Source organism: Alcaligenes sp. SORT26, from assembly GCF_017377875.1.
GTDB lineage: Bacteria > Pseudomonadota > Gammaproteobacteria > Burkholderiales > Burkholderiaceae_B > Alcaligenes > Alcaligenes parafaecalis.
The window spans coordinates 2180410-2410439 of the sequence record NZ_CP070975.1; the positions used below are offsets into that span (position 1 = coordinate 2180410).

Genomic DNA, 230030 nt, shown 5'->3' on the forward strand with positions numbered 1-230030 from the left:
TCCGACATGCGTCAAATGCTGGGTGGCAGCGGCAAACTGCACTACGGCACCTTGAAGCTGGGTGCAGTCAGCCCCTATCACGTCACCGAGCTGATCGAATCCTTTCATGCGGTGTATCCGCGCATCAAGCTATCTGTCAAACTGGGCAACTCGGAATTAGTGCTGGACGATCTGGACCAATACATCTGCGATGTAGGCGTGGTCGCCAGTTGCCAGCCACAGCGCCGTTACTACATGCAGCCCTACGCCCGTTACCCGGTCATTGCTTTTGTGCGCCATGATCATCCCTTTGCCCGACGCGAGACCATTGCGCTGGATGAGCTGGCGGGTGAACCCTTGCTGATGCGCGAAGAAGGCTCCACAACCCGCAAAGCATTGGAAGACGCCTTGCACGAGCGCAAGATCAAGGTGGATGTGGCCATGGAGATAGGCAGCCGCGAAGCCCTGCGCGAATCCGTGATTCGTGGCCTGGGTGTGGGCACGGTCTCCGAATCTGAATACGTGCCGGATCCACGCTTGCGTGTGGTGCGTATTCAAAACGAGCCGGTCTGGACGCAGATTCACGTCTGCTGTTTGCACGAGCGCCGGGAGTCACGTTTGGTAGCCGCTTTTTTTGATGCGATTGCTCACCATCAAAGTGCCCTGTCCGTCGCCAGTACTGCCGCCTGAAACAAGCAGGCAGCAAAAAGGGCGGGGTTTGTCACCCCGCCCTTCTTACCAGGCCTGATTCAATGCCCCCACAGAATCAGGGTGTCTCGCCTTGCGCCAGACGTGCCTGGATCGCCAGCACCACAGCCGGGAAATCGGCCACGGTTTCAATCACGTAATGAGCACCAGACTGACGCAAACGCTCGCTGGCACGCTCGACACGTGCTTGTACTTCTGCCGGATCAGTTTGAGCCAGCTCGTCCAGAGACAGACCCACTTCATTGCCCGACAGGCTCAAACCTACCGTCCACATACCGGCACGGCGGCCTTCTTCAATACCCGGCACGGTATCGTCCACTTTGATGCAACGACGAACATCACCCACACCCAGAGCCAGCACATTGGCCAGTGCCATGAACGGGCCGGGGCGACCACCGGCAGGCAATTCGTCACCCGCAATAATGCAGTCTGGTGCAATGCCCTGGCTGGCAGCGACAGGCAACAGCACATCCAGCACCTGACGCGGGTAGCCCGAGCAAGAACCAATTTTGATGCCCTTGGCACGCAACTCTTCAAGCACTGCCGCAGCGCCTTCAATGGGGGCCGAGTATTCCGCTACCTTCTCGATCTGCATAGGCATGAAACGCTCGTAAATAGCGTCAATGTCGGCATCGGTAGAAGCACGCTCGAACTGGGCCAACCACTGATCCTGAATCGACTCGGTAGCCAGCAAGGTACGGATGTGATCACGCTTGGACAAGCCCATCGGGCCGCGGGCCTGCTCCAGGCTGATTTGAATGCCAAAAGTGGCAAAGGCATCTACAAAAATCTGCGTCGGTGCCAAGGAGCTGAAATCGACCAGCGTGCCTGCCCAGTCAAAAATAACGGCTTCGACCTTGTCCGACATCAGCGTATTGAGCGCATTGAAATTCTGAGTCATTGTTTGCAACCTTCAGTCCTAAAAACAAGCCGGGTCAAAAACCGGCTTATACCTGCACTGCATCCAGAGCATGTGCACCAATAAAATTACGTCCGCGTGGTCCTTGCAGTGCCTGGGCGATGCGTTGCTGCCACTGTTCGGGTGATACCCCGTAGCTGGCCGGGTCCGTGCTGACCCCCAGGTTTTGCAGAAAGCCGCTCAAGGCAGAGACAGCTTGAGGGCCGTTGCGGGCATCAAAAATCGACAATAAAAACTGATCCAACTGCTCATCCTGACCCAAGGCCATCTGCATCACATGCGGCAGGCTGAACGAGCATGCAATACCGTGTGGCAAACCCTGCTCCAGAGTCAGGTCGTAGGACAGGGAGTGCGCCAGAGCCGTCTTGGTATTGGAAAACGCCAGGCCCGCCATGGCGGCAGCCACAGCCAGTTCAGTGCGCAACTCCAGGCTGGACAGATCCTGCATCAGCAAGGGCAAGCTGCTGATAATCTGCCGTGCCGCAGACACTGCCAGGCTGGCCGATACGGGGTTGCGATTCACATTCCATAAGGATTCCAGCGCATGCGACAAGGCATCCAGGCCACTGGCCAAGGTCGCGCCAGCGGGCAGGCTGCACATCAGGGCCGGATCAATAATCGCGGCCTGAGGCCAGGTCCAGGGCAGATGCAGGGAGTACTTGCGCCCCTGCCCCTTATCCCAAATTGTTGCCCAGGGGGTAACTTCGCTCCCGGTTCCTGCCGTGGTGGGCACGGCAATCAGGCTGCGCACCCGCCCTGGAGGCTGGCTCAGGCTGGTATTGCCCGACAAGCAGTCGAGCAGTTCGGCAAACGTCCCCGAAGGGGTGCTGGTCAACATGGCTTTAGCGCAATCAATGACGCTGCCGCCACCCAAGGCAATAATGCACTCGACCTCGGGGTGGTCACGCCACAGACGCTCGTACAAAGGCGCCAACCAGGACACATCCGGATTCGGTTGAATATCCGTTTCGATCGCAACCAACTGCTCACCCAGCAAGGCTTGCAGGCGCTCGCACTGTCCCAGCTCGCGTGCCTCCGGGAAAGCAATCAGAATGGCCCGTCGACCGCCCAAGCGCTCGGGCAAGCGCTTGAAAGCACCTTCACCAGCATCGATCTGAACGGGATTGAAAAAATGCCACATAAAAAATCTCGAATAAAAACAGCGATCAATCGCGCCCGTTGTTGCGAATGGCCTCACGCAGGCGATTGGAAATCAGGTCGGCTACCACCACCATCACCGTAATGACCACGATGCAGGTTGCGGTTTCCTGGTACTTGAACAGTTTCAGGCTGCTGACCAGTTCAAAGCCCAAACCACCCGCTCCCACCATGCCCAGCACGGTAGCCGAACGCAGATTGACCTCGAAGCGATACAAAATCACCGCAATCCAGGCCGTAATCACCTGGGGCAAGACACCAAACACAATCACTTGCAAAGGACGGGCACCAGTAGCGCGCAAGGCATCCAGCGGGCCTTGATCAATCTCTTCAATGCTTTCAGCAAAGAACTTGCCCAGCATCCCCACACCGTGCACAGCCAGAGCCAGCACACCGGGGAAAGGCCCAAGCCCCACCGCAGCTACAAAAACCAAGGCCAGAATCAGCTCGTTGATACTGCGTATCACGTTCAGGCTTTGACGGGTAAAGCCGTACAGATAACGGTTGACCTTCAGGTTACGGGCCGCCAGAAACGACACCGGTACGGCTCCCAGCACACCCAGCACCGTGCCCCAGATCGCGATCTGAATAGTCTCGATTGCGGGTGCGACCAGACTGCCCAAAATGCTCCAGTCTGGCGGGAAGGTACGGCTCAGGAAGTCGGCAATCTGCGGCAAGCCAGCCGCAAATTCGGCGGCGCTCAACTGAGCACCTTCAGCGCTCCATTGCAGCCCCACGACAATCGCAGCAAGCAGCAAGGCCGTAGTGACCCAGCCTTTCATACCCGTAGGCGTGGACATGACCCAGGAATATTTATGTTCCATGATCAGGCTCCCTTGGTCGCAATGGTCAGTGGTTCGCTCAGGAAGGAAGCAGCGGCCTCACTTGCCTCTTGAGAGTGAGCACCGCCCTGCCCTGGCTCCGGGCCAGGATAGATACGGGCCAGATCATCTTCCGTCATCAGATCAGGGGCACCGTTATAAACCACGCGACCATGGGCCAGGCCCACAATACGGTCGGCAAACTCACGGGCGTAATCAACCTGATGCAGGTTGCACACTACGGTAATACCCAGTTCCCGACTGGCGTCGTGCAAATAACGCATCACCAGACGCGCTGTTTTAGGGTCCAGGCTCGCAACCGGTTCGTCGGCCAGAATAATGCGGGGACGCTGCGCCAGGGCACGGGCAATGCCCACACGCTGACGCTGGCCACCCGACAAGGAATCCGTGCGAGCCTGGGCTTTATGCGCCAGCCCCACACGCTCCAGACACTCTTTGGCCAGGGCAATATCAGCAGGGCCGAACAGTTGCAGGATCGAGCTCCACACGGGAACCGCTCCCAAACGCCCGGTCAATACATTGCGCAGCACTGACAAACGAGGCACCACATCGTGATGCTGGAAAATCATGGCAACCTGGCGGCGCAATGCCCGGGTATCCTGAGCCGACATGGCATCAATACCGGCCACCGACATCTCGCCCGTATCGGCCTGCGCCAGCCGGTTCATGCAGCGCAGCAAGGTGGACTTGCCCGCTCCGGACTGACCTAAGACAACCAGAAACTCACCGGCTTCTGCATCCATGTCCACACCACACAGGACATCATTGGAGCCATAACTTTTGTTCAGGCCACGCAAACGGATCATTTCATGCTCCGCAGATCCAGATTCAGCACCTTGGCGGTATCACGCACCACGTTGTAAGCAGCATCGTCGGTAGCCTGAAAGCCATTCAACATGCCCTGATCACCCCAAGGTACATCCTTGATATTGGCCAGGGCCTTGGCCACTTTCTCTTTGACGCTGGGGTCCAGATCCTTGCGCCAGACCATGGGCGACTCGGGGATATCGCTGGAGGACCACACCACTTTCAAATCATCCTGAGCCAATTGGCCTTTGGAAATCGCGCTGGCGTAAATACGGTCAGCCACAGCAGCAGCATCTACTTTCTTGTTGGCTACAGCCAGCAGGCTGGCATCGTGCGAACCGGAAAACACCACGCGGGAGAACAGCTCTTCAGGTTTATAGCCATCGTTTTCCAGGCCCGCTTTAGGGAACAGGTGGCCTGAAGTAGAGCTGGGGTCTACAAAGGCAAATGTGCGACCTTTCAACTGATCCACATTGTCGATCCCGCTATCGGCACGCACCACGATCAGGCTCTTGTAAGCGCTTTTACCTGTTTTCTTGGTGACGGCAACCGCAAAGGCCTCCACATCTGCCACCGAGCTGGCCAGCACATAAGAGAATGGTCCCAGGTAGGCCACGTCCAGCTTCTTGGCACGCAGAGCTTCGATAATTCCGTTGTAGTCCGTAGCCACAAAAGGCTCGACCTTCATGCCGGACTCGCGCTCCAGTTGCTCAATAACCTGCTTGCTCGATTCGATCATGGCCTGCGAGTCTTCGGCAGGGATAAGACCAATCGTCAAGGTGTCCTGAGCGGCGTGGGCGGCAGTCCCGAACACCGAAAAAATAATAGTGGCGGCGCTTGCCGCGATGAAAGAGCGGCGGGCTGTCTGAAATACGTTCTTGTTCACGGCAGTCGTCCTTGAGGTTTGTAGGAGGAATGCCGACATAGTAGAAAGGTCACATTGCCTTCATGTTATCGATTTAGCATTCAAAACATCAGTTATCTATAGATGGAGTCTATATGTCCGCCGCACGCCTACGTGCCTTCCTGGCTGTTGCCCGACATGGCAGTTTCAGCGCCGGGGCCCGCGCCCTGGGACTGGCCCAACCCACCGTGACCAAACAAATACAAGGGCTGGAACAGCAACATGATGTGGAGTTGTTTCATCGTCGGGGCAGAGGTGTCCAACTAACCCAGGTGGGGATAGCCCTGTTGCCGGTCGCGCAGCAACTGGGAGCGCTGGAAGTCGATGCCTTCAACCTGCTGCATGACAGTGGAAAACTGCATGTAGGCCGACTGCGTATTGGCGCTGTCGGGCCTTTTCATGTGATTGAGATGGTGGAGGCCTATCACCGGCTATTTCCCGGCGTGGATATCTCTATTCATATGGGGAACTCGGCACAGGTGCTAGCGGATCTGGCCGACTACGCCACCGATATTTCCGTGCTGGCCGGAGCCTGCGACGACCCGGCCTTTCACACCGAACATTACGCCAGCCATGCTGTTATTCTGTTCGCCCCCTTGTCGCACCCTTTGGCCCGGTACGACAGTGTGCCTTTATCTGCCTTGCAGGATGCTCCTTTGCTACAGCGGGAATCGGGTTCCACCACGCGTGCCTGTCTGGAAGCGGCACTGGAAAAGGAAAATATACGGCCGCGCGCGGTCATGGAGATTGGCAGCCGGGAAGCCCTGCGTGAAGCTGTCGCCCGAGGGCTGGGCGTGGGCACGGTGTCCGAAGCAGAGTTCATCCCGGATCATCGGTTCAAAGCGGTTCGTATTCAGGGCGATCCCGTGCGCACCGACACGTATTTGTATTGCCTGACCGAGCGCCGAGACAGCCGCATGATTGCCCAATTTTTCACAGAAGCTTTGGCATTACGCAAGCAAATACAAACGACTACATAGACGCATTTGTGAGTTTTAGGCTACTGTGCATCAGGAGGCCATGACAGTCAGTGATGTGTTTCGTCCATTTTCTGCGCGTAGACTCACAGTTTCAAGGCCCGTCAGTTCTGTTTGATTTACTCCCAGGGAGGACGAAAACCATGCTTGGCATGATGATGAATACCCCGCTGTTAGTGTCATCCATACTGCGTCATGCGGCCAACTACCACGCAGACCGTGAGGTAGTCTCACAAACGGTAGAAGGCCACATCCACCGCTACACCTATGCAGATCTGTCCAAGCGCAGCCAGAAACTGGCCAATGCGCTTCAGAAAATGGGCTTGCAACAAGGCGACCGTGTAGGCACTCTGGCCTGGAATGGCTATCGTCACCTGGAGCTGTATTACGGCGTATCAGGCTCGGGCCTGGTGTGTCACACCATCAACCCACGTCTGTTTCAGGACCAGATCGGCTACATCATTGAGCACGCTGGCGATAGCGTCCTGTTTGCCGATCTGAGCTTCATGCCGATTCTGGAAGCCCTGGCCGATCAGCTCTCCAAGCTGAAAGCCGTGGTCATCATGACGGACGAAGAGCACATGCCCAAGTCGGACCTGCTGCCCAATCTGAAGTGCTATGAAACCCTGATTGCCGCCGAGTCCGATCATTTCGACTGGCCCGTTTTTGATGAAAATACGGCCTCCGGCCTGTGCTACACCTCCGGCACCACGGGCAACCCCAAAGGCGTGCTCTACAGCCATCGCTCCACTATCTTGCATGCCTTTGCCTTGAGCATGCCCGATGCCCTGTGTCTGTCGGCCTCCGACACCATCACTCCCATCGTCCCGATGTTCCACGTCAACGCCTGGGGCCTGCCCTATGCGGCATTGATGGTTGGCGCAAAACTGGTCTTGCCCGGCCCGAAACTGGACGGCGCCAGCCTGCACACCTTATTTGAAAACGAAGGCGTCACCATGACAGCGGGCGTCCCTACCGTCTGGCTGGGCCTGCTGGACTGGATGCAAGCCAATGGGAAAACCTTCAGCAGCCTGCAACGCCTGGTCATTGGGGGCTCGTCTGCGCCACCTGTCATGATTACCCGCTTCCAGAAGCTGGGCGTCAAAGTACGCCACGCCTGGGGTATGACCGAAACCAGCCCAGTGGGTCTGGCGGCCGCCTTGCTGCCCAAACACGAATCCCTGCCTGACAACGAGAAGCTCAAGCTGTTGTCCAAGCAGGGGCGTCCGCTGTTTGGCGTGGAGTTCCGCGTTGATGGCGACGATGGCGAACCCATCACCCGCGACGGCAAAATGTTCGGCGCCATGATGGTACGTGGCCCCTGGATTGCGGGCTCTTACTTCAACAGCAATGACACCTCTGCCCACACCGAAGATGGCTGGTTCAACACGGGCGACGTCGTCACGATTGATCCCGATGGCTTTATCCAGATTGTGGATCGCACCAAAGACGTCGTGAAATCCGGTGGCGAATGGATCAGCTCGATCGAGCTGGAAAACATTGCCCAGGCTCACCCGGCGATCAAGGAAGCGGCTGTTGTGGCCAAGCCCGACGAACGCTGGGGCGAGCGTCCCGTCCTGGTGGTGCAATTGCAAGACGATGCCACCTTCACCAAGCAGGACATGATTGAGCTGTTCTCAGAGCAAGTCTCCAAATGGAGTATTCCTGACGAACTGATCGTGGTGGACGAATTGCCCCATACCGCCACCGGCAAGCTGCTGAAAACCGCTATTCGCAAGCTGATCCAAGAGGATCTGGACAAGCTGGCAGCACAAAACAAAGCGGTTTAATCAACACTGACAGCAGAATGAAGGAGCCAGCCTCGGCTCCCTTTACGTGCAATACCAAACGGCCCCCGAAGTTTGGATATCCATCCAGGCCTTCGGGGGCCGTTCTTTTGCAAGAGCCTGAGCATGACGCGTCTCTTGCAAAGGCAGGGGCTTCAAACCGCTATTTCCGCTCCTGAAAACCCCTGGTTCTTGTGCCGAAAAATCACGCTCAAGAACTGGCAGCAGCACTCATGACAATCCCACCTTAAGGATGGACTGGCGTAGGAATATCCCAGATATTCAGATCCGCATTCTCGCGCTCCCAAGCGCGAACAGAGAACTTGGCGCGGTTGAACAAACGCACATAGTTTTCATGGCGAATCTTGTTGCCGATAGCGACAGGAAGCTCATCCAGGAAGTCCTTCATTTTGGACAAATCAGCGTGATACTGATCCGGTTGCATCAAACTGCCCGGCGTCACCGAGGTGGGCGGATTGGACTCAAATCGGTTACGCGTGAAGATCACCACATCTGACCCCCACAGAATCCGGTTCTGATATTCCTTGAAGAAATTCAACCAATCCTGGCGGCTGGGCATGCCCGGTTCGGGGTCCAGCATATAGTCCTGCACCAGATCCCAGGAGATATCAGTAGACCAGCTCGGGCACGCATCCAGCACTTTCTTCACCCGCGTAATGTGATCGCTGGTGGGTTTAACAAAACGCCCCAAACCGGTGTGGGCCCACACCACCTTGGCATTGGGAGCGTGGCCGCAGACATGCTTCAAGCCATTTACGTAATCCTGATTCGGGTAGGCGTTTTCCAGCTCACCCTTGTAGTTGACCTCGACCCGGTACATATCGTTGTGCAAAATCGCGACCAGACCGACCTCTTCAATGGTCTTGAACAGGTACTCCAAGGACTCGGAGTACAAGGACACCTTGCTGCCATCTCCCGCATCAGGGGGTAGGGGCACAGACGGCGCCTTGGTTTCTTCTACCGTTTCACCCGCCAGTTTGCTGGACACCAGTTCCTTGTGAATGGTGAATTCGCCTACCCCGGAAAACACGCCTGGAAAGCTCAACACAGCTCGCTTGATGTGCTGCGAAGCATAAACATCCATAGGATTGAAGGCCGTAATCATGACGTCCAGCTTTTCCTGGTACTGGGGTTCCAGCCTTTCGTACTCTCGCGCAAACATGGCATCGATAAACGAGTAGTAGTACAGGTCCGCTTTAGAGCCAATGTAGTAATTAGGGCCAAACATCTGATTATTGGGCCCTTGCGCCTGATACTCCTCAAAACCGTCCCAGCGTTGTTGCAAGGGAATCGGCATGATGGTGGAGCGAATAATCTGCTGCCGGTCTGCGCTCATGTATCGCTGTGCGTATTCCTTTAAAGGAATCCCTTGCATGGCGTAATTGGACGCATGGAAATGCACATCAGCATAAAGCTGGCTGGTATCCAAACGGGGCTCGGGGGTTTGCGCCACAGCGCTACCCTGAAATGCAGCCAATAATGCAAAGCAGGAACCAACAATCATAGTGGGACGGAGGTAATTGCAAGCCATTCTTGTCTCCCTATCGACAGGTAGTGTGCGAAACGAAATACAGTGACTTGCAAACTATAACCAGACATCTCTCAATTAATGACAAAAAATAACAGATATTCTTTTTTAATTTTCAATATCTATTATTTTTTATATTTTTAAATTTCTATTATTAATAGCCATATAAAACTCATTAAAAAATAATTTTATAATCAGTCCCAATTAATTAAAAAATCAGGCTTTCTTAAAATCTTTAATCATCAGGCCACATAGAACAGGCCCTTGACCTTGCCTGCTCCAGCTTCTGCCATCCATTGCGCCCTTCTAGGACACCGAGTTGGTAAACAAGAGCGATGCACCCAAACCCAGCAAAGCAACACCAATCCCCCTATCCAGCAGCCTCTGCCTAGCCAGCATCGCCGCCCGCAACCGCCTGTTTGAAAACACGATGGCGACGATACTGAACCAGACCCAATGGGCAAACGACATAAAAAACCCATAAGCAAAATTCAGCCAGAACGGCGCATCAGGCTGCACCAACTGCGTAAACGTCGCCACTACAAACAGCATGGTTTTAGGGTTCAAGGCATTGGTCAAAAAGCCCATCCCAAAGGCTTGCCACGCGCTAGGTACCTTCCCTGGTTCGCCATCCGTATTCAAGGGCGTGCGATTCCGAAAAGACTGGTAGCCCAAATACATCAAGTACGCCGCCCCAGCCACCTTCATCACCCAAAACAAGGTGGGCGACTGGGTAATCAGAATCGCTACCCCCAGCACGGTGTAGACCACGTGCACCTGCACTCCTGCGGCAATGCCCAGCGCTGAAATCAAACCAATCCTGCGGCCAAAGGAATAACCATTACGAGTGACCATGGCGAAGTCCGGGCCAGGACTGATCACAGCCAGGATGGTGATGGTGGCAACCGCCAACAGTTCATGCATTTTTAACAACCTTAAGTTTGATGAAATCGGGGCTAAGCCCCACTCCGAAAGCCGCCAGCTCCCAGGCCCTGCCCTACACTTGAGAAGGTTCTGTACTGTCTGGTGAACGGCTCAAGCTCAGCCAGATGCTCAATCGAAAACGACAGCCAAAAACCTAAAAAATAGTGTTTTTTACAGGCGCGAAATTCATTTATTTATTATTATTTTTCCCACCAAGGTGACTTACCCAGGCCCGATACTGAATCACTTTCATACCCACTTTTTCCATAAAATTATCGCCACTCACAGCATTTCATTATTGATAATCCTGTGCTAATTTAAAAACGATAATTACTGCGCCATTTCTGTGAGTTTTCATCGACCATGCAAATCCCTAATCTCACGGCCTTCCGCTACTTCGACACCGCGGCCCAGGCAGGTAGTTTTGTGCAGGCAGCCCAGCTACTGCATGTCACTCACGGCGCAGTCAGCCGCCAGATTCGAGCGCTGGAAGAATCCCTGGGAGTCGAGTTGTTTGAGCGGCGTAATCGGGCTGTCTTTCTGACGCCTGCAGGCCGCCAGCTTTTGCATGTCACCGCCCCCATGTTTGAACGGCTGGAAGATGTGGTGTATCAACTGCAGCAAACCCAGCGCGAGCATGCTCTGGCCGTCTCCTGCGAACCCACCATCGCCATGAAATGGTTGATTCCGCGCCTGGGGAATTTTCAGGCATTGCACCCTAATATCACCGTGCACCTGATCACCGCCGGGGGGCCGGTCAACTTCGCTCAAATGGGGGTGGATCTGGCAATACGTCGCGATGACTTCCATTGGGCCGACTCGGTCTGCGGCCTGAGGCTATGCGATGAGAAGATAGGCCCGGTCTGCCAGCCTCAATACCCATACACGCAGGAAGCGTCCAAACAGGTGCTGATACATAGCAGTTCCCGTGCCCAAGCCTGGGCTACTTGGGCACGGCTTAGCAACACCACCCTACGCTCCGCCAGCAAGCTGCAACTGGAGCATTTTTACTTGTGCATCCAGGCCGCCCTGTCCGGGCAAGGCATGGCGATGGTGTCGCAGCTGATGGTGGAAGATGAACTGCACAACGGCCAACTGATTGCCCCGCATGGCTTCATCCCGGACGGCTCGGCGTACTACCTGCTCTCGCCCCAGGCACTGGATCAGAACCCGCGTGCGGAGGTGTTTGCAGATTGGCTTTGTGAGCAGTTGGCAGGTTCCTGACTGTGGCTCAAAAACATGCACTCATCAGAGTCTTCCTCCGCTCCGCGAAGGAAGACCAAACCGTCTAGAACGAATGGCTAATGCCAAACTGCAAACCGGAGGATTTCCGGCCAGCCTGGCCTTCTGGTGAGATATCCGAAGTCACAAAGCTGGCCTGGCCTTGATTCCGGATATAGCCATAGGCCGAATACAACGTCGTGCGTTTACTCAAGGGATGGACATAGCCAATTGCATATTGCTGTGCATCATCCCCATCCTTGCGCCCCGACTGCCAGGAGGAGGCCGCCGACAGTTTGAGCTGCCCCTTGCCCACAGGCACCATAACCCCCACTAGAGCCACCTCCTGTTTATCTGCTCCCAGCTTGTGCCACAAATAATTGGTGTATAGCTTGAGCGCCTTGAAATCATAAGAAGCACCCAGTGTTGCTGTCTCATAGCCATAGCCCCCCATTGAGGTTCGGCCATAAGCTCCCGCCACATTCAAGGGTCCATTTTCATAGCCCAGGCGCCCGCCTGCATAGCCTGCACCCTTGCTGCCATTGTCATAGGCGTAGTTGAACTGACCGTAGACACCACCCAAATTCTTAGGTAGAAAATACGAGATCATATTACTTGCCCGTGACAGGGTGCTTGCCTCTCCTAGCCCCTGCGGCCAACCCAAAATAATGTTGCTGCTGCCACCTACCCCGACAGTGCCAAAGGGTGAAAAGGCCGAGACGTTCCAGAAAGCCGCGGTATAGTCGCGCCCCAAGCGGATCTCACCTAACTGCTGGCTAAGCAGGCTGATGGTAGAACGTCGGCTCCATTCCAAACCCTGCGGCTCGCCCGTATTTGGTAAAACCGGTGCTTCCAGCCAGAAGCCTAACGACCAGCCATCACTCAATGATTCAGTACCGCGCAAACCCAGTCGACTGGGCAACATATACCCACCCTGATCCATGCCCGTTTGAGACCGCCCCCCGGCATTGGCGGTAGTGATATTCATATCCAAGTGCCCAAAGATCGTTAAAGATGAACTTTGCGCACAGGCCGCTCCTGCCAGCAGGCCTCCCGCCAGAAAAACCATTACTTGAGTTTTCAAAGCTGCCCCCTTTAGCCTGCTTTACTGATGCCAGCCTGACGAATCAGAGCGCGTGTGCTGTCCATTTCAGCTTTCACCTGCTCGGCAAACTGCGCCTGTGGCATAGGCGTGGGCTTGGCCCCCAGCTTCTCAAAGCGCGTGCGGATAACATCGGACTCCAGGGCAGCTACTGTTTCGGCATGCAAGCGTTGCACCACCGAATCAGGTGTTTTGGAGGGGACAAACATGCCAACCCAGAACGGATTATCCACACCCGGGAAACCCGCTTCCGTTGTGGTCGGCACATCAGGCAGCAAAGGCGAGCGCTGCACATCGCTAATAGCCAAAGCCGTCAGCTTGCCCGACTGCACCATGGGTAAAGCCAAGGCCAGGGGCAGGAAGAACCAATCGATACGGCCAGCAATCACATCATTCACCGCTTCAGGCGTACCGCGATAGGGCACATGCAACACATCCAGGCCGACAGCAACGCGAAACTTCTCGCCAGCAATATGTGCACCACTTCCATTTCCCGAAGACCCATAGGTAAAGTCCCCTGGCGCCGCCTTGGCCTGCTCCACCAAATCAGCCAGCGACTTGAAGTCCCGGCTGGTCGTGGCCACCACCACATTGGGCATAGCTGCCAGACGCGTGACCGGGGTGAAGTCACCCAAGGTGTCATACTGCAAATCCGAATACAGCTCGGGATTGGCCAGATGACCTGCTGAATGGATCAACACGGTGTGTCCGTCAGCCGCCGACCGTGCCACCATCGTGGCCCCCAGCACCCCCCCCGCACCTGGCCTGTTTTCAACCACAAACGAAGTACTCAAACGGCTTTCCAGACGTTCGGCCACTGCTCGCCCAATAACATCGGTAGTCGACCCCGCTGTAAATGGAACAATAAGACGCACCGGCTGGGCCGGATAGGCGGACTGCGCGCGCAAGGCCGCAGGCAATGCGGCGAACCCCAAGGCTGCGCCCCCCAACTGCATAAACTGCCGACGATTGATCGTCATGCTTGTCTCCTGATTATTATTTTAAAAAAATAGGCCGGTCTACGCCGGCCCACATTACGGCGTCAACACCAGACGCTGAGCCGATCCTGCCAACACCTGCAGATACGCCTGACGGGCTCCCGCCAATGGAACTAGCCCCGACTCATCAACAGGGAACGCCTGCAAGCTGCCATCCATAAAACCCGGCAGCAGGCTGCGTAATACATCAGCGCAGCGGCTGGCATTCAACTTGAGGCTATCTACCCCAATCAAACGCAGGTCGCGTCGGTAGAAAGCCTGAATATCAAAGGGAACATTACGGCTGGGGGTGGAGATAACAACCTGCGTGCCGCCTAAGGCCAAGGACTGAAGACAGGCTTCGAAATACGGCGAGCCCACTGTGTTGTAAGCAATATCCACGCCTTTGCCATCGGTCATGGCCATTACTTGTTTGGCCAGATCCTCACTATGACCATCAAGAATTTCAATGTCGCTGCTGGCATGACCTGAATAGGCTTGCCCGGCACGCTCTACCCCGATTACCCGAGCGCCCGCCCGTGTCGCCAACTGAATTACAGCTTGCCCCACTTTGCCGTTAGAGCCGCACACCAGTACGGTCTGGCCCGCGCCCGTCAGACCTGCACGTCGCACCCCTTCATAAGCCGTAATAAAAGGCACACCGGCTGTCGCAGCGCTGGCAGCAGAAATATGATCGGGCCTGGCCACCAGGGCCTCGACAGGCAGTGTCAGATAGCGAGCATGTGTACCGTCACGCGTGATCCCCAGATCACCACCGGTCCCCCACACGTCCTTGCCCAGCCAATCCTGCGGGCCAGCCACAACCATACCTGCGTAGTCACGCCCCGGCGTGCGAGGCCAGATGGCATAAGGCATCATGCCCATGGCCGCCTTCACATCGCTGGGATTGATCGCAGCGGCGGCCACCTCGACCACTACCATGCCCTCTGCTGCAATCGGCATGATCTGATCTACGAGCTCAGGGGCAAGAAGCTCGGGCTCCAGGGCTCTCTGACTAACTTTGATGGCTTGGGATTTGTGATTCATAGTTATACCTACTGAAAAAAACATACAAACAGGAAGTGGGCAAAATCCCCTTCGCGGCCCCGCCATTCCGGGGCTAACTGCCAGGCAGTCGGGTGGATCAGGACAGAGGCGGCTTGGGCATAGGGGTATGGCCTGGCTCAAGCTTTAACTCCACCTCCAGGCGATACGTGCCATCGGATGAGGCCTCGAACTCACGCAGCAAAGACCCAACCGCACCAAAGGCGGCATCGCTGTAGGCATAAGGGTCATGAGCATCGAAAATTTGTGTGGTCAGCACCTTGTGACCCGCTGCGGAAGCAATAAAATGCACGTGGGCCGGGCGCATGTGATCGCGCTTCTGAATAGCCAGCAAGGTGCCACATGGACCATCAATAGGAACGCCATAACCCGAAGGTTTGACGCTCTCGAACCAGAAGCGGCCATCCACATCGCTGATAAAAATGCCGCGCAGATTCATATCTTCCTGCTCCGGGTCCTGGTTCTCGTACAGTCCGCTGGGGGCAGCCTGCCACACCTCAATGCGGGCTCCCTTGATCGGGGAACCATCAATGGACACCACTTTGCCAGACACCAGCAACGGCAAACCTTGCGTGTCTGTAGACGCAATCGAAGCCCCGTTATCCAGCACAGGCTGATTGGCACGCCAGAAAGGACCAATCAAAGCGGGCTCGGTACCACCCGCTGCCAGTACAGCCTTGGCATCCATCAACAGTACCAAGGTGGCAACGCCCAGAATGTCGGCTAGCAAGATACCTTCATGACGCAAAGGATTGGTGGCCTGCCCAACCTCGACCATGAAATCCAGACCTTTGTGCAACTCGTCATAGCTCAAACGCACATCCTGTGCGAAAGCATGCAAGTGGCGAATCAAGGAATCCAGAATCTCACGAGTACGTGGGTCTGCCGCCTGATTGGCTGCCAGCACGGCTTTCAGCAAGGCCTCGGGCGTGGCGGGAATAGTCTGTTGAGTCTCGGCATGCGGGCTCAACTCCATTGTGTTGCTCTGTGTCATTGTCTTTGCTCCTGTGTACAAAAATGAGCAGCAAGCTCGTTAATCCAAGCGCACATTGGCGCTGCGCGCCACAGCCGCCCAACGTGGCACTTCAACGGCCACGCGTTGAGCCAAAGCCTGCGGCGTACTACCCACTACCACAAACCCCTGGTCTATCAAGGCGTGCCTGACCTCCTCTTTGGCCAACACTTGAACCAAAGCAGCATTAATCCGCGCCACTTCCTGTGCCGGTGTACCGGCAGGTGCAAAAAGTGCCTGCAAGGTTTCGGATTGGTAATCCGACACACCGGCCTGCTCCACTGTGGGTACGTCCGGCAAGCTCGGCCAGCGCTCGCGACTACCGACAGCCAGGGCACGCAAGGCACCGCTGTCCAGATGAGCTCGTGCGGCAGGCAAAGAAGTCAGGCCACAATCAACCTGTGCGCCTAACACAGCTACCAACGCAGGGGCAGCGCCTGCGTAGGGCACATGTAAAAACTGTCCGCCAGTACGCTGCCAAAGCAGCTCGCCACCCAGATGAACGCTATTGCCTGTGCCTGGTGTGGAATAGGTCAGCCCTTGCACTTGGGTGCTGGCCGCCTCCACCAAATCCTGCAAGCTGTACCAGGAGCTGTCTGAGCGCACAACAATGACATCCGGCGAGGTGACGATTAAAGCGACAGGCTCGAACTGACGAATGGGATCGTAGGGGCCGCCCTCTGGATACAAGGCCGGATTCGTGACAAAAGAGGAGGACACCAGCAAGACAGTACGACCATCCGGGGCAGCCCGCGCTACCGAGGCAATGCCAATATTGCCGCCTGCCCCTGTTCGGTTATCCACCATGACGGTCTGATCCAAGACTTGCGGCAGATGCTTGGCCAACAGCCGAGCGACCAGATCCGAGGTGCCACCCGCTGCAAAGGGAACCACAATGCGCAGACTGGCGCGCTTTGTGCCTGCTTGCGCCCACAAGGGAGCTACAGCCGTCAAAAGCGCTCCTCCCACCAATAAACGCAAGCACTGTCGGCGGCGGCTAAAACTGCCGTTTTGTCCGTCCATGTCATCCCCCGATTCTTGTCGTGCGATGGCGTTCATAAAGAACGCCTCGTGCTATTTCCTTCAGGCCTTTTCGTTCTCTGACAAATAGCCGTCCTGACCATAGACCAGCCCGGTTTCCTCGGCGGCTTTCACCACATCAGGATGCCAGGCAATACGGCCACATTCCTCATCCGTGCCGCCCACCACCGAATACACCACCAAGGCATGATCATTCGGGTTGCGAAAGCCGCGCATCACACCAATCGGGCAGGAAATCACATCCCACTGGTTCAGCATCACCGAGTGCTCGCCCTTCTCTCCCCAGATCACTTCCATCTGGCCGTTCAAGGGGCAGAACACTTCTTCGGTTTTATGAGCGTGCAAGCTGGCCCCCTGGCCAACGGGAATCTCAATGAAGGTCACACCAAAACGATGGTTGCCGGGAATGGCAGGCTCCACACCCTTGTTCTCCAGTACGCCACGATTCATGATTTTGTAGATGTTCTTCTTCATGCCTGGCAGACGACTTTCGATAAAAGTCTCCCGGTAAGGTTCCACCTTGCCCCAGCGAGCAATCCGGGTTGCCTCCATTTCTTTAACTGAAATATCCATTTCCATTCCTTTTTGAGATTAAGTGTCAGCCTGTCAAGATTCACTTTTCATCGCTGTAAAAAAAGATTAAGGCATCAACATTCAATCCATCCACTACCATTTTTTGAGCAGTCCCATATAATTTTGTTATCAACTTTTTTACAGTCGGCTCCAAGCCGCCCCCAGCATGGACTTACGACAGCTACGCTACTTTGTGACCCTGGCCAATCAATGTCATTTCGGACGGGCGGCCAGCGTGCTGCATGTGGCTCAACCCGCACTGACCCGACAAATTCAGCTACTTGAAGAGGAACTGGGGGTGCAACTGTTTGTACGTCACTCGCGGGGAGCGACCCCCACCGAGGACGGGGAATATCTGCTGGAGCGGGCCACCGTCTTGCTCCACTACGCCGAACAGATCAAACAGGACATGATTGCTCGCCAACACAATCCTAGCGGTCCAATTTCTGTAGGTATTTCGCCAGGGCTGGCACTGACCTTGGCTACCCCACTAACCCGAGCTGTTCACCAGCGTTTGCCACAAGTCAGGTTGCGTTTTGTGGAAGCCTTTGCCCCTTCCCTGCACGAGATGATGCGCAAAGGCCAGGTTGATCTGGCCATTCTGAACGGCCCCATGTCGCTGGTGAACCTGCACACTTACCCTTTGCTGACCGAAGATCTGTGCCTGATTTGCCTGCCGCAAGACACTCGTGTCAAGGGCCCTGTCGTCACGCTCAAGCAACTGGCACGACTTCCTTTAATCATGACGGGTATCGCTAAATCAGGCATACGCATGGAGCTAGAAGCCAGTGCAGCCCATGCAGGTGTACACCTGAACCAGGTGGTAGAGGTGGAATCCATTGAAGTGGCGAAACGGCTGGTCCACGGCAAAGTAGGAGCTACGGTTCACTTTGCCGCCGCCGTACTGGAAGACATCGAGGCTGGCAGGCTAGTGGCCTATCCGATAGCGGGCCTGCATCTACGCCGCATACTGGCGCACCCTTCCGACCGCCCCGCCTCGCGTGCAACCCGCGAACTGGTGAATATTTTTGGCAGCGTAGTGCGTGAACTTAAAGACAAGGGGCGCTGGCCGCACGCGGCGCTGGATTTCTAAGACTTCTGAGCGAGAAAGAGGGCGTAAACAAACTAATTTGCCCAAAAAACACATCTATTCAATAATTCAAGAATTATTGTATTATATGTTTATGGAAGAATCTCAAGTTATCCGCTCACTGGCCGCCCTGGCCCACGAAGCCCGCCTGCGTGTGTTCCGCGCCCTGGTCGTCGCAGGCCCATCCGGTCTGACTCCCAGCATCCTGGCTGAACAGCTAGGCATCGCCCCCAACGCCCTCTCCTTCCATTTAAAGGAGTTAAGCAATGCGGGGCTTATCCATGCCGAGCGACAAGGTCGCAACCTGCTGTACAGCGCCACCTTTCCCGCCATGAATACTCTGCTCGCCTACCTGACTGAAAACTGCTGTCAGGGGGAAAGCTGCAACACCGCGCCTACCTCTTGCCCGCCGTGTTAAGCGATGCACCTGCACCAAGTTGAATCTACGCCTCTTGGCGTACCTTCTTTCTCACCTCAAGCCTCGAAACCAAGCCCTCTGTCATGCTAACGGCCGTTCTTATTTTCATTGCCACCTTAACCCTGGTGATCTGGCAGCCCAAAGGACTGGGCATCGGTTGGAGTGCATCATTCGGTGCCACCGCCGCCCTGCTTTCAGGCGTGGTGCAATGGGCTGATCTGGCAGTGGTCTGGGGCATCGTCTGGAACGCTACGGCCACCTTTGTCGCCATTATCATCATCAGCCTGATACTGGATGAAGCAGGCTTCTTTGAATGGGCCGCCTTGCATGTCGCTCGCTGGGGAGCCGGAAATGGGCGCAAGCTCTTTGCTTTTATCGTGATCTTGGGAGCCGCCGTCGCCACCCTGTTTGCCAATGACGGCGCCGCCTTGATTCTGACTCCCATCGTCATGGCCATGCTGCTTGCCTTGGGTTTTTCACCCGCCGCGACCCTAGCCTTTGTGATGGCGGCTGGTTTTATTGCCGACACCGCCAGTCTGCCTCTGGTCGTCTCCAATCTGGTGAACATCGTCTCGGCTGACTACTTCAAGCTGAGCTTCACAGAGTACGCTGCCATCATGACACCCGTCACTCTGGTTTCCGTGCTAGCCAGCCTGATCGTCCTGATGCTGTATTTCCGGCGTGACATCCCCACTGACTACCGTCTTGAGCAACTGAAACAGCCCGCTGAAGCTATCAAGGACAAGGCCACTTTCAAGGCTGGCTGGATAGTGCTGGCTTTACTGCTGACAGGCTTTTTTGCACTGGAGCCTTCAGGTATTCCCGTCAGCGCGGTAGCCGCCGTGGGGGCCATTATCCTTCTAGCCGTCGCGGCCCGTGGAACAGTAATCAGCACCCAAAAAGTGCTGCGTGGTGCCCCGTGGCAGATCGTCGTGTTCTCGCTAGGCATGTATCTGGTGGTGTATGGCCTGCGCAATGCCGGGCTAACGGATTATCTGGCCCTGCTCCTGGACAAATTCGCCCAGGCTGGCGTATGGGGTGCTGCAATGGGAACGGGCATCCTGTCGGCCCTGCTGTCCTCGGTGATGAACAATATGCCTACCGTGCTGGTCACCGCTTTATCGATTGATGCTTCCAGCGCGGAAGGTGCCGTCAAAGAAGCCATGATTTACGCCAATGTCATCGGCAGCGATCTGGGCCCTAAATTCACTCCCATCGGTAGCCTGGCTACCTTGCTGTGGCTGCACGTTCTGGCCCAGAAAGGTACAAAAATTAGCTGGGGCTATTACTTCAAGGTAGGGGCCATCCTGACCACACCTGTACTGCTCATCACCCTGGCGGCCCTGGCCTTACGCCTGGGTATTACAAACTGATTTCCTGACAAAGAGCACGACGCCATGACAGCCATCACCATCTATCACAACCCGGCCTGCGGCACGTCCCGCAATACGCTGGGCCTGATCCGCAATAGTGGTCAAGAGCCCACCATCATCGAATACCTGCAAACGCCGCCAGACCGAGCCACCCTGCTTCGCTTGATAGCAGACTGCGGCCTGAGCGTACGGGAAGTCCTGCGACAAAAAGGGACACCCTACGACGCGCTGCAATTAGGCGACCCGAAATGGCGTGACGAGCAACTGATTGATTTCATGCTGGAGCACCCGATTCTGATCAACCGCCCCATCGTTGTTACCCCACTGGGCACACGCTTGTGTCGCCCCTCTGAACAGGTACTGGAAATACTTCCCCAGCCGCAACAAGGTGCATTCTGGAAAGAAGACGGCGAGGCTGTCATTGATGCAAAAGGACAAAGAATTGAGCAAGTCTGAGCTACCCAATCTGGACGAACACGCTTTTAGAACCCCAGATCTGACAGAGCTGCTGCCTCAAAAACGTGCTTCACATCCACCCCGCATCCTGCTGTTGTACGGCTCCTTGCGAGAGCGCTCCTACAGCCGTTTTTTGACACAAGAAGCAGCACGATTGCTGGAAGCAATGGGTGCAGAAACCAGGCTCTTCGATCCCCATGGACTACCCTTGCCCGATGGAGCAACAGACGATCACCCCAAAGTGCAAGAGTTGCGCCAGTTAGTGCAGTGGGCTGAAGGCATGGTCTGGACCTCGCCCGAACGCCACGGCGCCATGAGCAGCGTCCTGAAAGCACAAATCGACTGGATACCGTTAAGCATCGGTGCGGTACGCCCCACACAAGGCAAAACACTGGCTGTCATGCAAGTGTCTGGCGGCTCGCAATCCTTTAACGCCTTGAACCAGATGCGCGTGCTGGGCCGCTGGATGCGCCTGATCACCATCCCTAACCAGTCTTCCGTTGCCAAAGCCTTTCTGGAGTTTGACGAAGAAGGCCGCATGAAACCTTCGTCCTACTACGAGCGAGTGGTGGATGTCATGGAGGAACTGGTCAAATTCACCCTGCTGACGCGTGACTGTGCGGAGTATCTGGTGGATCGATATAGCGAACGCAAGGAAACCGCGCAGGAGCTGTCAAAGCGGGTGAATCAGCGAAACATCTAGTGCGTCAATCGGGGAGGGAGACATCTAGCCACCGTACTTTTCAAAAACACGCAGCAGCGATACAAATAACTGACGTGCTTGCGGCGGCTTTGGCCCATGCCCCACACTAGCATCAGTTTCCCTTCATCTTTCCCTGCCAGGCTGTGCACATGCGTATTCTCTTGATCGAAGACGATCCCTCGCTAGGCAGTTCCTTGCAGTCATGGCTGCATCTGGACGGCTATGCTGTGGACTGGTTGCAACGGGGCGATCAAGTTGCGACGGCCTTGGCGACTCATACCTATCAATGCATATTGCTGGATCGGGGCCTGCCCGGTCTGGACGGCGATGCTGTTCTGCGCCGCTTGCGGGGAGCCGATGGATCTCATGCACAGGTTCCCGTCATTGTGATCACCGCCCGCGATACCTTGGCTGACCGAGTGCAAGGCCTGGATCTGGGGGCAGACGACTATCTGGTCAAACCGTTTGACCTTGAAGAGCTATCCGCACGAGTACGGGCAGCCTTACGCCGCAGCGCTGCACAAAGCACTCCCGAATGGCGTCACGGTCCCGTCACCATTGATCCAACAGCCAAACGCGTCACCTTGAACGACAAGCCCGTAGCCGTAACCGCACGCGAATTCGCCGTTCTACAAGCCTTGATGCACCATCCCACCCATATTTTGAGTCGCGCTCAGCTTGAAGAGGCGCTCTATGGCTGGAGCGAAGAAGTGGAAAGCAACGCTATCGAAGTACATATCTACAATTTGCGCAAGAAACTGGGCAGTGACTTCATCGTCACCGTACGTAATCAAGGCTATGTTCTGGCACCCGCATGAAACGCCTAATCCAGAAGCTGACTCGTATACGCTCTGCCTCAACGCCCTCGGCATCACGCCCGGAAGGCTGGTCCCTGCGACGTCGCCTGCTGTTTACCGTCATGGGAACCAGTATCGGCCTGTGGCTGGTCAGCCTGTCCATCGTGGTCAGTGTCGCCTGGTACGCTACTAGCGATGTTCTTGATGACGCCCTGGAAGAAGGTGCCCGCCTGGTCTTAATGCTGGACCCGCAGGAGGCTCAGGCCTCGTCCAATACAACGGGTACGCGTCTGAACCGGGACGATGCACTCAAGCTACGCATGTATTACCAGCTAGTAGCCTCAGACGGCCGCGTACTGCTGCGCGGCGACGACACTCCTGAAACGGCCTTTTTACCGCAGGCACACAGCAAGCAAACCACCACTGTCTGGGTCGACAATGAGCTTTGGCGGGTTTACGTCCGCCCCGGATCGGGAGGAGTGACGGCCCAAGTCGCCCAGCCTATGGAAGAGCGTCTGGAACTGCTGGAGGATATGGCCGAAAATCTGGCCTGGCCTGCATTGGGGCTACTGGCGCTGCTGGGTCTATCAAGCTGGTTCTTGATCCGACGCCTGATGCGTCCTTTGGAAGACACCGCCAAACTCATCAACTCCAAATCACCCGATGACCTCACGCCTGTGCAAGGCGGCAATCCGCCACGTGAACTGCAAGCCATGCTGGATGCACTGAACACCCTCATGGCGCGTCTATCCACAGCACTGGAAAGTGAGCGGCGCTTTACTTCCGATGCCGCGCACGAGCTACGCACTCCCCTGGCCGGGCTGCGCATGCGTGTCCAGTTAATTGAGCGTGAGCTGCAACTGCCTGATGCCCATCTGCAACAACTGCGTGCTGATCTGGATCGCTGCACTGCCCTGGTAGAAAGTCTGCTCGCCCTGACCAGACTGGAGCCGCAGGCAGAGCCTCTTAAGCGTGAAACCGTAGACCTGAACCAGCTTCTGGACAGCCTGATCCCATCATTGCGCTCTGTATCAGTGAATATAGAACGGGCCTTGGCCGTCACAAACTTGCAGGCTGCGCCCGTATTGCTAAGCAGCGCTTTACGCAACCTGATTGGCAATGCCATTCGTTACGGCGGCACGGGTGTCCGGGTAAGAATCGAAACGACGCGCAGACATGATGGCGGTGTCCGTCTGGCAGTCCGTGACAACGGACCTGGCGTCCCCCTTGAACAGCGGGCCAGGCTAGGAGAGCGGTTTTTTCGCGTACTTGGCTCCGGGCAAACGGGCAACGGCCTGGGTTTATCTATCGTGGCTCGCATCGCCGCCTTGCACGAGGCAAAGCTGTCCTTTGAAGATGGGCTGGGCGGCCAGGGTCTAAACGTCATCCTGGATTTCCCACCCAATTCAGTGCCTTAAGATTGTCTTCAGGTTCGGGGGGTCTAATAAAACCATTCCGCAATCGGCGGAACATTTACCCGGTAACCCGATACAGGAAACTCAATCATGCGATTCACTTTACCCACCCTCGCCGCCGTACTTGCTCTGAGCGCCACCGCTGCCATCGCGCAACCTGCCAGCTACACGGGCCCAAGCAATGCACCTCAGGCCGCCAGCACCACAGGCTCTTACTCGGGCCCTAGCAATGTGCCGCTAATGACGGTCAAGCAACTGTTGGAAACCGGCCGCGATGACCAGATCGCGCGTTTGCAAGGTCGCCTAGTCTCCTTTGAAGGCGACGAGCGCTACACATTTGAAGACGCCACCGGTCGCATCACCGTAGAGATCGACAACGAAGACTTCCCGGCCGGCCAGACCATCAATGCTGAACAGAAAGTGGAACTGACTGGGGAATTCGACAAAGGCCTGCGCAAAACGGAATTTGAAGTTGACCACCTGAGCCTGCTGCCTTAATCCTGCATGGTCACAGAACGGGCGGCGCCAAAATGGCCTGCCCGCCTTCCAAGCATGCGCTGAAAGCCATCAACCGCATAAACCACCAAAGGCGAGACCGTCAATCCGGCGGTCGCTCAGAACGGCGAAGTCAATCTGCAAGCTGAGCAACAAAGCGAACAAGCCAATAAAAACATACCAAAACCATTGCTTTCGGCGCCGCCCACCCTGTGACAGCACCAGCACATGGAAAGTCAGTACGGCTGAAAATAACAGTGTCAAAAACATCTGCCCCCCTCATTCCAGCGTCTCAAGCAAGGAGCATCCCTGCAAACTCTGACTCTTCTGCTCAAGAGCAATCTTGAGTGCCACATCAATGTCCTGCTGCAAATCGGCAAGCGATTCCAAACCTACGGACAAGCGCAGCAGATTATCCCCAATCCCGCAGCTCATACGATCCTCTGGTGACCAACGCCCATGCGTCGTCGATGCTGGATGCGTGACCATGCTGCGTGTGTCTCCAATATTGGTCGCGATTGAAATCAACTGCAAAGCATCCATACAAGCCCAAGCCTCTTTTTGGCTCATACCCACTTCAAAGCTGACTACCCCACCAAAACCGGCCTGCTGCGCGCAGGCTATTTCATGGCAGGGGTGCGACTCCAGGCCCGAGTAAAACACCGAACCTACCTTCGGATGCTTATCCAGCCAGCGCGCCATCGACAGTGTGTTGGCACTGATGCGCTGCATACGCAACTCAAGCGTCTCCAGGCTCTTGAGCAGTAACCATGCATTCATAGGACTCAAGCACGCTCCCTGCGAACGCAACACCGACCGCAGCGGCTGCATCAATGCATCGGCCCCACACACCACACCGGCAATGCACCGACCGTGACCATCCATATATTTACCGGCAGAATGCAATACCAGATCTGCACCTTGCCGCAATGGCCGCTGCAAAATAGGGGTCAGCATGGTGCTGTCTACCAGCAGCAATGCCCCATGGTCATGAGCCATGCGCGACAGCCGGGCAATATCGGCAACGTGCTGCATCGGATTTGCGGGAGTTTCCACAATAACCAGGCATGTATCACTGTCGATCGCCTTTTCCCAGGCATCGTAATCCAGCATGCCGACGACACGCACTTCAATGCCATAACGGGCAAAATGCTGGCGCAGCATGATCAGGGTCGTGCCAAACACATCACGTGCGCATACGATATTGCTACCACTCGCTGCAAACGCCATCACCACCGCTGACAGTGCCGCCATGCCGGATGCAAACGCCACCGCCGCTTCGGCCTCCTCCAGGAAGGCAACCCGCTGCTCGAACGTGTTGACTGTCGGATTGGTAAATCGACTATAGACATTGCCCGGTTCCGTCCCCCCAAAACGAGCAGCCGCCTCCCTCGCTGAGCTGAAAGAATAGGCAGACGTCAGTGCAAGCGGCTCACAAAAGCTGTCAGAAAAATCGACACCCTGTCCAATCCTGAGCATTTGGGTAGGACGTTGGTCATTGAACATGATAGAGATCTCAGTTGAATTCAGATTGAGCCCGTCGAAACACGGCAGACGACAGAAAGAGTGAAGAAACACCGGCGATCGCAGTCAGCATTGCCAGTACCATGACCGTCGCCTGATAGCTGCCCAGACGGTCATAGCCATAAGCACCTAATTGAGCAGATCCAAAAGCGCCTATCTGGTGAACCAGAAAAAGCATGCCAAATACCTGCCCCTTGACAGCGCCTCCATAGCGATCCAGACAGATCGCTGAGGTCAATATGACGGTTCCGAGATAACTGGCTCCAAATACGGCGGCAAATACGTAGGTCGTCACTATCCCGGAGGGGGCCAATAACAACGTCATGGCCAGACAACGTAATACGTAGAAAGCCGCCAGTAGCCGGTGCTGGGCAAAACGCACCGCCAACCAGCCAGCAGCCAAACCGCTAATCATTTCCAACACGCCAAACAGGCTCAGACTCATTCCCATGCTGGAGCGGCTGACTCCGGCATCTCGCCATAAAGGCACCAGATGGACGTCAATGAAGGCCATCGACGCTCCACAACCAAAGAAGCCAAAGGCGAGGACATAAAAGCCAGGGTCACGTAACACGACTGGCCAAGTGCCAACGCGTTTCTCGAGGACATTTCCAGCAGGCTCTTTCGCAGGCAAGGGCACACGTGCCCCCAACCAGAACAGCAAGGCCAAGGGTCCCAGGAACAACAGACCGACCGCAAAAAACACCTGCTGCCAGTCGAAATGGGATTGCAGCCACAACCAGAATGGGGAAAGAACAATAAATCCAATGGCGGTGCCATTGGTGATCAAGGCGTAAGCAAAACTTTTGTGTCTCTGGTCGAACAATCGATCAACCAAGATCCCCATGGGTACAAACGTCATCGCCGCAAGCGAAAACGCAGCCAGCAGCCCATACAAGATGACAAAAAGCCAATATTGATGAGGCAGAAGGCCAAGCAAAAGGAAGGCCCCTCCTCCCAGCACACTGCCGATCAATACGGTCCAGATAGGCCCAAAGCGATCAGACAAGGCGCCTACCATCGGCGAGGCCAGCCCGGATACCAAAAGGAATACCCCGCCAACAAAACCGAAGTCTGATCGGCCGCGCTCAAAAGAGAGAGCCAGGTCATTGAAATAGACCTGGAAAACCCCTTTGAACGCGCTAGAGAGGAACATGGCCAGAAATCCCAGCCCGACCAGAGAGCGGATCACATTCTTGTTTTGCATGAAGCAGCATCTACCTCATATTTTTATGGACGCACCCAATCAACTCAGACGAATGGTGCTGGGCTGGCAATACTCTCGATGCAAGTTGTCATACATATTCCAGAACAATGTGCAAGTATGGTCCACAGCCTCCAAGGCTTCTTTCTGCAACTTTTCAGTATTACAGAGCTCGGTCACCAAACTGAGCCCTTGCATGACATGGCCAACATCCTCTTCCTGGTGCACGGAAAAGAACAAAAGATCCTTGTCCTGCAAGCCATAGACGTCGCCCAAGAGGGTGTGCCGGGCCTCACCGGCCTTTGTCTCCAGGTTCTGGCCTTCGCTGGCGATCATGACGGCCGCCGCGCCCACATGGTAGCGCTGCGGATCCTCTACCGCTTTCAGTCGATAATCAATCAGTTCTTGCGTAGCGGGTAGAGCAGTTGCGGCGTCGCGCTCTTCATCACTGATTCCAAGGGCACGAATAAAGTTCTGCATCAAAACAACGTGATTGTCTGTTTGTGAGAGGCGACCCGTCTCTTCTTCATAAACATTAACCAGCAGCGCCCGCTTGAATTTTGGAACCGGGCAATAGAAAAAAAGATGCTCCACATAATGCAGGAAATGCTTGGTCAATTGATAACCTTGCAAAGCCACTTGCTTCAACAATTCCTTATTAGGCTGCTTCGTATTGAGCAATTCAATAAAGATAGGATGAGCCAAAGTAAGATGGCCATGCAATGTACTTTCAAGCTCATTTTTAAATTCTGACTTACTCAACATTTACAAGATCCTTTTTTAAGAATTCCTAAATTCCCATGCGTTGGGCCAGCACTTCTATGGATTGCGACATGTAGTGACCCGCAAAAACCTGTCCGGCCACACGGGCATAGTCCGGTAGAATCCCCCAGGTCTGAAAACCATATCGAGTCCATAAGCGATGTGCCCGAGACCCCTCGCGCACATCTAAAATAAACTGCTCGATGCCCAGCTCCCGAGCTCGACAGATCAAAGCTCGCAGCGCCTGTTTCGGCAAACCTTGTCCACGAAACCCCGGAGCCACGACAGCCTTGGCCAGCTCAGCGCTATGTCGGCAATTGGGCATGCCACTCAAATTCATCATCACAAAGAAGGCAGGTTGACCTGCATAGGTTGCATACAAGGCTTGCGTATCACCGTCTGCGACTCTGCGATTAAGAGCGTCCAGGAACATGTGCGCCTGCTCTCCCGAAAGCTCGGAAGCAAACCCCAACGTGCCGTTATCAGCGACCGTCATATTGATGAGCTCTAGCAAGCCAGAACCGGCAGATTCCATGAAAACAGGATTCCAATGCAGCTCAATGCCTCTTGATTCTTCCGCCACGACGACAAATCCTTTTCTCTGCAAAAAATTCTTATTTATCGTAGTTTCCAGACCATCAAACCTCCAGCTTGTTTCAGGACATAAATAGAAAAAAAAGACCATTAAAAGAAAAGAATAAAAAGCGATAACATCAGTAAATCAAATCAATGATTCATCCGAATAAGCCATGAAACAGCCATGAAACGGATTTTCTTTGTAGTCCTTCCCCAGATGCACATTTTGGATCTGGGAGGGCCTATGCAGATTTTTGCCTCGTTAACGGAACTGGATATAGCCGATGTAAAAATCCAGTGTGTAGGGCCGGAATCCCACTTGCAAAGCTACCAAGGGCTTTTTCTGAACGCGATCGCCCCCCTCCCGAAACGTCTGATCGAAGGAGATATCGTTGTCGTAGTCGGAAGCAAAATCCAGGCCGAACTCCCCGCTACACCGGCACAGCAAAAAGTGACGCACTGGCTAAGGGACATCGGAACCAAGCTCCCATCGGGAGTATTGATTGCCAGCGTCTGCACAGGCGCTGTACTGCTGGCACAAGCAGGGCTGCTGGATGGGCGCTTTTGCACGACCCATCACAACCACCTCAGAACCCTGCAACAGCTTGCGCCACAAGCACGGGTTATCAACAAACGCATCTTTGTGCAGGATGGTCCGATCTATACATCAGCGGGCGTTTCTGCGGGAATAGATCTGGCATTGCACCTGATCACTCAGTACTTCGGCAGCGCAATCAGCGCACGCATCGCACGCGAAAATCTGATTCAATTTCGGCGTCTGGAAGCAGACCCGCAGTTAAGCGTGCATCTGAGTTATCGCAATCACCATCACCCCTTGATTCATGCTGTGCAAGACTGGTTAGCACAACAGACGGTCCAAGCCCCGCTTGGAGAGTCCGTGATGACACAGTTTTCAGTCAGCTACAGGCATCTGAGCCGCCTGTTCATGAAAGAATGCGGCATCAGTCTAAAGCAATACCAACAAATCATGCGGCTGGACAGATCGCGCCAATTATTTATGGATACTGACTGGTCTATTGAGCGCATTGTTGAGCATTGCGGTTTTGCCAGCCTGCAATCATTTCGTGCCGCCTGGCGGCAACACGAAACACTGCCTCCTTCAAAATGGCGGGAGAAGCAAAAGCGGGACTTTCAAGGCCTGAGCTGATCTTGCCCTGTCCCCTGTCGGCAAGCTTTTTGCAGCAACTACGCGGAGTCGGCCTGCAAATGAATTATTAATTTCACCGACGTTGTAAAACAGACCCAACAAAAAAGCCCCCGCACATTGCTGTGCAGGGGCTTTTGAATTCTGGCGGACAGAGGGGGATTCGAACCCCCGATACGCTATAAACGTATACACGCTTTCCAGGCGTGCGCCTTCAACCACTCGGCCACCTGTCCTAACTGTTCTTTTTGGCCAAGCAATTTGAAGCTGCTAATGCCAAGTCCATAATAATAGCAGCACTTGCCCTTGTAACGCAAGCGCTCAAATTTTTTCCGTGGCTAATTGTTGGTGGCAACCAAGCAGCAACATCCATTTATATTGAACATGGCCTCTTGGCTTGTGTGCATAAGGACCATTGCCATGGTTGCGCAGGTCTTTTGCCTTCTTTCCAGGCCAAACCGTGATACAGAAAAATGATTTATTCAGAGTCCGGCGGATAAGCCCCACCTACCGCTCGCAGCAAGGCTTCCCAATGATCGCGTTGGCGCGCCAGGACACGCAAGTCGGCACCCAGCAGGCGCACATCGGTAAACTCGAACGGCTCTACATCGTCCAGCCCGGCCAGCTCGGTAATATCAGCCACGCCTCGCCCCTGCCCCAGAATTTTGGGAGCCAGATACATCAGCAATTGGTCGACTACACCCGCGTCAATCAAGGCGCCGGAAAGACGGGCACCGGCTTCTGCATGGACTTCATTGATCTGTTGATCCGTCATCCAATCCAGAACGGCACGCACATCCACTTGGCCTTCGTGCAAAGGCATGGGAATGACTTGTGCATTGCGATCTGCCAATTCGGCCTCGCGTTCGGGATCTCGACGGTGGCTGAATACCCAGCATGGCGTGCCGTCCAACATGGCGGCTTTCGGGTCCATGCGCAAATGCGTGTCCAGCACAGCCTTGATCGGTGGCCGCGGTGTGGAAACCGCCCGCACATTCATCAGCGGGTTATCAGCGTGCACGGTTCCGATGCCAGTCAGCACCACACAACTACGAGCACGCCAATGATGTCCATCATCACGAGCCTGAGGCCCGGTAATCCATTGAGAGCGACCATCTGGCAAAGCACTGCGGCCATCCAGCGAGGCGGCCATTTTCATCCACAACCAGGGACGTCCACGCGTCATGCGGGCAAAGAAACCGGCGTTGATCGCCAATGCCTGCTCTACGCACAAAGGTCCATCTACAGTGATTCCCGCCTGACGCAGACGCGAAACGCCGTTGCCTGCCACTAGAGGATTGGGGTCGTACATGGAAAAGACGACTCGTCCGGCTCCCGCCTTGACCAAGGCATCTGCACAAGGAGGCGTGCGCCCGTGGTGGCTGCAAGGCTCCAGTGTGACGTAGAAGGTGGCACCCGCCACATTCACACCACGCTCTTTAGCCTGTCGCAAGGCCATGACTTCGGCGTGAGGGCCACCCGCCTGTTGCGTCGAGCCCGAGGCCAGTAACTGGCCGTCGCGCACAATCAGGCAGGCGACTCGCGGATTAGGGGCGCTGATATAAAGGGATTTTTCGGCCAGCTCCAGGGCTTGCCGCATCCAGATGACGTCTTCTTGCTCGACCATAGCCTTAGCCGCGGCCGGGATCGTTCATTTCGTCGATCGCCTGCACGAACTCGCGGATATCTTTAAAGCTCTTGTAGACCGAGGCAAAGCGCACATACGCTACCTGATCCAGCTCTTTGAGCTCGGCCATGACCAGCTCGCCGATGGTCTCGGAGGAGACTTCCCGTTCGCCCGTCAGTTGAAGTTTTTCTTCGATGCGCTGCACAGCCGCATCGACCTGAGCCATGGGAATAGAGCGTTTGCGTAGCGCAACGCCCATGCTCGCCCGCAGTCTTGCGGGGTCAAATTCCATACGAGTACCATTGCGCTTGGCCACAACGGGCAGGCTCAGTTCAGCACGTTCGTAGGTTGTGAAGCGCCGTTCACAGGCCGAGCATTTACGACGTCGCCGTATGGCGTCGCCTTCTTCGGTGATTCGAGAGTCGATCACCTGGGTATCGGCATGGTGGCAGAACGGACACTTCATTCAAGATCGCGGGCCTTGCGGCCCGCTCCGGCTGGATTACTTGGAGGAGTAAACGGGCAACTTGGCAGTCAGCTCGTGTACACGGCGACGAACATCCGCCAAAACGGCTTCGTCGTGAGGATTGTCCAGTACATCAGCAATCAGGTGCGCCGTCAATTCCGCTTCCGCTTCTTTAAAGCCGCGAGTAGTCATGGCAGGCGTACCCAAACGCACACCGCTGGTGACGAATGGCTTTTCAGGGTCGTTAGGAATGGCGTTCTTGTTAACCGTGATGTGGGCTTTGCCCAGCGCTTCTTCGGCCACTTTACCAGTGATGCCCTTAGGACGCAGGTCCACCAGCATGACGTGGCTTTCGGTACGACCGGACACGATACGCAGACCGCGCTCGACCAGCGTGCGAGCCAGCACGTCAGCGTTTTTCACGACCTGAGCCGCGTAGGTCTTGAATTCAGGGGCCAGGGCCTCTTTGAACGCAACAGCCTTACCAGCGATCACGTGGATCAGTGGACCACCTTGAATGCCGGGGAAAATAGCCGAGTTGATGGCTTTTTCGTGTTCGGCCTTCATCATGATGACGCCACCACGAGGACCACGCAGGGATTTGTGAGTCGTCGACGTCACGAAGTCAGCATGAGGAACGGGGTTGGGGTAAGCACCACCCGCCACCAGACCGGCGTAGTGAGCAATGTCCACCATGAACAGGGCGCCGTTTTCATGGGCAATACGAGCCATGCGTTCAAAGTCGATACGCAGGGCGTAAGCCGAAGCACCACCCACGATCAGCTTGGGCTTGTGCTCTTTGGCCAGGCGCTCCAGCTCGTCGTAGTCCAGCTCTTCGTTTTCGTCCAGACCGTAGGACACAAAGTTGTACAGCTTGCCCGATGCGTTCACGGGGGAACCGTGGGTCAAGTGACCGCCTTCAGCCAGGCTCATGCCCAGAACGGTGTCACCAGGTTTGAGTACAGCCATGTACACGCCCTGGTTGGCTTGCGAACCGGAGTTGGGCTGCACGTTGGCAGCTTCAGCGCCAAACAGCTCTTTCAGACGGTCAATAGCCAGTTGTTCGACCACGTCCACGAACTCGCAACCACCGTAGTAGCGCTTGCCTGGGTAACCTTCCGCGTATTTATTGGTCAGTTGTGTGCCCTGGGCCTGCATCACGGCAGGGCTGGTGTAGTTTTCCGAGGCGATCAGCTCGATGTGCTGCTCCTGGCGCACATCTTCGTTTTGAATCGCAGCCCAAAGATCGGGGTCAACTTTGTCAAGAGTCGCAGAACGGTCAAACATGAGGGTTCCTAAGGATAAAGTGGTAGCAAACTAAGAAAGCGGTATTTTAGCGCGGAAGCACGGGAAACCACCGAGACAAACGCCTCTGGTGGCAGAAACCCCAAAAAAAGTGGAAATAAGTAAGGCGGCGGCAGGCGGACTCAAGAGAATATGAAAAAAACTCAAGCAGTCCGCCTTGGGGAATCAGGATTGCTGGATCAAACGGGGATTCAGGGTGTACACGCCGGTCAAGGCGGCACGTCCCAGGATATGACCTTCCATGGCGCGCAATACGTCCTGACCATTGAAGCGACCTTCCAGAGGCAGCTCAGCAATATCCAGGGCGTAAACGGTAAAGACATAACGGTGCGGCAAGGCGTCGTTCCACGGGGGGCACGGGCCGTCGTAGCCGAAGTAGTCACCGTTCATGTCGCGGTCACTGGCAAACCAGTTGGTATAGTCGTTCACGCCCTGACGAGTATCGTCCAGAGCCAATGGACCGGCTTTACCGCGTGGCGTAATGCCCTTGGAATAAGAGCCTTCTGCCAGACTACGCAATTCGGGCGAGACGTTGATCAAGACCCAATGGAAGAAATCCACCCGTGGCAAATCTGCCGGTACCTCGCGTCCGTCCTGATTCACATCATCCGGCTTGCTAGGGACATCGGGGTCGTGGCAAATAACTACGAAGGATTGGGTCTGCTCGGGAACATCGGACCATTCCAGATGCGGATTGGCATTACCAGCCAAGGCGACTCTTGATTGAGCGTCGTAACGGCAAAATGCCAGACGCTCAGGAATCACGCTCTGATCTTGAAAAGAATCACTACGCAGTTTCATTGCAGACCTCCACAATCAATCAGCCGGTCAAAGTGACGCGCGCAAACTTGCGCTTGCCCACTTGCAGCACATAGCTGCCCGGCTCCAGTTGCAAACCTTTATCGTCCACACGCTCGCCATTAATGCGCACACCGCCCTGCTCCACGTTGCGCTGGGCTTCGCTGCTGGAAGCAACCAGACCCGCTTCGCGCAAGACACGCAGCAAGACCAGTTCGCCAGCCACGGTGACCTCGGGCATATCTTCGGGCATTTCGCCACGACGGAAACGGGCATCAAAGGTTTCCAGTGCCTGCTCGGCGGCTTGGGCATTGTGGAAACGCGTGACGATCTCCTGTGCCAGCTCCACTTTCACTTCGCGTGGGTTACGGCCTTCTTCAATCTGCTTTTGCAGACCGGCAATGTCTTCCAGGCTACGGAAAGACAGCAGCTCGAAGTAACGCCACATCAAGGTGTCGGAGATGGACATCAACTTGCCGAACATGGAGTCCGGCGTTTCACTGATACCAATGTAATTGCCTTTGGACTTGGACATTTTCTCTACGCCGTCCAAACCCACCAGCAATGGCATGGTCAAAATACATTGCTGTTCCTGACCATATTCTTTTTGCAATTCACGGCCCACCAGCAAATTGAATTTCTGGTCGGTACCGCCCAATTCCACATCGGCTTTCAATTGAACGGAATCGTAGCCCTGCAATAGGGGATACAGAAACTCGTGCACCGAGATAGGCTGATTCGCTTTGAAGCGTTTGGTGAAATCATCACGCTCCATCATGCGGGCCACGGTATAGCGGGAAGCCAATTGAATCATGCCGCGCGAACCGAGCTTGTCGCACCATTCGGAGTTGTAGCGAACTTCCGTACGGGCGGGGTCCAGAACCAGCGAAGCCTGCTCGTAGTAGGTCTTGGCGTTGGCAATGACCTGCTCGGGCGTCAAAGGCGGGCGGGTGGTGTTGCGGCCGCTGGGATCTCCGATGGTCGAGGTGAAGTCGCCAATCAAGAAGATGACGGTATGCCCCAGATCCTGTAGCTGGCGCATCTTGTTGAGCACCACCGTGTGCCCCAGATGAATATCGGGAGCCGTGGGGTCCAGACCCAGCTTAATCCGCAAGGGCTGTCCTGTTGCATGGCTGCGCGCCAGTTTGCGGGCAAACTCGGATTCGACGAGCAATTCGTCGCAACCACGTTTGACAATGGCTAAATCAGCCAGGACTTCTGGAGAAAGGGGCTCTGAGGGGGATGACATAACAAATCTGGTGACAAACTAATGAGTAAAAATGCTCGAAAAATTAAGCCTAATGCGCTAGGATAGCCTGCTATTGCGACACGTGCTTAAGAATTGAGCAAGGTTTCGTAAACCCAATTATTTTATCATTCCCGCGCAGGTCAGATTGCCAGGGCTGGAATGTTCTGTCCGCCCAGTACAACTGACCTCCGCCTGCCAGCCGGGTGGACGGTGAACCGTACGTCCAACAAGGTTCTGGTTTTATGTTCAGCAAAGGGAAACGCTCCTCCTCCCACCTCGACATCCACCAGCCTCGGTCCGCCCGAGCCCTTTTTATCCGCGCCGGTTTAATCACGCTTGCCCTTGGCTCTTTTGTCGCCGCTGGTGCTCTTGCCGTGGTGATGCCCAGCAGCCCCGAACCCCTGATCTACCAAGCCCGCACAGCCCTGACCCTGCCGTCAGACCTGACCGTGCTGCAGACTCAGGATCAGCAAGCCTACATTACTGAAACCCGTATCCGCCGTGGCGACACCTTGTCCGCCTTGCTTCAGCGCATGGAAGTCAGCGAAGAAGGCCTGTTGCAGTTTCTGACGCACGACAAGCAAGCGCGATCTATCTACAAGCTGTACCCCGGCCGCACCGTACAAGCCGCAATGGATGCCAATGGCAACTTGCAGTGGCTGCGCTACCGTCACACACCGTACTCCGAACAATCTGGCCAGGGCCTGGCCCGCTGGCTGGAAGTCCGTCCCAATGGCGACGATGGCTTTATCGCCCTGGAGCAGACCGACCTCACCCAGACCCGAGTGCGCGTGGCTCAAGCCACTATCAATAGCTCGCTGTTTGGTGCCAGCGATCAGGCCGGTATTCCCGACAACATCACCTTGCAAATGGCAGACGTGATGGGCAGCAAGATCGACTTCCTGAAAGACCTGCGCAAAGGCGACAGCTTCCGCGTGGTCTACGAGTCCTATGGTCACGAAGGCCAGGACGTGGGTTCGGGCCGCTTGCTGGCGGTGGAATTCATCAATCAGGGCAAAACCCATGAAGCCGCCTGGTTCCAGCCTGACAATGGCTCCGGCGGTTACTACGACTTCAGCGGCCAAAGCCTGAAAGGCGCTTTCCTGCGTACCGCCCTGAAGTTCACCCGTATCAGCTCCACCTTTGGCGGTCGCCGCCACCCCGTACATGGCGGCTGGCGCGACCACAAGGGCGTGGACTACGCGGCTCCCTCGGGCACCCCCATCCATGCCACAGCAGACGGCGTCGTTGAGTTCGTAGGCCGCCAGAACGGTTACGGCAACACCATTATTCTCAAGCACCACGGCGAGTTCACCACGCTGTACGCCCACCAAAGCCGCTTTGCAGCAGGCCTGCGCAAGGGTGATCGCGTCGAGCAAGGTCAACTGATTGGTTACGTCGGCTCGACCGGCTGGGCGACTGGCCCGCACCTGCACTACGAATTCCGTATTGCACAAAAAGCGATTGACCCTCTGTCGGTAGACCTGCCCGTAGCACGTGTACTGGATGCTCCACAACGCAAGCAGTTCCAGCAAACACTGGCTTCCTACCAGAACAGCTTTGCCTTGCTGCACACAGGCGACGAGCCTGTAGCCTTGGCCAACCGCTAAAGCCGATGCAAGCCCCCCTGTTTATCGGACTGATGTCTGGTACCAGCATGGACGGTGTAGATGCCGTGCTGGCATCCTTCGGCCCACAGGGGGCACAGATACACCAAACCCACAGCCTGCCCATGCCAGCCGCTCTGCGAGACGAGCTGCTGGCTTTGCAGCACCCCGGGCACAACGAGCTGGCCCGCGCCAGTATGGCCGCCCTGCAGCTTACCGAACTCTACGCCCAAGCCTGCCAACCCTGGACTCAAGGCCCGGAAAAAGACCTGATCCAGGCGATTGGCGTACACGGCCAGACTATCCGCCATGCGCCTGACCAAGGCTATACCCTGCAATTGAATGCCCCTGCCCTGCTGGCCGAACGCTGTGGGGTGGATGTGATTGCGGATTTCCGCAGCCGAGATATCGCAGCGGGTGGACAAGGTGCGCCTTTGGTGCCTATTGTTCATGAGGCGCTCTTCCGTCACGAGCATGGCCGCGTCATTCTGAACCTGGGCGGGATTGCGAATATTTCCCTGCTACTGCCTGGGCGTGATGTGTTTGGCTTCGATACCGGCCCGGCAAATATGTTGCTGGATGCCTGGGTGAACAAACATCAAGGCCAGCCCTACGATAAAGATGGACAGTGGGCCAATAGCGCTACCTCTGACCCCGCCCTGCTCGCCAGCCTGTTAAGCGAACCCTGGCTTGCTCTGCCTGCGCCTAAATCCACAGGCCGTGATCTGTTCAACTTAGGGTGGTTACAGGAGCATCTGGATCGTGTTGATCCGAAAGGCGAGCTTCAACCTGCTGTAGTGCAATCCACTCTGATGGATCTGACGGCTCATAGCATTGCACAGGCTATCCGGCCTTACGCAGATCAGACTCAGGAATTGATTGTGTGTGGCGGTGGCGCTGCCAATCCAGCCATGCTGAAACGCTTGGGCGCTCTAGTGGCGATGCCGATCCGCTCCAGCGCCGAGCTGGGCATGGATCCGCAATCCATCGAAGCTCTGGCCTTTGCCTGGCTGGCTTACGCGCATATCGAACGCATTCCTGCGGGACTGCCCGCTGTGACAGGTGCGCGACGTGCGACGGTGCTGGGTGCTTGTTATCCGGCTTGAAAGCCATCTTGACGTAGCAAGGCTACTTTAAAGACCTACAGAACCCTAATCCGTCGGTCAGAGCCAAGCCGACAACGTCGAAACTAAGCAGCCGCACCTGGACTCCCAGCCCTAGTAAACAAAACACCCCAGACCCTGCATTCAGAGTCTGGGGTGTTTTTATATAAACCTACTTAAGCCGCCAGCGCTGAACTAACAGCGCCAGCCCTGCCTTCTTACATCGTGAAGGAAGAGCCGCAACCGCAGGTAGTTGTCGCATTAGGATTACGGATAACGAACTGAGCACCGTCCAGGTCGTCTTTGTAATCAATCTCTGCGCCCACCAGATATTGGAAGCTCATGGCGTCAACCAGCAGTTGCACGCCATCTTTATCAATAATGGTGTCGTCGTCGTTAACCAGTTCGTCAAAAGTGAAGCCGTACTGGAAGCCGGAACAGCCGCCACCTTGCACGAAGACGCGCAGCTTCAGTTCGGGGCTGCCTTCTTCAATCAGGAGCTCACGGACCTTCTCAACCGCTGAATCAGTAAAGATCAGTGGGGAAGGAGGGGCTTGCAGATCAACGGATTCGGTAAGAGTGCTCATGTGGTTCTCCTGCCGGCCCCCGCCGGCATGAATAATTATCATGTGATCGCCTTGCACATGACCACCCGTGGGTTGGGTGATTAGTCTGGCTGGGCGATTTTTTCCTGGCGGGAGGCGCGGATAACGCTTCCTTCCAGGACATTCAGCGTCAAGGCGGTGGGCTCAAAGTCTGGCGGTAAAGCCAGCCAACCCATGGCGCGCTGAAACTGGTTGAAGTTTAAAACCAAGGGATCAATCTGTTCTACAGATGACTCTGCCAGCGCCGAGTCCGGCCCGGAACTGGGTGATAGATCGATTTTAACGGTTTTTCCGCCTTGCCGCCCAGTCAACTGAAACTGAAGACGACCGGAAAAAGTCTTTCCTTCTGGGGCGTTACGTTGCAGCACCACCTTGTACTCCAGCAAATCGCCCCGTTTACTAACGTCCAAGGCCCGGACAGTGACAGAGCCGCTGGGGCCTGGAGGGAGCAACTGCTCGTAAAAGGCCAGTTGTTCGCGTGTCTGCGCCAGCTCAGTCTGGGTAGCGAGCAAGGACTTTTCCAAACCCTTGCGGGTGCTCTCTTCCAGAACCAGTTGCCCGCGCAAGCCTTCAAACTCGCTTTGTATCTGCTGCAAGGATTGCTGGCTACGCGTCAAATTCTGCATAGCCAACTGAATTTGTTCGGACTGATCAGCCGGTTGCGTCAGACTGCGATATAGCCACAGGCCTCCGCCGCCCAACAGCACGCCGACTAATACAGCTAATGCAATGATAGACGCCCCGCCCCGCGAACGGGAGGGAGCGACAGTCTGAGAAGTGGTTTGCGGTGATTCAGCCATAAACATTTGACCTGTTCACCAAGACCAAGTTCCCTTTAAGGCAAAATAGCAACGTGATTCAAACCTGTTTGCTCTGGCAGACCAAACAAGATGTTCATATTCTGCACAGCCTGGCCCGAAGCACCTTTAACCAGATTGTCCTGCACCACCAGAATGATCAGTTGGTCGCCATTACCGGGGCGTTGCACGGAAATACGCAACTGGTTGGAAGCACGTACCGAGCGGGTTTCTGGCAAAGTACCGGCAGGCAGAACGTCCACAAAGGTTTCCTGAGCGTAGCGCTGCTCGTACAACGCCTGGAAGTCTGTATCCATGGCTTCGGGCTTGATGCGCGCGTAGATCGTGGAGAACATGCCGCGAATCATGGGCACCAAGTGAGGCACAAAGGTCAGACCGACCGGGCCGCCTGCCAAGCGCTGCAACTGCTCCACAATTTCTGGATGGTGACGGTGCCCCGACACGCCGTAGGCCTTGAAGTTGTCGCTGGCCTCGGCAAACAGATTGGGAACCGAAGCCCCTTTACCGGCACCGGACACACCCGATTTGCAGTCTGCAATCAGATGCTGGGTATCAACCAGCGCTTTACCGCCTTCCAGCAAGGGAGCCAGGCCCAGCAACACGGTGGTGGGGTAGCAACCAGGGTTACCAATTACCTTGGCTTGGGCAATTTTGTCGCGCAGCAGCTCGGGCAAACCGTAAGCCGATTGGCTCAGGATATCCGGGCATGAGTGCTCCATCTTGTACCACTTCTGGAATACGTCCGTATCTTGCAGACGAAAGTCGGCAGCCAGGTCAATAACGCACACGCCTGCTTCCAGCAGACGCTCAACCTGGCTCATGGCTACGCCATGCGGAGTGGCAAAGAACACCACATCGCACTGTTCCAGATTCGCGTTTTCTGGGGTAGAGAACTTCAGGTTCACATGGCCACGCAAGTTCGGATACATATCCGACACTGGCACGCCGTCCTCTTTACGCGAGGTAATGGCGACCAGCTCAACCTGGGGGTGCTGACTTAACAGACGCAGCAACTCGACCCCGGTGTAACCTGTACCGCCGACAATCCCTACCTTGATCCGGGTATCGCTATGTGTAGCCATGAACTTTCCTGAAAGAGAGACGAGCAAAAAATTCTATCTTAACGTAGTCCTGCCTGTTCTCAAGTACCAGACCGAGCAAAGCAGGACAAATGTAGCCAGCAAACAAAAACCCCGGACAAGTCCGGGGTTTTTGAGCACCATAAACAGGTCGCGAGGCGAATTAACGCTTGCTGAACTGTTTGCGGCGACGTGCTTTGTGGAGACCGACTTTCTTACGCTCAACAGCACGAGCGTCACGAGTCACCAAGCCAGCTTGTTTCAGTTCTGTCTTCAGTGTTGCATCGTAGTCGATCAGAGCGCGGGTGATGCCGTGACGGGCAGCACCGGCTTGGCCGCTTTCGCCGCCGCCATGCACGTTGATCTTGATGTCGAACGATTCAACATGGTTGGTCAGCACCAGTGGCTGACGCACAATCATGCGACCCGTTTCGCGAGCAAAGTATTCGTCAACAGGCTTGCCGTTGACTACGATTTGGCCCGAACCCTTCTTGATGAAGACACGAGCAACGGAGGTCTTGCGACGGCCCGTACCGTAATTCCAGTTACCGATCATGACCTATCCTTAGATGTCCAGAGTTTTAGGCTGTTGAGCACTATGAGGATGCTCGGCACCAGCGTAAACCTTCAGTTTCTTGGCCATGGCGTAGCCCAGAGGGCCCTTAGGCAACATACCCTTGACGGCCTTTTCAACGGCACGGCCAGGGAAGCGCTCTTGCATGGTTTGGAAGTTGGTTTCGTAAATACCGCCTGGGTAATTCGAGTGACGATAGTACTTCTTATCCTGCGCTTTGTTACCGGTCACGGCAATGTCAGCAGCGTTGATGATAATGATGTAATCGCCGGTATCAACGTGAGGGGTGTATTCGGGTTTGTGCTTACCACGCAAACGGCGTGCGACTTCGCTGGCCACACGACCAAGGACTTTGCCTTTAGCGTCAATCACAAACCAGTCACGTTTGACTTCAAGCGGCTTGGCCACGAAGGTCTTCATGATGGTTCCTAAATATTAAAATTCTGGGTCAAAGCAACATGCTTGGCCCATACAATCCACCCGCTTTTACAAGCTGGGCAGCTCCATTCAGCCCTGCCAAGACGTTATATTCCGCCCGTGCATTTCTGCCAAATAGCTCGCCATAATAACATAAATAGTGGATAACACTAGGGTTTCGTGTGAAAACACGGGCTTTTTGCCACATCCAGCCCCCTTCTCATAGAGGGAAAGCGCATTAAAAACCCCTGCCTTCCAATTGGAAAACAGGGGTTGATAAGACTGGCCGTCGAACCGGAACAGATTGCTCTGCCCGATCCAAGCTACGGGGATCAGCCTTTTTTCTGGTTTGCCAGAGCAATGCCCAGGTAGTTGTCGTAGGAACCTTCAGCGACACGGAACCAAGGCACGATCGCGTCACGGAAGCCCATGTAGTCGTCGTGAATCTTCTTGAACATAGGATCCTTGTCGCAGAATTCCTTGTACAGAATGTTGGAAGTCTTGAAGGACTCGTCCATCACGTCGCGCGGGAAGGCTTTCAATACAGCACCGCTGGCAATCAGACGACGCAAAGCGGCGGGGCTTTGAGCATCGTACTGGGAGATCATGCGCTCGCCTGCGGCACGCGAAGCAATTTCAATCAAGGACTGATATTGCTTGGGCAGTGCTTTGAACGCAGCATCGTTCACGTACAAGGACACTTGGGCCGAACCTTCCCACCAACCGGGGTAGTAGTAGTATTTGGCCACTTTCTGGAAGCCCAGCTTCTCGTCGTCCACAGGACCCACGAATTCCACGGCGTCCAGCGTACCTTTTTCCAGCGAAGGATAAATATCGCCTGGTGGCACTTGCTGAGGCACCACGCCCATGCGGGCCAGCACTTCACCGGCAAAACCGGCTGTACGCATCTTCAGACCTTTCAGATCTTCCAGGGAATTGATTTCCTTGCGGTACCAACCACCCATCTGGGTGCCGGTGTTACCGAACGCAAAGTTGACGATGTTACGAGTCGCGAACAGTTCACGCAGCAGCTTGGTGCCGTTACCTTCCTGCATCCAGGCATTCATCTGACGCGCGTTCAGGCCGAAAGGCACTGCCGTGTCGAAGCTGAAAGAAGGATCTTTACCGTAGTAGTAATAGGAAGCTGTCTGACCACACTCCACCGTGCCGTTGCTGACCGCATCCATCACGCCAAAACCAGGAACGATTTCACCAGCAGGGTACAGACGGATGTTGAAGTTGCCGTCCGAGGCCTCTTCCACCATCTTGCAAAACGCCTGGGCTGTAGAAAACAGAGCCGGGGTAGCGGGACCGTAAGTCGATGTCAGCTTCCAATTAACCTTGGGATTGCTTTGGGCAATAGCAGGAGCAGCAATAGCGGCAGTGCTGGCGACGGCGCCAAGACCTGCCTTTTTCAGAAACGAGCGACGCTGCATGAATAACCTCCTTGTGGGTATTCGACGATAATTGGGAAATATTTTTATGCTATGGATAGTACACTGGCGCGCCCCGAATGGGGGGCTGGGAAAGCCCGGATTATCCCGCAAATCAGGCCCTATCTTGTCGGCTCCTTGATCTGGAACACCTGAGCGGCGCCCCATAGAAAACGGCCTGAGCAGGAAGCAACTCCGAACTCAGACCGTCATCCTCTGGTTTCTGGCAGCCCGCTTGCCTATGACAAGGCATGGCGGGCTGACCCGGTATTCCAGACAGCCGGGATCAGGAACCGGCCACCGACATCTGCTCGATCAGGATGGAACCCGTACGCTTGGAGCCCGCCGCAAAGGTATCGGCACCTACCGCCACAATCTGCGCGAACATCTCGGCCAGATTACCGGCAATCGTGATCTCTTCCACAGCGTGCTGAATACGGCCGTTTTCCACCCAATAGCCAAAAGCACCACGCGAGTAATCGCCTGTCAGGTAATTGATACCCTGGCCGATCAGCTCGGTAACCAGCAAACCACGGCCCATTTTCTTGAGCATGGCCTCCAGATCGTCCTCGGGACGAGTCAGACGTGAGCTGAGCAGCAGATTATGCGAGCCTCCCGCATTTCCTGTGGAAGGCATGCCCAGCTTGCGGCCGGCATAGGAGGACAGGAAGTAGCCTTTCAGCTCTCCGCCACGCACCACATCACGATCACTGGTACGCACCCCTTCCGAGTCAAACGGAGCACTACCCATGGCAGCGGCCAGATGCGGGCGCTCCAGCACATCAATGTGCTTGGCCATGACAGATTTACCCAGGGAATCCAGCAAGAAACTGGTTTTGCGATACAGCGCCGAGCCGCTGGTGGCCTGCACCAGGGCACCGATCAGGCCCACAGCCAGCGGGGCCTCGAACAAGACCGGATAGCGGCCAGTAGGAATACGTCGTGCCGACAGGCGCGACAAGGTGCGTTCAGCCGAATAGCGCCCCACCGACTCCGGGCTGGCTAAACGGGAAGGGTCGCGCGAGCTGCTGTACCAGTAATCACGGTGCATATTGTCGCCCTTGCCTGCAATCGGGCTGACACTGAGCGAGTGACGGCTATATGGGTAGCCACCCAAGAAGCCGCGGCTATTACCCATCACAAAATGCCCTTCCAGCGTATCTACCGATGCGCCTTCGGAATTGCTGATCAGCGGGCTCAATTCCAGCGCAGCCTGCTCGGCACGAATCGCCAGCTTGGCCGCCTGGTCAGCATCCAGCATCCAGGGGTGATGCAAGTGCAGATCGGGATAGCTTTGGGCCAGCATGTCTTTTTCAGGCAAACCGGCAAAAGGATCTTCGGCGGTATAGCGGGCAATATGCCAGGCAGCCTCCACCGTTTCACGCAAGGCTTTGACGGAAAAATCCGACGTCGAGGCCGAACCACTGCGCTGACCGGCAAACACGGTCACACCCAAGGAGCGGTCTTGCGTCTGCTCTACCGTTTCCAGTTCAAGCTGGCGCACGGAGACCGCCAAACCTTTGTTTTCAGAAATATCGACGGCCGCATCACTGGCGCCCAGTTTTTTGGCATGCCGCAGCGCTTCATCCACCAATTCGCAAAACTGGAACTGATTGGCGCTGATCGACAATTGAGAAATAGTTGGTTGACTCATTGCTACTCTTTGAGGGTTAGGCGGTTATCATAGCCAATTGGCGACAATCTTTGCTATTTCACTTCTTATGTCCCGTCCACGCACTGAAATCGATGAAAACGGTTACGACCGCCCCAGCAAATCGCAGGTAAAACGCGAGATGCACGCTCTGCTTGATCTAGGCAAACGCCTGATCGAGCTCTCGGACGACCGACTCAAACAACTTGATCTGGGTGAGCCTTTGATGGCCGCCATCAAGGATGCCAAGCGCATCAGCCCGACGGCCCGCGAAGGTCGCCGCCGTCAAATCCACTATGTGGGCAAGCTGATGCGCAATGTGGAACCGGAACCGATCCTGAAACAACTGGATGTCTGGGAAAACGGCTCCAAGGAAGACACCCGTGCCATGCACAGGCTGGAAGCTCTGCGCGACCTGTTGTTGCGTGATGACGACGCTCTGACCGAATTCATGAATGAATTTTCCGGCGCCGATATCCAGCAGTTGCGCACCCTGATTCGTGCTGCACGCAAAGAAGCGGAGAAAAATTCCACACTGGTACAAGGCCAGGACCCACAGCGCAAGCATTACCGTGCCCTGTATCAGTACATCAAGACCTTGGTAGATCTTTCGGAGTCCGCATGAACCCTCTGCTTGAGTCGATTGAGATTGAAACCGGTGCCAATCCCCAGCACGCCGTTATCTGGCTGCATGGTCTGGGTGCCGATGGCCACGATTTTGCCCCTATAGTGCCCGAACTGGGCCTGCAAGATGCCCCCGCCATCCGTTTCATTTTCCCGCACGCCCCCATCCAGCCCGTCACGATTAACGGCGGCATGGCCATGCGTTCCTGGTACGACATTTATGTTGCCGATCTGGTGCGTCACGAGGACGAAAGCGGCCTGCGTCAATCGCAGATCGAGGTGCAGAATCTGATCGCCCGCGAGAACGCCCGTGGCATCCCGACAGAAAACATTGTGCTGGCCGGCTTTTCGCAAGGCTGCGCCATGACGCTGCAAACCGGCTTGCGCTTGCCCGAACGTCTGGCAGGCATGCTCTGTCTGTCCGGTTATCTGCCCCTGGCCGCTGCGGTAGCCAAGGAGCGCCACCCGGCCAATCAGGACACACCCATTTTCATGGCTCATGGCAGTATGGACCCGGTGGTGCCTCTGACCCGCGCAGAAGCCAGCCGTCAGCAGTTGGAAGCCATGGGCTATCAGGTGCAATGGAATGTGTATCCCATGCCCCACGCCGTCTGCCCGGAAGAAATCACGGCCATTGGCCAGTTCTTCAAGCAAGTACTGCGCTAAGTTCGCCACACACAAAAAAACGCCGCTGTGATTACAGCGGCGTTTTTTTTGGTTCTGGCCCGTACAGACTTACTGATAGACCCGTGCAATACGGTCCTGCCACGTCTTTTCCCGGACCAAAACACCGTCCTGTTTCAGTACCCGAGTGAAGGTGAGGTAGAAATAGGATTCATCAGACTCGATCCTGGCCTGGGCCGACAAATCTATTTCCCTCCCCTGAATGGTAAAGACATTGCGCCGATCACCCTGATAACGCGCCTTGGCGGGCGTAGCATCGTTGACCTCCCAGCGATACATCTCCTCGGACCGGTACAAATTGTCATGCAGGACCCAGCTAAGCTCATTGCTGGTCGTAAAAATCGAATCGCCCGTCTCTTCGTTGCGGACACTGCTGAATACAGGGCCGTCGCCATCAATAGTGCGACCAAAAGGAGCCGCTTCGCTAGCCTGGGGTGGCGACATCACGCAAGCCTGCGTACCCTGCTGCCGTACCGGCACCACGGGCAAATCCACCCACGTATCGGAGCCCACGAACAGACTGGTCACACCGGGCGTAGGACTAGGCCAAACCATGGGGAACTGCGCATTGCTTACAGCCAAACGAATACGATGCCCCGGTTTGAAGCGCCACGTAGTGAAATGAATGGAGGTCTCCAGCTTGGTCGCCTCACCTGGCACCAAGGCTTGGGGTTCCAGGCGCGAAACACGCTGAGAGGGGTTGATAATTGCTCCGCTGACCAAAGACACCTGACCATCCGGGGCCACATCTTCCAGCCGCACCGTCCATTGATAAAAAGGTGCATCAGCCGCGACCTTCAGGCGCACCTTGGGCATGCCCATGATTTCCATGGCCTCGGCCAAGGGTGCCGAGTCATAGACCAGGCTATGAGCATCGTCGGCAGACATATCCCCCGTCTGTTCACCCCACCAGCCACCACCCGCCAAGCCCGCTCCTGCCTTGTACTGCAAAGTCCGAGCCAAACCCGAGGCAGGTGAGATAGACTCCAGTTGAGGCCCAGCTTGAGGATGCAGGCGTTGAGTCCTCGCACCGTCTACCGGCCATTGCGGATCACAGCGCCAATAGCCGGGCACGGTTTTCAGGTCTGTTGCAGGTGCATGACCCGTGCGCATGAAGGCCATCCGGCGGGGTTCATCCAGCACCCCGGTATCTATGCCTTTGAGCCAGTAGTCCCACCAGCGCACCGCCTTCTCGCGCCACTCATAATTGGGACCTGGTGCTCCATACTCCGGCCAGGCGTGATTCCAGGGGCCCATTTCCACAATCACAGGCGCCTTGGAGGTCCGACTGACATCCAGAGCGAAGTCACGGTAACCATCCAGCAAGCCCCCGATCAAATAAGCCGGAACTTCCAAAGGCTGTTTTTTGAAGGCCAGGGACTCGGCGCGCCAGAACTCGCCATCCTGCTGTTGGCGCAGCCAGGTGAAGATCCAGGGCTCGCGATCAAAACGGTTCTTGAAGTATTCCTCATCAATCCTATATTCCGGGCTCTGCGGCATGGCATTGTCGGTATCGATCTGGTGCGCATAGGAGTCAATATGCAAGGCACCATCAATGTAGTGAACATCGTTGTAGAACAGATCGGTGGAGCCGTGCGCCGCAATAATGGCCTTGAGCGCAGGCGGCTTTCTGTGCGCCGTCATCAAGGAATTGAACGCGCTCCAGGACAAGCCATACATGCCCACCTTGCCATTGGACCAGCTCTTGCGGGACAACTGATCAATCAGCTCCTCAGCATCGGCAATCTCGGCGGACGAATACTCACTGACGGGGACAGGGCCAGTGCTGCCTCCGGTACCACGCACATCGACCCGAGCCAGCACATAGCCTCGCTTGGCAAAATAAGAACCGTAGTCGTAGTCACCCAGAGCGAAAAAATCGTCCTTGCGATAAGGCAGCATTTCCAGGATGACCGGGAAGGTTTCCCCTGCTGTTCTGGCTGATGGCCGATAGTAAGTTACCGCCAGCCGCACACCGTCCCTCATCTCCAGGCTGTCCTGCTCCATGGAAAACTCGTAGTGGGCCTTGTCTGATGTCACCGCAGTCTGTCCAGAGCAGCCTAACAGACCACCCACCAAGAACAAGCTGAACACCCATCGTTGCAAAACAGCCAGATTCAATCGCATCATTGTGTCCCCGGTATATGGCGCCAGCGGTGGCAGACACCATCTATTGATGCGGCGGCAGTCAGCGCTCCAGCGCCGACCTGCCTGCCATCACGACCGCATCATAGTCTCGCCACCGTTGAGTGAATCGGGACATCAAGAAACAATTAAACGCTTACTTCCCTGCAGAACCAGCTAAACCGCCCGCCTTTAATCTGAACGACGTGTCTCGCCCAGATCCAGCCAGACACGGCGCATGCTGGGATCCTCAGGGTCAGCATCATTCTGGAAACCCAAGCGCTTCATCAAGGCTTGCATGGGGGCATTGGAAGCCAGCACATAACCGTCTATATAGGTCAGCCCCTGCTCGGCGGCTGCCTGAATCAGGGCTTCCATCAAGGTGAACCCAAGACCACGCCGCTGCCAGGCATCCCCAATCACCAGGGCATACTCCGCCCCCCGGCCATCGCCATTACGCAGATAGTGGGCAAAGCCAATAATCTCGTCACGCGGATGGTTACGGTTGTCGGGATTAGGCGAGCGCACCGTCGCGATCAGCGCCAGCTCCCGGTCGTAGTCGATTCGGGTATAGCGGGACAACATGCGTGGTGTCAGTTCGCGCAGCATGGACACAAAGCGCATATAACGGCTTTCATCCGACAGGCCGCGCATGAAGGCTTGCAGCGCCTCGGCATCTTCCGGGCGGATAGGTCGCAAGGTCCAGCGCTGATCATCCTTGAACTGACGCCGCTCGATCAGATGACGCGGGTAAGGGTGAATCGCCATGTGACGATAGCCTGCCGTTTCGGGCAGCACCAGCATGGACTGCTTGCTCAGGGAAATGGAAATGCTCTTGATGTACAGGCTGTTTTCACCCGCCATGATCGGGTCCAGAACGACACGACGTACGCCGGGCAGCTCGCTCATCAAGTCCGACAAACGCTCCAGCACCTGCAGAAGTTGCGTCAGCACCAAGGGCGTCAACTGCGAGGACAAGCTCTTGCGCCACAGCGGACTACGCTCAACCAACTGACGCGCCAAATAACGGTTCAGCGGTGGCAGCTCGACCGCCGGATAGGAAGAGGACAACCAATCCGCATGGTCTGCCCCGCCAAACACGGCATAGGGCCCGAGCTTGTCGTCCGTCTCGAAACGCAGACCCATGGCTGGAACGTCGGGATCCGGTTGACCCTGATCGTGGGTGACACGCAGATCCACCACAGGCACGTGAAAGTAGCGCAGCAGATCTCGACACTCCTGCTCGCTGGCCTCGCGCCGTTCGCTTTGAATCTGACGTACCAGTTCGCGGGCCGGTTCCACTTCGGGCAAGGTTCCCAGCGGCAAGGGCGGCAAAGTTTGCTGCGACAAATGCTGGTTGTAGTGATAGCGGGCCAGCAGATCAAAGGCGTTGGCAGCCGTATCCGGAGTACGGAAAGCGGGGGTTCCTACCCCGTCCAGCAAATGACGCAAAGGCCGCATATCCGCATCACCAATCAGACACGTGATGATGGGTTTACGGGCACTGGCCGATAGCATGGCCAGCTCTCGTGAGACCGCAGGCATATCGGCCAAGGGATCAGGGGTCAGCAAGACCAGTACCCCGTCGATATCCTTGTCATCCAGCAAGGTGGAGATAACCGAATCGATACGCATGGGCGTCAGCGGCACATAGGTCACCACCGGGTTTTGTACCTGATCACCAGGAGCCAGCAGATTATCCAGCGCACGTTGGGTCGAAGCAGACAGCTCCGGGCAAGTCACCGCCGCATCCGAGCCCAATACATCCAAAGCCATCTGCGCTGCGCCATTGCCATTGGAGAACAAGGCAATACGCCGCCCTTTGGGACGACGGGTATAGACCAGCACTTTCAAGGCCGAAAACAACTGCACAAAATAACGAATGCGCACCGCGCCTACACGTCGCATCAAGGCATTGAACACCGCCTCGTGGGCCTCGCCCTGCTGACGCTGACCACCTACCTTCAAAACCACCACGGGCTTGACGGCTGCCACCGCGTGCAAAGCACTGGTAAAACGACGCGAGGCCGGTGTGTGTTCCAGATACAGCGCGATACTGTCAGTACGCGGGTCCATTGCCAGATATTCCAGCACCTCGGGCACATCAATGACGGCCTCATCCCCGACCGACACAATGGCGGAAAAACCCAAACTGACATCATCCGCCCAGTCCATCAAGGCCGAGGTAATCGAGCGCGACTGGGATACCAAGGCCACTCGCCCCGCCAAGGCCATTTGTGGCTCATGGCTAAGGTTGATACCCATATGTGGCCGCTGTATGCCGAACGCACGCGGCCCCAGCACCAGGCAATTATTGATACGCGCCCAGGAGCGTGCATACACCATGTCTTCCATGGGATCGCGGGAGGCCAGGTTCGAGGGCAACAGCAGCACCACGCGCGGCTTGTGTACCCGGATGGCATCCAGAGCCTGCGGCAAACGCACCGGCTCAATACACACCAGCGCCAAATCCAGGCGCTGGGTATCGGTCAAGCCTTCCAGACGGTCTGGCACCAGAACCTGCGTGGCCGTAATGCGCGCCTGGGTGATCCGTCCAGCCAGCCGAGCTGGCATATCCTTGATCAGCGGCAAGGGTAATGTGGAAACGACCAACACCGAACGGGGCTCAAACAATGCTGTCAGACGATGCCTTAGGGCTGCCATGATTGTTCCGCCATAAGAAGATCACGCACCAAAATAATGAATCCCCCATCTTAAGCACAGCCGCCCACAAATAAAAGGGACTTGGCTGGCTATCTCTGTCTTGCATCATCTGCCCGCTTTTTATCCTGCCGCAGGCCATTCATATACTTTCGTATAAACCCCATACGCCAATGCCTGGGCAAAAACGGCGCAAAGCCAGTCGCAAAGCCGCTTGCAGACCGTAAAATAACATCCGTTCGGAAAGCAGGACCTTTCGTTCTCTCTGACAGGAAAAACACACACTATGTCCAGCGACGACAGTCGAAGAAAGATGCTGCACAGGCTCCTCAGACACCACTGATCCACCGGGTCGTCTGCTGAAGTGGCTTGCGCAGCACGACCAGGAGCCACCCATGCACCGCATTATTCATACTGGACCGATCCGGGTCTTTGCGCCTTGCCGATCGCCACTTGCTACACCGTGCCATACCGAGCGCACTGTCCCCAGCCATCGCCCCGCTCTTGCCTGGCGTATCAACACGGCCAGTCGCAAACCAGAAATCCACTGGGTTGCAGACAGTGAAAAACCACCCTCAGCGCGAGTGTGGCGCTGCACCTTGCCCAGCCACTAAGCGCTGGCCTGACGCTGACTAAATAAATCCGCTTGTTCTTACCTTTAGTTTGCCGACCCTGAAACAGGTCGGCAGGACCTGCTGCGTCCGCCTTCAAGGACGGACAGCATTGTCACGCCTGTACCCCAGGAGCATTACATGAGCATTCAACAACACCGTCCGCCACTGCGCTCAGTGGATCACGACGCCAAGCTGCGCACGGCCACCGAAACCGGGCTTAGCCTGGAGACGACCCTGGCCTCTGTACAAGCCAATCTGAACGGCCTGACCGACGCCGAGGCCTTGAGCCGCCTGACCGAATACGGTCCCAACGAGGTCGCCCGGGACAAGCCTGCCCACGCCCTGATTCAGTTGGCCCTGGCCTTCAAAAACCCCTTTATTGCGGTCTTGATGGTGCTGGCCGCTGTCAGCGCCGTCACCGACATTATTTTGCCCATGCGCTCGGGCGAAGAAGTGGATTACACCGGCGTGCTGATCATTGTGATCATGGTCACACTCAGCGGCCTGCTGCGTTTCTGGCAGGAATACCGTTCCGGCAAAGCCGCCCAGGCACTGAAAGCCATGGTACGCACCACGGCCAGCGTGCAACGCCGCTCCACAGTATCCAGCTCCACCGTCATGCGCGAAATTCCCATGAGCCAGATCGTGCCCGGTGATATCGTGCGTCTGTCGGCAGGCGACATGATCCCGGCTGATCTGCGCCTGATTGAATCCCGCGATTTGTTCGTCAGCCAGGCCGCCCTGACTGGGGAAGCACTGCCGGTTGAAAAATACGATGTCTTCAGTGCTGTCAGCAGTAAAAGTGCCACCGCCTCCAGTGATCAGGCTGGGGTACTGGAACAAAACAATATGTGCTTTATGGGCACCAATGTGGTCAGCGGTACAGCCACGGCGGTCGTTATCGCCACGGGCTCCAAAACCTACTTTGGTTCGCTGGCCAAAGCCATTGTCGGCTCACGCGCTGAAACGTCGTTTGACCGGGGCGTGAATAGTGTCAGTTGGCTGCTGATTCGCTTCATGCTGGTCATGGTGCCTATCGTGCTGCTGATCAACGGTTTTTCCAAAGGCGACTGGACGGAAGCCTTCCTGTTCGCACTGGCTGTCGCCGTGGGCCTGACCCCCGAAATGCTGCCCATGATTGTGTCCTCCAACCTGGCCAAAGGCGCGGTGGCCATGGCCAAGAACAAGGTGGTGGTCAAACGCCTGAACGCCATTCAGAACTTTGGTGCGATGGATGTGCTGTGTACCGACAAGACCGGCACCCTGACACAAGACCGCATTATTCTGGAACACCACCTGGGCCTGGATGATCGCAATAGCCCACGCATTCTGGAATTGGCCTTGCTAAACAGCCTGCATCAAAGCGGTGTCAAAAACCTGATGGATCAGGCTGTGCTGCGCTTTGCAGAAAAAACACCGTCTGCCCGCCAGGCCATTGGCTCTTACCGCAAGATTGACGAGCTGCCTTTTGACTTTGTGCGTCGTCGCCTGTCGGTTGTCGTACAAGACACGCAGGGCGAACAGTTGATGGTGTGCAAAGGTGCGGTGGAAGAAATGCTCAGCATTGCCACCCACGTACAGGACGGTGATCAGCGCTTGCCTCTGGATACCGAGCAACGCGCCCGTCTGCTGAAAATGGCTTACCGCTACAACTCGGACGGCTTCCGTGTCTTGCTGATTGCCACTCGCTCCATTTCTGTTGAACAGGCCAAGAGCCGCTACGAAGCCCAGGACGAGCGCGAGATGACCGTGCAAGGTTTGCTGACCTTCCTGGACCCACCTAAAGAAAGTGCCGCCCAAGCCATTGCCGCCCTGACCGAGCACGGTGTAGCTGTAAAAGTGCTGACTGGCGATAACGAAATCATCACCGCGAAAATCTGCCGTGAAGTGGGTCTGGAACCTGGCAAGCCTTTGCTCGGCCCTGAGATCGAACTGATGCAAGAACCCGATCTGCGTTGCGCGGTCGAACGTCACTCGGTTTTTGCCAAGCTCACTCCACTGCAAAAATCGCGTGTTCTGAAAGCCTTGCAGGCCAATGGTCACACCGTCGGTTTTCTGGGTGATGGCATCAACGACGCCCCCGCCCTGCGCGATGCTGACGTCGGCATTTCGGTTGATAGCGGCACGGATATTGCCAAGGAATCGGCAGACATCATCTTGCTGGAAAAGAACCTGCTGGTGCTGGAAGAAGGCGTGATCAAAGGCCGCGAGACCTTTGGCAACATCATCAAGTACCTGAACATGACGGCCAGCTCCAACTTTGGCAATGTGTTCTCGGTACTGGTGGCCAGTGCTTTCATCCCCTTCCTGCCCATGTTGGCCATCCACTTGCTGATTCAAAACCTGCTCTACGATATCTCCCAACTGGCTTTGCCCTGGGACCGCATGGACAAGGACTTTCTGCGCAAACCCCGTAAATGGGACGCCAAGAATATTGGCCGCTTCATGATCTGGATTGGCCCAACCTCATCTATTTTCGACATCAGTACCTTTGTCTTGATGTGGTACGTATTTGGCGCCAATACGCCTGAACTGCAATCGCTATTCCAGTCCGGCTGGTTCATCGAAGGCTTGCTCTCGCAGACCCTGGTGGTTCACATGCTGCGCACGCAAAAGATCCCCTTCATTCAAAGCACGGCCGCCCTGCCTGTCATGCTGATGACCTTGCTGATTGCCGCTGTGGGTATTTACCTGCCCTTCTCCGGTGTGGGCGCCATGGTGGGTCTGCAACCACTGCCTTGGGAATACTTCCCCTGGTTGGTCGGCACCTTGCTGGCCTACTGCCTGGTCGCACAGGGTATGAAAATGCTGTACATCCGCCGCTTTGGTCAGTGGTTCTAAGTCTGACAGGCCTGGACTCCCGGCGCTCCTTTCGGGGGTCCGGGCCTTGAAGCACGTTCTTAAAGAACCGCGGGTATATGATGGCCACACTACAGACTCAAGCCTGCAGCCTGGTCCATACATGAAAGACATGAAAGCACCCCTTCACTTCCTATCGAGCAAAACGTACCGAGCCCTGGCCTTGACCGGCATTTGTATTTTGATGGCGCTGGTCTTCATTGCCGATACCGTCACTAACTACGCTATCGCTGCCGCGGTGTTCCATACCCCGCTGCTGCTGATAGCGATTCGTTTTTTATCGGCCCGGCAGGTTATTGCGCTAACCAGCATCAGCATGGTGCTGACCGTTGTCAGCTTTGTGCTGACTCGATCGGGTGACTACGATGTGGGGCTGGTCAATACCGGCATCAGCATTATTGCGATTGCCATCACCTCGTATCTAGGACTGAAGCTCAAGTCCGTGCAGGCAGCCGCTCATGAAACACGCGAGCACTTGCTGCGTCTGTCCCGTTTGACGACTCTGGGGCAGCTCAGCACCTCGATTGCTCACGAAGTCAGCCAGCCTTTGGCTGCCATCAATAGCAGTGCGGGTGCGTGTCAGCGCTGGCTGGAAGCCTCGCCGCCTAATGTAGAAAAAGCGCAAGCGGCCGCCCAGCGGATTGTGTACGACGCTCAGCGCGCTAAAGATGTACTTGACCGGGTACGCAGCATTACCCGTAACGAAGCCCCTACCAGCAGCGCTTTTGATCTGAACCAGGCTTTGACGGAACTGCTGGGCCTGTCCGGTGGCGAGATGCGACGTCAGCATATTGATCTGCGCCTGGCCTTGCAGTCCGATCTGCCCCAGGTCTATGCCGACCGGGTCCAGATTCAGCAGGTCATGGCAAATTTGCTGCTCAATGCCATCGAAGCCTTGTCGCCGCCTTCGGACTACCATGCGGCTCACATCACCATAGAAACCAGCCTCTTGCCGGGCGACAAGCCGCAAGCCAACAAGGTGCTGTTTTCCATTAAAGACAATGGCCCTGGCTTGTCGGGTACGCAGTTGTCGCAGTTGTTTGATACCTTCTGGACCACCAAGGCCAGCGGGCTGGGGCTGGGTTTGACCATCAGCCGCACAATTATCGATGCCAATAACGGCCATATCTGGGCCACTGACCAATCCGATGGCGGTGCTGCCTTTCATTTCACCTTACCTTTGGCGCCATGACAGACAATCCGGATTCCTCTCTGAACACGCCCACGGTCTACATCATTGATGATGACCCTTCCGTTCGCGCCGCCCTGGACGATTTATTGGCCAGCGTGGGCTTGAACGCACTTAGCTTTGCCTCTACGCGGGACTTTCTGGCGCACCCTCTATCCGACGCGCCAGCCTGTCTAGTGCTGGATGTACGCATGCCTGAACAAAGCGGCACGGACTTTCATTTGCAGATGGAGTCGCGCGGGCTGCATATGCCAGTCATCTTTATTACCGGGCATGGCGATATTCATATGGCGGTCAAGGCCATCAAGCATGGGGCCTGGGATTTTTTGACCAAGCCGTTTGTGGATCAGGCCCTGATTGATGCGGTGCAGTCGGCTCTGGCAGCCGATGCGCAGCGCAAGGAAGAAGCCAGAACCCGACTGACCTTGCAGCAGCGTTGGGACAGTCTGAACGCGGGCGAGCGTGATGTATTCATGCGTGTAGTGCAGGGTTTGCTGAACAAGCAGATTGCTGCCGAGCTGGATGTGAAGGAAGTAACCGTCAAGGTTCGTCGCGCCCGTGTGATGCAGAAAATGCAGGCCGGTTCGCTGGCGGAACTGGTGCGCCAGTTCGATCAACTGAATACAGAAACGGGGCATTAGGACACTTCTGCGCCGCCATTCTTTCCTAGTTGGCGGGCTGAGTTAAAATACGCAGATTCGGTCCCGTATCCGGGCGTCCCCAAGGTCAAGGCCACACACAAGTTATGAGCACGTCTACTTCCAACGTCATTCGCACCCGTTTTGCCCCCTCTCCCACTGGGTATCTGCACCTGGGCGGTGCGCGCACGGCACTGTTTTCCTGGGCTTTTGCCCGTCATCATCAAGGCACTTTTGTGCTGCGTATTGAAGACACGGATCTGGAGCGCTCCACCCCCGAGGCGGTGCAGGGCATTCTGGATGGCATGCAGTGGTTGGGTCTGGATGCGGATGAAGGTCCGTTCTACCAGATGCAGCGTATGGATCGTTACCGCGAAGTCATCGCCCAGTTGCTGAAGGACGGCCATGCCTACTACTGCTACAGCAGCCCCGAGGAAGTGGAAGCCATGCGCGAGAAGGCGCGTGTTCAGGGTTTGAAGCCTCGTTATGACGGCACCTGGCGTCCTGAGGCTGGCAAGGAATTGCCTGCCATCCCGGCTGACCGCACGCCTGTGGTTCGTTTCAAGAGCCCGCAGTCCGGCGCAACGAGCTGGGACGATATGGTGAAGGGCCGCATCAGCTTTGATAACAGCGAGCTGGACGATCTGGTGATTGCGCGTCCTGACGGCACCCCTACGTACAACTTCTGCGTGGTGGTGGACGATTGGGACATGGCCATCACTCATGTGATTCGTGGTGATGACCACGTGAACAACACGCCGCGTCAGATTGTGATCTTGCAGGCCTTGGGTGCTACCTTGCCCGAGTACGGTCATGTCCCCATGATTCTGGGCCCTGATGGCGAGAAGCTGTCCAAGCGCCATGGCGCGGTCAGCATCATGGATTACGACAAGGACGGTTATCTGCCTGAAGCCATGATCAATTATCTGGCTCGTTTGGGCTGGAGTCACGGTGATGACGAGCTGTTCACCCGCGAGCAGTTGGTGGAATGGTTTGATACCCGCAGTCTGAGCAAATCTGCTTCGCAATGGGACCCCAAGAAGTTGAACTGGGTGAATGCGCATTACATCAAGGCCAGCGACAATGCGGATCTGGCCGAGCGTGTGGCTCCGCGTATTGAGGCTTTGGGTGGCAAGACGGATGGTCAGGATTTGCCCGGCATCATGGGCTTGCTGAAAGACCGCGCCGAGACCTTGAATCAGTTGGCTGAAGGTGCTTTGCTGTTCTGCCGTCCTTTCGAGCCTGCCAGTGATGAGCTGATGGCCGAGGTCTTGACGCCGGAAGCGCGTGTTTTGTTGCGGGACTTTGCCAGCAAGGCGATTAGCTTGCCACAGTGGAATACGGAGAATCTGGCTGCGTTGATCAAGCAGGTTCTGGCGGATCACGAGGTCAAGATGCCCAAGTTGGCTATTCCTTTGCGGGTGGCGGTGACGGGGCAGAAGCAGACACCTGCGGTGGATGCTGTGCTGGCTTTGGTTGGGCGCGATAAGGTATTGGGGCGTTTGGCTGGGCTCTAAGAGGGTTAGCTAATTGCTTGAAGGGCATCTCATTCGAGATGCCCTTTTTGTTTTGTGCTTTGTTTTGTCCTGCAGAGTACTGGTTTGATCAGTGTTGGTTCTAATATCTTGTTGCGGCTTGAAGCAGCCTATTTAAAGCGTGGGGTTTGAGTGAGAACGGTTGGACACCATTAGGGGCTTGGTACCGCCTCTGGATTGAAGGAAGGCGTTCTGAAGACGTCGTTCGAGTGGGGGGGGCTCCGGCTGGGCTGATAGCTTGCCGGTGCTGTGCACCGGTGCCCTTGTCGAGTGATTGCTACGGGCGCGACCTGAACTCGCCCCGCCAGAGCACCACCCACTCGAACGACTCAGAATTACTTCAGATTCCAGAGACTGTTTAAAAAGGAACTCTTTTGGGTTGGATGACAATTCTCGAAGCTGGAAGCTGGGCTCGTTTGGGAAGCCGAAGAGGTCGGAGGGAAAAGCAAAATTTAAAACCAATTTCTGCTGCTTTGGCTTCATCTGAGTGGAGCACTACCACCACAAACAACAACAAACGACACACGACAAACGACAAACAACCCAGCTACTCAAAAAGTTATGACTCTGGAAAGAGTCATTAGTGACACTCTCACTAAAGGACGGGATCAAGATAGAGGCTAGCTCTATCTTTAGGAGTATCAGTTTCTCTTCACTATGTGTGGTCTAACTATATTGACCCCCAGACCCATAAAACAAAGGCCGAGGGGGTTTACCCCTCGGCCTTTGGCCCTCCTCCCCTTCTACTCTTTTATGTCAGCTTTTTTCTTATCCGCTTTTTATGCTGGCATCAGGCCCACTGGTTTCAGGACTCCCAGGCGGGTAATCAAGGCGGTGCAATGTTCTCTTGCTTTGGCCACGACTTCTTGTTTGGAGACGCATTGGCTTTCACCGTTTTTGTAGATGACTTGGCCGTTCACGATGGTCATGGTGACGTCCCGGCCGCTGGCACAGTAGACCAGGCTGGCAACCACGTCGAAACAGGGGCTCAGGTGGGGTTGGTCCAGGTTGACCAGCGCCATGTCGGCCAGTTTGCCTTCGCTCAGTTGGCCTGCTTCTATGCCCAGCATTTCTGCGCCGCCTCGGGTGGCCAACCAGAAGGCGTCCTGGGCGTTGCTGGCTTGTGGATCCAGGCGTGCCAGGCGTTGGACGTAGACGGCTTGGCGCATGATCTGGAACAGGTCGACCTGGTGGCCTGCGGCTCCGTCAGCGCCTAGGCCTATGCGCACTCCGGCTTCCAGCAGCTCTTTTAAGCGGATGGGACCAGAGGCCAGGTATTCGTTGGACATGGGGTTGTGGGCGATGCTGCATCCGGCGCGGCCTGCGCGTTCGATTTCGTCGTCGTCCATCCAGATGGCATGGGCAAATCCTGCTCGTTCATCCAGCCAGCCTTGTTCGTCCAGCCAGCGGAAAGGGCGTGCGCCGTAGGCTTTCTGGAAGATGTCCGGGTCTACGGGTGCTTCTGAACAGTGGGTTTGCCAGCGTACGTCGAATTTGCGGGCCATCTCGGCGGAGCCTATGACCAGGTCCAGGTCGTTGTAGATAATGTTGATGGGCGATGGCCAGATTTGCACGCGGCCTTGCTGCCAGTTGCTCAGGCATTCGTGCATGGTATCCAGCTCGTGTTTCACGCTATGGCGAAACAGGGTGTCCTGCAATCCGTTGTCGCGGGCGACGGGTGTGAAGGGGCCGAACATGCCACGGGCCACGATGCCGCGCAGGCCGGTGTCTTGCAATGCCTGGGCAACAGCAAGGGTGGTTTCCGGGTCTGCGGGAGCGTAGTGGTTGTCCAGCACGGTGGTCACGCCAGAGGAAGCAGCTTCAAGCGCACCCAGGCGTACGGCGGCCAGCGCTTCTTGCGGACGGATATCGGCAGCGAGTGGCAGCATGAACTCACCCAGCCATTGCCACAGGGCCATGCCGTCACCCAGGCCACGTCCGGCCAGTTGAAACAGGTGGTTATGCGTATCAATCAGACCGGGAATCAGGGCCTGCATGGGGGCATGAATGGTTTTTTTGCCCTGCCAGTGTTGCATGTCCTGGGCCTCGCCCACGGCACAGATTCTGTCACCACGGATGGCGACGACGCCGTTTTCGATCACCTCGTTCTGATCGTTCATGGTGACCACTTTGCCTGCGTGAATCACGATGTCGCATAGTTGGCTTGTCATTGTCTCTCTCCTTTTTCTTATCCTTGCGGTGTCACCCGCACAACGCTCAGGGGCGCTTCTTCCTGTGTTTCCATCATCAATGCTTCGGACTGCTGCCGTCCGCTGGTTCCGTTAAAGAACAGATTCAGCACGACCGATGAAATGACCGTCAACAGTACGCCACTGTGCAGCAAAGGAATCAGATATTCGGGAAACTGATCAAAAAAGGTCGGGGCAACGGCAGGAATCAGGCCCACGCCCAGGCTGATCGCAAAAATGAAGGTGTTGTGCTTATTGGTTTTGAAGTCCACGGTCTGCAAGATACGCACGCCCGACGCCGCGACCATGCCAAACATCACGATGGCTGCGCCCCCCAGTACGTAGTGCGGCACCAAGGCCACCACATGGGCAATACGCGGCACCAGTCCCAGCACAATCAGGATCAGGCCCGCGACCAGACAGACGTAACGGCTGCGTACGCCCGTCACCCCGATCAGGCCGATGTTCTGGGCATAGGAGGAGTACGGGAAGGTATTGAATACGCCACCAATAACAGCCCCCAAGGCATCGGCACGCAAGCCGCGGGCGAAATCATCGTGGCTTAATGGGCGATTCAAAATAACGGCCAGGGCATAGAACAGACCAATGGCCTCGACCATGGTCACGATGACCACCAGCAGCATGGTGAAGGTAGCGCTGAAGGAGAAGGTAGGCATACCAAAATGAAACGGGGTGACCAGTTCCAGCCAGGGCAATTCATCCAGCCCTTCGACTGTGACCCGCCCCATCAAGGTAGCCAACAACATCCCTGCTGCCAGACCGACCAGCACAGCGATACTTCCGAAAAAACCACGCCCGAAACGGGCAACCAGCAAGGTCACCAAGAGCACGGTTCCGGCAATGCCCAGGTACACCAGGCTGCCAAAGTCTTTGGCACCATGGCCGCCGCCCGCCCAGGTAATGGCGACACCAAACAAGCCCACCCCCAGCGACACCAAGGTGGTGCCCGTGACCAAGGGCGGGAACAGCCACAGCAGGCGAATAATGACGGGCACCATCAGCACGGCAATGAAACCGGCCGCAATAATGGCGCCATACAAGGCGGGCAAGCCCATGCCAGGTGTCAGCCCGATGGCAATCATGGGGGCGATGCCCGCAAAGGAAATTCCCATCATGACGGGCAGGCGTATGCCAAACCAGCGCCCGACTCCCATGGATTGAATGATGGAAATGATCCCACAGCACAAAAGATCCGCATTGATCAGAATGGCGATGTCTTCCTGGCTCAATCCCAAGGCATTGCCCAGAATCAAAGGCACAGTGACGGCACCGGCATACATGACCAGCACATGCTGTAGACCAAACAAGAAAGAGCGTCCAACAGGCAGCCGCTCGTCAATACTGTCCTGAATCTGACGGGTGTTCATAGGTTTGTCTCCTCATCTTTTTCCCGTTATTTTTTTGCTCAGTACATCGGGTAGCGGACCCGTCCCCCTTATTGCCTGTCCGGGCCGCTGAATGACATGCCCCTGCCGGTGCAGGACCCAGGGGCATGGTGCATCAATTCCTTGTCAGAAAATCCTCCAAATAGGCGGCCACAAGCTCGGGTGCCTCCAGGGGCAATAAATGGCCTGTGTCGGGCAGTTCGTGCAAACCCGCCGGATGCCGTAATCGCTCCTGCATCTCCTTCATGATGGCCAGCCGCACAAAGCTGCATTCGCCATGCAATAACAAGGTCGGACAGCGCAGCTCCTCCAACTGCGCCCAGACATCGTCATTGCGAAATGGCCACCGCGACAAGAAGTACGGGTCATGTCGCCGCTGCCACAGGTCTTGATCGACCTGATTAACAGACTCGTAGGCAAACTGCTGCAGCAAGGACTGCGGTGCTTGTGGATTGGCTTTACGCTCGTACTCCAGCACGGCATCCCGACTGGGGAAGTTGGCCGGTCGTGGCATGACCTCGCGTTCACCTTGCAGGAAGCTGGGCTCTACATCCAGTACCGCCAGGCGGCGGACCCGTTCCGGATAACGGGCCGCATACTCCAGGCCGACCAGCCCCCCCCAGGACAAACCAGCCAGATCGTACTGTGGCAAACCCAAGGCATCGAGCAGGCAAGCCAGATCCTGCACATGGGCCGATGTGGCGTAGTCTTGCTGGCTACACCAGTCGCTCAAGCCATGCCCGCGCATGTCCAGCGCAATCACTGCCCGGTTCTGCGACAAGGCACAGGCCACCTGATGCCACAAACCAGCATGGCCGGTGACGCCATGCATCACGATCAGGGGCACCTGTGCGGTACGGATAGCGCCGTACTGGCGGGCGTGCAACAAACCTGTGCCGCCCTGTACATAGATGGACTGACTCATCGCAAGCTCTCGACCTGCGCGACCAGGTCATTGAGCCAGCGGCGGTACTCCACCGTGACAATATCCGCACCTCGCACAGGTGTCTCGCGCTCTTCGGGCAAACCACCTTGCAAATTAATCCACACGGGTCGCTGCGATTCAATGATGGGTTTGTCCTGACCCAGCACCTCGTCCTCGAAGTCCATGAAGAAGTCGTCGTACATGGGTTCGGTCCCGAAATCGCGGGCCTGCCACCAGAAACTGCGCGTCGTGAACTCGTCCACTGGACAGGCCGCCATCAGCAATACGTAACGCTTGCCGTTGGGGAAAGTACGCTTCAAATGCACGGTGTGCGGCATGGTGACGTGGTACTCGTTAACTGGCTCGATCAGTTCTTCTTCAATACCCAGCAGTTTTTTCTTCAATCCTACGCCGGGTTCTTTGACGCCGCTGCGATCAAAGCGCAAGACATGCTCTTCGCGCCAAACCTTGACCGGCTCGACACGCGGATTGTCGCGGCTGCCAATCGTACCGTCATGCACGTAGGCAAAATGGCTGAAGTCCACAAAGTTTTCCAGACGACGTGGCGAACTGGTGCGCCAGTCGTAAGTCTTGCCTTGCAGAACCCGGTAGCTAGGGTCATTCATTTCGGGGAACACGGGCACGGCCATTTGCGGGGTTTCCAGTGCAACCCAGACAATGCCACCGGATTCAGTGACGTTAAAGCGTTTCACATTCACCCGCATGGCACAGGTCAGCTCTTCACGGGCTGGAATACGCACGCACTCCCCTTGGGCGTCAAAGCGCCAGCCATGGTAAGGGCACTCGATCGTGGCATCGACAATTTCACCCAAGGCCAGATTGGTCCCTTTGTGCGGACAGCGGCTGTCCATCGCCACCAGCTCGCCATTCAGGCGTGCCAGCACCAGATCCTGACCCAGCAAACGTGCCCCGAAAGGCTTGTCCAGAACCTGACTGCTATAGGCCACGGGATGCCAGAAATGCGCCAGGGCGCGATACAGGGGATTGCTCTGCTCCTGCGGATGGCGGGCCTGGATCATTGGCACCTCATTCATGACTGTCATGATCTACTCCTGAAAATTCCAGCTAATTCTGTTTACAGAAAGTGGGCACCGCCGTTCACCAGCAGGCTCTGCCCCGTCACAAAGTCCGAACCACTGCCCAACAGAAACAAGGCAGCGCCCACCATGTCTTCGGGTGTTTGGGTGCGTTGCAGACAACGGCCCGCCACGGTTCGGCGGTCGGCCTCGTCACCCTGGGTCGCGGTAATACCGGCATCGGGAATCAGGTCCGGGCACAGGGTGTTGACCTGGATATTGAAAGCCCCCACTTCACGGGCCATGGCACGGCTCAGACCCACCACCGCCGCTTTGGACGAGACGTAATGCAGGAAGTTGGGTACGCCCTTATAGGGAGTATTGGAGGAGACATTGATGATCTTGCCGCCCCCTTGTTGTTTCATGGCCGGGATCACAGCTTTGCAGCACTGCCACAAACCACGCACATTGATGGCATAGCAGCGATCCCATTCCTCGGCAGGAATGTCCATCAGCGAACCAAAAGTACAGCCACGGAAAAAGCCCGCGTTATTGATGATGCCGTCGATAGAGCCAAAGGCATCCAGGGCAGCTTTGGCCATGGCCTGGGTATCGTCGTTATTGGACACATCTACTTTGACGGCAATGGCCTTGCCACCCTGATCGCGGTACTGCTGGGCCTTGTCGCTTAAATCGCCCAGGTCCGCCATGACCAGATTCGCGCCCTGTGCCACCAAGGCATCGCAGTACGCCAAACCAATCTGCCCCCCGGCTCCGGTGACGATAACCGTCCTGCCTTTCAATGAAGCATTCATTTTCCTATCTCCTCCGTATGTGGGCGTCGTTTGCGCCCTGCTCTTATAAATCCAGCGTCAGTGCCTCGCCGCGACTGCGGGAGACGCAAATCATCATGCTCTCTGACGCGGCCCGTTCTTGTTCGCTCAGAACGTGGTCGCGATGCTCGGGCGTGCCTGCCAGGACTTTGGTTTCACAGGAACCGCAAATCCCCTCGCGGCAGGAGCAGTACACCCGTATGCCCTGATCCAGCAGACAATCCAGAATGCTGCGGCCTGCCGGAACCTCTATAGAGCCGCCCGTGCGAGCCAGGTGAACGGTAAACGCGCTGTCATCGCCCTGATCAGCCGCCGCCAGAGGCGCGGCAGCGAAGTACTCGAAATGCACGTGTTGATCAGGCAGGTCTGCACAGGCCTGCTTATAGGCTTGCAACATACCGGCCGGTCCACAGCAATAGAAATGGCTACCCTGGCTTTTATAAGGAGCCAGTGCGGCGTCCATATCCATGCGCGCACCATTCATTTCGTCTTCGATCAAGACATCCAAGCGCCCCAAGCCCTGACTGTTCGCTGCTAATTGTTGAAGTTCGTCCAGAAAGGCCGTTCGGCAACGGCTGCGCACACAGTAGAAAAGATGCCAGGGGCGGCCCAGGGCTTGTAGCCGCTGTGCCATGGCATGAATCGGTGTAATACCGATGCCACCTGCCAACAGAACGCTGGTAGCCGCTTGCGTTTCATCCAGTTTGAACAGATTGCGTGGCTCGGAAATCTCCAGCGCATCGCCCACGTTCAAAGCTTGATGAACGGCTCGGGAACCACCCCGGCTGGCCGGATCCAGGCTGACGCCGATCCGGTACTGCCCTTCGTGGCTACCCGCCAGCAGTGAATACTGCCGGACCAAGCCCCCTGGCAAATGCACATCGATATGGGCCCCCGCCTCCACGGCTGGGAAGCGGCCTTCCTGTGGACAGAGCTCCAGTGAACGGATGCCCTCGGCCTCGATGCGTATGCTGCGTATCCAGGATTTCATGATGCTCATGCCTCCTTTTCTTATCTGACCTTTGCAGCCCCCGCTGCGGTCTATGGAAAACATTTAAGCACCCGCTATTTGATAAAACAATTGAATTTATTTGATTTATTAGTAAGATAATCTGATGAATATAACCCTCAGACAACTTCGTGCTTTTGTCGCTGTGGCGGAAGCAGGCCAGTTCACCCAGGCAGCGCGCAATCTGCACGTCACCCAGTCAGCATTGAGCATGTTGATTCGGGAACTGGAGTCCCAGACCGGGCTACGGCTGTTCGATCGGCACACCCGCAAAGTGGTGCTCAGCGAACCGGGTCAGGAGTTGTTGGGTACAGCGCGGCGCGTACTGGCCGAGGTGGAAGAGGCCGTGCGCCATTCCAGGGAGTTGACCAGTCATCAACGTGGCCGGGTGTCCATTGCCAGTGGCACGGTGTTGTCCTCCAGCTTGCTGATTCCGTTTATTGCTCTGTTTCAGCAACGCTATCCCGGCATTCGGGTGGAGTTGCTGGATATGGCAGAGCAAGACATCAGCCGCCGCCTGGAGCAGGAGCCTATCGATTTTGGTTTGGGAACAGACTGGAATCGGCCCGACACGATTGAGGCGCATCCGGTCATGCAGGATCAATATCAGGCCCTGTTGCCCCACAACCATCCGCTAACGGCCAAATCACAAATACGTTGGCATGATCTGGCGGCGCATCCGTTTATAGCCTTGTCCTCGCACAGCCCCTTGGGACAGGCCATACAAAGGCAATTGACGGCCCTGGACATACGGTTTCCGCAGGTTCACGAAGTGTCCTTGCACACCACGGTACTAAGTATGGTCAGGCATGGTTTGGGGCTGGCGATCCTGCCTGCCAACACCCAAAGCCTGCCCGAGGCGGCACAGATTATTTTTCGCCCTTTGAAGGCACCGGTTCTGCCCCGGCAAGTCAGCCTGATGCAATTGCGTCAGCGTTCACTGGCCCCGGCGGCAAGCTTATTCCGCAGCGAGTTGCTGGCCCATATCAAGCGGCAGCATTCAGGTGGCTGACTTCAATAGTGGCTTCGCCCTTTTCACTGCTGGCCCAGACCGTACCATCCTGAACATTCAAATTGATTGTCATGCCTCGTTCAGCCAAGGCGGCTAACGCGTCTGTACCCGCCACATCCAGCGCATAGACTTGCAGGTTACGGGCACGGCTGATCTTGTCTTTGATGCCATTCCACCAAACCGGGACGTTACGTCCATAAGCCAGCACGGTCACCTTATCAGCGCGGCCACTGGCCTTGATCAAACGACGATCGTCGGGCAACCCCACTTCCAGCCAATGCAGCAGATTGCCGCCCAAATCATGTTCCCACAGGGCGGGCTCATCCGAATCGCTCAGACCGCGAGAAAAGCTCAGGGCCTCGTCTGATTGCACATACAAGCCATATGCCAGCAAACGAGCCATCAGACGCTCTTCGGTCTCCGAAGGATGACGGGCCAGCGTCAAGGTATGACTGCCGTAATAGGCCCGATCGTTATCGGCCACATTCAATTCAACTTTATAAATCGTCGCGCGCAAAGCCATGGAGCGTCCAGCAAAAGAAACAGACAAAAAACTGGCCGCCCCCAGGACGGCCAGGAATCATTCAACTACGCAGAGATCAGAATGGCAGGCGGTAGCCAGGTGACATTCTGGTCAGGCGGTAAGTGGTACCACTTTGGTCACGCAGCACCAGATTGCGGGCTGTCAGACTGACGATGTTGTAGTTGTTTTCGTAAATCGGATCGCCTGGTTCGGTAGTGACACCATTGGACTCTTGCGTGCTGATCTGCACATTACTGCCTTTACGTACCCAGCAACCGCTTTCGTTCAAACCTTGTGACGGCTTGTTAGGGCGTTTGACCTGTTCGGTGTACGCCATGGAGCCATCCGTTTGCAAGGTGAACAAGGTACGAAGCTCGCCCACAACACCTTTCTGGCGGTGCTTGCTTAACCAGTTACCTGCCAGCTCATCCCCGGCAGCAGCAGGCTGGCAGGCAGGATGAACCGGCTTGGCGGCCGCGGTCTGCGCAGCAGGCTCGGGAGCCGGCGCTTTCACGGCGCAGGCGCTTAAAAAAACTGTAGCCAGCACAGCGACCCAGGAAGTGCGTCGCAAGATATTCGCCTTCGTCATAAAACCCCGTCCTTCATGCTTACATACCGACCCACGACAGGCCACCGAATCCTGAATATTCTACCTGAAGGCGCTTGTTTTACCCCATAACAAGATGCTTCAAAGTGGCAAAGGCAGGCGGGTCACGTTCTTGATTTCTCGCATGGCCACAATGGTGCGGGTTTGGCGCACGCCCGGCATATTAAACAGAAAGCGGTGCAGGAAATCGTCGTAGGACTCGGCGCTGGGCACCATGATCTTCAGCAGAAAATCCGCATCGCCGGTCACGGCGTGGCATTCCAGAATCTCGGGTGCATCGCGCACGGCACGGATGAAGTTGTCGACAATTTCACCCGAATGACGGTCCAGACTGATCTGGGTAAACATGCAACTTTGCAGGCCAACCTGACGGCGATCCACACGCGCATAATAGCCCTGGATGACCTTGTTTTTTTCCAGGTTTTTAATGCGCCGCCATACGGGCGCAGTGGACAAACCCACCTGCTCGGAGACCTGCTGAGCCGAGGCCCGACCGTCCAATTGCAAGGCATCCAGGATTTTTAAGTCAGTTTTATCCATATTTGAATATTTACGAAATGAACATTTCAAAGAATAGGGAATATCCGCAACTATAACGCAAAAAAAAGCGAGGACAGACTCTCTATCATGATCTCTATCTGGAGGTTTCATCATGACGCAGTCCGTCGACACTCAATACAAGCTCAGCGACAACCTGACCGCACAATCAGGACGCATCTTTTTAACGGGCACACAGGCCCTGGTGCGCATGTTGCTGACCCAGGCTCGCCTGGATAAAGAACACGGTTTGAACACCGCTGGTTTTGTCTCTGGCTACCGTGGCTCGCCACTGGGTGGCGTGGACATGATCATGTGGAAGGCCCAGAAGCATCTGGACCAGGCCAAGGTACGTTTTCAACCCGCCATCAACGAAGATCTGGCCGCCTCCATGATTATGGGTACGCAGCAGGCCGGTGAACGTGCAGACCGCACCGTCGATGGGGTGTTTTCCATGTGGTACGGCAAAGGCCCCGGTGTAGACCGCGCGGGCGATGCCTTGCACCACGGCCATGCCGCCGGTGCCTCCCAGCACGGCGGCGTGTTGATGATTGTGGGTGATGACCACGTGGCCTCGTCCTCGTCCATCCCCCACGCCAGCGAACAATCCCTGATTGCCTGGGGTATCCCGGTCGTCAATCCCTGTTCGGTCGAAGAATACGAACGCTTTGGTATCTGGGCCTGGGCCTTGTCGCGGTACTCGGGCTCCTGGGTCGCCTTCAAAGCCATTACCGAAACGGTAGAAAGCGGCCGCTCTTTTGAAATTGCGCCCCTGGATGATCTGACCCCTGCGCTGGCGGACCAGCAAGGCGGCAAGTATCCCTACGACCCGAGCAAATTCCTGACCCCGTCCATGGAAGGCACCCTGGATGCCCGCCTGGATAGCGTGCGCGAGTTCGCTCATAAATACAGCCTGGATCGCATCCTGGAAGCCGCTCCTGATGCGCGTATTGGTATTGTCTCCACCGGCAAAGCCACACTGGATACGCTGGACGCGCTGGAACAGCTCAGCAGCCTGAAGGATCTGCCCGCCATTCGCCATCTGAAGATTGGTTTGAGCTGGCCTGTTAATCCGCAATCACTGAACGACTTTATTGAAGGCCTGGATCACGTTTTGGTCATTGAGGAAAAGGGCCCGATTATTGAAGACCAGTTAAAGAACCTGCTCTTTAACCGTGCCCAGCGTCCCACTGTCTCGGGCAAGCGCGATATTGAAAATGAAGTGCTGATTCCTGCTGATGGTCAGCTCAGCCCCGCCCGTGTGGCTGTGGGCCTGCGCCGCTGGCTGGGTCACCATGCCAATGTGCAACTGCCTGCCTGTACGGTACAGAATCTGGCTCCCATTGATACCAATGGTCTGACTCGTCGCCCCTACTTCTGTTCGGGCTGTCCGCACAACACGTCCACCAAAGTCCCCGAAGGCAGCCAGGCCATGGCGGGTGTGGGTTGCCACTATATGGCGACCTGGATGGACCGCAAGACTCGTGGTCTGACTCAAATGGGGGGCGAAGGCACGGACTGGGTCGGCTTGTCTCCGTTTATTCAAACGGGCCACATGTTCCAGAACATGGGTGAAGGCACTTACTTCCACTCCGGCTATCTGGCAATTCGTCAGGCCATTGCGGCGGGCGCCAACATTACCTACAAGATCCTGTTCAACGATGCGGTTGCCATGACAGGCGGCCAACCCGTTGACGGCCCCATCTCTGTACCCCGCATTTGCCAACAAACCATTGGTGAAGGTGCACGTCGTGTGGTCATCACCACCGATGAGCCCGAGCGCTATCGCGGCATCAGCCTGCCTGCCGGTGTGGATGTTCACCACCGTCGTGAACTGGACCGCCTGCAGCGTGAGCTGCGCGAGATCTCCGGCGTGACGATCCTGATTCACGACCAGACGTGTGCTGCTGAAAAACGCCGTCGCCGTAAAAAGAATGAGTATCCCGATCCTGCTCGCCGCCTCTTTATTAACAAGGCAGTCTGCGAAGGCTGTGGCGATTGCGGTGTGCAATCGAACTGTCTGTCGCTGGTTCCCGCCGAAACCCCGGAAGGCCGCAAGCGTCAGATCGACCAGTCCAGTTGCAATAAGGATTACTCCTGCGTGGATGGTTTCTGCCCCAGCTTTGTATCAGTGATGGGCGGTGCCTTGCGTCGTGGCGACCAGAACGGTCAAGCCGACATGAAGGCGCAATTGCTGGCCAAACTGGAAGGTCTGCCTCAGCCCGCCATTCACGCACAGGAATGCAATGTGATTGTGGCCGGTGTCGGCGGTACGGGTGTGATTACGATTGGTGCCGTGCTCTCCATGGCCGTGCACCTGGAAGGCCGTTCCAGCTCGGTACTGGACATGACAGGTCTGGCACAAAAAGGCGGTACCGTCATCAGCCACATTCGCCTGTCTGCGGATAAAGAAACAACTGGCGCAGTACGCGTTGACCCCGGTCAGGCCGACCTGGCTATTTTGTGCGACGTGGTTGCGGCTGCCCATCCGAACGCGCTGTCCTGCCTGCGCCCTGGTCATACCCACGCCATCATCAACGAATACCTGGCCCCCACTGCAGAGTTCACCCGCAACCCGGATGCACCGTTGGATGCCCAACACTTGTTGAGCCAATTGAAAGCCACCGCCGGGGACAACCAGGTGCGCTCCTTCAATGCACACCAGGCCGCCACTTTATTGTTTGGCGATAGCTTGCTGTCCAATATGCTCTTGATGGGTATGGCCTGGCAACAAGGCTCCATGCCGGTCAGCAGTGCCGCTATTGAACAGGCTATCCGTCTGAACGGCGTTGCCATTCAAGCCAACCTGGATGCCTTCCATTTGGGTCGCGTGCTGGCTCATGACGAAAAAGCGCTGAACAGCCTCCTGGCCCCCGCGGCTCAAGTCGTGACCTTGCAGCGCCGCGAAACGCTGGAACAAATCATGCAGCGCTGCACCAGCAGCCTGGAGCAGTATCAGAACGCCGCCTATGCCCAACGCTTTGCCAGCACCATCAATGCGCTGCGTGACGCCGAGCAAAAACTGCGTCCTGGTCAGCGCCCTGCCTTGACTGAAAAAGCCGCACGCAGCTTGTACAAGCTGATGGCTTACAAGGATGAGTACGAAGTCGCTCGCCTGTTCAGCTCGCCTGCTTTCCGCCAGGATCTGGAGCAACAATTTGAAGGCGACTTCTCCTTGCGCTTCCACTTCGCACCGCCTTTGCTGGCACGCCGTGATCCGGCTACCGGCCGCCCACGCAAGATCACATTGGGTCCACGCACGGCTACCTTGCTGCGCTGGATGGCTAAAGGCAAGGGTCTGCGCAACACCGCGCTGGATCCATTTGGCTACACCCATGAGCGTCGTATGGAACGCCGCTTTTGGCGTGAGTACCAGAACCTGCTCAACAGCCTGAGCAAAAATCTGGATCAAGCCAACTATGCCAGCGCCCTGGAACTGGCCGAGCTGCCACAACAATTGCGTGGTTTCGGCCCAGTCAAAATGGAATCGGCCAAGAAATACGAAGCCCGTTTTGCAGAGCTGTCGCAACAGTTGAAAAACACAGGACCGAACATTCAGGCGGTCCCCGCCTAAGCCTTAGTGGCTGCGGTTCTCCCAACGATTAACCTGCCCTTTCAGCCCTGCTTATGCAGGGCTTTTTTTGGTCTGCACCCTATCCAGAAACGCGATGTACCACAGGCAAAACAGCAGCTTGATCACCGCTTTTTTCTGGCCCCATTTTGATGCCTCACATCATTTTTTAAAACAGCAAAATATCAGCACAAGGCATCCAGCAATGCGTAAAAAATCAGGGACTTGGATGCGGCTTGCTATCAAGCAAGCGTGTCCAGAACGCAACTTATTGGAGACAGCCAGCACTGATTCCTAAATCCATAAGCCCCAAGCTATGATTAATGCTTGACTGTAGAGGGGCTTACGTTAGACTTCTAAGCGTATAAGGTATCGACCTTAAACGCCTGCGTCATTTGAAAAAGGCCATTGCAGTTTTCCAGGCCAGGTCAAATGGGTGTGGACAAACTAAAGACTTGTTCTCGAGGAGCATGATCATGGCAACAGCCAAGAAAGGCGCAGCAAAAGCAGCAAGCAGCAAAACCGTCAGCCCTAAAAAAGCAACACCAGCCAAACCAGCCGCAGCTCCAGTCAAAGCGACTGCTACCAAGACCAGTCCCAGCAGCAAACCCGCTGCCACAAAGTCCCCCGCTAAAACCACTGCCACCAAGACCAGCAAGGCTGCTGTAAAAGCCCCTGCCAAGTCTACGGCCAGCGCTGCCGCCAAGAAAACGGTTGCGAAAAAAGCAGCGGTAAAGAAAACCACTCCGGCAAAAACCACGGCTGTTAAGGCCACCGCGACCAAGACAACTGCCACCAAAACCGTAGCCAAAAAAGCAGCCGCTAAAAAGACGGTCGCCAAAAAGGCCGTGGCCAAGAAAGCCGTTGCCAAAAAGGTCGTCGCTAAAAAAGCAGTAGCCAAAAAGGCTGTTGCCAAAAAAGCGGTTGCCAAGAAAGTCGTCGCCAAAAAAACAGTGGCTAAAAAAGTAGCTGCGCCTAAAACGGCCAGCACCAAAGCTGCCACTGCCAAGCCTGCCACCACGGCTGCCGCAAAAAAACCGGCTAGCACAAAGGCAAGCAAACCCGTGGCCAAAAAAGCCACTCCCAGCAAAGCGGCAGCAAAACCTGCCACTAAAACCAGCACCAAGGCAGCAGTAAAGACAGCGGCTAAAAAAGCCAGTCCTGCTACCAGTGCCAAGAAACCCGTAGCTCCAAAGAAGAAAGAAGTTAAATCCGTGACCGCAGAAACCAAGACCCCAAAGACCAGTACCACGACTAAAGCTGCCGCCAAGGTTGGCAATAAAACCGCTGCCCGCAAAGCGACTAAAACCGCCGCGGCTCCTGCCGAGCCTCGCCGCGAAGACGTCAACCCTGCTGGCTCCTGGCCCTTCCCGACCGGCAAGCGTCCTTAATCGCACGCTGCTTTTATGTTTCTCCCCAAAGAGCCACCCTGATCAGGGTGGCTCTTTGGTTTGTAGCACTTGCATGCGACAATTCCCTCTCCTATCAATTCATACCAAGCCACTATGTTCAGTGAAGTCGCCCTCTTCCTAATCCATATTGTTCTGTCGCTGCTGGGCACAATTTTGCTGCTGCGTGCCTGGGTCTATGCGCTCAGAATTCATCCTTTCAATCCCTATTCGCAAGCCATGTTCAAAGTAACGGACTGGCTGATCATGCCCTTGCGGCGCGTGATCAAAAGCGGCAACCGTTGGGACTGGACGTCCTTGGTCGCGGCCTGGCTAAGCGCGCTGGTGTACCTGGTCCTCAGTGCCATGGTGCTGACCGGCTCGGTGTCCATGCTCTCGAACTTCCCCATGTTCTTGCTGGCCGCCGTCTTTACCGTGCTGCGCTGGAGCTTGAGCCTGATTTTCTGGGTCGTGCTACTGCAAGCCCTGCTGTCCTGGATTCAGCCACAATCGCCCAGCATGCCTTTGCTGCGTTCCATTACCGCCCCCTTGCTGGATCCGATCCGTCGTGTCTTGCCAGACCTGGGTGGCCTGGACCTATCGCCACTGGTAGTCCTGCTGCTGACCCAAGTGCTGAATATGGTCATCACCCGTACGGCTTTTAGCCTGGTGCCAATCTAAGCACGACACGCTGCACACTAAAAAAACCTGGGTATAGCCCAGGTTTTTTTTCACTCCGAATTCAAGAGCAAGAATCAGGGTGTCTTGTGCAGAAGCGAACTTTATACTGACTCCATCATCAATCTGCAGGCCGCTTCCATGACTCACCTTCCATCAAAACCAGACCCAGCCAACCGCTACCGCGAGGCTGAACAATTCCTGGCCGCCCTGGACACGGACTGGCAAGCACTGGTCACCCATGTTGGCCCTTGCATCCATCAGCCACGTCCAGAACGCGACCCGTACGAAGCATTGATTCGCTCCGTTGTGTATCAGCAATTGCACACCCGTGCTGCCGAACGCATCCTGCAGCGCCTGATTGATATCTATCCACATGGCCACTGTCCAAGCCCTGAGGAAGTGCTGGCGACGCCTTACGAAACCCTGCGCGCTTGCGGTTTGTCCGGTGCCAAGGCCACTAGCATTCTGGGTCTGGCTCAAGCCCGTTTGGACGGCATCATTCCCGATCAGGCCACTGCCTTGCAAATGCCTGATGAGGAACTGATCAAGCAACTGACCACGCTACGCGGCATTGGTCGCTGGACGGTGGAAATGATGATGATGTACACGCTGGAGCATGAAGACATTCTGCCCGCGGACGACTTTGGGGTGCGTGATGGCTATCGCAATTTAAAACGTCTGGACACCGCACCCACAGCCCGTGCCTTGCGTGAAATTGGCCAGGCCTGGGCACCGTATCGCAGCGTGGCTTCCTGGTACTTGTGGCGCATGCCCAAGCAAGCAGCCGCACTTTCATCGCAAAGTGACGCACAGCACCAGCAAACCAAGATATTGCGTAAACAGGGCCAAAGCAGCCACATTCGTTTTGCCATTGCCCAATGCAGCCTGGGCGCATTGCTAGTCGCGGAAAACGAACGTGGGATTTGCGCCATTTCTTTGGGTGATGATACCGATGTTTTACTAGAGCAATTGCAGGACCGCTTCAAGGCAACAGAATTGATGGAGGCCAACCCACAACTCAATCAGCGCGTCGCCCAAATTGTCGCCATGGTGGAAGAACCCGCCTTGGGTTTAAGCCTGCCTCTGGATATTCAGGGCAGCGCCTTTCAACAAAAGGTTTGGGAACTGCTCCGTGATATCCCCGTGGGCCAGACCTTGAGCTATACCCAGATTGCCGAACGCCTGGGAATGCCCAAAGGTGCACGTGCCGTTGCCCGTGCATGTGCCACCAATACACTAGCGATTGCGATCCCCTGCCATCGGGTCGTACGTCAAAGCGGCGATCTGGCAGGCTACCGCTGGGGCCTGGAACGCAAGAAAGCCTTGTTGGAACGTGAGCGCTCCAAGGCCACACGCAACAAACAGGCATGAAAAAACCCGGCCAATGGCCGGGTTTTTTATACACAAAGCCCTGAGGCTTTGATTACATAGGCACCACGCGAGTTGGGCCGTTACCGCTAAGCATACGTACCCGCTGACCAGCGGACAGAGGTACGTCGGCTTCCTGGGCCACCACACGGGTTTCGCCGTTATCCAACTGAACCGTGATTTCCAGGCCCTGGGTCTTGCCCATGCGGTTTTCAACCGCATTACCAACCAGACCACCCAGAATCGCACCACCGATACTGGCCAGGATACTACCGCGGCCACCACCAATGCTGCTGGCAGCCACACCACCCAAGGCAGCGCCACCCACGGTGCCCACACCCGAGTTCTGATCTTCCTGAATAGTGACGGCGCGTACCGAAACAACGGTACCCAAACGCACGATTTGTTCGCGCTGAGCCTGACCGTAGCTGTACACCGAGCTGGATGCCGATTTATTGGCACAACCTGCCAGCAAAAACACAGGTGCTGCCAGACTCGCCACTACCAGCAGACGTACTTTGGGACGATCGAAAAAAGAAACGTACATACGGTTTACTCCAAAAAACGTAGCTGGCCGAATCATAAAAAATTGTCGAGCGCTCTCTTACAAGCTGCGCTCAATACCATAGTGCTCTTTTAGCATGGCCGAGATATCTGACCGTTTAAATTCATGATTTTGCGGGCCATCCGCCTGGATTTTAATACTGCCCATCAAGTTACCCAAGCTGCAAGCCTCCTGCCAGCTCCAGCCTTTTGTAAGCCCATATAACAGGCCCGCGCGATGCGCATCGCCGCAACCGGTGGGATCAACCACCCTTTCTACAGGCACTGGTGCAATTTCGTAGGTCTGGCCGTTGTGGTAAAGCGTGCTGCCATGCTCTCCGCGCGTCACGATAGCGGCCTGCAAGCCTTGGGCAATCTGCGCCATGCTCTTGGAAGTGCGCTGCTCGATCACTTCGGCTTCGTATTCGTTAGCGGTAAGAACTTGACACAGTTCCAGCATCTCCAACAAGTCCGCACCTTCGTACAAGGGCATGGCCTGGCCCAGGTCAAAAATAAAGGGCGTGCCTTGCGCGTGCAGACGACGAGCATGAGCAAACATACCGTCTTTGGAGTCGGGAGCCACAATACCCCAGGCGGCTTCCTGACCGGACAAATCGATCTGGGCCGAGTTCGCCATGGCGCCTGGGTGGAACGAGGTAATCTGGCTAGCGGCCAAGTCAGTGGTGATAAAGCACTGGGGGGTGAACATTTCAGGCATCACACGCACCATGCTGGTATCAATACCCTGGTCCTGCATGTGCTGCACATAATCCACACCGTCACTACCAACGGCACCCACAGGAACAGGCTGGCCACCCAGCATGTTCAAGGTATAGGAAATATTACCTGCACAGCCGCCCCACTCTTTACGCAAGCTGGGTACAAAGAAGGACACGCTCAGGGTTTTAATGCTGTCGGGCAAGATGTGATCTTTGAAGTACCCCTCGAAAACCGCGATCGTATCAAACGCGATCGAACCACATACCAGCACTCGCTCGGTCATAAATTACCTTATGGAAAAAAAGGGCTAATCTGGTAGCCATTAACTTGGAGCTGCCCTGTATTCAAAGGCAGGCGCACCATGATTTCACTGCGCGCTGCAAAGGCAGGCTCACGTCGCTCGGAAGCCAAGTACTGAGCTGGCGTGATATTGCGCCTGGCGATCAAGGCTCCGGAAAAATCTTTTAAATCTAGAACCAGCGTAGGCCATTCCTGGGGCCGCTCAAACTCGTTGCGCAGCGTGAAACCCAAGGTAGATTGCCCTGGCTGGTTGGGGGCTTTATGCAAGGCAGACGCCTGCACTCGAATCTGGTCCAGGCGGCGCTCGTAGGGCACCTTGCAGGACAAGGTTTCGCAGGTGCGCTCGAACACAGGACGCAGCATGGGGATTTGGCTAACAATCTGTACGCGATACACATACATCAGTTGCAGTACAAACAGCACAACTCCCAGGACGCACAAGCTGGTCCAGATCAGCGAACCGACGCGCTGACCGAAGCTGGCCTCGCCTTCGTAACGGGTTTCGCGCTGCAAGGCAGGGTTGGGATCAATAAGCCATTCCTGCTGTACGGGATCGGTATCATCGCCATGCGTGCCGTCGGCCTGACGCGAGGGGAAAGAGGCGCGCAAGGTACTGGCGCGGTCCCCCACACTAAATTCAGGCTCAGCCGCCGACCAGGAAGCCTGACCAATATGGTGATCCCCTTCTGGCTCTGCAGCAGAGCCGGTCGACACAAAAAAAGAGGTGTCCTGATCATCCTGCGACGCAGGCTCGGGTCGAGAGCGTGCGCGAATGACTGAGGGCTCGGGAGGCCGGATAGAGGGTTCAGTCGACACAACAGGAGGTTCGATAGACGGCTCGTCCAAGCGAACAAAAGGCTCTGCTGCGATGACAGAAGGTTCTGCAGGCGTGACGGAAGGCTGTGCCGGCGTGACAGGTGCCTGTGTCAGGATGGAATCGGGGAATTTGCGTACCTGCAAGGATTCGTGAGCAGTCCCTTCATCACGCGGCGGGGCGTGGCGGGAATGCTCTACAAACCGTGGCCCCGGAATGGGAGCCTGCAAATCCACTGTCTGCGCCTGCTCCTGTCGTGGAGATGGCGCTTGATCTTCTTCTATGGCAGGCTGAACCTGCACGGGGGCAGAAGGTGGGATATAGGAGGGCTCAGGGGCTTGCTCATCAATGACTTCTTCAAAGCCATCAAAGATATGCGCACATTGAATGCAGCGGATATAGCCCCGGCGGCGTTGCAGCGCTTCCACACTGGCTGCAAACGATGTCCCGCAACGGGGGCAGCGAGTCTTTAGCTCCATGAACTCACCTTAGGTTCTGCCGTCTTACAACGGGCGTTGTCCAGCCAGACACACCCAGCCATCGCGCTCTTGCCAGACCGACAAAGGCAGGTAAGAGGAATAGACCTCGATCATTTCCTCGGCCTGCCAATCGTAAATGCCGGACAGGATCAGATGTCCGCCCGGTTTGACGCGGTTGGCCAGCATGGGAGCCAGCATACGCAGGGGATTGGCCAGAATATTGGCAACGACCAGATCGGTTTGCCCGGCGGGCATGGCATCGGGCAGCAAGCCTTCAACCTCGACCTGATTGACTTGCGCATTGTAGCGCGTGGCAATCACGGCTTGCTCGTCAATATCCACGCCGACGGTATGGCCTGCGCCCAGCTTGCGGGCCGCAATCGCCAGAATGCCGGAACCACAACCGTAGTCCAGCACGGTCTGACCGGCCTGCACATGGTGGGCCAGCCAATCCAGACACAGATGGGTCGTCGGGTGACTGCCGGTGCCAAACGCCAGGCCGGGGTCCAGTTCGATGCGAACCAGACCGTCATCACCCTCTTGGGCGACCGGCAGATCCTCATCGTCCTTGTGCCAACTGGGCACAATCAAAATACGGTCGCCCACCGGGATGGGGCCGAACTGCGATTGCGTCAAACGAACCCAATCCTGATCGGGCACTTCGCGCACGCTCCATTGGGCTTTTTCAGGTGTCAGCACACCGGCTTCAAAGAGCGGTTGCAGCAACTCTTCAGGCTCCAGCTCCTCGGGCAGCAAAGCGACAACCCGATTGCGATCCCAGGCCAGCACATCCGGTTCGATACCAGGTTCGCCAAACAGGGGCTTTTCCTGCTCGGTATCGCCGTCGGCATCTTCCACCGACACCGACAAGGCGCCAGCTTCAAGCAAAGCATCGGACAAGCGCTCGGCCTCGTGCTCCTGGCAGCTCAGTAAGAGTTCACGCATACATAGTTTCCATAAAGCAAAACAGGGGCGAGCCCCTGTTTTACATAATCATCATTCTTGACAGGCCAGACCGGAGGTCTGACCTGTTGCCGCCCTTACTTGTTACGTTGGGCCAGCTTTTGTTCCAGGTAGTGAATGCTGGTGCCGCCTGCCTTGAAGCTGGCGTCCTTCATCAATTCCCGGTGCAGATCCACGTTGGTCTTGATCCCTTCCACCACCATTTCGGACAAGGCAATGTCCATACGGGCAATGGCTTGCTCGCGCGTTTTACCGTAGGTAATCAGCTTGGCAATCATGGAATCGTAGTACGGAGGCACGGTGTAGCCGGTAAAGACATGCGAGTCGATACGCACGCCAGGGCCGCCGGGAGTGTGCCACTTGCTGACCAGGCCTGGGCTTGGTACGAAAGTGAACGGGTCTTCCGCGTTGATACGGCACTCGATCGAATGGCCTTCAAATTCAATGTCACGCTGGCGCAGCACGAATTTCTCGCCTGCCGCCACTTTGATCTGCTCTTGAACCAGATCAATGCCGGTGATCATTTCAGTGATGGTGTGCTCGACCTGAATACGGGTGTTCATCTCGATAAAGAAGAACTCGCCGTTTTCGTACAGGAACTCGAAGGTACCTGCACCGCGGTAACGCATCTTGCGGCAGGCATCAGCACAACGCTCGCCAATACGTTCGATCAGGCGACGGGCAATACCAGGAGCCGGTGCCTCTTCAATCACTTTCTGGTGACGACGCTGCATGGAGCAATCGCGCTCGCCCAGCCAGATCGCATTGCGTTCACCATCAGCCAATACCTGAATTTCGATATGGCGTGGATTCTCGAGGTACTTTTCCATGTACACCTCGGGATTGTTGAACGCGGCTGCGGCTTCGGTTTTGGTCGTGGCAACCGCTGTCAGCAAGGCTGCTTCGGTGTAGACCACGCGCATGCCACGGCCACCACCACCGCCAGAGGCTTTGATGATGACTGGGTAGCCTACTTCACGTCCGATGCGAATGATTTCAGCCGGGTCGTCCGGCAAGGCGCCGTCCGAACCGGGAACCACAGGCACACCGGCCTCGATCATGGCTTTTTTGGCCATGACCTTATCGCCCATCGTACGGATGCTCTCGGGACGTGGACCGATAAAGACAAAACCGCTCTTTTCGACACGATCAGCGAAGTCCGCGTTTTCAGCCATAAAGCCGTAGCCAGGGTGAATGGCTTCCGCATCTGTGACTTCTGCTGCCGAGATAATGGCAGGCATGCTCAGGTAGCTGTCACGTGCCTGGGCGGGGCCAATACACACGGCCTCGTCAGCCAGACGCACGTACTTGGCACCACGATCAGCTTCAGAATAAACGACGACTGTCTTGATACCCATCTCGCGGCAAGCGCGCTGGATACGCAAGGCAATTTCGCCCCGATTGGCGATTAGGATTTTTTCAAACATATCATCAACCGATGACGAACAGAGTCTGACCGTATTCCACCGGTCCGCCGTTTTCAACCAGAATTTCTTTGATGACGCCGGACTTGTCGGCTTCGATCTCGTTGAGCAGCTTCATGGCTTCGATAATGCACAGGGGCTCGCCTTCCTTGACCGATTGGCCAACTTCTACAAAGGGAGCGGCACCTGGGCTAGGAGCACGGTAGAAAGTACCGACCATCGGAGCCTTGACAGCATGGCCTTCGGGAACGGCGGGTGCAGCGGGAGCGGCAGGGGCACCTGCGGCTGGGGCTACTACCTGGGCTACAGGAGCCTCGGGAGCATAGACCACGGGAGCTGCCGAGCTTTGCGAGAATTTAACAATACGAACCTTGTCATCACCTTCAGTGATTTCCAGTTCGGCAATGCCAGACTCGGCTACCAGATCGATCAGGGTTTTGAGTTTTCTAAGATCCATGCGTACTTCCCGCAACGCCGCACTAGCCACTGACTGGGTCAGGACGGCATTAAAAAAATATTGGTCAAAAAAACGAAACGAACCGCCTAACTATTCAAAGCAAACCGCAGAGCGGCTTCATAACCGTAGGCCCCCAAACCAACAATGACACCGCTAGCGATGTCAGAGAGATAGGAGTGGTGACGGAACGGCTCACGACGGTGAACATTGGACAGATGAACTTCAATAAACGGAATACCGACACCGGCAAGTGCATCCCGTATCGCCACACTGGTGTGCGTATAGGCCCCAGCATTGATAAGGATGTAATCGACGCCCTCGGCACGGGCTTGATGAATTCGGTCGACGAGCCCGCCTTCGTGATTGCTCTGAAAAAAATGACACTGCGCGCCATGCTGATCGGCCAGCACCTGTAAACCGCTGTTAATGTCATCGAGCGTCTGATGTCCGTAGACATCGGGTTCTCGTGTTCCCAGCAGGTTGAGGTTAGGCCCGTTAAGGACCAGGACATGTTTCGCCATAGCGGATTTTTCGTCAAGACAGACCGCCTTTTTACGCTAAATAACGTCATTTGTCCATAAACCTGCTTGGCTTACAAACGGTTAGCATTGGTTCTATCCCGTTTTAAACAGGGACCCGGCTGAGCGGCAATTTGACGAAATTAAGCGAAAAAGTCGGCCAGTTAGCGTTGAGCCTTAATAACTTCGTCCAACTTTTCGGGATCTATCTGGCCCAAAATGCGTTCGCTGACCCGGCCATTGCTGCCAAACACCACGGTAAAGGGCAAACCGCCCTTTTTATTACCCACGCTGCGCATTTGTTTCAGGCCACCTGAACCGGCCAGCAAGATGTCGTAGCTGACTGGCACGCGGCTCAAGAACTCCGTCACATTATCCAGCGAGTCCACGGCAATGCCGACAAAGCTCACGTCCGGATAGCGTTTATGCAATTCCTGCAGGTCCGGCATTTCCTTGACGCAGGGTGCGCACCAGGTCGCCCAGAAGTTGACCACCAGGGGCTTGCCTATATAAGTAGAGAGAGCGCGATCTTCACCTTGAAGATCCTTGAAGCTTTGTGCGAGAAAAGGGTCTGAAGGCAGCAAACTGGCCCAAGGGGCAGGATGCAGGGCCACAAGACTGGCACACACTAGCGATTTCTGCAGAAAAAGACGCCTACTCATACCGGCTCACACCTGAAAAAATATCATCAGGGGATGATAGCACCGGCTCTCACCAAAGCTCACGCATCAGATCAAACAGTCGTCTAGAATACAGGCCGGAGGATTGTCATGCACATACATATACTAGGAATTTGCGGCACATTCATGGGCGGTCTGGCCCTGATTGCCCGTTCGGCTGGCCATACAGTTACAGGTTGCGATGCCGGGGTCTACCCACCCATGAGCACGCAACTGGAAGAACAAGGCATTGCCCTGATTGAAGGCTTTGGTGCGGAACAAACCAGCCTGTCCCCTGATCTCTATATAGTGGGCAATGTGGTGACGCGCGGTAATCCTCTGATGGAAGCCATTCTGGATCAGGGCCTGCCCTACACTTCTGGTCCCCAGTGGCTGGGTGAAAACATCCTGCACAAGCAGCACGTTCTGGCGGTGGCCGGTACGCACGGCAAAACCTCCACCAGCTCCATGCTGGGCTGGATTCTGGAACAGGCCGATCTGTCACCCAACTTCCTGATTGGTGGTGTGGCTCCCGGCCTGGGCGTATCCGCCCGCTTCAACCCCGAACAATCCCTGTTTGTGATCGAGGCTGACGAATACGACACCGCCTTTTTCGACAAACGCTCCAAATTTGTTCATTACCGCCCCCGCACGGCCATTCTGAACAATCTGGAATACGATCACGCTGACATCTTCCCCGATCTGCACGCTATCCAGACCCAATTCCACCATCTGGTACGTACTATCCCCTCCACCGGCCTGATTCTGCGCCCCACCCACACCCCCAGCCTGGACGAAACCCTGGCCCGAGGTTGCTGGACGCCGGTCGAGCAATTTGGCCCCGAAGGCGATTGGGACAGCAAGGCACTCAGCCCCACGTCTTTTGAAGTGATTTTCAAAGGACAGGTTCAAGGCATTGTTCAGTGGACGCTGACTGGCGAACACAATCGCCTGAACGCCCTGGCCGCGATTGCTGCCGCCCACCATGCAGGCGTAAAGCCCCAGCAGGCTTGCGCGGCACTGAGCCAATTTGCCGGCATCAAACGCCGTATGGAAGTGCGTGGTGTAGTCAATGACATTACCGTCTATGACGATTTTGCTCATCACCCGACTGCCATTGCCACCACGCTAGCCGGTTTGCGCAGCCAGACAGGTAAAGCAACCCGGATTCTAGCCGTGCTGGAGCCACGCTCCAACACCATGAAGCTGGGCGCGATGGCCGCCCGCCTGCCCGGTTCACTGGAAGAGGCTGATCTGGTGTTTTGCTATGGCGAAGCACAAGGCAAGCACGCGCTGGGTTGGGATGCAGCCCAAGTCCTGGCTCCTTTGGGTGATCGCGCCACAGCGTGGACTGATTTGGATAAAATGGTTCAGGCCATTGTTCAGGCCAGCCAGCCCGGCGACGCCATTGTCGTGATGAGTAACGGCAGTTTTGGCGGCATTCATCAGCGCCTGCTGGATCAACTGTCACGCTGACCCTCTCTATATATAGCAGGTGCTCCCATGATCCTCTATCTACACGGCTTTCGTTCCTCGCCTTCGTCCTATAAAGCGCAGCGCCTGAAACAAACCCTGGAAGACAGAGACTTGTTGCACCTGTGGCGCTGCCCGCAGTTGCCCGCCAGCCCGGCCCAGGCCATTGCCATGTGCAAGCGGATTGTGGACACGGAAATGCAGGCAGGTATGGGGGCTGATCAATTATGTGTGATCGGCTCCTCATTGGGCGGTTACTATGCCAGCCACCTGGCCCAGTTCTATCACAGCCGAGCCGTCTTGCTGAACCCGGTGGTCTACGCAGGACGGGATCTGGCTACGCAGGTAGGCGAGCATGTCTGTTATCACTCGCCCGACCCGTTTCACTTCCTGCCCGACTATGTGGATGAGCTTAACGACATTCACGTACCGCGCCCCAGCGATCCCCAGCGTTTTTACCTGCTGGCCGCCAAAGGTGATGAAGTCCTGAACTGGCGCGAGATGGCGGACTGGTACAAAGGCAGCCAAGGACACATTCTGGAAGGCGGAGACCACGGCCTGACCGACTTTGATCCCTGGATCGACGAAATTTTGCGCTTTGCCCTGCAACAACCTTAACTATCTTTACCGGATGGCCAGCACCATCCAGATGGAAAATCATGTACGTCCTTTTTGAAGACAGCGGTAATTTCAAAGCAGAAAAAATATTTTCTGACAGCGATACCACCATGCAGGTGGAATCCGCGTCTGGCAAACGCAGCAAAATAAAGAAAAACAGCGTTCTATTTACCTTCGAGCAACCTGCCCCGGCAGAGCTGCTGGAAAAAGCGCAAGCGCTGGCCGAATCCCTGGATATCAACTTTTTGTGGGAATGCGCCCCCCAGGACGAGTTTGAGGCATCCACGCTGGCACAAGAATATTTCGGCCACGCACCCAGCGCCATCGAAAAAACCGGCACCATCTTTGCCCTGCACAGCGCACCAGCCTACTTCCACCGCCGTGGCAAAGGTCTGTACCGCCCTGCTCCTCCCGACATTCTGCAAGCTGCCCTGGCCGCGATTGAAAAGAAGCGCCTGCAACAAGAACAAATCCAGACTTGGGCCGAGCAGATGATCAAGGGCGAGTTGCCGCCCGAAGTTGCCGAAAAAGCAGGCACCTTCCTGACCCAGCCAGACAAGAACACGCTGGAATGGAAAGCCTTTGATCAGGCCCAGAAAGAACTGGGCGTCAGCACCGAGAAACTGTTGCTGTCGCTAGGCGCCTGGTCCAATCCCCTGACCTTGCACCAACACCGTTTCCTGGCCTCCCATTTCCCCAAAGGAACAGGTTTCCCCGCTGTTGCCCTGCAAAGCTGGGGTCAGGACTTGCCTGAAGCCAATGTCACCGCCTACTCGGTGGACGATGCCAATACCATTGAAATTGACGATGCCCTGTCCGTCCAGCACCCGGAGCCGGGCCGTCTGCGTATCGGGGTTCATATTGCCGTGCCTTCGCTGGCGATGGCACGTGGCAATGAAATTGACCAGATCGCGCGCAACCGCATGGCTACGGTGTACACACCGGGCTACAAGATCCCCATGTTGCCGCCCGAGCTGATTGCGCACTTTTCCCTGGATCAAGGGAAAACTCGCCCTACCCTGTCACTGTATGTAGACGCAGACGCCAGCACCGGCGAGATTCTGTCGCACCAGACCCGTCTGGAACGCATTACCGTGGCGGGCAACTTGCGTCAGCACGAACTGGACCCGCTGATCAGCGAAGAAGCCCTGGCCGACGAAAATGCCGAGCTGCCCTATGCAGAATGGCTGCGCCCGCTGTGGAATTTCTCGCGCCAACTGTCGGCCCAACGTGAAGCCGTGCGTGGCAAGCCTGAAAACAATAATCGCGTGGAATACAGCTTTGAACTGGATGGCCCGCACGATGACCCTAATTCCATCATTCGTCTGGTGCCTCGCGTGCGTAATGCGCCGCTCAGTCTGCTGGTGGCCGAATACATGATTCTGGCCAATCAACTGTGGGGGGGCTTGCTGGCCGAGCACAATGTGCCCGGTATTTACCGCTCCCAGCAGTTCATGCGTACGCGCATGTCCACCACACCCGGCCCGCACGACTCCATCGGCGTACCGCAATACATCTGGTCCACCTCGCCATTGCGTCGCTATGTGGACCTGATCAATCAGGGCCAGATTCTGGCGGCTGCCGAACACGGAATTTCTGCGCGTCTGGCCGCCCCCTTCCAGCCCAAGGATGCGGATTTGTACGCCATTATTGGCGCCTTTGAATCGCAATACACCCAGTGGTCGGATTACCAGTCCTCCCTGGAGCGCTTCTGGTGCCTGCGCTGGCTGCAACAAAACGACATCAAGCAAGTTCAGGCCAACTTCATCAAGGAAGACCTGCTGCGTTTGAGCAATGCACCTCTGGTACTGCATGTCCCCGGCCTGCCCGCGCTGGAGCGTGGTCAGGAAGTGACGCTGGATCTGCTGTCTTTTGATGAGCTGGCTTTGACGGTGGAAGCTCGTTTACGCTCGGTCGCCACGGCTGACTGACGACCATGGCCACGCTCGACCGCCGCCACGCACCCAAAGATTATCTATGGTTGGCGGTCGCCCTTTCGGCCCTGATCCACCTTTTGCTGATTTTCTGGCCTGCTCGTGCGCCCTTGCCCGCCGCAGCCCAGAGTCTGGATGTGGCGCTGGTCAATTTCAGTACCGACTCGGTGCCACTGCACCCCCAACTGCTGGCCCAACTGAATCTGGACGGTGGCGGAGAGCATCAGCAAGGGCAAGCCAGCAACCCTCTTCCGCTCACTGATCCCAATCTGCCCAATCAATTAGTGCTGGAAGCCTTGCGCGCGCGCCAGCAAAGCCTGGAAGCGGAACAGCAGCGTCTGCTGGGCGAGCTGGAAAGTCAGGATAAAGCACCCCCCTCGACACCCAGCCCTGAATATATTGGTGCGTCCATTGAGCCTGGCCCCGACGACCACGATCTGGACCCGCAAGTTCAAAACAGCCAGCTGGCCATTTTGCGCGAGCAAATTCGTGAACAGCAACGCCAGCCCCGTTACCACTACGTAGGCCCCAGTGCCAAAGCCAGTGATCAGGCTCAGTACCTGGATCAATGGCGTCAGAAAATTGAGCAGACCGGCACACGCCACTACCCCAAGCAAGCAGGCGAACAGCTCTATGGTCAGCTTCAGATGACCGTCTATATCCGGCGCGATGGCAGTCTTTTACGTGCCCAGATTACCCAGCCTTCTGAGCAGGCAGCCTTGAATCTGGCTGCCCGCCGCATTGTGGAACTGGCCGCCCCTTTTGCACCGTTGCCCGAACAATTGGCACCCGGCTCGGATGTGCTGGTGATCACCCGAACCTGGAGTTTCACGCATGACAAACTCAGTATGCACAGCCCGGGCTCACCCTAAGACCGTATTGTCCACAGCAAGCTCTAGTTAAAGCAGACCCTGGGGTAAAATACGTCCTTTCAGCCTCGGTGCTGACACCTCACAACAAGACAAGCATCGCTTAACCATGCCCGACACGACTCCTGCCAAGCGCTACGGCGTTATTGGTCACCCTATCGAGCACAGCCGCTCGCCACAAATCCATACGCAGTTTGCCAGCCAGTTCAATCTGGCCCTAAGCTACGAACGCATTCTTGCACCCCTGGATGGCTTTAGCGCCACGGTGGAGGAGTTCTTCAAAGACGGCAGCGGCCTGAACGTGACCTTGCCGTTCAAAGAGCAAGCCTATGACCTGGTGGGCTCGAATCTGAGCCGCCGTGCCCGCATGGCCGGGGCCGTCAATACACTGTGGCTGGAAAATGGCCAGTTGCATGGCTGCAATACGGACGGCGTGGGCCTGTGCGCGGACCTGCTGCGCGTCGGCCATAACCCGGAAGGCAAGCGCATCTTGCTGATTGGTGCGGGCGGTGCCTCGCGTGGGGTCGTGTTCCCCTTGCTGGAAGCGGGTTGCGAGCTGCTGCACATTATCAATCGCACCAGCGCCAAGGCCTACGACATCCGTGAACAAGTGGTTGCCCTGGACCCGGACGCCTCGCGTCGTCTGAGCGCAGGTGGTCTGGACGACCACTGTGGCGACTGGGACATTGTGATCAACGCTACCTCGGCCAGCCTGAACCAGAATCTGCCCGAACTGCCGGACGCCCGCTACCGCAGCAACTCCCTGGCCTACGACATGTTCTACGCCAGCGAACCTACCGCCTTCATGCGCGCTGCCGAACAGGCTGGTGCCACCCATAGCAAAGATGGCCTGGGCATGCTGGTCGGCCAGGCCGCAGCCAGCTTTCAGATCTGGCATGGTGTCGAGGCCGATGTAGAACCCGTACTGGCCAGCTTGCGCCAGGCTATCGGACAAGTCTGACGTGCGTCGCCTTCTGGCCCACCCCTGGAAACTGGCTGGCCTGGCCGTTCTGGCCGTGGCCGCTGGTGTCCTGCTCTATCAGATCGCCCTATTTTTGATGGTGCTCTGGTATAGCGTGGTGCCGCCCCGCATGACCACCTTTATGGCGGCAGAACAGGGCCAGTTGCGCAGTACCAATGCGGACGCTGAATTACGCTACCAATGGGTCCCCTACGACCAGATCAATGCGAACTTGAAGCGCGCGGTGATTGCATCCGAAGACTCGAACTTCCTGAACCATTCCGGAGTCGAATGGGATGCCATCCGTAAAGCCTGGGAATACAACCGTCGCCAGTCGGAAAAGGGCTCTGCCCGCCGCCGCGGTGGCTCTACTATTTCCCAGCAGTTGGCCAAGAATCTGTTTCTATCGGAATCACGCAGTTATTTTCGTAAAGGCCAGGAATTGATTCTGACCTATATGATTGAAATCGTCATGAGCAAGGAACGCATCCTGGAGCTGTACCTGAACGTGGCCCAATGGGGAGAAGGAGTCTTTGGCGCCCAAGCCGCTTCGCGCCATTACTTCAAGATTGATGCCGCTAAGCTCAGCGCCCTGCAAGCCGCCAAGCTGGCGGGCATGTTGCCCAACCCGGCCTACTATGACAAAAACCGTAACAGTCCCTATCTGCAATCGCGCACGCGCACCATCAGTCAACGTATGCGACAAGTCGCTATTCCCTGACTGCAATCCGCATTTTTGTTAAGCTAGCCACGTCTTTCCTGGGCCCTATTTTCATGCGCACCGCTCGCCGCTATCTCGCTTCCGAAATCTATCGCTCCAGCGCCGTGGTGCTGATTGCCTTGCTTGGCCTGTTTACCTTTTTCGCCCTGATCGAAGAGCTGGACAAAGTCGGCTCCAAATTCACCTTGGCCAATCTGTTCTACATTCAGGCGCTGGAACTGCCCACCCGTTTGTACGACTTGCTGCCCATCGGTTTGCTGATTGGGGCCACCCTGGCTTTGGCCAGCCTGGCCCAGCGCAATGAGCTGGTTATCTTGCGAGCCTCAGGCGTTAGCGGCCTGCACATGATGCTGATGCTCTGGACCATCACGCTGCCCCTGGTAGGCGGTGCCTTTGTGTTGTCCGAGTATGTCACCCCCATGGCCGAGATCAAATCCAGCGAGCAAGGCATGGCCCTGCTGGGCCGCTCAGGGGGTGGGCGGCTCGAAAGTGGCTATTGGTTCAAAGAGAGCAATGACAGTGGTGGCGTACGCATCATCAATATTGCCAATCTGCAGGGCAATGGCAACGTGACGGACGTCAGTGTGTTTGACTTCACTGACGGACAACGCCTGAACACCATGACGCAAGCGCCCACTGGCCAGTTCCACAAGAACCAACTGGACTTGCAGGACGTTACCGAAACCCATTTGAGTGAACAGTCCCACGAGGCCCTGGCGCAAGGCAAAGCACCGGATCAGCCTTTGGTCCGTATTGAAAAACGCCCGGACCTGACGCTGACCACCACACTGACGCCCGACCGTCTGATTGCCCGTGTCGTCACCCCCGAGCGCATGTCCATTCTGGATTTGAAGGACTACATCGGCTATCTGGACGCGAACAAGCTGCAAACCAAACGTCAGGTTGTGGCCCTGTGGCGAAAAGTAGCTTACCCCTTTACCTTGCTGGTCATGATTACCATTGCTGCACCTATCGGCTTCATGCAAACCCGCCACGGCGGTGTGGGGACCAAGGTCTTTACCGGCATCTTGCTGGGCGTGGGCTTTTTCATGATCAACCAGCTTGCCCTGAACGTAGCCATGCTTAGCAATCTGGCGCCGTGGGTCACGGCACTGGTGCCGAACCTGGTCGCTATGGCTATGGCCTTGAGTGCTCTTATCATGATGGAAAACCGGCACAACCGACGACGTCGCAACTCCAGCACAACCAACTGAATCATGTCCCTAGCAACTTCCCCCGCCATCTGGGCGATTGGTGATATTCAAGGCTGCTGCCGCCCCCTGGACAGCTTGCTCAGCCATCCTGATGTGGCGGCCGACAGCCAGGCCACCTTCTGGTTTGCGGGCGATCTGGTCAACCGCGGCCCGGACTCGCTGGGTGCCCTGCGCCTGATCCGCTCTCTGGGTGATCGCGCTGTTTGCGTGCTGGGCAACCACGACATTCACTGTCTGGCAGTCGCTGCTGGAGTTCGTAAATCCGGCAAGCAAGACACCTTGCAGGAACTGCTGGCCGCACCGGACGCGCAAGAGCTGCTGGACTGGTTACGACACCAGCCCCTGGCTCATTACGAGCACGGACATTTGATGGTTCATGCCGGTGTGCATCCTGACTGGAGCCCGGAGCAAACGCTGGAATACGCTCACGAGCTGGAAGCTCTGCTGCGCGCCGATGACTGGCAAGACAAGATCATTGAGTTGTTTGGCAATAACCCCGATCGCTGGGATGCCGGACTAGAGGGCTACGACCGTCTGCGCGCCATTGTCAGCACCCTCACCCGCATGCGCATGTGCGATATGAATGGCCGTATGGACTTCAAGCACAAGGGTGCGCCTGATACCGAGTCCGGCTTGCTGCCTTGGTACGAATTACCGAATCGCGCCTGTGCCCAGGTACCTATTATTTTTGGTCATTGGTCTACGCTGGGCTTGCTGAACACGCCTACGGTGATCAGTCTGGATACAGGTTGTGTCTGGGGACGCCAGTTAAGCGCGGTCCGTTTGCAGGACCGGCATCTGGTACAAATCCATTGCCCGGAAAGCAAGAAGCCGACCTGAACTCAGGCGGCTTGCTCCTTTAGACTTCTACTGCCAGCTCTGCAGGACACACAATGGCGCGGACTTGCTCCCTGGCCTGCTGCGCCGTCTGTGAACGCCCCAACTCCGTACAGGACTGAGCGGGAATCAAGTCCAGAAAATGGCAATGCACGGACACGTTGCGGGCGCTTAACAAGACCCAGATATTCCCAACCAGGGACTGTTCGCCCACAAAAGCAAAACGCTCGGTGCGTTGCCCTGCGTGTTCAAACACCAAGGCCATAGGCTGAATATCCACATTCAGGGCAATGGCAGCCTCAAACAAACTGGCATGAAAGGGCCGCACATCCAGCCCTGTCGATGTTGTGCCTTCAGGAAAGAGCCCAACCGCATCACCCCGCTCGAAGCAGGTGGCCATTTGCTGGCTGACAATCTGAATGGCGCGACGCTGGCCACGCTCGATAAACACAGTGCCTGCACCAGCAACCAGCCAGCCGATGACAGGCCAGCGCCGAATATCGCTTTTGGCAATGAAAGAGGTGCAGCGCACGCTATTGATGACGAAGATATCCAGCCAGGAAACGTGGTTGGAGACATAGAGCACAGCGCGATCCTGAACGGCCTGACCATGCTGGAGAACGCGCACGCCACAGATCATCATCAATAGACGCGACATGCGCAGCACCATGACGCGACGTCCGCCTGGACGCAATACCGGAAAAAGCAGACCGACGCTTAACAAGCCGATCACGATCCATACAATCAGAACGACAGCGCGCCAGCTAAAACGAAATAAACTAATCAAAAGGCTGCAACCTTATAGAGGGCTCAGGCCGGTGGCAGGCTGTCCAGATAACGCTGCAGGATTACGCAGGCTGCCATGGCATCATCATCGTCATTATTGCCCAGCAATTCTTGAGCCTCCATGCTGGAGCCCCGCTCATCGACCAGGTCTACTGCTACGCCGTAGCGACCATGCAGTTGGTTGGCAAAACGCCGACACCGCAGCGAAGCATACTGCTCGCCACCATCCAGGGTCAAAGGCAAACCCACCACGACGCGATCAGGCTGCCATTCTTTTAGCAAAGCCTCGATAGCCGCAAAGCGCTGTTCCCGCGTGACGGGCCGCAAAATCGTATAAGGGCGGGCCTGGCGCGTCAAGGTATTACCTAAAGCCACACCAATTTTTTTCAGGCCATAGTCAAAAGCCAGCAAGGTTTGCGCCGAGCTGACCGTTGACGGTGTTTCGTGTTCAGGCATGGCCCGCAGCACCTGTCAGGGTAAAAGGACTGATTCCCAGCAGCGCCAGGGCGCGATCGTAGCGCTCGCCAACTGGCGTAGAGAACAGGATTTCATGGGTGGCTTTAATGCTCAGCCAGGCATTGTCAGCCATCTCGCTTTCCAACTGACCGGCACCCCAACCGGCGTAGCCCAGCGTGACCAGCATATGCACTGGTCCCTGGCCTTGAGCCACGTCCTGCAAAACATCGCGGGAAGTCGTCAGGGTCAGATCACCCACCCCCAGGCTGGAGGTATAGGTTTTATCGGAGTCATGGAGAACAAAGCCGCGGTCCGTTTGCACAGGTCCGCCAAAGTAAACGGAGGTCGCGGCCAGATCCGCCCGGTTTTCTACGTCCACCTCGATACGAGACAGAAGCTCAACCAGGCTTAGATCCGTTGGTCGATTAATGACCAGACCCAAGGCGCCTTGTTCATTATGTTCACAGACATAAATCACCGTGTCGGCCAAGCTGCCCGATACCACACCGGGCATGGCAAGTAACAGGTGGTGCGTTAAATCAGCGCTTTCTTGGATTAGCGGGGACTGGCTAGTGGCACTCATACACACCTCCCGTCAAAACAACCCACCTTGGAACTTGAGATGATCACACCTGGATCATTTCAAAGTCTTCCTTACGAGCGCCGCATTCGGGACAGACCCAGTTTGGAGGGACATCTTCCCAGAGTGTGCCCGGCGCAATGCCTTCCTCAGGCAAGCCTGCTTCTTCATCATAAATCCAGCCGCAAATCAGGCACATCCACGTACGCATAGTATTCCTACTGTATTTGTAAACATAGTCCGATCCGCGTGCAAATCGGGGCAATCCATTAAAATGGGGTTCATATTACTAAATTACTCAACCCGTGACATCCAGAGCCGTGCTGGCCCTGCATGTGTAACCAAAACAAGATGGCTGCTGAAATCAAAAATTCAAGTCCTGCCCTGGCCCTCGTGCTGGCTCCCTATGACCCCAGCGGTGGGGCTCACCTGCCTGCAGATGCGATCACTGGCGCTCGTCTGGGCTGCCATATTGTCAGCGTTCCGACCGCCTTGCTGGTACGCGATAGCGCCCAGCAGGAAAACATCCAGACTCTGGCCGAAGACATTGCCGACGACCAGGCGCGCTGCTTGCTGGAAGACATGAATATTCAGGCCATCAAGTGCGGCCCTGTCTACAGCCCCGAAATCGCCAGCATGGTGGCCGAGCTTTGCTCCGACTACCCCGAACTGCCTTTGGTCCTGCATTTAAGCGCCATGCCCACCGGTCTGGACGAGCTGGATGCGGACGACGCCCTGGATGCCAGTTTACGCCTGCTGCTGCCGCTCAGTTCTTTATTATTGATCGACCACCCCAGCCTGGAGCGCTGGCAGGCCGACGAACTGCTGGGCGACACCCCCGACGCCGTGGAAACCCTGCTGAATAACGGCGCCAATGCCGTACTAGTAACGGGTGTACCGGGTGCCGCCGGGCAGTGGCATACCCGTTTTCAGGGGCATCATGGTCGCCTGGACTACAGCATTCCGCTCGATGGCGGTGTGCGCCAGCAGGACAGCGATAGTTTGCTGGCTACGGCTTGCCTGAGCTTTCTGGCTCAAGGCCACGAGCTGGATAACGCGGTAGAATCAGCCTTGCTGCATCTACAGGCACGCGCCACCGACACCTTCCAGCCCGGTATGGGCCACCGCCTGTTCAACCCTGTTGCTCCCCAAAATGACTGACGCCACCACCCTGCGCTTTCCTGCCGGTCTCTACGGCATTACTCCCGAATGGGACGACACCGCCCGCCTGTTGAACGCAGTGCGCGCCGCTCACGAAGGTGGTTTGCAGGTCTTGCAGTTTCGTCGCAAGAACGGCCCGGAACCAATCCGCCAGCAACAACTCAAAGAGTTGATCAAGTTATGCCTGTCTTTGGATCTGCCGTTATTGGTGAACGATCATTGGAGTTGGGCGCAAGAGTTTGACGTGCAAGGCGCACACCTGGGTAAAAGCGATGGCGAACTGACCCAGGCCCGTCAGGCACTGGGGCCGCAAGCCCTGCTGGGACGCTCCTGCTACAACAGTCTGGATCTGGCTCGCCAGGCCCTGGCGGACGATGCAGACTACATTGCCTTCGGGGCCATGTATCCATCCAGCGTCAAACCCGAAGCCCCACCGGCTGAACTGAACACCTTGCGACAAGCAAGACTGCTTTGCCAAGAACAAGAACACGAGGGACGGCGTGCTGCCATTGTGGCCATTGGTGGCATCACACCCGAGAAAATGCCCGAACTGCTGGAAGCCGGTGTTGATAGCGTTGCCGTTATCAGCAGCCTGTTTGAAACCAGCGATATACGCGCTACGGCGCAACGCTTTACCGACTACTTTCACGCCCAGGACTCATCGCGCTTTGTGCGCTGATCCCTTGCCTGGCCTTGACCTTTTCACATCTGGATTCTTGCCTCATGTCCCGTAACTCCGAACTTTTTGAACGTGCCTGCAAAGTCATCCCCGGCGGCGTCAACTCGCCTGTCCGTGCCTTCGGTTCCGTGGGCGGTACACCTTGCTTTATCGAACGCGCCCAAGGCCCTTACATCTGGGATGCAGACGGCCAGCAATACACGGACTACGTAGGTTCCTGGGGGCCGGCCATTCTGGGCCACTCCGATCCGGACGTTATCAAAGCCGTACAGGAAGCCGCCGTACACGGTCTGTCCTACGGCGCGCCTACCGAAGGCGAGGTCGTGCTGGCTGAAACCCTGACCAAGATGCTGCCATCCATCGAGCAAGTGCGTCTGGTCAGCTCCGGCACCGAAGCCACCATGAGCGCCATTCGTCTGGCCCGTGGCTTTACCGGCCGCAACACCATCATCAAATTTGAAGGCTGCTACCACGGCCACGCCGACAGCCTGCTGGTCAAAGCCGGTTCCGGCCTGCTGACCTTTGGCAACCCCACCTCGGCTGGCGTGCCCGCCGAATTCGTGGCCCACACTCTGGTGCTGGACTACAACAAGCTGGACGCCGTACGCGACGCCTTCAAACAAAAGGGCGATGAAATCGCTTGCGTGATCGTTGAGCCCTTTGCAGGCAATATGAATCTGGTACGCCCTGCCCCCGGTTTCCTGGAAGGCTTGCGCGAACTGTGTACCGAATACGGTGCCGTGCTGATTTTTGACGAAGTCATGACCGGCTTCCGTGTTGGCCCCCAAGGCGTGCAAGGTCTGACCAACATCCGCCCCGACCTGACAACACTGGCCAAAGTCATCGGCGGCGGTATGCCCGTTGGTGCCTTCGGTGGTCGCCGCGACATCATGCAATGCGTAGCCCCCGTAGGCGGCGTATATCAGGCAGGTACTCTGTCCGGTAACCCCGTAGCCGTGGCCGCCGGTCTGGCTACCTTGAAAAAACTGGCTCAACCCGGTTTCTACGACACCCTGACGGCCAATACCGCCAACTTGATCCAGGGCCTGAAAGCGGCTGCCAAAGAAGCAGGCATCCCGTTCACCGCCGACCACCAGGGCGGTCTGTTCGGTATCTACTTCAGCGAGAACGTCCCCACTTCCCTGGCCGAAGTCTCGGCTGGCGACATCGAACGCTTCAAGCAATTCTTCCACGCCATGCTGGACAAGGGCGTGTACTTTGCACCCTCGGCCTTTGAAGCCGGTTTTGTGTCGGTGCAGCACACCTCCGACATTACCGACGCAACCGTGCAAGCAGCCCGCGAAGTTTTTGCTAGCTTCAAAAACTAAAAATGCCGGACACAAAAAAGCGGGCCTAGGCCCGCTTTTTTATTGCCTGATGACTCAGTCCTGAGCCATCTGACGCAGCACAAAGCGCTGCAACTTGCCCGTTTCAGTACGAGGCAAGGAAGCTACAAACTCGATGGCACGCGGGTATTTGTACGGAGCGGCATTCTCCTTTACAAAATCCTGCAGCTTTTTCTTGAGCTCGTCACTGCCAGTAAAGCCGGGTTTGAGCACAATGAACGCCTGCACAATCTGGCCACGCTCTTCATCCGCAGCACCCACCACGCCGCACTCGGCCACAGCCTCGTGCTTGAGCAAGGTGCCTTCCACCTCTGGACCAGCAATGTTGTAGCCCGAAGAAACAATCATGTCGTCGTTACGGGCCTGGTAGTAGAGGTAGCCGTCTTCGTCCATCTTGAAGGTATCGCCAGGGAAGTTCCAACCACCCTGCACAAATTGCTTCTGACGTTCGTCGTTCAGATACTTGCAGCCCGTTGGGCCTTTAACGGCCAAACGGCCTACCGTACCGACCGGCACAGGATTCAGATCATCGTCCAGAATCGTGGCGACATAGCCAGGGACCACTTGGCCAATCGCACCAGCACGCACTTTTTCTGGCGGGCTGGACACGTACACGTGAATCATTTCCGTGCCACCAATACCGTCCGTCATCTCGATGCCGCTGGCCTGTTTCCAAAGCTGACGCGTCGCATCTGGCAAGGCTTCACCTGCCGACACGGTTGCACGCAAGCTGGCCAGGGAGTAACGATCCACCAAACCAGCCATCTGACGATAGAAGGTAGGTGCGGTAAAGCTCATGGTGACCTTGAAGCGATCAATCATGCCCAGCAAATCCGAGGGTGTCAGACGCTCCAGCAAGACGGTAGACGCACCCACGCGCAGCGGGAAGCACAGCAAACCACCCAGACCAAAGGTGAACGCTAAAGGAGGCGTACCGCAGACCACATCATCTGGCGTCAAACGCAGCACATGACGCGAGAAGGTGTCGCACATGGCCAGCACATCACGGTGAAAATGCATGCAGCCTTTAGGCTGGCCAGTCGTGCCGCTAGTGAATGCAATCAGGCAAATATCATCAGCCGCCGTATCGCAAGCGGTGAACTCTTCAGGCTTGTCAGCCAGCAAGGCCTCCAGACCTGTGGCGCTTTCATCGTTAAAGCACAGCAGTTGCTTCAGCACGGGCGCGTAAGAATCATGCGCGGAGTCCATGCAGTGCTCCAGCTCTTCACGCAGGCGCTCGTCACACAAGGCGGCATGAATCTCGGCCTTGTCCAGAATGGTCTTCAGTTCCACCGCACGCAGCAAAGGCATGGTGGGAACCGTCACCAGACCGGCCTTGATGCTGGCCAGCCAGCAAGCGGCCATCATGGGGTTATTGGGGCCACGCAGCAAAATCCGGTTGCCGGGCACCAGTTTCAGGTCCTCAACCAGGACATGCGCAATACGGTTGGTCAGCACGTCCAGTTGCTTGTAGCTCAGGCTGCGATTCTCATCGCCCTGTGCCCACTGCAAAGCCACGCGATCACCATGCCCCGCTGCTACCTGCTCCCCCAACAACGCAACAGCGCAATTAAGACGAGCGGAGTAGTCCACATCCGGATTTCCTTCCAGCAACATTTCCGGCCACCACTCCATGGGTGGCAGATTGTCGCGTGCAAAGGTATCAAGGTGCGCTGAACGTTCCATCCTTATCTCCTGCGTAGATTACGCCCCACTCAGGCGTAGACCCTGCTCCGACAAAGGCGCCAGCCAAATTGGCAAGGTCTATATTGTTTAGTTCTAAAGGATATTAGCAAAAAAAACGTCCCAACATCAGTAATCCCGACTACGGGTTATCCGCAGTAGCGCATCATCATCGGCTGTTTCAAGGGGTATCCTAACGAAGCCTGAAGATCCCTGCGGCCTGTGCCTGTGCATCAAAAAAAAGAATAAGAAATGTCAGGATATAAGAAATAAATCGATCCGTAGCATGGATTTTTTTCAATTAAGAAAAATTACGGCAAACATTATTTTTGAAACAAAAAAAAATATCAAAAATAGCAGGAAAGTGATTAGGCAAACAGGCGATATCCAGGCAAATGCCTTATACTTCAACTAAATAATCACTTGAATTTAGCCAGCTTATCGCCTCAGGTCCACGTCCGAGCGCAAGTAGGTCAATATTCAAAGCCGCGGCAGTGAAAGTAATAGCAGACAAGAGTTTGAATTTTTTTACCTAATGCTTTGCAAGCCCTGCCAGCGCTTTCCATGAAGTTGATTAATTTAAGCTTAAAAACGAATTTACTTTGATCTGTCGCAATGTCAAACTTCGATGCAGCCCCTAAGATACCCTCCAAGCTAACCCAGCTTGCTCATGGCTGCGGTCTGCGTCCTTCAAAGCTAAATATTTTGGACATGCACCATTAAGGCAAGCTATCTATGATCATGAACGATATCCCCGCTTCCGCCGTCGCCGATGCCGCTCCCGACTTGGAAAGCCGTGCCCATAGCGACGACCACTTCGACACCCGTCTGTGGCTCCGCTTGATGGCCTGCACCAATCTGGTTGAAGGCGAAATTCGCAGCCGACTGCGCACCGAACACACCACAACCCTGCCCCGCTTTGACCTGATGGCGCAATTGCAGCGTCAGCCCGCCGGCATGAAAATGAGCGAGCTGTCCCGCCACCTTATGGTTACCAACGGCAATATCACGGGCATTACCGATCAGTTGGAAAAAGAAGGCCTGGTCGAACGCATCAAGGTGCTGACCGACCGTCGCAGCTCCCTGATCCGCCTGACACCCAAGGGCAAGCGCCAGTTCAAGAAAATGGCTGCCTCCCACGAACAGTGGCTACAAGAGATGTTTGCCAACCTGTCGGAAAAGGCTCGTTCCAGCCTGTTTGAAGCGCTGGGCGAACTCAAGCTGATCACACGCAACAACGTGGCATTGGCCGCTCGCCAAAGCTAAAAACGCCACGCGACCAAAGCTATGCTCAGGCGGCTCAAAGCAAGTATCATTACTGCTTTGAGCCGCCTTTAACATTGTTTTCCGGATCGCGTCATGGCCGTTAATCTGTTCATCCCCTCTGAATCTGATATTCACCCCGTTGCCGGTGTCAAAATCGGTATTACCGAAGCCGGTATCCGCAAGGCCAACCGACGCGACCTGACCGTGTTTGAACTGGCCCCCGGCACTAGCGTGGCGGGCGTGTTCACCACCAATCGCTTCCGTGCCGCCCCGGTGCAAGTGTGCGAAGCGCACCTGGCTACCCACGATGGCATTCGCGCCCTGGTCATCAACACCGGCAATGCCAACGCCGGTACTGGTCAGCTTGGCCTGGAAAAAGCCCAGCAAACGTGTAAAGAAGCGGCCCGTCTGCTGAACATTCTGCCCCAGCAAGTGCTGCCTTTCTCCACGGGCGTGATTCTGGAACCCCTGCCTATGGATCGCCTGCTAGGCGCTCTGCCCGCAGCGGTGAATGATCTGTCCGACAACAACTGGTTCAATGCTGCCCACAGCATCATGACCACCGACACGCAGCCAAAAATCGTATCGCGTCAGATTGAACTGTCCGGTAAAACCGTCACCCTGACAGGCATCAGCAAAGGCGCGGGCATGATTCGCCCCAATATGGCCACCATGCTGGGTTACCTGGCCACTGACGCCGGTATTGCTCCCGAACTGCTGCGCGATATGTGCCGTCTGGCGGCTGACCACTCGTTCAACCGTATTACGGTTGATGGCGACACTTCCACCAACGACTCTTTCATCATCATGGCAACCGGCCAAAGCGGTGTGACGGTGGAATCCATTGCGGATCCTAACTACAACGCCTTGCTGGATGCCCTGGTCGACGCCTCGCGCGAACTGGCCCAGAAAATCGTGCGTGACGCTGAAGGCGCCACCAAATTCATGACGGTTCAGGTCGATGACGCCGGTTCCAGCGAAGAAGCCCTGAAAGTGGCATACGCCATCGCCCATTCGCCTCTGGTGAAAACGGCGTTCTTTGCCTCCGACCCGAACCTGGGCCGTATTCTGTGCGCTATCGGTTATGCCGGTATCACCGATCTGGACGTCAACAAGCTGCGTCTGTGGCTGGGTGATGTGCTGGTAGCGGTAGACGGTGGTCGCAACCCCGACTACCAGGAAGAAGACGGCCAGCGCGTCATGAAGGAAGCCGAAATTCTGGTGCGTGTTTCCCTGGGCCGTGGTCAACACAGCGAAACGGTCTACACCTGCGACTTCTCGCACGAGTACGTGACCATCAACGCCGACTACCGCTCCTGATAAAAAAACCGCTTTCACCTAATCGGTAAAAGCGGTTTGGCACTTCAGACAGGCCCGCCCCTAGCGGGCCTGTTCTATTTCTTGCCCATGCCCTTGACCAGCGAAAGCACCGCCAGAATCAAGAACACCACAAACAGAATTTTGGCAATGGACGCAGCACCGGCGGCAATACCGCCAAAGCCCAATACAGCAGCCACAATAGCAACAATAAAAAAGATGACGGCGTAGTAAAGCATACGATTCTCCTCATTATCAGTACGTACAGGATCAAGGCTTTGTCTGGCGGGCCGTTTTTTACGGCTCAAGAAATAGGCATCAGACAAAAAACAGGTCCCACCTCACTAACGGTCGTACTTGTCGTAGAAATCTTTTACTTCGCGCTCCGCTTCTTCGCGGGTACGGCCATAACGCTCTTGCACCAGGCCCGCCAATTGGGTGGCATCACCTTTGACCTTGGCCCAGTCGTCATCCGTAATTTCGCCCCAAACGCTGCGAGCCTTGCCAGCCAGTTGTTTCCATTTGCCTTCGATCGTGTCCTTATTCATACGTTTCCCCTTAGTCAGGTTCGAAAAATAAATGACTTACGCTTCAGTGAACGCAACAGCTCTACCGTAACGAAAGGACGGCAACGCAAAGGCCACAGATTGAGGGGAAATGTAACAAGTTAGCTTCTGCCCGGATCCGGGGAATCTCCCGCTCTGACCTGCCTGACACAGTCTGCGTCCCTGCCCGCCCCTCTGTTGCCCAGTGAAAACGAAAGGATTGGATGCAAAATACTGACAGGGCCAGCCCCAAGCCATTGACAGCAAAGCCTTTTTATCCTATTATCTTTTGCTTGGCATTTTGCGTGTCAAGATTTTTTTATGTTAGATGGCATTGCAAGGGGCAGTAATCAGCCTTTGCGCGATGCCTGTTTGACTCTTTAAGGGATTCCCTATGTACGCGGTTATAAAAACCGGCGGTAAGCAATATCGCATTACTGCTGGCCAAAAACTCAAAATAGAACAGATACCGGCAGACATTGGGCAAGAAATTTCGCTTGACCAGGTTCTGTCCGTCGGCGAAGGTGAAGCACTGCAAATCGGTGCTCCTTTCGTTGCTGGTGCTGTGGTCAAGGCTACCGTTCTTGCGCAAGGCCGTCACGACAAAATCAAGATTTTCAAAATGCGCCGTCGCAAGCACTACCGCAAAACGCAAGGCCATCGTCAAAACTACACCGAAATCCGCATCGAAGCGATCAACGCCTAAGTTGTTGCTAAAAGCGAATTTGGTATTTTCTTCATCTAGGAGCTAAAGAAATGGCACAGAAGAAAGGCGGCGGCTCTACGCGGAACGGCCGTGACTCACAGGCCAAACGTCTGGGCGTTAAAGTCTACGGCGGTCAGGTAATTTCGGCTGGCGGCATCATTGTTCGTCAGCGCGGTACTCAGTTTCACCCCGGCGTGAACGTGGGCATTGGTAAAGACCACACCCTGTTCTCCCTGGTCGATGGCAAAGTCAAATTTTCCATCACTGGTGCTCTGAACAAGCGTACTGTTTCGGTCGTTGCTGGCGAATAAGCCCCTCGATCAAAACGTAGTCGCTACGAAAAAGCCCTGCCGCCATAGGCAGGGCTTTTTTTATGTATGGCCATTGTGCCATTTGCAAACCCACACACCCGGCTTAGCCAGTCTCCCTACGGCCACAGCAAGAGATTAAAAATCGGCCACTATCACGGCACATACCGGCAGATAAGCCAATCTCCTATACACTAAGCAATTGGGGTTTTTGTTTAAAATGGTCTGCTCCCAGACCAGCAGCAAATACTGTTCTGCGGCCCCTGGACCTATACAGCACTCATCACCATGAAATTCGTAGACGAAGCGACCATTGAAGTGGTCGCAGGCAAAGGTGGAAACGGCGCTGCCAGTTTCCGCCGAGAAAAATTTATTGAAAAAGGTGGCCCCAATGGTGGCGACGGTGGACGCGGCGGCAGCATTTATGCCGAGGCCGACCGTAACGTCAACACCTTGATCGACTACCGCTACGCCCGCCTGCACCGCGCTCGCAACGGCGAAAACGGCCGTGGCTCCGACCAGTACGGCGCGGGTGGTGAGGACATCATCTTGCGCGTGCCCGTAGGCACCATGATTTTTGACGCTGAAACCGGCGAACAACTGTTTGACATGAAGCGCCACGGCGAGAAGATCACTCTGGCTCAAGGTGGCTCGGGCGGTCTGGGTAACCTGCACTTCAAATCCAGTGTGAACCGTGCCCCACGTCAATTTACCTACGGTAAGGAAGGCGAACACCGCAAGCTGCGTCTGGAACTGAAGGTGCTGGCCGATGTGGGCCTGCTGGGTATGCCTAACGCGGGTAAATCCACGCTGATCACCCGTATTTCCAACGCCAAGCCCCGCATTGCGGACTACCCCTTCACCACCTTGCACCCCAATCTGGGTGTGGTGCGTTCGTCCGAAGCCCACAGCTTTGTGGTTGCGGATATTCCTGGTCTGATCGAAGGCGCGTCGGAAGGTGCCGGTCTGGGCCATTTGTTTCTGCGCCACCTGACCCGTACCCGTATTCTGTTGCACCTGCTGGATGTCTCCAGCCTGGACCCGGACGAGGATATCGTCACCAAAGTGGCAACAGAAGCACGCGCTATTGTTGAAGAGCTGCGTCTGTACAGCGAAGAGCTGTACGCCAAGCCCCGTTGGCTGGTTCTGAACAAGCTGGATATGGTGTCCGACCCCGAAGATCTGAAAGCCCGCCTGCTCAAAGAGCTGAACTGGGAAGGCCCGGTCTTTGGCATCTCCGCCCTGACTGGCGTGGGTACCCAGGATCTGGTGTACCAATTGCAGTCCTGGCTGGACGAAGAAAGCCGCAAAGAGCATATCGAGCAAGACATTGCCGACGGCACCCATATTTACGACGAGAGGTTTGCTCCAGACTGATCGTGCTACACAGGTCCAGGGTCTCGGCCCTGAGACTGAACCCCAAAATGCCCGGAAGACGCGGTTAAACCAGCCGCCCTACTCCTGGCATTTTCTCTATTTACACGCCAAGCGATGGATTTCTGAACTCGTCATGCAGCACTCTTCTCATTCTGAATCGGCCGTAGCGCAATCGCGCCGACTGGTTATTAAAGTAGGTTCTTCTCTGGTCACCAACGAGGGCAAAGGGATTGACCTGGATGCCGTAGAGCAATGGGCTACCCAGATTGCTCAACTGCATGCCCAAGGCAAGCAATTGGTGCTGGTTTCCAGCGGCGCCATTGCCGAAGGCATGGCCCGCCTGGGCTGGCCGCGCCGACCGAAGGCCATGAATGAGTTGCAAGCAGCAGCGGCCGTCGGCCAGATGGGCTTGATTCAAGCCTATGAAGTGGCCTTTGCCCGCCATGGCGTGCGCACGGCCCAGATCCTGCTGACCCACGAAGATCTGGCAGACCGCCATCGCTACCTGAATGCACGCGGCACCATAAATACCCTGCTGGATCTGGGTGTAGTGCCCATCGTGAATGAAAACGACACCGTGGTAACCGACGAAATCCGCGTTGGCGACAATGACACCTTAGGTGCCCTGGTCACCAACCTGATCGAAGCCGAGACCCTGATTATCCTGACAGACCAGGCTGGCCTGTACAGCGCCGACCCTCGCAGCAACCCCGATGCGCAGTTCATCTCGCTGGGACAGGCGGGCGACCCGACGCTGGAAGCCATGGCAGGCGGTTCAGGCAGCAATATCGGCACCGGCGGCATGATTACCAAAATCCTGGCCGCCAAACGTGCAGCCCAAAGCGGCGGCCACACCATTATTGCCTCTGGTCGGGAAAAACAAGTCCTCTCGCGTTTGTCGGAAGGCGAACGCATTGGCACCGAACTGCGCGCCACCCTGCCCGTGCGTTCAGCCCGTCAGCGTTGGCTGGTCGACCAGTTGCGTGTGCGTGGTCGCGTATCGCTGGACGAAGGGGCTGTACGTGCACTGGTAGATGGCCACAAGAGCCTGTTGCCCGTGGGCGTCACCCATGTAGAAGGCGAATTTGACCGGGGCGATGTCGTCGCTTGCGTGGACAAGCACGGCGTGGAATACGCTCGTGGCCTGATCAACTACTCCTCCGACGACACACGTCGCATCATGGGCCAGCCCAGCCATTTGATCAACGAGCTGCTCGGTAGCGAGCACGATACGGAACTGATCCACCGCAACAATATGGTGTTTCCGCGCAGTGTCCCGGAACAAGACTAATCCTTGACCCCTACCCTGCCCGCCTGTTGAAATAGACGGATAAAACGTATCGAATTGCGACAGCAAGCGCGGTCTTGCCGCGCCTGATCGCAACACTCTCCCTCTCGGGTGATGCTCCCAAGGAACCGTATGAAGATCCTCGTGCTAGGTGCTGGAGTAGAAGGTGTAACCAGCGCTTATTATCTTGCTCGCCAAGGACATAGCGTGACGGTCGTTGACCGCATGTCCGGGCCTGCTCTGGAAACCAGTTTTGCCAACGCCGGTCAGCTCTCTTTTGGTTATGCCTGCCCGTGGGCCGCGCCAGGTATCCCGCGCAAAGCCATCAAGTGGATGTTCGACAAGCACCCTCCCCTGACGATTCGCCCGGACGGCACGCTGACCCAAATCAAATGGCTGCTGGCTATGTGGCGCAATTGCACGGCCGATCGCTACGCTACCAACAAAGAACGCATGGTCCGCTTGGCAGAGTACAGCCGCCATTGCATGGCCGAGCTGCGCGCCCAGACCGATATTCAGTTCGAGCACCGCTCCCAGGGCACCTTGCAGGTATTCCGTACGCAAAAGCAACTGGACGGTATTGCGGCAGACATCGAAGTGCTGAAAGAAGCCGGTGTGCCCTACGAGCTCCTGTCTGCCTCCGAACTGCACACGGTTGAACCCGCTCTACGTCATGTGGAGCACAAATTAAGCGGTGGCCTGCGTTTCCCCGAAGATGAAACCGGCGACTGCCAGATGTTCACGCGCCGCCTGACCGAGCTGGCCGAGCAAGAAGGCGTGGAATTCCGCTGGAACCAGAATATTCAGCGTATCCACAGTAGCGGCAATGAAATCAGCGGCGTACAGTCCTCCGACGGCTTGCTGACGGCAGATGCCTATGTCGTGGCCCTGGGCTCGTGGTCTACCGGCCTGATGAAAGATCTGCAGGCCATTCCGGTCTACCCTCTGAAAGGCTATTCAATTACCGCGACGATTGCGGACGAGTCCAGAGCGCCCCACTCCACCTTGCTGGATGAGAGCTACAAAATCGCCCTGACGCGCTTTGACAAGCGTATTCGGGTCGGTGGTATGGCCGAAGTGGTGGGTTTTAGCAAACACCTGAACCCGCGCCGTGAACAGACTTTGCTGATGGTTCTGAACGATTTGTTCCCTGGCAGCTACCAGAGCGATGCGGATCTGCACTTCTGGACGGGTCTGCGTCCCAAGACGCCAGACAGCACCCCCATTGTGGGCCGTAGCCGATATTCCAACCTGTTCCTGAATACGGGTCACGGAACCTTGGGCTGGACTCTGGCAACCGGTAGTGCGCAGTTGCTGGCGGATCTGATCAGCAACAAGGAACCTGCCATCCGCGCAGACGACTTGTCGGTGCAGCGCTACTACTAAGCCCCTGCCCCCGCAGCATGAACAAAGGCTCTGCCCGGTTTTACTGGCAGAGCCTTTTTTGTTCCCGACTCTAATGACGCACCGGCTCCGCTAGCAACTGGCACGTCGCGGCAAACATATAGCCCCAGTTATGGATTGATCGGATGGGCAAGATCGTCCCACCCTGGTTGAACTTGCGCCGCATACGGCTGACCAGGACACCTAGACGATTAATATGCAACGCACCGGGCGGATTGGTAATGACATCCGTTTTACTGGCAACCGCGCGCATCAATTCGTAATGGCTGGCCCGTCTGTCCTCCTCCCTCAACAAACGGACAATAAAAGCACGCTCGGTACTGGTCAGGCCAAAGGAAATACCGACAGGCGATATCAAGGTCCAGCCTTCCTGATCCAGCACCCACTCTTGTGTCAGGGAAGGCTCGGGAATCATGGGCATCTGCATCAACCGTCGCTGCAAGCTGTGCAAACTGGCGGCCAGCAACTCCAAAGAGGCGTTCTTGGGGCAAAACTGATCTCCCCCGCTATGCAAAGCTTGCAGCATGGCCGAGTCTGTCGCATCAGACTGCATCAAAATCCCGATCTGTGGACACAGGATACGCAGGCGTACCGCCGCCGAGCAGATCTCTGCCAAGGTCCCGCCCAGCCAGGCAATACATACCGAACCCGCGTAACGGCCCCGCGTCTGGGCCAACTGCAATAAAGCGGTGGCATCCGGGCAGAAAATAAGGCGATAACCTCGCTCTGCCAAGGCCTGAATTTTTTGTTCCAACAAGCTTCGATCAGGAATAGCACTGGCCAGGTACAGCACAACAGGACCGCCAGCAATTTCATTTGCAACCGACATAGTTGATACCTTAACTATAATGACATCTGATGACTATGTCGGACAGTATAAATCACGACCGTGATTTTTAATTAAAACCATCGTGTTTGGCTTTACATCAACAATCTGTTGTGTGAAACATTTCTCCGAACGCCTTCGCCACGCACGTCAATATCGCGGTCTTTCTCAGGCAGATTTGGCACGTCTATGCGGTTTGACCCAGAGCGCCATATCCAACTACGAAAATGGCACTCGTCGGGATGCCCGTGAGATTCTGGAGTTGGCTAGAGCCTTGAATGTCAGCGCTTTGTGGTTGCGCAAAGGTGTTGGCAATATGGAATTCACGAAGGACAGCTACACACTGTCCGAACCCCAGGATGGTCCTCCCATTGTCTCCTGGCCCTTCCGTCTGTTTTCCGTCGATGAAGTCGTCGCTTTGGCCGATAGCGAACGGGATTTGCTCGATCGCACTTTGCGTCATTTACTGGACGGCATGAAAAAGCGGTAAGCCAGCTCCCTTTCTGCCTGCAAATGCCACCTGCGTCATTGAGCAATAACGACGCTCGGCAGACACACTGCAAACTGATCACGGCAAATCTGCGGCGACACCCATTCTACGCTCCGCCTTACCCCATCAAGTCGACTAAACCGGAGCTATTTATCACATACGACATTTTTGTTCAAAACCATCGTGCAGAGCGTTCCATGAACAATCTGTAGTGTGAAACACTTCTCTGATCGCCTCCGCCACGCCCGCCTGCAACGCGGCTTTTCCCAAGCCGAACTTGCACGCCTATGCAACCTCAGCCAAAGCGCCATCTCCAACTACGAGAGCGGCACTCGGCGTGACGCGCGCGAGATTCTGGACCTGGCAAAAGCCCTTAATATCAGCGCCCAATGGCTCAAGAATGGCCTGGGCAACATGGAATTGAGTGCGACCCACGCAGCAACACTGCAGGACTCCGGTGAAGGCCCACCCATTGTGACCTGGCCCTTCAACCGCTTTTCCGTGGACGAGATTGTGGCTTTACCGGGTAAAGAGCGTGATCATCTGGATCAAACTATCCGCCACCTGCTCAACGGCATGAAAAGAAAATAAGCCTTATACGTCCACAAGCAGCTCCAAGATACCTATACTTGTCAGCACGCAGGGGTACTCGCCATTTGGCGGGTTGAGATAAACCCTCGTACCAGTACGGATAATGCCGATGCTGGGAGCGTGTGCCACAGGTGCAATGCCTGCCCGGCACTTCTTCCTATATCGGCTCCACCATTTCTTTGGAGCTGCAATGACAAGCAAAACCCCTTCTTTTACGGCCACAGCGGCCAGCGTAGACCCGGCTGCGATCCAGCCTTTACCCAACTCCCGAAAAATCTACCAAACCGGCTCACGGCCTGATCTGCGTGTGCCCTTTCGGGAAATCTCCCTGGCTGATACGCCCAGCCAATTCGGCGCCGAGCCCAATCCTTCCTTGAGCGTTTATGACACCAGCGGTCCTTACACAGACCCCACGGTGCAGATCGATATTCGCAAAGGCCTGCCACCGCTACGCCAAGCCTGGGTAACCGAGCGCGGCGACACAGAGCTTATGGCAGGACTCAATAGCCAGTACGGTCAAGCACGCCAGGCCGACCCGGAACTGGACACCTTGCGCTTTGAACTGAAGCGTCAGCCTCGACGCAGCATTTCGGGTGCCAATGTCACTCAAATGCATTACGCACGGCGCGGCATCATTACGCCCGAAATGGAGTTTGTAGCGATTCGGGAAAATCTTCGTCGCGAGCAATACATTGCCAATTTACGCGCCAGCGGCCCACAAGGTGAAGAGATGGCTCGTCGCCTGACCAAGGTACACCCCGGTCAAGGTTTCGGTGCCAGCTTGCCCACTACGGTCACGCCCGAGTTTGTCCGGGATGAAATTGCGCGTGGTCGAGCCATTCTGCCCGCCAATATCAACCACCCGGAAACCGAGCCCATGATTATTGGCCGCAATTTCCTGGTGAAGATCAACGCGAATATCGGTAACTCGGCCCTGGGATCCACTATTGGCGAAGAGGTCGAGAAGATGACCTGGGCGATTCGCTGGGGTGCGGACACCATCATGGATTTGTCTACGGGCAAGAACATCCATGAGACACGCGAGTGGATTATTCGGAACTCGCCGGTTCCAGTCGGTACGGTGCCTATTTACCAGGCGCTGGAAAAGGTAGGCGGCATTGCCGAAGACCTGACCTGGGATATTTTCCGCGACACCTTGATCGAGCAGGCGGAACAAGGGGTGGATTACTTCACGATTCACGCCGGTGTACGTTTGCCTTTTGTACCAATGACAGCCAGCCGCATGACGGGCATTGTGTCGCGTGGTGGTTCTATCATGGCCAAATGGTGTCTGGCGCATCACCGCGAAAGCTTCTTGTACGAGCATTTCGAGGATATATGCGAAATCATGAAGCAGTACGATGTGGCTTTCTCGCTGGGCGATGGCCTGCGTCCTGGCTCGGGTTACGACGCGAATGATCAGGCGCAGTTCGCAGAGTTACGTACTTTAGGTGAGCTGACTCAAGTGGCCTGGAAGCATGATGTTCAAGTCATGATTGAAGGCCCCGGCCATGTACCTTTGCATCTGATTCCAGAAAATATGCAATTGCAGTTGGAGCACTGTCATGAGGCCCCTTTCTATACCTTGGGGCCTTTGGCGACGGATATTGCTCCGGGCTACGATCACATCACTTCCGGTTTGGGTGCGGCGATGATTGCCTGGCAAGGTACGGCGATGCTGTGCTATGTGACGCCCAAGGAGCATCTGGGCTTGCCGAACAAGAAGGACGTGAAGGACGGCATCATCACGTACAAGATTGCTGCCCATGCAGCGGACTTGGCCAAGGGGCATCCTTCGGCGGCGTTCCGGGACAATGCCTTGTCCAAGGCGCGCTTTGAGTTCCGTTGGGATGATCAGTTCAATCTGGGTCTGGACCCGGATACGGCACGCGAGTTCCATGATGAGACTTTGCCTAAAGACTCGATGAAAGTGGCGCATTTCTGCTCCATGTGTGGGCCAAAGTTCTGCAGCATGAAGATCTCGCAGGATGTACGGGACTATGCCAAGGCGAATGGTCTGGATGAGCAGTCCGCCGTGGATCAGGGAATGAAGGCTATGTCGGTGCAGTTTTTACAGCAGGGGAGCAAGCTGTATCAGGATGCTTGATGCCTGTTTGATTCAAACGTAGTTCAAGCTCGATGCTGGCTGGTTTGCTGGCATCGGCTTTGATGGATGAAAAGCCCTGAGTGGACTGTATGTCTGCTTAGGGCTTTTTCCTTTTTGAAATGTAAGGGCTCAAGTAAAGAAAAAGTCTTGTTTGCAGGCAGAAGAGATCGTTGCAGGAGACGCCAGTTAAGCCTAGCCTCCGGGTGTCCGGGCTGAGCGTTTGCCGGTGCTGCGCACCGGTGCCCTTGTCAGAAGATAGCTACGGGCGCATCCTGAACTCGCCGGGTACTTGGTCCCCCGGACCAAGTACAAGCGTCCGGCTCAAACAGCAGGATGCTTGCACCCCTACGCTATCTCCCGACTGCGGCAAACCCTCTGAACCGCCCGGACACCCGGAGGCTAGGCTCAACTGGCTCACAATCGTTTTCTTTTGCATGACTTCAAACTGCATCCTTGAATGGCGTATGACACTTTCCTGGTCTGCGTCGAATCTCTGACCTCTGACCTATTACCTCCGACCTATCACCTCAGTCCTTTCACCTCAGTCCTTTCACCTCAGACGTCAAACGTCAAACCTCAGATCCGAGATCCGAGACCCCAGATCTCAGACCCAGACCCAGACCCAGACCCTCAATACATGATTTCTTGAATAGCCACGGTATGAGCCCTTGGGGGCGGTGGGGACCCGGAGGGGCGATTCAGAGTACTTGCCGCAGGCGGGGGCATCATCCGGGGTTCAAGCACTCTGCTGTTTGAGCGGGGCGCTTGTGGTTCGTCCGGGGGACGAACCACCCCGCGAGTTCAGAGTGCACCCGGATGATGTCCTCGACAAGGGAACCGGTGCGCAGCACCGGCAAGTGCTCAAGCCCCTCCGGGTCCTCACCGCCCCAAAGGGCGTGTTCACTACCTGGTCCTACTCAATAATCAGCGCTAACTCCCAAGCAACGGTAACGCCCTCAACGACAACAGATAACCGCCAATTGGCAGCTCGCGGCTAACAACAGACAACAAGCAAAGAACACTGCCCTCAAACCGCGCCATTACTCCCCAATCGAACACAAAAAAAAGCCCGGCTAAAAAACCGGGCCTTTTGTCAGCACACCCGTGGGTATGCAAGCAGAGACTTACTTCTGCGGAGCGTACAGATACAACTCCACGCGGCGGTTCATGGCACGGCCTTCTGCCGTCGCATTATCACCAATAGGAGCATTCGGGCCACGGCCTTCAACCATCAAACGACCTTGCCCCACACCTTGCTGCGTCAGGTAATTGGTCACAGCGCTTGCGCGATTAACCGACAAAGTCTGATTAGTCTGTGCCGAACCAGTGCTATCAGTATGACCAACAGACTTCGCGCGCAGCTCAGGATGCTGATTCATGGCGCGTGCCACGCTATCCAGAACTGGCAGCAAAGCTGGCTTCAACTGAAAACGCCCCGTATCAAAAGACACGCTGCTTGGGATATTGACCCGCAAGCTGCCATCCGGCATTTCAGTGACATCCACACCCAAACCTGTTGCACCAGACTGCTGTACATCTTTCTTGATACCAGACCAGTTATACGCCGCAATACCTCCAGCCAGTGCACCGATACCTGCACCGATCATGGCTGCCTTGCTGCTATCGCCAATCAAGGCCCCAATACCAGCCCCCACAGCAGCACCACCACCCGCACCCACTGCGGTGCGACCGCCTGTGCTCATATTGTCCATTGTGCCGCAAGCGGCCAAGAGGGAAAGAGCACCAGCACATGCTGCTAATTTTGCAGAACGAATGGAAATTGTCATTATTGGCTCCGTAATCTCAAATTAAGTACCAGGACCGCTTGAATGCCTCTAATACTAGCAAGAGGCACTGCAAGCAGGTACTTCAAAACAGACTTCACTGCCTTCTTTAACAATTCTTGATCTTGCGAGCGGCTATGCAGACCCTAGTCACTCATTGCCTGGGGGCTTAAGTCCTTGAAAGCTTAGAACAACTCGGCGCCCGAGTCAGCAACGACTTCTTTGTACTTCTTAAGATCATTGCTGACAAGCTCGCTGAATTCGGCCATGGTGCCTGGCTCTACATCCGAACCCATTGTGGCCAGCGCTTCACGTACAGCAGGATCCAGCAAGGCTTTGGCGTAAGCCGCATACAGCTTGTCCAGCACAGGCTGTGGAGTACCACCCGTGGCGAACACGCCAAACCAGGTTCCCAGATCAAATGGCTTTACGCCTGCCTGTTCCATCGTCGGCACGTCGGGCAGGAAGCTGGAGCGCTCCAAAGTCGTCACAGCCAGGGCCTTGACGGTATCTGCCTTGATCAACGGGGAAGCCGAAGCCAGGTTATCGAACATGAAATGCACTTGGCCAGCCAGCAAAGCTGTCTTGGCGGGGTTGGCACCAGCGTAAGGAACGTGCACGGAATTGATCTGGGCACGGGTATTCAGCACTTCACCGGCCAGATGACCAGCACTGCCATTACCACCCGACGCAAAGTTCATCTGACCGGGGTGTTCTTTCGCATAGCTGATCAAATCCTGCACGGAAGCAATCTTGTTTTCCGCAGCAAATTCTTTGTTCACGATCAGGATGTTAGGTACCGAGGCAACCAGGGCGATAGGCGCAAAGCTCTCGACCGGATCAAAAGGCACGCTCTTGTACAACCAGGGGTTGATGGAGTTGATCGCCACCGCGCCCATCATCAAGGTGTAGCCATCCGGGGCAGCCTTGGCCACGATGCTGGCACCGATATTGCCGCCCGCGCCAGATTTGTTCTCCACCACAACCGTGCCCAGATCGCCTTTGACGCGTTCGGCCAGCAAGCGAGCCATGCTATCCAAAGGGCCGCCCGGTGGGTAAGGCACCACAAACTGAATAGGTTTGGAGGGATAAGAATCCTCTGCCATCACAGCAGGCGCAGCCACGACAGCAGCGACACCCGAGACAGCCAGCAGCCACTTACAGACACGAAACATCACTTTTTTCCTTGAAATTAAAATGCATATGGGCTGCACAAGGCAGCCCATTCAGAGCAGCCGCTAATCCTTAATGAATGATCTGGCTTAAGAACTCACGGGTTCTTTCACTGCGCGGCGAGTCAAAGAACGCATCAGGCGTATTTTGCTCGATGATTTCGCCCTGATCCATAAAAATGACCCGATCAGCCACTTTACGCGCAAAACCCATCTCGTGGGTCACGCACAGCATGGTCATGCCGGTATGAGCCAGTTCAACCATGACTTCCAGCACTTCCTTGACCATTTCCGGGTCCAGCGCCGAGGTTGGCTCATCAAACAACATGATTTTAGGCTCCATGCACAAGGAACGTGCAATGGCAACGCGCTGTTGTTGTCCACCCGAAAGCTGTCCGGGATACTTGTTGGCCTGCTCTGGGATACGAACGCGCTCCAGATACTGCATGGCCAGTTCCTGCGCCTGAGCCTTGGTCTTGCGACGCACCCACATCGGTCCCAAGGTCAGGTTTTCCATCACGGTCAAGTGCGGAAACAGGTTGAAGTGCTGAAATACCATGCCCACGTCGCGCCGAATGGCCTCGACCTGACGCACATCGTTGGTGAGCTCTTCGCCCGCCACAATAATCTGCCCCTTCTGGTGCTCTTCCAGGCGATTGATACACCGGATCAGGGTAGATTTACCCGAGCCAGAAGGCCCGCAAATAACGATGCGCTCGCCGGAGGCCACATCCAGATTGATGTCGCGCAGCACATGGAACTGCCCGTACCATTTATTGACGTTCTTTAGCTGAATAATGGCGTCTGCCATGCAAAACTCCTTGTCTGGCCAGCAAGGCTAGCGGTGTCACCCAAAGCCTTGCTACCTGTGTCAGCGTTCATAACCCGTTTGCAAACGTCGCTCCAGCGAACGACTGTAGCGAGAGATGGAGTAGCAGAACACAAAATAAATCAGTGCGATGAACAGATAGGCTTCCCGGCTGAAACCGCGCCAGGCGGCATCGGCCAAGGCCACTTTGGCTGCCTGGGTCAAATCGAAGATACCGATAATAACGACCAGGGAGGTGTCCTTGAACAGGGAAATAAAGATGCCTACCAGTGGCGGAATCACGATCTTGAGGGCCTGCGGCAAGATGATCTGACGCATGGTGCGCCAGTAGCTCAAGCCCAGCGAGGCTGCTCCTTCGTACTGCCCTTTGGGAATGGCTTGCAAGCCGCCCCGCACGGTTTCCGCGATGTAGGCCGCCGCAAACAAAATGATAGCGATCTGGGCACGCAGCAGCTTGTCGATGTTAAAGCCCTCGGGCATGAACAAGGGCAGCATCACCGAGGACATGAATAGCAGGCTGATCAGCGGCACGCCACGAATCAGCTCGATGTAGACCACGCAAACAGCTTTGACAGCAGGCAAACGCGAGGTCCGGCCCAAAGCCAGCAACAGTCCCAGGGGAAAGGCGAAAGCGATACCGAAAGTAGCCAGAATCAGGGTCAGCGGCAAGCCACCCCACAAGCTGTTTTCCACGTAGCTCAGGCCCAGCACACCGCCCCACATCAGCACACCCACGACGGTCAGGCCGACCAGCCACAGCAAAGGCAACCAAGGCTTCCAGAACCAGCGTACGCAACTACAGACAATCAGCAGAGTCAGCAGGATAGAGGCCAGCAAGGGCCGCCATTGCTCGTCATAGGGGTAGATACCGAACAGGATAAGGCGGTGCTTTTCACGAATGAAAGCCCAGCACGCACCTGCACTGGCCCGACAGTCCTGCGCAGTTTGCGCATCGAAATTGGCTTTGATGAACAGCCAGTCGATCATGGCTGGCACGGTCATCAGGAGCAGCCAGGCCGACAGCGCTGTCAGAATGGCATTCAAAGGGGATGAAAACAGGTTCTGGCGCAGCCAGCCCAAGGTGCCCCGCTGCAATGGCGGTGGCCCACTGATGGTGGATGTAGGCGTATGACTCATTTAGCGCTCCACCAAGGCAATACGGTTGTTGTACCAGTTCATGAAGACCGAGATCGACAGGCTGACTGTCAGATAAGCCGCCATGATGATCAAAATGCCTTCAATCGCCTGCCCGGTCTGGTTCAGAGTGGTATTCACTACAGACACAATATCCGGATAGCCAATAGCCACCGCCAGGGAGCTGTTCTTGGTCAGATTCAGGTACTGGCTGGTCATGGGCGGCACAATCACACGCAATGCCTGGGGCAGGACCACCAGACGCATCATGCGACCACGCGACAAACCCAGTGCTTGTGCGGCTTCCCACTGTCCTTTACCTACAGACTGGATACCGGAGCGCACCACTTCAGCCACGAAAGCCGAGGTATAGGTAATCAGACCGGCCAGCAACGCTGCAAATTCAGGTGATAAGGTCAGACCACCAACAAAGTTGAAGCCTTGCAAACGCGGGACATCCAAAGCTAAAGGCCCGGGACTCAGGAGCAAACCCAAGGCTGGCATCAACACCAGCAACAGCAGGCCAACGCGAATCGTGGGGAAAGGACGGCCCGTTTTTTCCAGACGGCGACGCGCCCAGTGTGCCATCACTACCCACAGCACCACGGCCACGCCTAGACCCATAAAGATCCAGTCCATGCCGTCGCCCTGCAAGGTAGGCAACTTCAAACCACGATTAGATAGGAATACGCCGCCTATAGGATTCAAAGCCTGCCGGGGTCCGGGCAAGGTTTCGGTAATCAGGGCGTACCAGAAGAACAGTTGCAGCAGCAGTGGCACGTTGCGCATCACTTCCACGTACAAGCCCGCCAGCCGGGAAATCAGCCAGTTCTTGGACAAGCGTGCAATGCCCAGCAAGGTGCCAAACACAGTGGCGGCAATGATGCCGATGACCGCTACTTTCAGCGTATTGACCAGACCGACCAGAATGGCCCGCCCATACGTATCCGAAGGTTTGTATTCCAGGGCCGATTCGCCAATGGCGAAACCTGCCTCTCGATTCAGAAAGTCAAAACCGGTAGAAATATTGCGAACAGCCAGATTGTGCAGGGTATTGGAGACCAGATACCACACACAAAAACCGAGCACACCCAAAATCAGCACCTGGTAAATAATGCCGCGTGTGAACGGATCATTCCAGGACAAGCGCCGTTTAGGGGGGGCTGGCGCGGCAGGTGTATTTTGTGCCATAGCGTAAAACCCATGGATGCAGCACTACGCGTAGCCCTGCGAGGTGGCGCGCGTCTGGCCGAAGCCAGACGCAACAACAAACAGTGAAGATCGAAATCTTAACGCACTGGCCAGCCGTACATCACACCACCGTCACGCCATTGTGCATTCAAACCGCGATCCAGCTTCAATGCAGTCGATTTACCGAGGTTCCGATCAAAGCTTTCGCCGTAATTGCCGACCTGTTTAATTATGTTGTAGGCCCACTTGTTATCCAGCTTCAGACCTTTGCCCAGCTCGCCGGACACGCCCAAAATACGCTGAATATTCGGATTATCGCTCTTGGTCTTTTCATCCACGTTAGCGCTGGTGATGCCGTACTCTTCGGCTTCCAGCATGGCGTTCAGAGTCCAGCGCACCAAGGTGAACCAGTCCTCGTCACCCTGACGCACGAACGGGCCCAGAGGTTCTTTGGAGAAGTCTTCGGGCAGGATGTCGAACTCATCAGGTGTAGCCTGGGCGGCACGCATGGCAGCCAACTGAGATTTATCGCTGGTAAAGCCGTCGCAACGACCGGAGGTGAAGGAGCGCATCGCCTCTTCAGGGTTGTTGATCACCACAGGGTTGAACTTGATGCCTTGACCTCGGAACCAGTCGGCCAGATTCAGCTCAGTCGTGGTGCCAGGCTGTACGCATACAGCGGCCCCATCCAGTTCTTTAGCGCTTTTCACGCCCAGGGATTTTTTAACCATCACGCCCTGGCTGTCATAGTAGTTAATGCCAGTGCTGACCAAACCCAAGGTCGTATCGCGAGAGATCGTCGCGGTGGTGTTACGGGTCAGCACATCGACCTCACCCGATTGCAGGGCTGTAAAGCGCTGCTGGGTGGTCAAGGGCGTGACTTTGAATTTTTTGGCATCACCAAAAACAGCAGCGGCGATCGCACTGCACATGTCCACGTCAATGCCGGACCAGACGCCCTTACTGTCTGCCAGCGAAAATCCTGCAATACCGGTTGAGACACCGCACTGAACAAAGCCTTTCTTCTTCACCGAGTCCAGGGTTTCACCTGCCTGTGCATTAGCGGCCAGGGCCATCAACGCAACACTACATGCAATGGTTTTCACTAAGGTCATGGAATATCACCTCCTGTTTACTTTTGGTAAATGGATGCAGATTACAATTGCAGCTAAGCTGTGGTGTCCAATCGTAGAGCCAGTCTGTGCAATCACAAATCGGGGGTTTCCCTCTAACAGTCTGACTAATACTTTTACCTACGCCGACATTTTCATGCGGGCCCCCAGGTTTATTCCATAGGGGCTTTCCAAGCAGATTCCTCTTTAATTGTGCGTCGCGATGATCGAGTTCCAACACGTTTTCAAATCGTATGGCCGCAGTAAAAATATTCTAGCCGACATTAATTTTCGCATTGATGACGGCGAATTCATTTTTGTGTCCGGCCCCTCGGGAGCAGGGAAATCCACCCTGCTGCGTCTGATCGGCGGCCTGGAACTGCCTAGCCGTGGCTCGGTTCAGGTCAACGGGCACAGGCTGGACAAGCTCCCTGCCCGCGCACGACCGTATCTGCGCCGCGCTGTGGGCGTGGTTTTACAGGATACGCACCTGCTGCAAGACCGCAGCGCATTGGCCAATGTGCTGCTGCCTTTGGCTGTCATGGGTCTGGAGCCCAGCACGGCCCAAGCACGGGCTCGCGCCGCCATGGAAAAAGTGGGTCTGCGCGGTAAAGAAGATTTGAAGCCGGTAGAAATGTCCGGTGGTGAACAACAACGTCTGGCCATTGCCCGCGCCATTGTGAATCGCCCCGCTATTTTGATTGCGGACGAACCCACCGCCAATCTGGACGCTGATAACGCCAAACGCATCATGGATGTATTGATGGACTTTAACCGGGTGGGTGTCACCACCCTGATTGCCTCCCACGATCTGAATTTGATGGCCCGCTATGCCCGTCGAACCTTATTGATTCAGGACGGCCGTTTTTCCGATCACCCCGGAGTGCTGGCATGAGAACCTGGCTGCGCCATCATCAATACGCCTTTCTGGTGGCCCTGCGCCGCCTGAAGGTGCAACCCTTCTCCTCCCTGTCCAACCTGCTGGTCATTGCCCTGACCCTGGCGGTGCCGGTTCTGGGGGCCAGTATCTTGCTGGCTGCACAACCTGTCGTGCGCGAAATCCCAACTTCGCCCGAAATGACGGTGTTCATGAAACAGAACAGCACGCTGGAACAGGCTCAGGCCTTCAGCAAGGCGCTAGGCAAGGAATTCCAAACTGAACTGGCCCAGATCAGGCTGGTCAGCAAAGAACAAGCACTCAAACAATTACAGAGCAACCCTAGCTGGACAGACGCTTTGGGCGCCTTGCCTAGCAACCCCTTGCCGCACGCCATTGTGCTGACCCTGCATGAAACCCCGGATCTGGTGACACGTGCAGACACCCTGGCCAAAACGCTACAGGGCCGCGAAGGCGTGGATAGCGTGCTGCTGGATAGCGAATGGGTGCAACGTCTGGCCGCAATTCTTAGCTTTATCCGCATTGGCTTGTGGATTTTGATGGCAGGCGTAGGCGTGGTGGTCATTGCCACCGTATTCAACACGGTCCGTCTGCAAGCCCTGAACCAGCGCGAAGAAATTGCCGTGGCCCGTCTGGTGGGCGCGACTGAAGCTTTTGTGCGCCGCCCTTTCCTGTACATGGGCGCGCTAACCGGCCTGCTTGCCAGCGCCCTGGCCTGCGCACTGGCCTTGCTGGCCCTGACACCACTGAACAAAGCCTTGTCCAGTCTGGCCCAAAGCTACGGCGTCCAACTGACGCTAAGCCTGCCGGAATTTTCACTGTTACTGACAGCCGCTATTTTGGTCGCCATTTTGGGCGCACTGGCGGCTCGCTGGTCTGTTACCCGTAGTACCCAATATTGATGTCACTTCCTGAACCCTGTCCCAAACATCTGGCCGAAAAAGTGGTGGCCTGGCAAAAAACCTCCGGCCGCCACCACCTCCCCTGGCAGAACACGCAAGACCCTTACCGCGTCTGGCTTTCCGAGATCATGCTGCAACAAACCCAGGTCGCCACCGTCCTGGGTTATTACGAGCGTTTTCTGGAACGCTTCCCCACCGTCAAGGATCTGGCTGCGGCCGAGCAAGACGAAGTCATGCCCTATTGGGCCGGTTTGGGCTATTACGCCCGTGCCCGCAACTTGCACCGCTGTGCCCGTGAGGTCATGGAAAAATGGGGTGGCAGTTTTCCTGGCAATGCCTCCGATCTGGCGACTTTGCCCGGCATAGGCCGCTCCACCGCCTGTGCTATCGCCGCCTTCTGTTTTGGCGAACGCAGTCCCATCATGGATGGCAACGTGAAACGTGTGTTCACGCGCTATTTCGGGATTTACGGGCCCACGCAGAAAAAGGCCGTAGAAAACACCTTGTGGACCAAGGCGGATGAGGTGGTAGAACTAGCCCCTGCCGACCTGGATATGGCAGCTTACACACAAGGGCTGATGGACCTGGGCTCGCAATGCTGTACGCGCAGCAAACCGACCTGTAGCCTCTGTCCGCTGCAAAGCGACTGCTATGCCCATAGCCATCAGGCACAATCCGAGCTACCCAGCCCTAAAGAGCGCCTCCGCCAGGATGAACGCTACGCGCATGTGTTGATTCTTGAGTTGAACGGTCAGGTACTGCTGGAGCAGCGCCCGGATCAAGGCATCTGGGGTGGTCTGCTGACCTTGCCTCAATTCGAGGATGCCATGAGCCTGCACACCGCGGCACTGCATTGGTCCAATGAAGAGGCGATTGCTCTGGCCTCCTTCCAGCACGTGTTCTCGCACTTCAAACTGCACATCACGCCTTGGCTGTTGCAAGTAGACGAATCCATCCTGGCCGAGCCGGTAGCAGGCCAGCAATGGCAGGATCATGAAGCACTGGAGCAGACCGCTTTACCAGCGCCCATCCGCAAGCTGCTGCTAGGTTTGTACCAGAGCAAAGATAGTGAACAGTTGATATTGAGCTAAGAGTCGCTCCCCCGGCGATGCTGGGGGAGATTGAATCAGGTCGGCCGCGCTGGCTTATCGTTGCTGATGCTCATCAGCATCCCGCAGGCCACACCCAGGGTCATCAAGGCCGTACCGCCATAGCTCAGGAAGGGCAAAGGCACACCCACCACGGGCAGAATCCCTGTCACCATGCCTATGTTCACGAACACATAGACAAACAGCATCATGGACATGGAACCGGCCAACAGACGGCTGAACTGTGTGTGAGCCACGGCGGCAATGGACAAGCCGCGCAGAATCAGCAAGGCATAGAGCACCAGCAGCATGATGCCGCCATACAAACCGAACTCTTCAGCAAATACGGCAAAAATGAAGTCAGTCGTACGCTCTGGAACAAAGTCCAGATGGGACTGCGTGCCCATCATGTAACCCTTGCCGTACACACCGCCCGAGCCAATCGCAATCATGGACTGGATAGTGTGAAAGCCTCTGCCCAGACGGTCACTACCGGGATTAAGCAATGTGCAGACCCGATGTTTTTGATAGTCGTGCAGCACTACCCAATCCAGGTCGGGTACGCAGATATAGTCTTCGTAATACAGCAAGGCACTGATGCCCAGCACCAGCACCACCACAATCGGCACGATCAGCTTGAAGGACAGGCCTGCAAAGTAAATCACGCAGAAACCCGCCGCAAACACTAGCAAAGCAGTACCCAAGTCAGGCTGACGCACGATCAGCAGGAACGGAATCATCAGCAAGATGCCGGCCACCATGAAGTCCAGCAGACTCATCTTGGGCCGCTGGTAACGGTGGAAATACCAGGCCAGCATCAAAGGCACCGAGATCTTGAGCATTTCCGAGGGCTGAATACGGGCCACGCCCAGGTCTAGCCAGCGCGTTGCACCCTTGCTGGTTTCGCCAAAGAACTCTACCCCCAGAAGCAGCACAACCCCGATCGAATACACCACCGGGGCCAGCTTCATCCACAAGGCTGGGGGAATCAGGGCGGCCACCCACATCACACCAAAGGCCAACAGGAAATTACGCACCTGGTCGGCAAAGCGCCAGTCCGTACCGCCTACGGCTGAATGCATGACCGTCATGCCCAGCGCGGCCATCAGCACCAGCAACAACAGCAAGGGCCAATCAAAGGCAGTGACGGCTCTCAGGCCCAGTTGCAAAAGTCGCTTCATTGCATCTGCCCTCGTTCCACCAACCAGTAATCAAAAACCTTGCGCACAATGGGTGCCGCAACCGAACCGCCCCAACCCGCATTTTCTACAATCAAGGCCACTGCGATTTTGGGGTTCTCTGCCGGAGCGTAGGACATGAACAAAGCGTGGTCGCGCAAACGCTCGTCAATAGCGTTGGCGTTGTACTTGGCGCCGCGCAAGCTAAAGACCTGTGCCGTCCCCGTCTTGCCAGCCGCCTGATAAGCCGCACCCGCAAAGGCGCGACGGGCCGTACCCAGGCGCACCACATCCACCAGAGCGCGTTTGACCACATCCACATTAGCCTGCTTCAAGGGAATCAGCTTGGCATCAATACGCACAGGCTGTTCAATCTCCGGGTCATGTGGGTTCAAGGTCTGGGTGACCAGGTGTGGAGGCCGCACAATGCCATTGCTAGCCAGCACGGCAGTCGCATGCGCCAGTTGCAGCACAGTAAAGGAGTTATAGCCCTGCCCCACCGCCACCGAGATACTTTCTCCGGCATACCAGCGCTGCTGGGCCGGTTTTTTGTAGGCCTGACGTTTCCACTCAGTAGAAGGCAGAATGCCTTGGCGCTCGCCATCCAGGTCAATACCCGTCTGCTGGCCAAAGCCAAACTGCTTCATGAAGTCGTGCAGATTATCAACGCCGATTTCCGGGCCCAAGGAATAGAAGTAGGTATCCGAGGAAACCACCAAGGCACGGTGCATGTCGGTAGAGCCGTAGACCGCGCCACCTGCGTTACGGAAACGCTGGCCACCAAATTCAAAATAGCCAGGATCGGAAATACGGTCCGTTGCCTTGCGCTTGCCGGTTTCCAGAGCCGCCAAGGCCACAAAAGGCTTGTAGGTCGACCCGATAGGATACGTGCCGTACAGCGGGCGGTTAATCAGCGGGTGATCAGGCGAGTCGTTCAGCTTGCGCCAGTTTTCTACATCAATCCCGTCGATAAACAGGTTCGGGTCAAAAGACGGGGCCGACACAAAAGCCAGCACTTCGCCTGTGCTGGGCTCAATCGCCACCAAGGCACCGCGTCGCCCTGTGAACATGGCTTCGGCCATTTTCTGCAAGCCAATATCCAGAGACAGACGCAAGCTGGCACCGGGCACCGGGTCTACGCGGCTAAGTGTACGTACGGGACGGCCCGAGGCAGCCACTTCTACTTCCTCGATACCCGTACGGCCATGCAGCGTTTTTTCCCAGGTTTTTTCAATTCCTTTCTTACCGATAACCTGCGTGCCACGGTAATTACCGGTTTGCCCGGTTTCTTCCAGCCTTTGCTGGTCGCCCTCGGAAATACGGCCTACATAACCCAGCACGTGGGCAGCGGCCTCGCCTTGGGGGTACTCACGCACCCAACGGGCTTGCAGAGTCACACCGGGGAATTTGAAGGCATGGGCAGAAAACCAGGCGGCTTCATCATCGCTCAGGTTATTGCGCAGCAGGATTTCGGAGTAACGGCTATTTTGAGCGACGTTCTGCTTGAATCGACGCCGATCGCGTGGACTGAGCTCCACCAGCTCGCCGACACGATCCAGCATATCGTCCAGAGGTTCACCCAGACTGGCTGGCACGGCGGACAAGGTGTAGTCCCGGTAATTACGGGCCAGCACCTCGCCATTACGGTCCAGAATCTCGCCACGACGGGGAGTAATCGGGATCACAGCAATACGGTTCTGATCGGCTCGGGCCGCAAAACCTTCGTAGCGCACCACCTGCAAATACCACAGGCGCACGCCCAGGACCCCTAACAATACGCAGGCCAGAACCGCCGCTACCAGGGCGCGGAAAAGAATGCGCTGGCGCAACTGATGCGAGGTTTTTTTGAATTCAAACATGGCCGCCCTACCAATCAGGACGAACCGGAGTCGGACTCGTCCAGACGTCGCTGCGGCAAGAACAGCACACTATCGGCCAGGGGCCACAAAGCGGCTGTCAACAAAGTGCCACCAGCCCACTCCCAGCCAGACCACTCACCCACCAGCCAGGCGTGCAGGACCCGTACGATCAGCTGTGCCAGCAGCATGACAACCGCCATGTGCAGGAAGTGGGTCCACATGCCAAAGTTCAGAATTCGTTTACGCAATACCAATGCGCCATACACGACCAGGATATAAGCCAGGGCGTGTTCGCCCAACAGGCTGCCATCGTGTACATCGACCAGAATACCCAGCACAAATGCCAGGGACATGGGCACCCGGCGCGGCTCGTGCACGGCCCAGAAGGCCAACACCAGCATCAACAGATCGGGGGCAAAAGGCAAAAGCCGCCACGGCAGCATGGAGCTTAGCCACATCAGCAGAATCGAGCCCCACACCAGCCAAGGACTGGACGCACGCGAAAACGGGCTGCTATCGATGGGCTGCAAGCTACCCAGAGACGAGGTCCGGGTTTTGCGGCCAGAGGTATCCGAGGACTCAGCGCGTCGCATCATTGGCATCGTCCTGTTCCAGGGAGCGTTCGCTCTCGGGCACCAGCAAAATCAGAAAATGGCGATAACGCTCGGGGTGCGACAAGGGCGTGACCATAGCCAGGGCAAAGCCCGAGGCATCATCGCGCTCAATACTGCTGACCGTACCAACCGGCAAACCCGCCGGGAACAAACCGCCAATACCACTGGTGATCAGGGTATCGTCGGGCTCCAGGTCCACATCACTGGTCAGGAAACGCACTTCCACCTTGCCTCCGGGATTGCCCCCAAAGGCAATCAGGCGCAGGCCATTGCGCAGCACCTGTACCGGGACCGAGACTTTATCGTCGGTAATCAGCGCGGCTTCGGAGGTAAAGCGCGTAACCCGCACCACCTGGCCCACTACTCCGCCCTCATCAATCACCGGCATGCCGGGACGAATGCCACTGGCCGAGCCTTTATTGAAAATCAGATGACGAGCGTAGCCATTGGGAGGTTCATACAGAACTTCCACTGCAACAGACGGTTGGGTGACGGTATCGGCCACTTGCAGCAAACGGCGCAATTGCTCGTTTTCTGCAGAAAGCTGGGCAGCATGGGTAGAGAGCTGAGCCAGTTCGATACGCTGGCGTTGCAAGGCTTCTTTTTCAGAGCGTGCGGTCGAGGCCGCATCGGTCCAGCTACTGAAGTAAGTAACCAGATCGCGCGGGGCCAGCATGACGCGCTGAAAAGGATACAACACGGCAGCCACGGCCTGACGCACCGGTTCGAGCACCGCATAACGAGCATCCGTGATCAACAAGCCCACGGCCAGCACCAAAAGAGCGGCCAGACGCAGCTCGGGAGATGAGCCACGTCTAAATAGCCGGATGGAGCCTTGTTCTCGCATTAATCAAACACTCGATCACTTGCCCCCACAGGCAATACATTGCCGTGGGGGCCAAGCAAAGATCAATCGTAAATGAATACGGACTCCAGACGCTCCAGATGCTCCAGAGCCTCACCGCAACCCCGTACCACGCAGGTCAGAGGATCTTCAGCCACCACAACGGGCAAGCCGGTCTCTTCTTGCAGCAGACGGTCCAGGTCATGAACCAGAGCGCCACCACCGGTCAGGACGATGCCCTTGTCCGTGATGTCCGCACCCAGTTCAGGAGGAGTTTGTTCCAGAGCGGTTTTAACCGCAGAGACGATTTGATTCAAGGGATCGGTAAGCGATTCCAGAATCTCGTTGGACGAAACGGTGAAACTGCGTGGCACCCCTTCGGACAAATTGCGACCCTTGACTTCAATTTCGCGAATTTCAGTACCGGGGAATGCAGAACCGATCTCTTTTTTGATCAATTCAGCCGTGGGTTCACCAATTAGCATTCCGTAATTGCGACGGATGTAATTAATAATGGCTTCGTCAAACTTATCGCCACCGACGCGAACCGATCCTTTATAGACCATACCGCCCAAAGAGATCACTGCCACTTCGGTCGTGCCACCACCAATATCGACCACCATGGAACCGCTGGCATCGGACACGGCCAGGCCTGCACCGATTGCAGCCGCCATGGGCTCTTCAATCAGGTAGACCTTGCTGGCGCCAGCGCCCAGAGCAGATTCTTTGATGGCACGGCGTTCCACCTGGGTGGAGCCACAAGGCACGCACACGATAATGCGTGGGCTGGGAGCAAACATGCTGCGTGGGTGAACCATGCGGATGAACTGCTTGAGCATTTGCTCGGTAACAGTAAAGTCCGCGATCACACCATCCTTCATGGGCCGGATGGCTTCAATATTGCCAGGCACCCGACCCAGCATTTGCTTGGCCTCCTGCCCAACGGCCTGAATGATTTTTTTACCATTAGGTCCACCTTCATGGCGGATGGCTACAACGGACGGTTCATCCAGTACGATACCCTTGCCGCGTACATAGATAAGGGTATTGGCCGTACCGAGGTCGATTGCCATATCGCTGGAAAAGTAACTGCGTAGGAATCCGAACATGGGCGCGCAAAGTGTAAAGTGTTTGGGGGAAAAGGCAGGTAAATTCGGCGCGGAACTCAAGCGTAAAACGACAGGCACAAGAACCAGGCAACGAATTCAAAAATACCTGGGAAGGAAACGGTCAATGATAACTTATAATTGCTCTACATTAGGACTGTTTTAATGGTCAGTTAAGTTCTGTAACCCCCGCATTTGCTGTAAAAGTGCCAAACTGTCCCTAACTGACGGATTTCCGCTTTTTTTTATTACTCATTTTCCAGTACCCACCCACATGTCTATCACTGAACAGGATGTTGCCCGTATAGCGCAACTGGCGCGCCTTGATCTTTCCGCTGAACAGGCCTCCCAGGTCGAGCACGATTTGACGCGCATCCTGGGCCTGATCCAGACCTTGCAAACCGTTGATACTCAAGGCGTTGAGCCTATGGCCCATCCTTTGTCCGCCCGCCAGCAGATCAGTCTGCGTCTGCGCGAGGACAAGGCCCTGCCTTCCGGAACGGTAGAAAGCCGCCAGGCCATGATGCGCAACGCCCCCGCCGAGCAGGATGGCCTGTTTCTGGTGCCCACGGTCATCGAATAAAGCAAAACCATGTCTTTTACCCCTGAATTCGCGACTATTGCAGCGCTGCGACTAGCCCTGCAAAACAAAACTGTCAGTGCCCGCGAGCTGGCCCAGCAAGCCCTGGACAATAGCGCCCGTCAAAAAGAGCTCAATGCCTTTGTGCAGCAGGACGCTGCCCTGACCCTGGCCCAGGCCGATGCCGCTGATGCCCTGATTGCTCAAGGCAAGGCCGGTCCACTGACCGGTATCCCTATCGCCCACAAAGATTTGTTTGTCACCAAGGATTGGCAGACTACCGCCTGCAGCAAAATGCTGGAAGGCTATGTCAGCCCCTTTGACGCTACGGTCGTGACCAAGCTGCAGGCAGCCGGTGCTGTCTCGCTGGGCAAACTGAACTGTGACGAGTTCGCCATGGGCTCGCGCAACGAAAGCTCGGTCTTTGGCCCTGTGCGCAACCCTTGGGACCATTCCATGGTTCCCGGTGGCTCCTCGGGTGGCTCCGCTGCTGCAGTTGCTGCTGGCCTGATCGCTGGTGCCACTGCCACGGATACCGGCGGTTCGATTCGACAGCCAGCCGCCCTGTGTGGCGTCAGCGGCATCAAGCCCACCTACGGCACGATTTCCCGCTTTGGCATTATTGCGTACGGCTCCAGCCTGGATCAGGCCGGTCCTATCGCCCGCAATGCCCGCGACTTGCTGGATCTGCTGGAAACCATGTGTGGTTTTGACCCGCAAGATGCCACTAGTTTGGAATTCTGCGACGATCAGCCCAATAACGGCGCGCGCATTCGTCAGCAGTTTGAACAGCAGCAGTCCCAGCAAGAAGCCCAAGGCAGCCAGCCACTGAAAGGCTTGCGTATTGGTGTGCCCGCACAGTTCTTTGGCCCCGGCCTGGACCCGGTTGTCGCCGACGCCATCGAAGCCGCGCTGAAAACCTACGAAAGCCTGGGTGCAGAGCGCGTCAGCGTGCAACTGCCCCTGACAGAACTGTCTGTCCCTACTTATTACGTCATCAGCCCGGCTGAAGCCTCGACCAACCTGTCGCGCTTTGACGGCGTACGCTTTGGCCACCGCGCCAATCAGTACACCGACCTGAGCAGCATGATTTCGCGTTCGCGCTCGGAAGGCTTTGGACCTGAAGTGGTGCGTCGAATCCTGGTGGGCACCTATGTGCTGTCCCACGGTTACTACGATGCCTACTATCTGCAAGCCCAACGCGTACGCCGCATGATTGTGGACGACTTCCAGAAAGTCTTTGAACAGTGCGACCTGATCCTTGGCCCGGTCACCCCGGCCCTGGGCCGCAAGCTGGGCACAACGATTGAAGACCCAACGACCGACTGGCTGGGTGATGTCTACACCCTGGGCGTCAGCCTGGCTGGCCTGCCCGCCATGTCCATCCCCTGCGGTTTCAGCAACGATGAGCAGCCCTTGCCCATCGGCCTGCAAATTATTGGCAATTACTTCCGCGAAGGCCAATTGCTGGCTTTTGCCGACCGCTTCCAGCAAGTCACCGACTGGCATCAACGTCAACCAGGACAACAATAATGGAATGGGAAATTGTGATCGGGCTGGAAACCCATACCCAGCTCTCGACCGAATCCAAAATCTTCTCCAGCAGCAGCACCCGCTTTGGTGCCTTGCCCAACACGCAAGCCAATGAAGTGGACATGGCCCTGCCCGGCGCACTGCCTGTTTTTAACCGTGGCGCTGCCGAACGGGCCATTCGCCTGGGTCTGGCCGTAGGCGGGCACATTGCCCCCCGCTCCGTGTTTGAACGCAAAAACTACTTCTACCCGGATCTGCCCAAGAACTACCAGATCAGCCAGATGGAAATCCCCGTCATCAGCGGGGGCACCATCAGCTTCATGCTGGGCGACGAGGAAAAGACCATTAATCTGACTCGTGCCCACCTGGAAGAAGATGCCGGTAAATCCCTGCATGAAAACTTCCGTGGCCCTTACGGCGAATCCAGCACCGGGATCGACTTGAACCGCGCGGGCACGCCGCTGCTGGAAATCGTGTCCGAACCTGAAATGCGCTCGGCTGCCGAAGCCGTGGGCTATGCCCGCGCCTTGCACAGCCTGGTTGTCTGGCTGGGTATTTGTGACGGCAATATGCAGGAAGGCTCGTTCCGCGTGGACGCCAACGTCTCGGTACGTCCCAAGGGCCAGAAGGAACTGGGCACCCGCTGCGAACTGAAAAACATCAACTCCTTCCGCTTTCTGGAACGCGCGATTCAGTACGAAGTGCGCCGTCAGATCGAGCTGATTGAAGATGGTGGCAAAGTGGTTCAGGAAACCCGCCTGTACGACTCGGACCGCGACGAAACACGCAGCATGCGCAGCAAAGAAGACGCGCATGATTACCGCTACTTCCCCGACCCGGATCTGCCACCGCTGTTGATCAGCGAAGAATGGATCGAGCAAGTTCGTCAGGACATGCCCGAGCTGCCTGCTCAAAAACTGGCTCGCTTCGAGCAAGAGTTTGAGCTGAGCCGTTACGACGCCTCGCAACTGACAGTAGACCGCGCCACATCAGACTTCTTTGAAGCCATTTTGCAAGCAGGCTCCAGCGCCAATGCCAAACTGGCTGCCAACTGGGTGCTGGGCGAGCTGTCGGCTGCCTTGAACCGTGAAGAAATCAGCATTGAGCAATCCAAAGTCAGCCCAGCACAACTGGCCCAACTGATTGCCCGTATTGCTGACGGCACCATTTCGAACAAGATTGCCCGTGACGTATTTGCGGCGCAATGGGACGGCGAACTGAACGGCGATGTGGATGCCATCATCGACTCCCGTGGCTTGAAGCAAATCAACGATGCCGGTGCTATTGGCGCCATGGTGGACGAAGTTCTGGCCGCCAACCCCAGCATTGTCGAACAGCACCGTGCTGGCAAGCCAAAGGCTTTCAACGCTTTGGTCGGTCAAGTGATGAAGGTTGCCAAGGGCAAAGCCAATCCGCAGCAGATCAATGAAATGCTCAAGCAAAAGCTGGATGCCTGAATTCAGGCTCTGCACTTAGCGGATACAAAAACACCAGGCCAAGGCCTGGTGTTTTTTTTACTGCTCAATATGGCTAACTAAGGCTGGTGATCAAACACCGTAGCGATCACGGTAGGCTTTTACCTGAGGGGCATGGGCCGCCAAAGTAGTGTCGTCAGCCAATACCGCCATGATGTCCGCCAGCGAGGCAATGCTGATCACTGGAATACCGTAAGTCTGTTCCACTTCCTGCACAGCAGAATGTGCGGACAGTTCCTGGTCATTACCAGCGCGTTCCATGCGATCCAGAGCAATCAGCACCGCTGCAGGTTCTGCACCCGCAGCCTTGATGATCTGCATGGATTCACGCACGGACGTACCCGCTGTGATCACGTCATCAATAATCACGACTTTGCCTTGCAAGGGTGCGCCCACCAGGGTGCCGCCTTCGCCATGGTCTTTGGCTTCTTTGCGGTTGAAGGCAAAGGGCACGTCACGATCACCGATTTGAGGATGCTCGGCCAGCGCAATCGAGGTCGCTGCTGCCAATGGAATACCTTTGTAGGCAGGCCCGAACAGCATGTCAAACGACACGCCCGAATCCAGCAAGGCCTGGGCATAGAAGCGAGCCAGTTGGCCCACGCTACGTCCCGTATTGAACAGGCCGGCATTGAAAAAGTAAGGGCTCAAACGGCCAGACTTGACCTTGAATTCCCCAAAGCGCAGTACTCCCTGTTCCAGGGAAAAGCGCACAAAATTACGACGATTATCGTTAGTAGCCGACATGACAGAGTATGAAAAAGATAGAGACGAAAGGCATTTTAGCGTGTTGTTAGCCATCACTTGCCAGCTTCGGCCAGTTCTTCTAACAAGAAGTCGATAAAACTGCGTACTTTAGGCGTCAAATAGCGACGACTGGCATAGACGGCATGCAATTGCTGCAGCTCTTCAGTGTAGTCAGGCAAGAGGCGAAGCAGACGGCCACTGTCCAGATCATCCATTACCAACCACTCAGGCAAGTAGGCCAGCCCTGCTCCGCCCAAGGCGCTGTAATAGGTCAGATTTGTATTGTCCGAACGCATAAAAGGATTCAGACGCAAGGACTCGGGCCCATCCGGCCCCAGAAACTCGAAGCTGGGCTGCTGCAAATAACTGGGACTGATCGCAGGCAGACGCATCACCTCCGCACAGTTGCGCGGCATACCATGTTGGGCCACAAACTCCGGGCTGGCCACCAGATGAAACGGCGTGGGGCAAATAAGACGCGCAATCTGATGCGGGGCAGGTTCACGCATGACCCGCAGGGCCAGGTCAAAACCTTCTGCCACCAAATCCACCTTGTGATTACTCAAGCTCATATCCAAGGTGACCTCAGGAAAGCGAGTTTGGTAATCCTGCAACAACTGGGCCACTTTGCGGTTTGCAAACCACACGGGCGCCGTCACCCGCAACACCCCTTGGGGCTGATGCTCTGGACCCGACAAAGCCTGCTGGCCCCGCTCCAGAGTATCGAGCGCCTGCAAACAATAATCAAAGTAGGTCTGCCCCAATTCCGTCAGGCTCAAACGACGACTGCTGCGATGGAGCAAGCGCGTACCAAGCTGCTTTTCCAGACTGGCCAAATGCTTGCTGACCATAGGCGCGGACATATCCAGACGTTGTGCCGCCGCAGCAAAACTGCCCGCTGCCACGATTTCTCGAAACACCCGCAAACTCTGAATCGTATCCATGCTTTCCTAATAAGAAAGTAACTAATGAAAATAGGCCTGTTTATTTCCTGATAGTAATTGATTAATCTTAAACGAGCGCTACACCGGTGCCTGTCTGGGCCTTGAATGGGCGGGACCAGCACCAGGCTGACTCCAGGTCATGATTGACGCAGATCCTCTGTCACCACACCGAGCCAAGCGCTTTGTTTACCGATACTGTCAACTTTCCAAAGGAAAATACATGAGCGCCCTTACCTCTAGCTGGACTCCTCGCATTCTTAGCCTGCTGCGCATCGTCACAGGTTATTTGCTGCTGACACACGGTACTGCCAAGATCCTGGGTTTCCCCAAAGTAGACATGTTTGCCAACCTGCAAATCAGCTCCATATACGGTATTGCGGGCATTCTGGAACTGGTTCTGGGTGTCTTGCTTGTCATTGGTCTGTTCTCGCGTTTTGCTGCCTTTATTGCTTCCGGCCTGTGCGCTTTCGCCTACTTTATTGGCCACGCCAGCGCCAGCACCGTTGCCACTCCCATCCTGAATGGCGGTGAAGCGGCCGTCCTGTTCTGCTTTACCTTCCTGTACCTGGCCTTTGCAGGCCCAGGCCCATGGAGCGTAGACGCTGGCCGCGGTAAAGCCTGACGCCTTATTCAACCCCTTATCCCCTGCCCCTCTCAGGGCAGGGGCAGGAGATCATCATCATGACAATGCCCACCTATTTCATCTCGCACGGTGGCGGACCCTGGCCCTGGATGCCTGAAGCGCAAACCATGTACGCTCCGCTGCGTGCTGCCTTGCAGGATATTCCACGCCAATTGGGCCGTACGCCCAAAGCGATCCTGATGGTCTCCGCTCACTGGGAAGCTCAACAGGCGAATTTACTGGTCGCCTCTGCCGCACACCCCAGCATGGTGTACGACTACTACGGCTTTCCCTCCCATACCTATGAAATTCATTACCCCGCACCAGGCGATCCCGCACTGGCGCAGCAAGTCTGTGGCCTGCTGGAAGGTGCCGGTCTGCCCACTCGGCTAGATGCGGAACGCGGCTTTGACCACGGTGCCTTTGTGCCTGCGTATGTGATTTATCCGCAAGCCAAAGTGCCTATGGTGCAACTGTCCATTCACGCCAATTACGACCCTGCCCTGCACTACGCCATGGGCGAGGCACTTGCCCCTTTACGGGACGAAGATGTGCTGATTATTGGCAGCGGCCTGAGCTATCACAACCTGCGCAATATGGGACCCGGCGGTGTGGAGCCTTCTGCCCAGTTTGATGCCTGGTTGCACCAAAGCCTCAGCCTGGAAGATCCTGCCGCTCGTCGTCAGGCCCTGATGAATTGGGAACAAGCCCCAGCCGCACGTATTGCTCACCCCCGTGAAGACCATCTGGTTCCTGCCATGGTGGCGGCTGGTGCTGCGCGTGGAGATACGGCGCATCGCTTCCACCATGAAACCCAGGCCTTTGGCGGTTTGACCGTATCCAGTTACTGCTTTGGTTCGGCCACGTAACAAGCTCTGACGGCCACTGACATCGAAGCAGATTACGGGTTACAGTGCTGACGCTATAAGGAGAATTGCCACGTGTTACGCGTCACCTCGTTAAACGTCAACGGTATTCGGGCTGCCTTTCGTAAAGGCCTGCCCGCCTGGCTGGAAGCCCAGAAACCCCATATTGTCTGCATGCAGGAAATCAAGATCAGCGAGCCTGATCTGACGCCTGATCTGACTCACCCTGGTGAGTATCACGGGCATTTCCACCATGCCCAGAAAAAAGGCTATAGCGGCGTCGGTCTGTACTTGAACCACAAGGCAGAAACCGTGGCCGAAGGCATGGCCTGCGAAGAGTTTGATGCCGAAGGCCGCATCATCCGCGCCGACTGGAACGACCTTAGTGTGATCAGCGCCTACCTGCCTTCCGGCTCGTCAGGCGACGAACGCCAAACGGCCAAGTACCGCTTTCTGGATCATTTTGAACAGTGGATTGGTGGCTTGATGCAGGAACACCGCGATACAGGCCGCGAGTTCATTATTTGTGGTGACTGGAATATTGCGCACCACGAAGCCGATTTGAAGAACTGGAAAGGCAATCTGAAAAACAGCGGCTTTCTGCCTGAAGAACGCGCCTGGATGACGAAAGTGCTGGGCGAGCTGTCTTGGGTGGATGTGTACCGCAGCCTGCATCCTGACACCACGGACGAGTGCTACACCTGGTGGAGCAACCGTGGCCAGGCTTGGGCCAAAAATGTGGGGTGGCGCATTGATTATCAAATTGCCACCCCAGGTATTGCTGCTAAAGCGCGTAGTGCCACGGTCTACAAAGAAGAGCGTTTCAGCGACCACGCGCCACTAACCGTTGATTACGACTGGAGCTTGTAAGCCCAGCCTGAAAAGGTCAGTGTCTTAGCTGGCCTTTTCAATCATGTAGCGCACGACGCTGCGCAGTTGCTCGTCAGTGGCCTTGGGAGCTGCGCCACGCGGTGGCATGGCACCCTTGCCATTGATGACCACTTCCATCAAGGCATCCTCGCCTTGTGCAATCAGGGGCTCCCAACGAGCCTTATCGCCCAGACGGGGTGCATTGGCCATGCCTGATGCGTGACAGACCATACACGAGGACTTGTACAGCTTGAGAGCTTCTTCCGAGTCGGCATGAGCTGCAGGTGCAGCAGCCAACAAGAGCAAAGCGGCCATTGCGGAGTGCATCATGGTGGCGGGTCGATAGGTTCTCATGGGTTTACCCTTTAAACAGTCGGCATGAACGCATGCCAGGCTGATACTTCGTTTTCTGAACAAGAGGCCCGGTTTTCATGACTCGAACCTCCTGCTTGTTCCTTAGCTAATCACTATCCAGGTACTGCTTTGAAACCCGGGCGGAATTGAGTGGTACCGCTGTCTATCAATTCCGCTTACCGGGTACTACCCCCTGATTAGCCCTTGATGGGGCCGGGAGGGCTGACTTGCTTCATCAAGTCGTCGTTCCAGTCGCCTTCGACCAGTACGTGACCTGCTGCGCCCAGTTCCATGGCTTCGATCAGGTTATGGTTCACGTAGGCGTACACACCAGGCTGCTTGAAGGTGTAGATCGCCACGCCAGCCGAACCGCCGCGGATGAACCAGGTTTCCAGGTTCTTGGCTGGTGGGTCATCAAATTTACCCAGCTCCCAAACCCAGTCACCGTGACCACCGATCAGGTGAGGACGTGTATCGCGGTTAGCCTGCGAGTGGATGAACATGACGGTCTCGCCCACGTTTGCTTTCATGGCACCGTCGCCCATCAAGGCACCGACTTTACCGTTGAACACCACGTGGCTGGGGATCAGACCACGCATGGCTTCCAGGGTGTCGCCGTAGCTTTCAGCCGAAGAACCATATTTTTTGAAGTTGCCCTTTTCATCACGGGGGATGTAGAGGTCAAATTCACCAATGGTGTAGACACGGTCGTAATGCAAGCTGTTGCCAGCCGAGTCTTTCAGGCCATCGCGTGGCAGCACCATGACGGTACCGTGCATGCCCTGAACCACGTGCCAGGCTACCGAGCCTTCAGGTGCGCAGTGGTACACAAAGGTACCGGTGCGGTCGGCCTTGAAGCGCAGTGTGGCTTGTTCACCAGGGTTCACGTTGGTCAGCTTGGCACCGCCCAGCGCGCCGGTCGAGGCGTGAAAGTCGATGTTGTGCGGCATGGTGTTGCTGGCTGGGTTGATCAGCGTCAGCTCCAAGTAGTCACCTTCATGCACAACCATGGTGGGGCCGGGCATGGAACCGTCAAACATCATGGCGTGCATGGTTGTACCATCACGATCGACCACGATCTCTTTTTCGGTGATGCTCATGCGGAATTCCACCACACGGGGCTCGGGGCCGACTTTTTGCTCATGCTTGTGGACCATAGGAGGCGCAACCAGATCCACCTTGACCCGCTCCAGCTTGGCAATCTGGGCTTCTGTACGCGCAGCCATCCAGGGCGCGTTCTTTTTTGGTGCGGCCGTCTCGCGGGCTTGTACTTGAGCCGCCAGCAAAGTCGTTCCTGCGGCGACACCTAGGCCAGCACTTTTCAAGAAATGACGACGTTCCATACTACCTCCGGTTTGATCCAGGCGTGATGCCTGCTGATTAAATGTTATTCAGATCTAACAGTTACTGAATGTATTGGACCGCAATCAGACTGCGCACTCTTTGCTGCAGCGCAAGCATCTCGTATAAGCAACAAAAAAAACCGCCCGAAGGCGGTTTTTTTGATAGACGGAATCTCACAGAAGAAAGAAACCGTCTCGTAAAAACATCAGGATGTTTTTATTGCACCTGCAGCATTCGCCGAAGCACCACGACGCCCGGCCGAAATACGTACCCAAACTTGCTGGAACACAATCAGGGCACCGGCAATAAATACCACGTCACCCAAAGTGCGCCACCAGCGCAAGGACTGCAGGATAGGCTGTTGCATGAACTCTTCGCTACGGGCGTACCACATCCCTTCCGAGATGCTGGCCCAGGCCTGAATAATCCCGGCAGGCAGCAAACTGACGAACATCATCAGCACCAGACCGATATTCAGCGTCCAGAAGCCCCAGCTCATCAGACGGTCGTTGTAGCGCACCTCTGGCGAGATATAACGCACCACCAGCAAGACAAAGCCCAGGGACAGGAAGCCATACACCCCGAACAAGGCAGCGTGAGCATGCAATGGCGTGGTATTCAGCCCCTGGATGTAGTACAGCGAGATAGGTGGGTTGATCAGGAAACCAAACACACCAGCACCGAGCATGTTCCAGAAGGCCACAGCCACAAAGAACATGACAGGCCAGCGCAGATCGCTCATCCAGCTTGCTTGTTTTTGCATCTTCCAGTTATGGAAGGCTTCGTAACCCAGCATGATCAAAGGCACTACTTCCAAGGCACTGAAGGAAGCACCGATAGCCATGATGGGTGTGGTCGTACCCGAGAAGTACAGGTGATGCAAAGTACCAGGCACACCACCGACCAGGAACAGCGAGGCGGCAGCCAGACCAGCAATAGTGGCACTGCGCTTGGAAACCAGACCCAGAGTCAGGAAGATAAAGCCCATGGCAACGGTGGCAAAGACCTCGAAGAAGCCCTCAACCCACAGGTGAACCACCCACCAGCGCCAGTACTCCATGATGGTGATATTGGTGTGCTCGCCGTAGAACAAGCCAGTACCGTAGAACAGGCCAATGGCCACAGTGGAGATGGTCAGCAGAATCAGCAAGTGATTGTCGCCTTTGTCGCGACGCAAGGCAGGCCACATGCCACGCAGCATCAGCAAGAGCCAGAAAGCCAGACCAATGAACTTGATGATCTGCCAGAAGCGACCCAGATCCAGGTATTCATAGCCCTGATGACCAAACCAGAAATTCAGCTCGGGCGGCAGGATGTTCTTGATGGCCAGGAAGTTACCGGCAAAAGAACCAATAAAGAGCACAACCAGAGCACCGAACAGGACATCTACGCCCAGGCGCTGGAACTTGGGATCCTCGCCCCCGTTAATCAAGGGCACCAGGAACAGACCGGCAGTCAAAAAGCCGCTGGCAATCCACAGCAGGGCCGCCTGAATGTGCCAGGTACGGGTCAGGGAATAAGGGAACCACTGCGACACGTCTATGCCATAGAACATCTGGCCTTCAACCGTGTAGTGCGCGGTAAAGCCGCCCAGAAAGACCTGGATGACAAACAGGGCAACCGTCAGGAAGGCATACTTTTTCAGGGCTCGCTGCGAAGGTGTCAGGCGGAAAGCCAGAACCGGATCGGTAGCCGGTGCAACAGGCGCTTCCTCTTCTTTGTGCGTAAAGGACCAGATCCAGACCAGCAAGCCAATACCGGCCAGCAAGAGCACGATACTGACAATGGACCACACAATATTGGCGGTGGAAGGATGGTTATCCACCAGGGGCTCGTGCGGCCAGTTGTTGGTATAGCTGACAGTGGTGCCGGGACGCTCGGTCACGGTAGCCCAGGACAGCCAGAAGAAAAAGCGGGTCATGTCCTGACGACGCTGCAACTCTGGCAGGGTGTTGTCCTTCATGGCGAAACTTTCGCGGCTGGATTTCAGCTCGGGCGCATCACCAAACAGGTCAATGTAGTACTGGGCCGTTGTATCAATGGCCTGCGCACGGCGCTCACTGATTTGCAGCACGCCTGTCGCTTCATCAATGCGATTGGGGCGGTACTCGTCCTGCAACTCCTGGCGCAAGGTCGCCTGCTGACTGGACGTCAGTTGATCGTAGCTCAGGGAATAGGTTTTCTGGGCAGCCAGATCCAGCCAGGCCAGCGCTTCGCGGTGCAGCCAGTCTGCACTCCAGTCCGGTGCCTGGTAGGCGCCATGCCCCCAGATCGAACCCAGTTGCATCCCACCGGTACTTTGCCAGGCGGACTGGCCACGGTGGATCTGTTCCTGTGAGGTAAATTCACGGCCATCGGGTGTGACTACCTTGGTGGGCATGGGAGGTGCCTGACGATACACCTCCACACCCGTCCATCCCAGAATGGCAAAGGTGACCATGGTGACTGCCACCAGGGACCACCATAGTTTTTTGTAGCTACGCATTTTCTTCTCCGTCTCGCTGATGAATCAAACGACCCAATCCAAACAGGTCCTGGCACGGCCCAGCTACCTGGTCAAAACCTGTTTGGGTACGGCCCCAACGCGGGGGACGGACCGAAGTACAAGCTTGGTAGCGATGTTCTGCTAATTCGGGGGTCATGTCATAGTCCTTAAAAATGTATGACAAAACCTATAAAGCAAAGACCGTGCCAAGTCGCAGACGATATAGATCAATGGTTTGCCACCAGCCTGGGTATAAACTACCCCCACAAAACTGGGTATTTTTCACCATAAGGGTATTTTTCACCCATGCTAGATCTCCTGATTGCCGACCTTGCAACCGAAATTCCGGGGCCATTACGCCTGCAACGCATGGTTCATTTACTCGCCCGTCACTTCGGCTGTGATGCGGCTGGCCTACTCAAATTGGACGACACCGTACTGCGCATCGTGGCGGCCAGTGGTCTGGGCAACGACACATTGGGGCGTCACTTTGTGATTGCCGATCACCCACGGCTGGCCCGCATTCTGAGCACGGCCAACCTGACCCGCTTTGAGCCCAACTGTGGCTTGCCCGACCCCTACGATGGCCTGCTGGATGACAAGCTGGGGCAGCCCTTGCCCGTGCATGATTGCGTGGGGGTGACCCTGCAAGTGCAAGGTGCACCCTGGGGGATACTCACCCTGGATGCCTTACGACCCGGCACCTTTTCAGCCTCCATGCTGGTCGAGCTGAAACACTGGTGCCTGGTGCTGGAAAGTGCGATTCGCATCAGCGAACTGGAAGAAGAAAACCGCAGCCTGCGTTTGCTGTCCACCTTGCCGCCCGATTATTTATCCCGCAGCAACTCGGCCGCCATCATCGGCAACAGCAAATCCTTGCTGGAAGTGATTCAGCTTCTGGACACCGTGGCGACGTCGGAGCTGCCTGTTTTGTTGTTGGGCGAAACTGGCGTGGGTAAAGAGCTGTTTGCGCAGCGCCTGCACCAGCGTTCCCCACGGCACAGCAAGCCGCTGATCTACGTGAACTGTGCGGCTCTGCCGGAGTCCCTGGCGGAAAGCGAGTTGTTTGGCCATGTCAAAGGGGCATTTTCAGGCGCTCATGAACACCGCGCGGGGCGGTTTGAGGCGGCTCAAGGTGGCACGCTCTTTCTGGATGAGATCGGTGAGCTGTCTTTGACCATTCAGGCCAAGCTGCTGCGTACTTTGCAAAATGGCGAGATCCAGCGCCTGGGGGCCGACCACCCCATCCGACTGAATGTGCGTCTGGTCGCTGCTACCAATCGGGACCTGAGCCAGCAGATTGCCCAAGGCGGTTTTCGGGCAGACCTGTTTCACCGCCTGTCGGTTTTCCCCCTGACCATCCCCGCCTTGCGCGAACGTCACCAGGACATCCTGCTGCTGGCCGGCCATTTTTTGGAAACTAACCGCTCTCGTTTGGGATTGCGCGGAATTCGTCTATCACCCGACGCAGAAGCTGCTTTACTGGCTTATCATTGGCCAGGTAATGTTCGCGAACTAGAACATTTAATCAGCCGGGCAACCATCCGCCTGCTGGTCGATACGCCAGATCGTAACCAAATATTTACGCTTAGCGCCGATAATCTCAATTTGTTACCTTCTACCCACGAGCCCGTCGCACGGACCAAGCTGGTCATTGGAACCCCGAACCAGTCCTTGCGTCAGTCCGTTGAACAACTGCAAAGCCAGTTGATTCGGCAAGCTCTGGACCAGAACGAAGGCAACTGGAGCCAGGCTGCCCGACAGCTAGGCATAGACCCCAGCAATCTGCACAAGCTGGCCAGCAAACTAGGGCTTAAAACCCGCTCAGAAAGCTTAAGTGATGACTGACATTTCCTACCCCTCCTTGTTAGCCAGCCTGCCCGTGTTCTCTGATCTGGATGCGGCCAGCATCGACGAACTCTGGCAAGAGGGACGCCTGATCCACTACGACAAGGACAGCCAGGTCTTTCGGCAAGAGCAAAGCAGCGACCATTTTTATGTACTGCTGCAAGGCCTGATCAAAGTCGTACGCACCATGCCCAACGGCTCGCAGTTACTGGTGCGCTTTGCCTTGCCCGGCGATGTAATTGGCATTGCCCCTGCCCTGCGCCGTCGCAACTACCCGGCTACAGCCATCAGCGTGACGACCAGTGCCGCTCTGGCCTGGCCAGAAAAATCCTGGGACAGCCTGACGCAACGCTTCCCCTGCCTGCTCAGCTCTGCGCAAGACACGGTCGCACGCAGGCTAAGCGATGCAGATGATCGCTTGCTGGAAATTCACAGTTTGGAGGTGGAGCAACGGCTGGCCCACAGCCTGCTGCGTCTGATTCGACAAGTAGGCCAAAGCGGTGCGGAAGGGACGTCCTTGAGTATTCCGGTGACCCGGCAAGATCTGGCGGATCTGGCCGGAACCACCTTGTATACAGCCAGCCGCGTGGTCAGCAGTTGGGATCATCAGGGTTTGATCCTGGCAGGCCGCAAACAAATTACGATTGCGGACCTGGATAAATTTGCACAAACCGTACTGGAACAAGGCTAAGCGCTGGCTTAGTCCTCGGTAACCAGACGCAGGCCCAAGTAGCGCGGTGGCACCCCAACCGAACACGCCCCGGTTTTAGGATCGCGGATAAAGTCGGGCATCACCGCAATATGCTCCCCGCCCAAGGTACGTACGCCGCAGTTTTCCAGCCGGGATTCAGCACGCGGCATGCTGATGCGGTGTACTCGCACGTGGCAGGTATTAGTCCATTCGGCGACCTGACCACCGGCATCAAAGACGCCATACGCATTAGCAACACCCTGCCCCAAAGGGGCCAGGGGCACTTCCTGCTCCTGCTTGCGCTTGTAGCTGTCCTGATATTCCTGCAGCCACAAGGCAGCCTGCTCATTTTCATCCAGACCGCTCTGAGCAGACTCGGGCACTTTCTGGTCTGCAAAGTAGCTCCATTCCAGATAATCCGGCAAACGGAATTTCTTGCCGGTACGCTCGCTTAGCCAGGCGGCGTAATCCTGCCCGTCCTGCCAGCTAACCCCCACCACCGGCATATTCTTGGCCTGCCCTTGACCTACCGCATCAGCGGCTTTGCATCGCTCGGCACGAACGCATTGGTCGTATTCATACTGGCTGACCTGATACTTCATGGCCTTCAAGGTGGGAACGGGGGCGTACATCACGGTATCTGATGCAATCAAGCGGCCATCCAGCAGGAACTCGCCTGCCTGCATGACTTCGCGTGCCGGGCCGGCTACTTCAACCAGTTCTGGCAGACCGGCTTGATTACTGGACTCGCCAGCCGAACATCCGGCCAGAATGGCCACCAACAGCACTGATCCCACTACATGGCTTCGCATTGTGCACTCCCTAGAGACAATCACAATTGAAGCGCAGCTACGTCCTGGCGTCCTTGCGCCAAGGCAAACAGAAGATAGAACAGATCAATAAGTTTCAGGGCTGGAAGTGTGAATAAACCGCAAGTAAAACCGGCACCCAAAAAAATGGCTCTCAATCTGCCTGGACTCTTGTCCAGGCAGATTGAGAGCCAAGCGATTCAGGCTGCGTATTAGTTAACGCAAGGCGCCTGGAATGCCGTGTTAGCTCAATACCTTCAAGAAGCCCGTGATAATGACGGCATTGAAGAAATCAATAAACAAAGACCCCACCAGAGGAATCACAAAGAAGGCCTTGCGCGACGGGCCATTATCCTCGGTAAAGGCTTGCATATTGGCCATGGCATTGGGCGTGGCACCCATACCAAAACCGCAATGCCCGGCCGACATCACAACCGCGTCATAGTCTTTACCCATGACTTTGAAAGTGACATAGGTGGCGAAAAAGAACATTAATACCGTCTGGGCGATCAGGATCAGCAAGAGTGGACCTGCCACCTCTGCCAATTGCCACAGTTTCATGACCATCAAGGACAAGACCAGGAAAAAAGCCAGGGAGACATTACCGATAGTCTCAAACTCTTTTTCGGGCAAGCGATAGCGGCGCCAGTCGATGATATTGCGTATAGCGGCTGCGATCAGCATGGAGCCAAGATACTCGGGCAAGACAATTTTGTAGTGAGCCAGGAAATCAATGATCACGCTACCAATACCAATGGCGACGCAGAGCAGTACGACCGCGTAAACCGGCATATCAAAACCACCATCCTCAACCTGGGTGGTTTCAGTCACCGTTTTTGCAGGCGCTTCTTTGCCCTCGTGCTGACGGCGATGACGGCGATGTGGCTCAGGCCCCGAAATACTGTATTTCCTCATCAGGCGCTTGCCCAAAGGCCCACCGATGACACACCCCATCACCAGTCCCCAGGTCGAGGCAGCAATGGCGGCAGGCAAGGCACCCACAGCCCCCGCTTTTTCCAGCAAAGGACCAAACGCACCCGAGGTACCGTGGCCACCGGTCATGGATACGGAGCCTGCGGCCAAACCCAGCAAGGGGTTGGCATCCAAGAGCATCGCCAAAGAAACGCCCAGTATATTTTGCAGAACGATCAAACCGACTGCACAGCCCAGAAACAGAGCAACAGCAACACCGCCTTTTTTCAACAACTCAAAACTGGCTGAAAAACCAATCGTGGTGAAGAAGGCCATCAATAGGAAATGGCGTATATCGTCATTGAACTCAAAGGTAAAAGTGCCCGTTTGATAGCCGATCAGAGCGATCAGAGAAAAGACCAGGCCACCAATAATCGGACTGGGAATGAAATAGCGGGCCAAGATAGCCACGCGATTTTTTATGTACTCCCCAATCACGAGAAAAACAGCGGCCAGCCCGACCGTCTGTGCAATATCGAGTTGAATATTCATCTATCCGTATTTCCTTACATCTTTTGGATAAGGCAACGCCTCTTGCTGCTGCATGGCACAGGTGAAAGCCACATCCTTCAGAGCGCGTATCAATCAGGTGCGAGCCAGTCACAGACTAGTAAGACTCGCATAGAAATCATAGTAATGGGCTAGAAAAATAACATGATCGGCTGCCTACACACGCGAAAACACGTAACTTTCGGGCTCTTCTTACAAAAAAAGCCCGCCTGATGGCGGGCTTGATTTCGTATGGCGCTTAACGATCTCGTTGAACCGAGAATGCGCACAAATCCAGCAAGACTCGTTTGAACTCGCTGTCTGGCACGGAAGCCAGCGCTTCCACCGCCAACTGAGCTTCTGCCTGTGCAGCCTCACGGGTATACGTCAGTGCATCGGTCTGTTCAATAGCCTGGGCGACAGCGGCAAAATCCGCATCGCCGGTTTCAATCGCTGATTTGATCAGTTGAACCTGCTCGGGCGTGCCAACTTCCATGACACGGATCAGTGGCATGGTGGGCTTGCCTTCGCGCAGATCGTCACCCACGTTCTTGCCCAGAGCCTGAGCATCGCCGGTGTAATCGAGCACGTCGTCGACCAATTGGAAGGCCGTACCCAAGTGGCGACCATAGGCGGCCATGGCTTCTTCCATCTCGGCCGAAGCACCCGCCACAATGGCACCGACCTGTGCGGCCGCTTCAAACAGCTTGGCTGTTTTGTAGCGCACCACTTGCAGGTAACGCTCCAGCGAAACGTCCGGGTCGTGTACGTTCAGCAGTTGCAACACCTCGCCTTCGGCGATGACGGTGGTGGCCGCCGACAAAACCGCCATGGAAGGCATGGAATTGGACTGCACCATCATTTCGAAAGAACGCGAGTACAGGTAGTCACCCACCAGCACGCTGGCCGCATTGCCGTAGACCGCATTGGCCGTGTTACGGCCGCGACGCATATCGGACTCATCGACCACATCATCGTGCAACAAGGTAGCGGTATGGATGAATTCCACCACACCAGCCAGCAAATGATGCGTGGTTCCCTTGTAGGCCAGGGCGCGGGCGACCAGCAAGAGCAGCGCAGGACGCATGCGCTTGCCACCGGCACCAACAATGTATTCGCCGATTGTGCGTATCAGCACCACATCCGAATTCAAGCGCTCACGAATGACGACATCAAGAGCCTTCATGTCGTCGGCAATAGGTTCAATCAGGGTGGACAGGTTCAAAACAGAATTCCGGACGAGTAAGGGAGGGGGCCAATATCGGCCAACCGTAACTGGATGATTATACGATTTTGAATCGCTTTGGGCCCATTGTTACGCGTCAGGCGCAACAGTGATGGCAGAAAAAGATGCCAAATTAGCGATAATAAGCATTTAACCCTGAAACGGAGACTGTCTTGAGTTCGCAAGACCTAAGTACCCTGATCAGCCGGGCTGAGCGCGTTCTTGCTCAACTGGAAGCCTGGCTGCCCCCTGCTCCACCCCCCATCAACTGGGATGCACATGCTTTTCGCTGGCGCACTAACGGCGCACGCGGCTGGCTGGAAGGTGTTCAGCATGTGGCCTCTATCCACACTGAAGACCTGCATCACATTGAACGCCAAAAAGGCATTATCGAGCGCAACACCCGCCATTTCCTGGCTGGCAAACCCGCCAATAACGTCTTGATGACGGGCGCTCGCGGCACGGGCAAAAGCTCGCTGGTCAAAGCCATGCTGGCCAAATTTGCCGACCAGGGCCTGCGCCTGATTGAAGTAGACAAGTCCGACCTGGGTGATCTGGGCACGATCATTGACCTGATCAGCGGCCGCCCCGAACACTTCATCATCTTCAGCGACGACCTGTCTTTTGAAGAAGGCGAAGCAGGCTACAAGGCGCTCAAATCCGTGCTGGACGGCTCCCTGGCCTCCCCCGGCGACAATGTGCTGATCTACGCCACATCCAACCGCCGTCACCTGATGCCCGAGTACATGAAGGAAAACCTGAGTACCTCCACGTCCGCAGACGGCGAGATCCACCCCGGTGAAGCGGTAGAAGAAAAGGTATCCCTGTCCGAGCGCTTTGGACTATGGTTGTCGTTTTACCCCTTTAAACAAGACGACTACCTGGACATTGTGTATTACTGGCTTGGCGCTTCGGGTTGCCCGGCAGAACACATTGAAAGCTCGCGCATGGAAGCCTTGCAATGGGCTTTGGAACGCGGCTCACGCTCCGGCCGGGTAGCACGTCAATTTGCAAGAGATTGGACCGCTAGACATGTCTAAACCCACGTTGGAAGTGGCCGTTGGCGTTTTACTGAACCAACACGGCCAAGTGCTACTGGGAAAACGCCCAGCCGATAAACCCTGGCCAGGCTGGTGGGAACTACCAGGCGGCAAGATCGAATCGGGCGAGAGCGTCATACAGGCGCTGGTACGGGAACTGCGCGAAGAACTCGGCATTGAAACCACCCAAGCACACCCCTGGGTCACCTATACACACGAATACCCCAAGAATTTCGTCAAACTCTCTTTCTGCCTGGTGCGGGAATGGGAAGGCGAACCGCAGTGCCTGGAAGGCCAGGAGCTTGCCTGGGTCAACCCAAAAGGTCCTCTGGAAGTAGGCCCTGTCCTGCCCGCCACCGAGCCTCCGCTGAAATGGCTGCAACTGCCCGAACGCTATCTGATTACCAACATCGACGAGCCGGCCCGCTTACCCGCCTATCTGGAACAACTGGAACATGCCCTGCAACAAGGCCCGGCATTAGTCCAGTTTCGTGAGCCAGCCTGGGCTGCCCGGCCCGATGCCGAATTCCATCTGCACCAAGCGTTCCTGCAAGTGGTGAACCTGTGCCAGCGCTACCAAGCCCGCTGCCTGGTCAATAGCCTGCACCCCGAAAGTTGGTGGGACCACGCCGATGGTGTGCATTTGCGCGCCAGCGATGCTCAAGCCCTGTCCGCGAAATGTCACGACACCCTGACGACATTTCCTGCGATCAGCAAAGGCTTGATCGGCATGTCCACGCACAATGAAAGTGATATTGGAATAGCCCGCAAAATCCAGGCGGACTTTCTGGTTCTGGGCCATGTCCTGGAAACCTCCTCCCATCCCGGCGATCCCGGCATGGGCTGGGCCCGTTTTGCCAGCCTGGCAGAAAACGCTGGCCTCCCTGTGTTTGCCATCGGCGGACAATCGGCCCACACCCTGGCCGACGCACGCGAGCACGGCGCACACGGTATTGCCGGTATTCGCCATATGTTGGACAACGATCCGGCATGACGCCACACGTCACTATTTCGGAACACGAAGGCGTACGCTACCTGCACCTGGGCTCTGCCTGGGTGCAGGGCGCCATGCGCCTGGATGCGCCCGATCAGCTAGAGCTGCACTACATCCGACAGATGATGATCTGGACCTTGTTCCAGGCCGAACCCCGTCGCATTGCCCAGCTTGGTTTGGGCGCAGGCAGCCTGACGCGCTTTTGCTACCAGCACTTCCCCCAGACGCGTATCGACGCTGTGGAAATCAACCCGGAAGTCGTGCAAGCCAGTCGTCTGCTGTTTAATCTGCCGTCCGACGACGAGCGCCTGAACGTACACACGGTAGACGCGCTGGACTATCTGGATGCCGTGCATGGCGAACTGGATGTGCTGCAAATTGACGTGTATTCCGATCAGGCCGAGCACCCTGCGCTGGAAAGCGAAGCCTTTTATCAGGCCTGCCGCAAAGCACTGAGCCCGCAAGGACTGCTGACGGTGAATTTGCTGGGGTCGGAGCTGGTACATGCGCGTAATCTGCATGCACTGCAAGAGAGTTTCCCGGCCGTGGTCTGGTTGCCTGAAACGCACGATGGCAACCTGGTTGCTCTGGCCTTTGCCGACCCGCCACAAATTGATTTTGATGATCTGTACGAACGGGCCGAGCTGATTCACGCCACCTTAGGCTTGGCAGACGGCAAAGAATGGGTAGATGGGCTGTATGCCTGGATGGATCAGGACTGAGGCGGTTTCCGTGGACCTTCAAGCGATGATGCGGGCATCGCTGTTGAATGACAGCCAAGCCAAGCCAAGCTAAGCCCAAAGCCTGACTAGAGCAGATCCAGTCAGGCCGACGCTATTCTGCTTTGGCGGCTGGATCAGCCTCTACAGCTTTCGGCTCTTCGGGATTCAGACCTGTCGCTACATCCCAACCGCCGCCCAAGGCCACCATCAGCTTGACCGAAGCCCGCAGACGTTGAGACTCCAGATCCAAAGCCTGCCGCTCTGCCGACAAAGCCGTGGCCTGGGTTTGCGCCAAGCTCAGGAAGTCCACCAGACCAGCATCAAACTGGTTACGCGTCAGTTGCAAGGACTCGCGTGCTGCAGCCAGCGCGCGCGCCTGGCTGGCTTGCTCCAGCTCCAGGCCATTGCGTTCAGACAAGGCATCTTCCACCTCTTTCAGCGCATTCAGCACCGTCTGGCGGTAGGTGGCCAATTGTTCGTCATAGCTGGCCTCGGCCTGCTCAACCTGAGCACGACGTGCGCCAAAATCCAGCAAAGTCAGGGCGAAAGCAGGTCCCAAGGACCAGACACGCGCAGGGGCCGTCAACCACTCGCTTAAATCACTGCTACTAAAACCTCCACTGGCTTTCAGGCTCAGGCTGGGGAACCACGCCGCTTTGGCCACACCAATCTGGGCATTAGCCTGTGCCATGCGTCGCTCGGCGCGAGCCACATCCGGACGACGTTCCAGCAAGCTGGACGGCAAGCCCACGGGTACATCCGGGGCAACCGGCCAAGGCGCATTAGGCACCACTTCAAACTGGGACGGCGCGCGGCCCACCAAGACGGCCATCGCGTGCTGATACGTGGCTTTTTCCCGATTCAGAGCCAAGCGCTGGGTGCGTGCACCTTCAAGTTGGCTCAAGGCTGCCGCCACATCTCCCGGCGCCGAAAAACCGGCGTCCAGGCGATTCTGATTAATCTGCAAAGAGCGCTCGTAGGCTGCCACAGTTTGATCCAGCACTCGTTCGCTGGATTCAACACTGCGGTACTGCAAATAGGTTTGCGCCAATTGAGACTGCAGGCTCAAACGGGTAGCGGCCATATCAGCAGCACTGGCTTGCAGACCCGCATCACCCGCCTCGACCTGACGACGAATTCGCCCCCACAAATCCACTTCCCAATTCACGGTAATACTGGCGTCGTAAGCGCTGCTGCTTTGGCTAGTATCGCCCGAGCCACTGCCACGCCGTGTCGTGCCGACCGAACTGCCCACTTGCGGGAACTGAGTCGAGCGCGTGTTGGACAAGGTAGCCTGCGCCTGACGGACGCGTGCCTGTGCTTGCTGCAAGGTGAAGTTCTGTTCGTTCAGGCTTTGCATCAAGGCGTTGAGCACGCCGTCATTCAGGCTTTCCCACCAGGGTCCCCGATCCTTCAAATCAGCCGGTTCCGCCTGCTTCCAGGCCGTGGAGCGTACCTCTTCCCGAAAGTGCTCGCCAAGCGGCGCATCAGGTCGTTGATAATCCGGTCCAACAGCACATGCGGACAAGAGCAGCACCATCCCAGCCAGTGCAAAGCGCGGAAACATCGTGGCAGTAGAAATAGGCATATCAGCTTATGTATTCAAGTTTGTCTGGTTCTTGCGGCGCATGAAGCGGTGTCGCAAACGATCCAGATAAAGATAAACCACGGGCGTGGTGTACAAGGTCAGGATTTGACTGAGCACCAAACCACCCACAATGGTGACCCCCAAGGGCTGGCGCATTTCCACGCCGGGCCCGGACGCCATAATCAAAGGAATAGCCCCGAAGATGGCAGACAAGGTCGTCATCATGATGGGACGGAAACGCACCAGGCAAGCCTCGTAGATGGCCTCACGCGAATCCATGCCGCGCTCACGCTCCATCTGCAAAGCGTAGTCCACCATCATGATGGCGTTTTTCTTGACGATACCAATCAGCAAGAACACCCCGATCATGGCAATCAGGTTGAACTCGCCACTGGTCATCATCAGGGCCAGCAAAGCCCCAATCCCGGCAGAGGGCAAGGTCGACAGAATGGTGAGCGGGTGCATATAGCTCTCGTACAGCATCCCCAGCACGATATACAAGGCCACCAAAGCGGCCAGGAACATCATGGGCTGCTTGGCCAGGGCATCGAGCATCTGCGCGGTATTGCCTTCAAACCCGGCCTGAATCTCGCGGGTAGGCAGTTGAATACGTGCCATAGCCTGCTCAATCGCTGCCGTCGCTTCGCTAAGGGTGACACCTTCAGCCAGGCCAAAAGACACCGACTCGGCCACTAACAAGCCCATATGATTAATACTGCGCGGGGCCGTGCCAGTCGTGAAACGGGTAAAAGCGGACAAGGGCACTCGGGTGCCGTCCTTGGCAACTACTTCAATTTCCTTCAGGGACTCCAGGTCCTGGGCAAAGCGCGGCTCTACCTCCATGACCACGTAATACTGGTTCAAGCGGCCAAAAATCGTGGAAACCTGGCGCTGGGAGAAGGAGTTGTTCAAGGTGCCCGCCACCATAGACATATCAATGCCCAGGCGAGTCGCCATATCACGATCAATCTCCAACTGCACCAAACCGGCCTTGTCGTCGGTGCCTGTGTCCACGTCTACCAGCTCCGGCAATTCAGCCATCGCCTGCTGTACCTTGGGCAGCCAGGTTTTCAGCAACTCCAGATCGCTACCCAGCAAGGAATAGTCGTAAGAGCCACTACGCCCACCGCCCCCGCTACCCACTGGGATATCCTGCTGCGGCACCATGAACATGCGTGCGCCCGGTGTCGTCGATAAAGGATCACGCAGGCGGTTCACGATATCCGTGGTACTGGCCTTGCGCTCATCCATAGGCTTGAGTTCAACCAGAATAAAGGACGAGGTACTGCCACTACGACCACCGGCAAACACGGCCACCGAACGAATATCCGGGTCCTGATTCAGAATGGAACGGAAGTATTCCAGCTTGGGCACCATGGACTGAAAGGAAGTACCCCTGTCGACCCGGAAAAAGCCCATTAACTGGCCAGTGTCCTGCTGCGGAAACAAGCCCTTGGGCACCACGGTGTAGAGATACACATTCAGGCCAATGGTAGCGAACAGGGAGAACAGCATCAGACGATGATGCTTCAGCGCCCATTGCAAGGAGCGACGATAGCCCCGCCAGCTAACACTGCCTATCCAGCCCAGGAAACGGCTGACAGGATGATTCGATTCATGCTCTTGCGGCCCCGAACGCAGCAAGCGTGCCGACATCATGGGAGTCAACATCAAAGAGATCACCAGCGACACCAGCACGGCCGTACACAAGGTGACGGCGAACTCCATGAACAAGCGTCCGGCCAGCCCCCCAATCAACCACAAGGGGATGAACACCGCGACCAGCGACAAACTCATGGCCGTGACCGTAAAGCCCACCTCGCGCGTTCCTCGCAAGGCAGCCCTCATGGGGGACAAGCCTTTTTCCAGGTAACGCATAATGCTTTCCAGCACCACGATGGCGTCATCGACCACAAAGCCGGTCGCCACAATCAAGGCCATCAAGGAAATGGTGTTCAGCGTAAAGCCAAACAAATGCATGAAGGCAAAGGTGCTGATCAGGGAAGCAGGCACCGCAATGGCTGGAATCAAGGCTGCGCGCCAGTTTCGCAGGAATAACAAGACCACCAGCACCACCAGTGCCACTGCAATAATCAGGGTGAGCTGGGCCTCTTCCAGCGTGGCCCGAATACTGGGGGTGCGATCCTGTGCCACCGTCAACTGCGCCTGGCTAGGCAGCATTTCTTCAATATTGGGCAAGCGCTCGCGAATGGTGTTCACGGTCTCGATAATATTGGCACCGGCCTGACGCCGCACAATCAACAGAACCGCTTCCTGATTATTCCAATAACCCAGGCTATGAATGTTCTCGACCGAGTCCTCGACCGTGGCTACATCACCCAAACGGATAATCTGCCCATCCTGATTTTTCAGGACCAGAGGATCAAAAAAACGGGCCTGATTGTATTGCTTGCCGGAATTGATCTGCCACTGACCCTGATCGCTTTCCAAGTAGCCGTTAGGTCGCAGGCTGTTCGCGTTATTGATGACCGCGCGCACATCATCCAGCGCGATTCCGGCCGATGCCAAGGCTTTGGGGTTCAAACCTACCCGGACCGCAGGCAAGGAGCCTCCGCCCACATCGACCGAACCCACACCCGGAATCTGAGCCAGCTTCTGCTGCACAATGCCACTGGCCATATCAAAAAGCTGAGCTTTGTTCGCTGTCTGCGAGGTCAATGCCAGCACCATGATGGGCATGGACGAAGGGTTAACTTTCTCGTAAGTCGGCACACTGGACATGCCGGACGGCAACATGGGCCGGGCCTGATTGATAGCGGCCTGCACATCACGTGCAGCCCCCTCAATATCCCGATCCAGTTCAAAGACCAGCATGATCTGGGCGGAGCCCTCGCTACTGCGAGAGCTCATCTCGGACACACCCGCGATAGAGCCTAAAGCCTGTTCCAGCGGCGTTGCCACACTGGAAGCCATGGTTTCAGGGCTGGCACCGGGCAAATTGGCCGAGATCGCAATCACCGGAAAATCCATTTCCGGCAAAGACGCCACAGGCAAGAGTCGCAAGGCCAATGCGCCCACCAGAACCATCGCCAGTGCCAGCAGACTGGAGCCCACTGGCCGGAAAATAAACAGCCCTAGCAAGCGTTTCATGACGGTTTGTGCACCGACTTAGCGCTACGACGGGTAAAGCGATCAAAGAACAGATAGATCACCGGAGTCGTAAATAGCGTCAGCACCTGGCTGGCCAGCAGACCACCCACCATGACCAGGCCCAAGGGTTGACGCAACTCGGCACCAGAGCCGGTAGCCAGCATCAATGGAATCGCACTGAACAAGGCCGCCAGGGTCGTCATCAGGATGGGACGGAAACGTAGCAAGGCCGCTTGATGAATCGCCTCTTGAGGGCTGGCACCCTGCTCCCGCTGCGCCTCCAATGCGAAGTCGATCATCATGATGGCGTTCTTTTTCACGATACCGATCAACAGAATGATCCCGATGACCCCGACCATATCCAGATCTCGTCCCGCCAGCAGCAAAGCCAACAACGCACCAATAGCAGCAGAAGGCAAAGTGGACAGAATCGTGATGGGGTGAATATAGCTTTCGTACAAAATGCCCAGCACGATGTACATGGTCAGCACCGCAGCCAACATCAACCACAGTGTGCTGGACAAGGAAGCATGAAAGGCCTTGGCGGCACCCAAGTAGCGGGTATCCACCGAAGAGGGCATACCGATCTCATCAGGCACGGTTTCAATGGCTTCAATCGCATCGGACAAGGAATACCTATCAGCCAGGTCAAAAGACACATTGACCGACGGGAACTGCCCCAACCGCTCTACCGATAGCGTTGTCGGCACCAGTTGCACACGCGCCAGGGAGGTAATGGGGACGGGCGTACCAGCCGTCGTCATCACATGGATGTTTTCCAGATCCTGTGGGCCTTGGCGATACGCATCCTGCACTTCCAGCACGACCCGGTATTGAGCAGACTGCGTATAAATCGTGGAGATCAAACGCTGCCCGAAAGCGTCGTACAAGGCATCATCAATATTGGCTTTGGTCACCCCCACACGGGCAGCCGCGTCACGGTCAATATCCAGCAGCACTTGCAAACCATCGTTTTGCAAGCTCATGGAGGCATCTTTAATCTGCGGCAAGGCATTGACGGCATCCAGCCAGCGCGGCATCCAGGTCTTCAGCACTTCTGTTTCCGGATCCGACAAGGCCATCTGGTACACATTGCGGCTGATCTGGTCGTCCACCGTCAGTTCCTGAATGGACTGCTGGTACACCGACAAACCGGGAATATCTTTCAGGCGCTCATCCAGCCTGCTCATGATCTCATTGGCACCCGCTCGGCCCGAGCCGATGGGCTTCAGGGCAATTTGCAGACGGCCATTATTCAAGGTGGCATTGGTGCCATCGACCCCAATAAAAGAGGTGACTGCTTCCACATCCGGGTCCTCCAGCACAATGGCAACAGCCTGCTGCTGCAACTGCCCCATCGCCCGGAACGAGGCCGTTTGCGGCCCTTGGGTAATGGCTTGAATCAGGCCAGTGTCCTGTTGAGGGAAGAAACCTTTGGGGACGACGATATACAGCAGACCCGTCAAGGCGACGGTGCCCAGGGCCACCCACAAGGTCAAGGTCTGGTGCCGTAGCACGACAACCAGACCGCGATCGTAAGCCGCAATAAGTCGGTCCATCTGAGCGCCCAACCACGTGGTGAAGCGACCATACTGACGCTCGTCTTCGGGCTTGAGCATACGCGCGCACATCATGGGTGTCAGCGTCAGGGAGATGAACAGGGACAGCAAGATGGCCACGGCCAAGGTAATGGCAAACTCACGGAACAGACGGCCGATCACATCGCTCATGAACAAGAGCGGGATCAGTACCGCGATCAGGGAAATGGTCAGCGACAAGAGCGTAAAACCAATCTGCGCAGCGCCCTTCAAGGCGGCTTGCATAGCGGTTTCGCCTTTTTCAATATAGCGAGCGATGTTTTCGATCATCACAATCGCATCATCGACCACAAAGCCGGTGGCAACCGTCAAGGCCATCAAGGTCAGATTATTAATGCTGAAGCCCCACATCAGCATGATGGCAAAGGTTGCGATCAGGGAAATAGGCACCACGATGCTGGGAATCAGTGTCGCTGTCCAGGTGCGCAGGAACACGAAGGTCACCAGCACCACCAGCACAATCGCCAGCATCATTTCCTTTTGCACATGGTCCACCGAATCCCGAATGGTCTGGGTACGGTCGGTAGCCACTTCCACATCCACACCTACCGGCAAGGAACGGCGAATCTCGGGCAGCAAGCTGTGAATCTGGTCCACCACATCGATGACGTTGGCTCCGGGCTGACGTTGAATATTCAGCAAAATCGCGGGGACCGTGCCCATCCAGGCCGCCTGACGTACGTCCTGCGCATCACGTACCACTTTGGCCAATTCGCCCAGGCGTACAGCGGCACCGTCTTTGTAGCTGACGATCAGGTTTTCGTAGTCTTGTACTGTTTTTAACTGCTCGTTGGCACCAATGCTGGTGGAGCGTTGAGGGCCATCCAGATTCCCTTTGGGCTGATTCACGTTGGCCGCCACCACGGCTTGCCGCAGATGGCTCAAGGTCAGATTGCGCACCGCCAGCGCATTGGGATTGGCCTGAATACGCATGGCCGGTTCCTGCCCACCCGCAATACTGACCAGACCCACACCGGTAACCTGCGAGAGCTTCTGTGCCACCCGCACATCAATCAGGTCGCGCACCTCGTGCAAGGGCATATTGGGCGAGGTCACCGCCAGGGAAATGACAGGGGTATCGGCCGGATTGACCTTGTTATAAATAGGCGGTGCAGGCAAATCATTGGGCAGCATATTGGAGGCTGCATTAATCGCCGCCTGCACCTCTTGCTCGGCCACATCCAGCGACAGACCCAAATCAAACTGCAAAGTAATGCGCGATGCCCCGCCCGAGCTGGACGAGATCATCTGCGACAGGCCCGACATACTGCCGAAGCGCCTCTCCAGGGGTGAGGTAATCAGGGCTGCCACCACATCCGGGCTGGCCCCCGGGTACAAGGTGACCACCTGGATAGTGGGATAGTCCACCTGCGGCAAAGCGGCCACAGGCAACATGCGATAGGCCAGCAAGCCGGACACCAGCAAGGCCACCATCGCCAAGGTGGTAGCTACCGGGCGCAGAATAAAAAGACGCGACATGCTCACGGCTTACTCGCTTGCAGGACGTGGACGGCGGCCCTCACCCGTGCGTTTGCCTAGCTCTGGTTTGGCGGGCGTATCAGCTTGGGCAGGCGTTTCCTTGGCCTTGCCATCCAACTGCATCACCTCGACCTCCGAGCCTTCACGCAAACGGTCTGTGCCTTCGACCACCACACGATCGCCCTCTTTCAGGCCGGTTTTAATCAGCGTGGATTCCAGGGTCGCCGTACCCAGCTCAACGACCTGAATATGAACTTTGTCCTCGGTATCCAGGGTGTACACATAGGTCCCGACCGAACCGCGTTGCACGGCATGCGATGGAATCAGCAAACCATTTTCCTGCCCCAGGAACACACGGGAATTCACAAACTGATTGGCAAACAAGGTTTCATCAGCGTTATCAAACTCGGCCTTCACCTTCAAGGTGCCGGTATTGAGGTCAATCTGGTTATCCAGCGCCTGCAAGCGGCCTTTGTCCGACAAGAGCAGGCCTTTGCTATCAATCAAGGACACTCGCAAAGGCGACTCGTTTTGCTTCATGGCCTCCAGCAAACTGCTTAACTGGTTCTGCGGCAGAGAAAACTCCACACCAATAGGGTCGATCTGGGTAATAGTGACAATCCCATCCGTATTCCCGGCTGACACCAGATTACCCTGGTCCAGTTTGCGCAAGCCCAGGCGACCATCCAAAGGGGCCGTGATGCGCGTACGATCCAGTTGCACCTGCGTACGGGCGACTTCAGCTTGACTGGCCTTGATCTGTGCCTGCAATTGCTGAACCGCTGTTTCCTTGGTTTCCAAGGCCTGGCGAGCAATCGAGTTCTGCTGGAACAGCACGCGGTGGCGCGCCAGTTCCTGCTGCGCCCCTTTCAGTTGGGCCTGATTCTGCGCCAGTTGTCCACGGGCCTGATCCAGTTGCACCTGATAGGTACGTGGATCAATCTCGGCCAATAAATCGCCCGCCTTGACGCGCTGACCGTCCTTGAAATGGATGCGCTCGAGCACGCCATCGACTTGACCGCGAATCGCGACCGTCTGCAAAGGTTTAACCGTGGCAATGGCATTGACCGTCTGATCGATCAAACCGGTTTGCACCGTGACCACCTGAACCGGGACTTTTGTCGCCCCCATCATGCCGCGTGGCCCACGCATGGGACTAGCAGTGGGCGAGGGGGAAGACAGGGCGTAATAAACGAGACCTGCTGTAATCAGCAGACCTACCATCACCCAGACATAGAAAGATCGGGACCGCCGACCCCTGCCTGCGTTCAACTCCGACATGAAAACTCCCCGGCTAAAACTTGATTGTCTCTGCGCCCGGTCTAAAGAAGCGTTTAAGCACTCACAAAACAGCTACTCACGCTAGACCAAGCTGGCACGGCAAGTATAAAAGCGACTGTCTGAACCGTATATGAACAGCGTTTTCAGCCGAAGTTGCAACGAGCCAGCCGAAAGGGGATATCCACGGTAACGGCCTGCGGTTTCAATTGATTGTCTTGCTGCACAAAGCGTATCCAGATCACATACCGGTTAGCGCTCATTTCCGGATAGATACACGCACCGGCATCCACCCAGACACGCAGCAACTGGAAGGTCTTGCCTGCCAGCATTTCTTGATAGGAACCGTCACGGGCCACTTGATCGGCCGAGTCACCGGACTGGCGCAGCAAACGCAAAATCAGGGCCAGGCCTTGATACAAGGGCAAGAAGGATTCGGACCAACGGCGCAAATCCTGCACGCGGTCGGTGTCAGAGCGCTGCTGCCATGAATAATACGAGGGCATATCCACCTGGGACGTACCGCCAGGCACCGCCACCCTGCCTCGCAAGCTGGTCAGCCATTCATTGTCGCGCAAGCCCTGCCCTACCCGCCCTTGAGCCGACAGGTCGGCGGCAGCACGCACAATTTGCTCAATCATCTTGTCCAGCGCCTCTAACTGGACACCGGGGTGTTCACGCAGCGCAGCCAGCGCCACGCGCTGGCGCTCCAGATCTTGCAGGACGGCAGAACGTAAATCGGTTCGATCCGCAATGTCCAGCAAATCAAACAAGGTCGCGACAGCGATCTGATGCGAGTACGCATCCTGGTTGGCCGAAAAATGAAACAGCCTATCGAACAAGTATTCGACTCTCAGTAAAGCCCGGACACGCTCATTGCAGGGGTATTCGTATAGAGTCACGCGTTTAAAAACCTTTATTTGTCGACTGGGGGGTCAGACACATCGCGCTGTCAGGCAGTCAGGGCACACCAGTTCTGGTGCACGGCCCACGCCCGCTCTTGCAACAAGGGCAAAGTAGTCTGTCCATCATTCAGAACAACATCATCGGCCACGGCCAAGCGCTGCTGACGTTGCGCCTGTGCCGCCATGATACGTTCAATTGTGGCCACTGCCAGCCCGCTGCGTTGCTGAACACGCGCAATCTGGGTCGCTTCATCACAATCCACAACGCAAATCCGGTCTACACGGTCGCGCCATCGTCCTGATTCCACCAGCAAGGGTACAACCACAACAAGATAACATCCTTGCGCTTTCAAGGTCTGTGCTTTTGTTACGTTCCAAATCAGGGGATGAATGATCGCTTCCAGGCGATGGCGGGCCTTGGGGTCTGCAAATACACAGGCACGCATCCAGTCCCGGTCCATCGAACCATCCGCGGCCAGCGCCTCCGCACCAAACGCCTCGCGAATCGGAGCAATAGCCAGGCCACCCGGAGCCGTCAGCTCATGCGCGATCACATCCGTGTCCACCACGGCCGCCCCCCACGAGGCGAAAAAATCGGCCACTTTGCTCTTGCCCGATCCTATTCCACCGGTCAGCCCAATCGTCAGCATGCGCAATCCACGGATAAAAAACAAAACTGTAACGTACCCGCGCCAATCCTCCTACCCTGGGATAGACCTGATACTGTCCTGCTGCCCCTGGTCTAGCGTAGAATTCAGCTATCAACCCGTCTACGGAAGCCCGCCATGTCTTTCACCAAGATTTCCCCTCTGCGTTCCCTGACCTTGCTGTCAGTTGTTTTGCTGGCTGCATGTGCACAAGCACCCGTCCAGACCGCCCCCAACGAGGGTCGTGACTCCACACAGAAAGACGCCCTGCGCCAGGCACAAGGCAGCGGTACTACCCGTGCCCCCTCGCAAATCAACCTGGGCTTTGGTAACCAGGAAGGCCTGCACGCCATCACCCCGGCTCGCGTAGAACAGCCTGCCGCCCAGGCTGACCGCAGCGTCCCCGAACTGGCCGAACCCAAAACCTTTCTGGGCACCCTGTCCTGCCCACCTCAAGGCGGCGCATGTGAGCCCTACAAAATCAGCGTGACCCTGGCTCCCGCCGGTCAATGGCGCTTGCGTGCCACCCCGGTGGCTGCTGGCGAAGAGCATCGCATGAGCGGTTGCTGGGTACCCATCGGCACACAGCCTACCCGCATCGCCCTGCTCGCCAACAACGACTCCACACTGGCAGACCTGAGCTTTGTGAACAACAACGTCTTGCGCATCAACACCTTTAATCAGCAGCGTCCTACCCTGGAAAGCCATCTGACCCGCCAAGCCGACATTGATCCGGTCAGCGAACTGGACGGCCAGGCCACTCCAGCCTGCCGCTAAGCTAAGGCACCGCCAACCCGCCCACCAGACTGGGCGGGAGCACATCCCGCAAGTCCGGCTCGCTGAACACAAAGCGAGTCAATTCAACTGCATTGCGCACGCGTAACTTCTGAAAAACGCGTGCCCGATGCGCCTCCACCGTGCGCTGGGAAATCTCCAATTCAGCCGCAATAACCTTATTCGCCTTGCCAATGGCGATATAAGAGAGCACGTCGCGCTCGCGCGGCGTCAAACTTTCAAACAGCACGGCAGCAGGAAGGTGACCATTCAATACCATGTCAGTCTCGTATATCTGTGCCAGGCGAACAGGCCGCCTGCGATGTGAAAAGTTAACCATAGACAGAGTTTGTCATTTTAGGCGCGGCCACCGCGACTGTTAACTTATACGGGATGTTTTTGTCACGGGACTAATATAGGGACGAGAATTTCAATGCGCCGGAAAACAGCCATTTCAGCCGACAAATTGGCGATAAGCACAGGCCAAACCAGTCTTTTATCACCCACTCAAAATACATCAATCACCTAGGTCAAAATCACCTAGCGGGCAGGCACGAACACAAAACCCCACCCATAAACTGCCAACAAAGCGAGCAATCTCCGGCTATGAGCCACTCTGGCGCGCGGCTCAGGGGGACGGCGATTCAGACTACTTGCCGCGGGCGAGAGCTAGCGCAGGGGTGCAAGCATCCTGCTGTTTGAACCCGACGCTTGTACTTGGTCCGGGGGACCAAGTACCGGGTGAGTTCAGGATGCGCCCGGAGCTAGCTCTCGCCAAGGGCACCGGTGCGCAGCACCGGCAAGTAGTCAGCCGCCCCCCTGAGCCGCGTGCCAGAGTGGCGTCGTACTGAGTGCATCCATGGCATGAATAAGCGCAAGGTCGCTACTACTAACAACCAGCAAAACAGACGCAGACTTACAAAGCTCCCCCTGTAGGTATAAAAAAAGCACAGTAAAAACTGTGCTTTTCTCACCAAACAACACAAGAAATCAGGCTTTGACCATTTCCAGATTGTCGATCAAGCGTGTCGCGCCCAACTTGGCTGCGGCCAACGCCACCAAAGGCTCACCGGCTGCAATTTGCTCTTCTGTCGGTTCCAGCAAATCCGACTGACGACGCAAGGCCATGTAGTCAACTTTCCAACCCAGATCCGTCATCTTCTTGGTCGCGTAGGCCTCGATCTCCTCGCGGCTCTGCCCCTGCTGCAAGCGCTCATTCATCTCTTGCAGCGCGTAATAAATCTGCGGAGCCTGGGCCCGTTCCTCTGGGCTCAAATAGCGATTACGCGAAGACATGGCCAAACCATCCTCTTCCCTCACCGTCTCGTGAGCCAGAATTTCCACCGGCAACTGGAACTGGCGCACCATCTGACGCACCACCATCAACTGCTGATAGTCCTTCTTCCCGAACACCGCCACACGTGGCTGCACACAGGAAAACAGCTTCAGCACGACCGTACACACACCCTCAAAAAAGTCGGGACGGAAGTGGCCTTCCAGAATACGACCCAAGTGATCAGGTGGGCTGACACGGAAACTTTGTGGCTCCGGGTACATCTCGCGCTCCGAAGGAGCAAACAAGACATACACATCACGCTCCTGCTCCATCTTTGCCGCATCGTCCTGCAAGGTACGTGGGTAACGATCAAAATCTTCGTTAGGACCAAACTGCAGACGATTCACAAAAATACTGGCCACCACCGGATCGCCATGCTGACGAGCCAGCTTCATCAAGTCCAGGTGGGCTCGATGCAAGTTCCCCATGGTTGGTACAAATGCCACGCGTGTCTGGCCCTGGAGCTGATCGCGCAGTTCTTGGATGTTATGGACGACTTTCAAAAAATTCTCCGCTACGGAATAAGATCAGGCCCATCGGCCTGTGCTCGAATATACGTCAGGCGTAAATAAATAGGAGCGTAGGGCTCGGCCTGCGTGATTTCAAGCAGTGACTCTCGTGCTAATTCCAGCATGGCCAGAAAATGCACGACAAGCACCGCCGCCGGATCACCCTGATCCAGGCGTTCATTAAACAACTCGGTAAACTCCATGAAGCGCACATGCTGCAAACGTCGCAGAATCTGGCTCATGTGATCGCGCACAGATAGCTGCTCGCGCGTGATCTTGTGACTGGCATTGAGCTTGGCGCGCTTCAAGATACCCAGCCAGGCCTCGCGCAAATCATCCGCATTGACTTCCGGCGGAATCGCTTCAATGACCAATTCTGCTTGGGCATTGGCCAGCAAATAATCACGCCCCATCAAAGGCAGCTCGTCCAGACGACGCGCGCCTTCCTTCATGCGCTCGTACTCCAGCAGACGACGCACCAGCTCCGCACGCGGATCATCAACCTCTTCGCCCGTATCCGCGCGTCGCACCGGCAGCAACATGCGGGATTTAATCTCGATCAGCAAAGCAGCCATCAAGAGATACTCGCCCGCCAATTCCAGATTGCTGGCGCGTATCTGCTCCACGTACGCCAGATATTGCCCGGTGACCTGAGCCATCGGAATATCCAGCACGTTGAAGTTCTGCTTGCGAATCAAATACAGCAATAAATCCAGCGGCCCCTCAAAGGCATCCAGAAAAATTTCCAGCGCATCGGGCGGGATATACAGATCCTGAGGAATCGCAAACAGTGGCTCGCCATAAAGACGCGCCAGCACATCCTCGGGCTGAGGAGCTGGCGTATCCACAACAGTCTGCTGTGCGATCTCAGTCACAGGCGCAGGTGTACAGATTTAGTTGTTTTCGTAGTACACGTAAGGTTTCTGAGGTGTGCGAGCAGCCTTGTAACCGTCTTGCAGTTCCTGATCAATCTGCTTGTCCCACAGACGATAGCGGCCTTCACGCTGCCGTGCTTCGGTATCCGCATTCTGATCTTTATACTGTTTAAGAAACTGGGTAATTTCGGATTCGAAATTCTTTGCCATAATACCTGTACGCCTAAAATAAATTGGATAACAGAAAAGTTTGAGTTTACTGCACCGCACACCAGAGAGTTCGCCGCATGGCATCTGAACAGACCGAAGCCGCCAAACCGGCGACCATGTCCCCTCAAGAGCGTCGAGCTATCCGCATCATTCCCTACATCGTGGGATGTGCATTATTCATGCAGATGCTGGACTCTACGGTTGTCGCCACTGCCCTGCCCACGATGGCCTTGTCGCTGGATACCAGCGTCATACGCATGAATACCATCATTACCAGCTACCTGCTGGCCGTGGCTGTATTCGTTCCTATCAGTGGATGGGCTGCAGACCGCTTTGGCGCGCGCAAGGTGTTCCTGGCCGCCATTCTACTCTTTACCGCCAGTTCTGTTGCATGTGCCCTGTCCCAGACCCTACCCCAACTGGTCATTTCCCGCGTGATACAAGGCATGGCGGGGGCCATGATGGTGCCGGTGGGACGCATTATCTTACTGCGGCGCGTGCCTAAAGATCAGCTTTTAAGCGCCATGGCAGTACTAACCTTGCCCGCCTTGTTAGGCCCCATCATCGGCCCGCCCGTGGGTGGTTTTTTAGTCACGTACGCGAGCTGGCACTGGATTTTCCTGATCAATATCCCCGTAGGGATACTGGGCATCGCCCTGGTGCTGCGCTATATACGCGAGGACTACCCCACCGAGCGACCGCCACTGGACTGGCTGGGCTTCCTATTAAGTGCTATTTGTCTGGCCACATTGGTAACAAGCTTCGAGAACGTAGGTCACGGCACCATTAGCTGGGCCACCCTGGGCTGGCTGACCCTGGCGGGTCTGGTCGCCGGAGCATGGTACATCTGGCATGCACGGCAAGTAGCCTATCCCATTATTGATTTGTCCTTGCTACGTACCAAAACCTTTGCCATTTCCGTGCTGGGTGGCAATCTGTGCCGCTTCTCGCTCGGGGCCGCGCCATTCCTGTTAGCGATCATGCTGCAAACCAACTTTGGCATGAGCGCCCTATCGGCGGGTCTGATCACCTTTACCGGCGCGATTGGTGCTCTGGGCATGAAGCTGGTGGCTCCCCCCATCATCCGGCGCTACGGTTTTCGCAAAGTCCTGATCGTCAACGCCTGGCTGACGGGCTTGTTCATCGCCCTGTGCGCCATGTTCCAGGCGACCACTCCTATGTGGCTGATGATCGCCGTGCTAACCGCAGGCGGCTTTTTCCGCTCCCTGCAGTTCACCGCCGTCAATACCCTGACCTATGCCGACCTGGAGTCTGAAGCCATGAGCCAGGCCAGCAGTTTCGCCGCCATGGCGCAGCAACTGGCTATCAGTCTGGGCGTGGCATGTGCAGCGGTGACCTTGAATGTCAGCATGTCCCTGCGTGGCGCGACTAGCGTGGCAACGCAAGATACGATCTGGGCTTTTCTGATCTTGGGTGCGATTACGGCGATATCGAGCCTGTCCTTCGCGCGTCTATCCGCTACAGACGGTGAAGCTTTGCAGCAAGCACCTCGCAAAGCAAAAAAAGTTAACGGTTAAGCCAGAGTGAGGGAGACAGCCTGTCAAACAGGCTGTTTTCTTCGGCTAAACCAGTGCCAGGACTCTCAACGATCCTGATACGCCACCTTAGATCACTACTCCAATGGTGGTATTTGATCATTCAACAGCATGACCAGCTTGCAATCGGGCCGTATCGCCAGACGAAAAGTAAACTGTTGAAAACGCCGGACACCTTCTTTGGGGTGTCGGAAATCCCGCAAGCCCCCTTCCCGTTCCACCACGGTCTGGCGTCCCCACCAGAAAGCGAATACCTGGCTTTGATGCGCCAACTCCTGGATCAAGGCCTGTACATCAGCTTCGTCCGCGTGTGCGCCTACATCGGCGCGGAACTCGGCCACGACGCGGCTGGCGCGCTGTTCCCAGTCCACCACCAGCTCACGCGCGGCGGGGTCCAGAAAGATATAGCGTAATAAATTGGGCTGCTCGCTGCGGTCCGGCCAGCCATCGAACAGGCTGAGCAAAGCTTCGTTGCGGGCCAAGACGTTCCAGCTACGATCCAGAATATAGGCAGGTGCCAGAATGCTATCCACGCAGGCGCTCAAGCCTTGCGGCAAGGGTTGGATATCGCCTTGCCAATGTTCGGGATCAGCGCAATCTGCCAGTTCAAACAGGTAGTGGCGCTCGGCACGGGCCAGCTTCAGAACGGTAGCCAGACGAGCGCATACGGTGGGCGACACGGTCACATCGCGGCCCTGCTCGATCCAGGTGTACCAGGTGGTGCTGATGTCGCACAACTGAGCGACTTCTTCGCGACGCAGACCCGGCGTGCGACGGCGCACGCCGGGGGCCAACCCCAGGTCCACAGGTCGGATACGTTCCCGCGCATGGCGCAAGAAACGGCCCAAAGCCTGACGCCGGGTTTGGGATGCGCTCTCGGCGCCTCCCGGATTAGCCCCTGTCTGCCCCGTCGTTCCCATATCAGCCCAGAACGCCCGACAAGGTACGGCGTACGTCTTCTTCTGTACGGCCACTACGCTGGATGTAGTCTTGCAATTGATCCTCGCCGATATTGCCCACGTTGAAGTACTTGGACTGCGGGTGGCTGAAGTAGAAACCCGAGACGCTGGAAGCCGGAATCATGGCGTAACTGTCGGTGATGAACATATCAATATCCTCACACTGCAAGACACGGAACATTTCGTGTTTGACTACGTGCTCCGGGCAGGCCGGGTAGCCGGGTGCGGGGCGAATGCCCTGGTATTTCTCGTCAATCAGTTCTTCGTTGGACAGACGTTCGTCCGTCACGTAGCCCCACAAGTCCGTGCGCACGCGAGCATGCAGACATTCTGCAAAGCCTTCTGCAAAACGGTCGCCCAGTGCTTTGATCATCAGGTCGGAGTAATCGTCACCAGCGGCCTGGAAACGCTCGGACAGTTTGTCTACGCCGATCCCACCGGTGACGGCAAACATACCGATGTAATCCGCCACGCCGCTTTCTTTAGGGGCGATGTAGTCGGCCAGACACTTGCTGTCCACGCCTTCACGCTTGACGCCTTGCTGGCGCAGATTTCGCCAGGTGAACAGCACTTCGCTGCGCGATTCGTCTGAGTAAACTTCGATATCTTCGCCGTTGACGGTATTGGCGGGGTAGAAAGCAATCACGCCATTTGCCGTCAACCAGCGGCCTTCAATGACTTTTTTCAACATGGCCTGCCCTTCGGCAAACAATGTCTTGGCCTGCTCCCCCACCACCTTGTCTTCCAGAATGGCCGGGTACTTGCCAAACAGGCTCCAGGTCTGGAAGAACGGCGTCCAGTCGATGAACTGGGCAATATCCGCCAGGTCGTAATTCTTGAAGGTACGACGGCCAATGAACTTGGGGCGCGGCGGCACGTAAGTAGACCAGTCGATGACGGGTTTGTCTTCGCGTGCTTTTTCCAGAGAGATCAGCGGTGTGGCTTTGCGATTGGCATGGCGCTGACGCACCTGCTCGTATTCCTCGCGTACCTCGGCCAGAAAATCTTCCACGTTATCCGACACCAATTGGGTTGCTACACCGACACAGCGGCTGGCATCAGGCGTGTAGATTACCGGGCCCTCGTAGTGCGGGGCAATTTTTACGGCGGTATGCACGCGGCTGGTAGTGGCACCACCAATCATCAAGGGGATATTGCGTTCGCGGAAGTAAGGATCGCGCTGCATTTCCGAGGCCACATAGGCCATTTCTTCCAGGCTAGGGGTGATCAGGCCTGACAAACCTACGATATCGGCGTCCACCTCTTTAGCCTTGGCCAGAATCTCGGCACAAGGCACCATCACGCCCATATTGACCACTTCAAAGTTATTACACTGCATAACCACGGACACAATGTTCTTGCCGATGTCGTGGACGTCGCCTTTCACGGTGGCAATCACCATGCGCCCCTTGGAGCGCACATCACCACCAGCCGCTTCAATCTGGCGCTTTTCTTCTTCAATGAAGGGAATCAAGTGGGCCACGGCCTGTTTCATCACGCGGGCAGATTTCACGACCTGTGGCAGAAACATCTTGCCCTGACCGAAGAGGTCTCCCACCACGTTCATGCCGTCCATCAAGGGACCTTCAATCACGCTGATGGGACGTCCGCCCTGGGCATCAATTTTCTGCCGGACTTCTTCGGTATCTTCCACGATGAAGCTGGTAATGCCGTGTACCAAGGAGTGAATCAGGCGCTGCTCAACAGTCGTTTCACGCCAGCTCAAGTCTTCTTCTTTCTTGGCACCCGAGCCTTTCACGCTTTCGGCCATTTCAACCAGGCGCTCGGTGGGGGTGCGCTCGTCTGCCGGATCGGTTTTACCTTTAGGCTCGGCCCGGTTCAGGATCACGTCTTCAATCAGATCGCGCAAACGCGGCTCGATATCGGCGTACACACCCAACTGGCCCGCATTCACGATACCCATCGTCAGGCCTTCCTGAATGGCGTAGTACAGGAAGACGGTGTGAATGGCCTCGCGCATGGCTTCGTTGCCACGGAAGGAGAAGCTGACGTTGGAAATACCGCCAGACAAGCGGGCATGGGGCAGATTCTTGTGAATCCAGCCTGCTCCACGGATAAAGTCCAGACCGTAATTAGCGTGCTCGTCCATGCCGGTTGCGACCGCAAAGACGTTGGGGTCGAAAATAATGTCTTCAGGCGGGAAGCCGACTTCGTCTACCAGCAGGCGGTAGGCGCGTTCGCAAATCTCCACCCGGCGTTCGTAGCTATCGGCCTGACCTTGCTGGTCAAAAGCCATTACGACTACGGCCGCCCCGTATTTACGGCACAGGCGCGCGTGTTCCAGGAAGGGCTCAACGCCTTCCTTCATGGAAATGGAGTTCACAATTGCCTTGCCCTGCACACAGCGCAGACCCGTTTCGATCACATCCCACTTGGAGCTGTCGATCATGATGGGCACACGGGCAATGTCCGGCTCGGAAGCGATCAGGTTCAGGAAACGATGCATACAGGCGGCTGAGTCCAGCATGCCCTCGTCCATATTGATGTCGATAATCTGCGCGCCGTTTTCTACTTGCTGGCGGGCAACCGACAAGGCTTCCTCGTAATTTTCCTGCTGAATCAAGCGCAAAAACGCCTTGCTGCCGGTGACGTTGGTACGTTCGCCCACGTTCACAAACAAGGTGTCTTCGTCGATATTCAAGGGTTCCAAACCCGAGAGGCGGGTTTTAACTGGAATCTCGGGTACGACACGGGCTGGCAGTTTGCGGCACAGCTCGGCAATAGCCGCAATGTGTTCAGGCGTCGTTCCGCAACAGCCGCCCACCATATTCACCAAACCCGCCTGGGTAAATTCCTGCAGCAGGCTGGAGGTGTCGGCAGGCGTTTCATCAAAGCCGGTTTCCGCCATCGGGTTGGGCAAACCTGCGTTGGGGTAGACACACACATAGGTGTCGCAAATCTTGGACAGCTCGGCCACGTATGGGCGCATCAAGGCGGCACCCAGGGCACAGTTCAGACCAATCGTGATTGGGCGGGCATGACGCATGGAGTTCCAGAAGGCCTCCACAGTCTGGCCAGACAAGATACGGCCAGAGGCGTCCGTCACCGTACCCGACACCATGACGGGAACACGCTCGCCCCGTTCATCAAACACCGACTCCAAGGCAAACACGGCCGCTTTGGCGTTCAAGGTATCGAAAACGGTTTCGATCAGCAGCACATCCACGCCACCGTCCAGCAAAGCATGTACCTGCTCGGTATACGCCACGCGCAACTGCTCAAAGGTGACGTTACGGGCAGCCGGGTCGTTCACATCTGGAGAAATAGAGGCTGTTTTAGGCTGTGGGCCCAAGGCACCGGCCACAAAGCGCGGCCATTCAGGTGTGCTGAAGGCATCGCGCGCCTGACAGGCCAGTTGGGCCGAGGCCAGATTCAGGTCATAGCTGATGCCCTGCAAATCGTAATCGCCCTGGGCAATATCCGTTGCACCAAAGGTATTGGTACTGATGACGTCGGCCCCAGCAGCCAGGTACTTCTCGTGAATTTCCCGAATGATGTCCGGGCGCACCAGCGACAGCAATTCGTTATTGCCCTTCACATCTTTGTGATGATCCGCAAAACGCTCGCCCCGGAAGTCGGCCTCACCCAGCTTGTAGCGTTGAATCATGGTGCCCATCGCACCGTCCAGAATCAAAATCTGTTGACCCAGGCGGCGAGCAAATTCTGCACCACGCGTGTAGGCAGAGATCGGGTAAGGCAAGGCAGGATAGGACACTAAAAGCTCCGTAACACGAAACGGGACGTTGACGGCATCTGGCAGCAAGAGCCGCGAGAATGGTGGATTGACGCCACAATTGTAGCGCTTTGTACGGTAATTCCGCCCTAAACACTTAACCTTTGCCCCCGCGGCATGTAACATTTTCCGCTCGGAAAGAGGTGCTTTCCGGTCCACGCCAAGTTGGACCTGGGAAAGTCAAATGGGAAACGTGATCTGTTCACACCCGAACAGCCAAACGTGCTGCCCCCGCAACGGTACCTGCTACGCGCAAAGCCCGACACCAGCCTGCTTATCGACCCTGAATTCATGGCCGCCCCACCAAGGGGCAGCTTCGCTTACTGGTGTGCGGGGACGCACATCCCACAGGAATTTCCATGACTCTACTGTCCATCAGACCTTTGATGGTCGCCCTGGCGGGCGCCCTGCCTTTCATCGCCACGGCCCAAACTGCCTCTGTCACCAAGCTGGATCAAATTGTTGTTACCCCTAGCCGCATGGCGCAACCACTGAAAAACGTGGTAGGTGATGTAACGGTGATTGATCAGGAGACCCTGCAGAAAGCGGGTCAAAGCAGCGTGGCTGAAATTTTGCAGCGTCAGCCTGGGGTGGAGATTTACAGCAGTGGTGGTCCGCAGACTACAACCGGCGTTTTTTTACGCGGTACTGACCCCAAACATACCCGCGTCATGATTGACGGCATGCGTATCAATAGCCCCACCAGTGGTTCGGTAAACTGGCAAGCGATTGACCCTGCCCTGATCGAGCGCATTGAAATTGTGCGTGGAGCAGGCAGCAGCCTGTATGGCTCGGATGCGATTGGTGGTGTCATCAACATCATCACGAAAAAAGGTGGCGGTGACCGTGCCTTGAGTGCCTGGGGTAATGTTGGTGTGGGTTCGCAAGACACCTTCAAAGCCAGCGCCGGTTTTTCGGGGGCGTCTCAAGGTTGGGACTACAGCCTGGCCTCCAGCTACGGTACCAGCGATGGCTTTAATGCTACTAATCCACTTGCAGGTATATACACCTATAACCCTGACAAGAACGGCTACACCCAACACGGGCTGAGTGGTTCCGTGGGTTACGAATGGGCGAAAGGCCAACACCTAGGTTTGACCGTCATGAATAACTATATAGACGGTCAATTCGACAACGGCCAGAAACTAGCCAGTACCCCCACGACACAGGCTCGCCAACAAGCCTATGGTTTAACCAGCACAAACAAGCTAAGCGAGCTTTGGTCCAGCCGTCTCAACATGTCTTGGGGTAAGGAGACTGTTAACAATCACGCTGAAACAGTGGACTATCCGTTTAGCTCACGCTATTCGACCATACAACGTCAATACAGTTGGCAAAATGACCTAACGGTTGCTAAAGGCCACGTAGTGTCTGTGCTAGCTGAACGTCTGGAGGAGCGTATGACCCACTCCAACGCTCATACAGCAGACAAACGAAACACCAATGCCTTTGCCCTGATCTACCGTGGCGACATCAATCAACATCACCTGCAGGCCAGTGTCCGTAACGACAATATTGGCGGCTTTGGTCACAAGGTAACTGGTGGACTGGGCTATGACTTGGATCTCACTACGAATTGGACGGTCGGTGTGGCCGCCAATACAGGCTTCCGTGCAGCCTCTTTTGCAGACCTCTACACTCCCTACCAAGCAAGCGACTATGGTAGTTTTGTTGGTAACCCCAACCTTAAGCCTGAAAAATCCCGCAACATCGAAGGCAATATCCGCTATACAGACGACACGACTGAATTAGCCCTAGTGGTTTATCAAAACAATATTCGTGACTTCATTAACACTTATAACTGCGACGCTGCCTTTAACTGTACTACTACGAATACGGAGAGGGCCCGTATCACAGGCCTAACACTAACTGCCATGAAGCAATTGGGCGACACCACGCTGACTGCTAGTGCCGACTTTACCGACCCCAAAGATAGGAACACCGACAAGCAGTTGGTACGCCGTGCCAAGCAAAACTACAAAGTGGCCGTGGAGCACAAGTTCGGTGATCTGAAAACTGGTGCCGAATACCTGTTCGCTTCCCACCGTTATGAAGACGCAAAGAATGAGCAACGTCTGGGCGGCTACGGCCTGCTAAACCTGACTGCCAGCTACCCGCTGACTTCCAGCCTGGAAGCGCAACTGCGCTGGAACAATGTGCTCGACAAGGACTACAACCTGGCCAGCCGTGGTTACAACAACGCAGGCTCCAGCGTGTTCCTGAACTTTGCCTGGCGCATGTAAGCAGTAAAATCAGCTTCGCTTGATTCTGGCGCGGTTCTGCTCAAGAGCCGCGCCATTTACTTAAAGGCGCATGATGCCCTCTTTGCCTGCGACGTTTCGTCTCCAACACCCGAAGCGCTCTGTCTGGAGCGGATTAGGGCTATGGGCTTTACTTGGCCTGTTCGTCCTGCTTTCGGGATTGCCCATCCTGACGCAAGCGCAGGAGCAAGACCCGCTGCAATCACAGGCGCAGATTCAAGCACAGCCCAAGGCACAAACACAGACACAGACACAGACACAGACAAGCACAGAACAAAGCACTCAAGAAGTACAAAACAAGCAGCAAGATCAACAAGTACAAAAAGCCTCAACAGACCAAGAGGCGCTGTACACACCAACTACCGCTCCTGCCCGCGCAATCAGTCTGGCCCCTCACATCACTGAGATCCTGTTTGCTGCCGGTGCTCAAGACCACTTGATCGCTGTGGACAGTTCCAGCGACTACCCGCCTGCTGCCAAGGATCTGCCCCGCGTTGGGGACGCCTTGCGCGTCAACCCCGAACGACTACTGGAGCTGAAACCTGATCAGGTCTGGGCCTGGCAGTCCAACCAGATCGGGCCTGAGCTACAGCGCCAGCTAGAGCAAACCCATATCAGCCTGATTTTTGCTGCCCCAAAAAAACTGGACGATATTCCCGCCTTTATCCGTCTGGCAGGAGACAGCCTGGATACGGCTGATGTGGCCGTTCCTATCGCCGCCTTGCTGGACAATCAGATTGCCGCCCTGCGTCAGAACAGCCGCTTGGGCGAGACTGTCAGCGTGTTTCTGGAAATCGGCTCCGAGCCTTTGTACACCCTGGCGCGCGATCCCTTGATTCAGGATGTGTTGACCACCTGCAAGGCGCAGAATATCTACGCCCATCATGCCGCCGTCGCCCCCACCATCAGCTTGGAAGATGTGCTGCACAAGCGCCCACAGGTCGTGATCATGGCCTACCGTGATCCGGCACAATTGCGCACCCGTCATCTGTTCTGGGAAAAGCATCTGGGCCTGAGCCCCCACGCTTTGCTGAACCTGAACCCGGATGCGCTGTACCGCCCTGGCCCCAGGCTGATAGAGGCGACTCGCGAACTGTGCGAGCAGTTGGATCGCTATCGAGCCCAGGTGTCCTAGACGCTTGTCAGCTCTGGCTTAGAACTGATATTTCACCGCCAGCATCATGTTGCGCGGCTCGCCCCAGGTATAGGTGCTGTACCAGGAGAACATGGAGTAATAGCGCTTGTCGAACAAGTTATTGACGGTAAAGGTGGCCGACAAATTCTTGTTGAAGCGATAACGTGCCATCGCATCCACCAGCCAGTAACCCGAGACCGTATGCTGCACCTTGCCCGGCGATCCTGGTCGGCTGACATCGCCCCAGGTCTTGCTTTGCCAGCGCGCACCGCCACCTAGCGTCAGACCATTCAGCTCACCCTCGAAATCATAGGTGGTGTAAATATTGAACTGATGCTCAGGCGATAAGGTCGACACCTTTTCACCATCGCGACGCGACAGCTTGTAGGCATAGCCCGCGTGCATCTGCCATTGCGGCGTCAACTGGCCAGCCACTTCCAGCTCTACCCCATTCGTACGCACGCCCTGGGTCGCCTCGTAGGCAATGCCGCCTGATGGTGTGCGCCCCCCCGTTTCCTTGCCAAAGTTATCCTGACGCAATTGGAAGTAAGCCACGCTCGACGTCAAACGCCCCCCCAGGAACTCGCCTTTGACACCGACCTCGTAGTTGTCACCACGCAAGGGGTCCAGCGTACGGCCGCCTTCGTCCCGCAGGTCTTGAGGCTGGAAGATGTTGGTGTAGCTGGCATAGACCGAGAAGTTGTCGTTCAGGTCGTACACGGCCCCAAAGTAAGGCACCCATACGCCCGTCTCACGCATATCCATCTTGTTGTAGTTGGCGTAGCGAGTACCGAGCAGCAGCTTCAAGTCATCACGCAGGTTCAGGCGCGTGCTGACGTACACGCCATTTTCCCGTGTCACTTCCCGATCATCGCCCAGATGCTCCCAGTTCATGCGCGGCCAGCGGCCATCCCATTCGTAGTAATTCGGGACATCGGTATTGCTGCTTTCTCCATAAGACGCATTGGTCCAGCGACGGCGTGATACCCCACCCCCGACCACCAGTTCATGCTCACGCCCAAATAGTTCAAAGGGGCCAGTCGCATAGAAGTCAGCCGTATTGGAGACCGTCTTGCCTACGTAGCGCCCGGACCATAAGGAAGTACCTTTGCCGGTCAGAGGATCAGGATTTCCAGCAGCCACCGAAGCCAGTTCGGAGTCGTAGCCATTGATCAGGTGGTTAAGCTGCACCTTCGCCATCCAGCCGCTGTCGAACTCATGCTCCAGCGTGGCAAAGGCCGAACGGGTGTACTGGTTCCAGCGACTCCAGCGCGTACCGTTATTAAAGGAACGGTCCATATCGTTGAAATTGCCTTGCGCGTCATAGATCGGGATGCCGCCCCAGGTCGAGCCTTTGGGGTCGTTATCCTGCAAGTCCGCCCCCAGGGTCAGCCGGGTATCCGGTGTCAGGTCGGCTTCTACAATGCCGTACAACACCAAGGTCTGGCGCTGGTAGTGGTCCAACTGGCTTTTCTTGTCCTGATAGGCACCGACCATACGGCCACGTATAGAGCCTGTCTCGTTCAAGGGACCGGAGAAATCCACCTCACCACGATAGTTGTCCCAAGTGCCTGCACCCGCACTGGCATGGCCCTGAAACTCTTGCGTCGGCTTTTTACGAATCATATTGATCGTGGCGCCGGGGTTACCACTGCCGGTCAGCAGGCCAGAGGCCCCTTTCAAGACCTCGACACGATCATAAATGGCCATATCGCTGAGGGTGTTACCCGCGGAGTATGGCGAATCCCGCAAGGTGGGGATGCCGTCGTACTGGAAGTTCTTGATATCGAAGCCACGTGCCTCGTAGGCGGTACGCTCACTGTCGTACGTAATGATGCTGACACCTGGGGTATGGCGCACCACATCATCAATGCTGGTCAGATTGAAGTCGTCCATCATCTTGCGTGTGGTCACACTGATGGCCTGCGGTGTCTGGCGTGGCGTCAAGCGCAAACGGGTTGCCGTCGCAATCGTACCGGCAGCATAAGTGCCTGAACCTTCGGTAATGTCGCCCAGTGCATTGCGGCGCACTTCAATACGCGACAAAGATTGCACACCCGCCTCATCAGCCAGGGTGTCGCTATCAGACAAGGCAATCAAGACATAGCCCTGATCCCGACTTTGAACCTGAAACGGCTGCCCGGCCAGCAAGGCGGCAAAACCTTCCTGTACCGAATACTGGCCTTGCAAGCGCGGCGCGCTCAGGCCCTGTAATCGCGAGGAATCCATCACCAAGGCCACCCCAGCCTGTTGAGCAAACTGGCTCAAGCGGCTGGCCAGATCACCGGCCTCCAGAGAATAGGCTTGCGTGTTCTGGGCCGATACCGGGGCCACATTCAGCATCAATGCCCCCACCACAGCCAAGCCCAGCAGGCGGCGATAAGTAGCAGGCATGAGCGGCGTCTTCACAAGCGCCAAAGGCGGCGCATTCTTCGGGACCATGAAATCTCTCCTTCTTTGGCAAGGTCTATCTGTTAAAGACGCACGAACCCAAAAAAGCGGCAATCAAGGCCTGAAAGTAATCGTCAATATTTCGTCCGGCGTGTTCTGCACCTGCAAGCCGGGATACAGATCCTTCAGCAAGGCCAGGGCCGACAAAGGCTGATCAGCAGGCAAGACGGCACTGACCGTCAAACCTGTCATCCCTTGTGGATTGACCTGTGTTTTGCCGGGGTATTGGCGGGTGATCTGCTCCAAAGCCTGTGTCAGCGGCATATGCTCCAGCACCAGTTGTCGCTGATCCCAATTACGCTTGCTACGCTCTACATCGGTCTGGCGATTCGCACCCAAACCTTGCGCATCAATCTGCACCTGATCCCCTGGCCCCAGCTCGCGTGCAGCTTGTGGGCCTTGGGCTCGTGGATAGGCCAGAACCCGAGAGGACAAGACGGTCAGCAAGGTGCCTTGCGGCTGCTCTTGCACAATGAACTCAGTGCCCAGAGCCTGCGAGACAGCCTGACTGCTTAATACCCGCAAGGGTCGATCCGGCTGTTTGGCGACCACCACACGAACCTGCCCTTCCAGCAGCTCAATATCCCGGTACTGTTTGCTGTACAGAATTTTTACCCGCGATGCACCCGCCAATTCCAGGCGAGAGCCATCTTCCAGCACCACGCTGCGCCATTGCCCAGCAGCGGTGTGCAAGGACTGATTCGACCAAGGAAACAGAAAGGCCAGGATTGGCAAGATAATCGCCAGCGCCCAGAGCGAGAGCATCATGCCCTGACGCCAATCGCGTAGCAGCTTGCGCCGTGCCGACAAGCCTGCATCCAGAGCACTACGTCCCGGAGCGTTATTTGCTTGTACGGCCAGTTTTTTCACCGTACCCAATACGGTTTCCATCCCGGCGGCCGCCGCTTCGTGACGAGGATCCTGGGCACGCCAGGCTCTGAACTCGGCCTGGGCCTGCTCGGTGAATTGTTCGGGGTCAGACAGAAGCACTACCCATTGGGCCGCCTGTCGTTCAATTTCCGTACTGGACATGAAACTCAAGCAGGAATCAAGGTCTGGATATGGAGCAAGGCCTGCACCAGATCATTGCGCACGGTGCGTTCGCTGACGCCCAGGCGCTGAGCCACCACTGACTGGGTTTCCCCATCCAGATAGCAGCTTAAAAATGCCATGCGCGTCCGTTCAGGTAGCTCGTCCAGGGCTTGGGCCAACAAGGCCAGGGCTTCCAGGGTTTGAGCACACTGCTCTGCCGAGGGCGCTTGAGCCCCTTCGGCCAGCGTGGCCGCCAAGGCATCCAGATAGGCCTGCTCTACCGCCAGACGTCGGCTGCGATCAATCAGAAGCCGTCTGGCCGTGGTGGCCAGAAACGCACGGGGGTGACGTAAATGATGAACAGCGGACGGTGCCAGAAGCAGACGAACAAACGTGTCCTGAACCAGATCTTCCGCTGTAAAGCTGCAATGCAGGCGCGCACGCAACCACCGCAGCAACCAGCTACGGTGATCTTGATAGAAATCTCCCATTCCTATGGGCGCTGCCGGATAGTCCATATCCCCTACACGCACTAATCAATAATCATTCTCATTCCAAAATTATGACATGAAAAAGTGAGGATGCCGCGCGCATGCACGGCAAGCGTCGTCTTGCCACGACAGATGGCAACAGAAAACGCCTTTTAGCCCCGGGGAGGCAGACAGAAAACCGAAAGTGGGGACAGATTCAGACCTGAATCAAGACAGAACAGGCACCACCCAAAGGGCGGTGCCTGCAAGCTGAGCCTTACATCATGAAAGAAGGCAAAGTCAGCACAGCATGGGTGGGTGGACGACGGAAGCCTTCTGCATCGTTCAGACGGGCTTGAGCACGACGGGACAGATGTTTGAGGACTTGGCTACGCTCCACCGTAGGCAGCGTGGACAGTGCGTTTTCAATGGTGCGACCGGACAGGTCGTTGAGGGCGTAAGCAAACTCTCGAGCACCGTGAGTTTGCAGCAGCTCCAGCAGATAGCCTTGGCGCTGGCGGGATGCAGCCAAGCGCAGAGCGTCTTGCAGAGCATTGTTGTGTGGAGCGGAACGGAACAGGTTGAGGCGGAACATAGCATTCTCCTTCGGACACAGGGGCCCAGAAAGAGTGCTCACCTCATCAGAGGGGCCCGCTTTGTGGTCCAGCGTCCAATTGACTGGTCATTGAGGAGGCTTGTCCTTTACAGGAACAAAGCCATAAAGAAGGATCAGGGTCCATTTACTTTTAAACGTGAGTAGTTAAAAAAGAAGGTGCAACGGTTTTTGCACCAACGATATTTTCGCATCTGGGTATGGGCTTGTCTGCCAGGCATTGGCACACCTTTCATCGCCCTATAGCCATCAAATTTATACTTAGGGATAGGTGGGTAAGCCGCGTATCCCCAAGTATCTGCTCCCTTGCAGATCTCCTGCCCTTGAGCCTGATCCATGAACAGCCCAAGCGCAGGAAAGCAGCACGCTACTTAGAAGTGGTGCGTCAGACCAAAGGCCACACGGCTGCTACGCGGTTCGCTGGCGTTGGCAGCGGTTTCCATATCAAAGCGACGTCCTTGAGCCGCAAAGGCATAGACACTGGTGCGGGGCGACAAAGCATGCACATAGCCCACAGACATCACCTGAATGCGACGTGCGCGCTCGTCGGTATCCTCCCAGGTCCAGTTCGGACGGCCCAACGACCACTGCAACTGAAACTCGCCCTTGCCCACTGGAATCGCCGTGCCGACATACCAGGTATCCAGACGGCCACCGTTAATGAATTCTGCCGGGCCCAAACCTCCCAGCCCTTTGTCTTCCAGATGGGCCGGGCCATCATCACCATTCAGACCCACAAAACCATTGCTCTGACGGCTCCAGCCAGCAGCAAGGCGGGCCACCTCAAAGTCATAGCTGGCCCCTAATTGCCAGGCCGTAGGACGATTGGATTCAACACGGCTCAGGCTTTCATAGCTGGCGCCCAGCAACCAAGGGCCATCCTCGTAACGCAGGGCCACGCTATAGAGTTTGGTCCGTGAGCCACCCATACCCTGCTCACCCACATCTGCGCTGTAGCTGGCACCTAACTGCATGCCCGCCCATTCGGGGCTGCGCCAACTGAACTGATTGGAGATCTGATAATTATCGGAAGCGCGCATCAAGGCGCCCATACCAAAGCCTTTCCAGGAACCCACTTCCACCGCAGAAACAAACTCCTGACCAACGGTGTACTGGCGTCCAAAACGCAGCTCCCCCCAGTGCTCACTGCCCAGACCTAGCCAGGCCTGATAGTTGAACAGACGATCTGATTCTTCAGCCCGGCCCGTCGCCAGATCAATGCCACTTTCCAGATTGAAGGTCGCGCGCAGGCCATCGCCCAAATCTTCATGGCCGCGAATCCCCCACAGAGAGTCCGTCTGCCCGCCGCTCAAGACCTCGCGCTGCGAGCCTTCGCCGCTAATGCGTGTCCAGCCCAAACCGGCATCCAAAATGCCATACAGTTGCACCGAAGTTTCAGCATGGCTGTGGCTAGGCAGCAGCAAACCAGCCATACCGGCCAGCGCCACACCCGCTGCCAGCGAGGCGGCTTTACTCAATTGAAAAGGGCTGAATTCCAGCACACGACGCCAGCCAGAAACGGCCGGAGCAGGTTCACGCATCAAAATCCCCAATAAAGTTTTATTCCCCGTTGCCACAACCACTCCCTGTGCCGTGCCTGCTACTACCCGGTCGCCCATGGCGCAGGTATCCGGTGCCGCCTGCAAAATAGCGCGGTTCAAAATCAGGTGATCCTGCTGAATCAGGCGCAGATCGGCGGGCACATAATCCCCTGCCGATAACAGCACCACATCGCCCGTCACCACCATGCGAGCGGGTACACGGGACTGGTGATCGCGCGCCAGATCGTACATGGTCAAATCACGGCGCACCTGACACGTTTGTTTTCTTAAAGTCTGGGCCAACTGGAGCAGATCACCGGGGCTGGAGCGCAGCGCCCGGATTTGATTGGGGCCGTTCTGAATCAGACGGCGCAAGACTTCATCAAAGGCCAGGCCGTGGCGCTGGGTATTCAGGGCTTGCAACACTTGCGGCACGCTGCGGGTGGCGTAGTAGCTCAGCGCACAGTGGGCGCGGCGCACCAGACGCACCGGGCTCTGGTGTACGACGGCGCTGTGATCGGGATGGAAAAACTGGCTTGCATTCATGGGTACCTCTACACATTGGTACAGGGACGGCCACCCCGCTCTGAAAGGCTAAGGATGTGTTTACCGTCGCAGTGGAAAGACAAAAATCGCTGATTGATTCGGGTAGGAATTACCGCCCGCTGGCTTGCATTCAGAACCAGCGGGCACTATCTCGTGGTCATCGGCCATCGACACCTCTGTTTCGTTCAATGAGTTCTTCAACAAACAGCCTGCGTGTCGCACTACCGGGCCAACACACAGCGTTCTCCCTCAACGCAATGCGCCCGATTTTTTGATTGTCCATATCGGCACCGCCGTCAAAGCCAGAACGGTCACCAACTGCACCCACATTGTGCCTTCCCAAGATAACTCGGGCATGACATGAAAGTTCTGACCATACCAGTTAATCAAGGCCGTGCCGGGCACCAGCAAGGCCCACAGCACGGTAAAGACTTTGGTCACGTTCAGATCACTCATGGCCACGGATTCGCCTGCAGCACGCCAATGAAACCGTTGACGCTCAATGGCAAAATGCGCACGGCGCTGCATCCCTTCAATGGCGGCAATCAGCTCGTCCACGCGGCTCAAGGCCATGCTTTGTCCCTGATACACCAAGCGGCGCAAACGCTGTGCGGCCTGCTCCAGATCGTCAATCGAATGCATGACGTAAGACAGCGGCTTGTGCAGGGTGGCCATATGGCTATCCAGATCAATCATGTCCTCGGCACCGCGCGAATAATCCGTGCCTACATTGGATAGAAAGCCGCGCAGGGACAAGGTGGAGACGCTCAAGCCCTGATCAATGCGATCCAGCACTTGAGAGGTCTGGGCCAACAGTTGATACAGCAGCGTCAAGGCCAAGGCATGCGAGCTGGCCAAAGACATTTCCTGCGCACTCAGGCGTTCCAGCGCCTGGCCTGGACGCAGCAGGCGATACCCCGTTTCCACGGTGTACAGCGGCTGTTCATCCTCTCCCAAGCGCCAGACCAGGTCAGAAACCTGTACCTGATCCTCCTGCAGGCGCACACAGCGGATACGGGTACTCATGCCCAGGCTGGCCTGAGTCTGCGGCACCAGATCCACGCGGTACAACTTGCCCAAGTCCTCCAGTGCCTGACGGTCGGGGGCCTGCAAGCGCCGCCAGGAAGCCATATCCTTGAAACGGGCCGTCATCGCATCCACCCTTTGCGTTTCACGTAGGCCAAAGGAGCCAAGGCAAAAATGGCGGTCATGCCCATCACCAGCCACTCGCCGCTGACAATTTCCAGCTCGGGCATATTCGCAAAGTTCTGGCCGTAGAACGCAGCGATCAGCGTGGGCGGCAGGAACACGGCGGTCACCACCGTAAAGACCTTGATCACCTGGTTTTGCTTCAAATCCAATGTGGTCATCAAGGACTGCTGCAGATTGCGGATTTTGTCGTGCTGGAAACGGGCATAGCGGCGCAAGCTTTGAATGTCCGAAAGCAGCATGGACAGGTTCTCTGCACTTTCACCACCGGGGGTACGACGCAGCCAGCGGCCCGCTCGTGCGAGCATCAACTGACCTTCCACGGTTTTAGCGACCAGCTCTTCCGCCTCACCCAAACCGATGGCGGTGCTGGCGATATCTGCTACCCCGGCCTGACGTCCCGAGGTATCAAAGCCGCCACTGGCCGCCGCGACCGTATCGCTGCGCTCGTCCAGACGACCGGCCACGTCAGAAATCGTGGCGCGAGCCTGATCGTTCAAGGCCTGCAAAATCATGAACAGAATCGACGCGGGGCTGGGTGCAGGCTGGCCCGAATCCACCAGGGCATGCAATTGCTGGCTGACCCGCTCCAGCGTATCCACACGTACGTCCTGCTCCACACTGATCAAACGATCTTTACCCAAAGCAAACAACAGACTGGTTTCCCGATACTGCTGTCCTTGGCGTATCACCATTTCCACGGGAATCAGAATAAAGCCTGCCTCTTCGGCGGCGGCACGGCCCCGTTTGATACTCAAATCCAGACCCAGTTTGGCCTGTGCCTCGGCCAATTCCTCGTGACGGCTGGCCGACAGTTGCAGCCATGCTGTTTTTTGCCCGCGCTTGTCGCTCAGGCTGGACACCACGGCACCCACCTGTTTTTTATCAGTCATGGCTTAGTCCTCGCTTTGTACCTGTTCGGCGTCCGGGGAAACCATGTAGTGGCCGTACAAGTGCAGACCGGCAAAACTGCCCAGAATCAGGATGTACAGCACCACCACCGCAATCATGATTTCGCGTTCGATATGCGCGGTGCGCGGGCGGCTGGCACGGGCTCGGTCAATCGCCTGGCGACGCTGCTGGACCGCCGCGTTGGAGTCCGACTGCAGGCTCAAATCTTCATTCCAGACCAGACCACGCAATTTGTCCGAGCCTGCCGTTGCCACCTCGGCGCTGCTTTTCAGTGTGTTCAACATACGAAATTCTTCCCATTCATTTAATTGTCAAAGGCTGCGAGCCCGACGCTCGCCCAGGCGCGCTCTAGCGCAGCCAGCCCCGGTGTTTCACATAGATCAGCGGCAGCATGGAGAACAAGGCGGTGGAAATAATCCCCACCATTTCGGCGTGCTCCCATTGCAGAATCGGCATATAGGCAAAGTTCATGCTGTAGTAGGTGGAGATCAGCATGGCGGGCAGGAATACGGCCGTCACCACCGAGAACACCTTCACAATCTGGTTCTGTTTGACGTTCAACGCCATATTGTTGGTGGTCTGCAAAAGGCGGACACGGTCGTGCACAAAGTTCACCTGCTTTTCCACGGCCTCGATGTCTTCGATCAAGGTGTGGAATACCGGTTTGAGCTTTTCCTGATCGGCGGGTAAACGAGCTAGGGCATGACGGGCCGCCATAGCCAACTGCAACTGACTTTCCAGACAATCGGACAGCAGCTCTTCCACTTCACTCAGGTCCATCTGGGTGGACACCACGTCGCTAACGCCAAAGTCCCGGTCTTTGGTTTCCAGGCTGTTGAGCACGGCATTGGTCTGGGTCAGCACTTTGCCAAGATCATGGCTCAGGGAATCCAGCAACTCGTCAGCCGCGTCGTTAATGGACTGCAAGATGACGGCAAAGCTCTCGAAGGAGTCGTTCTCGCGGCCATCACGCTGCAAGCGTTGCAAGGCCTGGGCCAAGGGTTTGGGACTGGGGTCCGGCTCAATCGACACCAGAACTTGGCTGCTCAGGATGAAGACCACACGGCTGGCTTTCTTCTGGCCCTTTTCCACATTCAGAAAGGTCACGGGCACAAAGCTGAACGCTCCTTCCTGAGTAGGGCTGTTCTGCAAGGTCTGGGGAATCTCCACGCCCAGCTTTTTGCGCAGGCCACTGATCTGCTCGGTGGCGTGGATGCTGATCCGCATCCAGTTATTGGGCTGGCCGTCATTGCCAAAAAGCGGCGGCGTTTTACCTTGGTCCGTCATTGTTGATCTCCATCAGAACGGGTCTCTTGGGAGGTGGACGCATCGGGCGACGGCGTCGAGGTTCCCATGTAAAAACTGGAATGCGAGCCGGAGGTGGAACTGGTCCGGGTTTCCAGGTGCGAGTTGCTGAAAAACAGCCAGCTCACCACCACAATCAAAATGCCCCACGAAGAGAGCAGCATGGAAAAAGACAAACGCTCGTAGCGCGACCAACGCTTGCGGCCCTTGAAGGGAGCGACACTGGGACGACGCGCTGAGCGAGTCCAGACCTGGGCGGCAAGCGAGTTGTCTTGATACGGTTTGCTGCTCAAAGAAGAGGGAATGGTTTGCGGCATAGCACTCTTTTGGCTTGATAAAAACCAAACCAGCCGCCCATGACGATGCGACCCCCGCATGGGCTGGCTAGTTGTGGTGGGTTAACAGAAAAGGCAGCGTCCGGCGCTCAAGAGCGCTGGGGCTGTCGATACTCACGCAACCAGTCCTGCGTGCCGTAGCGGTGCGGGAACAGGGTGAACAAACTGGGTGCGGGGCCGGGGCTCTGGCGACGGCCCAAATGACCAGTACGAATGCCCGTCGTCATGGCCGTCTGGATTTGGTGACGATCAGACTCAGGCAGCATGGCCAGGACATCAGCACGAACGCGCGCCGAGAGATCCGGCAAGGCCTTGGCAAAGGCCAAGGTGCCGTGTGAAGCCAGCAAGTCGCACACGGCGACGGGGCGGTAAGTAGCGACAGCCATGCGCAAAGCGCGTTGCAGGCCATCGTGGGGACGGGAGTAGCGAAACAGCATGAGATTCTCCTGAGGCACGCGGCCACAGAAGCACCTCACACGTCTAGACCGTGAGGAACCTGGAGCCGGTGCTCAATTCGCAGTGGGGTTTCATGCAGGCATGAAACGCTGGGCAGGACGCAGGTGTGCGTCTTTCAGATTCAGGGTCAGGGCCCAAGAACGTGCTCCTCTATCAATCAAAAAAACGGACTGTCTGTACAAAGACCTGGAACGGGCAAAGACATCAGCCATGAACAGGCGCTCTGCTTCGGTCTGAAAGGTCCAGGACCGTAGCCAATCGGACTCAAGCCTCAGGTACATCAGCACCTGAGGCTTGAGTCCGACCGATGAAACAGAAAGAGCGCATGAAATCTACGGATCCCTCAAGAAAAATCCCGTTCTTGAGGAACAACAGAATTTTCGCATCGCAGCCCTGGCAGGGCCAGTCGGCATTGGGGCCTTGTGCATGGCCTTAAACATAATGCGAATATGCCAAGGTATATATTCGCTGCGCCTGCAGCCCAATTCGGCCTGCATCCTCGGCCTTCCCTCTGCCGGATCCAAATCCCCACCGTACACAGACAAGCCGCCATACGGGTTTTCCTGCGAGTACCGGCCAAATGGATTATTCTTGCAGTGTTTGCCCAGCAAAAAACCAATTCTTTATCCGCCCCAGAAGCGGATGTTTTACGTAGCACCACCATGACCCAAACAGTGAACAACGATCCCTTTATCCTGGCCGGCACCAGCTACCAATCCCGGCTATTGGTAGGCACCGGTAAATACAAAGATTTTGACGAAACCCGCCTGGCCATTGAAGCCAGCGGCGCTGAAATTGTGACTGTGGCCATTCGCCGCACCAATATCGGTCAAAACGCCAACGAGCCCAATCTGCTCGATTACCTGCCCCCCTCCAAGTACACGCTGCTGCCCAACACGGCAGGCTGCTACACCGCTGACGACGCGGTGCGCACCTTGCGTCTGGCCCGCGAACTGCTGGACGGCCACAAACTGGTCAAACTGGAAGTGCTGGGCGACGCTGGCAATCTGTTCCCCAATATGCCCGAAACCCTGAAAGCCGCTAAAACTCTGGTGGATGAAGGTTTTGACGTCATGGTGTATTGCGCCGACGATCCCATCCAGGCCCGCATGCTGGAAGACATCGGCTGTGTCGCCATCATGCCTTTGGCCTCCCTGATCGGTTCGGGCATGGGCATCATCAACCCCTGGAACCTGCGCCTGATCATCGATCAGAGCAAGGTGCCTGTGCTGGTGGATGCCGGTGTCGGTACCGCCTCGGATGCGGCGATTGCCATGGAACTGGGCTGTGATGGCGTGCTGATGAACACCGCGATTGCCGGTGCCCGTCAGCCTGTGATGATGGCCAGCGCCATGAATCTGGCTGTGCAAGCCGGTCGCCACGCCTATCTGGCTGGCCGCGTGCCCCGCAAATACTACGATGCCGACCCCAGTTCGCCCACTGAGGGGCTGATTCACTCCCGTACCTGAACGAGACATGATTCCCAACACGCTGACCATTGCCGGAGTTGACCCCTCCGGCGGCGCCGGTATTCTGGCTGATGTCAAAGCCATGAGCGCCCTGGGTGCTTATGCCACCGCTGTCATTGCTGCCTTGACGGCACAAAACACCCAAGGTGTCACCGGCATCAGCCCGGTTCCTGCCGACTTTGTGCGCCAGCAAATTGATACCCTGTTTGCCGATGTGCGCATTGATGGCGTCAAGATCGGCATGTTGGGCCAGGAGGCCGTCACCACCGTGGTGGCCGAACGCATGGCTCACTTCAAGCCCAAGCATCTGGTACTGGACCCGGTGATGATCGCCAAAAGTGGCGACCACCTACTAGAAAAGGCCGCCGTCCATGCCTTGCGCGAGCAACTGGTGCCCCAATGCACCATGATCACGCCCAATCTGCCCGAAGCCGGTGTCCTGCTGGATGCCCGCCCGGTAGAAACCGTCAAGGAAATGCGTCAGGCTGCCGAGCGCCTGCGTCGCCTGATGAATCACAGCGATCAGCGCTGGGTATTCCTGAAAGGCGGCCACCTGCCCGGTTCGGACTGCATAGACTTGCTGCACGATGGCGACAAGATGATTGAAATGCCCGCCAAGCGTATTGATACCGCCAATACCCATGGCACTGGCTGCACCTTGTCGGCTGCACTGGCCGCCCTGCTGCCCCAATACAGCAATGTGCCGGACGCCGCCCTGGCTGCCAAAAAGTACTTGTACGAAGCCATTGCCCGTTCGGGTGAACTGACTGTGGGCAGCGGACACGGTCCGGTGCATCACTTCCATAAACTGTGGCCATCGTCCTGATACGTGCCGTTTGATCGGGCCGCGTAAGGCCCCTGTCTTATGTCTACACTTGGAATTATTGTCGCCATGCGCGAAGAGCTGGAAATTGTGCTGGAGCGCTTGCAAGAGCCCCAGACTATCCAGCGCGCAGGCATGGATTTTCATCGCGGCAGCTATCTGGGCAAACCTGTGGTTGCCGTGGTCTGCGGCGTAGGCAAGGTCAATGCAGCTGCCTGCACCCAGATGCTGATCTCGGAATTTGCCGTAGGCAGCATTATCAATATTGGTATTGCCGGTGCCGTCGAGCCCAGCATTCGCCCGGGCGATATCGTCATTGCCGATACGCTGGTCCAGCACGATGTGGAGCTCAAGGCTCTGGGGCTGGCGCCGGGACAAGTGTTCCGTCTGGATACCTTTGACTTTCCGGCTGACCCCGCCCTGCTGGCGGTTGCCCAAACGGCTGCCCAACAGATCGAAGGCCACCAGGTCCATACGGGCCGAATTGTTACCGGCGACCAATTTATCGCGTGTAACGATAAAATACAGTGGTTAAGCGCCACCTTTAACGCTTTAGCCTGCGAAATGGAAAGTGGCGCCATTGCCCAGGTGTGCTATCTGAATACCGTGCCTTTTGTCTGCATTCGCAGTATTTCAGACAATGCCAACAGCGAAGCGCACATGGATTTTGATACCTTTTTGCCCATCGCCGTCAATAACGCCAGCACCTTGCTCCATGCGATGGTGCCATCCTGCTAAGTCCAACAGCGCATCTTTATCGATGCGCTGGCTTATAATCGGCTCTTTGCCAAGCCTTTAGTTTTCTGGAAGCTATGAACCATATTGCGCTGTCTGAACTCGAACGTGCCCGTTACTACATGGTGGAACAACAGATCCGTCCCTGGAACGTATCCGACGAAAAAGTGCTGCAAGCATTGGTCGAGGTCCAGCGTGAACGCTTTGTTCCCTCGTCTTTGCGCTCGTCGGCCTTTTCGGACACCGAGCTGCCACTGATTATCAATGCCGTGGACACGCACGAGACCATGCTCTCGCCCAAAGTGGAAGCCCGTCTGGCGCAAGAACTGCTCCTGGAAGCCAGCGATGGCGTGCTGGAAATTGGTACTGGTTCCGGTTATCAGGCGGCTTTGCTGGCTCACCTGTCCCAACAAGTCACTTCCATCGAAATTGACAGCAAGCTGGCCGCTTTCGCCCAGGAAAACCTGCAACGCAACAATGTGCGCAACGTCAAAGTTGAAGTGGGCGATGCACACGCAGGCTGGGGCACCACCGAGTACGACGCCATTTTGGTCACCGGCTCCGTGCCTACCATTCCTGATGCCTTGAAGTATCAGCTCTGTATCGGGGGCCGTCTGGTTGTAGTGGTCGGTCAAAACCCGGTCATGACGGCTGTACGTATTACACGCACCAGCGCTGCCAGCTTTGAGACAACGCCCCTGTTCGACACCTGGATCAAGCCATTGCGCGGCACCGCCGTCTCTCAGTTTCGTTTTTAAACATCTATGCGGTTCATGACTTCCTTGCGCCTGGCGCTGCTCTCGCTGCTTGCCTTAAGCAGCACTGCCCAGTCGCAAGATTTGCTGCAGGCCTGGAACCAGGCCTTGGCACATGAACCGCAATTTGGTGCGGCCCAGGCAGTCCATCAGGCAGACCAGGAACAAGTACCCCAAAGCCGGGCGCAGTTGCTGCCGCAAATCAGCGCCATCGGCACTGCCGAACTGCAAGAACGCCGTCAAACCAGCAAGCTGTCCAACCAGCACTCCAGCGACCGAGCCGCCTGGACACTGACGCTGAGCCAACCCGTCTACAACCGCAATGCCTGGGCCCGCTATGAACGCGCTCAGCTATTGGCGCAGGGTGCCGATATTCAGTTAACGCTGGACCGTCAGGATTTGATGCTGCGCGTCAGCCAAAGCTATTTTGATGTGCTGGCGGCGCAAGACACGCTGTCCACCCTGAAAGCGCAGCAGGCTGCTATTGACGAGCAATTGCGCGCCGCCGACCAAACCTTTCAACTGGGCGGCACCACGATTACCGATACCTATGAAGCCAAATCGCGTCTGGACCTGACTCGTGCCAGTGTGCTGCAAGCAGAAAATGCACTGCAAGTCGCCCAGGACAAACTGGCCGCGTTAACGCTGGAACGCTATGAGACCTTGGCTCGCCTGCGTGAACCTTTGCGCTTGCCTGCCCCTCAACCAGCGAACCTGCAAGACTGGCTGGATCAGTCCAGCCAATCCGGCTTGAAAGTGGCGCTGGCTGACATCAAGGCGCGTGCTGCCGAAGAGCAGTTGAAAGGCACTCAAGCCCTGCATGAACCCACCTTGGCTCTGAAAGCCCAGACAGGCAGTGGCAGTGACCAGACTCTGTTTGGCCAGGCTGGCGGTGGCCCTCGCTCCTTGAACAGTGCTTTGGGTCTGGAGCTAAGCATCCCGATTTTCCGGGGCGGTGAAACCAGCTCGCAAGTCCGTGAACAAAGCTCGCGCCTGCAACAGGCCCGCTATGATCACCAGTTCGCCATTCAGCAATCCATCCAGCAAACGCGCCAGTACTTCTCTGGCGTCACCACGGGCCTGGTCCGTGTGCAGGCCCTGGAAGCAGCCACCAAGTCCAGCCAGGACGCTCTGGAGGCCAATAAGCTGGCTTACGAGATCGGGGTGCGTGTGAATATCGACGTACTCAATGCCCAGCAACAGCTTTACGAGGCACAACGCAGCTTGGCTCAGGCCCGTTACGAAGTCCTGATGAACAGCCTGCGCTTGAAAGCCGCCAGCGGCACTTTGAACGAAAACGACCTGCGCGCCGTGAACGATCTGCTTCAACCAGCATCCTGAGCCCCACAAGCAAAAAAAAATCCCGGACCATGCCGGGACTCAAAACTTCAATACTGCTTGTTCAGTCGCGTAGCTTCTTGACCAGCGCCGTTGTAGAACGCTGAAACTCAAAAGGAATGGCGACCGCATCGCCTCCCCAACTACGCACCAAGGCCGTTTCGGGCAAGGCTTCCATATCGTAGTCGCCACCCTTCACGATCAGATCCGGGCGTAGCGCAGCGATCAAGGCTTCGGGCGTATCTTCATCAAACAAGACCACCGCATCCACGCAGGCCAAGGCAGCCAGCAAGGCAGCACGATCCTGCTCCGGATTGATGGGGCGCTCCGGCCCTTTATTAAGGCGACGTACCGAGGCATCGGTATTCACACCGACAATCAGCGAAGCGCCCAATTGAGCGGCTTCATCCAGGTAGCTGACATGCCCACGATGCAAAATATCAAATACACCGTTGGTAAAGACCAGGGGACGCGCCAGGCGTCCCTGTGCCAGTTCCTGCTGTAAAGCCTCAAGATTCAGAACCTTGGCCTCGAACCGTGCGCTCATATCAAGCTTGCACCAAAGGCGAGTCCGAACCCACTTGGCGCGCCAAGTCCTTACGGTAGCGGTTCAATTCCTGCACGGTCTCAAACGAGCTGCCCATCAAGAGCGACATATTGTGCAAGATACGCGAGCTGACCTTGTGCTCCCATTCCTTGTCGAAGCGAATCTGCGTATCCAGCCAGTTTTCCAGCCAACCGGGCGATGGCAGTTTGGACTGCACCGTATCTTCCGGGAACATGGCTTTATTGACGTGCAAGTTGGTGGGGTGCAAAGCCTGGGCGGTGCGATGAGCCGAAGCCATCAGAACACCAATTTTGGAGAAAGCCAGACGGGCTTGCAGACCAAATTCCTGGCCTTTATGCACCAGAGCACGCTTCATGTAGCGCAGGTAAGCACCTGCGTGACGGGCTTCGTCCTGGGCCACGATTTTGTAGATGGACTTGATCACTGGCTCGGTATGCCAGTCTGCCGCACGGCGGTACCAGTGGTTCAGACGCACTTCACCGCAAAAGTGCAGCATCAGCGTTTCCATGGCGGGAGCCGGATCGAAGTCAAAGCGCACTTTGTGCAGCTCTTCTTCGGTAGGCATCAGCTCGGGGCGGAAACGACGCAGGTATTCAATCAAGACCAGCGAGTGCTTTTGCTCTTCAAAGAACCAGACGGACATAAAGGCGCAAAAGTCGCTGTCATCTTTATTGTCACGCAGGAACATTTCGGTAGCAGGCAAAGCAGCCCACTCGGTGATGGCGTTCATTTTGATGGTGTAAGCCTGCTCGTCGCTGAGCTTGGTGCCATCAAAGTCATCCCACGGTATGTCATGCGCGAAATTCCAGCGCACCGCTTCCATGGATTTAAATAAGTCATGGTAAAGCATAACGATTCCTAAAAAGAATCAAGCGGTTCCTTGAGGGCGGCCATTCACCGTCCGGAAGGCGCCGGAAAGCGCCAGCCTAACAAGAAGCTGGCGGACCTGCGTCTATCGTAGAACCTGCAGTTATCAGAAATATGTCAGCCACAAAAAAACTGACGCGTTGCGGGTAGATCACACTTATCGCCCCACCAAAGCCCAGATGGCCACCCCGACCGCAACTGCCAGCACAGCACATAAGGCAGTCAATAATCGGTTGGTCTGCTGCTGCGACTGGCGCAACAGCTTAAGTTCCTGGTTCAACGCCTGCCCTGTCTCTGGCCTATTCAAAGCGGAATACACCAGACGCGGAAGCTGCGGCATGATCTGGGCCCACTGCCCCGCTTCCTGTTTCAAACGCGAATAAAAGCCCGATGGACCAATACGTTGGTACATCCACTTTTCCAGATAAGGTTTGGCGGTATCCCACAGATCCAGTTCCGGATCCAGGTCCCGCCCCATCCCTTCCACATTCAGAAGGGTTTTCTGCAGCAGCACAAGCTGCGGCTGAATTTCCACATTGAACCGGCGCGAGGTCTGGAACAGGCGCAAGAGCACTTGCCCCAGGGAGATCTCGGACAAGGGCCGGTCAAAATACGGTTCACACACCGCGCGTACCGAGCCTTCCAGCTCCTCTTCACGGGTTTCAGGTGGCACCCAGCCGGACTCAATGTGCAATTGAGCCACCCGGCGGTAATCGCGCCGGAAAAAAGCCAGGAAGTTTTGTGCCAGATAGTTTTTATCGAACTCGGACAGCGAACCCACAATGCCAAAGTCCAGGGCAATGTAGCGGCCCAGGGATTCAGGCGCATCCGAGACATAAATATTGCCCGGGTGCATGTCGGCATGGAAAAAACCGTCGGTAAAGACTTGGGTGAAGAAGATTTCTACGCCTTTACGGGCCAGATCCTTCAAGTCCACATTGGCGGCGCGCAAACGGTCAATCTGATTGACCGGAATGCCCTTCATGCGATCCATGGTGAACACGGTCGAGGCGCAGTAGTCCCAATGCACTTCAGGAACAATCAGCAACTGGGTGCGTTCTGCATCTTTGGTGAAGTTGCGGCGCAGTTGGCTGCAATTGGAGGCTTCACGAATCAGGTCCAGCTCGTCGTTCAGATACTTGTCGAACTCGGCGACGACTTCACGCGGTTTAAGACGGCGGGCATCAGGGCCCAGACGTTCCATGAACACAGCCAGAACCCGCATCAGGCGCAGGTCTTTGTGAATGACCTCACGCATGCCGGGACGCAGCACCTTGACGGCGACTTCGCGGCCGTTGTGCAGCTCGGCAAAATGCACCTGGGCAATCGAGGCCGAGGCAATCGGTTCGCGGTCAAACTTCTTGAACAGCTCGTAAGGCGAGGCGCCCAAAGCCTTCAGAATAGTGGCTTCCGCCACGTCTGATGGAAATGGCGGCACACGGTCCTGCAACAAAGCCAGTTGCTCGGCGATATCCAGCGGAATCAAGTCCCGGCGAGTAGAGAGCACCTGACCGAATTTGACGAAAATGGGACCCAGACTTTCCAGGGCCAGACGCAAGCGCACACCGCGCGGCAATTTGGGCTTGCGACCCAGACGCGCAATACGCAGCAGGCGCGATGCCCAGGGATGGCGGATGCTGGATAGAACCAGCTCATCCAGGCGATAACGGAAAACAACCAGCAGGATAGTCAGCAGACGGCATAGAGAAAACATGCTCAGGACTCCCGCCGACGTGCATCAAGGCGGTTCAAACGCCGATCCAGCTCGTCCAGACGTTGAGTCAGGCCAGCCGATTGCTCTCGCAAGCCATCTAGCTCGGGACGAGTCACCAGCAAGGCGGTTTCTTCAGTCAGATATTCGCTGACATTGCCTGTCAGACGCTGACCCAGATCACGCAAGCCCGAAAAAGCCCGGCGCGCACCGCTGAACAGACGCACCGCCATGACATCACCCACGATATTGGCCAGATCATGCTCCGCATCCCAGCGCAGATTCGCCGCCAGATCGGACACCAGATTAGCCAGACCGGCCTCGCCCTGCACATGCATCAGCTGAGCGACACGGCTGAAATCACCGTCTTGCAGGATTTGTGGCAGTTCAGGCAGCTTGTCTTGCGGCAAGGTCAAAGTGACATCGGGCACCACGGCAGGATGGCCCTGCTCCAGCTTCCCTTGAGAACTGATGGTGTAGATCAGTTGCACACGGCCCACGACCAGCGAGACTGTCTTGCCTGCATAGCCGCGCAGACGTTCACGCGCCCAGTCCTCGCGATCAAGCAAGGCATTGAGCAAACGCACGCCCACGGCGCCAGGTTCTAGGAATGAGGGGATACCAAGCATGTCCATGCAAGTCTACTGCCGGGGCAAGTAAACCAGTCCAATTAAAACAGCCAGTTTAACCCGACACAGACACGGCCGGATGCACGGGGCTAGAGGAACACGGGCAAATGGGATCACGGAGAAACGAGAGCGCTCATAACAGAACAGCCGCCTGAGGAACAAGGCGGCTGTTTGTATAGATGACGCTTAAGCGTTGGGGTCAACCGGGATTTGCTGAATGCCAGCCAGCATCCAACCTGCGCTGTCGGCCTTGAACAGATTCCAGACTTCTTCAAAGCGGAAGGCTTCTGCACCCACCTCTTCGCGCAACATACCGGAGTAGCGCACGCTGGCCAGGTGACCATCGGCTACTTTTTCGATGCCCAGCAGTTCAGCATTCAGCAGCACGATCTGGGTGACGTTATCGCCCTGGCGCTGTGCAATCTGAGGGGCCGCTTCTTTCAGCAGATCATCGGTCAAGAAGGTACGCAGTTGTTCCACGTCGCCCTTGTCCCACAGCTTCTGGATTTCCACAAACTGAGTCTTGGCATTGGCCAGGAACGTAGGAGTGTCGAAATCACCGGGAATAAACCAGCTTTCGTCTACAGGTGGTGCGGGAACCGCAGCCGCTGCAGCGGGCATAGGTGCTGGCGCAGCCTGAGGCTGTTGCCATGGGCTAGGTGCTGGATCAGCATTACGCATCATGGACTGACCACCGGCCTGTTGCATGGCGGGGCGAGCAGCCGAACCACGGAAACGACGCACGATGAACAGAACGGCGAAGATCACCAGACCGATCAGCAAGAGGCTGGACATCATTTCCAGGAACGCACCGCCCAGACCCATGCTGGACAGCAAGGCAGCAATACCCAGACCAGCAGCAATACCGGCGATCGGGCCCAGGAAGCGGGACATGCCCGACTTGGCAGCAGTACCAGCGGCGGCCGTACCGGCAGCAGCAGCGCCCGCAGCAGGAGCAGCCGAGCGAGTGGCATTATTTGCTGCAGCAGGCGGTGTCGCTGCCGAGCGGTTGCTCGTGATGTTGGAGGACTGGCGGCCAAAACTGGAACCACCACCCATGCGACGTGCTTCCGCATCATAGGAAACAGTCAGCAAAGCGCCAGTGCTAAAAGCCAATACAGCGGCCATGAAATAACGAGAAAGCCGTCCAGACATAGTCACAAACTCCTAACCAAGATCAGCGTCTAACACACAGGGTTTTGAAGCCCCCGGCCATGCCGTCCCAGTCGATTATTCAAGAAAACTTACGATAAGCTGAACATTAACATGACAACTTCTCATGCACCATGTTTTTTTTACCCTTAATTACAGACGAAAAACGAACGGCACCCAAAGGTGCCGCTGTTTATAGAAAGGGAGCGCCCGACATCAATCCAGGCGAATGCCTTCGTGCAGCGCGGCCACACCGGCTGTCAGATTGAAATACTGCACACGCTCCAGGCCCACTTCGCGCATCATGTCGGCCAGGGTTTCCTGATCGGGGTGCATGCGAATGGATTCAGCCAGGTAGCGGTAGCTTTCCTCGTCCTTGGCCACAAACTTGCCAATACGGGGCAGGATATTGAAGGAATACCAGTCATACGGGGCCTGCAAAGGCTTGGCCACGCGGGAAAACTCCAGCACCAGCAATTTGCCGCCTGGACGCAACACCCGCTTCATTTCAGCCAGCGCGCGGTCCTTGTGCGTCATATTGCGCAAACCAAAGGCCACCGATACACGGTCAAAATAGCCATCGGGGAAAGGCAGGTGCTCGGCATCACAGACCGCCACCGGCGTGATGATGCCCTTGTCTTGCAGACGATCACGGCCCACGCGCAGCATGGAGCTATTGATATCGGTATGCCAGACTTCGCCATCCGCACCCGCCTGACGCGCAAAGGTTTTGGTCAAATCACCCGTTCCCGCTGCAATATCCAGCACTTTCATGCCAGGACGCACGGCCGCTCGGCCAATGGTGAAGGCTTTCCAGATACGGTGCAGGCCGCCCGACATCAGATCATTCATGATGTCGTAGTTGTTAGCTACCGAATGAAAAACCTGGGCAACTTTGCCCGCTTTTTCGCTTTCGGCCACGGTTTGAAAGCCGAAGTGCGTGTCGGCGTTCTGAGCGGAGGGGTGTTGAGGACGCTGTTTTTCCATAGTGGCATAATCGTAACGCAGATTTCCCGGTACAGAAACGAAAATCCAGCCCACTGACAGCCACCGTTTCATGCACGTTCACAAACCTGAAACATTAACGCCATATGATGGCGCTATTACGTGCAGTCAGGGATTCAAGCGCCCCCCGTATTTCCCTTGAGCCGCCTTACGGGCCAAGTACTCAAGCACAATACAGACAGCCTGCCTGACCCTCTTTTATTTTTTATCGGACCAGTCTGAAGCTAACAATGAGTACAAGCATATTAGTCGTGGAAGATGAGCCTGCGATCCAGGAGCTGATCTCTGTCAACCTGTCTTTTGCAGGCCATAAAGTGCTACGCGCCTTCGATGCCGAGCAAGCCCAGATCCTCATCCGCGCCGAGCTGCCTGATTTGATTCTGGTGGACTGGATGCTGCCGGGCTCCTCGGGCATCAATCTGGCCCGCAAACTGCGCTCGGACGAACGTACCCGTCATATCCCGGTCATCATGCTGACCGCCAAAGGCTCGGAGCAGGACAAGGTCGATGGTCTGGAAGCCGGTGCGGACGATTACATCACCAAACCCTTCTCGCCCAAAGAGCTGATTGCCCGCATCAAGGCCGTGCTGCGCCGCCGCGCACCTCAGTTGACGGACGATGTCATCTCCATTGGCAATCTGCAACTGGATCCCAGCACACATCGCTTGTCCAGCCAGGGCATGGCGCTGACTATCGGGCCTACCGAATTTCGTTTGCTGCATTTTTTCATGACCCATACCGAGCGCGTATTCACCCGCTCCCAGTTGCTGGACCAGGTCTGGGGCGACCACGTATTTGTGGAAGAACGCACGGTAGACGTCCATATCCGCCGCTTGCGCAAGGCGCTGGAGCCTAGTGGACACGATAAACATATTGAAACGATCCGTGGCTCAGGCTATCGTTTTGCCCTTTCCCCACTGGAAAAGGCTCCAAGCGCCTGATCCCATGTTCAGCATATTTACGTCTATTGTTATCTGGGCCCTGTTGGGCAGCTTGATCGGTTGGTGGCTAGGTCCATTCATCGGTCTGGCTTTATTTTGCGGTGGTTTGCTGATGCTGGTTGTCATCAGCACCTTGCAGTTGTCCCGCGTTGAGCGCTGGACCCGCAATCTGAATGATCCCCCGCCCCCTGCCGTTGGTCCTTGGGACGCCATCCTGGCTCCCATCTACCGCCAATTGCGGCGTGATCGGCAAGAAATCCAGGATCTGAACCGTTACGTAGACGGCATCATGATGGCCGCCGAGGCCCTGCCCGATGGCGCCATTACCCTGAACGGGGATATGGAATTGCAATGGTGCAACCAGACTGCCTGTGAGCACATAGGTTTGAATCTGGCCACGGACCGCCATCACAGCATCTTCAATATTCTGCGCGAACCCGAGTTTTCTCGTTACGCCCGCCTGCCCCAGTGGGACGGCCCCTTGCTGCTGCATCTGAGCAAAGACGGGCGTGAACGCTCCTTGCTGCTGCAATTGACCCCCTATGGCCTGGGCCAGTTCCTGATCGTGACCCGCGATGTCACCCAGGTCGAAATGCTGGAGACCACCCGCAAGGACTTTGTGGCCAATGTTTCCCATGAACTGCGTACCCCTTTGACCGTCTTGCTGGGTTTTCTGGAAACCCTGCAGGATATGCCCCCCGAGAGCCTGCCTCTGGAGCAGCGTCAGCGCTACGAACAGATGATGCTGGAGCAGACGCGCCACATGCAGTCGATTGTGTCCGACTTGCTGACCTTGTCCTCGCTGGAGTCCTCCCCCACCGTGGAAGGGGAAACCGTGCAAGTCAGCCAGTTAATTGAAAGCGCGCTGAAACAAGGCGAGGCTATTTCCGGCGGACAACACAGCTTTGTCACGGATCTGGACCCGCGCATCGCCATTCAAGGCATGGAAACCGAATTAAGCTCGGCCGTCTCCAATCTGATTACCAATGCGGTGCGCTATACCCCCAAGGATGGCACCATCACCGTGCGCTGGTATTTGAATGACAGCGGCGAAGCCTGTTATTCCGTCCAGGACACGGGTATCGGCATTGCTGCTCAGGACATTCCCCGCCTGACCGAACGCTTTTACCGAGTAGATAAAGGCCGTTCGCGCTCCACCGGAGGGACCGGCCTGGGCCTGGCCATTACCAAACACATCATCGTGCGACATAACGCCGACCTGCAAATCCAGAGCCGTCTGGGTGTAGGCAGCGTATTTATGTTGCGTTTCCCCAAGAGCCGGGTTCGACTCCAGGACAGCTAGGACCTGTGGGGCCTATTTGGCCCTACAATAAACGGCTCTGAAGACCACGTTGGCGGCCTTATGCCGCACAGGAGCCAAGCATGTCCAATACCAACGAGCTGCGCCCTTTCCACCTGGCTTTTCCGGTCCATGATCTGGCCGTTGCACGCCAGTTCTACGGACAGACACTGGGCTGTCCCGAAGGCCGATCCTCTGATCAGTGGATTGACTTCAACTTCTACGGCCACCAGATCGTGGCTCACCTGGCCCCTTCGGAATGCGGCAGCAATGCCACCAGCGCCGTCGATGCGCACAATGTCCCCGTGCGTCACTTCGGCGTCGTTCTGGACATGCCGACCTGGCAGACCCTGGCAGACAAGCTGGTTGCCGCTGGCACCAAATTCGTGATCGAGCCCTACATCCGCTTCAAAGGCGAGCCCGGCGAACAGGCCACCATGTTCTTCATGGACCCTTCGGGCAATGCCCTGGAATTCAAAGCGTTCAACAGCCTGGATTCTCTTTTCGCCAAATAAAGATGCACAAACCCTGGCAACTTAGCGAGCAAGGCGACCGCTGTCTGCTGGTGCAGTTCAGCGGAGAGCTTTCTTTGGACACCGGTTTGCGCTGCACCCGCGCTGCACGCCTGCTACGCGACCATGCGCCCACCTGTGTCCGTGACCTGGTCCCCAGCTTTACGGCTGTCGCCATCCACTTCTACCCGGATGGCAGCAGTGACCAGCTCGCTCGTCTGCACGACTATGTTCACCAGGCACTGGCTGGGCTGGATGCCAGTCAGGATCAGGCCGCACCCGGTGCTCTGGTGGATATCCCCGTGTGCTACGGCGGCCCTTTCGGCCCTGATCTGCCCGCCATTGCGGAGCAACTGGGACTGAGCCAGGAGCAGGTCATTGAATTGCACAGCAGTCAGGCGCAATTAGTCTTTATGGTTGGCTTCGCACCCGGCGCGCCCTATATGGGCATCTTGCCCGAACAACTGAATGTGCCGCGTCGTGCCACTCCTCGCACCATGCTGCCCAAAGGCTCAGTAGCCATTGCCAACCAGCAAACCATTATTTACCCCAACGAATCTCCCGGTGGCTGGCATTTGATTGGCCGCTCGCCAGTTAACCTGTTCGATGCCCGGCGCTCGCCCGCCGCCCTGCTCGCCCCCGGCGATCAAGTGCGCTTTGTGCCTCTGCCCCACGAACAGTTTGATCACTGGACTCCCGCATGACGGTACATATCCTCAAACCAGGCATGATGAGCAGCCTGCAAGACCGAGGCCGTTATGGACACCAGCACCTGGGTGTCTCGCCTAGCGGTGCTATGGATGAACGTGCTCACCGACTGGCCCATTTACTGGCAGGTAACGCTGCCGAGCAGGATCTGGCCAGCCTGGAAATAACCGTGCAAGGCCCTAGCCTGCGTTTTGACGAACCCGCCTTGTTTGTACTGACCGGCGCGGATCTGAACGCCAGCCTGGACGGCCAAGCTGTGGCGGTATTACGCCCGACCTTGGCCCGCACCGGACAAACACTGACGCTGCTCTCTGCCAAACCTGGCCAAGGTGCACGCACCTACCTGTCTGTCTACGGTGGCTTTCAAGTCGAATCCTTGCTGGGCAGCCAAAGCACCCATATGCGAGTTGGCCTGGGTGGGTTTGAAGGTCGCGCACTGAAAAAGGGCGATCAGATTCAACTGGCCCAACCTCTGACGAATGACGAAACCGCACTAAACCGTCTGCAAGCCGAACTGGATGAGCTGCGCATTTACATGCCTGCTGCACTGGCCTTGGCCCCACGAGAACGCCTGCGCGTCATTCTGGATCAGGCCGATCTGTTTACTGACGAATCGCTGGACCTGTTCCAGAACCAGAGCTATCGCATCAGCCCCGCCTCGGAACGCATGGGCTATCGCCTGGAGGGTCAGCCCTTGCAGCGTAAGACGGCTAAAGAGCTGCTCTCCGCCCCCACCTGCTTTGGCACTATCCAAGTCCCTAACGATGGCCAGCCCATTGTCCTGATGGCCGACCGGCAAACTACCGGGGGCTATCCTCGAATCGGACAGGTCGCCAGCGTGGATCTGGCCCAAGTTGCCCAGCGCTTGCCGGGGCAGAATCTGGGCTTTGAGGTGGTGACAGTAGAACAGGCGCATGCCCTTTCTGCCCGTCAGGAACAAGCGTTTACGCGTCTGAATGACAGCCTGGAACCGTTGCGGCAGGCTTTAAAACAGTGTGTGGCATAGAGCTTGTTAAGACACCACCCGTACTAGCAGAGCATCTGACACTGTCCCGCGTTCGTCTGCCCTAACGACAGCCATCAAACTCAAGCTCCAATAAAAAACACCTCGCTCTTTCAAGCGAGGTGTTTTCATTTTTTCTGGCGCAAGACAGCGAGTGCCTTACGCCACCCACGGGCTTACAGGAACAGCTTGTAAGCCGGGTTATCTGTCTCGTCCCAGTGTGGGTAGCCCAGATTGCCCAGGAATGCCTTGAACTCTTTCTTGTCCGAAGACGGCACCTGGATACCGATCAGGATGCGACCGTAGTCATCCCCCTGATTACGGTAGTGGAACAAGCTGATATTCCAGTCCTGATTCATGCTGGACAAGAACTTGCGCAAGGCGCCGGGGCGCTCCGGGAACTCGAAACGCAACAGGACTTCGTCCGTGGCCTGGCTGGATACCCCACCCACCATATGACGTACATGGGTCTTGGCCAGCTCGTTGCCCGTCAGGTTCAAAGTGCCAAAGCCTTTCTTCACGAAACGCTCTTCCAGCTTTTCGATCTCCGCTTCCGAGGAAATCGACATACCCACAAAGACATGCGCCTTTTCAGAGTTGGACATGCGGTAATTGAACTCGGTCACCGAACGCGTACCCAGCGCATCGCACAGACGGCGGAAGCTGCCTTTGGCCTCAGGGATAGTCAGGGCAAACAGCGCTTCACGAGCCTGCCCCACATCCGCACGGTCTGCCACCATGCGCATACGGTCAAAGTTCATGTTCGCGCCGGAAGTCACCGCAATGAGCGTTTTGTTCTTGAGCTTGTGCTGGGCGGCATAGCGTTTAGCACCGGCCAAGGCCAAGGCACCGGCAGGCTCCAACACGCTGCGCGAGTCCTGAAACACATCTTTGATAGCGGCACAGATCGCATCCGTGTCCACAATCACAAAGTCGTCCACATACTGACGCACCAGTCGGAAGGTTTCCGAACCGACTTGCTTGACGGCCGTGCCATCAGAAAACAGGCCCACATCCGACAAGTTCACGCGCCGGCCTGCCTTGATACTGCGTACCATGGCACAGGAGTCCTCGGTCTGCACGCCGATCACTTTAATTTCAGGACGCAAAGCCTTGATGTAGGTCGCCACACCCGCCGCAAGACCACCGCCACCAATCGCCACAAACACAGCTTCGATAGGGCCAGAGTGCTGCTGCAAGATTTCCATGGCCACTGTGCCCTGTCCGGCGATAACATCCGGGTCATCAAAGGGGTGCACAAAGGTCAGGCCTTCGCTCTTTTGCAGTTCCAGGGCGTGCTGGTAGGAGTCGGAATAGCTCTCGCCTACCAGAACCACTTCACCACCCAGATTGCGCACGCCATCAATTTTGACTTGCGGGGTGGTGGTGGGCATCACGATAACGGCGCGGCAGCCCAGCTTGCGCGCTGACATTGCCACACCTTGTGCGTGGTTCCCAGCAGACGCCGCCAGGACACCACGCTTTAATTCTGCGGCCGACAGATTGGCCATCTTGTTATAGGCACCGCGCAGCTTGAAACTAAAAACAGGTTGATAGTCTTCGCGCTTGAGCAGCACCGTGTTACTAATTCGTGCCGATACCTGGGGAGCGGGTTCAAGTGGTGTTTCGATGGCAACATCGTACACTTTCGAGGTCAGAATTCGCTTTAGGTAATCGTTCGACATGATTCAGGCTTCAATTAACAACCGGTTTGCCACCAAGGCCAGTGCCAGGCCCCTGCCTGAGACTGCTCACCGGGAAAGAAAAACAGAATACCATAGGCAGATGCCCTAACCGGCGTCCATTATCCCTTCCGAGACCCATCCACTTTTCCTATGCAAGCCTGGACCTCCGACCTTATTTCTTGGCTCTTGACCGCCCTGTCTTTGCCCGAAGTGGGCCTAAGCGCCATCTTTATCATCAGTCTGGTGTCAGCTACCTTGCTCCCCCTGGGTTCGGAACCAGCAGTATTTGCCTATATCAACCTGTCCCCGCATATGTTCTGGCCCGCCGTTCTGGTTGCCACGGTAGGCAATACCGTGGGCGGTGCCATCAGCTACGCTACCGGCCTGGGCGCGGAAAAGGCCTATGAAGCCTGGCGCCTGAAGCACCCGCATGACGGTGAGGACGAACAGACTCCCAAAAACAAGGCTGCTGGCCGCTGGCACGAGCTGGGGCAACGCTGGCTGACCCGTATGGGCCCACCCGCCCTGCTCCTGTCCTGGTTACCTGTCGTGGGAGACCCGCTGTGCGCCGTGGCCGGTTGGCTACGCCTGCCTTTTTGGCCCAGCGTGTTTTACATGGCGGTAGGAAAACTGGGTCGCTACATCACCATGACTGCCGGTCTGCTGTGGATTTTCCCCAAGCTGGGTTGGTAATTTGCTGCAAACTCGCCGCAAACGCCCCCTTATCCCTGCCTTGGCCCTGTAGTAAGGGGGCAGCCCGGCTACGATTCGTATACACTTGTCTTTTGCCTATCTGCTCCTCGCTGAGCCGCCCTTGACGGGCCTTGCCAACTATCGCCATGAACGCCCCCATCGCAAGTAAGCACCTGGCCGCCCAGGCACGCAACAATGACACGCCGCGCCTGCGTGAAATCCCCTACAACTACACCTCTTACTCAGACCGGGAAATTATCCTGCGGCTGCTGGGCGAGGAAGCCTGGGAAAAGCTGTCCGAGCTACGCTCCGAACGCCGTACCGGCCGCTCTGCCCGCATGCTGTTTGAAGTGCTGGGTGATATCTGGGTCGTCAAGCGCAACCCCTACTTGCAGGACGATCTGCTGGACAATCCCAAGCGCCAGCATCAACTGATCGAAGCCCTGAACCATAGACTGAACGAGATCGACCAGCGCCGTGATAGCGCCGTGCCCGATCGCGATGCCAAGGTTTTGCGCCTGTTGCACGCTGCCCGTGGTGCCGTGGCTGCGTTTGAACAAGAATTTACCGATACCCGCGCCCTGCGTCAGCAGATCGTGCGCTCGCTCTCGCGCCTGACCGCTAAAGACAACATCAAGTTTGATGGTCTGTCCCGTGTCTCGCACGTCACCGACGCCACCGACTGGCGGGTGGAATATCCCTTTGTCGTGCTCACCCCCGATCACGAAAACGAGATGGCCGCGCTGGTTCGTGCCTGTATCGAGCTGAAGCTGACCATCATCCCGCGTGGGGGTGGCACAGGCTACACCGGCGGCGCTATTCCGCTTAGCTGGCGCTCGGTGGTCATCAATACTGAAAAGCTGGACGCCATTGGCAAGCCGGAGCAATCCACGCTGCCCGGCATGAGCGAACCCGTCACCACCATCCTGACTGGTGCAGGTGTCGTCACCCGTCGTGTGGCTGACGCCGCCGAAGCGGCCGGTACTGTATTTGCGGTTGATCCGACTTCGGCCGATGCCTCCTGTGTGGGCGGCAATATCGCCATGAACGCCGGTGGTAAAAAAGCCGTGCTGTGGGGTACCGCACTGGATAACCTCGCCTGGTGGCGCATGGTGGATGCTCAGGGCAACTGGCTGGAAGTCACCCGCCTTGAGCACAATATGGGCAAGATCCACGACGTGGAAATGGCCCACTTTGAAGTCAAATGGTTTGATGGCCGCTACGCCCCTGGCGCTCAATTGCTGCGCAGCGAGACGCTGCACATTGAAGGCCGCCGCTTCCGCAAGGAAGGCCTGGGTAAAGACGTTACCGACAAATTCCTGGCTGGCCTGCCCGGTATTCAGAAAGAAGGCTGTGATGGCCTGATCACGCAAGCCCGCTGGGTCTTGCACCGCATGCCTGCGCATACACGCACCGTCTGTATGGAGTTTTTCGGCCAGGCCAAACAGGCCGTGCCCTCCATTGTGGAAGTCATTGACTACCTGAACGGCGAAGGCAAGCGCATCGGCGCCATTCTGGCCGGTCTGGAGCACTTGGACGAGCGCTATCTGCGTGCCGTAGGCTACGCCACCAAGAGCAAACGTGATGGCCTGCCCAAAATGGTCTTGATTGGCGACATCGTGGGCGACGATCCCGATGCCGTAGCGACCGCCGCCTCTGAAGTAGTGCGCCTGGCCAATGGCCGTTCCGGTGAAGGCTTTGTAGCCGTCAGCGCCGAAGCCCGCAAGAAATTCTGGGCTGACCGTTCCCGTACCGCCGCCATTGCCCGCCACACTAACGCCTTCAAGATCAACGAAGACGTGGTGATCCCCCTGCGCCGCATGGGTGAGTACACCGAAGAGATCGAACGCATCAATATTGAACTGTCCACGGACAACAAGCTGCGCTTGACCCGTGAACTGGAAGACTTCCTGCAGGGCGATCTGCCCGTAGGCAAGATCGAAGACCACAATGATGCCGAGCACACCCGCGAAGAAATCCTGGACGAGCGCCGTCACGACGCCCTCCAGATCGTGCGCGACGTACGCCAACGCTGGCAGTGGCTGCAAGACAATCTGGACAAGCCCCTGCAAGACTCGCGAGCTGATCTGGCTGAAATTGGTGTGCCGCTGGACAGCGCCGCTATCGACGCCCGTCTGCAAGAAGACCCGAGCACCTCGATTTTTCAGCTTCTGCAAGATCACACGATCCGCACTTCCTGGAAGAGCGAAATCCGTGAAAGCCTGGAACACATTTTCCCTGGCGCCGATTGCGCGGCGGTACTGACCGAACTGCAAGCCATTCACGACCGCGTGCTGAAAAGCCGTGTGTTTGTGGCTCTGCACATGCACGCCGGTGACGGTAACGTACACACCAACATCCCCGTGAACTCGGACGATTACGGCATGCTGCAGCAAGCCAACGTCACCGTGGCCCGCATCATGCAAATTGCGCGCGGTCTGGACGGCGTGATTTCCGGCGAGCACGGCATTGGTCTGACCAAGTACGAATTCCTGACGCAAGAAGAACTGGAGCCCTTCCAGAACTACAAGCGCGAAGTGGACCCTGACAACCACTTCAACGCAGGCAAGCTGATGCCCGGTGCGGATTTGAGCCGCGCCTGGACCCCCAGCTTCAACCTGCTGGGCCACGAATCGCTGATCATGCAACGCAGCGAAATCGGTTCCATCTCCCACGCCATCAAGGACTGCTTGCGCTGCGGTAAATGCAAACCGGTCTGTGCCACCCACGTGCCACGCGCCAACCTGCTGTACTCGCCCCGCAACAAGATTCTGGCCACCTCCTTACTGATCGAAGCCTTCCTGTACGAAGAGCAAACGCGTCGCGGGATCAGCCTGAAGCACTGGGAAGAGTTTGAAGATGTGGGCGACCACTGCACCCTGTGCCACAAGTGCTACAACCCCTGTCCGGTGGATATCGACTTTGGTGATGTGTCCATGGAAATGCGTTCCTTGCTGAACCGCATGGGCAAGAAGTCCTTTAATCCGGGCTCGGCCGCGGCCATGTTCTTCCTGAACGCCAAGGACCCGCGCGTCATCAAGGCCACCCGTACCGCCATGATTGAAGTGGGCTACAAGGCCCAGCGCGCTGTACACAATCTGCTGGCGGCTCCTGCACGCAAACAGGTCAGTGCCCCACCAGCCACTATTGGCAAAGCACCGATCCGTGAACAGGTCATCCACTTCATCAACCGCAAGATGCCCGGTGGCCTGCCCAAGCAGACTGCCCGTAAATTGCTGGATATCGAGAACTCGGATTACGTACCTATCATCCGTAACCCTGAAGTCACCTCGGTGGATTCGGAAGCCGTGTTCTACTTCCCCGGCTGTGGTTCGGAGCGCTTGTTCTCGCAAGTGGGTCTGGCAACACAGGCCATGCTATGGCATGTAGGCGTGCAAACGGTTCTGCCTCCTGGCTACCTGTGCTGTGGCTACCCGCAGCGCGGCAGCGGTCAAAGCGACAAGGCCGAGAAGATCATTACCGATAACCGTGTGCTGTTCCACCGCATGGCCACCACCCTGAACTACCTGGACATCAAAACCGTGGTGGTGAGCTGTGGTACCTGTTACGACCAATTGGCAGGCTACGAATTCGACAAGATTTTCCCTGGCTGCCGCTTGATCGACATCCACGAGTATCTGCTGGAAAAAGGCTTGAAGCTGGAAGACGTACAAGGCGTGCGCTACATGTACCACGACCCTTGCCACAGCCCCATGAAGCTGCAAGACCCCATGAAAACGGTCAAATCCCTGGTGGGCGACAGCACCATCAAGGCAGATCGTTGCTGTGGTGAGTCTGGCACGCTGGCCGTGTCGCGTCCGGATATCTCCACGCAAATCCGTTTCCGCAAGCACGAAGAACTGCAGAAGAACCAGGATGCAGTCCGCGCCGATGGCTTCCAAGGCGAAGTCAAAGTGCTGACTTCCTGTCCGTCCTGCCTGCAAGGTTTGTCCCGTTACGAGGACGAAACCAAGATGGATGCGGACTACATCGTGGTGGAAATGGCCAAGCACATGCTGGGCGAAAACTGGATGGCGGACTACGTACGCCACGCCAATGATGGTGGTATTGAACGCGTTCTGGTGTAAACCACACGCCTCACTCCCCCTGAACAGGCCGGCTTCATGTCGGCCTGTTTTGTAAGTGCTGTGTGGGTATTTTTTGCTGCTGGGCCGCCCGAGGTAATCTCCCTCAGGGTGCCTCCAGCCCAAAACGCAGTATGGAAGCTTTTTCAGAATAGGTGTTTTTATGTCTGTTGATGATCCATTGCTAATCAGCCTGCAAGCCCTGCTCCGCAGCGAGCGCACCGCGTCGCTGGGAACACTCAGCAATCAAGGATTGCCGGTGGTTTCCCGCGTCCCCTTTGCAATCTGCCCCGAGCAAGCCAGCATCATCATCCACATCAGCGAAATGGCGGCTCATACCCGTTATTTGCTGCAACGCCCCGATGCCAGTCTGATGGTCAGCCAAAGCGAGCATGGTCAGGATGCCGTCCATGACCTACCCCGTGTCACCTTTCAGATGCTGGCCCGCAAACTGGAGCGCGAGCAGCCCGACTGGGAGCAGGCCAAGCAGGCCTATACCTCCCGCTTTCCCGACATGGAATTTCTGAGCAGCTTTACGGACTTCCATTTCTTTGCCCTGGATCTGGTCAGAGTGCGCCATATCGCGGGTTTCGCGGCGGCACGAACCTTGAAGCCTGAACTGGTACGCGCCTTGCTGGCAGAGCCTGTGACCAATTGAAGTCCCCAAGTTTGCAATCACAGCAAGCCTTGAAATCGCTGGAGCCACATTCCAGCCATTGCCACCTCAAACCACCTTAAAACAGCGACAAACTGGGGAGCCTTAGCCCCTTGCAGGCTCCGGTCCGCATCCCAAATGTTGCAGCCCCTGGAACAAAGTCGTCACTAACTGATTTCCAGACAAAGAAATCAGATAGCCAATTAAACGCCTTTCCCACCAGAGAAATCGCCACACTCTCTCCCTGCTCTCCCGACGCAGCCGCACGTTTTCGCGTGTTTCAAACGCCAAGCATGACAAAACGTAAATTTGGCCGCTATAAGATTCAACTGCTACGACGTTAAATGGCACGCAAGGACTCGACAACACGACCTCACAACGAGTTGCCGCCACACATAGAAAAACACCCTGGAGAGGAAGAAATGTCGAACAAGAAACGCAGCACCTATGTGCTGGTGCAGATGGCCTTGTTGAGCCTGTTTTTGCCGAACATCGCCCAGGCAGAACCAGACAACTCGCTAGAGCAATGGCGCACTAAAGAATACAAACGTCAGCCTGGCCTGGACATGATCAATGCCGCCAAAGCCTATTCACTAGGTTTTACTGGCAAGGGCGTGACGGTCGGCTATCTGGACTCGGGGATTGAGGCCAAACACCCGGAGTTTGCGGGTGCGATTGCGGGCGGCTTTGACTTCAACACGGATACCCACTATGCCAACGGTCAAGGCATAGACGCCGATCCTCCAGCAGGTCACGGCAGCCACGTTGCGGGCATTATTGGCGCACGCCGCGACGGAGTAGGCATGCACGGTGTCGCCTTCAACAGCCAGCTCTTTGCTGTCGCCTACGATACGAGAGACGACGATGATGACATGCTTGGCAACGACCCTTTTGAGCCGGACCCACGCGACCAAGCTGCCGCATTCGACCGCGTTGCCTCCCAAGGCTGGAACTATCTGGCTCAGTTCAAACTGCCCATCATCAACAGCAGCCTGGGAGTCAACGGTTGCAACAATGCCAGCTCCCCACCACCCTGTAATGTCGTGGACTACGGCTCCCCCGAAGGCGTGCTGGATTGGCAGCCACTGGCTATCGAGGCTTTTCACAACAGCGTAGATGCAGGCTCCCTGATGGTATTTGCCACCGGCAATGAATCGCAGGACCACCCCGACCTGCTGGCTGGCTCCCCCTACTGGTTTCCTGAACTAAAAGATAATTGGCTGGCGGTAACGGCCCTGGGCGAGGATGGATCTTTAGCCTCCTATGCGAACAAGTGCGGCGTGGCAGCCGAGTGGTGTCTGGCCGCCCCCGGTGGTGACGACGACCCAGGGATTAATTCGGTCCAATCCTCGGGCGGCTATGTCGCCTTTAGCGGCACCTCCATGGCCTCTCCGCACGTAGCGGGTGGTGCTGCCCTGGTAAAGGAAGCTTTCCCTTACTTCACGGCGTATCACCTGCAACAAACTTTGTTGACCACCGCTACCGACATGGGTGACCCCAGCATTTATGGCTGGGGCCTGTTGAACGTCGGTAAAGCCGTACAAGGCCCCGGACAATTTACGCGCCTATTCGACGTAGACACGCTGGGCTACAACTCGACTTTCGCCAATGACATCAATGGCACAGGCGGCTTGCACAAGCGCGGCTCCGGCTCTTTGGAGCTGACGGGCAATAACAGCTATACCGGCGACACCACTGTCAGCGGTGGTCGTCTGGCCGTCAATGGCACACTGGCTTCTGCCGTGACCGTTGAACGTGAGGGAACGCTGGGTGGTTCCGGTACGGTTTCTAAAGTTGATAACTACGGCACCCTGGCTCCAGGCAACTCGGTTGGAACGCTAACCGTCAACGGCGACTACACAGCGCATGCTGGCTCGGTACATGAACTGGAAGTTGGCCCCGCAGGTGCGACAGATCGCCTGGTGGTTGGCGGTGCAGCCCATATCGACGGCACACTGAAACTGGCCGGTGGCCCCTTCCGCCAGAACGTCGCCTATTCCTTTCTGGATGCCGCCAACGGTGTGACAGGTCAGTACAGCCACATCACTTACGAGATGGCTTTCCTGTCGCCAACGCTGCTCTACGGCCCCAGCCTGTCCTTGATGATCAAGCGCAATGACACGCCGTTTGCCGCATTTTCCAGTACCGGCAACCAGAAAGCCGTGGCCAATGCCCTGGATACCGGCTCGGACCAGCCACCAGCCGCGATGGCTGAACTGTATGACACGGTGCTCAATGCCCAGTCCAGCAGCGTGGCGGGCTATATGGAGCAGTTACAAGGTCAGATCCATGCAGGCACCACCTCCGCCCTGCTGAGCAACGGCGACCTGCTGCCCCGCACCTTAGGCAAACAAGCTTCGGGCGCTCGTAATGCAACTGGCAAAGAGACCGTTTTGTGGGCTGAAGTCATCCATCAGCAACGTGATCTGGATGGTGACGACAACAGCCAGGATGTACGCCACAAAGTGGGCGGTCTGTTCCTGGGTGGCGATACCGCTATCGGCGATCAAGGTTGGCGCATGGGTGCGTCCTTGGGTTATCTGGAAAACCGCATCAAGCTGGATGATCGTCGTCAGAGTTCGCGCAGCAATAGCTACAGCGCGGCCCTGTACGGGACACAGGCTTGGGAAATGGGCTCTGGCAGTCTGAACCTGCTGGCCGGTGGTGCTTACACCCGCCACAGCCTGGACAGCGAGCGCTCCATCTCCGTTCATCAAAGCGAGACCCTGAAAGCAGACTACAAAGCGCATAGCATTCAAGCCTTTGCCCAGTTGGGTTACCGCATGCCGGTCAGCCCACGTTCCAGCGTAGAACCCTATGCCAGCGTGAATTGGCATCAACTACGTCACGGCTCCTTCAGTGAATCTGGTGGTCAAGCCGCCTTGCGTGGTGACTCGCAACGCCAGAACTTGAGCACCGTAACGCTGGGCCTGCGCGGCACCACGGAACTGGACTTGTCCAAAACCACGCTGTCCTTAAGTGCAGGTTTGGGCTGGCGTCATGCCCTGGGTGACACCACACCCGAGCGTGAACTGGCCTTTGCTGCCTTGCCCGGCAGCAACTTCCGCGTCAGCGGGGCTCCTATCGCCAAGAATGCCGCTGTTGCCGAGTTGGGCGCAGAGCTGAAAGCGGGCAAAAGCACCTCCTTCGGCCTGAACTACCAGGGTCAGTTTGGCCGCAATCAGGATCATGCTGGCTCGCTGTTCATGAAGGTTCGTTTCTAAGCAGGACGAAAAACACGGGGCTGACAGCGCGTCAGCCCCGTGTTCTATCAAATAGACGGGCATGAAAAATCCCTGCGATGCTCAAGCACGACAGGGATTAAGGCTACAAGGCTAAACCGGCGTTACGCCGGTTAAATAGCGATTAGCGATCAGATTCGTTAAAACTACAGACGGTGTAAACCGACAGGCCGGAATCCTTCACGGCTTTAGATCCACCCAGCTCAGGCAAATCAATAATGGCAGCGGCTTCCACTACGTTGGCACCCAAACGCTGCAGCAATCGGGCAGCAGCCAACAGGGTGCCACCGGTAGCGATCAGGTCGTCGATCAGCAAAACGCGCTGTCCAGGACGCACAGAGTCAGTGTGCATTTCAACGCTGGCATTGCCATATTCCAGGGAATACTCTTCAGCCACGGTATTGAAAGGCAGCTTGCCTTTCTTGCGCACGGGCACAAAACCCAGATTCAGTTCGTAAGCCAGAACCGAGCCCACAATAAAGCCACGCGCATCCACACCCGCCACCAGATCCAGCTTTTGTCCCATGTAGCGGTAGACAAACAGATCAATCAATACCCGGAAGGAACGCGGGTCTTGCAGGACCGTCGTGATATCGCGGAAAGTCACCCCTGGCTTAGGCCAGTCCGGCACATTGCGAATGATTTGACGGATGTACTGGGTGGGATCAATTTGCATGTCAAAGCTTCTACAACAAAAAATCCGGACGCGGAGGGCGCTCTTGGATACGTTGCAAGTGTACACAATTGGGCAGCAGCAACAAGGGCTCGCCCGGCTTGTGCCCGTAAGTTGTACTAATACGACGCGATTGAGCAGAAATCCTCACAGACTTGACCCGACGCGTCCTTTTAGTTTGGCTCTAAAGTATTTTTTCCAGTGCTGGAACCGGCCTGCAAACGACCGGCATCGAACTGATAAACCTGGTCAAGCAAAGGCAGCAAACGGGTATCGTGGGTCGCCATAATGACGGTTTTGCCCCGCGCTGCCACCAGAATATCCTGCATCAGGGCCTGGCTGGTGGGGCCATCCAGACTGGCTGTGGGTTCATCCAGAAACCAGATATGCGCAGGCGACAATAGCACCCGCGCCAGGCACAAGCGGCGCTGCTGTCCCAAGGACAATTGCTGCCCGCCCTCCCCCAGCCAGGTATCCAAGCCTTGCGGCAAATCTCGTACCACTGCATCTAACTGCGCATCGTGAAGCACCTGCCAAATACGCTGTTCTGATGCGGCAGGTTCGGCCAGCAATAAATTGTCTCGTACAGAACCCAGAAACAGCGGTGAATCCTGGGCTAACAAGGCGCAATGATCAAACCAGCTAGCGCGAGTCCACTGTTGAGCCGCCACGCCATCAATCTGATACTGCTGACCCGGTACAGGCAGAAGACGCATCAGCACGCCTAGCAAGGTCGACTTGCCAGAGCCGCTCGGGCCGAAAATGGCAATGTGCTCACCGGGCGGCACGCGTAGCGACAAGTGCTCCAGCACGGGCTGCGAACCATAGGCAAAATTCAGGTCTGTAATTTCCAGCAAAGCGGGCTTGTCCAAGGCAATGACTTGCCCCTGCTCCTGTTCAGCCTCAAGCGGCTCATCCAGAATCATCAACAGGCGATTGCTGGCTGCCTGCACTTCACCCAAGCGCGAAGCGCCCCGCATCATGGGAGCCATGATCTCGAACAGGCCCAGCAAAGCCAGTACCAGACCCACCCACAAAGGGCCGCTCATGGCTTGTACATTGACTTGCTGTGCGCCCACGATCAGACAGGTCATCAAGGCCACGCCCATCAAGACTTGCTGGGAAAACTGCCCGACAATTCCCCAACCATTGCTGCGCAAACGAGCTTGCCCCAGTTCCTGACTCAACTTGTCCACTTGCTCCTGCACAGCATCAGCCGCGGCAAACACCTGGATATCGGCATAAGCACGAATAGCCTGATGCACCAGAACACGCTGACGGTTCTCCAACTGATGGACCTGCTGGGCGGCACGGCTGGCTCCGCGTGCACAAACATAAGGAACCAGGCAGGCGGCCAGCAGCAAACAAGCCAGAATCAGCCAAGCCCACCACGACAGCCAGGTTTGCAGCACGGCACTGAATACCAGCCCCGCCACAACTGCTGTTGTCAAAGGCACCAGAATCAGCAAGAGCACCAGATCCAGAATAGCTACGTCAGACGTCAGGCTGGATGCCAGCTCACCATCCCGGAACTGAGCCAGACGGGATTGGCTAAAACGGCTCAAGCGTCCAAAAACCAGGCTGCGTATGCGCACCTGTAGATCCAGTGTCAGGGCATGTCCGACCACTCGCTCCAGGTAGCGGGAGGTGATGCGCCAAAAAGACAGACCGCGAATCATGGCCGACGGGCCAAACAGGTTGAAAACAATACCCATCGTCGCCAGGAACGCACTGCTCAAAAACCAGCCCGCTACGCCCAACAGCCCCACACCGGCGGCTACGGTACTGATGGCTAAAAGGACAGTGAATAGAACCGCCCCGCGACGGGCACGCAAACTGGAACCCAGGAGACGAAACCATGCTTTCATGCCGTCAGGGCTCCTTGGGCGATACGCAACTGGTTCGAGCACATGGCGGCCAACTCCTCGTCATGCGTCGCTACGACCAGACAACGGCCCCGGCAGAAACGAAGAATGTTGTGCATGACACGATCTCGTGTCGCGGCGTCCAGGCGAGAGCTGGGTTCATCCAGCAACACAACATGGGGGTCCGTCAGGAACAGGCGGGCCAAGGCCAGGCGCTGAATCTGGCCGCCAGACAGACCAAAACCACCCTCTCCCAAGGCGGTCTGCAAGCTATCGGGCAAAGCGCGCACGAATTCCGCTGCACAGGCTTGTTCCAGAGCTTGCCAAAGCTGTTCATCGCTGGCTTGGGGAGCGGCCAGACGCAAACCATCGGCAATCGTGCCCATGGCTAAAAAGGCTTGTTGAGAAATCAGCACCACACCGTCGTGACGAGTCAGCAAACGACCGGCCGTGTCGCTATTGCGCAGCAGGATTTCACCCTGCGCTAAAGGCCGTAAACCGATCAGGCTTTCCAGCAAGCTGGTTTTGCCAGAGCCACTGGCGCCCAGCAAAGCGTAAGACTGATCTATATAGAGTTGCAGGCCGGGCACTTCCAGCAAGGTCCCCTGCCCGCTCAACTGCGGCAAATGCAGATGACGCAATACCAATACCGGCAAGTTGGGAAAAACTGCCTCATGGTCTGCGCTGGTGGGGGCTGCAGGAATCAAATCCTGACCCAGTTTTGCCCACAGTCTGTCGACCTCTACCGCAGCCGCACGCGCCGCTGCCCGGTCATGATAATTGGCGGCTAACTGACGCAATGGCTGGTAAGCCTCGGGGGCCAGGAGCAAACAGAACAAGCCTTGCTGCAAACTGATGCCTGAAAAGGACTCGCCCAGATAGCCCAGGTAACCCAAACCAATATAGACAGCGATCCCCGCCACTCCCAGGGCCGCAAAGAACTCCAGTACGGCGGACGATAGAAATGCAATACGCAGCACTTTCATGGTGCGCGTACGTAATTCCTGGCTGGCCAGTTCGACACGCTGCAACTCATCCTGCCCACGCCCCATCAGACTCAGGGTAAAGATCCCGCGCAGGCGGTCAGCAAAAAAACCGGATAAACGTAGCGTGGTTTGCTGCTGCTCTCGGCTGGCGGCTTCTGCCCCCCAACCGACCAAGGCCATGAACAAGGGAATCAAGGGTGTGCTCAGCAGCAAAATCAAAGCCACAATGCCATCCACCGGCAAGACAGCCAGCACCAATGCCAACGGCACCAGAGCCGCAGCCGCCATGCAAGGGATGTAGCGCGTCACAAAGCCATCCAGGGCTTCAATTTGCGTGATCAGGCTAGTGGACAGTTCGCCGCTATTGCTGGCCCGCAAACGGGGCACCGTACTGCGAAATAGTCGAGCAAACAAGTCGGAACGCAGCCCCTGCTTCAGTTGTTCTGAAACCTTCTGGGCACGGCGTTCGCCGAAAGCGGAAACGGCGGCCCGCAGCAATAAGAGCACAGCCACCATCAAGATAGAAACAAGCTGCCCGGTCCAAGGCAATCCATCGACCACAATGGCCTGCACAATTTGCGCCAGCAACCAGGCTTGAGGAATCAGTAATGCACCGGCCAGCACCGGGGTCAGCATGGAAACCCGCAAAGCCGTGCGGGCGCGGCTGGAGAATTGCTCCAGCCACTGTTGCGCCGTTGGACTTTGCGGGGTCAATCAGACCTCGATGTCTGCATTGGCCTTGGAGGAAGCTGCATTCTGCAAAGCAGTGTTCTCACGCAGCTCGAACCACATCGCATTCAAGATAGAAAATGCGCAGGCCAAACCCAAACCTAGAACCCAAGAGAAGTACCACATATGCGCTGGCCTCCTTAGTAAGAATGAGAAGAATCGTTCATGCTGGCAATCGACACTTTGCCCCGCATCACGCGGTAAACCCAGGAGGTATAGAGCACGATGATGGGCAGGAACACCAGTGTCACCAGCAGCATGATCCACAAGGTCAAATGACTGGCCGAGGCATCAAACAAGGTCAGGCTGGAACCGGGGTTCAAGGACGAAGGCAAAAGGAAGGGGAAAACGGCAAAACCAAAAGTCAGGATGATGCCCCCCAAAGCCAGGGACGAGAACAGCAAGGCCAACAAGCCACGACCACGGCCCGCCAACAAGGCCCCCAGCAACAAGCCCACAAAACCGACAATTGGGGCCGCCCACAAGGCAGGCCAGGTACGGTAGTTGGCCAACCAGGCGCCTTGCACCATCTCTACTGTTTTACCAATCGGATTGGACATGGCATGGGCCACTTCAGGCCAAGGCATGCTGTAGCCATTCATCGCGCTGATCCACCAACCACCTGCCGCAAAGGCCAGAATAGAAAGCAGACCCAAAGGCATGGCCCAGGCACGTGCACGTCGAGCAACCTGATCACTGCCCTTCCAAGCCACCACAACCGCCCCCTGGAAAGCCAGCATCAACACGCTAAGCAGGCCACACAAGACGGCAAAGGGCTGGAACAGGCCGAAGAAGTTGCCGTGGTACATAGGACGCAGCGTGGTGGGGTCAAAGCCAAACGGCACGCCCAGCATGACGTTACCAATGGCCACCCCGAACACCAGCGCACAAACCAGACCCGAAGCAGTCCAGATCGCGTCCCAGTTACGACGCCAGCGCGTAGAGCTGAGTTTGCTGCGGTATTTGATGGCAACCGGGCGGACAATCAAGGCCACCAGGAGCAACATCATGGCCAGGTAAAAGCCCGAGAACGCCATGGCATACAGCAAGGGCCAGGCCGCAAAAGCCACGCCACCGGCCACAATCAACCAGACCTGGTTACCTTCCCAGACCGGACCAATCACGTTGTACAGCGTGCGTCGCTCGTCATCGCTGCGAGCAACCAGTGGCAACACCATCGCCACACCCAGGTCAGCCCCGTCCATGATGGCAAAGGCCGCCAGCAAAACGCCCAGCAGCAACCACCAGATGATGCGCAAGGTGTCGTAATCGAGAAGAATCAAATTATCCATGATGGTTCCCTCTCCTTAACCGCGCAGCAACGGAGCGTTGCGCGAACCATAAGACAAAGCGGACGGTGTCGCTGTGGCGCTCTCGTCATCCGGACCTTTGCGTATCGAGTGCAGCATGACCTTGATACCGATCACCGCCAACGTGGAATAGAGCAGCAAGAAGATGCTCATACTGATCATCAGATCCACAAAGGACAAACCGGAAGCCGCATAGTACGTGGGCAGGACACCTTCAATCGCCCAGGGCTGGCGTCCGAACTCGGCCACAAACCAGCCACATTCGATCGCAATCCAGGGAAGGGGAATACTCCAGACAGCCGCTTTGAGCAGACGCGGGTGACGCTGCAGACGGTCACGCGATGCCAGCACAAAAGCCACGCCAAAGAACAGGATGAAGTACAGGCCCAACGCTACCATCACACGGAAGCTCCAGAACAAAGGCGCAACCTGTGGCACCGTATCCCAGGCAGCCTGAGCAATAGTGTCGGTATCCGCTTTGGTGATGTCTTCGGTATAGCGCTTGAGCAGCAAGGCGTAACCCAAGTCCTTCCAGTTATTGTCAAAGACGCGACGGGCCTCGATATTGCTGGCATCGGCACGTACTAGCTGAAGTGCCTCATAAGCCCGCAAGCCATTGGCGATTCGGATCTTGGCGTGTTCCACCAGCTCGTTAATACCCAACATGGGGGTACTGACGGAACGTGTCCCGATCAGCCCCATCACCCAGGGAATTTCCACGGCAAAGCGGTTTTCACGGGCTTCCTGATCCGGCCAGGCTATAAGATTGAAGCTCGCTGGTGCTTCCTCGGTTTCCCACATGGATTCCATGGCCGCAATCTTCATTTGCTGGTGTTCAGTGGTCAGGTAACCACTTTCATCACCCAGAACCACCACGGACAGGGACGCCGCCAAACCGAAACTGGCCGCTACTGTCATGGAACGCTTGGCCAAATCAATATTACGGCCACGCAGCAAGTACCAGGCGCTGATGCCCATGACGAACATGGCACCCAGCACGTAACCGGCACTAACGGTATGAACCACTTTGGCTTGCGCAACGGGATTGAGAATGACCTCGGCAAAGTCGGTCATTTCCATACGCATGGTGTGGGGGTTGAAGATGGCGCCGACCGGGTTCTGCATCCAGCCGTTAGCGACCAGAATCCACAGAGCCGACAGATTGGTGCCGATAGCGACCAGCCAGGTAACGATCAGGTGTCCCAGTTTGGAGAGACGGTCCCAGCCGAAAAAGAACAGGCCGACAAAGGTAGCTTCCAAGAAAAAAGCCATTAATCCTTCAATGGCTAGTGGCGCTCCGAAAATATCGCCTACATAGTGACTGTAATAGGCCCAGTTCATGCCGAACTGAAATTCCATCACAATCCCGGTGGCCACGCCCAAGGCAAAGTTAATGCCAAAGAGTACGCCCCAGAACTTGGTCATGCGGCGCCAGATGGCTTTGCCCGTCATGACATAAACGCTTTCCATAATGGCCAGCAAAAACGACAGGCCTAGCGTCAAGGGTACAAACAAAAAGTGAAACATCGCGGTGGAAGCAAATTGCAGCCGCGATAAGGTAACGACATCCAGATCAATCATGACGACCCCCAGTTTGATCAGCTTTGCGAATCTTTCCGGCGAAACCCAGCACTTTCTGAACTTTGCTACCTAAACGCATCAGATTTTGCAGGGTCTCGGGCGGTAAGTGATGAACCTCGTCAAACCAACCACAAGCCAACTCGATCAACTCCAGCATTTCGTTAATGCGCTGCTGCCCATATTCTTCTTCTTCATTTACAGGCGCTTCCATTAGGATACTTCGCAATAAGGTCAATGTGGGATCTATCTCGCGCTTGCGTTTCTCCTCCACCAAAGTGCGGAAAATCTCCCAAATATCCTTGGGAGATTCAAAGTATTCCCGGCGCTCGCCGATCTTGTGCGTCATGTTGACCAGTCGCCAGGACTGCAACTCGCGCAAGCTCATGCTGACATTGGAACGAGAGATGCCTAGCGTTTCAGCAATCTCGTCGGCGTGGAGGGCTTCGGGTGCAATGAACAGCAACGCATAGATCTGGCCCACCGTACGGTTGACTCCCCAGCGCCCGCCCATCTCCCCAAAGTGCAGAATAAAACGCTCTGCCTGTGGTCCTAGATTCATGGCTTCCTGAATTTTCAGTAATTACTGAAATTACAAAACAGGGTGTATCTTAACCCTAAACTATTCAGCTTGCCACTGGTCCAAAGGCTTCTGACCTTACAATTTTCCTCCTGCAAATCTGCATGCCAAGCAGACACTTCACGTTTACAATTTCGCCATGAATACAACGGCACTTTTCGATCCCGCGCATATCCTGTCCTCGGCACGTCGCACCTTCGACATTGAAGTTGAAGCCTTGCAGGCGCTTGGCACCCGTTTGGACCAGAGCTTTGTCGAAGCCACCAAGCTGCTCGTGCACTGCCAGGGCCGCGTCGTGGTGACGGGTATTGGCAAGTCCGGCCATGTCGCCCGCAAAATCGCGGCTACCCTGGCCTCTACCGGAACCCCTGCCTTTTTCATGCACGCGGCCGAGGCCCTGCATGGCGATCTGGGCATGATTACCAAGCAGGACGTGGTCATTGCCATTTCCTACTCTGGTCAGGCTCAAGAGCTGGTCACGATTCTGACCGTGTTGCGCCGCATGGGAGCCAAGCTGATTGCCATCACCGGTAATGCCCAGTCCGAGCTGGCCCAAAACGCGGACCTGCATCTGGATGCGCATGTGGAGCACGAAGCCTGCCCGCTCAATCTGGCTCCAACGGCCAGCACTACCGCCGCTTTAGTATTAGGGGATGCACTTGCCGTTGCTTGCCTGGAAGCACGAGGCTTTAGCCGCGAAGATTTCGCCCGCTCCCACCCCGGTGGGGCCCTGGGTCGTCAATTACTGACGTTTGTGCGCGACATTATGCGTAGTGGAGAGCAACTGCCCGTTGTCGCCGCCGACACCCTGGTTCCCGATGCCCTGGCCGAAATGTCCAGCAAGGGTATGGGCATGACGATTGTCACGGACGCACAAGGCCATCCCGTCGGAATGTTCACGGATGGCGACCTGCGCCGCCTGATTGCACGCGAAGGCGACATTCGTACCCTGCCCGTTTCCGCCGGTATGTCGCGCGACCCGCGCAGCATTGCAGCCGAAGCCCTGGCCATTGAAGCCGCCGAGCAAATGGATGCCCTGCGTATCAGCCAAATGCTGGTTCTGGACGCAAACGGGCTATTATTGGGAGCTCTGCACATGCACGACCTGTTGGCTGCCAAGGTAATCTGATCATGATGAATACGCCCACTACCCCCATCCACCCTGCTGAAGCCCAGATTCTGGCCAAGCTGCCTGAAAACGTACGCAACCAATTACGTCAGTTGCGAATGATGGTGTTTGACGTGGACGGCGTACTGACAGACGGCCGCCTGTGGTACAGCGAGAACGGCGAAGAATTCAAAAGTTTCCATGCGCTGGACGGGCATGGTTTGCGCATGTTGGGCGAAAGCGGAATCAACGTGGCCCTGATTACGGGCCGTGAAAGCGGCATTGTGTCGCGCCGCGCCGCCGAGTTGGGCATTCCTTTTGTTCATCAGGGCGTACGCGACAAAATTGCTATCCTGATCCAAATCGCCCAGGAAAATGGCCTGTCCTTAAGCGAAGTGGGCTATATGGGCGACGATCTGATCGATTTGCCCGCCATGCAGCGCGTGGGTTTTTCCGCCAGCGTGCCTGAAGCCCCTTTCTATATTAGTCAGATCGCCAGTTGGGTCGCCACGCTGCCCGCCGGTCAAGGTGCGGTGCGCGAATGCTGTGACACCATTCTGGCTGCCCAACATCGTCTGGCCCCCTTTATTACCGGTGGTCCGCTGAAAACGACCGGAGTCATTCAGTAATCATGCGTGACCGTCTACCCACCGTCATTTCCCTGTTGCTGCTGGCCATGCTGGTGCTGGCAACCTTGTGGGCGGTCGATTACACCCAAAGCTCGGTGGCTATTGATCCCCCGCGCCGTGTCACCCACGAGCCCGACTCCTGGGCGCGCGACTTCACCATGATCAGTACCGATCAAAGCGGCAAGGCCATCAGCCGTCTGGACGGGGTCATTGCCTACCACTATCCCGATGACGACTCGCACGACATCACCTCCCCGCGCGCGGTCAGCAACCGGGCCGATTCGCCCTTGACCATCGCCACCTCGGACACAGCGCATATGAATGCGGGCGGCGATACGATCACCATGACAGGCAATGCCCACATCCACCGCCAGGCCACCCCCGAAGAAGAGGCCATGGATGTGCGCAGTGAAGTGCTGATCATCCTGCCCGAAGAGGACGTGGTCTATACCAACGAACCGGCTTTGGTCGTGAATGGTCAGTCCACCATGCGCGGTACCGGGATGCGTTACGATAATCGCGTTCGCCAATTGAACGTCATGTCGGAATCCGACGTTAAAATCTCGGGCCAACAAACACAAAAAGCGCGTTCTTCCAATAGCTCTAAGGATTCCCCTCAATGATCACGCCTGACAGCGCCCGCCTGGGCCACAAGCCCAAGCTCTCCTTTAGCCTTTTGCGTGGTGCCCTGGCCCTGTGCCTGAGCACTGCAAGCCTGGCTTTGCTGCCTACGGCCCCTGCTCTGGCCCAAGCGGCGGCTGCCCCTGCTGCCGCCGAACCAGACACTTCCGTGCTGTCCGACACCCTGACCTACGACGATATTGCCAAGCAGACTATCTACAAGGGCAACATCATCCTGACCCGTGGCGCCATGACCTTGATGGCCGACCAACTGGCTATCGAGCAGGACGCGGAAGGTTTCCAGCATGGCACCGCGACGGTAACCGAGCGCGCCCGTGTGACTATTCGCCAGGAAGATCCCGCCAAGTTTGAGCTTGTGGTCGCCGAAGGCGTCCGAGGCATTTATAACGGCAAGACCGAAGAAGTCGAGCTGATTGGCAAGGCTGTAGTCAACCGCTATGTCTGCGGCAAGTTGCAGGACACCATTCAGGGCCAGCGCATTGTTTACCGCCAGAAAGACGGCACCTACCAGGCTTTTGGTGGCTCCGAATCTGCCACACGTGATGGCCGGGTGCGCTCCGTTGCCCGCCCACGCGCCAATGCCGACGCTGCTCTGGCCGAATGCCAACGCAAGTCCTCCCCCCGCAAATAGCCCGGACACCTCTGAATCATGGTTGCTCCTAACAACCCGTCTACCCCTACCCGCGCCAGCCACTCGACCAAAGGCAGCCTGATTGCGCAAGGACTGCGCAAGACCTACGGCAAACGCACGGTCGTGCACGATGTTTCCCTGAATGTGGAAAGCGGTGAGGTCGTCGGCCTGCTCGGCCCGAACGGGGCTGGTAAAACCACCAGCTTCTATATGATTGTAGGCATTGTGCCCGCTGATGCCGGCCGCATTGAAATTGATGGCACGCCCATTACCGCCATGCCCATGCACAAGCGGGCACGTCTGGGACTGTCTTACCTGCCCCAGGATGCGTCTGTCTTTCGTCGCCTGACGGTTGAAGAAAACATCCGCGCCGTGTTGGAGCTGCAACTGGACGAAAACGGTCGCAGCATCAACAAGCACGATATCAACGAGCGCCTGGAAACCCTGATCAGCGAGCTGCAAATTGCGCACATCCGACAAAATACCGCCCTATCTCTGTCTGGTGGCGAGCGCCGCCGCGTAGAAATTGCCCGCGCGCTCGCCAGCAACCCCCGCTTCATCCTGCTGGACGAGCCCTTTGCCGGGGTGGACCCGATTGCCGTGATCGAGATCCAGCGCATTGTGCAGTTTCTAAAAGGCCGCAATATTGGCGTGCTGATTACCGATCACAACGTACGAGAAACCCTGGGCATTTGTGACCGCGCCTACATCATCAGCGAAGGCACAGTACTGACCAGCGGGCACCCGTCCGAGATTATTGATAACGAAGCCGTGCGCAAGGTTTACCTGGGCTCGAACTTCCGAATGTAAGCTGATTTTTGGCCCTGTAACGGGGCCAATCAAAGCAAGGGTTTTCCTGCACATCACAGATTGATCCAGGTCATGTTATCTGACCAACATATAGGTATACTGGAATATCCAGGATCAGTAGTAAGGAGGCTAAAGACGATCAACCTTCCCCTTCTTGAACACGTTGTTTGACTACTACGGAGAGCCTATATGAGCCTTAATATCACTGGCCGTAATCTTGACATAACTCCTGCCATTCGCGACTACGTCAAAAGCAAAATTGGTCGAATTGAAAAACACTTCGACAACGTGGTTGACTCGCAGGTTATGCTTTCCATCGAACGCCTGAAGCACACTGCCGAAGTGACCGTCCGCGTCCCCGGCAAAGATATACACTGCGCCTCTTCAGACGAAAACTTGTATGCCGCCATTGATCTGCTGGCCGATAAAATCGACCGCCAGATTCTGAAATACAAGGAAAAGGCAAACAGCCATGCGCATGAGCCCGCCAAGCGGCTCGAAGTTCCGGCAGTCTGATCACGCCGAACTGTTACAGCGGGCATAGCCTGCCGACAAACCCCGTTCTTTCAGAAGTTCGGGGTTTTGTGTTTCTGGGCACAGTGTCCGCCTGTTGTTAGCCATCCAAAAAATGTTTAGCTAAAAAACATTCCCCCCTATAATGGCCGTCATGAATCTCTTGTCGCGTATATTGCCTTTGTCCAACGTGGTTCTGGATCTTGCTGTTACCAGCAAGAAGCGCGCTTTTGAACAAGCCGGACTGATTTTCGAGAACCATCACGGCATTGCCCGGACAGCCGTTTTCCACAGCCTGATCGCTCGCGAGCGTCTGGGCTCCACTGCCCTTGGTCACGACGTTGCCGTCCCGCACGGCCGTATCAAGGACTTGAAGGAGCCTTGTGCCGTCTTCATGCGTCTGGCCGAGCCAGTGCGTTTTGATGCCAGCGACGGTCGGACTGCCAGCCTGCTGTTCTTTTTGCTGGTTCCCGAGACCGCCACCCAAATCCACCTGGACCTGCTGGCCGAGATCGCCCGTTTGATGGCCGATCAGGACATCCGCCAGGCGCTGGCCCAGGAAACGGACCCTGTTCAAATTCACCAGATCCTGACCCAGACCCCTGATCTCAACGCGGAACATCCCGATGCTGACAGTTCAAGAACTGGTCAATGACAATAATGACAAGCTTGAGGTAAGCTGGGCAGCCGGAAAACACGCTGCCCAACGTCCCATACCCGATCTTGGCGCCTCCGCCGCGGACCTGGTGGGTCACTTGAACCTGATCCACCCCGCTCGCATTCAGGTTTTCGGCCCTGAAGAACTCTCTTTCTACAATCGCTTTGACGTCAAACGTCGCCTGCATCATCTGGACGACCTCCGGCAAGGCGGTGTTCCTGCCCTGTTTGTGGCCAACGACGCCGTTGCACCCGATGACCTGATCCAGTTTTGCGAAGAACAAGGGGTGCCGCTGCTCTACACCCCTATCGATGCGGCCCAGCTTATTGATCTGCTGCGCATTTACCTGGGCAAACGACTGGCTCCCAAAACTACCATGCACGGTGTGTTCATGGACGTACTGGGTTTGGGGGTACTGATTACAGGCGAATCCGGCCTGGGCAAAAGTGAATTGGCGCTGGAACTGATTTCCCGTGGCCACGGACTGGTGGCTGACGATGCGGTTGAACTGTCACGCACCGCCCCCAATATGATTGACGGCCAATGCCCGCCTTTGCTGCAGAATCTGCTGGAAGTACGCGGGCTGGGACTGCTGGACATTCGCACCATTTTCGGCGAAACCTCTGTTCGCCGTAGAATGAAACTTAAATTAATTGTGCACCTGGTTCGTTCCAACCCCGACAGCTTCGAGCGTTTGCCCACCCAGGATCAGACCCAGGAAGTGCTGGGCGTGGACATCAAACGCGTCATGCTTCAAGTGGCAGCAGGCCGAAATCTGGCCGTGCTAGTGGAAGCGGCTGTGCGCAACACGATTCTCGCCTTCCGCGGCATTGATACCATGGGCGACTTCATCGAGCGCCAGGCCTTGGCTATCATGAACAGCCGCGATGACTAGGCGCCTAAGGGTCTGTTAGCATTAAACGGCCCTGACGGCTTTGCCCTGTTTCACCTAACCGCCGCCCGCCGGGCGGCGACACGGAGCCCTTTGCCACGATGCTGAAAGTTGTATTGATTACCGGCATATCCGGTTCGGGAAAATCAGTTGCCTTGCGCCTGCTGGAAGATACCGGCTACCTGTGCATCGACAACCTGCCCCCCCGATTTCTGGCCGAATTTGTCGAACGCTCTGCCGAACAAGGGCTGGAGCGGCTTGCCGTGGCCATTGACGTGCGCGGCGCCGGTGATCTGGACATCCTTCCCGGTGTCATCAGCAAACTGAACGAAGAAGGCTACTCCCTGCGTGTGCTGTTCTTGAACGCCAGCGATCACACCCTGATGCAGCGTTACTCGGAATCACGCCGCCGTCACCCGCTGACTGACCGTTTGCGCCAGGATGGCCGCTCGCCATCCCTGGAAGAATGTATTGCCGTTGAGCGAGAAATGACGGCCCCCTTGCGTGAGCTGGGCCACATTATCGACACCACCGACCTGACCCCGGGCCAATTGCGCGCCTGGATTCGGGATCTGGTACAGGCGGATCGCGCCAGCGTCGTGCTGACTTTCGAGTCCTTTGCCTACAAACGTGGCGTGCCCGGCGATGCCGATCTGGTGTTCGACGTGCGCTGTCTACCCAACCCCCACTACGACCCGGAGCTGCGCCCCATGACAGGCCGTGACGAACCCGTTGCCAAATGGCTGGCCCAGTTCGGCTCTGTGGAAACCATGGTGGATGATATTGCAGGCTTTGTACGCCGCTGGTTGCCTTTGTATATGCAGGACACCCGCAACTACCTGACGGTTGCCATCGGCTGCACCGGAGGTCAGCACCGTTCTGTATACGTTACCGAACAACTGGCACTGCGTTTTGCCGACTACGCCCCCTTGCTAGTGCGACATCGCAATCAACCGCCCATCAATCCCGTCCCATGAGCCTGTCCACTTTACGCAAACTAGGCGCCACCCTCAGCATCCTGGCCTTACTGGCCGGGTGCGCATCCAGCCCCAAGGGCGCCAAATCCAAAGCCAAACCGGGAGCCACCGTCTCGGCACCTCGCGGAGGAGGCTATTACAAAGACGATGGCCCAGACGCCCGAATCCCGGCGAACCTTCAGGCCACCCCCGACGCTACACCTCGAATAGAACCCATCGCCCGCAGTAATACCCGCCCCTATACCGTGCTCGGCAAAAGCTTTGTTCCCCATACCTCTCACAAAGCCTTTTCCCAGACCGGCACAGCTTCCTGGTACGGACGCAAATTCCACGGCAAAAAAACCGCCAACGGCGAAACCTACGATATGTACGCCATGACGGCGGCACATCCCACCCTGCCCATCCCCAGCTACGCCCGCGTCACCCGCCCCAAAACCGGCAAGTCCGTGATAGTGCGCATTAACGACCGTGGTCCATTCCATAGCTCCCGCATCATCGACTTGTCCTACGTTGCAGCCGCCAAGCTGGACTTGATTGCACCGGGCAGTGGCACCGTTGTGGTGGAGTCGATTACTCAGGAAGAAATACGCACGGGCAGCTTTGGCCGTGGCGAAGTCGAAGTGGTCGAAGCAGCACCACCTCCCCCTGTCGCCCCCCAACCCAGCCTGACCATGACTGAAAAGCTGGAGCCCACGCCGGATGCGCTGGCCGTCCTGCCAGGAGATGATCTGACTGTAGAATTGGACGACTCCCCAAGCTGGAGCAGCGATGCCAATGATCAGCAGTTAATTGTGCAATCTTCGAGCACAAGCCCCAGCAAACCTCAGGCCCCATCAGGTCAAAATCGGGTTTATCTCCAGTTTGGCGCATTCTCCGCAAGAGAAAATGCGGCCGCACTGGCCCAGCAGTTGAACCGTCAGATTTCGCAGGTGGAGTACCGGGACGCCCAGGTTCAGATGCACAACGATTTGTACCGCGTGCAAATTGGCCCGTACCAGAACCGGACCGAAGCCATTAATGCGGCCTATCGGATACAGCAGAAAACCGGACTTAGCCCCTCAGTGGCGGTGCGTTAATCTTTAGGCGAATTCGCCAAGCCCCAGGCATACAAGACATCACGCGGTATGCCGCTGGCTTGGCTGCCAATTCGGGCGGCATCACGCAGTGAAACCTGCTCCAACAAAGCCTTCATCCAGCGTTCCGTATTGGCATCCAGGGCGGGGGCATCCTCGTCCACCTCTTGCACCACAGCGTGCAAAATTAAAACAAACTCCCCCTGCTCACGGTGGCTATCCTCATCCAGCCAGGCCAAGGCCTGCCCCAGTGGCAAAGTATGAATCTGCTCGAAACGCTTGCTCAGCTCGCGAGCAAAGGTCAGTTCTCGCTCTGGGCCGCACACTTCTTCCATATCGCGCAAAGCAGCACGCAGGCGGTGCGGGGACTCAAACATCAACACCGGCATGCCCAGACTGGACCAATGCTGCAGCCACTTGCGACGCGCAACCGTTTTAGGTGGCATGAAACCGGCGAAAGCAAAGGCGGGATTCTCGTCACTCGTTGCACCGCTACCCATCAAGGCGGTAATAACCGCAGAGGCGCCGGGCAAAGGCACAACCTGAAAACCTGCGTCCCGCACTGCCCGCACCACGCGCGCGCCTGGGTCGCTCACCGCCGGAGCACCCGCGTCTGACACCAGGGCCACCCGTTGCCCTTGCTCAAGGCGCTCAATAATCGCCTGAGCCGCCTGGGCTTCGTTATGACGATGTGCCGCCATCAAAGGGGTTTGAATGCCCCAGGCCTGCAAAAAAGGACGAGTCGCCCGCGTATCCTCTGCCGCAATAATGTCGCAGCATTCCAGCGCCTGCCAGCCGCGCAGGCTAAGGTCTCCCATATTGCCGATAGGCGTGGCCACTACGTACAGACAAGACTGCGGCCAGACCTGACCTTGCACCTTGTCCATCATGCTTTGCCAGACTCCGGCATTCCCTGTTCGGTTTTCGATATCGCTCATGCTCGATCCTGCTTATTCATCATCGTGTATCCCTATGAATCCCTTTGAATACGCTCGCCAGGCACAAAACAAGCAACTGCGGCGTCGTCAGCGCATTCGCCTTCAGACCAGAGAAGACCGACCACAACGCTCCCCCAGTCAACGAAGGGGCGATCAGGCCGAACAGCGTGCCTGCGATCATGTCACCGCCCAAGGTGCTCGCGTTCTGGCGCGGCAATTGAGTGCTCGTTTTGGGGAAATTGACCTGGTTCTGTGGCATCAGAATCATCTTGTCTTTCTGGAAGTGCGCCAACGCAGTCACACAGGCTACGGAGGGGCGCTTGCCAGTGTAAACCGGGACAAGCAACGGCGCTTGATCCTGAGTGCCCAGCAATGGCTGCCCACACTGAGCCAGCGCTACTTCCATGGCAAGCTGCCCGCCTGCCGATTTGATGTCATCGCCATCGAAGGCGACACCCTGAACTGGGTACAAAATGCCTTCGATCAGCCCTGAGTACACCTGAGACCACAGCGCCATGTGCTGATTTCCCAGGCAGAACATTCATGCCCACCCTGAAAAAACCCAGACAACACGCCGCATTTTGGCTTTGATACAGCATCTGGTTTCAATACCGTGGCGTTTTTTTCAACATGACACGATCTGCCTGCCCCACAGGGAAATTCTCCGTGCGATAATGCGCGCTATGGACCTTATCGCCTTAATGACTTCGCATTTCGACGATTCCGTCGATACCCTCAAAGCCAGCACACGCGAACTGGCCGAACCTTTGGCCGCCGCTGTCGAGCTGTTGTTTGCCACCTTGGCCAACGACGGCAAGATTCTGGCTTGCGGAAACGGCGGATCAGCAGCCGACGCCCAGCACTTTATTGCAGAGCTGGTGGGCCGTTTCGAGCGCGACCGTTTACCCCTGGCTGGCATCGCCTTGAATACCGACACCTCCATCATGACGGCGGTCGGTAATGATTATGGCTTTGACAGCATCTTTGAACGCCAGGTCAGCGCCTTGGGCCAGACCGGCGACATTCTGGTGGCCATCTCCACCAGCGGCAATTCGCCAAACGTCATCCGTGCCATTGAGGCCGCTCGCGAACGCGATATGGTCATCATTGCCCTGACCGGCAAAGGCGGCGGACAAATTGCCGACCTGCTCTCGGACACCGACATCCATCTGTGCGTACCGCACGATCGAACCATGCGTATTCAGGAAGTACACATCGTTCTGTTGCATGCCATGTGCGATGGCATTGATGCGCTGCTGCTCGGAGATCCACTATGAAACACCGTTTGATTCTGGCCGCCCTGCTGGCCAGCACCACTCTGACCGGTTGCGGTCTGCTGGTTGTTGGCGGTGCGGCTGCCACCACCGCCGTTGTCGCTACCGACCGCCGCACGACGGGCGAGCAGGTCGAGGACAAAACCATTGTCATGAAGGCCGGTGCTGAAACACGCCGCCTGCTGGAAAACAAGGAAGGCCGCATCAACTCCACCTCGTACGCCGGAGTTGTCCTGCTGACAGGCGATGTGCCTACCCAGGCTGATAAAGAAGAAGCCGCCCGTCTGGTTTCCAAAGTCGACAAGGTGACCCGCGTGGTCAACGAACTGCGCGTGGGCGAACCTACCGCGCTGGGCGTACGCTCGAACGACTCCTGGATTACCACCCGCGTCAGCACCGCCCTGCTCAACGCTAAAGAAGTACCTAGCCGCACTATTTCCACGACCACAGAGCGTGGCGTGGTCTACCTGCTGGGCCGTGTGACCCACCAGGAAGGCGAACGTGCTGCCATTGCCGCCTCCAGCGTGCCGGGCGTAAACAAAGTCGCCAAGCTCTTTGAGTATGTCAGCGCTGAAAGCCTGGCACAGCCTTTGAGCAGCAACAAGCAGGATGCCCCCAACACCGCCGCCCCAGCCGCTGAACCGGCCGCCGCCTCCTCTGTAGAAGTTATGCCCGTCCAATGAAAAAAGTAGTCATCATTGCTCTTGTTGTTGCTGTCGCCGTCGGCCTGGGTGTCTGGACCATGTCCGGCAGCTCCAAGTCCAGCGCGCCTGATGTGGCCTTCACCGACCTGAACGGCAAGCACTTTGAAACCAAAGACTTGCAAGGCAAGGTCGTCCTGGTGAAATTCTGGGCCACGGACTGCACCACCTGCGTCGCACAAATGCCCGACAACATTGAAAACTTCAATGCCTTGTCCGGCAAGGGCTTTGATATTGTGGCCGTTGCCATGAAGCACGACCCGATCAACTACGTGCGCAACTTCACCCAATCCCGCCAACTGCCGTTCACGGTTGTCCATGACGACAAGGGCGAAATCGCCAAGGCCTTTGGGGATGTCCGTTTGACACCCACCGCCTTTTTACTCGACAAACAGGGCAACATCATCAAGCGTTACCTGGGCAACTACGACAAGCAGGAATTTATCGCTACCGTCGAAAAAGCCCTGGCTAGCAGCTAAAAAACTGTTTCTGCCCCCAGCCACATAACCCCGGGTACCAGCAGTGGACCCGGGTTTTCTTCAAGTGAGCGCATCAATGAGCACCACAGATCCGCAGAATTACCCCGCAACCGTCAAAGCAGAAGTGTTGTCCGAGGCCCTGCCTTATATTCGTCGCTTCCACGGCAAGACCGTTGTCATCAAATACGGTGGCAATGCCATGACCGAGGAGGCTTTGCAGCGCAGCTTTGCCCATGACGTCGTCTTGCTCAAGCTGGTTGGCCTGAACCCCGTTGTGGTGCACGGTGGCGGCCCCCAGATCAATGACGCCCTCAAGCGTATTGGCAAAGAAGGCACATTCATCCAGGGCATGCGTGTGACGGATGCTGAAACCATGGAAGTGGTGGAATGGGTGCTGGGCGGGCAAGTGCAGCAAGACATTGTCATGATGATCAATGAAGCAGGCGGCAAGGCCGTGGGTCTGACCGGTAAAGACGGTGGCATGATTCGTGTCACCAAGAAAATGCTGCCTGATGCCGAACACCCTGGCGAACTGCTGGATATCGGCTTTGTGGGCGATATTGAAAGCATCCAGCCTGAAGTGGTCAAAGCTCTGCAAGACGATCAGTTCATTCCCGTTATTTCCTCTATCGGTTACGGTGAGGACGGCCAGGCCTACAACATCAATGCGGACGTGGTGGCTGGCAAGATGGCGGAAGTGCTGAGCGCTGAAAAGCTGGTCATGCTGACAAACACGCCCGGCGTGCTGGACAAGGCTGGCCAACTGCTGCGCCGCCTGTCGGCCCAGACCATTGACGAGCTGTTTGCCGACGGCACGATCTCCGGCGGCATGCTGCCCAAGATCTCCTCGGCCCTGGATGCAGCCCGCAACGGTGTCAATTCCGTGCATGTGATCGACGGCCGTGTCCCCCACTGCCTGCTGCTGGAAATCCTGACTGATCGTGGTGTTGGCACCATGATCAGCTCTCACTAATCCGTGCGCGCTCCTATCCGTGCCCATCCCTGGGCACGGCCTTTGTCAGCCTGCCAGCCAGATGAAACCATCTGGCTGTTTGATCTGGATAACACCCTGCACAATGCCTCCAAAGGCATTTTTCAAGCCATTGATGGGCGTATGCGCATCGGCGTGGCTGAAACGCTGGGGGTGGATATGGATGAGGCCGACCGGCTGCGTCTGGAGTACTGGAAGCGTTACGGCGCCACCATGATTGGCCTGCAGCGCCATCACGGCGCAGACCCGGCGACTTTCCTGAAACACGCACACGACTTTGATGTGCCTACTCTGCTCAGTTCCGAGCGCGGCCTGGCATCCCAGTTACGTCGTCTGCCCGGCTACAAGCTATTGCTGACCAATGCGCCGATGGACTACGCGCATCGCGTGCTGAAAGCCCTGAATCTGCTGCCCGTCTTTGACGGCCTGTGGGCCATTGAGCATATGCAGCTTCAGGGACGCTACCGCCCCAAGCCTTCGCAGGCACTAATGAAACAAGCCCTGGCGGTGCTCAAATCCCAGGCACGTGACATCGTGCTGGTGGAAGATACGCTGCGCAATCTGAAAAGTGCCCGCCAGCTAGGGATGCAAACCATCCATATCTATAACGCGGGCACTCCGTTCAGCGCTTTGTATCATGGACGCGGCCCGTATGTAGACCAGCGCATCAACCGCATTGCACAACTGGTCAAAAACTGGCCACGCCCCCAGGGATGATTAGAACGCCAATTGGCGTTCTCCTTGCTGGATAGTGACCCATTTCAGCTCAGTCATGTCGGCAATGGAATAACGGCCGTTTTCCTTGCCGTAGCCACTGTCCTTGAAGCCACCGAAAGGCGCGTTCGGATCATCATCAAAAGAGTTGTCGTTGATGTGAACCGAACCTGCCTCGATACGCTCGGCAAAATCCATCGCCTTTTGCAGATCGTTGGTCAGAATCGCGGAAGACAAACCGTAGGATGTGTCGTTGGCCATTTCCAGTGCGTGCTCGTAGTCACGAGCCTTGTAGATGGCAGCGACCGGGCCAAAGGTTTCCTCGTGGTACAGATGCATATCCGGGGTGACATCGCACAAGGCTGTAGGCTGAACCACATTGCCCTCACGACCACCACCTGCCAACAAGGTTGCCCCCTTGGACACGGCATCTTCAATATGGGCCTGCACAAAATCAGCTTGTTCGGAACTGATCAAGGGACCGACAGCCGTTTGTGGCAAAGCAGGATCCCCTGTGGGAATACGGGCTACCTGTTTGGCGAAAGCCTCGCAGAAGGCATCGTAAATCCCCTGTTCCACAATAATGCGCGAGTTGGCCATGCATACCTGGCCCTGGTTGAAGTAGATCCCGAACGCGGCAGATCGCACGGCGTAATCCAGCGTGGCATCATCCAGCACCACCACGGGGCTTTTACCGCCCAGCTCCAGCACAATCCGCTTCTGATGGCGACCCGCCAGATCAGCCAGAATCCGACCCACACGAGCCGAGCCTGTAAAAGTCACCAATTTGACGCGTGGATCGGAAAACAGGGTATCGCCCAAGGCTTCGTCCGTTGTCAGCAGAACGGTCAGCACGCCTGCAGGCAGACCGGCTTCTTCCAGAATCTCGGCAAACATCAGGGCGGCCATCGGAGTATGAGGCGAAGGCTTCAGGATGAAGCTGTTACCAGCAGCCAGAGCGGGAGCCAGCTTCTTGCCATTCAGCAGTAACGGAGCGTTAAAAGGGCCAATCCCGGCGACCACGCCCAAAGGACGGCGAATGCTCATGGAAATACGGCCAGGCAGATCCGAAGGCATGGTTTCACCGCGAATATCACGAGTCTGACCGGCGGCTATGCGGAAGGTGCTGACGATGTAATCGCACTCGAACATGGCCTTGCCAAAGACGTTACCGCCCTCTTCCACCAGCACTCGCACGATATCGTCACGGCGGCGCTCCACAATATCGGCCGCACGGCACAGGATGGCCTCGCGCTCACGCGCCAGCATCTTGCCCCAGGTACGCTGCGCACGCTCTGCACTGGCCAGCGCTTCTTCAATATCCTGCTTGGTCGCCAGAAACACACGTGCAAGTGGTTTGCCGGTGTAAGGATTGACCAGATCTTTATGCTGCTGACCCTCTGATTTCCAGGCCTGGCCGTTGATATAGGGGTAGATCTGCTTTAGCTGTTCTGTCATGACTGCTCCTTTCCTGTATTGTCTCCAGGTGCGCTGTGGGCACCCTTCATGGTTAAACCCGATAGCCACCGAGGTGTGCCGTGGCCCACCATGCAGTACTGTCTTAGATACTATTCTTGAGCCTATTGCCTCTCTGTGTCGTGGACTGGGGCGCAGCCCAATCTGGACAATGACGCAGAAGACGGAAATAAACCGCATGAGCACGAACTACCACTGGGATACACAAACTTCGCCCCCCGGACAGGGAGCCAAGCTATGGACACAAGCCATTTCACAGTCCTTTCAGCATGTGCAGACGCAGTGCTACGGGCAGAACTTCCATGGCACCCTGCGCTCCCAACGCCTGGGAGAGGTAGCGATTAATCGGCTGACGGCGCAGCCCTATCGAGTCAGCACGGGCAGGCCGCAAACGGATCAACCCTGGTTGTTTTTGAATGTGCATCAGCAAGGCCACTGCCGCCTGATTCAGAACGGGCGCGAACAATGGCTGCCCGCGGGCAGCTTGAGCCTGAATGTGGGTACCAGCCCCTTCACGCTGGATTTTGTGGACGAAGTCATCATGACCACCTTGCGGCTGCCGCTGGACGGGCTATTGCCGTATACGGGTCCCTTGAATGATGTAGTCGCCCAGCCCTTGAACCCGGGAGCCAGCCTGCACTTGCTGGAGCATTATCTGCAAGGCTTGCTGCTATCAGCCGATGGCTTACGGGCCAATCAGCATGACCAGGCCTGGCGCTGCCTGCGCGATTTGCTGGCCATGAGTATCAACGAGCGACGCACGGCGCCGCTAGCACCGACCACAGCGCGTTACGAAGATGCACTGGGCTATCTCTCTGACCGTTTGGGTGATCCCGCTTTGACTATTGCGGCCCTGTCCGAATACCTGGGTATGGCACCACGCACTGTCCAGGAACTATTCAAAACGCAGGGCACGACGTTTACCGCCCAGTTGATGCATTTACGCCTGGAAGCGGCGGCACAATTGCTGCGCCAGACACCGTCCAACACGGTAGCGCAAGTGGCGTATTCAGTGGGATTTTCGGATCTGTCCTACTTTCATCGCCAGTTCCGGCGACGCTTCGGAATCACACCAGGCCATTTTTACGGACATGGCCTGGAGTCTTGATCAACACATCAGAAAAGTATCAGGCGTGATCGGCATGCTCTGCCGAGCCTGCACTACATACCGGACAAGCCGGGTCTTTGCGGAAACGCACGGTATGCCAGTTCATATTGAAAGCATCCACGCTCAACAAACGGCCCACCAAAGGCTCTCCGAAGCCGCCTAACAGCTTCAAGGCCTCTACTGCCTGCGCACTCCCCACCATACCCAACAAAGGCGATAGAACGCCTGTGGTGGCACAACGCAATTCCTCGACATCATCGGCTTCCGGGAACAGGCAGTGATAACAAGGGGCATCGGGCTGTCGCAAATCGTAGGTGCTGACCTGGCCGGAGAACCGGATAGCAGCACCTGACACCAAAGGTTTGCGCAATGCCACGCAGGCACGGTTAATCGCATGTCGAGTTGCGAAGTTATCGCAGCAATCCAGCACCAGATCCACTTGCTGAACCCAATGCATCAAGCCCGCTTCGTCCAGACGTTGAACGACAGGCGTCACCTTCACTTCGGGATTAAGTTGCTCGATATGCAGCTTGGCGGACTCGACCTTGTCCCAGCCCAGGCGGTCGGTGGTATGAGCAATCTGGCGTTGCAGATTGCTCAATTCCACTTGGTCATCATCAACCAGAATGATGGAGCCCACACCCGAGGCCGCCAGATAAGCCACCACGGGGGAACCTAGCCCCCCCGCGCCTACCACCAGAATACGGGAGGCCAGAATCCGCTCTTGCGCTTCTACCCCGAACTCATCGAGCAGAATATGCCGCGCATAGCGCAGTAATTGCTGATCTTCCACGTCAAAAACCCATCTTTACGGTTTTACCGGTTCGAGACCCTTGGGGGTGATACGGAACCGCTCAACGCTGGGTTGCTGATTCAAGGGACTTTTTTTTTCCGGCGAATCGGACTCTACTTCCTTTTCGCGCTTGGCAGCCGCTTCCTTGGCGGCAGCGACTTTGGCAGGATC

213 protein-coding genes, 1 tRNA gene, 1 pseudogene and 2 riboswitches (2 of these 217 only partly in view) are annotated in these 230030 nt (G+C 56.4%); of the genes and pseudogenes, 96 read left to right on the forward strand and 119 right to left on the reverse strand.

The features are described from left to right. Positions 1–669, forward strand: the 3' portion of a protein-coding gene (locus JYG33_RS10045) for a LysR substrate-binding domain-containing protein (protein WP_207872142.1). The gene continues 225 nt to the left of window position 1, outside the view; 669 of the gene's 894 nt are visible here — the last part of the coding sequence; its start codon lies off the left edge, out of view; it ends in the stop codon at positions 667–669. A 76-nt stretch (positions 670–745) separates the two neighbouring features. Here JYG33_RS10045 and phnX read toward each other — a convergent pair whose 3' ends face one another. Genes phnX through phnD form a run of 5 tightly spaced genes read right to left on the reverse strand, consistent with a single transcriptional unit; the run spans position 746 to position 5239 of the window. Continuing rightward, a complete protein-coding gene (gene phnX, locus JYG33_RS10050) occupies positions 746–1588 on the reverse strand; it encodes a phosphonoacetaldehyde hydrolase (protein ID WP_207872143.1) in 843 nt (280 codons plus the stop codon). Positions 1589–1634: 46 nt separating this feature from the next. Next, entirely contained in the window at positions 1635–2747 is a 1113-nt protein-coding gene (psrA, locus tag JYG33_RS10055) for an iron-containing alcohol dehydrogenase PsrA (protein WP_207872144.1), read from the reverse strand. Positions 2748–2772: 25 nt separating this feature from the next. After that, positions 2773–3546, reverse strand: a complete 774-nt coding sequence (gene phnE / locus JYG33_RS10060) for a phosphonate ABC transporter, permease protein PhnE (RefSeq protein WP_243430346.1) — start codon at positions 3544–3546, stop codon at positions 2773–2775. 44 nt (positions 3547–3590) lie between these two features. Then, the gene (gene phnC / locus JYG33_RS10065; protein WP_207872146.1) at positions 3591–4412 is read right to left on the reverse strand and encodes a phosphonate ABC transporter ATP-binding protein; all 822 of its coding nucleotides are present in this window, start codon (positions 4410–4412) and stop codon (positions 3591–3593) included. Next, the gene (phnD, locus tag JYG33_RS10070) at positions 4409–5239 is read right to left on the reverse strand and encodes a phosphonate ABC transporter substrate-binding protein (protein WP_243430347.1); all 831 of its coding nucleotides are present in this window, start codon (positions 5237–5239) and stop codon (positions 4409–4411) included. Before phnD ends, phnC begins: the two co-directional genes overlap by 4 nt. Before the next feature lie 173 nt (positions 5240–5412). On the opposite strand from phnD, the gene JYG33_RS10075 reads away from it, so the two are divergent. Further along, positions 5413–6297, forward strand: a complete 885-nt coding sequence (locus JYG33_RS10075; protein WP_207872148.1) for a LysR substrate-binding domain-containing protein — start codon at positions 5413–5415, stop codon at positions 6295–6297. Between the two features lie 140 nt (positions 6298–6437). Then, positions 6438–8084, forward strand: coding sequence for a long-chain-fatty-acid--CoA ligase (locus JYG33_RS10080; RefSeq protein ID WP_207872149.1), 1647 nt, complete (start codon positions 6438–6440; stop codon positions 8082–8084). A 244-nt stretch (positions 8085–8328) separates the two neighbouring features. On the opposite strand, the gene JYG33_RS10085 is transcribed toward JYG33_RS10080, so the two are convergent. Beyond that, the gene (locus JYG33_RS10085) at positions 8329–9606 is read right to left on the reverse strand and encodes a hypothetical protein (protein ID WP_207872150.1); all 1278 of its coding nucleotides are present in this window, start codon (positions 9604–9606) and stop codon (positions 8329–8331) included. Between the two features lie 330 nt (positions 9607–9936). Continuing rightward, positions 9937–10554, reverse strand: coding sequence for a LysE family translocator (locus JYG33_RS10090; protein ID WP_207872151.1), 618 nt, complete (start codon positions 10552–10554; stop codon positions 9937–9939). A 363-nt stretch (positions 10555–10917) separates the two neighbouring features. On the opposite strand from JYG33_RS10090, the gene JYG33_RS10095 reads away from it, so the two are divergent. After that, positions 10918–11778, forward strand: coding sequence for a LysR substrate-binding domain-containing protein (locus JYG33_RS10095; protein ID WP_207872152.1), 861 nt, complete (start codon positions 10918–10920; stop codon positions 11776–11778). A 64-nt stretch (positions 11779–11842) separates the two neighbouring features. On the opposite strand, the gene JYG33_RS10100 is transcribed toward JYG33_RS10095, so the two are convergent. The 6 genes from JYG33_RS10100 to JYG33_RS10125 form a co-directional block, all read right to left on the reverse strand. Continuing rightward, positions 11843–12763, reverse strand: a complete 921-nt coding sequence (locus JYG33_RS10100) for a porin (protein ID WP_243430140.1) — start codon at positions 12761–12763, stop codon at positions 11843–11845. Between the two features lie 107 nt (positions 12764–12870). Further along, positions 12871–13857, reverse strand: a complete 987-nt coding sequence (locus JYG33_RS10105; protein ID WP_207872153.1) for a tripartite tricarboxylate transporter substrate binding protein — start codon at positions 13855–13857, stop codon at positions 12871–12873. A 54-nt stretch (positions 13858–13911) separates the two neighbouring features. After that, positions 13912–14901 carry a zinc-binding alcohol dehydrogenase family protein gene (locus tag JYG33_RS10110; protein WP_207872154.1) on the reverse strand — a complete coding sequence of 330 codons (990 nt, stop codon included), beginning with the start codon at positions 14899–14901 and terminating at the stop codon, positions 13912–13914. A 97-nt stretch (positions 14902–14998) separates the two neighbouring features. After that, the gene (locus JYG33_RS10115) at positions 14999–15913 is read right to left on the reverse strand and encodes a dioxygenase (protein WP_207872155.1); all 915 of its coding nucleotides are present in this window, start codon (positions 15911–15913) and stop codon (positions 14999–15001) included. 39 nt (positions 15914–15952) lie between these two features. Then, positions 15953–16990 (reverse strand): tripartite tricarboxylate transporter substrate binding protein, encoded by a 1038-nt coding sequence (locus tag JYG33_RS10120; RefSeq protein WP_243430141.1) that lies wholly within the window; start codon positions 16988–16990, stop codon positions 15953–15955. 24 nt (positions 16991–17014) lie between these two features. Next, on the reverse strand, positions 17015–17545 hold the full coding sequence (locus JYG33_RS10125) for a cupin (protein ID WP_207872156.1): 531 nt from the start codon (positions 17543–17545) through the stop codon (positions 17015–17017). 166 nt (positions 17546–17711) lie between these two features. Here JYG33_RS10125 and JYG33_RS10130 point away from each other — a divergent pair, with 166 nt between their 5' ends. From JYG33_RS10130 to JYG33_RS10165, 8 genes are all read left to right on the forward strand, one after another. Continuing rightward, positions 17712–18638 carry a LysR substrate-binding domain-containing protein gene (locus JYG33_RS10130; protein ID WP_207872157.1) on the forward strand — a complete coding sequence of 309 codons (927 nt, stop codon included), beginning with the start codon at positions 17712–17714 and terminating at the stop codon, positions 18636–18638. A gap of 91 nt (positions 18639–18729) precedes the next feature. Further along, positions 18730–19053, forward strand: a complete 324-nt coding sequence (locus JYG33_RS10135) for a metalloregulator ArsR/SmtB family transcription factor (RefSeq protein ID WP_207872158.1) — start codon at positions 18730–18732, stop codon at positions 19051–19053. 83 nt (positions 19054–19136) lie between these two features. After that, positions 19137–20426, forward strand: coding sequence for an arsenic transporter (locus JYG33_RS10140; RefSeq protein WP_207872159.1), 1290 nt, complete (start codon positions 19137–19139; stop codon positions 20424–20426). Positions 20427–20450: 24 nt separating this feature from the next. Next, on the forward strand, positions 20451–20882 hold the full coding sequence (arsC, locus tag JYG33_RS10145; protein ID WP_207872160.1) for an arsenate reductase (glutaredoxin): 432 nt from the start codon (positions 20451–20453) through the stop codon (positions 20880–20882). Then, the gene (gene arsH / locus JYG33_RS10150) at positions 20869–21585 is read left to right on the forward strand and encodes an arsenical resistance protein ArsH (RefSeq protein ID WP_243430142.1); all 717 of its coding nucleotides are present in this window, start codon (positions 20869–20871) and stop codon (positions 21583–21585) included. The genes arsC and arsH overlap by 14 nt, the downstream gene beginning before the upstream one ends. A 149-nt stretch (positions 21586–21734) precedes the next feature. Further along, positions 21735–22403: a response regulator transcription factor gene (locus JYG33_RS10155; RefSeq protein ID WP_207872162.1), complete on the forward strand. Its 669-nt coding sequence runs from the start codon at positions 21735–21737 to the stop codon at positions 22401–22403. Beyond that, the gene (locus tag JYG33_RS10160) at positions 22400–23800 is read left to right on the forward strand and encodes an ATP-binding protein (protein WP_207872163.1); all 1401 of its coding nucleotides are present in this window, start codon (positions 22400–22402) and stop codon (positions 23798–23800) included. Before JYG33_RS10155 ends, JYG33_RS10160 begins: the two co-directional genes overlap by 4 nt. A gap of 87 nt (positions 23801–23887) precedes the next feature. Next, on the forward strand, positions 23888–24295 hold the full coding sequence (locus JYG33_RS10165; protein WP_207872164.1) for a NirD/YgiW/YdeI family stress tolerance protein: 408 nt from the start codon (positions 23888–23890) through the stop codon (positions 24293–24295). A 69-nt stretch (positions 24296–24364) separates the two neighbouring features. Here the strand turns inward: JYG33_RS10165 and JYG33_RS10170 are convergent, their stop codons facing one another. Genes JYG33_RS10170 through JYG33_RS10190 form a run of 5 tightly spaced genes read right to left on the reverse strand, consistent with a single transcriptional unit; the run spans position 24365 to position 28365 of the window. Beyond that, the gene (locus tag JYG33_RS10170; RefSeq protein ID WP_207872165.1) at positions 24365–24562 is read right to left on the reverse strand and encodes a hypothetical protein; all 198 of its coding nucleotides are present in this window, start codon (positions 24560–24562) and stop codon (positions 24365–24367) included. Positions 24563–24571: 9 nt separating this feature from the next. Next, a complete protein-coding gene (locus tag JYG33_RS10175; protein ID WP_243430143.1) occupies positions 24572–25798 on the reverse strand; it encodes an aminotransferase class I/II-fold pyridoxal phosphate-dependent enzyme in 1227 nt (408 codons plus the stop codon). Between the two features lie 10 nt (positions 25799–25808). After that, entirely contained in the window at positions 25809–27023 is a 1215-nt protein-coding gene (locus JYG33_RS10180) for an MFS transporter (protein ID WP_207872166.1), read from the reverse strand. A gap of 39 nt (positions 27024–27062) precedes the next feature. Next, complete coding sequence (locus JYG33_RS10185) at positions 27063–27785, reverse strand: iron-containing redox enzyme family protein (protein ID WP_207872167.1); 723 nt, start codon at positions 27783–27785, stop codon at positions 27063–27065. A gap of 25 nt (positions 27786–27810) precedes the next feature. Further along, positions 27811–28365 carry a GNAT family N-acetyltransferase gene (locus JYG33_RS10190; RefSeq protein WP_207872168.1) on the reverse strand — a complete coding sequence of 185 codons (555 nt, stop codon included), beginning with the start codon at positions 28363–28365 and terminating at the stop codon, positions 27811–27813. A 177-nt stretch (positions 28366–28542) separates the two neighbouring features. Here JYG33_RS10190 and JYG33_RS10195 point away from each other — a divergent pair, with 177 nt between their 5' ends. Beyond that, positions 28543–29526, forward strand: a complete 984-nt coding sequence (locus JYG33_RS10195; RefSeq protein WP_207872169.1) for a helix-turn-helix domain-containing protein — start codon at positions 28543–28545, stop codon at positions 29524–29526. Positions 29527–29668: 142 nt separating this feature from the next. Here JYG33_RS10195 and JYG33_RS10200 read toward each other — a convergent pair. The 6 genes from JYG33_RS10200 to tyrS form a co-directional block, all read right to left on the reverse strand. Then, a tRNA-Ser gene (locus JYG33_RS10200) sits at positions 29669–29759 on the reverse strand. A 242-nt stretch (positions 29760–30001) separates the two neighbouring features. After that, positions 30002–31150: a bifunctional diaminohydroxyphosphoribosylaminopyrimidine deaminase/5-amino-6-(5-phosphoribosylamino)uracil reductase RibD gene (ribD, locus tag JYG33_RS10205; RefSeq protein WP_207872170.1), complete on the reverse strand. Its 1149-nt coding sequence runs from the start codon at positions 31148–31150 to the stop codon at positions 30002–30004. A gap of 4 nt (positions 31151–31154) precedes the next feature. Next, complete coding sequence (nrdR, locus tag JYG33_RS10210; protein ID WP_207872171.1) at positions 31155–31616, reverse strand: transcriptional regulator NrdR; 462 nt, start codon at positions 31614–31616, stop codon at positions 31155–31157. Positions 31617–31652: 36 nt separating this feature from the next. Then, the gene (gene glyA, locus JYG33_RS10215; RefSeq protein WP_207872172.1) at positions 31653–32903 is read right to left on the reverse strand and encodes a serine hydroxymethyltransferase; all 1251 of its coding nucleotides are present in this window, start codon (positions 32901–32903) and stop codon (positions 31653–31655) included. A gap of 183 nt (positions 32904–33086) precedes the next feature. After that, entirely contained in the window at positions 33087–33722 is a 636-nt protein-coding gene (locus JYG33_RS10220; RefSeq protein ID WP_207872173.1) for a YbhB/YbcL family Raf kinase inhibitor-like protein, read from the reverse strand. 19 nt (positions 33723–33741) lie between these two features. Then, positions 33742–34968, reverse strand: coding sequence for a tyrosine--tRNA ligase (gene tyrS, locus JYG33_RS10225; protein WP_207872174.1), 1227 nt, complete (start codon positions 34966–34968; stop codon positions 33742–33744). Between the two features lie 242 nt (positions 34969–35210). Here tyrS and JYG33_RS10230 point away from each other — a divergent pair, with 242 nt between their 5' ends. Together JYG33_RS10230 and JYG33_RS10235 are read left to right on the forward strand one after the other, a co-directional pair. Further along, on the forward strand, positions 35211–36578 hold the full coding sequence (locus tag JYG33_RS10230; RefSeq protein WP_207872175.1) for a M23 family metallopeptidase: 1368 nt from the start codon (positions 35211–35213) through the stop codon (positions 36576–36578). Positions 36579–36583: 5 nt separating this feature from the next. Further along, complete coding sequence (locus JYG33_RS10235) at positions 36584–37681, forward strand: anhydro-N-acetylmuramic acid kinase (protein WP_207872176.1); 1098 nt, start codon at positions 36584–36586, stop codon at positions 37679–37681. A gap of 215 nt (positions 37682–37896) precedes the next feature. Here the strand turns inward: JYG33_RS10235 and erpA are convergent, their stop codons facing one another. From erpA to pmbA, 7 genes are all read right to left on the reverse strand, one after another. Continuing rightward, positions 37897–38265: an iron-sulfur cluster insertion protein ErpA gene (gene erpA, locus JYG33_RS10240; RefSeq protein ID WP_003801826.1), complete on the reverse strand. Its 369-nt coding sequence runs from the start codon at positions 38263–38265 to the stop codon at positions 37897–37899. Positions 38266–38345: 80 nt separating this feature from the next. Next, positions 38346–39083, reverse strand: coding sequence for a DUF6776 family protein (locus JYG33_RS10245; RefSeq protein ID WP_207872177.1), 738 nt, complete (start codon positions 39081–39083; stop codon positions 38346–38348). A gap of 35 nt (positions 39084–39118) precedes the next feature. Next, complete coding sequence (gene argC / locus JYG33_RS10250; protein WP_207872178.1) at positions 39119–40183, reverse strand: N-acetyl-gamma-glutamyl-phosphate reductase; 1065 nt, start codon at positions 40181–40183, stop codon at positions 39119–39121. Between the two features lie 160 nt (positions 40184–40343). Next, positions 40344–40736 (reverse strand): 30S ribosomal protein S9, encoded by a 393-nt coding sequence (gene rpsI / locus JYG33_RS10255; protein WP_189392419.1) that lies wholly within the window; start codon positions 40734–40736, stop codon positions 40344–40346. Positions 40737–40745: 9 nt separating this feature from the next. Beyond that, on the reverse strand, positions 40746–41174 hold the full coding sequence (gene rplM, locus JYG33_RS10260) for a 50S ribosomal protein L13 (protein ID WP_094197715.1): 429 nt from the start codon (positions 41172–41174) through the stop codon (positions 40746–40748). Positions 41175–41503: 329 nt separating this feature from the next. Next, entirely contained in the window at positions 41504–42607 is a 1104-nt protein-coding gene (locus JYG33_RS10265) for a TRAP transporter substrate-binding protein (protein WP_207872179.1), read from the reverse strand. A 283-nt stretch (positions 42608–42890) separates the two neighbouring features. After that, positions 42891–44258 (reverse strand): metalloprotease PmbA, encoded by a 1368-nt coding sequence (gene pmbA / locus JYG33_RS10270; RefSeq protein ID WP_207872180.1) that lies wholly within the window; start codon positions 44256–44258, stop codon positions 42891–42893. A 67-nt stretch (positions 44259–44325) separates the two neighbouring features. Here pmbA and yjgA point away from each other — a divergent pair, with 67 nt between their 5' ends. Beyond that, the gene (gene yjgA / locus JYG33_RS10275) at positions 44326–44880 is read left to right on the forward strand and encodes a ribosome biogenesis factor YjgA (protein ID WP_207872181.1); all 555 of its coding nucleotides are present in this window, start codon (positions 44326–44328) and stop codon (positions 44878–44880) included. After that, complete coding sequence (locus tag JYG33_RS10280) at positions 44877–45545, forward strand: alpha/beta hydrolase (RefSeq protein ID WP_207872182.1); 669 nt, start codon at positions 44877–44879, stop codon at positions 45543–45545. The genes yjgA and JYG33_RS10280 overlap by 4 nt, the downstream gene beginning before the upstream one ends. A gap of 69 nt (positions 45546–45614) precedes the next feature. Here the strand turns inward: JYG33_RS10280 and JYG33_RS10285 are convergent, their stop codons facing one another. Further along, on the reverse strand, positions 45615–47693 hold the full coding sequence (locus tag JYG33_RS10285; protein WP_243430144.1) for a CocE/NonD family hydrolase: 2079 nt from the start codon (positions 47691–47693) through the stop codon (positions 45615–45617). A 186-nt stretch (positions 47694–47879) separates the two neighbouring features. Further along, positions 47880–50351 (reverse strand): GNAT family N-acetyltransferase, encoded by a 2472-nt coding sequence (locus tag JYG33_RS10290; RefSeq protein WP_207872183.1) that lies wholly within the window; start codon positions 50349–50351, stop codon positions 47880–47882. Positions 50352–51100: 749 nt separating this feature from the next. On the opposite strand from JYG33_RS10290, the gene mgtA reads away from it, so the two are divergent. The 4 genes from mgtA (at position 51101) to gltX (ending at position 57165) form a co-directional block, all read left to right on the forward strand. Further along, positions 51101–53803: a magnesium-translocating P-type ATPase gene (gene mgtA / locus JYG33_RS10295; RefSeq protein ID WP_207872184.1), complete on the forward strand. Its 2703-nt coding sequence runs from the start codon at positions 51101–51103 to the stop codon at positions 53801–53803. 130 nt (positions 53804–53933) lie between these two features. Further along, complete coding sequence (locus JYG33_RS10300; RefSeq protein WP_207872185.1) at positions 53934–55013, forward strand: ATP-binding protein; 1080 nt, start codon at positions 53934–53936, stop codon at positions 55011–55013. After that, the gene (locus JYG33_RS10305) at positions 55010–55651 is read left to right on the forward strand and encodes a response regulator (RefSeq protein WP_207872186.1); all 642 of its coding nucleotides are present in this window, start codon (positions 55010–55012) and stop codon (positions 55649–55651) included. Before JYG33_RS10300 ends, JYG33_RS10305 begins: the two co-directional genes overlap by 4 nt. 104 nt (positions 55652–55755) lie before the next feature. Continuing rightward, positions 55756–57165, forward strand: a complete 1410-nt coding sequence (gltX, locus tag JYG33_RS10310; protein WP_207872187.1) for a glutamate--tRNA ligase — start codon at positions 55756–55758, stop codon at positions 57163–57165. 797 nt (positions 57166–57962) lie between these two features. Here gltX and JYG33_RS10315 read toward each other — a convergent pair. The 6 genes from JYG33_RS10315 to JYG33_RS10340 all read right to left on the reverse strand — a co-directional run bounded on the left by JYG33_RS10315 (position 57963) and on the right by JYG33_RS10340 (position 64573). After that, complete coding sequence (locus tag JYG33_RS10315) at positions 57963–59354, reverse strand: amidohydrolase (RefSeq protein ID WP_207872188.1); 1392 nt, start codon at positions 59352–59354, stop codon at positions 57963–57965. Positions 59355–59371: 17 nt separating this feature from the next. Continuing rightward, on the reverse strand, positions 59372–60760 hold the full coding sequence (locus JYG33_RS10320; protein ID WP_207872189.1) for a nucleobase:cation symporter-2 family protein: 1389 nt from the start codon (positions 60758–60760) through the stop codon (positions 59372–59374). 133 nt (positions 60761–60893) lie between these two features. Further along, positions 60894–61703: an alpha/beta hydrolase gene (locus tag JYG33_RS10325; protein ID WP_207872190.1), complete on the reverse strand. Its 810-nt coding sequence runs from the start codon at positions 61701–61703 to the stop codon at positions 60894–60896. Next, positions 61700–62767: an aromatic ring-hydroxylating dioxygenase subunit alpha gene (locus JYG33_RS10330; protein ID WP_243430145.1), complete on the reverse strand. Its 1068-nt coding sequence runs from the start codon at positions 62765–62767 to the stop codon at positions 61700–61702. Before JYG33_RS10330 ends, JYG33_RS10325 begins: the two co-directional genes overlap by 4 nt. A 32-nt stretch (positions 62768–62799) precedes the next feature. Beyond that, complete coding sequence (locus tag JYG33_RS10335; protein ID WP_207872191.1) at positions 62800–63555, reverse strand: SDR family oxidoreductase; 756 nt, start codon at positions 63553–63555, stop codon at positions 62800–62802. A 43-nt stretch (positions 63556–63598) separates the two neighbouring features. Beyond that, positions 63599–64573 carry a PDR/VanB family oxidoreductase gene (locus JYG33_RS10340; protein ID WP_207872192.1) on the reverse strand — a complete coding sequence of 325 codons (975 nt, stop codon included), beginning with the start codon at positions 64571–64573 and terminating at the stop codon, positions 63599–63601. 115 nt (positions 64574–64688) lie between these two features. Here JYG33_RS10340 and JYG33_RS10345 point away from each other — a divergent pair, with 115 nt between their 5' ends. After that, the gene (locus tag JYG33_RS10345; protein WP_207872193.1) at positions 64689–65594 is read left to right on the forward strand and encodes a LysR family transcriptional regulator; all 906 of its coding nucleotides are present in this window, start codon (positions 64689–64691) and stop codon (positions 65592–65594) included. Here the strand turns inward: JYG33_RS10345 and JYG33_RS10350 are convergent. The 3 genes from JYG33_RS10350 to JYG33_RS10360 form a co-directional block, all read right to left on the reverse strand. Then, positions 65569–66117 (reverse strand): YaeQ family protein, encoded by a 549-nt coding sequence (locus tag JYG33_RS10350; RefSeq protein WP_207872194.1) that lies wholly within the window; start codon positions 66115–66117, stop codon positions 65569–65571. The genes JYG33_RS10345 and JYG33_RS10350 overlap by 26 nt on opposite strands. A gap of 76 nt (positions 66118–66193) precedes the next feature. Further along, complete coding sequence (locus JYG33_RS10355; RefSeq protein ID WP_207872195.1) at positions 66194–66706, reverse strand: hypothetical protein; 513 nt, start codon at positions 66704–66706, stop codon at positions 66194–66196. 99 nt (positions 66707–66805) lie between these two features. Continuing rightward, entirely contained in the window at positions 66806–67264 is a 459-nt protein-coding gene (locus JYG33_RS10360; RefSeq protein WP_009460635.1) for an Lrp/AsnC family transcriptional regulator, read from the reverse strand. Between the two features lie 112 nt (positions 67265–67376). On the opposite strand from JYG33_RS10360, the gene JYG33_RS10365 reads away from it, so the two are divergent. The 4 genes and pseudogenes from JYG33_RS10365 (at position 67377) to JYG33_RS18670 (ending at position 74272) form a co-directional block, all read left to right on the forward strand. Then, positions 67377–70835, forward strand: coding sequence for an indolepyruvate ferredoxin oxidoreductase family protein (locus JYG33_RS10365; RefSeq protein WP_207872196.1), 3459 nt, complete (start codon positions 67377–67379; stop codon positions 70833–70835). A 572-nt stretch (positions 70836–71407) separates the two neighbouring features. Then, positions 71408–72223 (forward strand): annotated as a pseudogene (locus JYG33_RS10370) (histone H1-like repetitive region-containing protein); the annotation flags it as partial. Positions 72224–72337: 114 nt separating this feature from the next. Then, positions 72338–72901 (forward strand): YggT family protein, encoded by a 564-nt coding sequence (locus tag JYG33_RS10375; protein WP_207872198.1) that lies wholly within the window; start codon positions 72338–72340, stop codon positions 72899–72901. A 138-nt stretch (positions 72902–73039) separates the two neighbouring features. Next, positions 73040–74272 carry a methylated-DNA--[protein]-cysteine S-methyltransferase gene (locus JYG33_RS18670; RefSeq protein ID WP_243430146.1) on the forward strand — a complete coding sequence of 411 codons (1233 nt, stop codon included), beginning with the start codon at positions 73040–73042 and terminating at the stop codon, positions 74270–74272. 52 nt (positions 74273–74324) lie between these two features. Here JYG33_RS18670 and JYG33_RS10390 read toward each other — a convergent pair whose 3' ends face one another. The 8 genes from JYG33_RS10390 to JYG33_RS10425 form a co-directional block, all read right to left on the reverse strand. Beyond that, a complete protein-coding gene (locus tag JYG33_RS10390; RefSeq protein WP_153231046.1) occupies positions 74325–74816 on the reverse strand; it encodes a glycine zipper 2TM domain-containing protein in 492 nt (163 codons plus the stop codon). A gap of 57 nt (positions 74817–74873) precedes the next feature. Further along, positions 74874–75815: a carbohydrate kinase family protein gene (locus JYG33_RS10395; RefSeq protein ID WP_207872199.1), complete on the reverse strand. Its 942-nt coding sequence runs from the start codon at positions 75813–75815 to the stop codon at positions 74874–74876. A gap of 8 nt (positions 75816–75823) precedes the next feature. After that, the gene (locus tag JYG33_RS10400) at positions 75824–77125 is read right to left on the reverse strand and encodes a DUF3426 domain-containing protein (protein WP_207875813.1); all 1302 of its coding nucleotides are present in this window, start codon (positions 77123–77125) and stop codon (positions 75824–75826) included. Between the two features lie 24 nt (positions 77126–77149). Next, positions 77150–78070, reverse strand: coding sequence for a 50S ribosomal protein L11 methyltransferase (gene prmA, locus JYG33_RS10405; protein WP_207872200.1), 921 nt, complete (start codon positions 78068–78070; stop codon positions 77150–77152). A gap of 95 nt (positions 78071–78165) precedes the next feature. Continuing rightward, a complete protein-coding gene (accC, locus tag JYG33_RS10410) occupies positions 78166–79515 on the reverse strand; it encodes an acetyl-CoA carboxylase biotin carboxylase subunit (protein WP_207872201.1) in 1350 nt (449 codons plus the stop codon). Between the two features lie 4 nt (positions 79516–79519). Continuing rightward, positions 79520–79969: an acetyl-CoA carboxylase biotin carboxyl carrier protein gene (gene accB / locus JYG33_RS10415; RefSeq protein ID WP_207872202.1), complete on the reverse strand. Its 450-nt coding sequence runs from the start codon at positions 79967–79969 to the stop codon at positions 79520–79522. A gap of 86 nt (positions 79970–80055) precedes the next feature. After that, the gene (gene aroQ / locus JYG33_RS10420; RefSeq protein ID WP_207872203.1) at positions 80056–80490 is read right to left on the reverse strand and encodes a type II 3-dehydroquinate dehydratase; all 435 of its coding nucleotides are present in this window, start codon (positions 80488–80490) and stop codon (positions 80056–80058) included. A gap of 161 nt (positions 80491–80651) precedes the next feature. Next, positions 80652–81149 carry a TlpA disulfide reductase family protein gene (locus tag JYG33_RS10425; RefSeq protein ID WP_207872204.1) on the reverse strand — a complete coding sequence of 166 codons (498 nt, stop codon included), beginning with the start codon at positions 81147–81149 and terminating at the stop codon, positions 80652–80654. 108 nt (positions 81150–81257) lie between these two features. Between JYG33_RS10425 and mpl the strand changes: the two genes are divergently transcribed. The 8 genes from mpl to JYG33_RS10465 all read left to right on the forward strand — a co-directional run bounded on the left by mpl (position 81258) and on the right by JYG33_RS10465 (position 89776). Then, positions 81258–82622 (forward strand): UDP-N-acetylmuramate:L-alanyl-gamma-D-glutamyl-meso-diaminopimelate ligase, encoded by a 1365-nt coding sequence (gene mpl / locus JYG33_RS10430; RefSeq protein WP_207872205.1) that lies wholly within the window; start codon positions 81258–81260, stop codon positions 82620–82622. Positions 82623–82649: 27 nt separating this feature from the next. Beyond that, complete coding sequence (locus JYG33_RS10435) at positions 82650–83237, forward strand: YqiA/YcfP family alpha/beta fold hydrolase (protein WP_207872206.1); 588 nt, start codon at positions 82650–82652, stop codon at positions 83235–83237. A gap of 41 nt (positions 83238–83278) precedes the next feature. Then, positions 83279–85168, forward strand: a complete 1890-nt coding sequence (locus JYG33_RS10440) for an RNB domain-containing ribonuclease (protein ID WP_207872207.1) — start codon at positions 83279–83281, stop codon at positions 85166–85168. 5 nt (positions 85169–85173) lie between these two features. Beyond that, positions 85174–86043, forward strand: a complete 870-nt coding sequence (locus tag JYG33_RS10445; RefSeq protein WP_207872208.1) for a TonB family protein — start codon at positions 85174–85176, stop codon at positions 86041–86043. Between the two features lie 106 nt (positions 86044–86149). Then, positions 86150–87001, forward strand: a complete 852-nt coding sequence (gene aroE / locus JYG33_RS10450; RefSeq protein WP_207872209.1) for a shikimate dehydrogenase — start codon at positions 86150–86152, stop codon at positions 86999–87001. Between the two features lies 1 nt (position 87002). Further along, positions 87003–87722 carry a monofunctional biosynthetic peptidoglycan transglycosylase gene (gene mtgA / locus JYG33_RS10455; RefSeq protein ID WP_207872210.1) on the forward strand — a complete coding sequence of 240 codons (720 nt, stop codon included), beginning with the start codon at positions 87003–87005 and terminating at the stop codon, positions 87720–87722. 53 nt (positions 87723–87775) lie between these two features. Continuing rightward, positions 87776–88936 (forward strand): LPS export ABC transporter permease LptG, encoded by a 1161-nt coding sequence (gene lptG, locus JYG33_RS10460; RefSeq protein ID WP_207872211.1) that lies wholly within the window; start codon positions 87776–87778, stop codon positions 88934–88936. A 3-nt stretch (positions 88937–88939) separates the two neighbouring features. Beyond that, on the forward strand, positions 88940–89776 hold the full coding sequence (locus JYG33_RS10465) for a symmetrical bis(5'-nucleosyl)-tetraphosphatase (protein WP_207872212.1): 837 nt from the start codon (positions 88940–88942) through the stop codon (positions 89774–89776). 19 nt (positions 89777–89795) lie between these two features. Here the strand turns inward: JYG33_RS10465 and JYG33_RS10470 are convergent, their stop codons facing one another. The 4 genes from JYG33_RS10470 to JYG33_RS10485 are packed head-to-tail and all read right to left on the reverse strand — an operon-like array spanning position 89796 to position 91806. Next, positions 89796–90560, reverse strand: a complete 765-nt coding sequence (locus tag JYG33_RS10470) for a lysophospholipid acyltransferase family protein (protein WP_207872213.1) — start codon at positions 90558–90560, stop codon at positions 89796–89798. A gap of 23 nt (positions 90561–90583) precedes the next feature. Then, positions 90584–91015 (reverse strand): Holliday junction resolvase RuvX, encoded by a 432-nt coding sequence (ruvX, locus tag JYG33_RS10475; RefSeq protein ID WP_042486448.1) that lies wholly within the window; start codon positions 91013–91015, stop codon positions 90584–90586. Continuing rightward, positions 91008–91598, reverse strand: a complete 591-nt coding sequence (locus tag JYG33_RS10480; protein WP_042486451.1) for a YqgE/AlgH family protein — start codon at positions 91596–91598, stop codon at positions 91008–91010. Before JYG33_RS10480 ends, ruvX begins: the two co-directional genes overlap by 8 nt. Positions 91599–91641: 43 nt before the next feature. After that, entirely contained in the window at positions 91642–91806 is a 165-nt protein-coding gene (locus JYG33_RS10485) for a rubredoxin (protein ID WP_009460582.1), read from the reverse strand. A 140-nt stretch (positions 91807–91946) separates the two neighbouring features. Between JYG33_RS10485 and JYG33_RS10490 the strand changes: the two genes are divergently transcribed. From JYG33_RS10490 to hemL, 3 genes are read left to right on the forward strand one after another with little or no spacing between them, the layout of a single operon-like run. Next, entirely contained in the window at positions 91947–92756 is an 810-nt protein-coding gene (locus JYG33_RS10490; protein ID WP_222668821.1) for a bifunctional hydroxymethylpyrimidine kinase/phosphomethylpyrimidine kinase, read from the forward strand. Continuing rightward, positions 92749–93435, forward strand: a complete 687-nt coding sequence (gene thiE, locus JYG33_RS10495) for a thiamine phosphate synthase (RefSeq protein ID WP_207872215.1) — start codon at positions 92749–92751, stop codon at positions 93433–93435. The genes JYG33_RS10490 and thiE overlap by 8 nt, the downstream gene beginning before the upstream one ends. A gap of 44 nt (positions 93436–93479) precedes the next feature. Beyond that, entirely contained in the window at positions 93480–94763 is a 1284-nt protein-coding gene (hemL, locus tag JYG33_RS10500) for a glutamate-1-semialdehyde 2,1-aminomutase (protein WP_207872216.1), read from the forward strand. A 54-nt stretch (positions 94764–94817) separates the two neighbouring features. Here the strand turns inward: hemL and JYG33_RS10505 are convergent, their stop codons facing one another. Further along, on the reverse strand, positions 94818–96467 hold the full coding sequence (locus JYG33_RS10505) for an AMP-binding protein (RefSeq protein ID WP_207872217.1): 1650 nt from the start codon (positions 96465–96467) through the stop codon (positions 94818–94820). Between the two features lie 732 nt (positions 96468–97199). Here JYG33_RS10505 and JYG33_RS10510 point away from each other — a divergent pair. Together JYG33_RS10510 and argJ are read left to right on the forward strand one after the other, a co-directional pair. Continuing rightward, positions 97200–97730, forward strand: a complete 531-nt coding sequence (locus JYG33_RS10510) for a MarR family transcriptional regulator (protein WP_207872218.1) — start codon at positions 97200–97202, stop codon at positions 97728–97730. A gap of 93 nt (positions 97731–97823) precedes the next feature. Beyond that, positions 97824–99050, forward strand: a complete 1227-nt coding sequence (gene argJ, locus JYG33_RS10515) for a bifunctional glutamate N-acetyltransferase/amino-acid acetyltransferase ArgJ (protein WP_207872219.1) — start codon at positions 97824–97826, stop codon at positions 99048–99050. Between the two features lie 74 nt (positions 99051–99124). Here the strand turns inward: argJ and JYG33_RS10520 are convergent, their stop codons facing one another. Then, positions 99125–99286, reverse strand: a complete 162-nt coding sequence (locus JYG33_RS10520) for a DUF1328 domain-containing protein (RefSeq protein WP_009460570.1) — start codon at positions 99284–99286, stop codon at positions 99125–99127. A gap of 105 nt (positions 99287–99391) precedes the next feature. Further along, positions 99392–99595 carry a CsbD family protein gene (locus JYG33_RS10525; protein ID WP_207872220.1) on the reverse strand — a complete coding sequence of 68 codons (204 nt, stop codon included), beginning with the start codon at positions 99593–99595 and terminating at the stop codon, positions 99392–99394. Positions 99596–99986: 391 nt separating this feature from the next. Between JYG33_RS10525 and rplU the strand changes: the two genes are divergently transcribed. The 5 genes from rplU to JYG33_RS10550 all read left to right on the forward strand — a co-directional run bounded on the left by rplU (position 99987) and on the right by JYG33_RS10550 (position 104657). After that, entirely contained in the window at positions 99987–100298 is a 312-nt protein-coding gene (gene rplU / locus JYG33_RS10530) for a 50S ribosomal protein L21 (RefSeq protein ID WP_003801901.1), read from the forward strand. 50 nt (positions 100299–100348) lie between these two features. Continuing rightward, complete coding sequence (gene rpmA / locus JYG33_RS10535) at positions 100349–100609, forward strand: 50S ribosomal protein L27 (RefSeq protein ID WP_009460566.1); 261 nt, start codon at positions 100349–100351, stop codon at positions 100607–100609. A 285-nt stretch (positions 100610–100894) separates the two neighbouring features. Next, a complete protein-coding gene (obgE, locus tag JYG33_RS10540; RefSeq protein ID WP_207872221.1) occupies positions 100895–101983 on the forward strand; it encodes a GTPase ObgE in 1089 nt (362 codons plus the stop codon). A gap of 133 nt (positions 101984–102116) precedes the next feature. Continuing rightward, complete coding sequence (gene proB, locus JYG33_RS10545) at positions 102117–103274, forward strand: glutamate 5-kinase (protein WP_207872222.1); 1158 nt, start codon at positions 102117–102119, stop codon at positions 103272–103274. 129 nt (positions 103275–103403) lie between these two features. Continuing rightward, positions 103404–104657, forward strand: a complete 1254-nt coding sequence (locus JYG33_RS10550; RefSeq protein WP_207872223.1) for a D-amino acid dehydrogenase — start codon at positions 103404–103406, stop codon at positions 104655–104657. Between the two features lie 70 nt (positions 104658–104727). Here the strand turns inward: JYG33_RS10550 and JYG33_RS10555 are convergent, their stop codons facing one another. Next, positions 104728–105504 carry a response regulator transcription factor gene (locus tag JYG33_RS10555; protein WP_207872224.1) on the reverse strand — a complete coding sequence of 259 codons (777 nt, stop codon included), beginning with the start codon at positions 105502–105504 and terminating at the stop codon, positions 104728–104730. 112 nt (positions 105505–105616) lie between these two features. Between JYG33_RS10555 and JYG33_RS10560 the strand changes: the two genes are divergently transcribed. The 3 genes from JYG33_RS10560 (at position 105617) to thiC (ending at position 108689) form a co-directional block, all read left to right on the forward strand. Further along, positions 105617–105991: a helix-turn-helix transcriptional regulator gene (locus tag JYG33_RS10560; RefSeq protein ID WP_207872225.1), complete on the forward strand. Its 375-nt coding sequence runs from the start codon at positions 105617–105619 to the stop codon at positions 105989–105991. A 213-nt stretch (positions 105992–106204) separates the two neighbouring features. Beyond that, positions 106205–106582 (forward strand): helix-turn-helix transcriptional regulator, encoded by a 378-nt coding sequence (locus tag JYG33_RS10565; RefSeq protein ID WP_207872226.1) that lies wholly within the window; start codon positions 106205–106207, stop codon positions 106580–106582. A gap of 40 nt (positions 106583–106622) precedes the next feature. Further along, positions 106623–106717, forward strand: a riboswitch (TPP riboswitch). Between the two features lie 55 nt (positions 106718–106772). Then, entirely contained in the window at positions 106773–108689 is a 1917-nt protein-coding gene (gene thiC / locus JYG33_RS10570) for a phosphomethylpyrimidine synthase ThiC (protein ID WP_207872227.1), read from the forward strand. Positions 108690–109813: 1124 nt separating this feature from the next. Here the strand turns inward: thiC and JYG33_RS10575 are convergent. The 6 genes from JYG33_RS10575 to JYG33_RS10600 form a co-directional block, all read right to left on the reverse strand. Beyond that, positions 109814–110392: an OmpA family protein gene (locus tag JYG33_RS10575; protein WP_207875814.1), complete on the reverse strand. Its 579-nt coding sequence runs from the start codon at positions 110390–110392 to the stop codon at positions 109814–109816. A gap of 266 nt (positions 110393–110658) precedes the next feature. Further along, positions 110659–111648 carry a tripartite tricarboxylate transporter substrate binding protein gene (locus JYG33_RS10580; RefSeq protein ID WP_207872228.1) on the reverse strand — a complete coding sequence of 330 codons (990 nt, stop codon included), beginning with the start codon at positions 111646–111648 and terminating at the stop codon, positions 110659–110661. A 70-nt stretch (positions 111649–111718) separates the two neighbouring features. Continuing rightward, positions 111719–112456 (reverse strand): amino acid ABC transporter ATP-binding protein, encoded by a 738-nt coding sequence (locus JYG33_RS10585; protein WP_207872229.1) that lies wholly within the window; start codon positions 112454–112456, stop codon positions 111719–111721. A 60-nt stretch (positions 112457–112516) separates the two neighbouring features. Next, positions 112517–113611 (reverse strand): amino acid ABC transporter permease, encoded by a 1095-nt coding sequence (locus JYG33_RS10590; protein ID WP_207872230.1) that lies wholly within the window; start codon positions 113609–113611, stop codon positions 112517–112519. Continuing rightward, positions 113612–114799: an amino acid ABC transporter permease gene (locus JYG33_RS10595; protein WP_207872231.1), complete on the reverse strand. Its 1188-nt coding sequence runs from the start codon at positions 114797–114799 to the stop codon at positions 113612–113614. It abuts the gene before it with no gap. 98 nt (positions 114800–114897) lie between these two features. Beyond that, positions 114898–115914 carry an amino acid ABC transporter substrate-binding protein gene (locus JYG33_RS10600; protein ID WP_207872232.1) on the reverse strand — a complete coding sequence of 339 codons (1017 nt, stop codon included), beginning with the start codon at positions 115912–115914 and terminating at the stop codon, positions 114898–114900. Between the two features lie 220 nt (positions 115915–116134). Between JYG33_RS10600 and JYG33_RS10605 the strand changes: the two genes are divergently transcribed. Genes JYG33_RS10605 through mutY form a run of 3 tightly spaced genes read left to right on the forward strand, consistent with a single transcriptional unit; the run spans position 116135 to position 118802 of the window. Further along, entirely contained in the window at positions 116135–116806 is a 672-nt protein-coding gene (locus JYG33_RS10605) for an ATP-binding cassette domain-containing protein (protein WP_009460544.1), read from the forward strand. Further along, complete coding sequence (locus JYG33_RS10610; protein WP_207872233.1) at positions 116803–117711, forward strand: ABC transporter permease; 909 nt, start codon at positions 116803–116805, stop codon at positions 117709–117711. Before JYG33_RS10605 ends, JYG33_RS10610 begins: the two co-directional genes overlap by 4 nt. Then, entirely contained in the window at positions 117711–118802 is a 1092-nt protein-coding gene (gene mutY, locus JYG33_RS10615; RefSeq protein ID WP_207872234.1) for an A/G-specific adenine glycosylase, read from the forward strand. The genes JYG33_RS10610 and mutY overlap by 1 nt, the downstream gene beginning before the upstream one ends. Positions 118803–118837: 35 nt before the next feature. Here mutY and rodA read toward each other — a convergent pair whose 3' ends face one another. From rodA to JYG33_RS10640, 5 genes are all read right to left on the reverse strand, one after another. Further along, entirely contained in the window at positions 118838–119980 is a 1143-nt protein-coding gene (gene rodA / locus JYG33_RS10620) for a rod shape-determining protein RodA (protein ID WP_207872235.1), read from the reverse strand. Beyond that, entirely contained in the window at positions 119977–121836 is a 1860-nt protein-coding gene (mrdA, locus tag JYG33_RS10625; RefSeq protein WP_207872236.1) for a penicillin-binding protein 2, read from the reverse strand. Before mrdA ends, rodA begins: the two co-directional genes overlap by 4 nt. Positions 121837–121850: 14 nt before the next feature. Continuing rightward, positions 121851–122432 (reverse strand): rod shape-determining protein MreD, encoded by a 582-nt coding sequence (mreD, locus tag JYG33_RS10630; protein ID WP_207872237.1) that lies wholly within the window; start codon positions 122430–122432, stop codon positions 121851–121853. Further along, the gene (gene mreC / locus JYG33_RS10635) at positions 122416–123297 is read right to left on the reverse strand and encodes a rod shape-determining protein MreC (protein ID WP_207872238.1); all 882 of its coding nucleotides are present in this window, start codon (positions 123295–123297) and stop codon (positions 122416–122418) included. Before mreC ends, mreD begins: the two co-directional genes overlap by 17 nt. 62 nt (positions 123298–123359) lie before the next feature. Beyond that, positions 123360–124403, reverse strand: coding sequence for a rod shape-determining protein (locus JYG33_RS10640; protein WP_003801946.1), 1044 nt, complete (start codon positions 124401–124403; stop codon positions 123360–123362). 271 nt (positions 124404–124674) lie between these two features. On the opposite strand from JYG33_RS10640, the gene gatC reads away from it, so the two are divergent. Genes gatC through gatB form a run of 3 tightly spaced genes read left to right on the forward strand, consistent with a single transcriptional unit; the run spans position 124675 to position 127970 of the window. Further along, entirely contained in the window at positions 124675–124983 is a 309-nt protein-coding gene (gene gatC, locus JYG33_RS10645; RefSeq protein ID WP_003801948.1) for an Asp-tRNA(Asn)/Glu-tRNA(Gln) amidotransferase subunit GatC, read from the forward strand. Positions 124984–124992: 9 nt separating this feature from the next. After that, positions 124993–126513 (forward strand): Asp-tRNA(Asn)/Glu-tRNA(Gln) amidotransferase subunit GatA, encoded by a 1521-nt coding sequence (gatA, locus tag JYG33_RS10650; RefSeq protein WP_207872239.1) that lies wholly within the window; start codon positions 124993–124995, stop codon positions 126511–126513. Further along, positions 126513–127970, forward strand: a complete 1458-nt coding sequence (gene gatB, locus JYG33_RS10655) for an Asp-tRNA(Asn)/Glu-tRNA(Gln) amidotransferase subunit GatB (RefSeq protein WP_207872240.1) — start codon at positions 126513–126515, stop codon at positions 127968–127970. Before gatA ends, gatB begins: the two co-directional genes overlap by 1 nt. Positions 127971–128060: 90 nt before the next feature. Here the strand turns inward: gatB and pyrE are convergent, their stop codons facing one another. Together pyrE and JYG33_RS10665 are read right to left on the reverse strand one after the other, a co-directional pair. Next, positions 128061–128735 (reverse strand): orotate phosphoribosyltransferase, encoded by a 675-nt coding sequence (gene pyrE, locus JYG33_RS10660; RefSeq protein WP_094197776.1) that lies wholly within the window; start codon positions 128733–128735, stop codon positions 128061–128063. 53 nt (positions 128736–128788) lie between these two features. Next, positions 128789–129679 (reverse strand): LysR family transcriptional regulator, encoded by an 891-nt coding sequence (locus tag JYG33_RS10665; protein ID WP_207872241.1) that lies wholly within the window; start codon positions 129677–129679, stop codon positions 128789–128791. A 220-nt stretch (positions 129680–129899) separates the two neighbouring features. On the opposite strand from JYG33_RS10665, the gene JYG33_RS10670 reads away from it, so the two are divergent. The 3 genes from JYG33_RS10670 to JYG33_RS10680 all read left to right on the forward strand — a co-directional run bounded on the left by JYG33_RS10670 (position 129900) and on the right by JYG33_RS10680 (position 132037). Beyond that, positions 129900–130301, forward strand: a complete 402-nt coding sequence (locus JYG33_RS10670; protein WP_207872242.1) for a DoxX family protein — start codon at positions 129900–129902, stop codon at positions 130299–130301. Positions 130302–130360: 59 nt separating this feature from the next. After that, positions 130361–131170, forward strand: coding sequence for a class III extradiol ring-cleavage dioxygenase (locus JYG33_RS10675; RefSeq protein ID WP_207872243.1), 810 nt, complete (start codon positions 130361–130363; stop codon positions 131168–131170). A gap of 72 nt (positions 131171–131242) precedes the next feature. Then, on the forward strand, positions 131243–132037 hold the full coding sequence (locus JYG33_RS10680) for an exodeoxyribonuclease III (RefSeq protein WP_207872244.1): 795 nt from the start codon (positions 131243–131245) through the stop codon (positions 132035–132037). 24 nt (positions 132038–132061) lie between these two features. On the opposite strand, the gene JYG33_RS10685 is transcribed toward JYG33_RS10680, so the two are convergent. The 3 genes from JYG33_RS10685 to JYG33_RS10695 form a co-directional block, all read right to left on the reverse strand. Further along, complete coding sequence (locus tag JYG33_RS10685) at positions 132062–132391, reverse strand: c-type cytochrome (RefSeq protein WP_207872245.1); 330 nt, start codon at positions 132389–132391, stop codon at positions 132062–132064. A 197-nt stretch (positions 132392–132588) separates the two neighbouring features. Continuing rightward, a complete protein-coding gene (nirK, locus tag JYG33_RS10690; protein ID WP_207872246.1) occupies positions 132589–133734 on the reverse strand; it encodes a copper-containing nitrite reductase in 1146 nt (381 codons plus the stop codon). 206 nt (positions 133735–133940) lie between these two features. Then, the gene (locus tag JYG33_RS10695; RefSeq protein ID WP_207872247.1) at positions 133941–136220 is read right to left on the reverse strand and encodes a nitric-oxide reductase large subunit; all 2280 of its coding nucleotides are present in this window, start codon (positions 136218–136220) and stop codon (positions 133941–133943) included. A gap of 306 nt (positions 136221–136526) precedes the next feature. On the opposite strand from JYG33_RS10695, the gene norR reads away from it, so the two are divergent. Continuing rightward, the gene (gene norR / locus JYG33_RS10700; RefSeq protein ID WP_207872248.1) at positions 136527–138068 is read left to right on the forward strand and encodes a nitric oxide reductase transcriptional regulator NorR; all 1542 of its coding nucleotides are present in this window, start codon (positions 136527–136529) and stop codon (positions 138066–138068) included. Continuing rightward, complete coding sequence (locus JYG33_RS10705) at positions 138061–138759, forward strand: Crp/Fnr family transcriptional regulator (RefSeq protein ID WP_207872249.1); 699 nt, start codon at positions 138061–138063, stop codon at positions 138757–138759. The genes norR and JYG33_RS10705 overlap by 8 nt, the downstream gene beginning before the upstream one ends. A gap of 8 nt (positions 138760–138767) precedes the next feature. Here JYG33_RS10705 and JYG33_RS10710 read toward each other — a convergent pair whose 3' ends face one another. The 3 genes from JYG33_RS10710 to ispB form a co-directional block, all read right to left on the reverse strand. Beyond that, the gene (locus tag JYG33_RS10710; RefSeq protein ID WP_207872250.1) at positions 138768–139571 is read right to left on the reverse strand and encodes an SUMF1/EgtB/PvdO family nonheme iron enzyme; all 804 of its coding nucleotides are present in this window, start codon (positions 139569–139571) and stop codon (positions 138768–138770) included. A 240-nt stretch (positions 139572–139811) separates the two neighbouring features. Continuing rightward, the gene (gene gltS, locus JYG33_RS10715; RefSeq protein WP_207872251.1) at positions 139812–141032 is read right to left on the reverse strand and encodes a sodium/glutamate symporter; all 1221 of its coding nucleotides are present in this window, start codon (positions 141030–141032) and stop codon (positions 139812–139814) included. 256 nt (positions 141033–141288) lie between these two features. Beyond that, a complete protein-coding gene (gene ispB, locus JYG33_RS10720; protein ID WP_207872252.1) occupies positions 141289–142254 on the reverse strand; it encodes an octaprenyl diphosphate synthase in 966 nt (321 codons plus the stop codon). 173 nt (positions 142255–142427) lie between these two features. Between ispB and JYG33_RS10725 the strand changes: the two genes are divergently transcribed. Genes JYG33_RS10725 through JYG33_RS10735 form a run of 3 tightly spaced genes read left to right on the forward strand, consistent with a single transcriptional unit; the run spans position 142428 to position 145010 of the window. Next, complete coding sequence (locus JYG33_RS10725) at positions 142428–143294, forward strand: ATP-binding protein (RefSeq protein ID WP_207872253.1); 867 nt, start codon at positions 142428–142430, stop codon at positions 143292–143294. Further along, positions 143287–144288 (forward strand): Nudix family hydrolase, encoded by a 1002-nt coding sequence (locus JYG33_RS10730; protein ID WP_207872254.1) that lies wholly within the window; start codon positions 143287–143289, stop codon positions 144286–144288. The genes JYG33_RS10725 and JYG33_RS10730 overlap by 8 nt, the downstream gene beginning before the upstream one ends. Beyond that, the gene (locus JYG33_RS10735; protein WP_207872255.1) at positions 144285–145010 is read left to right on the forward strand and encodes a methyltransferase; all 726 of its coding nucleotides are present in this window, start codon (positions 144285–144287) and stop codon (positions 145008–145010) included. The genes JYG33_RS10730 and JYG33_RS10735 overlap by 4 nt, the downstream gene beginning before the upstream one ends. 112 nt (positions 145011–145122) lie before the next feature. Here JYG33_RS10735 and JYG33_RS10740 read toward each other — a convergent pair whose 3' ends face one another. The 6 genes from JYG33_RS10740 to coaE all read right to left on the reverse strand — a co-directional run bounded on the left by JYG33_RS10740 (position 145123) and on the right by coaE (position 155619). After that, on the reverse strand, positions 145123–146598 hold the full coding sequence (locus JYG33_RS10740; protein ID WP_207872256.1) for an efflux transporter outer membrane subunit: 1476 nt from the start codon (positions 146596–146598) through the stop codon (positions 145123–145125). 6 nt (positions 146599–146604) lie between these two features. Next, complete coding sequence (locus JYG33_RS10745; protein ID WP_207872257.1) at positions 146605–149709, reverse strand: efflux RND transporter permease subunit; 3105 nt, start codon at positions 149707–149709, stop codon at positions 146605–146607. Next, positions 149706–152792 carry a multidrug efflux RND transporter permease subunit gene (locus JYG33_RS10750; RefSeq protein ID WP_279382239.1) on the reverse strand — a complete coding sequence of 1029 codons (3087 nt, stop codon included), beginning with the start codon at positions 152790–152792 and terminating at the stop codon, positions 149706–149708. The genes JYG33_RS10745 and JYG33_RS10750 overlap by 4 nt, the downstream gene beginning before the upstream one ends. Positions 152793–152795: 3 nt before the next feature. Further along, positions 152796–154067, reverse strand: coding sequence for an efflux RND transporter periplasmic adaptor subunit (locus JYG33_RS10755; RefSeq protein ID WP_207872259.1), 1272 nt, complete (start codon positions 154065–154067; stop codon positions 152796–152798). A 143-nt stretch (positions 154068–154210) separates the two neighbouring features. After that, positions 154211–154966: a cell division protein ZapD gene (gene zapD, locus JYG33_RS10760; RefSeq protein ID WP_207872260.1), complete on the reverse strand. Its 756-nt coding sequence runs from the start codon at positions 154964–154966 to the stop codon at positions 154211–154213. A gap of 50 nt (positions 154967–155016) precedes the next feature. Next, entirely contained in the window at positions 155017–155619 is a 603-nt protein-coding gene (coaE, locus tag JYG33_RS10765) for a dephospho-CoA kinase (RefSeq protein ID WP_207872261.1), read from the reverse strand. 135 nt (positions 155620–155754) lie between these two features. Between coaE and JYG33_RS10770 the strand changes: the two genes are divergently transcribed. After that, positions 155755–156393, forward strand: coding sequence for a hypothetical protein (locus JYG33_RS10770; protein WP_207872262.1), 639 nt, complete (start codon positions 155755–155757; stop codon positions 156391–156393). A 1-nt stretch (position 156394) separates the two neighbouring features. Here JYG33_RS10770 and JYG33_RS10775 read toward each other — a convergent pair whose 3' ends face one another. The 4 genes from JYG33_RS10775 to JYG33_RS10790 all read right to left on the reverse strand — a co-directional run bounded on the left by JYG33_RS10775 (position 156395) and on the right by JYG33_RS10790 (position 159320). Then, positions 156395–156670: a LuxR family transcriptional regulator gene (locus JYG33_RS10775; protein ID WP_207872263.1), complete on the reverse strand. Its 276-nt coding sequence runs from the start codon at positions 156668–156670 to the stop codon at positions 156395–156397. Between the two features lie 710 nt (positions 156671–157380). Then, a complete protein-coding gene (gene panC, locus JYG33_RS10780; protein WP_207872264.1) occupies positions 157381–158229 on the reverse strand; it encodes a pantoate--beta-alanine ligase in 849 nt (282 codons plus the stop codon). Positions 158230–158240: 11 nt separating this feature from the next. Further along, the gene (locus tag JYG33_RS10785; RefSeq protein ID WP_207872265.1) at positions 158241–159083 is read right to left on the reverse strand and encodes a ScpA family protein; all 843 of its coding nucleotides are present in this window, start codon (positions 159081–159083) and stop codon (positions 158241–158243) included. 45 nt (positions 159084–159128) lie between these two features. Next, positions 159129–159320, reverse strand: coding sequence for a DUF3460 family protein (locus tag JYG33_RS10790; RefSeq protein WP_042486589.1), 192 nt, complete (start codon positions 159318–159320; stop codon positions 159129–159131). A 77-nt stretch (positions 159321–159397) separates the two neighbouring features. Between JYG33_RS10790 and JYG33_RS10795 the strand changes: the two genes are divergently transcribed. Beyond that, complete coding sequence (locus JYG33_RS10795) at positions 159398–160858, forward strand: DHA2 family efflux MFS transporter permease subunit (RefSeq protein ID WP_243430147.1); 1461 nt, start codon at positions 159398–159400, stop codon at positions 160856–160858. Positions 160859–160953: 95 nt separating this feature from the next. Here JYG33_RS10795 and JYG33_RS10800 read toward each other — a convergent pair whose 3' ends face one another. Then, entirely contained in the window at positions 160954–161796 is an 843-nt protein-coding gene (locus JYG33_RS10800) for a helix-turn-helix transcriptional regulator (RefSeq protein WP_207872266.1), read from the reverse strand. Position 161797: 1 nt separating this feature from the next. Beyond that, positions 161798–165571 (reverse strand): methionine synthase, encoded by a 3774-nt coding sequence (metH, locus tag JYG33_RS10805; protein ID WP_207872267.1) that lies wholly within the window; start codon positions 165569–165571, stop codon positions 161798–161800. Positions 165572–165713: 142 nt separating this feature from the next. Then, positions 165714–165878: riboswitch (cobalamin riboswitch) on the forward strand. Positions 165879–165948: 70 nt separating this feature from the next. Between metH and JYG33_RS10810 the strand changes: the two genes are divergently transcribed. After that, entirely contained in the window at positions 165949–167832 is a 1884-nt protein-coding gene (locus tag JYG33_RS10810; RefSeq protein WP_207872268.1) for a TonB-dependent receptor, read from the forward strand. 70 nt (positions 167833–167902) lie between these two features. Beyond that, the gene (locus tag JYG33_RS10815; protein ID WP_243430148.1) at positions 167903–168985 is read left to right on the forward strand and encodes an ABC transporter substrate-binding protein; all 1083 of its coding nucleotides are present in this window, start codon (positions 167903–167905) and stop codon (positions 168983–168985) included. 18 nt (positions 168986–169003) lie between these two features. On the opposite strand, the gene JYG33_RS10820 is transcribed toward JYG33_RS10815, so the two are convergent. The 12 genes from JYG33_RS10820 to JYG33_RS10875 form a co-directional block, all read right to left on the reverse strand. After that, entirely contained in the window at positions 169004–171427 is a 2424-nt protein-coding gene (locus tag JYG33_RS10820) for a TonB-dependent receptor (RefSeq protein ID WP_243430149.1), read from the reverse strand. Between the two features lie 63 nt (positions 171428–171490). Then, positions 171491–172468, reverse strand: a complete 978-nt coding sequence (locus JYG33_RS10825; protein ID WP_207872269.1) for a FecR domain-containing protein — start codon at positions 172466–172468, stop codon at positions 171491–171493. Positions 172469–172473: 5 nt separating this feature from the next. Then, positions 172474–172959, reverse strand: a complete 486-nt coding sequence (locus tag JYG33_RS10830) for a sigma-70 family RNA polymerase sigma factor (protein WP_243430150.1) — start codon at positions 172957–172959, stop codon at positions 172474–172476. A gap of 256 nt (positions 172960–173215) precedes the next feature. After that, entirely contained in the window at positions 173216–173533 is a 318-nt protein-coding gene (locus JYG33_RS10835) for a hypothetical protein (RefSeq protein WP_207872270.1), read from the reverse strand. A 389-nt stretch (positions 173534–173922) separates the two neighbouring features. Then, entirely contained in the window at positions 173923–175638 is a 1716-nt protein-coding gene (locus JYG33_RS10840) for a porin (RefSeq protein WP_207872271.1), read from the reverse strand. Positions 175639–175887: 249 nt separating this feature from the next. Then, the gene (locus tag JYG33_RS10845; RefSeq protein WP_207872272.1) at positions 175888–176790 is read right to left on the reverse strand and encodes a CorA family divalent cation transporter; all 903 of its coding nucleotides are present in this window, start codon (positions 176788–176790) and stop codon (positions 175888–175890) included. Then, on the reverse strand, positions 176787–177740 hold the full coding sequence (locus JYG33_RS10850) for a CorA family divalent cation transporter (protein WP_207872273.1): 954 nt from the start codon (positions 177738–177740) through the stop codon (positions 176787–176789). Before JYG33_RS10850 ends, JYG33_RS10845 begins: the two co-directional genes overlap by 4 nt. Before the next feature lie 3 nt (positions 177741–177743). Continuing rightward, positions 177744–178043 (reverse strand): hypothetical protein, encoded by a 300-nt coding sequence (locus JYG33_RS10855; RefSeq protein ID WP_207872274.1) that lies wholly within the window; start codon positions 178041–178043, stop codon positions 177744–177746. A gap of 64 nt (positions 178044–178107) precedes the next feature. Further along, positions 178108–179046, reverse strand: coding sequence for a CorA family divalent cation transporter (locus JYG33_RS10860; protein ID WP_207872275.1), 939 nt, complete (start codon positions 179044–179046; stop codon positions 178108–178110). Next, on the reverse strand, positions 179043–179381 hold the full coding sequence (locus tag JYG33_RS10865) for a hypothetical protein (protein WP_207872276.1): 339 nt from the start codon (positions 179379–179381) through the stop codon (positions 179043–179045). Before JYG33_RS10865 ends, JYG33_RS10860 begins: the two co-directional genes overlap by 4 nt. A gap of 107 nt (positions 179382–179488) precedes the next feature. Beyond that, positions 179489–179836 carry a hypothetical protein gene (locus tag JYG33_RS10870; protein ID WP_207872277.1) on the reverse strand — a complete coding sequence of 116 codons (348 nt, stop codon included), beginning with the start codon at positions 179834–179836 and terminating at the stop codon, positions 179489–179491. A 90-nt stretch (positions 179837–179926) separates the two neighbouring features. Beyond that, positions 179927–180136, reverse strand: coding sequence for a hypothetical protein (locus JYG33_RS10875; RefSeq protein WP_207872278.1), 210 nt, complete (start codon positions 180134–180136; stop codon positions 179927–179929). 381 nt (positions 180137–180517) lie between these two features. Between JYG33_RS10875 and JYG33_RS10880 the strand changes: the two genes are divergently transcribed. The 5 genes from JYG33_RS10880 (at position 180518) to JYG33_RS10900 (ending at position 184978) form a co-directional block, all read left to right on the forward strand. Next, the gene (locus tag JYG33_RS10880; RefSeq protein WP_207872279.1) at positions 180518–181324 is read left to right on the forward strand and encodes a thiazole synthase; all 807 of its coding nucleotides are present in this window, start codon (positions 180518–180520) and stop codon (positions 181322–181324) included. A 7-nt stretch (positions 181325–181331) separates the two neighbouring features. Beyond that, on the forward strand, positions 181332–182150 hold the full coding sequence (gene thiD, locus JYG33_RS10885; RefSeq protein ID WP_207872280.1) for a bifunctional hydroxymethylpyrimidine kinase/phosphomethylpyrimidine kinase: 819 nt from the start codon (positions 181332–181334) through the stop codon (positions 182148–182150). A gap of 39 nt (positions 182151–182189) precedes the next feature. Beyond that, positions 182190–182885 carry a 5'-methylthioadenosine/adenosylhomocysteine nucleosidase gene (locus tag JYG33_RS10890; RefSeq protein ID WP_207872281.1) on the forward strand — a complete coding sequence of 232 codons (696 nt, stop codon included), beginning with the start codon at positions 182190–182192 and terminating at the stop codon, positions 182883–182885. Positions 182886–182959: 74 nt separating this feature from the next. Further along, positions 182960–183640, forward strand: a complete 681-nt coding sequence (locus JYG33_RS10895; RefSeq protein ID WP_207872282.1) for a protein-L-isoaspartate O-methyltransferase — start codon at positions 182960–182962, stop codon at positions 183638–183640. Positions 183641–183655: 15 nt separating this feature from the next. Continuing rightward, positions 183656–184978 carry a TolC family outer membrane protein gene (locus tag JYG33_RS10900; RefSeq protein WP_243430151.1) on the forward strand — a complete coding sequence of 441 codons (1323 nt, stop codon included), beginning with the start codon at positions 183656–183658 and terminating at the stop codon, positions 184976–184978. Between the two features lie 61 nt (positions 184979–185039). Here the strand turns inward: JYG33_RS10900 and rfaE2 are convergent, their stop codons facing one another. The 6 genes from rfaE2 to ubiE form a co-directional block, all read right to left on the reverse strand. Continuing rightward, positions 185040–185522, reverse strand: a complete 483-nt coding sequence (gene rfaE2, locus JYG33_RS10905) for a D-glycero-beta-D-manno-heptose 1-phosphate adenylyltransferase (protein WP_207872284.1) — start codon at positions 185520–185522, stop codon at positions 185040–185042. A gap of 1 nt (position 185523) precedes the next feature. Then, a complete protein-coding gene (locus JYG33_RS10910; protein ID WP_207872285.1) occupies positions 185524–186393 on the reverse strand; it encodes a ferritin-like domain-containing protein in 870 nt (289 codons plus the stop codon). A gap of 174 nt (positions 186394–186567) precedes the next feature. After that, positions 186568–188124, reverse strand: a complete 1557-nt coding sequence (gene ubiB, locus JYG33_RS10915; RefSeq protein ID WP_207872286.1) for a ubiquinone biosynthesis regulatory protein kinase UbiB — start codon at positions 188122–188124, stop codon at positions 186568–186570. A gap of 2 nt (positions 188125–188126) precedes the next feature. Continuing rightward, complete coding sequence (locus JYG33_RS10920) at positions 188127–188756, reverse strand: SCP2 sterol-binding domain-containing protein (protein ID WP_207872287.1); 630 nt, start codon at positions 188754–188756, stop codon at positions 188127–188129. A gap of 180 nt (positions 188757–188936) precedes the next feature. Beyond that, positions 188937–189905 carry a Tim44-like domain-containing protein gene (locus tag JYG33_RS10925; protein ID WP_207872288.1) on the reverse strand — a complete coding sequence of 323 codons (969 nt, stop codon included), beginning with the start codon at positions 189903–189905 and terminating at the stop codon, positions 188937–188939. A 213-nt stretch (positions 189906–190118) separates the two neighbouring features. Then, positions 190119–190889, reverse strand: a complete 771-nt coding sequence (gene ubiE / locus JYG33_RS10930; RefSeq protein WP_207875819.1) for a bifunctional demethylmenaquinone methyltransferase/2-methoxy-6-polyprenyl-1,4-benzoquinol methylase UbiE — start codon at positions 190887–190889, stop codon at positions 190119–190121. Positions 190890–191137: 248 nt separating this feature from the next. Here ubiE and phoB point away from each other — a divergent pair, with 248 nt between their 5' ends. The 5 genes from phoB to JYG33_RS10955 all read left to right on the forward strand — a co-directional run bounded on the left by phoB (position 191138) and on the right by JYG33_RS10955 (position 195374). Continuing rightward, positions 191138–191848 (forward strand): phosphate regulon transcriptional regulator PhoB, encoded by a 711-nt coding sequence (gene phoB, locus JYG33_RS10935; RefSeq protein WP_042486659.1) that lies wholly within the window; start codon positions 191138–191140, stop codon positions 191846–191848. Positions 191849–191852: 4 nt separating this feature from the next. Next, complete coding sequence (gene phoR, locus JYG33_RS10940) at positions 191853–193151, forward strand: phosphate regulon sensor histidine kinase PhoR (protein WP_207872289.1); 1299 nt, start codon at positions 191853–191855, stop codon at positions 193149–193151. 80 nt (positions 193152–193231) lie between these two features. Next, entirely contained in the window at positions 193232–193663 is a 432-nt protein-coding gene (locus tag JYG33_RS10945; protein ID WP_153231128.1) for a VOC family protein, read from the forward strand. A gap of 2 nt (positions 193664–193665) precedes the next feature. Further along, a complete protein-coding gene (gene pxpB, locus JYG33_RS10950; RefSeq protein ID WP_207872290.1) occupies positions 193666–194364 on the forward strand; it encodes a 5-oxoprolinase subunit PxpB in 699 nt (232 codons plus the stop codon). Further along, positions 194361–195374, forward strand: coding sequence for a biotin-dependent carboxyltransferase family protein (locus JYG33_RS10955; protein ID WP_207872291.1), 1014 nt, complete (start codon positions 194361–194363; stop codon positions 195372–195374). The genes pxpB and JYG33_RS10955 overlap by 4 nt, the downstream gene beginning before the upstream one ends. 173 nt (positions 195375–195547) lie before the next feature. On the opposite strand, the gene ilvA is transcribed toward JYG33_RS10955, so the two are convergent. Continuing rightward, positions 195548–197056, reverse strand: a complete 1509-nt coding sequence (ilvA, locus tag JYG33_RS10960; RefSeq protein ID WP_207872292.1) for a threonine ammonia-lyase, biosynthetic — start codon at positions 197054–197056, stop codon at positions 195548–195550. A gap of 150 nt (positions 197057–197206) precedes the next feature. Between ilvA and JYG33_RS10965 the strand changes: the two genes are divergently transcribed. From JYG33_RS10965 to JYG33_RS10980, 4 genes are all read left to right on the forward strand, one after another. Then, on the forward strand, positions 197207–197749 hold the full coding sequence (locus tag JYG33_RS10965; RefSeq protein ID WP_207872293.1) for a YqaA family protein: 543 nt from the start codon (positions 197207–197209) through the stop codon (positions 197747–197749). A 146-nt stretch (positions 197750–197895) separates the two neighbouring features. Continuing rightward, positions 197896–201837: a DUF3683 domain-containing protein gene (locus tag JYG33_RS10970; RefSeq protein ID WP_207872294.1), complete on the forward strand. Its 3942-nt coding sequence runs from the start codon at positions 197896–197898 to the stop codon at positions 201835–201837. 160 nt (positions 201838–201997) lie between these two features. After that, a complete protein-coding gene (locus tag JYG33_RS10975) occupies positions 201998–202492 on the forward strand; it encodes a pyridoxamine 5'-phosphate oxidase family protein (protein ID WP_207872295.1) in 495 nt (164 codons plus the stop codon). Positions 202493–202911: 419 nt separating this feature from the next. Continuing rightward, positions 202912–205713: an autotransporter serine protease gene (locus tag JYG33_RS10980; RefSeq protein ID WP_207872296.1), complete on the forward strand. Its 2802-nt coding sequence runs from the start codon at positions 202912–202914 to the stop codon at positions 205711–205713. A 142-nt stretch (positions 205714–205855) separates the two neighbouring features. Here JYG33_RS10980 and JYG33_RS10985 read toward each other — a convergent pair whose 3' ends face one another. The 7 genes from JYG33_RS10985 to JYG33_RS11015 form a co-directional block, all read right to left on the reverse strand. Continuing rightward, positions 205856–206407, reverse strand: a complete 552-nt coding sequence (locus JYG33_RS10985; RefSeq protein WP_207872297.1) for an adenine phosphoribosyltransferase — start codon at positions 206405–206407, stop codon at positions 205856–205858. Positions 206408–206577: 170 nt separating this feature from the next. Next, positions 206578–208272 (reverse strand): thiol reductant ABC exporter subunit CydC, encoded by a 1695-nt coding sequence (gene cydC / locus JYG33_RS10990; RefSeq protein ID WP_207872298.1) that lies wholly within the window; start codon positions 208270–208272, stop codon positions 206578–206580. Next, positions 208269–209969: a thiol reductant ABC exporter subunit CydD gene (cydD, locus tag JYG33_RS10995; RefSeq protein WP_243430152.1), complete on the reverse strand. Its 1701-nt coding sequence runs from the start codon at positions 209967–209969 to the stop codon at positions 208269–208271. The genes cydC and cydD overlap by 4 nt, the downstream gene beginning before the upstream one ends. Continuing rightward, a complete protein-coding gene (cydX, locus tag JYG33_RS11000; protein ID WP_045929585.1) occupies positions 209970–210110 on the reverse strand; it encodes a cytochrome bd-I oxidase subunit CydX in 141 nt (46 codons plus the stop codon). Between the two features lie 14 nt (positions 210111–210124). Continuing rightward, positions 210125–211276, reverse strand: a complete 1152-nt coding sequence (gene cydB, locus JYG33_RS11005; protein WP_207872299.1) for a cytochrome d ubiquinol oxidase subunit II — start codon at positions 211274–211276, stop codon at positions 210125–210127. Between the two features lie 15 nt (positions 211277–211291). Further along, entirely contained in the window at positions 211292–212875 is a 1584-nt protein-coding gene (locus JYG33_RS11010; RefSeq protein WP_207872300.1) for a cytochrome ubiquinol oxidase subunit I, read from the reverse strand. After that, positions 212868–213434 carry a GbsR/MarR family transcriptional regulator gene (locus JYG33_RS11015; protein WP_207872301.1) on the reverse strand — a complete coding sequence of 189 codons (567 nt, stop codon included), beginning with the start codon at positions 213432–213434 and terminating at the stop codon, positions 212868–212870. The genes JYG33_RS11010 and JYG33_RS11015 overlap by 8 nt, the downstream gene beginning before the upstream one ends. A gap of 157 nt (positions 213435–213591) precedes the next feature. On the opposite strand from JYG33_RS11015, the gene JYG33_RS11020 reads away from it, so the two are divergent. The 10 genes from JYG33_RS11020 to JYG33_RS11065 all read left to right on the forward strand — a co-directional run bounded on the left by JYG33_RS11020 (position 213592) and on the right by JYG33_RS11065 (position 221388). Then, positions 213592–214581, forward strand: coding sequence for a KpsF/GutQ family sugar-phosphate isomerase (locus JYG33_RS11020; RefSeq protein ID WP_207872302.1), 990 nt, complete (start codon positions 213592–213594; stop codon positions 214579–214581). Positions 214582–214583: 2 nt separating this feature from the next. Beyond that, the gene (locus tag JYG33_RS11025; RefSeq protein ID WP_207872303.1) at positions 214584–215189 is read left to right on the forward strand and encodes a phenylphosphate carboxylase subunit delta; all 606 of its coding nucleotides are present in this window, start codon (positions 214584–214586) and stop codon (positions 215187–215189) included. Positions 215190–215191: 2 nt separating this feature from the next. Beyond that, complete coding sequence (gene lptC / locus JYG33_RS11030) at positions 215192–215812, forward strand: LPS export ABC transporter periplasmic protein LptC (RefSeq protein WP_207872304.1); 621 nt, start codon at positions 215192–215194, stop codon at positions 215810–215812. Further along, a complete protein-coding gene (gene lptA / locus JYG33_RS11035; RefSeq protein WP_207872305.1) occupies positions 215809–216462 on the forward strand; it encodes a lipopolysaccharide transport periplasmic protein LptA in 654 nt (217 codons plus the stop codon). The genes lptC and lptA overlap by 4 nt, the downstream gene beginning before the upstream one ends. An 18-nt stretch (positions 216463–216480) precedes the next feature. Continuing rightward, positions 216481–217272, forward strand: a complete 792-nt coding sequence (gene lptB / locus JYG33_RS11040; RefSeq protein ID WP_207872306.1) for an LPS export ABC transporter ATP-binding protein — start codon at positions 216481–216483, stop codon at positions 217270–217272. Positions 217273–217461: 189 nt separating this feature from the next. After that, positions 217462–217788, forward strand: coding sequence for a ribosome-associated translation inhibitor RaiA (gene raiA / locus JYG33_RS11045; protein ID WP_207872307.1), 327 nt, complete (start codon positions 217462–217464; stop codon positions 217786–217788). 151 nt (positions 217789–217939) lie between these two features. Beyond that, positions 217940–218440 carry a PTS sugar transporter subunit IIA gene (locus JYG33_RS11050; protein ID WP_162496918.1) on the forward strand — a complete coding sequence of 167 codons (501 nt, stop codon included), beginning with the start codon at positions 217940–217942 and terminating at the stop codon, positions 218438–218440. Next, positions 218412–219338 (forward strand): HPr(Ser) kinase/phosphatase, encoded by a 927-nt coding sequence (gene hprK / locus JYG33_RS11055; RefSeq protein ID WP_207872308.1) that lies wholly within the window; start codon positions 218412–218414, stop codon positions 219336–219338. Before JYG33_RS11050 ends, hprK begins: the two co-directional genes overlap by 29 nt. A 98-nt stretch (positions 219339–219436) precedes the next feature. After that, the gene (rapZ, locus tag JYG33_RS11060; RefSeq protein ID WP_009458649.1) at positions 219437–220312 is read left to right on the forward strand and encodes an RNase adapter RapZ; all 876 of its coding nucleotides are present in this window, start codon (positions 219437–219439) and stop codon (positions 220310–220312) included. Then, positions 220309–221388: a septal ring lytic transglycosylase RlpA family protein gene (locus tag JYG33_RS11065; protein ID WP_207872309.1), complete on the forward strand. Its 1080-nt coding sequence runs from the start codon at positions 220309–220311 to the stop codon at positions 221386–221388. Before rapZ ends, JYG33_RS11065 begins: the two co-directional genes overlap by 4 nt. On the opposite strand, the gene rsmI is transcribed toward JYG33_RS11065, so the two are convergent. Beyond that, a complete protein-coding gene (gene rsmI, locus JYG33_RS11070; protein WP_207872310.1) occupies positions 221385–222323 on the reverse strand; it encodes a 16S rRNA (cytidine(1402)-2'-O)-methyltransferase in 939 nt (312 codons plus the stop codon). The two genes, JYG33_RS11065 and rsmI, sit on opposite strands and share 4 nt — an antisense overlap. A gap of 34 nt (positions 222324–222357) precedes the next feature. On the opposite strand from rsmI, the gene JYG33_RS11075 reads away from it, so the two are divergent. From JYG33_RS11075 to JYG33_RS11100, 6 genes are all read left to right on the forward strand, one after another. Further along, the gene (locus tag JYG33_RS11075) at positions 222358–222816 is read left to right on the forward strand and encodes a YraN family protein (protein WP_207872311.1); all 459 of its coding nucleotides are present in this window, start codon (positions 222358–222360) and stop codon (positions 222814–222816) included. Between the two features lie 190 nt (positions 222817–223006). Beyond that, a complete protein-coding gene (locus JYG33_RS11080) occupies positions 223007–223600 on the forward strand; it encodes a phosphoheptose isomerase (RefSeq protein WP_009458645.1) in 594 nt (197 codons plus the stop codon). After that, positions 223597–224280: a BON domain-containing protein gene (locus JYG33_RS11085; RefSeq protein WP_207872312.1), complete on the forward strand. Its 684-nt coding sequence runs from the start codon at positions 223597–223599 to the stop codon at positions 224278–224280. The genes JYG33_RS11080 and JYG33_RS11085 overlap by 4 nt, the downstream gene beginning before the upstream one ends. Beyond that, complete coding sequence (locus tag JYG33_RS11090; RefSeq protein WP_207872313.1) at positions 224277–224777, forward strand: TlpA disulfide reductase family protein; 501 nt, start codon at positions 224277–224279, stop codon at positions 224775–224777. Before JYG33_RS11085 ends, JYG33_RS11090 begins: the two co-directional genes overlap by 4 nt. Positions 224778–224853: 76 nt before the next feature. Next, positions 224854–225750 carry an acetylglutamate kinase gene (gene argB, locus JYG33_RS11095; protein ID WP_207872314.1) on the forward strand — a complete coding sequence of 299 codons (897 nt, stop codon included), beginning with the start codon at positions 224854–224856 and terminating at the stop codon, positions 225748–225750. Between the two features lie 3 nt (positions 225751–225753). Further along, positions 225754–226485 (forward strand): pyrimidine 5'-nucleotidase, encoded by a 732-nt coding sequence (locus tag JYG33_RS11100; RefSeq protein ID WP_207872315.1) that lies wholly within the window; start codon positions 225754–225756, stop codon positions 226483–226485. On the opposite strand, the gene JYG33_RS11105 is transcribed toward JYG33_RS11100, so the two are convergent. Then, positions 226486–227940, reverse strand: coding sequence for an aldehyde dehydrogenase family protein (locus JYG33_RS11105; RefSeq protein ID WP_207872316.1), 1455 nt, complete (start codon positions 227938–227940; stop codon positions 226486–226488). It lies immediately after the preceding gene. Positions 227941–228136: 196 nt separating this feature from the next. Between JYG33_RS11105 and JYG33_RS11110 the strand changes: the two genes are divergently transcribed. Beyond that, positions 228137–229066 (forward strand): AraC family transcriptional regulator, encoded by a 930-nt coding sequence (locus JYG33_RS11110; protein ID WP_207872317.1) that lies wholly within the window; start codon positions 228137–228139, stop codon positions 229064–229066. Between the two features lie 19 nt (positions 229067–229085). On the opposite strand, the gene JYG33_RS11115 is transcribed toward JYG33_RS11110, so the two are convergent. Then, a complete protein-coding gene (locus JYG33_RS11115) occupies positions 229086–229859 on the reverse strand; it encodes a HesA/MoeB/ThiF family protein (RefSeq protein ID WP_207872318.1) in 774 nt (257 codons plus the stop codon). Between the two features lie 15 nt (positions 229860–229874). After that, positions 229875–230030, reverse strand: partial view of a S41 family peptidase gene (locus tag JYG33_RS11120; RefSeq protein ID WP_207872319.1) — the 3' portion only. 1356 nt of this gene lie beyond the right edge of the window; only the last 156 of its 1512 coding nucleotides appear in the window; the start codon falls outside the window, past its right edge — the gene reads right to left on this strand; its stop codon occupies positions 229875–229877.

Bases quoted from the DNA above. Each gene is read 5' to 3' on its own strand.
- phnX (WP_207872143.1), bottom strand. From the start codon at position 1,588: ATGACTCAGAATTTCAATGCGCTCAATACGCTGATGTCGGACAAGGTC.
- psrA (WP_207872144.1), bottom strand. From the start codon at position 2,747: ATGTGGCATTTTTTCAATCCCGTTCAGATCGATGCTGGTGAAGGTGCT.
- phnE (WP_243430346.1), bottom strand. From the start codon at position 3,546: ATGAAAGGCTGGGTCACTACGGCCTTGCTGCTTGCTGCGATTGTCGTG.
- phnC (WP_207872146.1), bottom strand. From the start codon at position 4,412: ATGATCCGTTTGCGTGGCCTGAACAAAAGTTATGGCTCCAATGATGTC.
- JYG33_RS10075 (WP_207872148.1), top strand. From the start codon at position 5,413: ATGTCCGCCGCACGCCTACGTGCCTTCCTGGCTGTTGCCCGACATGGC.
- JYG33_RS10080 (WP_207872149.1), top strand. From the start codon at position 6,438: ATGCTTGGCATGATGATGAATACCCCGCTGTTAGTGTCATCCATACTG.
- JYG33_RS10085 (WP_207872150.1), bottom strand. From the start codon at position 9,606: ATGATTGTTGGTTCCTGCTTTGCATTATTGGCTGCATTTCAGGGTAGC.
- JYG33_RS10090 (WP_207872151.1), bottom strand. From the start codon at position 10,554: ATGCATGAACTGTTGGCGGTTGCCACCATCACCATCCTGGCTGTGATC.
- JYG33_RS10095 (WP_207872152.1), top strand. From the start codon at position 10,918: ATGCAAATCCCTAATCTCACGGCCTTCCGCTACTTCGACACCGCGGCC.
- JYG33_RS10100 (WP_243430140.1), bottom strand. From the start codon at position 12,763: ATGAATATCACTACCGCCAATGCCGGGGGGCGGTCTCAAACGGGCATG.
- JYG33_RS10105 (WP_207872153.1), bottom strand. From the start codon at position 13,857: ATGACGATCAATCGTCGGCAGTTTATGCAGTTGGGGGGCGCAGCCTTG.
- JYG33_RS10110 (WP_207872154.1), bottom strand. From the start codon at position 14,901: ATGAATCACAAATCCCAAGCCATCAAAGTTAGTCAGAGAGCCCTGGAG.
- JYG33_RS10115 (WP_207872155.1), bottom strand. From the start codon at position 15,913: ATGACACAGAGCAACACAATGGAGTTGAGCCCGCATGCCGAGACTCAA.
- JYG33_RS10120 (WP_243430141.1), bottom strand. From the start codon at position 16,990: ATGAACGCCATCGCACGACAAGAATCGGGGGATGACATGGACGGACAA.
- JYG33_RS10125 (WP_207872156.1), bottom strand. From the start codon at position 17,545: ATGGATATTTCAGTTAAAGAAATGGAGGCAACCCGGATTGCTCGCTGG.
- JYG33_RS10130 (WP_207872157.1), top strand. From the start codon at position 17,712: ATGGACTTACGACAGCTACGCTACTTTGTGACCCTGGCCAATCAATGT.
- JYG33_RS10135 (WP_207872158.1), top strand. From the start codon at position 18,730: ATGGAAGAATCTCAAGTTATCCGCTCACTGGCCGCCCTGGCCCACGAA.
- JYG33_RS10140 (WP_207872159.1), top strand. From the start codon at position 19,137: ATGCTAACGGCCGTTCTTATTTTCATTGCCACCTTAACCCTGGTGATC.
- arsC (WP_207872160.1), top strand. From the start codon at position 20,451: ATGACAGCCATCACCATCTATCACAACCCGGCCTGCGGCACGTCCCGC.
- JYG33_RS10155 (WP_207872162.1), top strand. From the start codon at position 21,735: ATGCGTATTCTCTTGATCGAAGACGATCCCTCGCTAGGCAGTTCCTTG.
- JYG33_RS10160 (WP_207872163.1), top strand. From the start codon at position 22,400: ATGAAACGCCTAATCCAGAAGCTGACTCGTATACGCTCTGCCTCAACG.
- JYG33_RS10165 (WP_207872164.1), top strand. From the start codon at position 23,888: ATGCGATTCACTTTACCCACCCTCGCCGCCGTACTTGCTCTGAGCGCC.
- JYG33_RS10170 (WP_207872165.1), bottom strand. From the start codon at position 24,562: ATGTTTTTGACACTGTTATTTTCAGCCGTACTGACTTTCCATGTGCTG.
- JYG33_RS10175 (WP_243430143.1), bottom strand. From the start codon at position 25,798: ATGTTCAATGACCAACGTCCTACCCAAATGCTCAGGATTGGACAGGGT.
- JYG33_RS10180 (WP_207872166.1), bottom strand. From the start codon at position 27,023: ATGCAAAACAAGAATGTGATCCGCTCTCTGGTCGGGCTGGGATTTCTG.
- JYG33_RS10185 (WP_207872167.1), bottom strand. From the start codon at position 27,785: ATGTTGAGTAAGTCAGAATTTAAAAATGAGCTTGAAAGTACATTGCAT.
- JYG33_RS10195 (WP_207872169.1), top strand. From the start codon at position 28,543: ATGAAACGGATTTTCTTTGTAGTCCTTCCCCAGATGCACATTTTGGAT.
- ribD (WP_207872170.1), bottom strand. From the start codon at position 31,150: ATGGTCGAGCAAGAAGACGTCATCTGGATGCGGCAAGCCCTGGAGCTG.
- nrdR (WP_207872171.1), bottom strand. From the start codon at position 31,616: ATGAAGTGTCCGTTCTGCCACCATGCCGATACCCAGGTGATCGACTCT.
- glyA (WP_207872172.1), bottom strand. From the start codon at position 32,903: ATGTTTGACCGTTCTGCGACTCTTGACAAAGTTGACCCCGATCTTTGG.
- JYG33_RS10220 (WP_207872173.1), bottom strand. From the start codon at position 33,722: ATGAAACTGCGTAGTGATTCTTTTCAAGATCAGAGCGTGATTCCTGAG.
- tyrS (WP_207872174.1), bottom strand. From the start codon at position 34,968: ATGTCATCCCCCTCAGAGCCCCTTTCTCCAGAAGTCCTGGCTGATTTA.
- JYG33_RS10230 (WP_207872175.1), top strand. From the start codon at position 35,211: ATGTTCAGCAAAGGGAAACGCTCCTCCTCCCACCTCGACATCCACCAG.
- JYG33_RS10235 (WP_207872176.1), top strand. From the start codon at position 36,584: ATGCAAGCCCCCCTGTTTATCGGACTGATGTCTGGTACCAGCATGGAC.
- erpA (WP_003801826.1), bottom strand. From the start codon at position 38,265: ATGAGCACTCTTACCGAATCCGTTGATCTGCAAGCCCCTCCTTCCCCA.
- JYG33_RS10245 (WP_207872177.1), bottom strand. From the start codon at position 39,083: ATGGCTGAATCACCGCAAACCACTTCTCAGACTGTCGCTCCCTCCCGT.
- argC (WP_207872178.1), bottom strand. From the start codon at position 40,183: ATGGCTACACATAGCGATACCCGGATCAAGGTAGGGATTGTCGGCGGT.
- rpsI (WP_189392419.1), bottom strand. From the start codon at position 40,736: ATGATCGGTAACTGGAATTACGGTACGGGCCGTCGCAAGACCTCCGTT.
- rplM (WP_094197715.1), bottom strand. From the start codon at position 41,174: ATGAAGACCTTCGTGGCCAAGCCGCTTGAAGTCAAACGTGACTGGTTT.
- JYG33_RS10265 (WP_207872179.1), bottom strand. From the start codon at position 42,607: ATGCAGCGTCGCTCGTTTCTGAAAAAGGCAGGTCTTGGCGCCGTCGCC.
- pmbA (WP_207872180.1), bottom strand. From the start codon at position 44,258: ATGAGTCAACCAACTATTTCTCAATTGTCGATCAGCGCCAATCAGTTC.
- yjgA (WP_207872181.1), top strand. From the start codon at position 44,326: ATGTCCCGTCCACGCACTGAAATCGATGAAAACGGTTACGACCGCCCC.
- JYG33_RS10280 (WP_207872182.1), top strand. From the start codon at position 44,877: ATGAACCCTCTGCTTGAGTCGATTGAGATTGAAACCGGTGCCAATCCC.
- JYG33_RS10285 (WP_243430144.1), bottom strand. From the start codon at position 47,693: ATGATGCGATTGAATCTGGCTGTTTTGCAACGATGGGTGTTCAGCTTG.
- JYG33_RS10290 (WP_207872183.1), bottom strand. From the start codon at position 50,351: ATGGCAGCCCTAAGGCATCGTCTGACAGCATTGTTTGAGCCCCGTTCG.
- mgtA (WP_207872184.1), top strand. From the start codon at position 51,101: ATGAGCATTCAACAACACCGTCCGCCACTGCGCTCAGTGGATCACGAC.
- JYG33_RS10300 (WP_207872185.1), top strand. From the start codon at position 53,934: ATGAAAGCACCCCTTCACTTCCTATCGAGCAAAACGTACCGAGCCCTG.
- JYG33_RS10305 (WP_207872186.1), top strand. From the start codon at position 55,010: ATGACAGACAATCCGGATTCCTCTCTGAACACGCCCACGGTCTACATC.
- gltX (WP_207872187.1), top strand. From the start codon at position 55,756: ATGAGCACGTCTACTTCCAACGTCATTCGCACCCGTTTTGCCCCCTCT.
- JYG33_RS10315 (WP_207872188.1), bottom strand. From the start codon at position 59,354: ATGACAAGCCAACTATGCGACATCGTGATTCACGCAGGCAAAGTGGTC.
- JYG33_RS10320 (WP_207872189.1), bottom strand. From the start codon at position 60,760: ATGAACACCCGTCAGATTCAGGACAGTATTGACGAGCGGCTGCCTGTT.
- JYG33_RS10325 (WP_207872190.1), bottom strand. From the start codon at position 61,703: ATGAGTCAGTCCATCTATGTACAGGGCGGCACAGGTTTGTTGCACGCC.
- JYG33_RS10330 (WP_243430145.1), bottom strand. From the start codon at position 62,767: ATGACAGTCATGAATGAGGTGCCAATGATCCAGGCCCGCCATCCGCAG.
- JYG33_RS10335 (WP_207872191.1), bottom strand. From the start codon at position 63,555: ATGAATGCTTCATTGAAAGGCAGGACGGTTATCGTCACCGGAGCCGGG.
- JYG33_RS10340 (WP_207872192.1), bottom strand. From the start codon at position 64,573: ATGAGCATCATGAAATCCTGGATACGCAGCATACGCATCGAGGCCGAG.
- JYG33_RS10345 (WP_207872193.1), top strand. From the start codon at position 64,689: ATGAATATAACCCTCAGACAACTTCGTGCTTTTGTCGCTGTGGCGGAA.
- JYG33_RS10350 (WP_207872194.1), bottom strand. From the start codon at position 66,117: ATGGCTTTGCGCGCGACGATTTATAAAGTTGAATTGAATGTGGCCGAT.
- JYG33_RS10355 (WP_207872195.1), bottom strand. From the start codon at position 66,706: ATGACGAAGGCGAATATCTTGCGACGCACTTCCTGGGTCGCTGTGCTG.
- JYG33_RS10360 (WP_009460635.1), bottom strand. From the start codon at position 67,264: ATGGATAAAACTGACTTAAAAATCCTGGATGCCTTGCAATTGGACGGT.
- JYG33_RS10365 (WP_207872196.1), top strand. From the start codon at position 67,377: ATGACGCAGTCCGTCGACACTCAATACAAGCTCAGCGACAACCTGACC.
- JYG33_RS10375 (WP_207872198.1), top strand. From the start codon at position 72,338: ATGTTCAGTGAAGTCGCCCTCTTCCTAATCCATATTGTTCTGTCGCTG.
- JYG33_RS18670 (WP_243430146.1), top strand. From the start codon at position 73,040: ATGACTCACCTTCCATCAAAACCAGACCCAGCCAACCGCTACCGCGAG.
- JYG33_RS10390 (WP_153231046.1), bottom strand. From the start codon at position 74,816: ATGTACGTTTCTTTTTTCGATCGTCCCAAAGTACGTCTGCTGGTAGTG.
- JYG33_RS10395 (WP_207872199.1), bottom strand. From the start codon at position 75,815: ATGACCGAGCGAGTGCTGGTATGTGGTTCGATCGCGTTTGATACGATC.
- JYG33_RS10400 (WP_207875813.1), bottom strand. From the start codon at position 77,125: ATGGAGCTAAAGACTCGCTGCCCCCGTTGCGGGACATCGTTTGCAGCC.
- prmA (WP_207872200.1), bottom strand. From the start codon at position 78,070: ATGCGTGAACTCTTACTGAGCTGCCAGGAGCACGAGGCCGAGCGCTTG.
- accC (WP_207872201.1), bottom strand. From the start codon at position 79,515: ATGTTTGAAAAAATCCTAATCGCCAATCGGGGCGAAATTGCCTTGCGT.
- accB (WP_207872202.1), bottom strand. From the start codon at position 79,969: ATGGATCTTAGAAAACTCAAAACCCTGATCGATCTGGTAGCCGAGTCT.
- aroQ (WP_207872203.1), bottom strand. From the start codon at position 80,490: ATGGCGAAACATGTCCTGGTCCTTAACGGGCCTAACCTCAACCTGCTG.
- JYG33_RS10425 (WP_207872204.1), bottom strand. From the start codon at position 81,149: ATGAGTAGGCGTCTTTTTCTGCAGAAATCGCTAGTGTGTGCCAGTCTT.
- mpl (WP_207872205.1), top strand. From the start codon at position 81,258: ATGCACATACATATACTAGGAATTTGCGGCACATTCATGGGCGGTCTG.
- JYG33_RS10435 (WP_207872206.1), top strand. From the start codon at position 82,650: ATGATCCTCTATCTACACGGCTTTCGTTCCTCGCCTTCGTCCTATAAA.
- JYG33_RS10440 (WP_207872207.1), top strand. From the start codon at position 83,279: ATGTACGTCCTTTTTGAAGACAGCGGTAATTTCAAAGCAGAAAAAATA.
- JYG33_RS10445 (WP_207872208.1), top strand. From the start codon at position 85,174: ATGGCCACGCTCGACCGCCGCCACGCACCCAAAGATTATCTATGGTTG.
- aroE (WP_207872209.1), top strand. From the start codon at position 86,150: ATGCCCGACACGACTCCTGCCAAGCGCTACGGCGTTATTGGTCACCCT.
- lptG (WP_207872211.1), top strand. From the start codon at position 87,776: ATGCGCACCGCTCGCCGCTATCTCGCTTCCGAAATCTATCGCTCCAGC.
- JYG33_RS10465 (WP_207872212.1), top strand. From the start codon at position 88,940: ATGTCCCTAGCAACTTCCCCCGCCATCTGGGCGATTGGTGATATTCAA.
- ruvX (WP_042486448.1), bottom strand. From the start codon at position 91,015: ATGCCTGAACACGAAACACCGTCAACGGTCAGCTCGGCGCAAACCTTG.
- JYG33_RS10480 (WP_042486451.1), bottom strand. From the start codon at position 91,598: ATGAGTGCCACTAGCCAGTCCCCGCTAATCCAAGAAAGCGCTGATTTA.
- JYG33_RS10485 (WP_009460582.1), bottom strand. From the start codon at position 91,806: ATGCGTACGTGGATGTGCCTGATTTGCGGCTGGATTTATGATGAAGAA.
- JYG33_RS10490 (WP_222668821.1), top strand. From the start codon at position 91,947: ATGGCTGCTGAAATCAAAAATTCAAGTCCTGCCCTGGCCCTCGTGCTG.
- thiE (WP_207872215.1), top strand. From the start codon at position 92,749: ATGACTGACGCCACCACCCTGCGCTTTCCTGCCGGTCTCTACGGCATT.
- hemL (WP_207872216.1), top strand. From the start codon at position 93,480: ATGTCCCGTAACTCCGAACTTTTTGAACGTGCCTGCAAAGTCATCCCC.
- JYG33_RS10505 (WP_207872217.1), bottom strand. From the start codon at position 96,467: ATGGAACGTTCAGCGCACCTTGATACCTTTGCACGCGACAATCTGCCA.
- JYG33_RS10510 (WP_207872218.1), top strand. From the start codon at position 97,200: ATGATCATGAACGATATCCCCGCTTCCGCCGTCGCCGATGCCGCTCCC.
- argJ (WP_207872219.1), top strand. From the start codon at position 97,824: ATGGCCGTTAATCTGTTCATCCCCTCTGAATCTGATATTCACCCCGTT.
- JYG33_RS10520 (WP_009460570.1), bottom strand. From the start codon at position 99,286: ATGCTTTACTACGCCGTCATCTTTTTTATTGTTGCTATTGTGGCTGCT.
- JYG33_RS10525 (WP_207872220.1), bottom strand. From the start codon at position 99,595: ATGAATAAGGACACGATCGAAGGCAAATGGAAACAACTGGCTGGCAAG.
- rplU (WP_003801901.1), top strand. From the start codon at position 99,987: ATGTACGCGGTTATAAAAACCGGCGGTAAGCAATATCGCATTACTGCT.
- rpmA (WP_009460566.1), top strand. From the start codon at position 100,349: ATGGCACAGAAGAAAGGCGGCGGCTCTACGCGGAACGGCCGTGACTCA.
- obgE (WP_207872221.1), top strand. From the start codon at position 100,895: ATGAAATTCGTAGACGAAGCGACCATTGAAGTGGTCGCAGGCAAAGGT.
- proB (WP_207872222.1), top strand. From the start codon at position 102,117: ATGCAGCACTCTTCTCATTCTGAATCGGCCGTAGCGCAATCGCGCCGA.
- JYG33_RS10550 (WP_207872223.1), top strand. From the start codon at position 103,404: ATGAAGATCCTCGTGCTAGGTGCTGGAGTAGAAGGTGTAACCAGCGCT.
- JYG33_RS10555 (WP_207872224.1), bottom strand. From the start codon at position 105,504: ATGTCGGTTGCAAATGAAATTGCTGGCGGTCCTGTTGTGCTGTACCTG.
- thiC (WP_207872227.1), top strand. From the start codon at position 106,773: ATGACAAGCAAAACCCCTTCTTTTACGGCCACAGCGGCCAGCGTAGAC.
- JYG33_RS10575 (WP_207875814.1), bottom strand. From the start codon at position 110,392: ATGAGCACAGGCGGTCGCACCGCAGTGGGTGCGGGTGGTGGTGCTGCT.
- JYG33_RS10580 (WP_207872228.1), bottom strand. From the start codon at position 111,648: ATGTTTCGTGTCTGTAAGTGGCTGCTGGCTGTCTCGGGTGTCGCTGCT.
- JYG33_RS10585 (WP_207872229.1), bottom strand. From the start codon at position 112,456: ATGGCAGACGCCATTATTCAGCTAAAGAACGTCAATAAATGGTACGGG.
- JYG33_RS10590 (WP_207872230.1), bottom strand. From the start codon at position 113,611: ATGAGTCATACGCCTACATCCACCATCAGTGGGCCACCGCCATTGCAG.
- JYG33_RS10595 (WP_207872231.1), bottom strand. From the start codon at position 114,799: ATGGCACAAAATACACCTGCCGCGCCAGCCCCCCCTAAACGGCGCTTG.
- JYG33_RS10600 (WP_207872232.1), bottom strand. From the start codon at position 115,914: ATGACCTTAGTGAAAACCATTGCATGTAGTGTTGCGTTGATGGCCCTG.
- JYG33_RS10605 (WP_009460544.1), top strand. From the start codon at position 116,135: ATGATCGAGTTCCAACACGTTTTCAAATCGTATGGCCGCAGTAAAAAT.
- JYG33_RS10610 (WP_207872233.1), top strand. From the start codon at position 116,803: ATGAGAACCTGGCTGCGCCATCATCAATACGCCTTTCTGGTGGCCCTG.
- mutY (WP_207872234.1), top strand. From the start codon at position 117,711: ATGTCACTTCCTGAACCCTGTCCCAAACATCTGGCCGAAAAAGTGGTG.
- rodA (WP_207872235.1), bottom strand. From the start codon at position 119,980: ATGAAGCGACTTTTGCAACTGGGCCTGAGAGCCGTCACTGCCTTTGAT.
- mrdA (WP_207872236.1), bottom strand. From the start codon at position 121,836: ATGTTTGAATTCAAAAAAACCTCGCATCAGTTGCGCCAGCGCATTCTT.
- mreD (WP_207872237.1), bottom strand. From the start codon at position 122,432: ATGATGCGACGCGCTGAGTCCTCGGATACCTCTGGCCGCAAAACCCGG.
- mreC (WP_207872238.1), bottom strand. From the start codon at position 123,297: ATGCGAGAACAAGGCTCCATCCGGCTATTTAGACGTGGCTCATCTCCC.
- JYG33_RS10640 (WP_003801946.1), bottom strand. From the start codon at position 124,403: ATGTTCGGATTCCTACGCAGTTACTTTTCCAGCGATATGGCAATCGAC.
- gatC (WP_003801948.1), top strand. From the start codon at position 124,675: ATGTCTATCACTGAACAGGATGTTGCCCGTATAGCGCAACTGGCGCGC.
- gatA (WP_207872239.1), top strand. From the start codon at position 124,993: ATGTCTTTTACCCCTGAATTCGCGACTATTGCAGCGCTGCGACTAGCC.
- gatB (WP_207872240.1), top strand. From the start codon at position 126,513: ATGGAATGGGAAATTGTGATCGGGCTGGAAACCCATACCCAGCTCTCG.
- pyrE (WP_094197776.1), bottom strand. From the start codon at position 128,735: ATGTCGGCTACTAACGATAATCGTCGTAATTTTGTGCGCTTTTCCCTG.
- JYG33_RS10665 (WP_207872241.1), bottom strand. From the start codon at position 129,679: ATGGATACGATTCAGAGTTTGCGGGTGTTTCGAGAAATCGTGGCAGCG.
- JYG33_RS10670 (WP_207872242.1), top strand. From the start codon at position 129,900: ATGAGCGCCCTTACCTCTAGCTGGACTCCTCGCATTCTTAGCCTGCTG.
- JYG33_RS10675 (WP_207872243.1), top strand. From the start codon at position 130,361: ATGACAATGCCCACCTATTTCATCTCGCACGGTGGCGGACCCTGGCCC.
- JYG33_RS10685 (WP_207872245.1), bottom strand. From the start codon at position 132,391: ATGAGAACCTATCGACCCGCCACCATGATGCACTCCGCAATGGCCGCT.
- nirK (WP_207872246.1), bottom strand. From the start codon at position 133,734: ATGGAACGTCGTCATTTCTTGAAAAGTGCTGGCCTAGGTGTCGCCGCA.
- JYG33_RS10695 (WP_207872247.1), bottom strand. From the start codon at position 136,220: ATGCGTAGCTACAAAAAACTATGGTGGTCCCTGGTGGCAGTCACCATG.
- norR (WP_207872248.1), top strand. From the start codon at position 136,527: ATGCTAGATCTCCTGATTGCCGACCTTGCAACCGAAATTCCGGGGCCA.
- JYG33_RS10705 (WP_207872249.1), top strand. From the start codon at position 138,061: ATGACTGACATTTCCTACCCCTCCTTGTTAGCCAGCCTGCCCGTGTTC.
- JYG33_RS10710 (WP_207872250.1), bottom strand. From the start codon at position 139,571: ATGCGAAGCCATGTAGTGGGATCAGTGCTGTTGGTGGCCATTCTGGCC.
- gltS (WP_207872251.1), bottom strand. From the start codon at position 141,032: ATGAATATTCAACTCGATATTGCACAGACGGTCGGGCTGGCCGCTGTT.
- JYG33_RS10730 (WP_207872254.1), top strand. From the start codon at position 143,287: ATGTCTAAACCCACGTTGGAAGTGGCCGTTGGCGTTTTACTGAACCAA.
- JYG33_RS10735 (WP_207872255.1), top strand. From the start codon at position 144,285: ATGACGCCACACGTCACTATTTCGGAACACGAAGGCGTACGCTACCTG.
- JYG33_RS10740 (WP_207872256.1), bottom strand. From the start codon at position 146,598: ATGCCTATTTCTACTGCCACGATGTTTCCGCGCTTTGCACTGGCTGGG.
- JYG33_RS10745 (WP_207872257.1), bottom strand. From the start codon at position 149,709: ATGAAACGCTTGCTAGGGCTGTTTATTTTCCGGCCAGTGGGCTCCAGT.
- JYG33_RS10755 (WP_207872259.1), bottom strand. From the start codon at position 154,067: ATGTCGGAGTTGAACGCAGGCAGGGGTCGGCGGTCCCGATCTTTCTAT.
- coaE (WP_207872261.1), bottom strand. From the start codon at position 155,619: ATGCTGACGATTGGGCTGACCGGTGGAATAGGATCGGGCAAGAGCAAA.
- JYG33_RS10770 (WP_207872262.1), top strand. From the start codon at position 155,755: ATGTCTTTCACCAAGATTTCCCCTCTGCGTTCCCTGACCTTGCTGTCA.
- JYG33_RS10775 (WP_207872263.1), bottom strand. From the start codon at position 156,670: ATGGTATTGAATGGTCACCTTCCTGCTGCCGTGCTGTTTGAAAGTTTG.
- JYG33_RS10790 (WP_042486589.1), bottom strand. From the start codon at position 159,320: ATGGCAAAGAATTTCGAATCCGAAATTACCCAGTTTCTTAAACAGTAT.
- JYG33_RS10795 (WP_243430147.1), top strand. From the start codon at position 159,398: ATGGCATCTGAACAGACCGAAGCCGCCAAACCGGCGACCATGTCCCCT.
- JYG33_RS10800 (WP_207872266.1), bottom strand. From the start codon at position 161,796: ATGGGAACGACGGGGCAGACAGGGGCTAATCCGGGAGGCGCCGAGAGC.
- JYG33_RS10810 (WP_207872268.1), top strand. From the start codon at position 165,949: ATGACTCTACTGTCCATCAGACCTTTGATGGTCGCCCTGGCGGGCGCC.
- JYG33_RS10815 (WP_243430148.1), top strand. From the start codon at position 167,903: ATGATGCCCTCTTTGCCTGCGACGTTTCGTCTCCAACACCCGAAGCGC.
- JYG33_RS10820 (WP_243430149.1), bottom strand. From the start codon at position 171,427: ATGGTCCCGAAGAATGCGCCGCCTTTGGCGCTTGTGAAGACGCCGCTC.
- JYG33_RS10825 (WP_207872269.1), bottom strand. From the start codon at position 172,468: ATGTCCAGTACGGAAATTGAACGACAGGCGGCCCAATGGGTAGTGCTT.
- JYG33_RS10830 (WP_243430150.1), bottom strand. From the start codon at position 172,959: ATGGGAGATTTCTATCAAGATCACCGTAGCTGGTTGCTGCGGTGGTTG.
- JYG33_RS10835 (WP_207872270.1), bottom strand. From the start codon at position 173,533: ATGTTCCGCCTCAACCTGTTCCGTTCCGCTCCACACAACAATGCTCTG.
- JYG33_RS10840 (WP_207872271.1), bottom strand. From the start codon at position 175,638: ATGAATGCAAGCCAGTTTTTCCATCCCGATCACAGCGCCGTCGTACAC.
- JYG33_RS10845 (WP_207872272.1), bottom strand. From the start codon at position 176,790: ATGACGGCCCGTTTCAAGGATATGGCTTCCTGGCGGCGCTTGCAGGCC.
- JYG33_RS10850 (WP_207872273.1), bottom strand. From the start codon at position 177,740: ATGACTGATAAAAAACAGGTGGGTGCCGTGGTGTCCAGCCTGAGCGAC.
- JYG33_RS10855 (WP_207872274.1), bottom strand. From the start codon at position 178,043: ATGTTGAACACACTGAAAAGCAGCGCCGAGGTGGCAACGGCAGGCTCG.
- JYG33_RS10860 (WP_207872275.1), bottom strand. From the start codon at position 179,046: ATGACGGACCAAGGTAAAACGCCGCCGCTTTTTGGCAATGACGGCCAG.
- JYG33_RS10865 (WP_207872276.1), bottom strand. From the start codon at position 179,381: ATGCCGCAAACCATTCCCTCTTCTTTGAGCAGCAAACCGTATCAAGAC.
- JYG33_RS10870 (WP_207872277.1), bottom strand. From the start codon at position 179,836: ATGCTGTTTCGCTACTCCCGTCCCCACGATGGCCTGCAACGCGCTTTG.
- JYG33_RS10875 (WP_207872278.1), bottom strand. From the start codon at position 180,136: ATGTACCTGAGGCTTGAGTCCGATTGGCTACGGTCCTGGACCTTTCAG.
- JYG33_RS10880 (WP_207872279.1), top strand. From the start codon at position 180,518: ATGACCCAAACAGTGAACAACGATCCCTTTATCCTGGCCGGCACCAGC.
- thiD (WP_207872280.1), top strand. From the start codon at position 181,332: ATGATTCCCAACACGCTGACCATTGCCGGAGTTGACCCCTCCGGCGGC.
- JYG33_RS10890 (WP_207872281.1), top strand. From the start codon at position 182,190: ATGTCTACACTTGGAATTATTGTCGCCATGCGCGAAGAGCTGGAAATT.
- JYG33_RS10895 (WP_207872282.1), top strand. From the start codon at position 182,960: ATGAACCATATTGCGCTGTCTGAACTCGAACGTGCCCGTTACTACATG.
- JYG33_RS10900 (WP_243430151.1), top strand. From the start codon at position 183,656: ATGACTTCCTTGCGCCTGGCGCTGCTCTCGCTGCTTGCCTTAAGCAGC.
- rfaE2 (WP_207872284.1), bottom strand. From the start codon at position 185,522: ATGAGCGCACGGTTCGAGGCCAAGGTTCTGAATCTTGAGGCTTTACAG.
- JYG33_RS10910 (WP_207872285.1), bottom strand. From the start codon at position 186,393: ATGCTTTACCATGACTTATTTAAATCCATGGAAGCGGTGCGCTGGAAT.
- ubiB (WP_207872286.1), bottom strand. From the start codon at position 188,124: ATGTTTTCTCTATGCCGTCTGCTGACTATCCTGCTGGTTGTTTTCCGT.
- JYG33_RS10920 (WP_207872287.1), bottom strand. From the start codon at position 188,756: ATGGACATGCTTGGTATCCCCTCATTCCTAGAACCTGGCGCCGTGGGC.
- JYG33_RS10925 (WP_207872288.1), bottom strand. From the start codon at position 189,905: ATGTCTGGACGGCTTTCTCGTTATTTCATGGCCGCTGTATTGGCTTTT.
- ubiE (WP_207875819.1), bottom strand. From the start codon at position 190,889: ATGGAAAAACAGCGTCCTCAACACCCCTCCGCTCAGAACGCCGACACG.
- phoB (WP_042486659.1), top strand. From the start codon at position 191,138: ATGAGTACAAGCATATTAGTCGTGGAAGATGAGCCTGCGATCCAGGAG.
- phoR (WP_207872289.1), top strand. From the start codon at position 191,853: ATGTTCAGCATATTTACGTCTATTGTTATCTGGGCCCTGTTGGGCAGC.
- JYG33_RS10945 (WP_153231128.1), top strand. From the start codon at position 193,232: ATGTCCAATACCAACGAGCTGCGCCCTTTCCACCTGGCTTTTCCGGTC.
- pxpB (WP_207872290.1), top strand. From the start codon at position 193,666: ATGCACAAACCCTGGCAACTTAGCGAGCAAGGCGACCGCTGTCTGCTG.
- JYG33_RS10955 (WP_207872291.1), top strand. From the start codon at position 194,361: ATGACGGTACATATCCTCAAACCAGGCATGATGAGCAGCCTGCAAGAC.
- ilvA (WP_207872292.1), bottom strand. From the start codon at position 197,056: ATGTCGAACGATTACCTAAAGCGAATTCTGACCTCGAAAGTGTACGAT.
- JYG33_RS10965 (WP_207872293.1), top strand. From the start codon at position 197,207: ATGCAAGCCTGGACCTCCGACCTTATTTCTTGGCTCTTGACCGCCCTG.
- JYG33_RS10970 (WP_207872294.1), top strand. From the start codon at position 197,896: ATGAACGCCCCCATCGCAAGTAAGCACCTGGCCGCCCAGGCACGCAAC.
- JYG33_RS10975 (WP_207872295.1), top strand. From the start codon at position 201,998: ATGTCTGTTGATGATCCATTGCTAATCAGCCTGCAAGCCCTGCTCCGC.
- JYG33_RS10980 (WP_207872296.1), top strand. From the start codon at position 202,912: ATGTCGAACAAGAAACGCAGCACCTATGTGCTGGTGCAGATGGCCTTG.
- JYG33_RS10985 (WP_207872297.1), bottom strand. From the start codon at position 206,407: ATGCAAATTGATCCCACCCAGTACATCCGTCAAATCATTCGCAATGTG.
- cydC (WP_207872298.1), bottom strand. From the start codon at position 208,272: ATGAAAGCATGGTTTCGTCTCCTGGGTTCCAGTTTGCGTGCCCGTCGC.
- cydX (WP_045929585.1), bottom strand. From the start codon at position 210,110: ATGTGGTACTTCTCTTGGGTTCTAGGTTTGGGTTTGGCCTGCGCATTT.
- cydB (WP_207872299.1), bottom strand. From the start codon at position 211,276: ATGGATAATTTGATTCTTCTCGATTACGACACCTTGCGCATCATCTGG.
- JYG33_RS11010 (WP_207872300.1), bottom strand. From the start codon at position 212,875: ATGATTGATCTGGATGTCGTTACCTTATCGCGGCTGCAATTTGCTTCC.
- JYG33_RS11015 (WP_207872301.1), bottom strand. From the start codon at position 213,434: ATGAATCTAGGACCACAGGCAGAGCGTTTTATTCTGCACTTTGGGGAG.
- JYG33_RS11020 (WP_207872302.1), top strand. From the start codon at position 213,592: ATGAATACAACGGCACTTTTCGATCCCGCGCATATCCTGTCCTCGGCA.
- JYG33_RS11025 (WP_207872303.1), top strand. From the start codon at position 214,584: ATGATGAATACGCCCACTACCCCCATCCACCCTGCTGAAGCCCAGATT.
- lptC (WP_207872304.1), top strand. From the start codon at position 215,192: ATGCGTGACCGTCTACCCACCGTCATTTCCCTGTTGCTGCTGGCCATG.
- lptA (WP_207872305.1), top strand. From the start codon at position 215,809: ATGATCACGCCTGACAGCGCCCGCCTGGGCCACAAGCCCAAGCTCTCC.
- lptB (WP_207872306.1), top strand. From the start codon at position 216,481: ATGGTTGCTCCTAACAACCCGTCTACCCCTACCCGCGCCAGCCACTCG.
- raiA (WP_207872307.1), top strand. From the start codon at position 217,462: ATGAGCCTTAATATCACTGGCCGTAATCTTGACATAACTCCTGCCATT.
- JYG33_RS11050 (WP_162496918.1), top strand. From the start codon at position 217,940: ATGAATCTCTTGTCGCGTATATTGCCTTTGTCCAACGTGGTTCTGGAT.
- hprK (WP_207872308.1), top strand. From the start codon at position 218,412: ATGCTGACAGTTCAAGAACTGGTCAATGACAATAATGACAAGCTTGAG.
- rapZ (WP_009458649.1), top strand. From the start codon at position 219,437: ATGCTGAAAGTTGTATTGATTACCGGCATATCCGGTTCGGGAAAATCA.
- JYG33_RS11065 (WP_207872309.1), top strand. From the start codon at position 220,309: ATGAGCCTGTCCACTTTACGCAAACTAGGCGCCACCCTCAGCATCCTG.
- rsmI (WP_207872310.1), bottom strand. From the start codon at position 222,323: ATGAGCGATATCGAAAACCGAACAGGGAATGCCGGAGTCTGGCAAAGC.
- JYG33_RS11075 (WP_207872311.1), top strand. From the start codon at position 222,358: ATGAATCCCTTTGAATACGCTCGCCAGGCACAAAACAAGCAACTGCGG.
- JYG33_RS11080 (WP_009458645.1), top strand. From the start codon at position 223,007: ATGGACCTTATCGCCTTAATGACTTCGCATTTCGACGATTCCGTCGAT.
- JYG33_RS11085 (WP_207872312.1), top strand. From the start codon at position 223,597: ATGAAACACCGTTTGATTCTGGCCGCCCTGCTGGCCAGCACCACTCTG.
- JYG33_RS11090 (WP_207872313.1), top strand. From the start codon at position 224,277: ATGAAAAAAGTAGTCATCATTGCTCTTGTTGTTGCTGTCGCCGTCGGC.
- argB (WP_207872314.1), top strand. From the start codon at position 224,854: ATGAGCACCACAGATCCGCAGAATTACCCCGCAACCGTCAAAGCAGAA.
- JYG33_RS11105 (WP_207872316.1), bottom strand. From the start codon at position 227,940: ATGACAGAACAGCTAAAGCAGATCTACCCCTATATCAACGGCCAGGCC.
- JYG33_RS11110 (WP_207872317.1), top strand. From the start codon at position 228,137: ATGAGCACGAACTACCACTGGGATACACAAACTTCGCCCCCCGGACAG.